The following is a 230686-nucleotide window of genomic DNA, read 5'->3' as shown; positions in this document are numbered from 1 at the left end:
ATTCACGAGAAATTGCCGGGAGACAGAAGCGTCAATCAGTTCGCGGACCAGGACCATGTTGTAGACGACTCCGCCGAGCGTAACCGCCACGCGAGCGACCAGCAGGCCAAGTAACCCCCCTACCCACAAGCCGGCAACAATGACAGGCAGCCTCACGATCAGGATCGCAACGTCGCGATGAAATAACCTGCGCGTCTGCCCAAGCGCCAGACCAAGGGGTTGGACGGTCGCGCTGAGCGTATGCAACGCAATTGCACCACCGAGGAGCTGGATCACGATTGTCGCGCCTGCCCAGGCCTCACCCAGCGCGAGCGGAACGAATTGATCGGCGATCAACGCGAAGCCGAACCCGGCCGGAAAGGCGATCACACACAGCATTGATTGCGCCGACAGATAAGCTCGTTGAAGGGCCGCTTTGTCGTCCCTCAGCCTCACGAACGCGGGAAACAGCGTCCCGGCGAGCGGATTTGTTGCTTCTCTTGTCGGCGTGGCGGCCAGGTCGCTGCCCAGCACATATCCGCCCAGGGTGGATTTCCCAAGAAAATATCCGATGATGATCTGGTCGAAACGCCAGTTCAGCGTGCTGACGGCCTGTCCGAGCGATAGCCACACAGAGAACGAGAATAGGGAGCGGCTACCCTTTATCCGGAATTTCGGCCGAAACGGCTGGATCAGATAAGAGGCAACGACATCGATGAAGTTGGCGACGACGGCCCCGGCGATCAGTGCCCAGTAGCTCCTGAAGCAAATGGCGATCCCGGAGGAGACGAGGATGGTTGCGAGCGCCCGGCTGCTGCTCGTCACAAATTCCTGCCAGAAGACGAGTTGACGCTGCATCATCGCTAGCATCGGGTTTCGAAGGCCGGATATTACAATCGAACAGCTCAGGACCAACAAGATTGGAATCAAGCGGCCATCGCCGTAGGACAACGCCACCGGATAAGCAAGCAACGACAGCAAGAGTGCGAGCAAGCAGGCACGAGCCAGGCCCAACGTCCACGCGGCGTGGAATTGATCTTCACTTGGATCCTTGTGGTGAATGAGGGCCGATGCCAGGGACAGTTCAGTCATAGATGTCAGAACAGCAATGATGGCCGTCGCGACAGCAACCAGGCCGAAATCTTCCGGCGTGAGCATTCTCGCCAATATGAGCGTGTTCAGGAAGCCGAGACTGGCAACCACCAGCCGGCTCACGCCGATCCAGGCAGCTCCGATGGCGATTGAATTTTTCGACAAAGGGAGCGGCGTACGCGCACCAAGAGCGACCATTTTCAATGCTCGTTCATTGGCATATGGTTTCCAGTGCGCGCTCGAAGATGTCAGGCGCAACCTCGAAATCGAATGGACTGGGTCCAAACGCGCCCTGCGGGCGCGTTCCCTTGCTGTCTCCCACGATATAGGAATAGTCCGCGCCGGCGGACGTTGCGATCGTGTAGTAGTAGGGATGCACGTGGTCTGAGGGAATCAGCTCCAGGACCTGCGTTCCAGGCGAGCAGAATACGAGATTGGTCAGCCCTGCACCATGTGGGCCAACGACAATCGAGCATTCCGCGAAAAACGCCGCTTCATCCTCGACGTGGTCAAATTCGTAGATCTGGAAGCCGAACTTTTTCAGTGCAGGCATCAGCTCTTCTTCGTTAGCAACCTTCCTTTGTCCTTTGCGCGGAACGTATACGCGCCTGTCGTGACGAAGCGGCGACTTGGCTAGCTGCAAGCGGAAGAACTCCGTAAGCCATGGCGCATAATTCCGTCGCAAGCCTGGAAACGAAGTGCCAATCACGAGATCGGCCTGGATATCCTCCTCGCCTGCCCACACGCACTTGCGCATTGGAATTCCAAGCCGGCGAACGAGTTTGGCTGCCGTTTCGGACGCAGGCTTGGGCAAATAGACATAATCGACATCATCGAGCGACAGGCCACTTTTCTGAAATAGCGCCAAGCGTCCCAGGCAATCGAGCAGGAAGTGCCCATAGTTTCCTCCGGCGAAATCACTCGCCAGCGAGAGACAGGTGCCACTTAGCGGCAGCGGCGTCCCGTAGGCAACTGATCGCGGATGGCGCGAGAACGACGATCCGTACCAGGTGCTCTCGTAGAGCAGCGATCCATCCTCCGTCACGAGCCAGCCGTCGGGACCGAGGATTCGGGCCTTGTCCAGGCGGAGAATGCCCAGCTCGGGCATTCTGTTGTCAACGCTTTCACCGAAACCTGCGTCGCGGCTGCCGAATCGAACCGGCGCCTTCCGCGCCAGTACCTCTTCATCGACGGCAGTCAGCCAGGTACGCGGATGTTCACTTCGCCACGTGCGATGATCACAAAGCCGGCTCGGGCTGCCGCGCAATGCACCACGAAGAATTTGCCTGACGGCGCGAACCGTTGAGTTCATGGACGACTACCCATGCAAGAGACACTGACCGTGACAGGCAAGCCCGCATGAGGCCTCACCTGCCACAGCCAAAGCAAAATTCAGACCGACCCTCGGACAGCGTGCCGATCGCAATCAGCGGTGCTCGGCTTGATCCAGATCCACGGAGTTGTGCTCACGCTGGATGCACCCCTCCGATCAGCGGCGCACATGCAGCGACAATAGACGGCAAGATCTGGCCTTTTTTGGTTGGATCACCGTGGTGTCGCAAGCAACTGGGACTTCTTTGGGGCCGACCTCGCCCGCGACTTCAGCCGTCAGTTTGCTGCCCAGCAGATAGTTCCCTTCACGCGGTACGGCCGGCAGCGCAAATTCGATCACACTGACGCCATCTTCCGCGTCCTTGCGAGAGACCTGTTGTAGCGGCTTCTTTGCCGATGCGACCATCGCGCCGGTTGTTGCATCGAAGACGTACGCATGAATCGTTCGATTTGTAGGATAGTCGTCCGGAATCTTGACCGGAATTTCGATCTTGAGCGGGTCGGTTGTGCTCAGTGACAACACCCCCGCATTCGGCTTCTTATCCGCCACCACATTCGTAACGTTGAGAAATGTCGGCTTGGGCATGTCGTTGAGCGCTGCCTTATATCCAAAATCATTCGGATCCGGTGTCACGTCGCTCGGACCGCATTTTCGGCTTCCGCGCTCAGAGGACGTGAACTGGCAGACGCGAACGTAGTCGATCTTGAACGTTTGCGGGAAAGCCGCATCATCGATCCCGTGCCGACCGGCCCACGCTGCTCCGCCGACAGCGAAATTGAGATCGATGTGCGCCGGCGGCCCCAGTTGGCCGTCCTTCCTGAGCCACTGGTACATGCGCGTGTAGACGAGACGACCGTCCCAGAAGAACGAAATGCGGTCAGGAGCCCAAACGAAGCCGGCAATATGCCAGTCCTTGTTCAGATCCTCCTTGCTGACCATGTCCTGAAACCTGAGCACGAACGAGCTGTCCACATACGTGTAGGACTGCGGCGTCCACTTATCTTTACTCATGGCATTCGAGTGCAGCATGTTCGGCTTGTCTTCCACGCCATTGATGACGTACTCGAAAATGTCGATCTCCGGCGGATGCCAGAACTTTCCATCGATGTCGTAGTCGGCTTCGAGCCAGAATGCCGGCCACGATCCCCGCGCATTCGGAAGAAAGACCCGCGCTTCATAGTAGCCGTAGTAGAATGTCTGATGGCTCCGGATCATCGCGGAATCGAACGTGTCCGCCCCTTCATTCTTTTTTGCAATCAGATTCAGCGCACCCTCGGACATCACGTGGTTGTCGCGGTAACGCTGCTTTTCATCGTTGAAGCGATCCATCGTTTCGTTGTTGTAGATGTATCGGGTGGCCCATTTGGTCCGATCAAGCTTGTCGCCGTTGAACTCATCCGAAAAAACTAGCTCCCAGCCAGCGCACCAGGCCGGCGTCGCGGATCCGAGTGCAACGACTATCGAGGCGACACAAAGGATTTGCGTGCGCACGGCTGCGATCATCAACGAGATCCTTTCGGTTCGGCTCTTAGCCCGGCTGGGAAACGCTGTGCTGGCCCAATGCGCAAAGACGATGGCAGCGGTGACGCTGCCACGTCGCAAACCGGCACAATCGAGCGCACGGCTCTGCGGCTTTTTCCCAAATAGACAGTTAACTTGCGATCGTTTTGGGGCGGTGACTTGTCGAACAATCAAGAACATTTGACTGTTCCCCGATCAGGTTCCCTCCTTGAGTGCCGTCGAGTGCTTGATTGATCGGCCGGACTGCCGGTTTCGCTTCCGAGCCCCTGTCGAGCCGTTTTCGAATCTGTCCCGTCACCTTCACTTCAAGGAAGCGATGGCTGACCGTCGCAACGATAAGCGACGGCGGAAGCGAGACCAGGAGGAAACAAAGTTGCGATCCGCTCCCCAATGCATCGACCATGCCCGTTCGATACATGATCAGCTTGACCCCAGCCATGACGATCGGCGGCCAGAGATAAAAACTGAAGCTGATCGTTCCCAGCCATTGCATCACCTGCCAACGCAGCATTCTTCCGAACAGACCGTTTCCTCCGGACACGCCAAGCAGGAAAATAGTCCCGAAGACGCCACCAAGAACAAGAAATGGAAAAGCAGAGATCCAGTCATGGAATGACAAATGTGCCGGCGTCACAAAGCCAACGTAGTCTGTTGCGCTGGCAAGCTCGAGGCCTCTCCAGACAGTCAGGAATAGCACAAAGAAGATCGCCGGGTACTTCGCCAAGGATTGCAACAAGGTCGACGATAGGTACTTCTCCGCAATGAGCACGCCACCAATCATCAGGAGCGCGCGGGGATAGTACACGAGCAAGATCAGCGAACTGACGGCTAATGCCAGGGCCAGCGGCCGACTGACGCCGCTGATCAGGAAGACGGCGGCACATACTCCATAGAACAGGAATTCGTATCCGAGCGACCACGCGGCGGGATTGATCTGGATGATGTCAATGAATGGAGGCGGCGCCAACAGATTTGCACCAACCAGCAGCAGACTTGGACCCCTTCCTGAAAGCCAGCCAAAACTCGCGATCGCGATCACGGTCGCCCAGAGCACAGGAAGAATCCTCGCATAGCGATCAAGAATAAAGGTCACGACCGAGGATGCCCGATACAGGCTTGGCAGAATCACGATTCCACTGATGCCGAAGAAGAACTCGACACCGAATTTCCCGGTCTGCAGCGCTTCTCCCAACGGCCCCTTGGCAAACAGATCGAACGTGGGCAGTCCGGAATGAACGACGTGATAGACGAATACCATGAGGCAAAACAAACCTCTGGCACCATGAACGTAAGGGTTAAATCTTGCGCTCGCGTTGTGTTCCATGTGGGAAGTCGCTACAGGCTCGAGTATAGAGGGTGAACAGCCTCACGAGAGAGACCAAGGTCGATCGCGATCGTTACCCTGTGCCCAGACGCAACCAAGGCGCCAAGAGACAGTAATCGACGAGTCCCAACATGGTGAGCCTCGACACATTCCCAGCCAGAACCTCGTCTAACAAGCGCGCTGCAGCAGCGTCAAGCGACGAGACCAACAGCGTCATTTTCGCGCATATCGCCTTCATTCTGTGCATTTGCATGCAGCGCTTCGGGCTCCTCATCGGGACCGGACAGATCTTCTTTTCGCTGTTCGGATTCTTCGCGCTCGTGGCGTGGGGATGGTGGGTTGGTCTGGTGAGCATTCGCGGGCCGCAGACTCTCGCATTCGGACTCGTCGTCGTCTGGTTTCTCTTCAGCGCGGTCGCCGCAGCCGAATCTCCCGATCGCGGTGTCGAGACCAGCCCGGCATCACTTGCGATGGTTCTTGTCACGAATTCGATCTTCCTGTTCGGACCCTCGACGAAATTCTCGAACGAGGCGGTCCTTCCCGTCTTCCTGTTCTATGTTCGGCTGTGCGCCGTTCTGGCAATCGTCCAGATCGTTCTTCAATTCGGCGGAATACGCATCTTCTCGTTCAAGGATGCAATCCCGGCGCTCGATCCGGTCCTCGTCGAGTCCGCCTACAATCAAAATGCGGTGGAATTTTATGGGTCGTTGAATCGGCGCGCGAACGGTTTTTTCCCGATGGAGCCGGGAGCGCTGTCCCAATTGCTCGCTATAGGTGTGGTCGTCGATGTGTTCATTTTGCGGCGACTTGCCTATCTTCCGTTGTACGCCATCTCGTACGTGCTCACTCGGTCCGGATCGGGCCTCCTGGTGCTCGTCGTGTCCCTTGGTGCCTATCCCCTGATTGCTCCGCTCAAATCACTGCGGGTAATCGCCATCGGGGCGGCCGTTGCCTTGACGATTGGCACAACGTACCTCGTTGCACCGGAACCTTTTGATCCCATCGTTAGTAGACTTGATGAATTCAGTTCAACCAAGTCGAGCGGCTATGCTCGCTACGTCGCACAACTACAGACTTGGGACTATCTCTTTCGGACCGATAGAGTGCTCATCGGCTCGGGGCCCGGCGGATTGGAACGGTCGCCTGCCTACTTTGGCGGCAGCGGAAATCCCGTTCTCAAGCTCGTCGCGGATTACGGAATTATCGGGCTACTGATTTTCCTGTTCTATCTCATCCTCTCGATATTCAGGAAAGACAACTCGATGCTCGCATTGACAATGCTGGCCTGCTATCAGCTCGGCGGCGGCAACCTCGCCATGGCTCCATTTCTGATCATGATGGCAATGCTGTGCGTATGGTCGCAGCCGCCAGGCGCCGGCCTGAGGTCGATCCGTCCCAAAGCTGCCGTCTGACCGAAGTGTCCCAGCCCTGCGCCCGATCATCGAATGATGCGGAATCGACCGAGCAAAGCGCGCAACCATTTCGGCCGCTGGGCGGGCACGTAGCGCAAACTCACCAGGGCACGACGGAAGTATTGCGGACTGATCAGGGTGCAGAAGATCCAAGCCAGCAGCGATATGCGCTGCGATCTCGAGAAACCTTGCGGCGACGCAGCCGCTCCAAGCGCATCGACAGCGATGCTCAATGAACTATCCGCCGCGATTGGATGAAGGTCCGGCCGCAGCTTGAACGACGCTATCCGCAAACAAAGAAATATCAAATTGCTCTTGAGCGCATCGGGCGCAACCGGCAGCTTCTCCGCGCGCGCGATCTCGGAAAAGAATTTGTATCGCCTCCGCGTGAGGTCGATTTCTCTCGCAAAGCGGGTATCATCGAGTTGAAGGAAAGCCCCGTGATTGAGGCCGTGCACGCGGTAGTCTGCCAACGGCTTGGTGATCGTTACGATCTCGCCACATGCAGGAGCGGCCGCCAAAAGATAACTGTCCGGAGCCCGATCAACGAAGTCGGATTCAAAGCCGAAGACACGCTCGACAAACCATTTCGGGTAGGCATTTCCCGACCCGGGCGGCGTCGGATAGGCGCCGGTGGTTGCCATCCACTTGCGGACGTCCTCCGAGGACGGACAGGAGAAGTACTGCGGCAGGACGTTTCCGGTCGGCTGCCCCTCGGCATCGATCACGCGCATCTGAAACTGATATTTGCTCGCGGCTTTGGACCAGACGGATACGATCTCCGTCATGACATCAGGATGCAAGGCATCGTCCGAGTCGAGAAATATGATGATATCGCCGGAAGACCTGCGAAAGCCGTTCACACATGACATCATCTGCCCGGCGTTCGCCTGGCTGATGATTGTGACTTCGTCTGCAAATTCGTTGATGACGTCGAGTGAATGGTCCGTCGACCCGTCATCGACGACGATCACTTCGACGTTTGGCCATCGTATGTCCAGCGCACTGCGGATCGCGGATCCCACATAAGCTGCGTAATTGTGGTTCGGAATGACGACCGAGAGGCGCGGCAGGGTCGCCGGTTCGACTTCCGGCAACACAGCGTGTCCTGGTATCTCCTTCAACATTCGCCGCCTAGAATACTCGCGTTGCAAGTACGTCACATGACGGCCGACAGAACATCACAGTCGACGGGCGTCAGACACTTACTCCAGGAAGGTGCAGCCTCTAGCACGTGTTTTCAAGCGCAAGGAAGAGGCAAGATTCCCGCCTGCAATCCCGGGAACTATTTTACCTGTCATTCTGTTGCCGCAACTGCAACTCTATCCTGCCGCGACAATCGCGGCTTCTTTCGAGAGCTGGCCCCAACCATCATGGATGTGCAGAGCAGTGAAGATGCATGATAACCGATCTAGGCGCTCAGACGGTTATGTGGCGATATGTGTAGCTATCGCTTTATCGCTCCTCGCAACGACGGCCGATGCTCAAATTTCCGGCTTCGGTCGCACATCTCCTCCGATGTATGGCGGCTCCGGCATTTCCACTCGGCCTTCGAGTTCGATTCGACCGATGGAAGGTACCTTCGCTCCAAATCACACGACAGTGGACGGAAAGCTTTGCATATCAGTCAATCCGGTGACACACCCTCAAGCCAACAATCCCAAGATCATCGAGCAGATTGTGCTGGTTCAAAACATCTGCGGTCAATCGATCCGGGTTCGGGTTTGCTACGCGGGAAGTTCCGATTGCATCGTCGTTCCGCTCGCAGGTTACCAGAAGCTGCAAAGATTATTGGGGATCGCGGCGGGATCAACGAACTTCCAATTTGAGTATCGCGAGCTCTATTGAGTCGTTGTTCAGACGAGGAGTCCGTCCTCCCATCTATTCGCGCTGCCGCTTGAGTCAGCGCCACCGCATTGGGGATCGCCCAGTGGAACCGATGATTCCGAGCATGTCACACGCGCTGTCGGTAACGATCTTGTTATCGCTACATGAGAAACGCATGACTGACCAATTGCTGCCCCAAATTGCCCGCTTCACTGATGTCGAGCAACATAAGCGCTCGCGGTCGCGAGCGGGCGCACTGCACATCAAGCAATCTTGTTCTTTCTGGGCACAACCCTTGCAACGGCAGGGCGCGCCGCTTTCCAATGCGTGCGCTCGATTGTCAGGGAGCCTTGACCGAAATTTGTCGCCGTTGACTCAGCACCTTCACTCAAGTTGACCATCGCGCACATGTCCAATCCCACCCAGGCTATTGTATTCGGAGGCGCAGGCTTCATCGGTACACATCTGATGACGCGGATGCTCGCTTCCGGCCGCTACGACCGAATCGTCTCAGTGGATATCGGGAAGCCTAGGGCGCATGTCGAAGGCGTCGAGTATGTCCATCATGATGTCCGTGAGCCAATCGACCCGAAGCTCGCAGGCGGGCTGCCTGCCGACATCTTCAACCTGGCTGCAGTCCATGTCACCCCAGGTCATCCGGACGGCGACTATTATTATACAAACGTGCTGGGTGCGGTGCACGTCTGCCGATTTGCGAGAGACACTGGCAGCCGGAATGTCATCTTTACCAGCTCGATATCGGTCTACGGTCCGACCGAGACCCCACTTACCGAAGATGCGACGCCGGTCCCAGTCAGTGCCTATGGACGCTCCAAACTCTCGGCCGAAGCGATCCATCGTCTATGGCAATCGGAGGACCCGGACAGGCGGCTGACCATCGTGCGCCCCGCCGTCATCTATGGGCGCTACGAGCGAGGCAATTTCACGCGATTGTCGAGGCTTCTCGAAAGGCGGGCCTTCATCTATCCCGGCCGAACCGACACCATCAAGTCGTGCGGCTACGTGAAGGACCTGGTCTCGTCGATGTTCTTCATGGCGTCTCGCAACGACGGTCTGTCGATCTACAATTTCTGCTATGAGGACCGTTATACCATCAGCGAGATTTGCTCCGCCTTCTCTCGAACTGCCGCATACCCCAAGCCGACGATAAGGATTCCGGTGTGGCTAATGAATCTCGCCGTGCTTCCATTCGAGGTGCTGCAGGCTGTCGGCATCAAGACCGGCATCAATCGTGACCGGATCAAAAAGTTGTGGTTTTCTACGAACATTCTGCCGAAGCATCTGATCGCAAGCGGGTTCAAATTCGAGTACGATCTGGCAAGCTCGCTTGTGGATTGGAATCGGGAATCCTCCATCAAGGATTTTGATTGAGGTTTTGTTGGCTGGATCCTTCAAGTGTCCGGAGATCGGAGATTCACCGGTGGAATTTCAAAGCCGATTCTCGCCACCATAGCGGATATTCCGAAACCAGACCCGTTCGGATTCCGGCGTCGCGTGCTCGGTCGTAACCGCGAGACCCGATTCGCCTTGCCTGTGGCAGTTGCAAGATCTCATGCTTGTCCGTCACACTCAGGTCGATATTGCATCGCAGAATTCGAGCCCGGTCGGACGCTGTCCACCGGGTCGGCACGTAGCATTCGTGGAATCCTGCCCAATTCGTGGGCGAACCATGATCTTCTCAGGCGGCGTGAATTGTCTCGATCTTGAAAGTCGCTTTTTTTGGCAAAGTTGACGGAGATGGGCATTATGACGATTTTGCGGCAAGCGGTACCTACGGTGGCCCTGCAGCGTTGCCGAAACTTCTCTGACCAATAACGTGTCGCACGAACCGACTAGGTGCTTTGACAAGAGAGCCTCGGTGGCACTGGCCAATTCTCGAGCGCCGCGCGTCGATCACCGCATCCGTCGTGTCGAATTCGACCAACAGGGATCTTCTACGCGGCACTTTTTGCACGAATTCAGCGCGGCAAGGCCAGCCTGATGCCGCATTCACAGAGATTTAAGTAAGGCGGGCCGGATGCTTCAAACAAAGATCACATCTCGCGAGATCGAAAACACGGCGCCGGAAGCCCCATCGCTGGAGCAGACCATCTCCTCTGCGCTTGCGCTGATGAGCCGCCAGTATCCAGTGATGATTTTCACGCTGCTCCTGTGCATCTGTCTTGCCGGCGTCTACGTGTTCACGGCACCGAAGCGATATACCGGAACGGCGATCCTGATGATCGACAGCCGCAAGATGCAGGGCCTGCAGACGCAAGCGCCCGCGAGCGGCGCAGACAACCCGATCGACTCGGCGATGGTCGACAGTCAGGTCGAACTTCTCAAGTCCGAAGCGATCGCCTCCAAAGTCATCAAGGATCTGAAACTTGCGGAGTCGGCAGACTTCATGAGCGACGGCGGCGGATTGCTCAGCAGCATCAGTAGCGCGATTACCGGAATATTCTCCGAGTCGACCCCGCCCACGGAGGAGCAAATACTGCGCGCAGCACTCGCTCGCTTTGCGAGCGGCCTCAGCATCAAGCGCGTCGGCGTGAGCTATGTTATCGAGATCTCCTTTCAGGCATTGTCGCAGGAGTTGGCAGCGCGGATCGCCAACGCAGTCGCCGACGGCTATATCGTGGATTCGTTGGAGTCGAAATATCAGGCCTCGAGACGGGCGGCGGTCTGGCTGCAGGACCGATTGAAGGAATTGCGGTCGCAGGCGTCTTCCGCCGAACGCACCGTTGCGGATTTCAAGGCCAAGAACAACATCGTCGACGCCGGCGGGCGACTGCTCACCGAGCAGCAACTCGCTGAAATCAATACTTCGCTGACGACTGCGCGTAGCCAGCGTGCGGAGGCACAAGCTAAGCTCGAACGCATCACCGCGATATTGAATGCAGACGGCGACGATTCGAAGGTCATTCTGAATGATTTGGCAACGGTGAGCGAGACGATGGCCAACCCGGTCATCACCAAATTGCGCCAGACCTATCTCGAGTACGCGGCCAAGCAGGCCGATTGGTCGAACCGGTATGGATCGACACATCTGGCGGTTGTCAATTTACGCAATCAGATGCGTGAAATCCGACGCTCGATCGTTGACGAACTGCGACGCACGGCCGAGGTCTACAAGAGTGACCTTGAAATTGCCAAGGCGCGCGAAGAGTCCAGCCAGAAGAGCTTGAACGATACGATCGCGGTCTCGAATAATACCAGCCAGGCTCAGATCATCCTGAGAGATCTGGAAAGCAACGCTCAGAGCGCTCGCGCATTGTCTGACAACTTCCTGCAACTGTACATGGTCTCGGTTCAGCAGCAGTCGTTTCCCATTACCGAAGCTAGGGTGATCAGCCAGGCCGCGTCGACTCTTCCCAACAAGACGTCGCCAAGAACGACACTCATCCTGCTTGCGGCGATCGTGGGTGGGTCGATTCTCGCAGCTCTCGTGGCAATCCTGCTTGATATGATGGATCGCGTCTTCCGTACCGTTTCGCAGGTCGAGAAGTTCGTGGATACCCGATGTCTCGCTTCGATTCCGGTCATAGAGCAGGCCATCAAAGCGAATTCCGCTCAATCGGGCAAAGCGGCCTGGCGATTCGGCAAACGCGACAAGCCCAAACCGCAGCAGGCATCACCGAGTCACGGGGGATCCGGCACGACCTTGCCACTCCACGGGCCCGCGCCCGCGTTCAGCCACCAACAGTCGCATCGCGACCGTCTGCTTTCAGCTGAGGAGAGCGTCGGGCGGCACGTGATCAATGCCCCGTTTTCACGCTTCGCGGAGGGATTTCGGTCGATCAAGCTCGCCAGCGATTTCGCAAATTTCGGTGCAGGGTCCAACAAGGTCCTGGGGATTACCTCCGCTCTCCCGAACGAGGGAAAGTCAACCATCAGCGAAGCGCTGGCGCAGACCTTGGCGCAAAGCGGCTGCCGTACGCTGCTGATCGATGGCGACATCCGCAACCCAAGCCTCACCGCAAGGCTTACTCCGGCTGCGCAGGACGGCTTGATCCATGTCGTCATCGGCCAAGCCGATTGGAGGGACGTGGTCTGGATAGACCCGCAGACGAATCTACATTTTCTTCCTTGTGCCATCACATCGCGCTTCTCGAATTCGAGCGACCTGCTAGCCTCGCAACAGATGGACGACCTGTTCCAGCAACTACGGCAGCACTTTGATCGCATCGTTCTCGATCTTAGCCCGCTGGCGCCGGTCGTCGACGTTCGGGCGACCGGGGGGTTGGCCGATTCCTATATCCTTGTCATCGAATGGGCGAAGTCGAAAATCGATATCGTCGAGCGCGTGCTAGGCGAAACGCCGGTTGTGCGCGAGCGGATGCTCGGTGCGGTTCTTAACAAGGTGAACGTGTCGGTGATGAGCCGATACGATACGTACGGCGCAGCCTACTATCGCAATCGATACTACAAGAGGTATGGTTACGTCGATTGACGTCAGATGCTTGATCCGGAGCGGCGGGCAGCGCTTGCCCGATTTTTGACGGGGCCTTGGATACAACATGAATGATTTGGCGCTAGCGCATGTTAGGTCGGCGCTTCTGATGGTGCGCTCAGTCCTGCTCGGTGCTGGTCTCTTGATGACGACGGCTCCCGGTCGAGCCGAGGCGGTGCGTCCGGGCATTCTGAACTGCGGGTCTGGGATCAGCGCCGAGCAGCGTCGACGTTGTGACGAAGAGGCGTTCAAGCAGATCGAGTCCGGCAGCCAATCGACACAGCTTGAGGGCGGATGGCGACTGGTGAAGAGCAAAAATCCAGATGGCGGCGCCGATGCCATTTCAGTGATGCATGTCGTCGATAGTGCCAAGTCGGATACGCGCCTTGCTGGCCTGAGCCTGCAATGCGGGAAAGGTGGCATCGAAATTGTACTCATTGTACTCGAGCCACTGTCCCGCTCGGCGCGACCGAACGTAGCCATCAAAGCGGGAGAGAAGCGCGCAGAGTTCCAGGCCTCTGTGATCCAGGGCGGCGTCGCGCTCCTGCTACCCGCCGACGCCTCGAAGCTTGCTGCTAGCGACTGGCAAACCGCAAACGAGCTTGAGGTTGAAATTGGGACCACACCGACCGCGATCCGCGGTGCGGTGCCGATGGCTGGACTGGCGACGGCTCTCCGTTACTTGTCGCAGTACTGCCATGCTCGATAATTTAGTCGGTCACGGAACTGTCATGCAGAGCGAATTCCGCAAACCGAATGCATGTGACCAGTTGGCAGGCCGCGTTGTGATGATGCGTCATGGTGGCTTCTATCCGGCCATCCATCACCGAGACGACGGTGGCGTCGCAAGCTCGGCTATGCGACGCGTATCAATGTCCCACTTGTGCAATGCTGCATTCCATTCCCGCTTCCACGTCTCACGGTTCTCCGAGTGCTCATCGCTTCCTGGCTTTTAATCACATTGCTGGCCGCGACTCCGATCCTGGCGCTCACAAGCGGCTCCTTCGCACAGCATGTGATTTCACTTGCTACTGCGTTGATGATGGCAATGGCAACAAGAGGTCCGGAGACGCAAATCGCGTCTGCCGCGCAGTTGCTGAAGCAATTTCTCCTCATATTCTTGCTTCCGGTCGTCTGGATGACGTTGCAAATCTTTCCGATGTCTTCGCTTGCGAACCCGATCTGGTCGGCGACTTCGATCGCATTGAATCAGCCATCGCTGCCGGGCCGCATCAGCGTTGATACGAGCGCAACGTTGCACAGCCTGTTCCTCTATCTGGTCGACGTGTCGCTCCTAGTGTCGACGGTCATCATCACCAGGGATCGCCGTATGGCCGAAACGATCCTGTTCGTATTGAGCGCAGTGACGACCCTCATGTCAGTCGAGTTCCTACTCGGCCGGCTCGATTTATTCGCCGGAATCATTCCCCAGTCCGGCGTAGCTACGAATCTGTTTCCGGCAGCAGCCGCTCTTGCGATATTGACAAATGGCGCGCTCGTCGCCCGGGCACTCGAACGCCACCTGCACCAGCAGAACATCCACAATCTGGCCTCGCCCCTACTGTGGGTCGGCGTTTCCTGCGGTCTGTTAGGAATTGCCGTTGCATTCGCCGCACTTGCCGCCCTCGAACAACGCGCATTGGCGGCGGTTACTGGCTGCGGATTGATGGTCCTCGTGTTCATAGCCGCTGTCCGGCGCTTGGGATTTCGGTCTTGGCCTTCGGCGCTATTGTTCTTGGTCCTTGCAGCGATCGCCAGCGCGATGGCTGCGTCGCACTCTCGATCCGGAGGCTTGGGCCTCCTTGGATTCGTCAGCCTCCCCCCGGAAGCAGTTGCGCCGGCAAAGCACCTGCTCTCTGATGCACCGACGTGGGGGCATGGTCTCGGAACCTTTAGGCTGATTTCGAGAGTCTATCAGGAGTTCGGCGCTGCGCTGGCAGCCCCTCCCTCCACCGCAGTCTTGATGGCTGTAGAGGCGGGACGATTGGCGAGCGCCATCCTAGCAGCCTTCGCCGTCCAGTTTTTCCTCGTTAGCTTTCGCGGCGCCGTTCGGCGAGGACGTGATTCCTTTTTCGCGGCCGCCGCGGCCGCCGCCGTTGTCGTTGTACTCTGCGAGAGCTTTCTTGACTCAAGCCTCTCAAACCCCGCGATTCAAGCAATCGTGGCGGTGATGGTCGGAGTTGGACTTGCACAATCAGTGGGACGGACCAGTGGCGCCAACACACTCGGCAGCATCCGCGCGCCGTAACATTGGCTTTATGTTGAACTAATGCATCGACAATGAGTTCATCGAGCAGATTTCGCGTTCTTCTGGTGGCGTTGGCCTTGGCGGTCGGATCCTATGCGATTGTGTCGGCCATAGCGGAGGTGACGGCGCTGGGCCGGACAACATTTTCCGCAGATGCGGCCGAGATTGGGGCGCGGTGGACTGAAGACGCGCCCACATTGTTGGGAACGCGCTCGCAGTTTGGATCAGAGCTGGAAGGTAATCATGGATTGATCGCCGCGCTGCAGACAATTGAGTCTGGCCAGCAAAAGCCCACGATCCTGCGATCAATAGCGCATACCGACGCTCTCGGCCGCCTCAGGCGGACGCTCTCGACCTCTCCTTACAATCCTGAACTATGGCTGGCGCTGGCGCTGCTTCAGGTCCAGCGCGACCCGCACGATCCGGTCGTGGTCGAGGCCCTGAAGATGGCATATTTCGTCGCACCAAACGACGCGCGATTGATGCCGGCACGGATCGACATTGCGACCCGCTTCGACGCGCTCGCCCTTCCCGATGTCAAGGACCTCGTACGCAATGACGTTCGGCTCATCCTGATACGCCGACCTGGGTCGAGATCGGCACTCGTGTCCGCTTATCGGAGGGCATCAAAACTGGGCAAGGCCTTCCTGGAAGATGCAGTTGAATCGATTGACCCGTCCTTTCTGGCGACACTGCGCGGTTGACCTCGTGGCGTTTAGTGGGCGCGCTTCGCTGCCGTCGCCCGAGCCTAGTTGAGCCAGGCCCTCTCAACCTGACCAGATCGATATGTGGTGATGCCGGAGTTTACCGCTTCGTCACAGGATTCGGGTCTTCAATCGTTCAGGCAACCGTCGTGCTTGGCGCGCCACGCGCGTTTTCCTTTACAATCTATTCTCGTGCGCTAGACATGGCGATTGCCACCGCAGCCCGAGACGGCTTCTTGTCACACCTGATCCAGACGGGTTCACGGCTGCGCGGAAGCTGAGCGCGGTGCGTAGGGCTCCGAGCAGCTCGAACATCGTTCCGGCTCATCCGCTGCGCCCCGAAGGCCGAAGGACCCTACGCAAAGCGCTTCCTGCGGCTTAGCGCTCGCGCGATCCATGGTTCCAGCGCCGACCGTAATCGTACGGAGTCCACAAACGACGATCATTGTCGTAGCCGATTTTGCACGGATTGATGAAGGCGCGCGTGAGATGATCGAAATAGAGTATCTCTGGAACTCGTCGGCTGGAAGGAGTCAGCCGACGCCTCAACCGCGTTGTGCACCCTTTCCTTCTGAGGTTCCGAGGGTTAATTTAACCCCATACTTGATCTTGCATTTCGGTGGGACTGGATGACGGTACTTGCCATATTAAGCATCTGGCTGTTGCTCAACGTTTTATTCGTGCTCATCGTGGTTCCTTCCCGCGCGCGATCGCGGCTGAACAGGTCAGGAACAATCCTTGTACCGGTCCCGATCGAAAAGCATCAAGACCAGCTCGATCACAACGAACAATTCTCCCTTTGCCACGCTCTCGGATCACTCGCAACGGGAGTCTTTTTCGTCTTGATGGCGCGGCTGGTCGCAATACGTGAGGCCATTGTGCGGCTGTGGAACAGGACGCGTAGGCATAAGACCTGAAGCTTGGTGATTGGCGCGACGCCTGATTCAAAGGCTCCAAAGGGAGCTCTCGCCTCAATCCGCATCTAGCTCAGCGCCTATGAGTCCGCGCCGCCAAGGCCGCCTGCGCTGACCTAGTACGCCTCCTGGGAAATGACGGTAGCCGCCGTGCGCGCCATGATTTTCAGGTCGAGCCAAATGCTCCAATTCCTTACATACCAAACGTCATATTCTACCCGCTTTTCCATCAGGTCGATGGTCGGCGTTTCACCCCGGAAACCGTTAACTTGAGCCCAGCCCGTGAGGCCCGGCTTCATGTGGTGGCGGTATACGTAGTTGCTGATGATCTCGTCATAATAATTGTCATGGGCAAGCGCATGTGGGCGTGGTCCGACCAACGACATGTCGCCGCGCAGCACGTTCCAGAGCTGGGGCAACTCGTCAATGCTGGTCATGCGGAGGAAGCGCCCAATCCTCGTGACGCGTGCGTCCCTCTTGGTTGCCTGAGTAATCGAGTGACCATTCTCGCACACATACATGCTGCGAAATTTCCAGATGTCGAACGGCTTGCCGTTGAAGCCGCGGCGCGACTGTCGAAAGATCACGCTCCCAGGCGAATCCAGCTTGATCAGAATGGAGACGGTGATCAGCACTGGCGCTAGGGCCACTAGCGAAAACAACGCCAGACCGACGTCGAGGCAGCGCTTCTGGAGACGTTCAAACACGCTGAGCGGTGGTCGCTGAATCTCGATTGCCACCGTGCCGCTGACCGGCAAAAACGGGCGCGATACCAGATCAGCGATCGAATTATCCGGCAAGAGACGGATCGGCTGAGGGACAGCGCGCAAGTGCAGTTCGAGTTGCTGCAACAACGGCAGCTCGTTCCAATCAACCGCCAACAGGTACTCCTCGACATCTGCTGCACGGGATTGGCGAATAACATCCCGGATTTGCCTCTCCCAGCCGGTCCCATGGTTGTTAGCGGGAAGCACGAAATGGCGAACCACGTCGAATCCGTTCTTGCGCAGGTCCTTGAAACGGCTCGAGGTGAAATCAAGCGGCTTCAGGCTGAGCAGGGCAACCTTGCGATCGACCAATCGGCCCTTGGCAAAGCTCGTGCCGAGCGCCCACTGCCACGCAAAGCGCAGGCTGAGCAACCCAACGCCGCCAACTCCGGTGAAGATGAGGAACGTGCCGCGGGACAGATTGTCCGACGATTTCAATAGAAACGCCGCGACCGCAAGGATTGTCAGTGACACCAGCCAAATGATCATCGCTTTGCGCAATTGCCAGACCAGACTAAGCAAACGGTGCGTTGCATAGACACCCTGAAAGTAGGCGATTGCAACGAACACTGCGCTGACGATCAGTCCGGCGCCGATGGGCGCTCCGTCTCCAGAGGACGGCGTGGCGACGCTATAAAGTTCAGACGCCATCGCGTAGCAGAGCAAGATCAGCAAGAGGTCGGCCGCGATCACGAGGAGCTGAAAAGGCTTCTGAAGAGCCGTGCCCCGTGCGGAGGATATCGCATAGGTGCTATCAGAGCTATAAGTGGCAACAGCCATTCGATCCTCTACGTGTGGAGAGTGCCTGGCGGTCATTGTGATGCTGAAGATTTACCGCTTCCCAAACGGAGGGTGTTAAGTGATCGCAGCGACATTGTGGCGCTGAATGCAAAACTTTTGCACGCATGATGTGTCGCGTCGAAATGCGCATCGACAATTCGACACGCTGACGCTCTCGTCATAGTGCTGACATATCAGCGACGGCGCTGCCGTATTTTGGATTCAAGTTCCATATCCTCCGCGATGCTTTAACGGTCACGCGAGCGCGTCTTCGCTCATCTTTCAGGCGCCTATCCTGTCGCGAGAGCGCGAGGAGTCAGTTGCGGGAACATGGATGAATTTCTATCTGCGGATGCATCACGAAATTTGGGAGCCATGCATCTTTGCCGCGGTATCCAGCTCAGCGTTGCAATTTCCCCGGACCAGTGGAACCCATCGTAAGCAGAGGTAGGCAAGAAATTCCGCCCTTCTTTTGGCGTGATCAAGCCGGAGAACGAGGACCGCTACTCCATCCACCGCACGTTGTTCGCATCAGATGGGGAGTTCTCAGGTGCCGGCGACTTGGGGAAGTTTCTCGACCACCTGATCGATTGTGCGCCATGATATCTTTCGCCCGACCACGTCGGCCAATCCATAAGCCGCACCTGCCGGAGGGAGTTCGCATCTATGCGATCTCGGATATTCATGGCTGTGCGCATCTGCTCCAGCCGATGTTGCGGGTGATCGACGCCGACGTGGCTCGCAGTCGCCCGCGCTATGCGATCGAGGTTTTCATGGGCGATTACATCGATCGCGGCCCGGATACGCGCGCCACCCTCGACATCCTGGTCGAGCGTAGTCGCCGGGGCAATGCGGTCTTCCTCAAGGGTAATCACGAGGCATTTCTGGTGAGCGTGTTCGAAGATCCTTCGCTGTTCGAGGATTGGATTGCCGTCGGGGGGACCCAGACATTGATGTCTTACGGGCTCGCCCCGCCGGATCTGAAGCGCGACGAGCCGACATCGATCTTGCGCGATTTGATTCGCGCAATGCCGACTGAGCATCTGGAATTCCTGGACAATTTGCGGCTGAGCTTTACGTGCGGGGATTTCTTCTTCGTGCATGCGGGCGTTCGACCGGGCGTGGCGTTATCCGAACAGCAGGAGAACGATCTTTTGTGGATTCGCGAAGAGTTCCTGGAGAGCAAAAAGAATTTCGGCAAATACATCGTGCACGGTCACACGCCCGTGCGGAACGCCGACGTGCGAAATAACCGCGCCAACATCGATACCGGCGCCTATGCGACCGGCAATCTCACCCTGATGAGCATCCAGGGAAGCCGCATGCTCGCGGTGTGACATGGTCCCAACCGCTTGCCATCTGCCTGTCAAAGCCCTTCCGCGGCGAGCGTCGAATGGGCTTCGGCGCTCAGAGGTGAAGCGCCTGGCCTAGTTGAGCAGGCAGGGCTTCTGCGGCTGGGCACGCGTCTCGGCCATCCAATCGTTCCAGGCTCGCTCATGCTTGACGTAGAGCTCCAGCCAACGCGCGCCGTGCTCGTTCTGCTGCAGACTAGGCTCCTGATCAGGCAAACCGGCGCGCAATCGCGCATCCGGATTGTCCAACGTTTCGAACTCTAATGTCTCCGAAATCGTCAGGCCGACGAGAACACGCTGTCCCGCACCATCCACAATGTATCGCCGCGGAGCGTCCTTCTTGGGTTCACTCATCTCGTCATGCCCCCATTCGTTTCGGTGAGAACCCCGAGTGCCTGCCGGCGAGCCGGACGGTGCTTAAAAGGCTCGTCGGGCATGGCCGAATGTTGAGGTGGGAGCCGAGGTCTCAGCGGAGCTTGCAGCCCTTCGCTGGACGCGCCAAGCCCGCAGCGCATATCCGAAGATGAGGCCAGCGCCAAAAATGGAAGCGGAGACAAATGCAGAAGCCATGGAGAGTCGTCCCGGATAGTCCGGGGACACATCAAGACCGAGCAGTGTGTCGACATCATGATTTTCGATGACTCCCGGCGCCGAAAGATTGCTCACGCCTTGACTTCTTGTGTGCATGCAAGGCGATGCCGTGTCCGATCATCCACCCCCACCTCTCGTTTCGGCCGGCAACGATTACACTCTATACAGAGATGCTCTTGCGAGCCCGCGGGCCCGAGGCTTTGATCGTCGAGCAGGAGCGCTTCGCGCAGACCCCGCTTCCCGCAACGGGAATTTCGGGCCGATCGGTCGGGCGATGCCCTTGCAACCGTCCGGGAGCCGTCGCATTATTTCGCATCGCATTTCGAAGGGATTCAATCCAATGAACTTCCGCGTGCTTATTCCATCCATTGCCCTGTCTGCTCTTGGCCTCACCTTGACGGCATCCGTGGCGCCAGCCGCCGAGCTCGCGCTTGGTCCGGCGCATCATCAGGCGGCTTTCGTCCAAGGCGGACTTGTGCTGTGGGATAATGTCTACCCGCCCGCGATCTATGGTCCCCAGCTTCGCCCGGTCGAGGAAGTCGCGGCCATGAAGGCGCAGGCACGGCCCGTGTCCCAGCGCTGGTGGGGATACTGGTACGTCCGGTAAATTCGAGAGCGATTGGCTGAGGCGAGCCAGGCTGGATTAACGACTTGCCGCCACACCCGTAACCGGATGGCGGCGGTCTTTGTTTTGAGGCGCGCCATATTCGTTCTACCGCCGCGCGGCAATATGGCCACGGAGCCGATGCCTTCTCCAAGGCCTAGGTGATGAGGAGCTGCCATTGTGCAGCGTGCGAGTTGCGTTTTCCAGGCTAGAGCTAGCTGCGACACCACCGTACTGATCCGGGGCGAATTCGCGCGACGCTCGCACCGCCATTGGTACGATAGCGTCGCCTCCTCGAGATCTACGATCTTGATCTGGATCTGGTCGGCAGGGACACCAATTCGATCGAGAAGAAGCTCCAGCTCCCCACGATCATCAATTGACGGCATGGCGAGCTACTTCCGCCTCGCCCTGCCAAACAAAAATTCGCCCGTCGCAGCATGAGATTTCGCATCGCTGATGCGCTGCTTGAACTCGCTAAGTTCGGGCGAATTTGGCAGATCCTGGTCCCACCGCGACGTCTTTGCTGTCGCTACACTGTGACCTGTTTGGACAGCCCTGACGCGGATCTCGGCAGTGCCCCGATCAGCAAGGCGCGCTCTGGCTCTCGCAATGCAGGTGTAAAGCGATCTTTCGGTGAATGGAGCTCCCCTCCGGCCCTGTGCGCCTCCGGCATTGAGTGCGTCGGCCAGCTGCTTGTAGGTGTAGCTTTGCTGGAGATTCGTTTCGAACAACTCAAGGAAGGGGCCGCGCTCCAGTCGTTTGGCACAGAACGACATGCCCAACTCATCGTGCCCAAGGATCTTGATCAGCTTGCCGCTTTTGCCACGGAACACATCGAGGTCGCGGCCGTGCGGGTCTCGCGTGAACGCGTCCTGCACCAGCAAGGCCAGCGAGCCCATGCGACGGCGCATATCGGTGTGGCCGGTCGCAATCCACATACGAAGCTCCACTATCAACGGTGCAAGACTCTTAAGCGCTCTCAAACAGAAGTCAGTTATAAGCCCATCTGACTGCGCAATGCGTCACGCTGTTCGCGAAGCTCTCGGAGTCGTTCAGCGTTGTCGGATTGTATCTCCTGCCACTCGATGCGATCCTCGGCAGTCCACAGGTAAGACTCGCGATTGAACCGATCTTTCTCTGCCCTATCAAACTCCATGTACAGCTTGATGTCTCGCTCAAGTTGGTCAAGTTGCTCCTGGAGGGTTCTTGGCATCAGCCGTTCCTCGGCTCCGCATCAATCCCGCTTTTGATCTTTGAGGCTATCGGTGCGGCGATCAATAGGCCTTCCCTCCTCACGGATGATACCCTCAATCTTAATTAAAGTTGCTTCGGACTTTAGATGTCCCGGCGTCGGGCGCGATTCTCTGCTTCACATAGTTCAGATGATCCAAACCAGCGTTATGTGGAAGAGCTGAACTCCCCGAGGGAGCAGCAGAACGCGCCATGACCCCTGCAAGATCAGCGCCCTTCTTTGGCTTTGATTTGTGACTTTTTGGGGAGAGTGGTGGCCGCCTCCACTTATCAATCTCACAGGCGAGAAAATTGGGGGCCAAACACGAGCAACAACATTGCTCAGAAAGAAAGAACTGGCATTCCTCTGCAATTGGAGCGCTACTGAGTCGGCCAGCCGCGACGGCAGCGCTGATATCTCACCTCGCGGGCGCGGGGGGGGCTTAAGGCAGTGCGGCAGATGACGCTGCACGAAGCGCCAAGCGTCAGCGTAAGCAGGAGATACGGTTGCGTAGCATTGAGACCGAACCTGTGGGAGTGTCACAGACCTCCATCATCAAGTTCAAATCCTCATGGCCGGCGCCATTTCGGGTGTGTTTTGCTGAGCCGATGCTGGAGACGGATAGAGCGGCGCGACGGTCGAAATCGCGAACAGAATTATGACTGTGATTTGATCGAAGATACCCCTTCTTGACCCGTACAGATTTATCTGCCATTTTAAATCAGACGCATTGATTAAATTATTTAAAAACGCCTCTTCAAGAGATATTTTCAATATCGTACTCGTTTCCCCGGATGGACGATGATGGACGAGAAGATTGTCCGTTTGCGCACATATCAGAAGAACATAGATCGATATGTGCGCCTACTCGAAACGACGCTGACCGAAGTTGAACGGCAGTACATTGAGAGGCGCTTGGCCGAGGAACGATCGGCTATGGCACTGCTGTCTGCCTCGTCGCCTCGGATGGCTATCGAGCCTAACGTTGCCAATCAGGCATGCGACCTCCGGCCCAGCTTCCACGCCTCAGAATAGAGCATCGACATCTCCTCGCTTACCGTCGCTAGGTCCCAGAGTGTCTGGAGCGATCTGTTTTCCGATATCGTAGGCCGTTAACACTTGCCGAAAATTCCTGCGCAACCTGACCTGGGCTCTTACTGACGGCTTGGATGATCACCTCCAAATTAGCGGCCTGATGGTCAGTGATCGACCGTTGCTGGTAACCATCCCGATTGCCTCTCCAGCGCACCGCCGCTTTCATTCTTTCAATTCTGCATTCATATCCCGAGGACTGCCAGCGCCCACGATGATGCAGGATTCGAAATTTACGCTCCTCCGTTCAACGCCGGCGAGAGCTCGCCCGGATCAATTCAGCGGTGAATTTCGGCATAGCGCCAAAGGATCCGCCCGCAACTCGAGATGACGTGGAAAGGCAGATATTCCCTTACGAAGGCAATTGCGGCGACTATGCCGTCACCAAGCGCGATCGACTGCTGCGATCCGGCTGGCCGCGCTCGGCTCTCCTTCTCGCTGAGGTCATCATCCGAACTAACGGAGCGCATCATCTCGTGCTGCTCGTGCTTAAGAGAAGAGTGGTCCTTGTACTCGATAATCTGAGCCCGGTCGTGACGCCACTAGTCGAGGCGCTGGATGGGTACGTCATCGTGCGCGCGGAGTCTGGCACAGATCCACAACGGTGGACACGGGACGTCGCCGCCTTCTGGCTAGGCTACTGGCCGACTACCGGGCCAAGACTGAAAGCTGTCATCAATCCGATCCAGCTTTTCTCTGCAGGGGACTTTTGGCACACCGCTGCAGCCAAGCTGCCGTTAATCTAAGCTTGATTTTCGTTCTGTTTCACCCTCCCTAGCCAAGTCAATTCCGTGTAAGCACAGATTTCCATTTCTGGGACTGATATGACCAAGAAACGAGCACTTATTACCGGCGTCACCGGCCAGGACGGCGCTTATTTAGCCGAACTTCTTCTACAGAAGGGATACGAGGTCCACGGCATCAAGCGCCGGACCTCCCTCTTCAATACCGATCGCATTGATCATCTGTATCTCGATCCGCACGAGCCCGATCCCCCCTTCCGGCTCCACTATGGCGATCTAACGGATTCATCGAGCCTAATCCGGATCGTTGGCCAAGTGCAGCCACACGAGATCTACAATCTCGCGGCGCAGAGCCACGTTGCCGTTTCGTTCGAGGAACCCGAGTATACGGCGAACTCCGATGGCCTCGGTACCCTTCGCATTCTCGAGGCGATGCGGATCGTCGGATTAGAAAAGACGACCCGGTTCTACCAGGCATCGACCTCTGAACTCTACGGCCTCGTTCAGGAAATCCCTCAAAAGGAGACCACTCCTTTTTACCCGCGTTCGCCGTACGCTGTCGCCAAGCTCTACGCGTATTGGATCACGGTCAATTACCGCGAAGCTTACGGGATGTATGCTTGCAACGGCATCCTGTTTAACCACGAATCTCCCGTCCGCGGCGAAACCTTCGTAACCCGAAAGATCACGCGAGCTTTGGCGCGGATCCGTTTGGGCCTGCAGGAACGTTTGTATCTAGGTAATCTCGACGCGCTGCGCGACTGGGGACATGCGCGCGATTATGTTGAGATGCAGTGGTTGATGTTGCAGCAGGAGAAGGCAGAGGATTTCGTCATCGCTACCGGAAAACAACACTCGGTGAGGGACTTCGTCAACATCGCGGCCAGCGAGATTGGAATGCGAATTCGCTGGGAAGGCGCGGGGGTCGATGAAAAGGGATACGATGCCAAAACTGGAAAGTGCGTTGTATCGGTCGATCCCAGGTACTTCCGACCGACCGAAGTCGAGACGCTTCTCGGTGATCCTGCCAAGGCGAGACAGAAGCTCGGATGGGAGCCGAAAACGTCGTTCGAGAGCTTAGTTCGGGAGATGATGAAGGAGGATCTCGAATCCGCAAAGCGCGACGAGCTGATCAAGCAGCACGGCTTCCGCTACTTCGCGCGACACGAATAGCCTGTTGGTAGGTCGTCATCGCGATTGATGAGAAGCAAGTAAGCGCTCTCGCGGCGCTTGCTGTTGGCTGCTCTTGCCAAGCGACGTCATCGCGGTGTCATCTCTCTTTAGGCCAAGCGAACCGCATCTTCGGCCGGAAATGAGGCGTTAGAGAGCGGACCGACGTCTCGCTGCTCTTGCCAAGACCCCAAGGTTTCCGAGGAGATGTCTTGCCGCTATCGCCGCACTCTTGCCTTCGGTGACTTCCTGGAGCTTATACTGAAAGTAGTCGGGCAAGACACGATCCAGATCGAAGGGGCTGGTTAGCGACGAATAACCCTCGGGACAATGATCGCCGCGACAAAAAACGAGAAGGTTCTGTCGATACCAGGGCCGAATTCGGCTGTCGTCATATATCTGCGGTCGGACGCAATCGAAGGCGCTGTAACCATGGCCGCTAAAACGTTCTGCCCAGTAGGATGGCCACTGCTCGTTCAGGTGGTTTCTACCGCCTTGCCCTTTGACTGCAGCAGAGAACACTACGATTGGTGCAGCGGCCACGAGCGCGGAAACGAACTCATTCGCGCTACTCTCGGGCAAATGCTCGGCCACCTCTAACGAACACGCCAAATCGAATTTGCGGCCGATATCGGTGATGGATCGAAGGTCCATGGATCTGAACCTTTCCGACGGAATCTTGAGCTGATCACGAGGCACATAGTCGCCGTCAATTCCGAGATAATCGCTCACACCGTTCGTAGCGAATTCGTGCAGCCAGGTGCCGACTCCGCAGCCGACGTCAACGACCGAATTTACTTTGAAAAGTCGAAGCACCAGTGGGACGATCACCGACGCAGATTCGAAAGACCCGCCGGACTGCTCCTTGAAGAACTGCGCACCGTAATGCTCAGCGACAGACTTCTCCATATCGACACCTCCGGACACCCAACCCTCCGGACAAGCAAGCCTGCGCCATGCCGGCGCATAACGTCAAGCCCGTCACTCATTGGAGTTTGCAGCAAAATGTGACCTATGCGACCGAGTTCCGCACTGCCACATTTGTGGTACGCGACCTCGGCTCGCGGATCGCACTCCCAACTTCGAGCGCTGCAATAACGCGGGCTCTATCGCGGCAATACGTTCGGGTCTCTTCTTCAATTGATCTTTCACCGACTTTGAAGCACCTGGGCAACATCGCGTATTTCGAAGAATGCGTCGCCGCTTTGCCGCCATTGTTTCGAACGGAACACTGGCGTGCTTAGCATGGAGCGGGTTGACCTCCCTTTAAGTGGAAGTCAAATTGCCGGGTGGGCTGTTCAGGCGACAAGCACAGGCGAACTCATTATGCTCACAGCGCCGCTACGCTTTGCCGGCCGATTGCGCCGCTACATTTCCCGCCGCCTTTACGGCGATCCGGACTCTTATCTTGAACTATGTTCCGGCGTGATTCATGTCGGAGCAAATGCTGGCCAAGAACGAGACCTCTATGCCCGACACAAACTCAAGGTGGCGTGGATAGAACCTGTCCCGGAGCAATTTGAAATGCTTCGACAAAACATCCGTTCGCTGCCTGACCAGCGGGCAATCAACGCGCTGATCGCCGATACTGATGGCAAGCCCTATACTTTCCATGTCTCGAACAATGATGGCCTGTCATCGTCCATTCTGGATTTGCATGACCACAAGGACATTTGGCCGGATGTGCGCTACGTCCGCGACATAACGGTTCGTTCTTTGACGTTGAAAACGGCTCTTGAAATGTGGCAGGTCGATCCCGGGCAATACGATGCCTTTGTGTTGGACACCCAGGGTTCGGAGTTGCTGGTTCTGCGGGGTGCGCAAGAAATCTTGCGGCAATTCAGATTCATCAAGGCCGAAGCGGCGGACTTCGAGTCATATCGGAATTGTGCGACCGTTGATCAAATATGCTCGTATCTGAAAGCTTTTGGCTTTCAGGTGAGACGCGAGGACCGGTTTGCGAAACGTGCATCTGGTGGCGCCTATTTCGACATCTTGTTCGAACGCGTCTAAGGCTGAGGTCAGCGAATGACGCCAACCTGCCGGCTTTGGTCTGAAGCGGATCTGATCCGCTGATTCCCTCTCGACTCCTGGCGGGCCGCGCCCGTTCTCCCCCCGCGTATCCGACGACAGGCGCCCTTGCCTCGCCGCCGCCCTACGAACAACCGAAAACGGCCAAACTCCCCGAACGAAATACGCGGTGCTAATGTTCCCGCGATTTGATTCAACGTATGCGGCGATAGATATGCAACCCGTATCGCGAGCGGCGGCCCATTTCAGAGCTGATGTCGAGGGGCTTAGGGCGATCGCAGTTCTATCGGTCGTCGCCTTTCACTACGGAGTTCCAGGCTTAACCGGCGGATTTGTTGGCGTAGACGTTTTCTTCGTCATATCCGGTTTCCTGATCACGCAACTTCTGCTTCGAGAGATAGCCGCAACCGGGCAGCTCGATTTTCTTGGCTTCTACGGTCGGAGAGCTAAGAGGCTTTTGCCCGCTGCCCTCATCGTCACGCTGGCGACCTTGATCGTCGGATACTTCGTGCTGGCGCCCTTTGAACAGAAGGAGATGGCAAAGTCGGGCGCAGCTTCTGCGCTGTATGCCGCCAATGTTTGGCTCCTCCACCAGTCCATGAACTATTTCGCCCCCGAAAGTTCGCTCAATCCCTTCCTTCATACCTGGTCACTTTCAGTCGAGGAACAATTTTACTTAGTCTGGCCCGCGTTTCTCCTCATTGTCGGTCGCTTCAGCCAAAAGATCCTCCTGCTAGCCTTACTGATTGTAGTGTTCGGATCGTTCGCTAGCTGCATCCACCTGACCTACGGCAAGCAAGCTTGGGCGTTCTATCTCGCGCCCCCTCGAGCGTGGGAGTTTGGAGCAGGAGCTCTGATTGCAACAAGACCCTTCGAGCCTTGGGCAAAGCAGCCGGGCTCAAGTTCAATCATTGGATGGTTGTCATTTGCGATTCTCATCCTGTCATTCTTTGCTATCGACGGCTTCATGCCGTTCCCGGGAGTAGTTGCCGTTGTTCCAGTGGCAGCTACGGCACTGCTGCTGCTCACGGGGGACAATCCTGCTGGACCGTCCGCTTTGCTCAGGACGCAGCCGTTTCAGTTTTTCGGTGCCCGGTCCTACGCCATTTACCTCTGGCATTGGCCGATTGCAGTTCTCGGTACGGTGCTTGTCGGCAGCACGGCACTCGCTAACTGCCTCTTCTTTGTCATGACAGTCGTTCTCTCCTCGCTCAGCCTCGCCTGGCTCGAATACCCGATCAGAGCTAGTCACTGGCTGGCACAACGATCTGTCCGCTCAATTGTCATGGGCGGCGCCCTTACGCTAACCGCCACAGTTGCCGGCATCCTCTCGTTCACGATTGCACATTACGTTACGGATGCTGCGCAAGCGACCATTGTTGCCTCAACCTCCAAGTATTCACTTTCGAGTGAGAGTGGTTGTCTAGCCGGGTTCACGACACCGAGGCCAATTCGTTGCGTGTTCGGCCCATCGAGCTACACGAAGACAATTGTTCTGTTGGGAGATTCTCATGCCGATCAATGGACGACCGCGCTTGCGACTATTGCGGAACAGAGAGGATGGCGGCTTATCACTTACCTAAGAGCTTCCTGTCCTGTCGCCGATATCCCGGTTTCCAAAGTCTACAGTTTGCGGCTCCGTCGGCTTTCGCCCCAATGCGCAAGCTGGCGCGAGCAGGCAATCGCGATGATAAAAACTCAAGATAGCCCGGATGCGATACTGTTGGCGCAGTTTTCGAGCGGAAACGTCAAGGGACCATTCACCAATCTGGGACCTCACGCAGTGAGCATTGAGACCTGGGAGCGTGGATTATTTGGAGCGCTCAAGGAACTCGAACCCGTCAACGCCAAGCTCATTGTGATCCGCGACAATCCCACTCCTTACCACCCGGTCGGTAATTGTCTCGCTCGGGCGGAATGGCGCGGCCTACCATTTAGCACCTGCAGCCGCAGTCTTTCGCTCGCTACAAGCAACGAAGTGTTCGAAGCAGAGCAACGTGCCGTCTCGTCCATCAACAACGCGCGCATGATCGACCTAACATCGTCGATTTGCACGGGCTTGGTATGTCCGGCCATTCGCGACGGCGTCGTCGTCTATAGAGACGCCAACCATCTCACAGTCGATTTCACACTCGTGCTTATGGATCGTCTCGCCGCAGAACTAATCGCCGCGCTCTGAGGAAGATCGTGTCGGTCAAGCGTCGCAGTGAGCGAGATTCGGACGTGAGCGCTCATCGTGGCACTTACTTCCGGCTAGTCTCGGTCAACAAAACTATCGCAGCGCAACTGGTTGAGGCCAGGCACCTCAGGGCACACGAACCGCATCCTCCACCGGCAATGCAACATTGTCGTTAGCGCCTGCCGAGCCCCTTTCCTCTTTCCCAGCTGAGTTGGACTCGCCCGCCATGACTTCCGCCCACCGCCGAACGATGGTCCACCGATCCCATCGCTCGAGGGCGCGCTTTCGTCCTTCATCCCCGTAATGCTGACGAAGCGCGGGCACCTCACTGAGCTGGCATATCGCAATTTCCAGAGCGGACGAATCTCCAGGCGGGATTACGATGCCTGCGCCGGTCACTTCCGCCGCCAGCCCCGTGCCCTCTTCGGCCATCGCAATGACCGGCCGAGCGGACGCGAAGATCGCGCCAAGTTTCGAGGGCAGCACCAGATCGGCCGCCGCGGCCTTCTGCGGAATGAGATGAAAATCGGCCGTCGCCATCAGCTCATTGAAGCTCTCGTTGGGCTGAAGCCCAAAGAAATGGATGTTGGAATGTCCCGCGGCCATCTGCTCAAGACTCATCTTGTGAGGCCCCTCACCTGCTAGGATGAAATGAATATGCGGATGGCTTTGCTCCAACCCGATAGCGGCCTCGATCACCAGGTCAAGGCCCTGCTTGTTCGACATCGTTCCGGAGTAGAGCGCAACAATATCGCCATCGCCAAGGTTTAACTGCCGGCGGTATTTTGTCATTCGTGATCCGGGGCAGACCGCGCTGGTATCAATCCAGTTTCTGACCTCAAGCGCTTTGTTGGGCGCCAGCCCCTTGATTGCCAGGCGCAGCAGCATCGCCTCAGAAATAGTTGAGACGCGATCGAAGGATTTGAGGATTGCAGCTTCCGTTCTCAACATCCACTTGCGTAGTGAATGGTTGCGCAGGAGACCAAGATCGAAGGCCGCGTCGACCTCGAAGTCCTGGACGTGGAGCCATGATTTGGCACCGACGCGATGAGCGACGAACGAGACGAAGGCAGCCGACAGCAGCGATGGCGCGACAGCGATTATAACGCCTGGTCGCCAGGATAGCGCCTCGAAGAGGACCGGCGCCGCGCTCGTGAGCGCGAACGAAGCGTGATGAACCAGCCGTTTAGCGCCCGAGGGATGTCCGGGCACGTAAATCGGCGCACGTGTTACTCGAACGCCGTTGATATCTCTCGATCTGAAGTACGACGATTTGTACGCGGGAGGGATCTTCCAGGCCGGATAATAGGGAGGCGCCGTTATGACTCGAACTTCATGACCGTCGGCTGCCAAACTTTCGCAGAGCTCGGCGTTGTATTTCGCTACGCCGATCAGATCGGGGGCATAGTTGATGCCGACCAAGAGAACACGCATAAAGTCTGCCCCAATTCAAACTTCAGAATAAAAAAAATCGCTTGCAATCTAAGTCATCTACTCAGCGCGTTGCGCCGACTTCCAGATGACGTCCGTAGCCCTCTAGATAATCTGCGTAGGCCGTCGCGAGGCCGGCCCGCAGCGCAACTTTCGGTCGCCAACCAAGCCCTCGAATTCTCGAACTATCTAGCAGCTTGCGTGGCGTTCCGTCAGGCTTGGAGGTATCGAACGCGAGCTTGCCTCCGTAGCCCACGACTTCTGCTACGGCCACCGCGAAGTCTGCGATCGATAACTCATCACCACTACCGACGTTTATCGGCGGGTCGCTCGAATAATTCTTCAGAAGGAAAACGCAGGCATCCGCGAAATCATCTACGTTGAGAAATTCGCGGAGCGGCGTGCCGGTGCCCCATACGGAGACGCTGGGCGCATTGGCGATCTTGGCTTCGTGGAAGCGCCGGATCAGCGCTGCAGGGACGTGACTATGGTCCGGATGATAATTGTCGCCGCGGCCGTAGAGATTGGTCGGCATCACCGAGATGAAATCATCGCCATATTGCCGACGATACGCCTGGCACATCTTGAGGCCGGCAATCTTGGCGATCGCATACCACTCGTTGGTCGGCTCAAGCGGCCCCGTCAGCAATTCGCTTTCGGCGATCGGTTGCTGGGCGTGCTTGGGATAGATACAGGATGAGCCGAGGAACAACAGGCGCTGCACGCCAACCGCGTGACTTGCGCGGATGACGTTCAATTCCACCGCAAGATTGTCGCAGAGAAAGTCGACTGGGAAATTGTTGTTGGCTGCGATACCGCCGACCTTTGCAGCGGCGTGAACCACGACGTCGGGGCGATTGGCCTCGAGCCATTTCAGCGTGGGCTCTTCCTTTGCGAGGTCCAGCTCACGCCGGTCGGCCGTGAGTACGGTGCAATTCTCTGACGCAAGCCTGCGGACGACAGCTGATCCCACCATGCCGCGGTGACCCGCGACAAAGACACGTTTGCCCGTGAGATCGTAGGTTGAAACCCCTGTCATCGTATCCTCTAAGCGCCGGTACCTGATCACCACTACTCCCGTGAGATCTGGCTACCGCCGCATGACGCAACCACGCTGCCGACGCAGCCCCGCCAATCTGGTAACACAATCTTCACCATGCGAAAGCCTATCCCGGCCCGACAAAGATATTCATGGTGAACCTGCGCTGCGCGCACAAAAGAGCAGCACTCTACGAAGCAAAAATGAGCAAGGCAGCCGTTATGCGGCTGCCTCTAAACGTCTTGAAAGAAACGGCGGCCGCCGCTCCGTCAGCCCAAGCTCAATATGCCCGACGCAGGACAGGGCCGACAGGCGCGCAAACGCGGTCCATGTACCAGCCGTAGGGCGTCTCGACCCGCACCAAGGGGCAACGACGCGCGGGCACATACCGATATGGATACGGCTGCGCCCAGAACGTAACAGGCGTCACCTGGCTCTCGCCCGTGAGCAGGGCTGCCGGTGCGGGCATCTGCATCGCGGCGCTTGCTCCGCTCGCTGCGCCGAGGGAAACAATCGCGGCCAAAAGACCTGCTCGCATCAACGTCTTGAACATCCCAAAAAGCTCCTCGCCCCTACGGATTTGATCCCCCGCCCCGCGCCCGTCAGACCCCCGCCAACCGACTTCACGGGTCGTAACCACTCCGCGACTAGTCCAATAGTGAGCCGAACTTACCAAGGCCATCGGCAGAAATGCAACCGATGCCACGGCGGCCAAAGGCCTTTTGGGTCGATATGGCGCACAGGTGTGACTTCTTGGTCCTATTTCTCGTCGCTCCAGGCGCCCGGGGCAGCGAGGTCGGGTGAACGGCGGTACACATCCCGCAGGAACTGGTAGTTGACGGTCTGCGCCAGCGGCACGTCCTCCTCGCCCAACTTGGCGAAGAGGAGGATATCCCGAAGCGTCCTCCAGCGGCTTTCGTCGTAGTCGCCGATACGGCCCCCAGTCGGCAACACCAACGGCCGCTGCTGCTGCAGCTCGAATCTTAGCCGCTCGGAATTCAGCCTGATCGGTCCGGCGCCGGCGAGAACGGGCACGCTCCGTGCATAGTCCGCATAGGCAAATTGCCATCCTCGAATGAGGCCCTGAAGGACGTCGGCGATCAAGGATGGCTGGGCATGGATGAGATCATTGCTCGCGAAATAGACCAGGCCTGGGACGTGAATGCCGTAGTCCTGCGGCTTGATGACGTTCAGCTTCGCGAACGTCGAGCTGGAGGGATCCGGCTGCTGGTCGATGGCGGCGATGATCGCATCCACCTCGCCAGCCCGGAGCGTATCGAAGCTATCGCGGTCTGGCACCTTGGTGATCTGGCTTCGGGGAAGCCCGAGCTGCGCCATCATGGCATCGAAAACGACGTCTCCCTCGCTCGCCCTGCGGTATCCGACCCGCTTTCCGACCAGATCAGCCGGCCGCCGCAGTCCCGAGCTTTCGAGGGTGAAAATGGCGACAGAGGTGTCGAGAAAGCTCGCAGCGAAGGCGGTTACGGGGACACCACGCCAGCTCGCCAGCAGGAAGCTCTGGCCGCTCGTCACGCCGATGGCATGTTGGCGTGCAACGGTTTGGACGAACTCAAGATCTTCGGGCTGAGCCGACACCGCAATGCGGGAGGAGAAATATCCCAGCCTCGATGCAGCGAGTTCGCCGGCAAACCGCGCACCGTATTGCCCGTCAAGGAGGAGCTTGACGGCGACGGCCGTGGAGGCGCTCGGAGCTCGGATGGCGGCCGTGTCGGGGCGAAGAAGGAGAAGCACGATTCCTGCCAAAGCGACGGCCGCAAGGCCAATGGCAAGGTACCGCTTCCCTCTCGGCCGAGGTCGCCGCCGGGACTGGGTTCGAGGCAACGAGAACTTCCTAACGGGTCGTGAAATTCAACATATCACGCGAGGCGAGATGGGCTACAATGCAGCTTGTGGGGTAAGGTTAATTTTTCCTTCGCCTTGTTCTAACAGCGGTTTTGACCGATAGCACGGCGCGTTCGGGCAATAAATTTTGCGTCAATGGATTTGGCAGGATGACAATTCTTTCCACTCAGCCGGTGGCCGTCGCTGATTCGACGGCGGGAATTGGCGTGGTCGAGCCAGTCGCCGAGACAGCTACAGGGTATGCGCCGAGCTGGCTGCGACCTGTGGTTGTGGAGCGGCTGATGGCGGTGGTGGATGCGGCGCTGATCGTGGTCAGCGGGATCGGCTGCGCGGTCGGCTATCACGTCGTGACCGCGGGCACGCTCGGCAAGGCGGATGTCTATGCGGCGGCCAGCGTGCTGGTTGCGATCAATTTCATCCTGCTGACCATCGTGCAGCAGGGCTATCGCCTCAAGACCGTCACCAACCTGCCGCGCACGTTCCGCATGACGCTGACGACGTGGACCTTCCTGTTCGGCGCGTTGCTGGCGATCGCCTTCACGATGAAGGTCAGCGACGAATTCTCCCGCGGCACCACGATCTCGTTCTATCTGATCGGCCTCGCCGTCCTGCTCGCATGGAAGACGGCCGCGGCGCGCTGGACCGCGCGGGCCCTGCGCACCGGCGCCTTCGCCAACGGCCGCGCGATCATGATCGCCGAGTTCGGCCTTGCCGCCTCCTCCAACGCGGTCGACGACCTCGGGCAGCACGGCTACCGCCTGATGCGGGTGATGGAGGTCCGGCCCAAGGACCTCGATTCGCCGCTGCTGCTGTCTTCGCTGGCGCCGCGCTTCGAGGAGCTGATCGCCTACGCGCGCGAGAGCCGGATCGAGCACGTCTTCCTCTTGATCAACTGGAGCCGGCAGCATGCGATCGACAGCATTCTGGACGTGCTGAAGATCCTCCCCGTTCCGGTGCATCTGGTGCCGGACGCCAACACGGCGCGCTTCCTGCGCTATCCGCTTGAAGGCACCGGCAACACCTTCACCGCCGAGCTGCGCCGCGCCCCGCTCACCTTACGCGAACGCGCGCTCAAGCGCGCGCTGGACCTTATCGGCGCGAGCCTTGCGCTGCTGGTGTTCGCGCCGGTGATGCTGGTGACCGCGATCCTGATCAAGCTGAGCTCGAAGGGCCCGGTGTTCTTCCGCCAGACCCGCAACGGCTTCAATGGGCGCGCGTTCAGGATCTTCAAGTTCCGCACCATGCGCGTGCTCGAGGACGGCCCGACGATCGTGCAGGCGCAGAAGAACGACCCGCGCGTCACGCCGATCGGCAAATGGCTGCGCAAGACCTCGATCGACGAGCTGCCGCAGCTCCTCAACGTGCTCAAGGGCGACATGTCGCTGGTCGGCCCCCGCCCGCACGCGGCGGCCCATAACACCGAATATGAGCAGATCATTGGCAACTACGCCTTCCGCCACCACGTCAAGCCCGGCATCACCGGCTGGGCCCAGGTGAACGGTTATCGTGGAGAAACCCGCACGCTCGAGCTGATGCAGAAGCGCGTGGATTGTGATCTGTGGTACATCAATAATTGGAGCTTGTGGTTGGATGTGAGGATCGTTGTCGGTACCGCACTCAGCGCCTTCGCAAACACCAGGGCTTATTGAACGACAATCGTGAAAAGACGCAGTCTGACTATTTTGGGACCATTCCCACCACCATTCATGGGAGTGTCGAAGAACAATGAGCTATTGCGGGATGCGCTTCGCGAGAAGGGCGTTCCTGTTATCACGATCGACACAAGCGTTGGTCAACTCTCACACAATCGCAACATAAGATACCACCTCGCGCGCTTACGAGCCAATCTAGGAGCGGCCCTTAAGCTAATTCGGTCAGCAAAACGTATCTACATAGTGCCCGATGGCGGGCTAGGCATTATCTACAGCTTGGCTCACATTGCACTTGCTAGCCTGCTATCGGAGGAAATCTTTATCCATCATCGTACTTTCAAGTACATCGATCGAAATTCCGCCTGCTTGGCTCTCGCCCTCTGGCTGTCCCGTTCGAAAGCTACCCACATCTTCCTATCGAACGAAATGGCACTCAAATTTCAGAGGACGTACGGTCCCGTGAACTTCGTCGTCTCAGGAAATGCCTGCTTTGTTGCTCGTAACGAGCAACGCGCATCGTACTCCCGATGTCCTCAAATCGCGCTTGGCCATTTGAGCAACTTGTGCGCTGAGAAGGGATTTTTTCTCACAGCGGATCTCTTTGAGACGCTTGCCAAAGAATTCCCAAGCATGACGTTTAAGATCGCAGGACCGATAGTCGCGCCAGAGGTGGACGTGAGACTGCGCGAACTACTTAATCAATTTCCCGACCAAGTTGCTTATGTAGGCGCCGTCTATGGCAGAGCCAAACAAGAGTTTTTCCAAACTATCGACGCTTTCGTTTTTCCAACCCTCTACCCTCTAGAGGCACAGCCCAATGTGATCTATGAGGCAATGGCCAGTGGAAATCTTATTCTGGCAACCGATCGGGGCTGTATCGCGGAGATGGTTCCGGCTGGCGCGGGCTTGGTAATCGCAGATCCAAGTAAGTTCACGAACGAGACTGCTGCTTTCGTGAGAGCAAATGTCCAAGGAAGGAACCTGACTGCTCAAAAGGCAGAGATCATCAAGCACTTCGAACAGGAACGACTTAAAGCCAGCAGCCAATTTAGTACGCTGTTAGAGCTGTTTGCGTGAATTCACGCGCTGCGTATCGGGAGCAAACAGTGACGAGTCCGATTGTATTCGTTTGGGAAAATTTCGGGCCAACTCATGCGGATCGCTGTGAAGCGCTTGCACTCCACTATCAGGGACGGCGCGAGATCATCGGCATCGAACTGGCAAGCAAGAGCGCTACTTATGCTTGGAATAGCGAGTCTCGGGAATCGTTCCAAAAAATAACACTGTTCCAAGGAACGAGGATTACTGACGTAAGCCTTTTGTATCGCACACTCGCGACGCTTAGAGCCTGTTTGAGCAGCAGAGCTAAGGTCTTCTTTTTTTGCCAGTACCAGCACCCAGCTACTTTCTTTGTCGCAACCATCCTGAGGATGCTTCGCAAGAGAGTCATCGTGATGAACGACTCAAAATTCGACGATTATGAGAGGGTTCTTTGGCGCGAGCTTGCAAAACGTCTCATGTATCTACCCTACTGGGGCGGTCTCGCCGCTGGAAGACGTTCGATTGACTACATGCGCTTTATGGGAGTCCCGCCAGATCGGATCGCGGGCAACTACGACAGTGTTTCGATAGCTCGCATCAGACAACTCGCAGGAGTAGAGCCTGCTCCGACCGGAGTACCTTTCGCTGATCGACATCTAACGATTGTCGCGCGCCTAGCGTCAAAGAAGAATATTGCGATGGCTATAGATGCGTACTCGCTTTATTGCCGCCAAGTTGAGTCTCCACGACCGCTACACATCTGCGGATCTGGCCCGCTCGAGCCAGAACTCCGGGAAAGAGCGCGCCTAGCCGGCATAGAGTCTCTTGTTACTTGGCATGGATTTGTGCAGATTGATGCAGTCAGCCAAATCTTGGGACATTCACTTGCTCTTCTGCTGCCAAGCATTGAGGAACAATTTGGACTCTGCGTGGTGGAAGCGTTAGCGATGGGACTTCCCGTTATTGTGTCCGACCAATGTGGAGCACGGGATCATCTCGTGCGGTCCGGCGTGAACGGCTTTGTTGTTGAGCCCGACAATCCTCGCGGCTTGGCCTTTTTTCTCAACCTGATCGGTGAAGACGAGAAGCTCTGGAGGTTCATGTCAGCAAACGCTCTAGAGTACGCCAAGTACGGAGACGTCTCTCGTTTCGTCGAATCAGCAACGAAGCTTATCGGCAGAGCAACTGAGTCTCAGCGGGTTTCCTCTCGCTAACTTCCATCATGAGTCACTTGTCCAACCATAGCCGGAACTTCCTTTTTATTCGATCCATCCTATTCAGCGTTACGACGAAAGCAGTCGGTTTTTTTGTTGTATTCGCTTGCCTTCCTCTAGCTGCTCTGTCCCTCACAGTGACTGAATACGCCGCGTTCAACTTCTCCATGGCCGCCACGGGAGCAGTGGCAATCATCTTTTCTCCTATTGCGACCACATTTGTGGTCCGTTTTGCACATCTTACTTCGACCGATGACGTTTACATGAAACGTCTTGCCGGAGGTGCGTTTGCTATCTTTGCGACCCTTGCAGCTATTCTAGAGCTCCCAGCAATTGCGGTTGCATACTGGCTCTCCCCAGCAGGTTTTAAAATTCCGATTGCCTGCGCCGCTGCGGCCGTTGTTGCAACTACCGCACTATCGTGGGTGGACGCCTTCCGACTTGGAAACAGACAAGATCATATATCCAGCGCGTTCGGACTTGCTAACAACATTACTATCATCCTTGGATTCGTATTGCTGTTTCACTATCAGCGACTGAACTTTGAGCACGTACTTGGGATTTATTACCTTTCGCCACTGTGCTGGGCTTCAATCTCTTTGCTTCAGCTCCTGCACTCGAGCGGAATTCGAATTCACTTCGCGGTCGGCGCCGAAGAATGGAAGCGCGCACTGCTGCAGGCGCGGCCGAACATCATCAATAGCATATCCGATTATCTGAAATTATACGGAGCTTCGTTTATAGCCTTTTACGCCTCGAGTGCTCAGGGCTACGCAGCGTTCTCGACGGCTCAATTATTCATCGCACGGCTCACTAATCCGCTTTCGCTTCTCGCACGCCCACTCATTCCAGCATATGTCGACGCCTCGGCACGAGCCGACAAGGAGTGGATAATGTGGCTGAAACGTTTGATGGGCCTGCTATGCCTTTCCGGTCCGCTTAGCGCCTGCATTGCATCAATCGCAATTACTCTGCTGCGTCCCAGTGAACTTCGGTTCGGCGTGCTGGTTCTTAGCGGAGGTGAACTAGGCTGGTATCTCGTGAGTGGAGTCTTGCTATTTTCATCCACCGTTACCCTGATGTTGCTGGCCAGTATCTACTTGGCTCGACGAGAGATGGGTCTATTCAGTGGCACCTGTCTTCTCGTCAATGTACTTGCGATCGGCATTGGAGGGACGCTTGCCTACAGCTCCGGACCGGTGGCGATGCTTGCCGCTCTCGCACTGGGAGGTACATTGAGCTCACTATATCTATCCTGGCGCTTCGTCTCGCCCACTGCACAGAACGGGATTTGAGGATGACCGAATTCGATACCTTACTTAAACCAATTTTAGACAACCTGCAGTTCTCTCCTGAGCAACCTGTTGTGGTAGTCGATCAGCTGCCCATAGGATACGGAGGGCAGCTCTCAAGACGTCTTCTCGGCTTAAAGATTGCACTTGCGATCAATCGCAAAGCAGTTTTTTTGGCCGATGGCGACAAGCCATACGTTCAGAGCATCGAGCGCCAGTTTGCGTCCAATTTTGGTGAAGAAGCTTTGCATGGTGCACCGCTGTTGAAATTGGATGGCGGCCATGATGCGCCAAAGATTGTTCAGTTGGACTATTTCGAAGCTCAGAAGAAGTTGCGTGCTGAAAACCTCTTGCTAGAAAAGTGGGTAGAAAAGAGGTTGGCGGAAAAGCACAGCCTGTCGGCCAATGACCTTGCCAAACTCGACGGATGGCTGCTTTCGTGGATCCGCTTCTTGCCGGAGTTTGAGGAGCAGCTTCGGCAGGACACTGATCGGCTAGGAGTCTGCACTACGACACTAGGTGTTCATCTCAGACGCGGGGACAAGCACGTGGAGAGCCCTTACGTTCCGGCATCTCTGATAAACAAAGCAATACATCAGATACACCGGAATTGGCCGTTTGAGAGCATCTTTCTAGCAAGCGACGATCCTGAAGCTGATTCGGTAATCGAGGCACCCACTGGCGTCCGCATAGTCTTCGACAAGACGGAAAAGCGCTACAACAATGCGAATCATAAGATGCTTATGGCCAATCCAAAGATTGCAGCTCAAGAAACATATGTCGCATTCAAGAATCTTCGGCTTCTCGCCCAATGCGGCGGAATCGTTGGGCAGGACAATGCTCACTTTGCAACGATCGCTGCCAGCCATATCCTCTACAAAGGTGGGAATTCGGATAGGGTTGTTCTTCTTAACGGGAACGCCGCAAAAGCAGATTCGGCACTAATCCAAACCTACTACGTTCTCAAACTCAACCTTCGAAAAGCGGCGAAACAGATTCTCCCCGCTGGCGTAATTCGTTTTATCAACCGCGCGACTTACTAGGAGAGAGGCTGTGTATCGCGCCATCTTCACATTGTTATTGCTGGTCAAGACCTATGGATCAAATGCGCAGGCGGAACCAGTCACAAGTCAGTTGCCGCATGAGGTCGAGCTACAAGGCTACACCCGCGTTGTTTTTGAAGACCATTTCAGCTTCTTAAGCCTTGATACAGCAGGAGTTCCTTCTCCGAACTGGTATAACGCGCTTTGGTACCAAAAGCTCAATCCCGCCAATCACATCCGTGTTGAGGACGGCCACCTAGTCTTGTTAGCTCCTCCTGGCGTCATCCGAACCTCGATCACGACAGTTCCGCGACGCGGGCTTGGCGGCAGAACTTTTCGGTATGGGTTCTTTGAAGCACGAATGAGATTTGCAAAGGATGATCTCGACTGGTCAGCATTCTGGTTGTTCAGCCGCGATCACTCACTCGGAACAGATAATGACCATTGGTGTGAAATCGACATATTCGAGAATTTTGGTGCCGATCTATTTGTAGGATCGGTTCACGATTGGACGAGAACGACACATTCGCGAAATACAAATGCTCGCTATAGACTGCTCCATCGTTTAGATTTTTCTGATTGGCACAGTTATGGACTGCTCTGGACCCCTGGAAAATTAACGTGGTTCTTAGATGGCGTCCCCGTAATCAAGACGGAGTCGCCGCCAATATGCGAACAACAGGACTTGTTCATGATCCTAGGCTCGAACAAACATACAGACGGACCGGAACACAAATTGGAAGTGGATTGGGTTCGGGTCTTGTCTCGTTAGGCCCAGATTGGAGTTGCGGGCGTGCAGATCACTTATATTGCTGACAATGAATCTCGGACGCGTCTTGATGCCCGACTGTGCTTCGCAACAGGAGCAATCGACGGACTGACATTCCTATCGTATCTCTTCGGAATCGAGCAATCGATCTATTATAGCGGGACTATCCTCCTAAAGATCGCATTGCTTTTCATTCGTCGCAAGAATTTCACGAATGCTGCGCACGCGAGCCTTCCATTTATATACGTCCTGACATTCGCGGAGATAGCCTCCGCGATAGTAAACGAGGTCGAGCTCATCTCAACCGTCAGGATCCTCGTTTTCTGCATAAACCTGTTTGTTACTCTCAACTTTGTCGGCACAAATTACTGGCGTGGACTCGTGCTCGTTAGCTTGATTGACGCCGCTACGTACTTCATTTTTGTTCGATCCGGAAATATAGGCATTGTATTCGGCAGATATCTCTTTTTCTCTCAATCCCATCCGAACCTCGGCGCAGAAATCTTCTTTGGCGGCGCCTTTGCAGCGTTGCTGACAAAAACGCCTAGAATTTCACTTCTGACCGCACCTATATTCTTCGTCCCCACGTTCCTGATGCAAGGCCGAGCTGCCGAGATCGGAATAGCGCTTGCTGCAGGGATATTGGGTTGGCAGGTACTTGGCCGATGGGGTCACCACACGCGAGTGCTGCTTATCGCGCTTTCCTCGTGCGCAATGCTGGTTGTTCTCGCTAACCTCGATCTTTCGGATATCATCAACAAGGTCCTTTTGCTCGATGATGTCCACAGGGGAGAGGGCAGCGGCGCGTCTGGCCGTGGACGCTACTGGGCGACGGCAGTGACTCTGTGGGTAGAAAACCCTCTTTTTGGTGCGGGCTCGGATTATGTAGCGCGACTAGGGCTGCTCCAGCCGCACAACTTCTTTCTTTACCCGTTAGCGTACTACGGTTTTTTGGGAGCAGTTGTGTTGATCGTGTTCATGCAGCCGCTCGTGACTGTTCTCTTGTCGGGCGCCCCAGCCATCTACCTGCTTCCGCTGCTACCCATGCTCGCCTTTAACGACCGCTTTGTAAATTTGAACGTCTACCCAGCGGTGCTGTTTCTGCATGTATTTCATCAATACGCCAAGCTTCGCTCTTCAGACAACGCAGGCACGTCTCGGGCAGTCGCCACTCCATCTGCTTCTGTAAAAGTTCGACGAAGTAGCTAGCCGGAAAGCCAATTCAGTCGGCTCAAGCAATCGGCTTTTCAGCAACAAGCCGCACTTGCGTACCCGATCTTCGCATCCAGCCATACAGTTTGCACAAGGTATGGAAGGCTCGGACGCCTAGCTTATCCCAAATAACGTTCCATTTGGGAGGCCAGCGGTGGACTATCTCCCTGGCCTGAATCACGCGAAATCCACATGCCTTAGCTAAATTGCCTATTGTAGCAGGGTTCCAACTGAACAGGTGGAAGTCTGGGTCGACCTCGCTAAACCTCTTGGACACGCTGTCGTAAGGTGTAACTATGACGATCTTGCCTCCTGGTTTTAAGACCCGGAAGAACTCTCTAATTATTCTTGTCGGTTCCTCGACGTGCTCCATCGCATGATTTGAGACTATTACGTCGGCCCAGTTGCTCTCTACCGCTGAGATATCAGAATAAATCTTCTCAATACCAAGTGCCCTCGCTGACGCGACGGCGGTCGGATTGATCTCTATTCCTATCTTGTCTGCTGCGGTCAGCGCATTTAGCAAGAAGCCGCCACCGCAACCGAAATCTATCACGTTTGACCCGGGGCTCACGAACTCGGCAAATTTGAAAAGATTCGCTTCGCCGCGAACCCGCCCGTGTGGTCGCCGCGTGAAGTAGGCTTCGTCGTAGAACTCAGCTGCTGATTTCATCTGCATATAGTCTGCCGATTGTTATTTCTGAGAAAGAGAATATCGGAACGTTCCTACCTTCATCATCGTGCCCAGTATCGTATCTATCCTCTGGTATCCTTGAATGCTGAAGTCCTTGCAACGATCACCGTCATAATAACAGATCTTTACTTTGATCACTCTTGCGCAATTGTTCTTTACACTCACTACGTGATCCAGCATGTCTTTGTTAACGAGGTGCGCTCTGGCAATCGCATCTACATCTAAGCACGGGCGATTGAGCGCATCTCGAATTACAGGCGAACTTGAGGATTCCGCAGGTCCTTGATGAACTGATCTCAATTGGCCTAAGACTACTTGAGCGGTTACAGCGGTACTCAAGAAGGTGCAGGGCGCCGTGATCGCGAAGTGCACTAAACACACATTTAGGGTGGACCGGCAGCTTAACGGAACCATGGTCTATCATCCGCCGGAATACCCGGGATCGACACTTTGATGGCGTCGCGGGCAAGTACCATTGATAGTCTCTTCCGGGCGACTACGTCGACGTGTTCGAGACTAGCAAGCAGTTGATCTCTGTATGGCCAGCCTGCGCTGCTCAGATTGATAGCGGCCGCTTCGATCAGACCGCTTTCGACCATAGCGGCAAACTCCGCCAATACGCGCGGCTGCATCTCCCCACTCAACATAGGGAAGACCGCTAAACTCATCCTGTTCCGGCGCGCCGCCATCCAGCCTTCAATTGGGCCAGTGATGTAGGATTGCTCAAGATATGACAAAGTTCTTGCTTCCAAACCATTACGCGCTCGCTCCACAGAATGGAGCATCAGCCAAAGAAACGAATCTCCCGGAATGAGCGCTATCGAGTTCCTAACTTTCTCTAGAGCTTGTTCGATCTCACGATCAGCTTCTGCCGAGGTCTTCCTCTGAACGGCTTGTTCAGCGATCGTGAGTGTTATCAGAGCATCCGCTCGAAGGATGTCCGGCTGGACAATTGATGAACTTACCCCTTCAATTCGTGTCCTAATCGTAGCCAGGGTGCCAGCCTTAAATCGTTGATCTGAAATAATCTTTTCAGTGGTATCTCTCGCCGGGACGGCAACTTGAATGGAGGGCAAAGCGGTGGCAGACCAGAGAGCGCCCCCAACGCCGCCGAGGAGAAGCAATCCACGAAGCAACACGCGCGGCAACGCTATTCGACATACCCGTAGCGGGCATAGTATTTCTGGTAGTAATAGCGCCCGTGGTAGGATTCGTAGCGTGCCAGCGCCTTTGTGTCAGCCTTATTCAGGACAACGCCGAGCAGCTTGTTCTGGATTTCCGGCGCATTACGCAGATTGTGCCGTACGACATCCGTTTTGGTCTTGCCCCACTCTACCACGAACACGTAGGAGTCGACCAACGGCGAGGTGACCCGCACGTCCACCACCGGCGCCATCGGCGGCATGTCTAGCACTACGTAATCGTATTTTGAGCGCAGCAGGCTGACTAAGGCGTGCATTGCCTTGGACGCCAGGATCTCGTTGGTGTGCAAGAGCTTCGAGGTGGTGCCGGCCGGCAGCACCGCAAGCCCAGTCTGTGAGTCGAGTGTAACGGCATCTTCAAGCTGCACTTTCTGGGCGACGACGTCGACGAGCCCTATGTTCGCGTCCGGCCGAAGAGCGCGCGACAGTGAGGGGTTGCGCAAATCGGCATCAACCAGGATCACCTTGGCTCCCGAGTGCGCCATGAGCTGCGCAAGATTGGTCGAGAGCGTGCTCTTGCCCTCATTCGGCAACGTCGAGGTCACCGCCAGTACGCGGTTCTCGCGCACGATGGAGTTGAGATCGACCGCCACCTTCAGCGAGCGCACAGCCTCGGCAAAGCGGGAGAGCGGGTTATCCACCACATACCGCAACAGGTTGGCATGAGGATCGCTCTTCGGTTTCGCGAGCCTACCTCCCAAGCCGGCGGGCGCCGTACCGCCGAGGGCCGGCACGATGGCGATGCAGTTAGCGCCTAACTGCTCCTCCACCTGCGAAGTAGTCCGGAAGACCTTGTCAGTCAGCTCGCGCGCCATGGCGGCGCCGAAGCTTAGCATCAGCCCGCCAAGCAAACTTGCCGCCAGGATGATGAGCGACTTTGGGTAGCTCTTCTTCAGCGGCGTAGTTGCCGCGCTGATCACCCGCGCCTCGGTGATCGGGAACGACTGCTGCTGCACGCTTTCCATGTAACGCTGCAGGAAATTGTCATACATCGCCTGATATGACTGCGCGCTGCTTTCCAGCTCGCGGAGCTGCACCTGCGCCTGGTTGGTGAGCTGGGATTCCGAAACGACGTTGGCGAGGCTCGACTTGATGCTCTCCTCGCGGGTCACTGCGATGTCGTAATCGCTCTTGTAGGATTCCTGGATGCGCTTCAGCTCGTCGATGATGTTCTTCTTGATCTCGGCCATCTGCCGGCGCAGGTTGACCGCAGCGAGGTGATCTGAGCCATATTTCATCGCCCAGATCGATTCCTTGGAGGCCATGTCGACATATTGGCCGCGCAGCTTGACGATGGTGTCGTTCTTCAATGCGTCGGCAACGTTGGCGTCCGGAATGTCCTGCTTGAGGATGTCGTTGATGCGGTCAAGCCGTGCCTTTGCCTCAGCAGTGGCCGCATGCGCCATGATGAGCTGACTGTTCACCTCGGCGAGCTGCTGCTCGTTCATCAGCCGCCCGCCGGTATCGACGATGTTGTTGGCAGTCTTGAAATCGACCACGGCCTTCTGCGCGGCTGAAGCCTGGGTTCGCAGCTCCTTGATGCGATCCTGCAGCCAGACGCTTGCGCGACGAGTCGCCTGGTACTTCGCCTCGAGTTGGTCGACGATATAAGCGTCGGCGATCGCGTTAGCGATCTGCGCAGCCTTTGCCGGCTCTCGCGACGTGAAGCCGATCTCCATAACATAGGTGAGACCGAGGCGCTTGATCGTGCGGCTCCTCTCGAATTGACCCAATGCACTGCGCGTCAGTTCGAACTCGGATGACGCATGGCCATCGGAAAACAGGCTAGCGACCGCACCCACGACCGCGCCAAGCAGACCACCGCCGCTGCCAGTGAATTCGGGATCATCGATCAGATGCAGATCGCGAATCACGGCGAGGCTGATGTTCTCGGATTTCAGGATCTCAACCTGGGTCTCCACCGTCGCGGAATCGACGGCGATATCACCAAGCACCGATTGCTGCTGGAACAGTTGTACCTTGCGGGTGTCGATCACCATTGAGGCGGTCGAGGTGAATTGCGGCGCGGCGGTGAAAAGATAGAGCAGCGCCAGGATCACGCAGGCCGACACGATCGCGACCATGGTCGGAAACTGGCGGCGGACGATCTCGACATAGGAGGTGAGCGTCTGGGCCGGCGAGCTTTCAACTTCGGCGTAATCACGGTTGATCTCGGACGACGGCCTATTCACCTGCAGCATTGTGCAATTCCTGAAATCGTCCAGCAACTGGTTCTGGAGGATGGCATTGGGATGAGAAAGTCACGCGAGCAAAAGCACTCGAAAAGAACCGGCAGTTGAGGGCGAATATAACACGCAGCGAAATGCGGCTGAACTCAATTGATGCAGCGCAACGGTGTGCGCACATTATAATAATTGTGTGGAAGCTTAACGCCGTAAACGCAAAACGGCGCTGCAAAGCGCCGTTCCGTCGTGGAACGATCCAGGCGGACCGCTCCTTGAAGCTCGTCTGCGCTCAGCGGCGCGGGCTGACGTTATTGGAGGCGTTGGTGATCCCGGCGGTACCTGCGGCGGAGTTCGGTGAGACGGTGTTCGCATAGTGGAATCCGCCGAAGCTCGGCGCACCGTTGTTAGCACCACCGGTGTTGCCGGGATTGCCAATCGGCCCGCCCGCGCCGGAGCTACCACCACCACCGCCGCCGCCGGTCGCGGCGATCGCGACGTCGCCGGTCGCGGCCTGGTAGGCGGCGATCACGTCGGGGTTGCCGATGCCGGCAATCGCGGTCTGGATCTCAGTGGCGAAAGCCGCATCGCTCTGCGCCGCCATGCGGGCGACCTGGGCGAGGCCGCCGACGATCGCGCGCATCTGGTCCTTGGTCGTCGCGGGATCCTTCAGAAGCGCGATCAGGCCGGGGAGCGTGGTCGGATCGGAGGCGCCGAGGTCGCGCACGCGCGAGATCAGCTGCGGGCCGCCGGTCGGATATTGCTGCAAGAGGCTGTTGGGCGACGCCTTGAACTCGGTAATGACCTGGGCCGGCAGCTGGCGCTGCGGCGGATAAACGGCGGCGCTTGCGGCTGAGGTGATCGTCGCGGCGAGGGCCGCGGCGGCAGCCATGCGAAGCGCAATCTTGATAACGCTCATAAATAGACCTCCAAAAAATCAGTTGCCCCAATCTGCTTCCTCGGCCCCGGGCAAATGGCTGTGCAGCGCGGAACCTATCCGAAGAGAAAACGGCTGTCCACTTATTCTAAAGACTTCGTAAACAGCGCAACTGCTTCAAATCTAGACACTTTTATGAAGCTGGCGCACTCGCCGCGCGGTTGTGTCAACGGTTGTCTGGCGGCCCTCGCCTCGCCCGCCGGTAGCGAGGGCATCCGCGGCCGAGCGGCCCTGCCGGGTCGGGAAGGATTGCGCAAGACCAGCTCCGAAAAGCGCAAAGAATGGAATGCTGTAGCCGGGCACCTGGAGCGTGAAGTCGAGGCACGAATGCAGCAGCGACAGCGTGGCGGTGGCCGCCGCCGCCAGCGGGATGATGGCATCGCGCCGTCGCCCGAACACGCCCTTGGCGAGAACGAGCAGCATGATCGCCCAGCCGACCGCGACCAAGAGCGCCATCGGAATGCCCACCTCGGAGGCAAGCTCGAGCGGCGTCGAATGCGCGGCATCCCAGATGCCGCGAATCGAAATGTTGGGACTGCGATAGGGCGGGAAGGCCCACTGGAAGGTACCCATGCCGGTGCCGAACAGGGGATTGTCGGCGATGATTCGAAGCGTCGATTTCCAGGCCTCGATGCGGCCCTCGTCGACCAGACCCTGGCTGTCGAATCGGCTCGAGACGCGGCCGCCGAGCAGTTGCAAGAGGCCGAGCGCGACGGCGAGGCCCGAGCCGAGCGAGATCCAGATGCCGGTGCGCGGCGGCAGGTCTTTCCGCAGGAACAGCGTGAACGAGACGATCATCGCGAACAGCGACAGGCCGACGCCGGCGCGCGATCCCGTCATGAACATCGCCATCAGACAGATCAGCAGGCAGCCAAGCTGCGGCAAGATTTGTCGTGGAGGGATTGTGCGTAGATCGAGCGACAGACGTCGCCATTCGATATGCCGCTCCGGCAAGCGGCGGCGGACACCTTCCAGGATCAGCAGCATCCAGATCACCGCGCAGGAGCCGAAATAGGCCGCCGCCGTGTTGCGGTTGATGAAGGTGCCGGTGACGCTGCCGAGATAGGCCGTCTTGTCCCGCCACAGGATCAGGGTGGGCTCGATCAGAAACGAGAGCACGCCGTACAGCGCGTAAGCCGCGCCCGAGATCGCGATCACCCACAGCAATCTTCGCGCGCGCTCGCGGTCGGCGCCGACGGTGATGCCGAGCACGATGGCGAGGATGTTGGCGAGCGGGGCGCCGAGCGCGAAGAACGCCTCGCTCTTCACGATGGACGCGGACGGGGCGATCGGCACGCCCAGAAGATCCGCGGCCTGCTTCCAGATCGGCTGGAAAGGCGCGAGGAAGGGATGATCGGACAGCTGCTCATGCAGCACGAAGGCGTAAGCCGCGACGATCACGGTGATGCCGGCGAGCAGCCACAGATGCGGCGCCCGCAGCTCACGCGTCGGCGCGAAGATCACCGCGATGCCGAGACACAGGCACCAGAATGCGATCGACAGATCGTTGGTCGAGCCGAAGGGAAACGGCGCGCTAGCAGCCACGAAGAACAGGATGAACGTGGCGGGCACGCTCCACGACCAGCGGATATGGGGAAGCCGAAGGCGCATCGTCGTTTGGGTGGGCTTTTCTTTGGCTTGTCGCGTTGGCGTTCAGAGGACGCAATCGATCGGATAGATCTTCAGATCCACGTTCAGGCGGCTGTTCCGGGTCTGCGCCCGGAAGGCGTAGAATATCCCAAGGCTATCACTCCCCGGCTCGAGTTTTATTCCAGGAGTTAATTCATCCGGTGGGACCAATAGACCGATGTGCCGGTTGATGCCGGAGATCTCGATCCGCCCCTCCCCCTCGCCGAACCGACCCTCAAGCCGGGTGACGGTGACCTTGGGCAGGCCCCGCCGCTGATGGCAGACCTCCTCCTCCCATAGCTTCGTCTGCTGGACCAACGGCCTGTCCGCTCCGTTAGGGACGATGATGCTCGCAAAGGACGGGCGCAACATTCCGAAGAACCGGCTCTCTTTGGAGTTCGCCGACAGCCGGACTGTGAACGAGAGCTCGCCCTTTTCCCCGCGAAGGCGCGACAAGATCGGCGCATCAGGTTCGGCGGAGACCACAACGTCGATGCGATGGCGAACGCCCAGCTCCCCTGCAGCAGCAAGGGCCTTACCGAGCGGAGCAGGTCCGACGGCAGCAGGAACGAGAGCCAGAAGACGCCAGAATGCTCGAAAGCGCATGAAGCCCCTTGCGACGCTAAGGGTGACCGATCACCGCCGCGCCGTGCGCAGTAGCGCCTTGATCCAAATCCCGAACTCGTAGCAGCAGCAGAACCGCTTCGATTGCTAAACGAAAATGGCACCGGGACAAGGCCCCGGTGCCATCGCTTTGGTCGATCAAGTCGGCGTCTTACGGCGCCAGCTTGACGTTGTTGCGGAAGATCAGCGCATTGTTCGAGAGATTCACGGCATCATTGCCGGTCGCCATGATCACGCGCAGGTAGTTCAGGAACTTGGCAACTTCGACGTTGCGCGAGTTCGAGACATAAATGATGTCCTGGTTCTTCATCATGACCTTGGTGGCAAGGAAGAAGCCACCCGGATCGCGGAAATTGACCGCGAAGATGACCGGGATCGTCTCTGACGTGTACTTGCTCACGTCGATGCCGAGCTGGGCGGCGACCTCACGCGGCTCGCGGCGATAAAGATATACCGCAGCCGGATCAGCCTGAGCGTCGAGAAGGCCACCCGCCTTGCCGACGGCTTCGCCCAGGTTGATGCGCCAGGCATCGAAGTTGAACTCCCCGCTCTGGCCGCTGGCACCGAACGCCAGGAACTTCTGCTGCTCGCGATAGACATAGATGCTGTCGTCGGGCCGAACATAGATATTGTTCTCAGGCGCCATCACGAGATTCTCGAACGGCACGGTCGCCCGGCGTCCGCCGCGCTCCAGCATCACCCAGGTCTCGAAGCCCTGGCCTCTGATGCCGCCGGCGCGGGTGATCGCGTCAAGCACGCGATCCTTCGCACCCGCCGCGCTCGCCGGAAAACGGACGGGCGTGTTGACTTCGCCCAGCACGCTGATGAGCTGGGTACGCTGCGACGACATCGCAACGACAACCTGCGGCTCGATCGCGCGATTGGAGATCTTCTCGACGATAGCCCGCTGGATTTGCACCGCCGTAAGGCCGGCCGCCTTGACCTGGCCGGCATAAGGCACGGTAATGAACCCGTCATTGTCGACGGATTGATCAGGAATCGTTACGAAGTTACCCGGACGGACACCGGCTTCCGCCGGGATGAACAGACCGCCTGCGGCGGCTTCGAAGATGGTAACGCTGACGATGTCGCCGATCCCGAACACGATGCTGGCCGGCGGCCGCTTGTCCGTGAACGCACCGGCGAGTCCCTTGGGCTCGTGGGTGTGCAGGATCTTTACGGTAGCCGGATTGAGCGGCACCAGTTCGTAGGCCGGCGCATTTTCAGTCTGAATCTTGTTGTTGACGTCATCCGTCAGCGGACCGGAGCCGGGATTGGTTGAACACGCCCCGAGCGCTAGAGCGGCCACCAGAAACGCCGGCTTCAATAAATAAGATTTGGCAAAGCAATACATCAATCGCGCCCCTGGAGACCCCAATTAGCTTCGATTGGTACGGCGGAGCGGACGGTGCGACAAGGGTTCCCGAGTGGTTAACGGTGCGATCGGTCGGCTAGTGTTGCGTGCGGGACACTCTTTGGGGCTTGGTTTAACCCTTTGTGACTATTTGTTGTATTTCGCGTGCCCTGTCGGCGAGCAAACCGCCGAACTCGAGGGCTCAATGTGTCGAGCGCAAGGCCGCTTGACCTCGCGGCCGTCTGCTAAGGCTGGGCCATTAAGAGTAGGAATCCCCGTGTCTGGCCTCCTTCTGATTCCGCTGTCGGCGGGTTCCCTCCTTAGCGCCGCCGATCGCCCATGGGGCACTGCCGCCCCATGTCCTGGTAGCGTGGGGCTCTCCTGCCACGGCGCACCGGTTGTTGCGGTGGCCGCCCCTGCCCCTGCTTCCGTCTGGAAATTCACCCGGACACAAGGAGCGAAGGACGGCGAGAGCTTCGCCGCGATCATGAAGACCGCGGACACGATCCAGTCGGATCCGGACTTCGCCGGCTTGATCGTCTGATGTGCGCCGAAAGGCAAGATCGACGTGCTGGTGGCCTTGATCCGGCCCTTCCCGCCCCGGCAGCCAATAGGCCAAATTTAGCCATACAGCTTAAGGGTCTTTTTAGGGGGAAAACCTAGGGTCCGGAGCACGGAGAGTGTTTCGGATGACCGCGTTTTTGATTTTCAGCTTTCTCGTAGGTGCCGTGCTGGGCCAGCGCTTTCGCGTCCTGGTAGTCCTGCCGTTGACTTTCGTCCTGATGCTCGCCGCCATTCCGGTTGGCTTGATGCTCGATCTCACCGTGGTTGAGAGCCTGAAAGACGTGGTGTTCGCCGTCATCGCCCTCCAGGGCGGCTACCTTTTTGGGTCAGGAGCGCGCTTTGGCCTTGCTGCCGCGCGGGCCGGCCGCGTGTTCGCCCGCCCCGTCAACACTGCCCGCTGATTAAGCCGACTCACACTACGCTGGACCTTCGCAGCGCGCGAAAGGCCGAAGCTCATGCTGTTCTCCCGGCAGACCTCCGTTTGAAAACGCACCGCCGGCTTGTATGGTGATCTGACCGTTTCAGGATTCCCTTCGAGCGCGCCGTTTGTCCTTCGCTTATTTTGCCCTCATCGTTTCAATCGTCTCAGCTTCCGCTCTCGAAATTGCCGGCGCCAGGATCGGTGCGCAACTCGGGATGATGGCCGCAGCGCTGAGCTTGCTGGCGGCCGCCTTAAGCACGCGAAAGGCCGACTACGAGCACTATGTTCGCGCGACCGCCTGGGGCCGGTGGATCCTGCTTGCCATTCCGCTGTGCATCGCCGCCCAACTCGTCCCTCTTCCGCTGAGCTGGGCGCATCCGATCTGGGCCAGCGCTCACGACGTCCTCGGCGGCCTGTCGCTCGGGCCGATCACGGCCGATACCGGCTTGACGGTGAACGCGCTGCTGCTGGCACTCGCGGCGGTCTCGTTGCTCGGCGTCACCATCCCGGTGGTCCGCAACCGCGGCCGTGCCGAACTGGTTCTCTTCGTGCTGAGCGGAGTGACTGCGGTGTCCGCCTTGACCTTGGACTTGCATCGGCTGTCGCCGAGCGTTGCGGCAGCCGCGCCCGCTGGCTTCACGACAACTTTGGCCGGCCTCGGTCTCATGCTCAATTTGGCCGTCATGCAGCTTGCTGCTGAACGGGCCGAAACGCGGCACTCGGTCCTTCGCTCGGTCGCGATCGGCCTTTGCGGCCTTGTCGGGGCCCTGGTCAGCGCAGCCGCGATCTTTGGGTTTTCCGGAACGAACAGCGCGATCGCAGCGGCCTTTGGGGTTGTACTGATGCTGCTGATCCTCATCATCCGCAGGCTCGATCTCTCGCCATTGGCCGCCGGCGCATTGTCGGTAGCAGCTCTGATCGGCGCGACCATCGTATTGAGCTTCCTCTTCGAAAAGAGCTCTGGACCTATCCTCATGCGGCTCGTCCCAGCCGCAGGCGGCGAGACGAAGGCCGCCCTCGAGAGGATGTTGGCCGACACACGCTGGTTCGGCGCGGGCGCAGGGACATTTTCGGCCGTCGCCAGAATCTATCAGAGCGAGGCTGGCACGACCTTGACCGCACCCTCGGCGGCCATCGCCGTCTTTGCGGTTACGGGATGGATCGGTTTGACCGCCATCATGGCAGTAAGCCTGATCGCTCTGGTGCGCCTGTTCTTCGGCGCGCTCCAGCGCGGGCGCGACTCGTTCTTCCCAGCGGCGAGCGCGGCCTGCGTTCTCTTTGCACTCGTCCAGAGCTTCGCCGGTCCGGGACTGCTGCGCCCGGCAGCAATCCTGTGTCTTTCGGTGATCGTGGGACTGGGGCTGTCGCAGAGCGTCAGCCAATCCTCATCACGATAGAGCGCCGGTCATCAGACAGCGCGATCCCCGAGTGACGCCCAGTAGTTCGGGTTCTTGGGCGATTGAATGCGGACCCAACGATAAGGCTTCTTCGACCACGGCAGGATGTGGCCGGAGAGATTGTCCAGCACGAGATCGCCGGAGAAGGTGCGCACCACGACCACGAGATGATGCTCGCCCCAGGTGGTCACGACCTCGCTGAGCAGCACCGAGCGCGCCGGAAAGCCTTTGGCGATCAAATCGTGGCGCTTTGTCACCGCGTAATCGTTGCAGTCGCCGCTCGCCGGATGCAGTAGCCATTTCTCGGCCCGCAGCCCTTCCAGATTGGCCTCGGGACGGATGGCGGTATTGACCCGCTGGTTGACCTCTTGCATCTGCGCCAGCCGCTCCGGCGTGAGCTTCAGACGGCCGCCGCGGAATACGATCTGCTGCGGCCGCGGCCTGCACTCGTCCTTGTACTTCAGGCAAAAGATGGTGAACGCCATCGGCGCCAGCGTCGGCTGGTCGAATTTGATGTATTGGATGGCACCTCGCAGCCCCAACGGCGCGCCCACGAAGGCGGCTTCCGCGCTCTGCTGCACCCCGCCAGCAACGACGACGGCGGCCACGGCCGCCAGGAACTTTACAACGTTGCGCATATGGCGCTCCCCCTTCTTGTAGGAAAGGACGCTACGCGAGACCTCTTGAAATACGGCTCAAAGGCCAAGCGATTCTTTAATCAAAATGCGGGCGCGTTGGTTGCAAACAATTAAGAATATCGATGTGTGACTGGCTCTGCTAAGAGCGGTCACGACGTTCCGCTCGTGGCGCTGGATGCGATTCGACCGACCTGATGGACCTTTCCTCACGCTTTCGAAAGAAGACCAAGCCTCGGCTTCCCGATGGTGTTCGCGTCTATGCGATCGGCGATGTGCACGGCCGCGCCGATTTGCTTCAATCGCTGTTAACCGTCATCGATGCCGACCTTGCCCGCTCGGCCCCCCAACGCGCCATTCAGGTCTTTCTCGGCGACTATGTCGACCGTGGCCCGGACTCACGCGGCGTTCTTGATCTGTTGATCGCGCGCTCGAAATCTCACGAGACGGTTTGTCTGAAGGGCAATCACGAAGTCTTCCTGCTCGAGGTGCTCAAGGATCCCGCCCGCTTGCAGGAGTGGCGCCACTATGGCGGCCTCTTGACGCTGGTTTCCTACGGCATCACGCCGACCATGAATCCGTCCGCGGAACAGCAGGTCGAACTGATCGAGCGACTGAAACGCGCGCTCCCGCTGGAGCACTTGTCCTTCCTCCAGCAATTGCCCTCGTCCTTCACCTGCGGCGACTTCTTTTTCGTCCATGCCGGCGTCAAGCCGGGCGTCGCGCTCGATCGTCAGAAGGACGAGGACCTGCTCTGGATCCGCGAGGAATTCCTGAACTGCGAAGACCGCTTCGGCAAATATATCGTCCACGGTCATACGCCGGTCGGCGCGCCCGATATCCGTCCTAACCGCATCAACATCGACACCGGCGCCTACGCGACCGGAAACTTGACGCTGCTAACGATCCAAGGCGATAGTCTGCTCGCAATTTAGGCTCTGGCTGGACCTCGGTCCCGTCGTTCGCTCGCCCTCACCGGCTCGTCAATTCCATCATGAACCGCATCATCCTGCTTCGCGTCGTCGGCATCTGCACCGCAACCGCGCTGGCGCTTCACGCCGGCATGGCGTTCTACGGCGATCTGATACGGCCGAACTTTCGCGCCAGCGATTTGTTCTCGGGCGAGATCCCGCCCGACAAGGCCAAGCTGGCGGCCGCCGGCGGCCTGGCATCTTTTTCATGGGATGGCGACCTGCTGGCGAATTACGCGGCAGCGATGGCCGCTGACGTTCTTCACCGTCCGTCAACCGAAGCGGGCGGACGGGCCAGCGATAACAAGGCAGCTCAAGGCGCGGTCGTAGCCGCCTTGAAAGTCTCACCGATCAGGCCTGCGCTATGGCTCACGCTCGGCACGCTGCAGGCACAGGCCGGCGAGGCGGTAACGCCTGCAGTGAAAATGTCCTACTTGACCGGGTCGGTGCCGATCGACGTTGCCTTCTCTCGCGTCCAGATTGTCACCTCGAGCGCGGCCGCGACCGATGAAGAGATCAAGCTGCTGGCGCAATCCGACATCCGGTCGGCTCTGGCCAATCGCTCTCGTTACGAGCCACTGCTGATCGCGGCCTATGTGCAGGCAACGCCGCAAGGCAAGTCGCTGCTGCTGGAGACCACGAAAGTGACCGATCCCAAATTTAACGAGATTATGCGGCGATACTGAACCTGTATGGGCTTCGTTGCCATCGCTCCTTGGGCTGCAGCGAGTTCTCAGCGCACCGATTTCGGGTTGACCGGCACAAAATCCTGATCGCGGCGCGGTTGGTCGGATCGACCCTGGTAGACGAACATGCCCTTCTTGGTCGCGATGATGTCGCCGCGTTGCAGGCTCTCGTCGCGCAAGAGACGTTCGGTCGCGACAAGGTCCGGATCTTCGGGAATCGGCTTGTAGAGCTCAGGATGCTCCCGTCGCTCGCGCGAGACCTCCTTTGCCCGGCGCCGCGCGTCCTCGATCCGCTGATGCCATTCATCGCGCGTGACTTCCGGCTCGCTCGGCGGAAGATAGTCGTTGAGTGAGAGCTCCGGTTCGCTCTGGGCGACACACAACGAGGGGCTGGCGAAACCAAGACCGAGCGCACCGGCAACAATTATGACCGCCCGAGACGGCGCCCCAAACCATTTTCCCTCGTGATCACGCCGACCTGTTCGCAACTTGATGACTCCGGGCCGAACGATAAGGACGACCATCGGCCATTTCGCTATCTTCAGCTCTTCAGTCTATACCTTTGCAAGTAGCAAGAAAGCCAGTTCGCGGGCCGACTTTCCACTTTAGTTCGCAGGGATTTCAGCACGTGGTTCGGGACGCCCGGCGGCAGGCCAGATCGAATACCCGCAACTCATCCATACTAGTATGAAGCGGACAGGTCGGAGAGATATCGCTTCGAGCGAGAGTCTCTTCTGTGGACTGCCTCAGACCGCATCGAGTGGCAAGAAACTCGAACTGGCAACACTCAACGCCTGCGCGAACTGCTTGAAGAGGTGACATTCTGCTCAAACAGCTCCGCAGCCGCGCATAGATCGAAGGATCCTATCATTTGATCGGAGGGCGCTCACCGGAACGTGCAAGAGCTGAGAACGAGACCGGAACTGGCCAATGCGTCCCTATGCCCGTCAATGCCGGTATCGCTGATTGGGCTTTAATGCCACCTTTGTCTGCATTCGGCTTCTCGCTTCCCAACGGCCCCTTACTGCCGACGAGGACAACCTCTTACCCGGTCCGAGCGCCTGTGAGGCTTCTTCTTTGCCTTTAGGAAAGAGCTAAGGCTCAATCTCTCCAACTGGACAACACAGGGCGAGCTTTCCGCTCCCCAGCCGGGCCGCCAACACAATTACCGCCTGCTCGAGTCGCTGCCCCGAGTTCTGTTCCCGTAATAGGGCCGGGCAGAGCCGCTCGTCACGGGGGGCTCGATTCGGCTCGGAATATTTCGCGTCGCCGTGGAGGGCGACGGCTGCGGTGGGTTGACGATGATCACATTGCGATTGGGCGTCGAGGGATCGTTGACGCCCTGGGCCCAGGCGGCGGCCGGCACGACAAGCGCGAATATGATCAAGACTAAGCGTTTCATGTGCGACATCTCCCGAGCAGGAACGTCAGGGAGGCGAACACCGTTCCTTCACGGTTGCTTGCGTTGCCTTCACCGAGGCACGGCAATCAGCTTGCCATCCCTCCAGACGCCTTGGGCCGCCCTTCCGGCAGGAAGGCTCCCCGTCACATTTCGGACCGCGGTAGGCCGGGACGCGGCCTGGCTGGTTTGCGCCTTTTTGGTCGGCGTTGTGATGATGCTGGAACTGGTGGTGTTGGCCTGATCCTTCACGCCTTGCGCCAAAGCGGGCTGAACCAAAAACGCCAAAAACGTGATTGCTGTCAAAGTGCCGCGCATCATCAAACACCGGAAAGAGGAGCTGGGCGAAATGTCACAGGTTTCTGCCCAAAAGCAAGCTATTCGAGAAGGTCGCGACGGACCTTTGCAGGTCGGATCCATCGGAGCGAGCCACCGCAGCCGAAGGATCCGCGGTGAAAAGGCCTAGCGAAACAGCTGTATCCGGGCTAGTTGATCGGCCTTGATGACCGAGCCCGGTGACACTGCAGCCAACGCGCACGAGATCAAGGCTGGACTTGTCCGCCTGTTATCAGGGCGGATCCGCGAAATCTCCGACGACCCTCGGCAGATGCGGGATGTCGTTTACGAATTGGCCCGCATCAAGCTGCTGGAACAATTCACCCAGGCCGATGCGCGGGAAGCACGAGCGCTCCAACAGGTCCTCGAACGCGCCATCCGGGAGGTCGAACGGTCCTTTGATCAAAGCGAGCCGTCCTCACCGGCAAAAACTGCCGCTGCGCCCGCGCCCAAGTCTCCGCCGGCCAATGCCCCTGTTCCCCCGCCCATTCCGGCGCCGCCTGCTTTGGCTTCACTGGCCGCTCCGAAGGCCGCGGAAACGCCACGCGGACCTGCGGCACTGCCAAGATCGCTGGAGCAACTCAAACGAAGCGGCGCCTTTAAATCTCTCGTTCGATTGACCGCCATCCTCGTGCTCATTGCCGGCGCCGGTGCCGCCTATTGGCTGCGTCTGAGGACACAAGTGACCGAATTGTCGCAGGTGGCGCTGCCGTCCGTGCGCTCACCGAAAAGCTCGGAGCCTCAGCCGACCGCCATCCCGACTCCCGCGGTGGGCGAGACCGGTGAACGCCGGCCGGAAAGCCCAAAGGAGCTGGCGCAAGCTGCGCAACCCTCGATGCCTTTGCCGACGACCTTCGGCGTCTACGCCTTGAGCGAGGGCCAGCTCCATGAGCTCAAGCCGGTGCCCGGAAAGATTCCGGACCGGCGCGTCGCGATCTCGGCAGCCATCAACACGCCGAGCGCGACCACATTGACGGACGGCGATGTCAAATTCATCGTGTTCAGGCCCGACGGGGGTGTCGATCCAAGCGGGACCGAAGTTCGGGTGGTCGCGAAAGTCTCCCGGGCGATGGGCGTCGATGCCACCGGGAAAGCCGCGATGGTCAGCGCCGGCGATTCCTGGGTCATTCGGAGCATGTCCTACCCCTACAAGGTAGGCCCGGTCGAAGACCAGCCGAGAATGCTGTTGCTCCAACCAGAGCAAGACGGCTTTACGCTCGTCCCCGGCCGCTACGTCGTGGTGGTCAAGGGCATGGGCTACGACTTCACGGTGGCCGGAACGGTCACTGATCCCAATCAATGCGTCGAACGTATCAATGCAACGAACGGCGCGTTCTACTCGCCCTGTCCGCCGCCCCGACGCCAGCCGTAGCCACCTGTTCTTATTTGGCCGGCTTGTTGTCCTTTGGCGCGTCCGGCGGCATGTCGTCGACCTTGCCGTTGTTGGCGACGCATTTTTGGAAATATTCGCGCTTCTCCTTGGCCGTTCCCTTGGTGCTCCCCGCCGCGGGGTTGCCGATTTGTCTAGGCGGAAAGGCCTTGGCCAGCGCCGCATCGCATGCGCGCGCCACCTCGGCAGTGATGGCCGAAGCCGTCGCCGGCGCGGCCAGTGTCAAAGCACCTGCCAGTCCAATCAACGTCCGCAAATTCTTGACCGGCACCTCTTCGCTCCTTCAATTCGTGGATGCTTGCCGGGACCATAGCAAAAAGGATCGCAGCACCAAACGGCAAACCGGTGCCGAATTGTCACGCGGCCGTACCTACTCGGCGCAAGGCTATGCATTTGAGAGTGTTTCCCGCTGCCATCCTTCGAGACGCCCGCTTTGGGCGGGCTCCTCAGGATGAGGATGGAGCGCGCGGAAGCAGTTTCAAACGGGCCCCGACGCCGATTATCTGGTTCACCTCGGCCTACGGGAGAGGTGCCCTCCTCGGCTCGCACCGATCCAACCAAAGCTCATCTCGCTTTAGCTGTTGAGCTGCGGCGGTTTGAAATCCGGAAAGCGCGTGAGCATTGCGGCCTTGACGAACTTCAAGTGAGCAATGCTGCTTGCCAATTCCTTGAGCCGTCGCTGGCCATTCGAGATGTCGGCCGCGAAGAGATCCTGATGATAATTGTCGAGCGGCTCTCGCTCGAGATATTCATCGGTGCCATTTCCGAAGGTGACGGACGCACGCGCGAGGGCATCATCAACACGCCGGTTGAGGCCGGCCTGCTCCCGCTCCGCCTCCTGCAATGCTGTTTCAATCGCCGCCAGGACGGCACCGATCCGCACGCGGTCGGTCTCCGCATCACGCTCGACAGAGCGCGCCTTAAAACCCTTGTTCTCGCGGCGAGAGCCGAGAAGATTGTGTGCGCGCGCTCTCAGGAACAGCTGAAACATTTGGGCCATCCCACATTCGAGATCAGGCGGCTACCATCGGTCAGGCATAGTTAACAAACCCTAAATTTTGCGCCCGCTCCGCCTGGCTTTGTTCGATCCATGCCCGCCAGGCTCCTTCGTGCCTGGAATAGAGCTCAAGCCAGCGAACTTCGGCCGCAGCGGCGGCTGCTTCGCTCACGCAAATCTCAGACGCGAATTGCACCGTATTGTTCGGCGAAAGATCCAGCGCTTCGAACTCCGCAGTTTGCTGCAGCGAAAGGCCGATCAGGACACGACGCCCTTGTGCGTCGACGAAATACCTAGGGGCGCATTGCGCCTTTGATCAATCATCTCGAATGGCCCTCATTCATGATCCAAGGCTCTGGAATATCTTTCAGCCGACGATCAAAGCTACGAACAAACGCGACCAAAATGAGACGCAAATCGCGCCCAGCAACACAATCAAATACGCCATCTACGCCTGCCCTGCGAGCCGCGAAAAAATCGAGATGGCTACTCTCGCCACAAACTGATCCGTCTTAAGTTGCCTTTCCGAAGCGCTCAAGGACCGCGCCACGTTAACCTAACTGCACATGGTTATTCGACATTGCCACAACATCAACTCCAACCGAAACGTCGCGCCGATGTTTTTGCCATCACGATGGACGCTCGCTTTGCCTGACTCTCATCGAGGCCGGGGTGTAGGGCGCATAGAGACGATATCGCGCTGATCGCTTGCGCGAGCGCCACGCCCGCACACCATAGCCGCAGCAAAAGCCAGCTGCAAAAATCGAAATCAAAACCAGAACTGCAAGCATTTGGAATGTTCCCAGTTTTCGGAACGCTCCTCCCGGTCCATTTCAACGTGATGTCGTGACGACTTCAAGATCATCGGCGCTGAAACTTTTGTCAGACGAACATGAAGTTTGTGCAACGTGGTGCTTGGAGTTTGGTCGTCGGCGAGAAAACCTAGGGCCGGGAGGATGACGAAATCTCTCATTGTTCAAGAGCGGATCCCGCCGGCGATGCTAACCCTGTTCACCTCGGCAAGCAGCCTGAGCCCACGCGCACCGGTGGTCGAGCGTGTCTGTACTCTGCGTGATGACGTCGCTTCCGACACATTTTTCGCACGCGGCTGCTGGCGATTGCAGACACTGACGAAACCTCCGGGGTTATACGGAGCGTCATGCACCAACTTCATCCCGGTAAGGTTGAGCAGTTAGCTTAATCCGCGTTGTTTGTTGCGAAATCTCGCATTTCGCTTATCCATCTTCGCACCGGGCTCCCCCAAGCCCGGCCCCACCCAAGCAAAGCCGTCGAGCGAACGTGGGTCGCTTGGCGGCTTTGTCCTTGTGTCGACGAGAGGATCATTTCGGTTATGGCGCGCAAGCCCTGGTCGTTCAAGGAAGACCGCCGGCTCATGGAGCTGGCCAAGTCGTCGGCTTCGCTGGAAGAGGCCGCGAAAGTTCTCGGGCGCTCGCCTGATGCGATCAAGCGCATGGCGTTGCGACTCGGTCTTTCGTTGAAGTCGAAAGGGGGCAAGAAGTCTTAGCCGCGGAAGCGCGGCAGCGCTCGCCTTTGCGCCTCGCAGCCGACCTCCCCGCGGTGCGGCGCGCGCGAACGACGTCGCGGGCGAGCCGAACAGGTGATCCCATCCTCGACAGCGCCGCAACACGCCTTCGACGCGGCCATAGCTTCATCCCGGCGGGCGGAACCAAACCAACGCTCGGCTGTTGATGCCAGACTTCACAGCGAGGCCTGGCAGTGCTCAACTTAGCCATTTCCGCGATGTTGATTTGGCTGGCGATCAATATCGCCTTCGTGGTGCTTCGGCTCCGGACCCCCCGCCATCCGGCCACGTCCCCCACCCACAGGCCCAGCTCACCTTGTCCCGACGTGATTCCTCTACGCCATCGCCTCGGGCGGTGATCGGCGATAGAAGATCTCGCCCGAGGGGTCCGTTCGGCTCGTTCAACCTAAAGCGCGATGAGATCAGGACCAATCGTCATCGCGGTTAGGTTATCGTTTGAGCATGATCTTTTCGGAAAACCGCTTCGCACTTTTCCGGATCACGCCTTAGTTGTTGGTCTTCTTCTGGGAGCCCATCCCGGAGCTGGTCCCGTAATTGGGCGTCCCGGTTCCTTTGAACGCGCCACCCATGCTGTTCGAACCGGAATTCGTTCCAGTGCCGCTGCGGGTCGCCGAAGCGGGGTGCGTGCCCGATGGCCTGTCTTTGGTTCCCTGTGCCGAAGCCGCAGAGCTCCCGACAATTAGCGCCAGGAGGAGGATGCTTAACGTCCTGATCATACTGCTCAACTTTCCATGCTCGTTTCTAGTGCTTGCGCCGCGAGACCATCGGCCAACCATCACCCGGGTAGGCCCCGCGCCGGTCCGCCCGTTAAACTCTATCTTAGCCCGCGCTGGCTAGGATCAATTCTCCAAGCCTCGCCTCATTTCGCCTGACCCGGATGAAACGACTGCGACCGAACCTTCCGTTTGCGGCGCTCGTGCTTGCGAGCACGATGGCGTTCGCCTTGTCCGGCCATTTCGCCGCGGACGCCGTCATTCGCCACCAGCAGGCGCATCAGCTGAACGAGTTGACCGAGGTCGTTCTGCGGCGCTCCGAATTGGCCGTCGATTTTGCCGCGGCCAGCCTAGACGAACTCCCAAAACGCAATCTCGCCAGCTGCGAGCCCGCGGCGTTGCAAGCCATCCGCCTCCACGTCTACCAGCGCTCGGCGATCAAGGACGTCCGCCTCGTCAAACCGGATGGCTCGGTGATCTGCTCGGCCTATTCCGAGACGCTCGAGTTCGACAAGGGATGGGCGGGTCGCCATGACATGCTGCCCTCGCGCGACAAGGCGCTGTCGCTGTTCCGCGTGGAGCAGTTCGGCGGCGATGCCCTGGGCGTGCTTAGGGACATCAATGACAGCTCCGCCCTTGTCGCCATTGTCGGCATCAATGCCAGCCTGTTCGACATCATGCCCGCCGAGCTGCGCGCGCACAGCGAGGTGATCCTCACCTTGAGCAATGGCGAGAAGCTCGGCGAATTCCTGCTCGATGCCGGCAGGCCGCTGGTGAAACCAACCAGCTTCGAGCGGCATTCCACGCGCTTGCCGCTTGATGCCACGATCCGGGTCGAGCACGCGGTCCTCTCGAGCTGGAACAGCGAGGCTTATTGGCCGGCGCTCGCAGTCGCTCTTGGCCTTGGCACACTCTTCGGCATCCTGCTGGCACGCAGCCGCCGGATGGAAGGGCCGGTCGCCGATCTCGATCGCGGATTGGCGGCTGGCGAATTCAAGCCATACTACCAACCCATCTTCGACCTCAGGGCGGGCCGGATCACAGGCTGCGAGGTTTTGGCGCGCTGGGTGCGCCGAGACGGCTCGGTCGTCCCGCCGATGAAATTCATTCCGCTCGCCGAATCCAGTGGACGCATCCAGGCGATGACCTGGCAGATCCTGAGATCGGCGCTGTCCGACCTGCAGCCAATGCTGAGGGCGGACAAGACCTTCAAGCTGTCCCTGAATGTCGTGCCCAAGCACCTGCTGAGTGCCGGCTTCGTCGAAACGCTGCGTCGCACCGTCCTGACGGCCAGGGTCTCCGCGCGCCAAATCGTGGTCGAAGTCACCGAGCGCGACGAGCTCGACGATCTTGCGCGCGCCGCGGCGGTTGTCGCCGAGCTGCGAGACCATGGCTTCCGCGTCGCCATCGACGACGTCGGCGTCGGCCATAGCGGACTGTCCCGATTGAAAGGCCTCGGCGCCGACACGATCAAGATCGACAAGTTCTTCGTGGACACGATCACCGTGGACGCGTCGACGACGATGATCGTGGAGATGCTGGTGGCGCTCGCGAGGGACCTCCATATGACCGTGGTCGCGGAAGGCATTGAGACGGAGGAGCAGCTCCGCGCGCTGGTCGCATCCGGCGTGGAAGAGGGCCAGGGTTATCTCGTGGCGCCTCCGCTTCCGTTCGCCAAGTTTAGTGCGCTCGTCGAGTGCCGGCGCGCGGCGAAATCAGGCGCGGCGGTGTCAGATGATACGGCTTTGGTGGCCTAACGGCGGCCCGAGCTTTTAACGATATTTTCTGCTTTCCAGCCGGACCGGCAACCGACGGGCTATGCTGGCGCCATGCGCAGAAACCACCTCATTGCAGCCGCGAGCATCTGCCTTGCCCTCATCGTCTACGCCACGCTGGCGAAGCTGGCAGGAAGACCCGCGCTCCTGGGCCATCACGAGGCGTACTGGGTCGTCGTGATCGAGCGCTTCAGTGCCTATGGGCTGCTCGGCTTCCTTCTTTCCTTCTTGCTGCCAGGACGGCTCGGTTTGGCTTGGTCGCTCGTGATCGCGGTCGCGATGGGGCTGGAGCTGATGCAAGCGTTGATACCCGATCGGGATCCGGGCTTTCTCGACGTGCTCCAGAAGGCGGCAGGCGGCACCGTCGGCGTCATGCTCGCCCAAATGATCCTGGCGTTCTTGCCCAGACCACCGTCCTGAAGCAACCGGTATCGCTTCAGCAAGATGACCGGTCGGACGCACAACCGGTCCTTACTTCATCATCTGGCCGCGCAATTCACCGCCCGGGTTCGCGGCCGTATGGATGTTTGCGTACCATTTTCCGGCCAATAGATCTGCCGCCTGCGCGTCGGTGAGCGTGGCACTGCCTTGGATTGGGCTTTGCACTGTCTTGAACGGCAAGACGATGCCGGCGTTCTTGCCGGCTTCGCCGGGGCCATGGAAATGCGCGCCCATTGCCGGTCCCGTAAGCCCGGCATAGGTGACGGTGTAAGTCAGAACTTTCGTTTCACTGTCGTAGCTGGCTTCTGCCTTGCCCGATCCGGTCGAGCTGTTCGGGGGCACTTCATTGCTTCCCTTGAGCTCGGCTTGCAGCTTCACGACTTCCGCGTTTGCCGTCCCGCTCGTCGCAATGACGCTTCCAATGAGCGCAAGCGTTCCCAACAGTGCCACCGACGGCCGACACCCGGCTTTGCTCATGCATCCCTCCTGCGGACTTCGCGACCCATCGGCAGTGAACACCGACGACAGCCGGAAATTCCGCCACAGAGCTTATGCTGATTCGGGACGAACGCGGGAATTAGCCTTCGGCGTAGGCCGGAACACGCCGAGGCTCAGGCCGCTCCACGCCTGTTGTGGAGCTGGGTGGGAGCCAGGAGTTCGGCCATCTGCCGATGGGTGTTGTGCAGCGCCTCAATGGCGCAATCCAGATCGAAATCCGCCTCACGAACGGCTGCAAAGAACTTGGCCGTCAGCGCCAGATCGAGTTTGACGCGCGTCGTCCCGTCGCGACTCTTGCGGCGATCGAGCGACAAATGGATGGCACGCTCCCTGGCCTCCATTGCGCCGCAGCCGCAAAGCGCACCGAGTTCGTCGTATGTCATCCAGATTTGAGGCATCTTCTTCCACCACACTTGATCGGCCGCGAGGCTAGTTCTCGCGTCTAAAGGCAGGGTTGCTGCAGCGCGGCCGCGGTGTGATTTCGAAACAATAGTGTCAATGCAATGCTAATGATCGCGGCGGGCACCCGTCGAGCTGAGCGGATGATGGTCGATTTGCTTTCACCTGGGCGGGCCCGCCGTGAACGGATGCCGCGGCCGGGAACGGCTGTCGGGCCCCTTGGGCAGCTTGTCGGCATTGAGCTTCACGACCGCGCTCCTGACATCGGCAGCCGGGGCATCTTCCTGACTGTAGATCAGCGTCGCCTCGAATTTCACGTCAGGCGCTTGCTTCGCCGTTCCGGAGCAGGTCGCCATAGCGCCGCTGAAGACGCCGGAGAGATAGACCTCGACCTCGTCACGCCCGAACACGGTCGGCGGGCCGTCGGCATGCCGGCGCGTGGTCAGAACGGCCGTGAAACGCCGGTCGTCATCGAATTGATAGGAGCCGCCATAGGTGAAGAAGCTGTCACTGCCCGAAATCCGGCCCTGGGCCAGATGCACGATACCGGTGCCTTGCGCTTGTGCGGTTCTGAACCACGCCGCGTATTTGCCCTCTTTCAGCATGGGAACATCCGTCGTGATTTTCACCCGTATTTGCAACGAACCTGTGGGGCGCGACAATGGCTGGCGCGGCGAGCATTCCGCCACGGTTAACACGCTGCAAAGTCGATCGATCAAATTTCTGCCGGCCGCGATGCAAAGCCGGCAGCGACGTCAAAACAGTTCTACGCCATCGTGCCCATGGCTTGATACTCGGTCGCCGATTTGAACCTGTTCCTGATAAAGTGCACCAATATCAAAGAGTGATTCTGGTCACACTTGCCTGGGCGCCCCGCTGCTAAGCATCGGACCGGGACGGGGACCGGTAGAGCATCGTCGAATTGGATGAGAATTCCCATGAAAAGCCTGATCGGCGCCCTTGTCGGCGCGTTCTGTATTGCGGCCCCCGCCCTGGCGGAGACACCCGCCGCGATTGTCGAGGATGTGCAAGGCAAGGTCGACGGCGTCGAGTTCATGGACTATGTGGCGCCGGGCAAGATCATCAAGCTCGGGCCCAAGACCAGCGTTACCCTCAGCTATCTGAAATCCTGCTTGCGCGAAACAATCAGCGAAGGCGTCGTCCTGGTCGGCACTGAACAGAGCACCGTACAGCTCGGCGACGTTCAGCGCGCCAAGGTGCCCTGCGATACCAAGGCGGCGCAGCTCTCCGAACGCGAGGCCAACCAGAGTGCCGCGACCACCTTCCGGACCGTGCGGTCCGATGCCAAGGGGGCTCCGTCCAAGCTGCCGACGATCTATGGCGTCGCGCCGCTGGTCCAGGCCAAGAGCGGCAGCACGCTCGTGATCGAGCGCACCGACGGCAAGGAACCCACGATCAGCGTGCCGCTCAAGAACGACGTCATGATCCGCGGCAAATTCTATGACTTTGCCAGGGCCGGAAAGTCACTGACCCCGGGCGGCAGCTATCTCGCCATTCTCGGCGCCAAGCGTTACGCCTTCCAAGTCGACGCCGGCGCGACGGCATCGCCTACCCCGGTTATCGGCCGCCTGCTGCGGCTCGAATAGACGGACCTAGCGAGGCCGCGATGCGGCGGATCGGCAGGCGGGACATCGTTGCGGCGATCCTGATTGCGCTCCTCGCGGGCGCGATCGTCATGTCTCCGCCGCTTCAGATGCTGCAAGGCCTGTCGCTCGACATCCTCACCGCGCTGCGCGGCAAGCTGATGGGTGAGCGCCGCGATCCTGCAATGTCGCCGGTCGTTGTAGTCGCGATCGATGCGGAAACCTACGACACGCCGCCCTTCAAGGGATCGCCGACGCAAACCTGGACGCGTGAGATTGGACGGGTGCTCGGCAGCATCACCGAGGGCGGCGCAAAGGTCATTGGCTTCGACGTCATCTTTCCGAGCTCGATCGAGCAGTCCGAGATTCCCTTCGGCGACGCGCCGCTCGGCACCCGCATGAGGGGTTTCGATCGGGATTATCTGATCGCCCTGCGGCAAATCTCCGACAGCGGCAAACTGGTGCTCGGCGAAATCCTGAACAACGAACACCCGGAAGTGCCCTATCGCGCACAGCAAGTGGCCGTGCGCAATACCATCCGCGCGCTCAACGTACACACTGATCCCGACGACGTGATCCGGCGCATGCCATTGAGCTTTGCCATCGAGGGCAAGCCTGTCCCCGCGATGGCGATCGAGCTGGCTGCGCGTGCGCTTGGCGCAAAGCCTGAGATTGCGCCGTCCGGCGCGACCGAGTTGTCCGGCTATGCGATCCCGAGCGCGATGCCGAATACAATCACACTCAACTTTCGCGGGCTGGGACGCGACGTCCCGACCTTCTCCTTCGCCGACCTGCGCGCCTGCGTCGAGAAGGGCGATCGCGATTTCTTTCGCCGCGCCTTCGACGGCAAGGTCGTGCTGCTCGGCACGGTCCTGAATTTCGAGGACCGTAAGCTCACCTCGCTGCGCCTGTCTGGCGGATATGACGGCACGCCGGCGGCGCGATGCGCCCTGCCCGCGCCGGAGCGTGGCGCGCAACGCCCCCGCAGCGATGTCGCCGGCGTCTTCGTGCACGCCACCGTCGTTCGCAACTTGATCGAACGCGACGCCGTGACCGAGCTCGGCTTTCCCGCGCGGAGCATTCTCACGATCCTGTTCGCGCTCGTCATCGCTTGCGCCGCCTGTGTGCTTGCACCGAGCGGCGCCCTGATCGCCTGGCTCGCCCTCACCGCCGCTTACTCCGCCGTGGCCGTCGGTGCGTTCGTTCACGCCCTGGCACTGCCGCTGACCGAGCCTGCGCTCGCAAGCCTTGCCGCGCTCGCGATGATGATCGGCTACCGCTTCGTGCTGGCCGATCGCGACGAGCGCTTCCTGCGCAAGAGCTTTGCGTTCTATCTCGCGCCTGAAGTGATCGACACCATGGTTACATCCGGCAAGATGCCGGCGCTCGGCGGCGAGATGCGCAACGTCACCATGTTCTTCTCCGACCTCAGCGGCTTCTCCTCGATCGCGGAGACGATGACACCTGGCGAGCTTGTGACCCTGATGAACGAATATCTGTCCGCCATGACCGACATCATCGAGGCCCATCGCGGGTACGTCGACAAATATATCGGCGATTCCATCGTCGCCATGTTCGGCGCCCCGGCCGACGACGTTGCACATGCGCGCAATGCGGTGCGTGCCGCGCTGAAATGCCACCAGAAGCTCGCAGAGCTCAACGCCAACAATGCCGCCTTTGCGGGCCACGGCCTGTCGCATCGTATCGGCCTCAACAGCGGCGAAGCCGTGGTCGGCAACATCGGCTCGCGCCGCCGCTTCAACTACACCGTGATGAGCGACACGGTGAACGTTGCCTCGCGGCTCGAGGGCGCCAACAAATATTACGGCACCGCGATCATGGCCTCCGAAACCACGATGGCGCAGACCGGTGACACCTTCGCCTGGCGCGAGCTCGATGCGATCAGGGTGTTGGGACGCGGCGAGGCGGTCAGGGTGTTCGAGCCGCTGGCGGAGAGAGGCGCGGCGAGCGCCGAGCAGGCGAAGGTGGCCGCAGCGTATGCGGAAGGCTTGGCCTGCTGGCGGGCCAGGGATTTTGTGAAGGCGGCCGAAGCGTTCGAGAGCGCGGCGAAGATCGATCCCTCGTCGGCGCTATTCGCCAAACGCGCCAGAATGCTGATCGCGAATCCGCCCGCGTCTGATTGGACACCGGTCAACATGCTCGAGGGGAAGTAGCAGTTGATCGCTCCCCTCCAGGGCAGGGTAAACGCGTGCCACCCTAAACCGGCAGCTCCGGCAGGCGCGCATCGGGAGGAAGTCTGACGACCTCGGCCTTTGTTGGCCGGCACGCCACTTACCTTCGTATATGGTGTCCTATCCTTTGGATAGAGGCCGTTTACCTCAGTACAATTGAGCACGGAATGCGCGCGCTCTAGCGTGACTGCATTCGGCGCCCTGGCGCTGGTGGCATGAAACCTCCCTGACCTTGGCGCAAGACGGCCACCCCTGTCCGGTCGTCTGCGCCGCTTTTTTCAGCAAGCCATCGCCAGCTTTTTTTCGAAACTGGAGATTTGTGCACAATGTCTTCCCTTGAGAAGATCGCACTCTTTATCGATGGCTCCAATCTCTATGCCACCTCCAAAGCGCTCGGCTTCGACATCGATTTCAGGCGGTTGCTCAGCGAGTTTCGAAGCCGAGGTGCACTGTTGCGCGCCTTCTACTACACGACCGTCATCGAGGATCAGGAGTTTTCCTCAATCCGCCCGTTGATCGATTGGCTCGATTATAACGGATACACCGTCATCACCAAGCTCGCCAAGGAGTTCGTCGACGCCACCACCGGCCGCCGCAAGGTGAAGGGCTGCATGGATGTCGATCTCGCCGTGAGTGCGATGGAGCTCGCCGAACACGTCGATCAGATCGTGTTGTTCTCGGGCGATGGGGACTTTCGTTCGCTCGTGCAAGCCCTGCAACGCGGCGGTGTCCGCGTGACGGTGGTCTCCACGCTCTCCACTCAGCCGCCCATGATCGCCGACGACCTGCGCCGACAGGCGGACGTATTCCTCGATTTGGCAGACCTGAAACCAAAAGTGGGGCGCGATCCCGCCGACCGGCCCCGCGAGCTTCGGCAGCCACCGCAATTCCTCGCACGCGGATCGATCGATCGGGGCGACCGGGTGGAATGATCCTGGGACGGCCGCCGGCACCGTCGAGCACCCTGCTTTCCAGCGTCGTGCGTTCGCCCTTGGTGCTCGGCGTCACCAGGACCTCCGAAAAGTTCTCCTGAAGATGTCGAAGCCGGCCATCGCGCGCGCGCGAAGGTTGGCCGAGCTGCCGATGTTCATGGCGAGCCAGCGCGAGACTGTCGCGGCGAGGGCTGCCGCTTGAGCCGGCCCCCCTTACGAAAACCTGATTCCCGCCAAACCCACTGGTTGCGCGAGGGGAGCCACGCTAAAATCGCCCCATGACAGTGACCGACATTGCGAGCCGAACATACAATCACAGCTGGCGGCTGGATCCCATCATCCGCAGCCTGCTCGATACCGATTTCTACAAGCTGTTGATGTTACAGATGATTCGGGAGGATTACCCGAATCAGCAAGTGACCTTCTCGGTCATCAACCGCTCGCGCCATGTGCGTCTCGCCGAGATCATCGACGTGGGCGAGCTGCGCGCCCAGCTCGACCATGCCCGCACAATCCGCTTCACCAAGAAGGAGCTGATCTGGCTTGCCGGTAACACCTTCTACGGCAAGACCCACATGTTCTCGGCGGACTTCATCCGCTGGCTGGCCGAATTCCGCCTGCCCGAATACGAGCTGCGCAAGGTCGAGGGCCAGTACGAGCTGCATTTCCACGGGCCCTGGACCCACACAACGATGTGGGAGATTCCGGCACTCGCCATCCTCAACGAGCTGCGCTCGCGCGCAGCGATGAAGGGCCGCGGCCGCTTCGAGCTCGACGTGCTCTACGCCCGCGCCAAGGCCAAGCTGTGGACCAAGGTGGAGCGGCTGCGCAAGCTGGAGAACCTCCGCCTGTCCGACTTCGGCACCCGCCGCCGTCACGGCTTTCTCTGGCAGCGCTGGTGTGTAGAGGCGGTGAAGGAAGGCCTCGGCTCGTCCTTCATCGGCACCTCCAACGTGCTACTCGCGATGGACAACGATCTCGAAGCCATCGGCACCAACGCGCATGAGCTGCCGATGGTCGCGGCCGCGCTCGCCAGGGACGACGAGGAATTGCGCTGGGCGCCCTATCGCATCCTCGACCAGTGGCGCCAGACCTATGGCGGCAACCTTCTGATCGCGCTGCCCGACGCCTTCGGCACGAAAGCTTTCCTGCGCGATGCGCCGGAATGGGTCGCCGACTGGACCGGCTTCCGCCCCGACAGCGCGCCGCCGATCCAGGCCGGCGAGGAGATCATCGCCTGGTGGAAGAAGATGGGCCGCAATCCCAAGGACAAGCTGCTCGTCTTCTCCGACGCGATGGATGTCGGCTCGATCGAGGAGACCTATCACCACTTCGCTGGCCGTGTGCGGCTCTCGTTCGGCTGGGGCACTAACCTCACCAACGACTTCGTCGGCTGCACGCCGGACGGCTCGTTCAATCTCGATCCGATCTCGCTGGTCTGCAAGGTTTCGTCCGTCGACGGACATCCGGCCGTCAAGCTCTCCGACAATCCGGAGAAAGCGACCGGCCTGCCCTCGGAGATCGAGCGTTACCTGCGCGTGTTCGGCGATGCCGGACGCGTGCGCAAGCCGGTGCTGGTCTAGCAGCGGGCCAGGTTTCTTTCGATCCGGTAAACCGCGCACGATGAATACGAGGCTTTGGTTCGCCGATGCCGCGCCAGTTCCGATTGACCAGTATTTGACGAGATCTGCGCGCATCCACTTCACAGCACCTTCACCCTGGGTGCAGTCGCTCGCGTTTTCAGGTCGAGTTAAGCAACATTCTGCTCTAGTTCGCGTTGCAGGCCAACGCTCCGCTGGGATCGTTGATCGATTTGGGGAACGCAGGGTGTTTCGTAGAACAGCGACGTCGAGGAAGGGACACAATCTCCTTCACGTCATCAAGCTCGTCTCGCCTTTCGTTATGGTCGTCGTGCTCCAGGCGGCAATCGCAGGATTCAGCCTCGAGGTGATGTCCTCGGTCCGCGCCTATGTCGCCGGCGAAGCGTTGTGGTCGCGCTCGCAGAAGAACGCTGTTTACTTCCTCAATCGCTATCTGCATTCGGGCGAGGCCAGCCAGTTCGCGCAATATCGGGCCGCGCTCGCCGTTCCCATTGGCGACCAATTCGCGCGCTGGGCGCTCGAACGCGACCCGGTCGACGTCGAGGTCGCCCGCATCGGCTTCCTGCAAGGCGGCAATCATCCCGATGACGTTCCGGGACTGATCTGGCTGTATCGCTACTTCAACCGTGTCAGTTTCCTCCAGGAAGCGATCCGGGAGTGGGCTGCCACCGATCCCATGCTGCTGGAGCTCAGCGTGTTCGGCGAGGTCATCCGGTCCGAGTTGGAGAACGGCCCCATTCACAACGACGGTCGCCTGCAATTCCTGTCGTCGCGGCTCTCGGAGCTCAATACCCAATTCACGCTGCATGCCAAGCGGTTCTCCACTGTCCTCGGTGAAGGCTCTCGTGCCATCAAGGTGACGCTGACGTGCATCAACATCGTCACCGCCGCGACGCTGATCCTGCTCCTGATCTGGCATACGCGGCGGCTGGTGCTGCAACGACAGGCGTTCGAGGAGGCCTTGCACGCCGAGAAAGAGCGCCTGGCCTGGCAGGCGTCGCACGACTGGCTGACCGGCCTGTCCAACCGCCGCGCCTTCGAGGCGAGCCTGCAGAGCGAGTTGGACAATGCCGCCGCGGGTCCGCTGGGACTGATTCTGCTCGACCTCGACCAGTTCAAGAGTGTCAACGATACCTGCGGCCACCTCGCCGGCGACCGCCTGCTCTGCCAGGTCTCGCGCCTCCTGCAACAGGACCGGCATGCGCGTGATCTGGTGGCCCGGCTCGGCGGTGACGAATTCGGCCTGATCCTGCCGCGGTGCCCGCCCCCGAATGCCGTCGATATCGCCGAACGGCTGCGCCGATTGTTCGAGCTGTTCAATTTCGCCTGGCACGACCGTTGCTTTGCGGTGACCGCCAGCATCGGCGTCGCCTGCATCACCGACCGCAACACTACGCTCGAGGATGCGATGCGGCGCGCGGATGCCGCCTGCTACCGTGCCAAAGAGAAGGGACGCAACCGGGTTCAGGTCGACGGCGTAAGGCCGGATGTCCTCGCCGCGGCAGCCCGGCCGCGCGAAGCGGCGCGCGCTTGACGCTGCCCGCGCCGTCACCGCCGCGGCAAGATTCCTAGGCCGGCGAGATGGGCGTCGAGGAACTGCTCGATCTGCTGACGCAGCATCTGCGGCGGCACGGCCACCATCCGCTCCTCGAGGCCGAGCGAGATGATTCCATGCACGGCCGAAAACAACGTACGCGACAAGAGCGCGATCTCCACGTCATTCGCGTCCGGCAATAGCCGCACCAAGGGTGGATGCATCAGTGCGAAGGCGTCCATGACCATCTGAAGGATGTCGTCCGGATAAGGGCGATCGTCCTCCATCCGATGCTCGAACAACGAGCGCAGCAAATTGGCGTGCTCAGCAAAGAAGTCGAGATAGGTCGCGGCGAGGCCATAGAGCTGACGAACGGGATCCTCGGCAGGAACTCCGCGGAGCCGCGTCGTGAGCGCCTGAACCGTCTCCCGATTGACGGTCAGGATCACCCCATCGAAGTCGCCGAACTCGTTATAGACGCTGCCGACCGAGCAACCGGCGGTCTCCGCGACATCGCGAACCTTCAATGATCTCAGCCCCTTAGCTGAAATGATGCTGCGGGCAATCTCCACGATCTGGAGCCGGCGCCGACTTTTTTTCTGCTCGCGCAGCGATTCTTCTTGAACATTGTTCATTTTCAAGCTACTCATTTTGAACATTGTTCAAATAACCCGGAGACCTGCAAAATGCAAACCCTCGCTGTTGATATCGCCGCCACCTTCGTCAATGACGCCGCAGCTCTCGTGACCGGCTTTGGCCGCGCCCTGCTGCGGTTCGCCATGACCCCGATCGATCGCGTCGCAAATGCCTGCGACATCGCCGGCGTGCTTACTGAGCGGCGCGCGACCTTCCGGATGTGGCACGCCAACCGTGCCCGTGCGCGTCTCGAGGGCCGCCGGTTCAGCCTGCTCGGCCGCCTCTCGCCCTTTCGCCACCTCTCCCATCTCACCTGAGACAGGCACAGCCGGCACGTTCCGATCGGCTCGAATGCAAGATCCGGTTGCAACGAAGGACTCACCATCTCCGGACATTGACGGTCGATCTGGCGGACTTCGGCGATGCGGTTCAGCTTTTCCTCAGAACCGGCGCGATACTCGGCAAGCGCGGCCATCTCGCCCGAACTGCGGTCGCGCTCAGATATTTGCGAACCTAACGAGACCACTTGGAGACCAACAGGATCGGAAGGATCGAGGCGACAAGGCAGGCCGGCAACCGTCGTCACCCTGCAATCGTTCATCCCATACCCTTCCGGTCATGACGCTTCACCGACAACGTAAATCTCAGGCGGCCTTTCTAAAACAGGACTAGTCATGATCAGGGAATTGATGTCGTCACGCCGCTTCGCGCCGCTGTTCTGGGCGCAATTCTTCTCGGCGCTCAATGACAACGTGCTCAAGAACGCGCTCGTCATCATCCTGCTTTACAGTGCCGCGACCGGCCACGGCGATGCCCTGGTGACGATCGCAGGCGCCGTCTTCATCTTCCCCTATTTCATCCTGTCCGGGCTCGGTGGCCAGCTCGCCGACAAATACGTCAAATCCGTCGTCGCAAGGCGGCTCAAATTCGCCGAGATCTTCGCCGCGTGCTTTGCGGCCGCCGGCTTCTTCCTGCACTCAGTGCCACTGCTGTTCGCAGCGCTCGCGCTGTTCGGCATCATCGCCGCCATGTTCGGCCCGGTGAAGTATGCCATGTTGCCGGACCAGCTCGAGCTCGGCGAGCTCGCGACCGGCAACGCACTGGTCGAAGGCGCAACCTTCATGGCGATCCTGCTCGGCACCGTCGCCGGCGGCCAGTTCGTGGCCGGCTCCGCGCATATGGGCTGGGTCGCATCGGCCGTGGTCGTGCTGGCCCTGTTGTCCTGGGCCTTCGCCTCCCGCATTCCGGCGACCACGCCGTCTGCGCCCGATCTGCCCGTCACCGCCAATCCGTGGACCTCGACGCTCAGCCTGCTTAGGAGCCTGCACGCAGACCATCGGCTGTGGGACGGCACCGTGATCGTCTCCTGGTTCTGGCTCGTCGGCGCCATCGTGCTGTCGCTGCTGCCGGCGCTGGTCAAGGACGTCGTGGGCGGCACCGAGGGCGTGGTGACGCTGTGTCTTGCGATCTTCGCGATCGGCATCGCCGTCGGCTCGCTGTTCGCCGCCAGCCTCAGCCACGTTCGCCCGAACCTCGCTCTCGTGCCGATCGGCGCCATCATCATGGGATGTTCTGGCCTCGATCTCGCCTGGGCCATCGGCGTGACCACCAGGGGTCAGGACATCACCGCGGCCGGTTTCGCAACCTCGTTCGCGGGCTTGCGCATGATGATCGACTTCGTCGCCTTTGCATTCGGCGGTGGCTTGTTTGTCGTTCCCTCATTTGCGGCTGTTCAGGCCTGGTCGGCGCCGTCCGAGCGCGCCCGCATCATCGCCGCCGGCAACGTGCTGCAGGCGGCCTTCATGGTGGTCGGCTCGCTGTTCGTCGCGCTGCTGCAGGCGGCCGGCTTCCATGTCGGCTGGATCTTCTTCGGCCTCGGAGTCGCGAGCTTCGGCGCGGTGTGGTTCGTGCTGACCAAGTGGGGCAAGGAAGGCGTGCGCGACTTCGGCGGACTGCTGTTCCGCGCGCTGTTCCGCACCGAAATTCGCGGGCTCGAAAACCTGCCGCCATCAGGCACGCGCATGCTGATCGCGCCCAACCATGTCAGCCTGATCGACGGTCCGCTGCTGCACGCCGTGCTGCCGATCGACGCCAGTTTCGCGGTGGATACCGGCATCTCGAAGGCCTGGTGGGCCAAGCCGTTCCTGCGCGTGGTCAAGCACTACACCATGGATCCGACCAAGCCACTGGCTGCACGCGACCTGATCAAGCTCGTCGCCGCCGGTGAGCCGGTCGTGATCTTCCCGGAAGGACGCATCACCGTCTCGGGCTCGCTGATGAAGGTCTATGACGGCACCGCGATGATCGCCGACAAGGCCGACGCGGTGGTCGTGCCCGTCCGCATCGAGGGCGCGCAACGCTCGCATCTTAGCTATCTCAATAGCAGCCAGATCAAGCGCTCCTGGTTTCCGCGGGTGACGGTCACCATCCTGCCGCCGGTCAAGCTTCCAGTCGACCCGTCGCTGAAGGGCAAGGCGCGCCGCAACGCCGCCGGCAGCGCGCTCCAGGACGTGATGATCGATGCTCTCGTGAAGAACGCTATGCTCGATCAGACGCTGTTCGAGGCGCTCGGACACGCCTATCGCGACCGCGACACCGGCAAGGTCATCGTCGAAGACGCGCTCGGCACCAAGCTGACCTATCGCAAGCTGATTCTTGGCGCGCAGGTCTTGAGCCGCAAGCTCGAGGCAGGCACCGCCGCCGGCGAGAATGTCGGCGTGCTGCTGCCGAACTCGGCGGGCGTCGCCGTTGTCTTCATGGCGCTGCAAAGCATCGGCCGGGTGCCTGCCATGCTCAACTTCTCCGCCGGCCCCGTCAATGTGCTCGCCGCCATGAAGGCGGCGCAGGTCAAGACCGTGCTGACCTCGAAAGCCTTCATCGATAAGGGCAAGCTCGACAAGCTGATGGCGGCGATCTCCGCAGAGGCGCGAATCGTCTATCTCGAGGATGTCCGCGCCTCGATTGGCGTGACCGACAAGATCAAGGGCCTGCTCGCAAGCACCGCGCCGCGCGTCAGTCGCCAGGCCAACGATCCGGCCGTGGTGCTGTTCACGTCGGGCTCGGAAGGAACGCCCAAGGGCGTGGTGCTGTCCCATCGCAACATCCTCGCCAACGCGGCGCAGGCGCTGGCGCGGGTCGACGCCAACGCCAACGACAAGGTGTTCAACGTGCTGCCGGTGTTCCACTCGTTCGGGTTAACTGGTGGAATGATGATGCCGTTGCTGGCGGGCATTCCGATCTACATGTACCCCTCGCCGCTGCATTACCGGATCGTGCCCGAGCTGATCTACCAGACCGGCGCCACCATCCTGTTCGGCACCGACACGTTCCTCACCGGCTATGCACGCTCGGCGCACGCCTACGACTTCCGCACCCTGCGCCTCGTGATCGCCGGCGCCGAAGCGGTCAAGGACCGGACGCGTCAGGTGTTCATGGAACGCTACGGCATCCGCATCCTCGAAGGCTATGGCGTCACCGAGACTGCGCCGGTGCTGGCGATGAACACGCCGATGGCCAACCGTCCGGGCACCGTCGGCCGCCTGTCGCCGCTGATGGAAAGCCGGCTCGATCCGGTCCCCGGCATCGAGGACGGCGGTCGCCTCTCGGTGCGCGGACCGAACGTGATGCTCGGATATTTGCGGGCTGAAAATCCCGGCGTGCTCGAGCCGCTGGCAGACGGCTGGCACGACACCGGCGACATCGTGTCGATCGACGCGGCCGGCTTCATCACCATCAAAGGCCGCGCCAAGCGCTTTGCCAAGATCGCGGGCGAAATGGTCTCGCTCTCGGCGGTCGAGAGCATCGCGACGACGCTGTGGCCACAGGCCGCATCGGTCGCCGTCTCGATCCCGGACCAGCGCAAAGGCGAGCGCATCGTGCTGCTGACGACGGAGAAGAACGCCGAGCGCAGCGCGATGCAGGCCCAGGCCAAGGCGATCGGAGCGTCCGAGCTGACCGTTCCCGCGGCGATCATGGTGGTCGACAAGGTGCCGCTGCTCGGCACCGGCAAGACCGACTATGTCACGGCAACAACAATGGCCCGCGAGCAAGCGTCGGCACCGGAGCGCGAGGTGGCGTGACGACCGATCGGGACAAGCCTCTCAAACGCTGGCTTCGCTACGCCGCTCCTGCGCGTAACGCACCAGCGCCGCGAAGCGATAGATGCCGTGCACGAACTTGCCATAGGGCATGGTGATGAACAGCGCGAACACCGCGCCGAGATGCAGCGCCAGCAGCGGCCCCATCGCAGAGGTCTCGCGCAGGAGCAGAAGAGCCATTCCTGTGATGCCGGTCAGGAACAGCATGGCGATGAAGCCCACGTCCATGCCGTAGCGGCTCTCGTCGAGCAACGCTGGATCGCGGCGCATCTTGGCGGCGAAGAGCCCGATCGGTCCAATGATCAGGCCGATGCCGCCGAGCGTGCCGAGCACGACAGGCAGGTCCCACCACGGATAAGGCGCCTCCCAGCCGAGCCCATAATGATACAGCGTGGCGACCGACGTCGCGGCAAAGCACAGCAGGAAGCCGTAGAAGGTCAGGTGGTGATAGAGCTTGCGCCGGTCGGTCGGCCTGTCGTCTTCGTTGTAGCAGCCGATGCCGCCGCCATGGAGGTAGCGCAGCTCGCCGGCATCGCGGATTGCTTGAAAAATCGAACCGCCGTCGGCGCGGCCGGCAATCGGCGGACCGATGTCACGCCAGAAGGCGCGCACGCTCAACACGAGAGCGAGGATCGCATAAAGGAAGGCAGCGCTGAACAGCGCGGCCATGGCGTTGTGCGGCATCAGCCTGTAGAAGGCGCCAGGACCGCTGTGCACGCCGAACAGCACGCTGCGGTCGTTCCAGATGGCGAAGCCGAGGATGAAGGCGGCCATGCTGAGCGCGGCGATGATGCTGATGACCAGACCGTTGCGGGCAAATGTGCCTGATAGCGCCTGCGGCCAGGCATAGGCTGCGTAGGACTCGGCGCGCGCAATTGCCAGCGTCTTCGGAACGTTGACGTTGAATTCGTGCGGCGGCGAAAATTGGCAGTCGACATAGCAGGCGCCGCAGCCATGGCAGAGATTGGCGAGATAGTTGAGATCGCCGTCGGAGAAGGCGCGCCGCATCTCCATGGCCGGAAACACCGCGCACAGACCCTCGCAATAGCGGCAGGAATTGCAGACCGTCATCAGACGGTCGGCTTCGTCCAAAATCCTAGTTCCGTGCATGTTTCGCCGCTTCCCGTCCTGCGATCCGCCCGAACACGCTGCCGATGGTCATGCCCATGCCCGCGGCATAACCCTTGCCGAGCACGTTGCCGGCCATGATCTCGCCGGCCGCGAACATGTTAGCCGACGGCCTGCCGTCAGCCATCAGCATGCGCGCCTCCTTGTTCACGCGCGTGCCGAGATAGGTGAAGGTGATGCCGGGCCGCACCGGATAGGCCAGATAAGGCGGCGTCTCGATCCTCCGCGCCCAATGGGTTTTCTGCGGCGTGATGCCTTCGGTGCGGCAATCATCGAGGATGGTGTGATCGAAGGTGCCGGGCTGCACGGCGGCGTTGAATTCGGTGATCGTCTTCTCCAGCGCGGCCGGATCGAGATCTAACTTGCCGGCGAGCTCGGTCACCGTCTGCCCGGCGATCGGCGGAAACAGCGTCGGCATGAAGCTGGTGACCACGGTCGAGTCGAAGATGATGTAGGCGATCTGGTCGGGCTGCGCCGCGACCAGCCGGCCCCAGATCGCGTAGCGCTTCGGCCAGATGTCCTCGCCTTCATCGTAAAAGCGTTGCGCATGCTTGTTGACGACGATGCCGAACACGACGGAGTCATGGCGGGTGATGATGCCGCCGTCGAATTTCGGCGCACGGGCGTCGATCGCGACCGCATGGCACTGTGTGGGATCGCCGACCTCCTGCACACCCTTATCGAGCAGCATCTTCAGGATCGAGCCGCGGTTATAGGGCGTGCCCCGGATCAGGAAATTGTCGGCGGCCTCGCCCCAATATTGCTTCAGCCATTCGATGTTGGCCTCGAACCCGCCGGCCGCCGCCACCAGCGAGGGCGCGCAGATCTCGGTCTCGCCGTTGATCGGCCGCTTGAGGCGGGCGGCGAGGAACATGCCATCCTCGATCACCAGGTCGATGACTTCGGCGTCGTACTCGACCTCGACGCCGAGCTGCTCGGCGGTGAGATAGAGCGCATTCAGCATCGCTCGCCCGCCGCCGAGGAAGAACGAGTTGGTGCGGCCGAGGCTCAGCGTGCCGCCGAGGGAGGGCTGCCAGCGCACGCCCTGCTCGACGATCCAGTTCAGAATGTCCTTGGACTCCCGGATCATGTGACGGGCCAGCACCTCGTCGGTCTGCCCGCCGGTGACGCGCAGCAGGTCCTCCCAGAACTCCTCCTCAGTGTAGGGGCCGGTCAGGATTTCGGTCGCGGCATCATGGGCGCAGCGCATGTTGCGGGTGTGACGGGTGTTGCCGCCGCGATAGAATTTCGGCGCCCCCTCGAGCACCAGCACCGACGCCCCATTGCGGCGCGCGGCGATAGCTGCGCACAGAGCGGCATTGCCGCCGCCGATCACCAGCACATCGTATTTGCTGCCCATACCGTCTGCCCGATGGCACGCGAGACTAGAGACAATCCGCCGTCAGCGGCCATGTCCAAGCATGACCATTGTTGCGTAGTTTTGTATAGATATACATAGGCGGCGCAAGCGGCATCTCTGCCTGGGCAGGATGCGTCGCGCCGCGAGGACGACATGGCCAGACGCCCGGCAAAAACAGGCGGAACGATCGCGCGCGGCGGTGGCGTCGCCCTGGGCGAAGCGGTGTTCCGCTCGCTCTGCGAAGCACTGCAGGCCGGCAGCTACCGTGCCGGCGACCGGCTGCGCGAGGAGGAGGTTGCGCAGCGGCTCAAGGTCAGCCGCACCCCGGTTCGCGAAGCCCTGGGACGCCTCGCGGCACGCGGCTTCGTCGAGCCGGCCGGCGGCCGCGGGCTGATCGTGCGCAACCTCGACATCTCCGAGGTGCTCGAGCTCTACGCCATGCGCGAGATCATGGAAGGCGCCGCTGCGCGCCTGGCCGCCGAGCACGCCTCGCCCCCGGAGATCGAGGCGCTCAGGGATATCGAGCAGGCTTTTGTCGAGACCTCCGCGAGCCACACTGCCGAGCTGGCGCGGCTCAACCGGGCCTTCCACGAGGCGATCTGCCGCGCCGCGCGCAACCGCTACCTCGACAGCGCTTCGCGCGAGTTGCAGGATTGGATCGCCCTGCTCGGACTGACCACCTTCACCGTGACAGGCCGCCCCAAGACAAGCCACGGCGAGCACCAAGCCATCATCGGCGCTATCGCTGCCCGCGACGGCGACAAGGCCGAGCAGCTCGCGCGCGCCCATATCCGCGAGGCCCTACGCTGCCGGCTCAAGCTGCTGCAGAAGCAATAGGCGCGAGGCGCCTCAGGCAATCACGTCCGCGACGATCGCCTTCAGAACGTCGCGCACATCAGCCGGCCTGAGCCGCACCTGCAAGCCGCGCTGGCCGCCGTTGAGATAAACCTGGTCATGCGCGAGCGCGCTCTGCTCGAGCACAGTGCGCACCGCCTTCCGCTGCCCGAACGGACTGATACCACCAACCTTGAAGCCGGTAAGGCGCTCGGCCTCTGGCGGCTTCATCATCTGCGCCGACTTGTCGCCGACGGCCGCGGCGAGCTTCTTCATCGAAACTTCCTGATCGGAGGGAACGATGACGCAGACCGGCTTGCCGTCCACCAGCGCCATCAGCGTCTTCAACACGCGCGCCGGGTCTTCACCGAGCGCGGAGGCGGCCTGGAGCCCGATGCTCGCGGCGTCGGGATCGTAGTCGTAAGTGTGGAGGGTGAAGGCAACTCCGGCGGCCGTGAGTGCGCGGGTGGCTGGGGTGACTTTGGACATGAGTCACAAGTACCACCGTCATCGCGAGGAGCGAAGCGACTAAGCAATCCAGAATTCTACCGCGGAGATAGCCTGGATTGCTTCGCTTCGCTCGCAATGACGGACGCGCCACACCTACGGTGTCGTCCTACTCCGCAGCGTCGCGCATTTCCACGCGTTCGGCCCTGGCCGCGCAGAACTTGAATTCCGGGATCTTGCCGAACGGATCGAGCGCCGGGTTGGTCAACAGGTTCGCCGCCGCCTCTGCGTAGCAGAACGGCATGAACACCATGTTCTCCGGCACGTCGCGGTCGGAGCGCACTTTGACCTCGACGGCGCCGCGGCGGGTCTCCAGGCGAATGAAGTCGCCCGGCGCGAGCCTCTTCTTGCGCATGTCCTTCGGCGACATGAACGCGACCGCCTCGGGCTCGATCTGGTCGAGCACCTGCGCGCGACGCGTCATCGAGCCGGTGTGCCAGTGCTCGAGCACGCGGCCGGTCGACAGTACCATCGGATATTCGGCGTCGGGCAGCTCGTCCGGCGGAATGACCTTGGCGGGCACGATCTTGCCGCGGCCGCTCGCGGTCGGGAAGCCCGTGGTGAAGATGATCTCGTTGCCGGGTTTGTCGGGAGCGTCGGCCGGATAGGTGACTGCGCCTTCGCGCACCAGCCGTTCCCAGGTGATGTTCTTCAGCGACGGCATCAACTCCGCCATTTCGGTGTAGACGTCGCCGGGGCCGGAATAATTCCACGGCAGCCCCATGCGCTTGCCGATCTCCTGGATGATCCAGAGATCCTGCCGCGCATCGCCGGGCGGCTTGATCACCTGGCGCGCGAGCTGCACGCGGCGGTCGGTGTTGGTGAAGGAGCCGTCCTTCTCGGCGAAGGCCGAGGCCGGCAGGATCACGTCGGCGTGGAACGCGGTCTCGGTAACGAAGAGATCCTGCACCACGAGATGATCGAGCATGGCAAGCGCGTGGCGTGCGTGCTGGAGGTCGGGATCGGACATCGCGGGGTTCTCGCCCTCGATGTACATGCCCTTGATCTCGCCGGCATGGATGGCGTTCATGATCTCGACCACGGTCAGGCCGCGGACGGGGTCGAGATCCTGTTGCCACAGCTTCTCGAAAGCGCCGCGCATGTCGTCGCGTCCGACCGGCTGGTAGTCCGGCAGGAACATCGGGATCAGGCCGGCATCGGAGGCGCCCTGCACGTTGTTCTGGCCGCGCAGCGGATGCAGGCCGGTCCCGGGACGGCCGACCTGGCCGGTGATCAGCGCCAGCGCAATCAGGCAGCGCGCATTGTCGGTGCCATGGACGTGCTGGCTGATGCCCATGCCCCAGAAGATGATCGACGATTTTGCGCGCGCATAGGTCCGCGCGACCTCGCGCAAGGTCTGCGCCGGGACGCCGCAGATCGGCTCCATCTTCTCCGGCGTGAACTCCTTGATCTTCTCCTTGAGCTCTTCAAAGCCTTCGGTATAGCCGGCGATGTATTGGTCGTCGGTCAAGCCTTCGGTGATGATCGTGTTGATCATCGCATTCAGCATGGCGACGTCGGAGCCCGGCTTGAACTGCAAATGCTTGGTCGCATGACGCGACAGCGACTGCCGGCGCGGATCCATCACGAACAGTTTTGCACCGTTCTGCTTGACCGCGTTCTTGATGAAGGTCGCCGCGACCGGATGGTTCACGGTGGGATTTGCGCCGATCACGACGATGACCTCGGCATCCATGGCGGCGGAGAACGGCGCCGACACCGCGCCCGAGCTCAGGCCTTCGAACAGCGCTGCCACGGACGAGGCATGACACAGACGGGTGCAGTGATCGACGTTGTTCGAACCGAAGCCGGTACGCACCAGCTTCTGGAACAGATAGGCCTCTTCGTTCGAACCCTTGGCCGAGCCGAAGCCCGCCAGCGCCTTCACGCCCTTCTCATCGCGGATCTTGACCAGACCCTTGGCCGCGATGTCGAGCGCTTCTTCCCAGCTCGCTTCGCGGAAATGGGTGAAGGGATTGGCCGGGTCGACCTGGTCGTTGGCATCCTTCTTCGCATTCGGCAGCCGCACCAGCGGCTTGGTCAGGCGGTGCGGATGGTGGATGTAGTCGAAGCCGAAGCGGCCCTTGACGCAGAGACGATTGTGATTGGCGGGGCCGTCGCGGCCCTCCGCGTAGATCACCTTCTCGTCCTTGACCTCGTAGGTCACCTGGCAGCCGACGCCGCAGAACGGGCAGAGCGAATCCACCTTCCTGTCGGCATAGGTGACGCGCGTTTGCTTGTCGTCGAGCATCACGGCCGGCATCAACGCGCCGGTCGGGCAGGCCTGCACGCATTCTCCGCAGGCGACGCAGGTCGACTCCCCCATGGGATCGTCGAAGTCGAACACGATCTTGGCGCCGGCATTGCGGTACGCCATGCCGATGACGTCGTTGACCTGGACTTCGCGGCAGGCACGCACGCACAGGCCGCACTGGATGCAGGCGTCGAGATTGACGCGCATCGCCGGATGGCTCGCGTCGGTCGCCCAGCGCTCGGCAGCGGGGAAGCGGCTCTCGGTGACACCCGTCGTCTCGGCCCAATGCCAGAACTTGGAATCCGGATCGTGCGAGGTCTCACGCGCCGGCTGGTCGGCGACGAGCAGCTCCATCACCATTTTTTGCGCAGCGACGGCGCGCGCGCTTTCGGTCTTCACCTTCATGCCGACCGACGGCGTGCGCTTGCAGGACGCCGCGAGCACGCGCTCGCCCTCGATCTCGACCATGCAGGCACGGCAATTGCCGTCCGGACGGTAGTCCGGCGCGGGCGAATAACAGAGGTGCGGGATCTCGCGGCCCTGGCGCTGGGCCACCTGCCAGATCGTCTCGCCGGGTTTGGCCTCGACCTGCTTGCCGTCGAGCTCGAACGTAATCTTGGTCATTCGGCCGCTTCCTTGAACTCGTCAGGGAAATATTTGATTACCGAGGACAGCGGATTCGATGCCGCCTGTCCAAGCCCGCAGATCGAGGCGTCGCGCATCGCCTGGCTCAATTCTTCCAGCAGGGCGCGGTTCCAGACCGGCTTCTGCATCAGCAGCGCCGCTTTCTGGGTTCCGACGCGGCACGGCGTGCACTGACCGCAGCTCTCGTCCTCGAAGAACTTCATCAGGTTCAGCGCCGCTGCGCGCACGCTGTCCTTGTGCGACAGGATCACGATCGCGGCGGAGCCGATGAAGCAGCCGTACTTCTCCAGCGTGCCGAAATCGAGCGGGATGTCGTCCATCGACGCCGGCAGGATGCCGCCGGACGCGCCGCCCGGGAGGTACGCGTAGAATTGATGGCCGTCGGCCATGCCGCCGCAATATTGATCGATCAGCTCGCGCACCGTGATTCCCGCGGGCGCGAGCTTCATGCCGGGATTCTTGACGCGGCCCGAGACCGAGAAGCTGCGCAGGCCATGGCGCTCATGGCGGCCATTGCCCTTCCACCAGTCGGCGCCCTTCTCGACGATGTCGCGCACCCACCACAGCGTCTCGATGTTGTTGATTAGCGTCGGCAGGCCGAACAGGCCGACCTGGAAGGGGTAAGGTGGCTTGTGCCTGGGCAGGCCGCGCTTGCCCTCGATGCTCTCCAGCAGCGAGGATTCCTCGCCGCAGATATAGGCACCGGCGCCGCGGCGCATATGCAGCGTCGGACCGCCCGGCGGGAGCTTGGCGATCTCGCACTCCAGGATCTCGCGTGAGGCCGGATATTCGTCGCGCAGATAGATGTAGACGTCGGAGGCTTGCACCACATGCGCGCCGATCAGCATGCCCTCGATGAAACGATGCGGATCGGTTTCGAGATAGTAGCGGTCCTTGAACGTGCCGGGCTCGCCCTCGTCGCCGTTGATCGCCATCAAGCGCGGGCCGGGTTCGCCCAGCACCGCGCGCCATTTGCGCCCGGTCGGGAAGCCTGCGCCGCCGAGACCGCGGAGCGAAGCGTCGTCGAGCGCCTTCAGCAGATCGTCCTTCGGCAATTCGCCGGAGCGGAGGCGATTGAGCAGCTTGTATCCGCCGCCGGCAATATAGGCGTCGTAATCGACATATTTCGGCAGATGCGCGTGAGTGTCGCCGGCCTTCGCGGCGGCCATGACATTGGCGACGGTCGCGTGGTCGACGAAGTTGTGGCCGACCTCAGCGGCAGGCGCGGTATCGCAACGGCCGACGCAGGGCGCGCGTACCACGCGAATGCCGGGACCCGATGCGCTCTGCAAATCTTGCAGCAGCTTCTCGCCGCCGAGCATCGCGCAGGTCAGCGAATCGCAGACGCGGATCGTTAGTGGGGCGATGTCAGGCTCACCTTCCTTCACTACGTCGAAATGCGCGTAAAAGGTCGCGGTCTCGAACACCTCGGCAAAGGCGAGCTTCATCTCGTCGGCGAGCGCGGCGAGGTGCGCGGCCGAAATCTGGTGGTACTTGTCTTGGATCAGGTGCAGATATTCGATCAGCAGGTCGCGCCGCCGCGGCCTGTCGCCGAGCAGCTGCTCGATCTCGTGCGCGGCGGTGGGGTCGACCTGTCGTCCCTTGGGGGTCGCGTTGGCTCGCTTCCGGCCACCGCCCGGATGTTCGAACGAGCGGACCTGTTGCACGTCGTGGCTCATCGCTGCGTCTCGTAGCCCTTCTTTGGAATATATCCAATCCTAGTCTCTGGCATACCAGATGCCAAGAGAATTCTTGCGCTCAAATAAGCATTTAAGGGCATGCGGCCAATAAGGCCGCATGCCCCTGTACGCCACGAGGAGGTTTGCGCGATCAGAGGATCTTAACCGCGCTCTCGAGCGTCTTGTAGACACCCCACGCCAGCGGAACGCAGACGAAGAGCCAGAACAGTGCTGCCTTGACATCGAGGCCGCCGGTGCCGATTCCGAACGAGCCAGTCTGCACGGTGCCGGCGCCCGCATTCGCCGCCTGCAACTTGGCGACGTCGGCCTCGCTCATGTACCATTTCGGATCGACCGGCTTGACCAGGTAGTTGCAGATGATGCCGGCGATCAGCATCGCACAAAGAATGTACATAGTGGTGTTGTAGAGCTGGTCGCGCGGAACGCCCGCCGCGAGTTGGAACTCGCGAATGTAGTTCACCACGACCGGGCCGATGATGCCTGCGGTCGACCATGCCGTCAGGAGCCGGCCGTGAATGGCGCCGACGAACTGGGTGCCGAACATGTCGGCGAGATAGGCCGGCACGGTCGCGAATCCGCCGCCATACATCGACAGGATGATGCCGAAGCCGAGCACGAAGAGCAGCTTCGAGCCCATGGCCGCAAAGGTCGGCGCCAGCGCGTAGAGAACGATGCCGAGAATAAAGAACGTGTAGTAGGTGTTCTTGCGGCCGATCGTGTCCGACAGCGTTGCCCAGAAGAAGCGGCCGCCGATGTTGAACAGCGATAGCAGGCCGGCGAAGCCCGCCGCAATTCCAGCGATAACCGTCTTCTGCTCGACCGAGAGCTGACCGAAGGTAAGCTCCGGATGTCCGATCAGCTTGCCGGCAAAGATTTCCTGGAGCATCGGAGAAGCCATTCCGATCACGCCGATGCCAGCCGACACGTTCAGACACAGCACCCACCAGATCAGCCAGAACTGCGGCGTCTTGTGCGCGTTGTTGAGATGGACGTGATGCTCGGAGATCATCGTCTTCTTCTCGCTCGGCGGCGTCCACCCTTCAGGCTTCCAGCCAGCCGGCGTCACGCGATAAGCGAAAGCGCCGATGGTCATGAAGACGAAATAGACGACGGCCATGACGACGAAGGCCTGCCATACACCGACATCGATCGAGGTCTTGAAATAGTTGATCAGGAGGTTGGCAAATGGCGCGCCGATCATGGCGCCGCCACCGAAGCCCATGATTGCCATGCCGGTCGCCATGCCGCGGCGGTCGGGAAACCATTTGATCAGCGTCGACACCGGCGAGATGTAACCGAGACCAAGACCTATGCCGCCGATCACGCCGGAGCCCAGCCACATGATCCAGAGCTGATGGGTATAGATGCCGATCGCGCCAAGCAGCAGGCCACCGCACCAGCATAGCGCAGCAACGAAGCCTGCCTTGCGCGGACCGACCCGCTCAAGCCAGCCGCCCCAAACAGCGGCGGCAACGCCGAGCACGACGAAGAACAGGGTGAACATCCATCCCAGGCTCGCGACCTTCCAGTCGCAGGTGGTGGTGAAGAGCTCTTGCCATAGCGACATATCCGGACAGGCTTTCGGCGCCGTGATGCCGATGGCTCGGGAAAGCGGCAGCCAGAATACTGAGAAGCCATAGGCCATGCCGATGCAGAGATGGATGCACAGCGCCGCCGGCGGCACCAGCCAGCGATTGAATCCGGCGGTCGCGATGGTCCGCTCGCGATCAAGAATCCCCGCGCCACGGCCCGAAATGGTCCCGGCGCTCTCAACACTAGCCATGCATTCCTCCCCTGAGGCCGCCCTTCTGAGCAGCCTGCCCTAAGATCCTGATCCCCAGTCCAGCGACGCAGCCAAATGTCCCTGCTGCTCCGCTCAATGATTCGACGCGCGTCAGGATCGTCACGCGCATCCGAAATGCTAACCCCTCGGGCGGGATGCTATGCCCTATACGACATACAGGCATTGTGAGCGCGGCCCGTCGATCAGCGTATCGCAGACAAGACTCAACCTCCGCGCCTGAACGGAGAAAGCCAATTGCAGAAGCCATGAACGATGTCGATAGACAAATGGTCGGTATCAGCGCGGTAACGTTCTCAAGAACGCGACGCACCATTAGCGCTCTCTATCGAACGATTTGATTTTTCTATCAAGAACACGATGCGCGCGTCGTTGCGCTCGGTGATCTCCACCGTGTCGCCGGTCTCGCGGATCAGGTTCGGAATGTCAATCACCGACAAGGGATCGGTGCAGTGAACCTCGAGCTGATCGCCGGGCTGCAACGGCTTCAGGGCTTTTCGGGTCTTCAGGGCGGGCAACGGACATTTTAACCCGGTGAGGTCGAGCGTCGTTCTGGTCATGGGCGCACCATGGCGGGGCCGATCGATGGCGTCAACGCAAGGACCGCTAGAGCAGATCGGCATAGAACAAGAAGCCTACGTCCTGTCCAGGTTCGACCTGCGTGATGTCTTCGCCAAGCTCAACGAGGCCACTGGTCTCCACCAGTGAGGACAATAGCCCGGCTCCCTCGCGCGGGAACTTGATGACCTCCAGCGTGCCATCCCTTCCGCGCCGCAAGGAGGCGCGAACATATTCGCGCCTGCCTTCTTTCTTCCTGTAGGTGAACGCAGCACGCACAGGGATCGGCAAGTGCGGCTCCGGCAGGGAACCGGCCAGCGCCAGCACCGTCGGCCGCACCACATGCACGAAGGTGACAAAGCTCGCAACGGGATTGCCGGGCAATCCGATCAGCGGCGTGCCGTCGATGATGCCCATCGCCACCGGTCGGCCGGGCTTGATCGCCATCCGCCACAGCACCAGCGAGCCGACGCTCTCGACCGCCGCCTTGACGTGATCCTCCTCGCCGGTCGAAACGCCGCCAGTGGTGAGGATCAGGTCATGATCGCCTGCGACCTGCTTCAGGCCATGAGCAAGCGAGGTACGCTCGTCCCGCAAGATGCCGAGATCGCTGACCTCGCAGCCGAGCCGGCGCAGCATCGCCATCAGCATGAAGCGGTTGGAATCGAACAGTTGCGAGGCCGCGCGCGGCTCGCCGGGCGAGGCCAGCTCGTCACCGGTCGAGAAAACTGCGACGCGGATGCGCCTGACGACGTCGAGGCTGGTCAGGCCCAACGCTGCCGCAAGGGCGACATGCTGCGGCCGCAAGCGCTGCCCGGCGCGCAGCGCGACGTACCCTTCGGGAATGTCTTCGCCCGCAGGGCGGACATTGGCACCCGGCTTCAACCCGGGCGGCAGCACCACCTTGCCGGACTTATCGACGCGGACATCTTCCTGCATGAAGACGGTTTCGGCGCCCAGTGGCATCGGCGCGCCCGTGAAGATACGCGCGGTGTGGCCGGGCTTGATCGGCGCCTGTGCAAGACCGCCGGCCTGGATACGGCCGTCGAGCGGCAATGCTTGCTCGGCGCTTTGCGGAAGATCGGCGTTGCGCACAGCGTAACCATCGACGGCGGAATTGGTGAAGGGCGGCAGCGGCAAAGGCGCTGCGATGTCGCGCGCCAGTACGCGTCCGTCCGCGTCGACGAGCGCGACCGTTTCGAGATCGGCGATCGCATTGACGCGCGTGGTGATCAGGCCAACGGCCTCATCCACCGACATCATCGGGCCGCCGAAAGCAAAGCAATCGTCCGATAGTTGCGCCATGGTGCCTCGTCAGCGCATCGCGGCGCTTTTCGCCACCGCTTCGTCGACCGGCATCGCCGCGCGCAGCAACAAAGCCGCGGCGGCCGGAATATCGTCGAGATGGACAGTCGGCAGGCGGGTGTCAACCGCGACGTCGGCCACAATCCCGGCAATGCCGGGATCGTCTGGGAACAGCAGTGGCTTGCCATTGGCGCCGCGATGCACCTCGATCTTGCGATGTGGCTCCCGCTTGAAGCCCTCGACCACGACGAGATCGACCGCGGATAGCTTGCTCAACAGCTCCGGCAGTCGCGGCTCCGCGGCGCCGCGCAGCTCGTGCATCAGAGCCCAACGATTCGCCGAAGCAACCAGCACCTCGGCCGCGCCGGCCTCGCGATGGCGCCAGGAATCCTTGCCGGGCACGTCGACATCGAACTGGTGATGCGCATGCTTGATCACGGAAACGCGCAGGCCCTCCGCGTTGAAATGCGGGATCAGCCGCGTCAACAGCGTGGTCTTGCCCGCCCCGCTCCAGCCTGCAAGCCCGATGACTTTCATAACCGCCCGATCTCCGCCAACGGCTCACGAGCCGATGGAACCTCCGGCCTTTCCGCCATGCTTATATCGGCTTGATCCGAATGTCATGCTAACCTCGTGGCCATGATGAAGATCGACAAGACCCCGGTGCCCCTGATCGTCCCTGATACGGACGACCCGCGCCTGACCCAGAGCGTGACCGGGACTGACCAGACCGGCGCCAAGGTCGAGATCAAGGTGCCGATGGAGCGGCCACTGACGCTCTACCTGAATTCGCAGGAGATCGTCACCATGATGACGATCGGCGACTATCCGGAATATCTGGCACTCGGCTACCTGCTGAACCAGAACATGCTGAAATACAATGACGAGGTCACTGAGGTCGAGTACGACGACGACCTGCAGGTGGTCGTGGTGCGCACCTCACACCACACCAATTTCGAGGCCAAGCTGAAGAAGCGCACGCAGACCTCGGGCTGCGCGCAGGGCACAGCCTTCGGCGACCTGCTGGAAGCGGTCGAGAGCGTCGCACTGCCGAAGGCAGAGCTGCGCACCTCCTGGCTGTACCAGATGACCCAGACCATCAACACCATGCCCTCGCTCTATCTAGAGGCCGGCGCGATCCATGGCTGCGTGCTGTGCAAGGAGGGCACCCCGCTCTGCTACACCGAGGACGTCGGCCGCCACAATGCGGTCGACAAGATCGCGGGTTGGATGTACCGCCACGGCGTCGATGCCTCCGACAAGATCCTCTACACCACGGGACGCCTCACTTCGGAGATGGTGATCAAGACCGTGCGGATGGGGATTCCGATCCTGGTGTCGCGCTCCGGCTTCACCGCCTGGGGCGTCGATCTCGCAAGACAGGTCGGGCTGACGCTGGTCGGGCGCACGCGCGGAAAACGCTTCATCGCACTCGCGGGCGAGGACCGCATCGTCTACGACCAGAATCTCGCTTACGTCGAGGAGGAATCGGCCAAGCACAAGCGCAAGGGTGAAGGTGGTGACGACTAGGATTCTGCCGGCGAGTGTTCCGCCGACTGTTGGCGTGCTGCTCGCCGGCGGTCTCGCCCGGCGCATGGGCGGGGGTGACAAGCCAATGCGCAGCATCGGCGGCCGCACCATCCTGGAGCGTGTGATCGCGCGCCTTGCACCCCAATGCAGCGGGATGATCCTCAATGCCAACGGCGATCCCGCGCGCTTCGCCGCGTTCGGCTTGCAGGTGGTCGCCGATGGCGTGCCCGGCTTTCCCGGCCCCCTGACCGGCATCCTCGCGGCGCTCGACTGGACCGCGGCGAACCGGCCGAACATCGAGTGGGTGCTCAGCGCCGCGGGCGACTGCCCGTTCCTGCCGCGCGATCTGGTCACCCGCCTGCATGAGGCGCGGGCGCGCGAGAACGCGCAGCTCGCGGTCGCGGCATCAGGCGATCAGTCGCATCCTGTGATCGGTCTGTGGCGCGTGGACCTGCGTGAGGAGCTACGCCACGCGCTCGTGATCGAGGACCTCCGCAAGATCGACCGCTGGACCGCGCGCTATCTGCTGGCGACGGTGAGATGGCCGACCGAGCCGCTCGACCCGTTCTTCAATGCCAATACTGTCGAGGACATCGCCGAGGCCGAGCGGCTGGCGGCGCTGGATGAGACGTCCTAGCGCGCTTACGACGTGGCCGCATGCGGGGCCGTTCACGCAGGCCGAAATCCCGCGCGCTCCAGCGCCGCCCGCGCCTCATGCGAGCCGAGCGCATCGAGAAAGGCCTGCACTGCGGGCCGGTCTTTGCGCGCCGTCACCAGCGCGAAATCATAATGCTCCTCCGCGAGCGGAATGAAATCGAGGCCGCCCGCATGGGCGACCGGCGCAATGGTCATGCCCCAGTCGGCGCGGTGCTGGGCGACGGCGGCGGCCACTGCATTGTGCGAGCGGGGCTGGTTCCAATAGCCCTCCGGGCGGGCGCCCCCGAGCAGCCGATCGATCAGGATGCGCGTGCCGGCGCCCTGATTGCGGTTGACCATGATGCAGGTGGGATCAGAGATCGCAGCCGCGACCGCCTCCTTCGCACTGAGGTCTTCGAAACGCTTGTCGCCTTTGCGGAAGACGATGCCCTGCATCCGCCGCCAGCCCGGAACGAGCTCAAGCCCCTCGACGAGATAGGGCGAGTTGTAGGTCTCGCTTCTGTCGTCGAACAGATGGATCGGCGCGAGATCGCATTCCCCGCGCCGCGCCGCCGCGAGCCCGCCGAGGCTGCCGACGGCGATCGAGCGAACGGCAAGGCCGGCATGCGCGAGCTGTACCGTCACGAGATCGAGGCCGGTGCAATGGCTGCCGACGATGACGAGATCCGGCACGCGCACATGCGGCGTGAACAGGGTTACCTCGGCTTCAGTCCCGGCCGGCATCTGGTCGGCGAGCGCGTCGATGCGCAAAAAGCCGTCGGCCTGCGCGAATGACGTGATCGCACCAGATCCCTTGCCGGAGGGATAGGCGATCAGGCCGCCGCGGCCCTCGACCAGCGAGACCATGACGAATTCGGTGCGGCCGAGCTCCGAGGCGATGCGGACCGGCACGGTCGCGCTGACCTTGGCATCGGAGCGCGGCGGCAGCCCCGCCATCCTGCGCAGCACCGGCACGATCATGTCGTGGAAGGTGAACATCGCCGAGGTCGGAAAGCCCGGCAGGATCACCACTGGCTTGCCGTCGCACACCGCAAGGCACAGCGGCTTGCCGGGCTTGAGCGCCACGCCATGCGCGATGATTCCGGGCTGGCCGAGCCGGCCGATGATGCGATGGGACAGGTCGCCCGCGCCTTTCGACGTGCCGCCCGACAGCACCAGCATGTCGGCATCCGCCAGCGCGCGGCGCATGGCCGCTTCGAGCTTGGCTTCATCGTCGGGAATGGCGCCGAGGAAGACCGCCTCGCCGCCATTCTCGTCGATCGCAGCAGTGACGATCGCACCGTTGGTGTCGTAGATCTCGGCGGGCGCGAGCAGCTCTCCGGGCTGCACCAATTCGTCGCCGGTGGAGATGACGGCCACAAGAGGCTTGCGCGCGACATTCACCTCGGCGATGCCGCAAGCGGCCAGCATGCCGATCTCGCGCGAACCGATGATCGTCCCCGCACGCAGCAGCGCTTCGCCGCGCGCGATGTCGGATCCGGCATAGGAGACGAATTGCCCGGGCGACGTGGCGCGACGGACCTCGATCGCGTCCGATCCTGCCGGCTGGGTGTGCTCGACCATGACGACAGCGTCGGCGCCGCGCGGCAGCGGACCGCCGGTGGCGATCGCCGTTGCGGACCCAGCCGCCACTTGCAGCGTCGGGGCGGTGCCGCAGTGGATGGCTTCATCATTGAGCGCGAGACGAACGGGTGCAACTTCCCCTGCCGCAACGACATCGGCGGAGCGGACGGCAAAGCCGTCGACATTGGAGCGGTCGAACGGCGGAACGTCGATCGGTGCCGTGACGTCTTCGGCGAGCGCCGCACCGAGTGCATCGGCGAGCTTGCACGCTGCACTCGGAATCGACCGCGGGAACAGCGCCGCCTCGAAACTTGCCAGCGCTTCTTCGCGCGACAGGATCTTGAGGAACTGCTCCTGTTCGAGCGCGCTGCGCTCTTGCGATCGCGGAATCATCGGCATGCCGGAACCCATATCATTCCCGCATCAGATAGGCACCGACCGGCGTGCCCGCCGCAAATCCCTCGTGGCTGGCGGGGACGAGCAGCCATGCATCGGCGCGGACGATCGCCTGGAGCGGCCATTCGCCCACGGCAAGCAGCATCCACGCATGATGTTCCTCGACCAGCAGGGCCATTTCTGCGATGCCGACACCGGATGCAATCTTGCGTGCGAGCGGCAAGGTGAGCTGTCGGCGTGGCCGGCGCGCCGACAACTGATCGATGAGCGGCAGCGCGAGCGCGAGCCAGGCCGCGAGCGCATGATCGGGCGAGCCCGGCAAGGCGACAATCGGAACCTTTTCGAGCCGGCCGACCGCAGCGGTGCGTCCAGGCTGGAGCGCAAGGCCATGGGCAAGCACCTCGCCACGCTGGGCCAGCGCCGCGACAGCTGCATCCCCATGGCCGACGCCACTGCCGCCGACCGTCAGCAGCAGATCGCAGGAGGAAGCGTCGAGCGCCTCGGCAATCGATGCTTCATCACGCGCGCCGGCCTCACACGTCTTCACCTCCAGCCCCGACACGCGCGCGATGCCGGCGATCATCTGCGCCGTTGCCGTTGCGCCCGGCACGTTGACGATGCGCAGCCGCGGCCGCCGCACGCCGAGCTTCTCCAGATGCGCGACGCGCGCGATCAGCAGATCGGCCGCGCCGATCGGATAGCCCTCGGCGCCGGCGGGCGTGCGCGCGGCGACGTCGCTTCCCGCTCGCCTGACGCCCTGCCCCGGCACGGCCTCGGCCAGCACCTGCGCGAGCGGACCTGACAGCTCGACCGCCCCGGCGTCGAGCACGCAGTCGCATCCCTCCGGCATCGCCTCACCGGCATCGACCCATGCAGGAGCCATCGCCAGTGGCAGCGGCGAATACGCGGACGCACCGACGAGATCATTGGCGGAGAGCGCCCAACCGTCTGCGGCGGCAATGTCGCGCGGGGGATAGGCGGCAAGCAGCGGAGCGCCCACCGCGACGCAGCCGCTCGCTTCCGCCAGCGGCAACTCCATCGGCGCGACAGGATCGACGCCTCGCAGCAACGCGGCGAGCGCAGTGTCGAGCGGCGTGAGCGAGGACGGCAGGCGCTGAATCATGCGCCATGATGGACCATGCATCGCCCGGTTTGGCAACCGCCAGCGCTACGGACATTACCCGCCCGACCTGTCCGAATTGGGGAAGAACAGCTGCTGCCCGTCGATCTTGTAGCCGGCGATCGCGGTCTGCCCCTCCGGCGAGGTCAGCCAGTCGATGAAGGTCTGCGCGAGATCCTTCTTCACGTTCGGAAACTTGTTGGGGTTCACCAGCATCACGCCGTACTGATTGAGCAATCGCCTGTCGCCTTCGACGACGATATCGAGATCGCCGCGATCCCTGAACGAGATCCAGCTGCCGCGGTCCGACAGCACATAGGCGTTCGCGGCGCGCGCGGCCTCGAGCGCCGCCTTCATGCCCGGTCCGGCCTCGCGATACCAGGCGCCCTTGGCGCTGGCGATGTCGATGCCGGCGACGATCCAGAGCGCGAGCTCCGCGGCATGGGTGCCCGAGCGGTCACCGCGCGTCACGAACGGCGTCCCCTTGGCCTCGATCGCCTTCAGCGCGGTCGCGATGTCTTTGCCTTTGACGCCCGCGGGATCGCTCTTCGGCCCGATCAGCACATAATCGCTGTACATCACGTCGAGGCGCTTCACGCCAAAACCGTCGGCGACGAATTTCTCCTCCTGCGGTCGCGCATGCATCAGCACGACGTCGACCTCGCCCCTTCGCGCCCCGTCGAGCACTTCATCGGCGCGCCGCACGATCACCGTCACGTCGATGCCGGTCTTCGCACGGAAGATCGGCAGCAGATAATCGAGCAGGCCGGACTCCTGCGTCGCCGTGGTCGATGCGAGGACGATGCCGCGCTCCTCAGCGGATGACGCCGCAACGCCCGCGGCAAGGCCGCAGAGAAGCGTGAATGCAACGGACAGGCGGCGGACGGCCATGATCGTGTTCCCATTGGCTTTGACGGGATCATGATGATGACCGATTGCGCCGCACTCGTGACGCATCGGGGCTGCTTGCGCTCCGCGCCGGCCAGGCCGAGTGCGGCATCGCCCGCGCGCGGCGGCGGCGCACTCGACCTCGCAATGCGGCAGCGCAGCTATTTGCATGCCGGCCCTGCTCCGGCCACTCGGCGAGAGGCGGCGGCGCCAGTGTGCCGAGGAGCCGACCGGCTACGACCCCCGCCGGCCGGTCGGATCCGCTTCGCCGCCTGACATTGACGCCCGCCCCCAAATAGTTGCAAAAGAAACCAATTCAGCCGGGCATACCCGGGCAACACCGGCCAACGAGCCGGATCAAGGGAGGAGAACCATGAATCCAATCAGGTTTGGACTGCCGGTCGCGGCCGCCTTCGTCGCGACGTTCTCGGCGGCGGCGCTGCTGCCGGATGCCGCAATGGCGCAGGTGTCCGACGACCTCGTCAAGATCGGCGTGCTCACCGACATGAACGGGCCGGCCTCGGCACCGACCGGCCAGGGCTCGGTGACGGCGGCGCAGATGGCGATCGACGATTTCGGCGGCACGGTGCTTGGCAAGCCGATCAGCGTCGTGATCGGCGACCACCAGCTCAAGGCCGACATCGGCGGCACGATCGCGCGGCGCTGGTACGACGTCGACCAGGTCGATCTGATCGTCGACGTGCCGGTCTCCGCGGTCGGGCTCGCGGTGCAGAACGTCGCCAACGAGAAGAAGCGGCTGTTCATCACCCACTCAACCGGCACCGCGGATTTCCACGGCAAGTTCTGCTCTCCTTATGCGATCCAATGGGTGTTCGACACCCGCGCCCTCGCGGTCGGCACCGCGGATGCGGTGGTCAAGCGCGGCGGCGACAGCTGGTTCTTCATTACCGACGACTACGCCTTCGGCCATTCGCTGGAGCGCGACGCTTCCGCCGTCGTCACCGCCAATGGCGGCAAGGTGCTGGGCTCGGTCCGGCCCCCGCTGGCGACGCCCGACCTCTCCTCCTTCGTGCTGCAGGCGCAGGCCTCCAAGGCCAAGATCATCGGCATTGCCGCCGGTCCCCCCAACAACATGAACGAGATCAAGACCGGCTCGGAGTTCGGCGTGTTCAAGGGCGGCCAGCAGATGGCGGCGCTGCTGGCGCTGATCACCGACATCCACGGCCTCGGCCTGCAGGCTGCGCAGGGCCTGCTCCTGACGACGTCGTTCTATTGGGACATGGACGACAAGACCCGCGAATGGTCGAAGCGGTATTTCGCCAAGATGAACAAGATGCCGTCGATGTGGCAGGCCGGGGTCTATTCCAGCGTGATGCACTATCTCAACGCCATCAAGGAAACCGGCACAGACGATCCGCTCAAGGTCGCCGCCAAAATGCGCGAGAAGCCGATCGAAGATTTCTTCGCCCGCAACGGCCGCTTGCGCGAGGACAATCTGATGGTGCACGACCTCTGGCTGGTGCAGGTAAAGACGCCGGAGGAGAGCAAATATCCGTGGGACTATTACAAGATCCTCACGACCATTTCCGGCGACAAGGCGTTCGGGCCGCCGGACCCGGCGTGCCCGCTCCTGAAGAAGTGAGATTGGCGAGTGGCGAATAGGGAGTAGCGAATGGACCAACTCCATTCGCTACTCACCACTCGCCATTCGCTATTTCACCACGCCGATCTCGCGAAAATACGTCATCACGCCCGGATGGATCAGCTCCGGCTTCGGCGCTGCCGCGACCGTGTTCGCGGCCGTCGTCTCGCAGGCCTGCGCGAGCCTCTTGCAGAACGTCGCCTCGACGCCGTGCAGCGTCTTGGCGAGGCGATAGGCGACATCGTCAGGCAGATCCTCGCGCGTCAGCACAAAACTCCACGAGCCGAGCGAGGCGATCGGCTCCGTTTGCTTCGGATAGCTATTGGCCGGCACGATGAGCGGCTTGAGGAACGCATGCTTGGCGCGGATGCGCGCGATCTCGTCCAGCTCAGGCGCAATGAAGCGCGCGCCTGATGCGCTCGATGCCACCGCGGCAAAGCCGGGCCAGCCGATGCCGGCGCCCCACAGCGCGGCGACGCGGCCGTCTTCGACCATCGCGGGGCCATCGCCGGCGCGGTCGAGATAGATCGCCTTGAAATCCTCGTCCTGCTTCAGGCCGAGTCCGTCAAGCACATAGCGCGCCAGGATCGGGAGGCCCGAGCCTTTGGCGCCGAAGGCCACGGGCTGTCCGACGAGATCGTGAATCGTCTTGTAGGGACTGTCCGCCCGCACCACGAACATGCCAGGGTTGGAATAGATCGCGGTGAGAATCTTCAGCGCTACCTTCGCACGGCCAATGCCGGCGAAGGCCTCATAGGCCGGCTCGCCTGCGACCAGCGCAAGATCAAGCTCGCCCTTCTCCAAAAGCGGAATGTTCTCGCTGCTGCCCTTGGTGTTGCGCGGGACGACGGAAATTTGCGGGTCGGCTGCGTTCATCACCTCTGCGAAGGCGTTGCCATAGAGTGGAAAGCCGCCGCCGGGCGTCGCGGTGCCCAAGCTGATCGTCGTGGTCGAAATGGCCGTGCCTCCGGTCTGGGCAGCAGCGGGGCCAAGGAGCAGCGCCGCACTGATGAGGATGAACGTTGCGAATCTCATGGTCGCTCCCGCGGACCTGCGTCAACACCGACTTGCGACGATGTAGGCAGCAGCCGGATTTTGTGAAAGCATGTCGCCCAAAGACAATAAAGCAATGGGAGGCGTCATGTTGCGAATTTTGCGTAATGGTGTTTTCGGGCTCGTGGTTCTTGCTACGCTTTTCGGCGCCACGCCGCGCGCCTGCGCTGCGTATCCCGACCGTCCCGTGCACTGGCTGATCGGCTTTTCCGCCGGCGGCCCGGTCGACATCGTGGCGCGGATCATGGCGCAGTGGCTGTCGGACCGCCTCGGCCAGCAATTCATCGTCGAGAACCGGACCGGCTCCGGCGGCAACATCGCGGCCGCCGCCGCGATCAATTCGCCGCCGGACGGCTACACGCTGCTGTTCGTCGCCCCCAACAATGCGATCTCGACCTCGCTCTACAAGAAGCTGCCGTTCGACTTCCTGCGCGACACCGTGCCGGTCGCCAGCATCATGCAGCTCACCAACATGCTGGTCGTCTCCAACGCGTTTCCGGCGAAGACGGTTCAGGAGTTCATCGACTATTGCAAGGCCAATCCCGGCAAGGTCTCCTTTGCCTCCTCCGGCAACGGCACCTCGGTGCACATGTCGGCCGAGCTGTTCAAGGTGATGACCAAATGCGACATGGTGCACGTGCCCTATCGCGGCTCGGCGATCGCCTTCCCCGACATCATCTCCAACAAGGTGCAGCTGATCTTCGACAACCTGCCCTCCGCGCTGGAGCAGGCCAAAGGCGGCAATGTCCGCGCGTTAGGGGTGACCTCGCCGCAGCGCTGGCCGAGCGTTCCCGACGTGCCCGCGATCGCCGAGACCGTGCCGGGCTTCGAAGCGGTCGGCTTCTACGGCATCTCCGCGCCGAAGGGCACCCCGACCGAGGTGATCGAGATCCTCAACAAAGCAGTGGGCGAAGCGCTGAACGACCCGAAGCTGGTGGCACGGCTGGCGGAGACCGGCGGCATCCCCAAGCCGATGACGCCGGCCGAGTTCGGCAAGCTGGTCGCGGACGAGACCGAGAAGTGGCGGAAGGTGGTCGAGTTCGCCGGCGTGTCGGTGGATTAGGGCCCCACGGCGGGCGCTGTTCCTCGCCGGCAAGACGTTCGGGGGACCGGCGGGCCCCCTCACAACAAAAGTGCGAAAACAACCCCATGCACAGTAGAAGACGTGAGCAATTTCAGCGGGTTACGGAAGCGGAAAGCCAGCCGCCGGCACATGACCGCAGAGCCGTTTGACTCGTCGGGCAAAACAATGGCAAAATGCGATTATTCCGAATCCAGCAATCCACCGAAAGGCCGCGCTTGCCACGCGGCGCCGGCGTTCCGTTGGGCAGCCAGCATTGCACCCCCGCCCCAGGCCCTGTAAACGAACCGCGCACCGTTGCCGGCCGCTTGCAAAAATGGCCGCCTCGCGGCGGGGCCTGTAGCTCAATGGTTAGAGCCGGCCGCTCATAACGGTCTGGTTGCAGGTTCGAGTCCTGCCGGGCCCACCATTGTTTTCAACTACTTGCCTCCTGGGATCCCGGCGCTTGCGATCGGGGGCCAACGAAACGACCAACGATTGCGGCTTCCGGTTACTGAGAGCTGTTGCTGCTTCTCCCAAGTAAGCAGGATGGTGATGACCATAGACACGGCGCAAAGTCTCAGGACTCATGCCCAAAAAGCCGGAAGCTTGCCATTCGCTGACACCGAGCTGCATGAGCCAGGTCGCCGCCGTGTGGCGCAGAGTGTGCGGACTGACCCCGTCCAACTTCGCAAGCTTCGAGGCAGATCGGAAAGCCGTCTTGACCGACTTCACGGGCGCGCCGTTCCACTCGACGAAATGGTGCTGCGCGATACCTTTTGCGTGCCACCGTCGCAGGTGGGCCAGCAGCCTCGTTGGAATTGGCACTGGGGGCTGCCGCTTATTCGTTGCTCGCACTCCCCTCGCTAGACGATAGAAAATCCCGTTCTCCAGATCGACAAAGGAGTTCCCCTCCTCCTTGAATGGAGAAGCGGATGCAATGGCGCCTGCGCGGGTTCCGGTATACAGGCCAATAAGAATGAAGCGAGCAAGGTGCCGCAACGGGCGCTTGTCAGTCAAAATTTTCCGGCCCGTGCCTTTTCCCCGGTGTTGGGTCTGGATTTCGCGATAACGCCAACAAACGTGGAGCAGCCTTGCAGCTTCGCTTCGCGTCAGCCATCGATCCCTCGGCTGGCCTTTTGGGGGCAGCACCACGTGAACTACCCCGCGATGGAATCCTTCTTTTGCGTGATGATTGATAGCCGCCCGAAGGTCTTCAAGATCGCGCCGAGCTCCGCCAGCACTCCCGCGCTGACGGACATATTGCCTACAACTGGAGCCAGTTACTTCGGAGAGCTTCATAGCTCCCCAAAATTCGTTCAGCCGACCTAGCCGCTCATAAAACTTCGGCTTATTGGCCTGACTTCCACCGCGATCCTCCTCATAAATTGCGATGACGTCAGCAATCGAGATCTGCGTTATGTCCCGTTCGATCCGATTGGGCTGATATTGCTCCTGGATATATTCCGCAAGGGCGGCCTGCGCTGCTCTAACCTCCGTTTCAACGCATCCTGTGCCAATTTGCCGGCCTCCATCGAGGATGATCCAAACAGCGGATCGCTTGGCCCCCGCTCGGCTCTTACGGGCTGGGCGGAGCCAGAGCCGAGGGGGTTGCTTACGACGCGGCATACTTCTCTCATTTTCTCAATCGCTCGAAGAGTCGTATAACATTTCCCGGCGGTCAACTCGATCGCCAGATGGCCTCGCCGAGCTTCACGACGAAGGCCGCTCGCTGTCATCGATCCATCAGGATAGGCCAATGCTGCCGCGACGCTCAATCTAAGCGGACTATCGAGCGAGACCGCCGATCCATGTGGAATAGAGGGACGCGGCACGCTCAGCTCCGTTGAAGTTCGAAATTGAAACTGTGGCTGCCTAGTTTCTCGATCCTAATAACATCGCCCGCCTTCGGCTTCACCTTTTCGTAGAATTCTTTTATGGCTGCACGCTCACGAAGCATCTTTTTTACCCCATCGATATCAGTGGAGACCGATGCGCGATAAGAAAACGTGACGGTGATTTCTCGAGCTGCAGCCTCTTTGTTCGGCCCTCCAATCGCTTCCTGGGGAAAGAGGTCCAAGGCATCGGCCAAGGGAAAGTAGTAGTTTCGCAAACTGCTCTGGGTCAGGCGCACCTCGCGCACGAAGATATCCTTTGCAGCATCATATCGTTTGCGCACGAGGTCGCTCTCGGCTGGGGAGAGGCAAATTTGGCTTTGCGCACCGCGCTTATGCTCATAGCTGACCGGCAGCTCGAGCTTTCTCACAGAAGAAAGGATCCAAGCCACCGGCCAGTTTGCGACGGCGGCGCGCTGGTCGGTCCCCGGCACTCGGTGAAACTGCTCGAACTTCCTGTAGTCAGCCAGATTACATGCTCTAGTGTCGATCAATTGCGCAGCGCCGACGACTTCACCTGATCCTTTGCGAACGAGGGCTACGAGACCGCGGTGTTTCGTAGCTCGTGCTCGCATTTCCCACGTCTTCTCGCCTGCAAGGATCAAGTCGATCCATGGTCGGTCGATAATCAGGCCTTTTAGTTCACCAAGAACGCTCATCAGAGTTCCTTTCAGATTAGCATTTACCTCTCACTTATAGCGGTCTAGTGTTGCGTTAGCTTAAGCGCCTTTACAATTTCGGAGGACGCCCCTTTGGTCGAGGCGGTGGGATATGTGCGCAAGTTCGGCAAGAATGGCATCGACAGGCCGGGCCAAATACGGAAGATCAAGGCTTTCGCCGCCGCAAAAGGCCTGGAGGTGAGGCAAATCTTTCAAGAAACCGACGGCTCACTTGGTGTGGAGTTAGAGGCCCGTTCTGCAGGAGAAAAACTGCTCAAGTCGGTGACGCCAGGCGACGCAATCCTCGTAACGAGCCTGGACCGTCTATTCGTGGATGTGTCGGACGCGCTGAAAACGATCCGGGAGCTCATTGATCTGGAAATTGAGATCCTTCCAATCGACATGGGGATCAACGTGGCCACGCCACCTTCCCTGCTCATCTTGCAAGCCGCCCGAACAGCCGAATTAGAGCGCCATTCGTTGCGCATCAGACGCGGGAAAAGCGCACGACGAACCACCGGTTCATTCGGAGGAGGAAAAGCGCCCTTTGGCTATGACAATGCAGACGGGCGCCTGGTCGAAAATCCCAAGCAACAATCAATGATTAGAAAGGCCATCGAACTTCATAGACGAAAAAAGATGAGCTATCGGGCCATTGCCAATTGGTTGAACCAAAGGCCTGGAATCTACGTCTCGCACGTCACCGTGGGTCGATGGATCCGGGCTGCTAATCCAGCATGATTGCCTCCCTCGGCCGCTGAGGTTGTATTCGGAGCCAGGATTCGGGTAGAGATCGAAGCAGCACGCAGGGGGAGACGATGCTTGATCGAGCAACGCAAAAATTGACGCAGCAGGAGCTTGAACGGCACCTCTGGCAGGCAGCAGATATCCTGCGCGGCCACGTCGATGCGGGGAAGTTCAAGGACTACATCTTCGCCCTTCTGTTCTATCGACGCCTTTGCGACGTCTGGGACGAGGAGTTCGAGGCGCTACTGGACCAGACCAGCAACCGCGAAGAGGCGGCTGATCCAGAAGAGCACCGCTTCCATGTTCCGCCCCAGCACCACTGGAGCGCGGTTAGGAAGCACGCCACCCAGATTGGCCAGCATCTCAACAACGCCTTCGCCGCGATCGAAGACGCTAACCTACGTCTGCGTGGCGTGTTCGGCGATGTAGACTTCGCCAATCAAGAACGCTTTCCCGACGCGCGGCTGGAGCGACTGCTTGCCCACTTTGAGAAGCATCGGCTGCGGAACAGCGACGTGTCGCCCGATATGCTTGGCGACGCCTACATGTATCTGATCGAACAGTTCGCGGAGGGCGCAGGCAAGAAGGGCGGTGAGTTCTATACGCCCCGGCAGGTGGCGAGGCTGATTGTTGAGTGCCTCGCCCCTCAGCCAGGCATGTCTATCTACGATCCGACATGCGGATCTGGCGGCATGCTGCTGGAGGCCGTCCAGCACTTGAAGAACAATCGGCAAGACCCGCGCAGCCTCTCCCTCTATGGGCAGGAAAAGGAACTGGACACTTGGGCGATCGCTCAGATCAACCTGTTCCTTCACGGTATCGATGACGCCTTCATCGCCAAGGGGGACACCATGCTCGACCCAAAGCGATACGACCCGCGTGCGCAGGAGTTCATGCCCGGCGTTGGCGCCTATGACCGGGTGATGGCCAACCCGCCTTTCTCGGCGAAGGAATGGGGTCACGAGGTCTGGATCAACGGCGATCCGTTCGGCCGCGATGTCTACGGCGTGCCGCCCAAAGGTTACGGCGACCTCGCCTTCGTCCAGCACATGATCGCCTCAATGAAAGACGGCGGCATGCTGGGCGTGGTCGTGCCGCACGGCGTGCTGTTCCGGGGCGGCGCTGAAGGCCGTATCCGCCAGGCCATGCTGGAGGCCGACATCATCGAAGCGGTGATAGGGCTGGCGCCCAACCTGTTCTACGGCGCGAGCATCCCGGCGGCCATCCTGGTTATCCGCAAGAACAAGCCCGCCGAGCGGAAAGCCAAGGTGCTGGTGGTCAACGGCGACGCCACCTTCACGCCGGGCAAGGCCCAGAACCATCTGACCGACGCCAATGTGCGGACGTTGGCCGACGCGTTCCACGGCTTCGCCGACATCGAGAAGCTGGCTCGCTTCGTGCCTATCGGCGAGATCGCGGCCAATGGCTTTAACCTGAACATCAGCCGCTACGTCCAAACCGGCGCGGACGCCGAAGCTATGGATGTCGCCGCTGAAGTGGCCAAGCTCCAAGACCTGATTGCCAAGCGCAACGAGGCCGAGGCGGTAATGTTCGGGCACCTCAAGAGACTTGGCTATGTCGGGTGAGGCGCAGGGGGGGTGGCGCGCCATGCCCTTTTCCGAGGCCGTCGCGATCAATCCAAAGCGGCAGCTCCCAAGAGAACGACAGGTGCCTTTTCTAGACATGGCGAGTTTGCCGCTCAACGGCGCAGACGTGTCGGTCCTAACCACCCGCGAGATGAGTAGCGGCGGGTCCAGATTTCAGTCTGGCGACACGCTCTTCGCCCGGATCACCCCTTCTGCCGAGAATGGAAAGCTCGGCTTCGTTCAGTCGATCAATGGCGGTCAGGTGGCGCAAGGTTCTACCGAGTTCATCGTCATGGCGGGACGCGATGGACTGACACTGTCGGAGTATGTTCGCTATCTCGCCGGTTGGTCTGAAGTCCGTGACCAAGCCATTGGATTGATGGAAGGCACGTCGGGACGTCAGCGAGTGCCGCAGTCCGCTTTCGATGAGATCGAGGTTCCCATCCCCCCGCTCGAAGAGCAGCGACGGATCGCGGAGGTGTTGCGGTCTGTGGATGAGGCAATCGAAAGGGCTCATCTTGCTACGGCGGGCGCGAAGGCCGCGCGCTTGGCGTTGCTTGCTGACCTCTTCCACCGAGCCGACTGGGAGCCCGAAAGAGCGTTGCCCACTGGTTGGCAAACTCCGCTTTTGGACCAAGTGGCGAAGCGCGGCAGCGGCCACACTCCGAACAAGCAGTTCCCAACCTACTGGGACGGAGAAGTGAAGTGGATTTCGCTCCAAGACACCAAACGGCTGGATCGCGTCTACATCGCCGACACCACCGCGACCATCACACCAGACGGACTGGCCAACTCGTCCGCCGTGCTCCATCCCGCGAGCACGGTAGTCGTGTCACGCGATGCGACAGTTGGAAAGAGTGCGATCATGATGTCGGATATGGCGGTGAGCCAACACTTCATTTCTTACACATGCGGGCCGGAGCTTTCGCCGCTTTATCTCTACTACTGGCTTCAAAGAATGAAGCCGGTGTTCGAGCGAATTGGAGCAGGCAGCACGATCAAGACCATTGGGTTACCGTTCTTCAAGACCCTCAAGATCGCGATGCCGGGCCGCGCCGAGCAAGACCAAACTGCGGAACTTCTTTGGCAAGCTGACAGACAGGTTTTTGAGGCTGAAGAAGCCGTCGTAAAGCTTCGCTCGGTGAAGGCAGTCGTGTCTTCCGATCTTCTCTCTGGCCGCGTGCGGGTGCCCGCATGAGCGAATACCGGCTCGCCGAGAAGCCAGCGCTCGATGCCCTGATAGCGATGGGCTATGTCGTGCTTCCTCCCGAGACGGCGATGGCGATGCGGCAAGAGGCGAACCGCGCCCTGCTGAAGCCGGTGCTGATGGATGCCCTTCAGGTTCTGAACGAGAGGTTGGGCGCAGAGGACGCCGAGGCGATCTACGGTGACCTGTCCACCCTGTCAGACAACGAGGAATGGCAGCGGCGCCTGCGCGGCGCCTACTCCCGGCGGTTGAAGGGCGAGGCCAAGGACAAGCCGATCGCCCTGATCGACTTCAAACGGCCCAATCGGAACCGCTACCACGTCGTGCGCCAGTTTAAAGTCGAGGCGCAGCGATCACGGATCGCCGACCTCGTGGTGTTCGTGAACGGCATACCGCTAGTCGTGATCGAGACCAAGTCTCCTCTGAAGGCGGCGGATCGATCCGGTCAGGCGTTCGAGCAGATCAAGCAGTATGAGCGCGACATCCCACGCCTGTTCTATCCCAACGCTTTCAGCATCGTCACGGACGGCGTGGCGACGCTGTATGGCGCGACCGGCGCTCCGGCGAAGTTCTATGCCCCGTGGCCTGATCCGTGGCCACGGCCCCGCGACATGTTCGTCGACGACCTAACCAAAGACCTGTGGTGTCTGCTGGAGCCGTCGCGGCTAATCGATCTATTGGCCCACTTCATCGTCTTCGAGACCGACCCCGAGAACGGGCGACGGATCAAAAAGGTCTGCCGCTATCAGCAATTTCGGGCCGTTAACAAGGCGGTGATTCGCGTGGCCGAGGGCGCCAAGAAGAAGGGTCTGATCTGGCACACTCAGGGCTCAGGGAAGAGCCTGACGATGGTGTTCCTCGCCCTGAAGCTGAAGACCCATCTGACGCTGGACGCGCTGACGCTGCAGAACCCCAACGTCCTCGTCCTGACCGACCGCATAGATCTGGACGACCAGATTTCCAAGACCTTCGTCGCATGCGGCTTGCCCAACCCTAAGCAAGCGGGCTCGGTTAGTGAACTACGCGAGGCAGTGGCGAGCGCTGGCTCGGGTCAAATTTTGCTCTCGACCATCTTTAAGTTCCAAGGCTCAAAGGAACCGATCCCAAACTCCGACAACTGGATCGTGCTCGTAGACGAATGTCATCGCACCCAGGAAAAGGACCTCGGTGCATTCCTTTCGGCGACGCTACCGGACGCCCGCTTCTTCGGTTTCACCGGCACGCCGATCAAGAACACCGACAAGGATACCTATGCGCGATTCAGCGTCCAGGGTGAGGGCTACCTTGATAAGTATGGGATTGACGACGCTGTGCGCGACGGCGCGACGGTGCCGATCCTCTACGAAGGGCGAAAAACGGACTGGTCCATCAATGAAGCCGAGATCGATATTCTGTTCGACCGATGGTTCGTGGACCTGGCGGACGACAAACGGGAGACCCTGAAGAAGAAGGGAATCTCGCTGGCGACGCTGGCCAAACACCCAGAGCGGGTGCGGCTGGTCGCTTTGGACATCTGGGAGCATTTCAAGCAGGTCTGCCAGCCGGATGGCTTCAAGGCCCAGATAGTGGTTGTAGATCGCGAAGCGGTGGTTCTGTATCGCGCCGCGCTGGCGCGGGTGATTGCTGCGGAACTGGTCAAGAGCGGTCTGGGGGAAGCGACAGCCAAGGCGAAGGCCGACGGCATGATCGCTTGCGTCTATTCAAAATCGCAGGAAGACAACAAGCCCTCCGAAGATCCGGACGTAGCCACTGTGCGAGCCGAGCTTGAAGCCCACTTCCTCGACGATGCCGCCGAGAAGGATGCCAAGAAGAGATTTAAGGCGTTCGGCATGGACCCGAGCTTCCTGATCGTATGCGACAAGTTGCTGACGGGCTTCGACGCGCCTATCGAGGCTGTGATGTATTTGGACAAGCCGCTCAAAGAGCATGGCCTGCTGCAGGCTATCGCTCGGACCAACCGCACATGTTCGGCTACACAGCCCAACGGTGCCGAGATCACCAAGCCTCACGGCCGGATCGTGGACTACATCGGAGTCACGGGTCACCTCGACGAAGCACTCGCCTCCTACCGCGCCGAGGACGTCCAGAACGCTTTGCGCGACATCGCCATTCTCCGGGCAGGTTTGCGCGAGGCGCACGCGCGTTACTCCCGTCAGAAGCGGCTGCTCGGCCTTGACCGCATGCAGGAGAAGGCGGCGGCATACGCGGTTGGCAAATTGGTCGCGGACGGCCGCGAGGATGACTGGTTTGAACTTCAGCGGCTCACCCGCAATTTTGTGCGCCTCTACGGCGATCTGTCGCCGGATCCTGGAATCTTGGATTTCACCGCAGAGGTAAAGTGGGCTGCGGCGTTCCTGCGGTTAGCGACACAGGTCATCTCCAAAGACGAGAGTCTCGACCATCGTAGCTACACGGGCAAGATCAGGGACATGCTGGAAGAGCACGTCCACGTCACCGGTCTATCCACAACCATTCAATTGCGCTCGATTACTGATCCGAACTTCACCGATGATTTCAAGACTGAAGCGAAGACCGAGGAGGAACTCCAGGAAGCATTCGTTCGCAAGGCCGCGGAGCTGCGTCGCGTCACGCGCGAACTGGTGGACAAGAACCCCGGCCAATATGGCCGGTTCTCGGAGCGGGTTCTGGAGATCATCCGCCGATTCGAGAAGGGGCAGATTGCGGCGGCTGAGGGATTGCGCGAGTTTCAAGACCTTGCTGGCGGTATCAACGCCGAGCAGGGCGCCCACGCCGAACTTGGTATCGATGAGAGGGCTTTCTCTATTCTTCGGATCCTGGAGGTCTCGGCGCCCAAGGCGAACCATGCCGCTCTGCAGGCAGCGGCGATCGCAACTGGCGCTGTCTATTCAGATGCCCAGCAAAGTCAGCCGTCGTGGTTCTTTATGGAGAGCTACAAAAGGGAACTCCGGCGGCAGGTTCGCCGTATCCTAGGCGAACACGGCGTTCCGGAGACCAAGGCGATCCGCGACGAGATCGAGACCTACGCCGTTCACGCTTATGCGGGGCCACACTGATGCCAAGCGTCCGCATCGGCCAGACCGCCATCACCTACGAGATTCGTCGGACTGCTGCGAGCTCCGAGCGTAGGATCACTGTCACGCCTGGTAGCGTTGAGGTTGTGGCCCTCACCACCGACGACGACTCGGCCATCGAAGGCTTCTTGGGTCGTAAGCGGCAATGGCTGTTCGATACCGTGCGCGAGATGGAGGAAACCGTAGCCAGTCGGCCGGTAGTCCCTCGGTTGATGACCGGGTCGAAGATACCGTTCCGAGGCCGTATGGTGCGCTTGACTGTTCGCCGCCACGACGGCGCCCATGTGGAGATCAGCTACCGGAACGGCCTGCTGGTCGATCTACCTTCATGGGTTGGATCTGATCAAGTTGAGACCATCGTAGCACATGAGCTCAAGCTGTGGCTCAAAGGACGAGTGCGACGCAATGTTGCCGAGATCTCAACGTCATATGCCGAGCGGTTTGGCCTCAAACCGCGTAGGATTCGCGTGGGTGAGATGAAGACTGGCTGGGGCGCCTGCGGGCCCGCAGGCGGCATACTTATAAACTGGACCCTTGTTTTCGCGCCCAAGAGTGTTCTGGAATACGTGGTCGTTCATGAGCTGGCGCACCTTAAGGAACGGTCTCACGATGAGAAGTTCTGGGCTCTGCTGAAACAATTGATGCCGTCCTACAGCGGACCGAAGGCATGGCTTGACGTTCACCAAGGCAGCCTCGACGCGGACTTTCTTCGCCGGTAACTCTGGCCTGATGGGTCCTACGGTTGGAGCTTACGGTGCCGATCAAACAGTCGTCGCTACGAAAACATGAACTTCAAGATGGACGCAGCTTTTAGGCGAGACTTCAAGAGCACCGCTGCCCGCCGGGGTATGGCGATGAAGGAGCTATTGGAAGCGTCATTCCGAGTAGGGTCGATAAGGAAAGTGATGCTTCCGAGGAGCGCTTCCTGCCTGAGGATTGGGACAAAAGCCACGTGTCCGCGGAGGGCCGGGTTATTCGCCCAAGTCTCAAGACTGACTTGTGGTCTGAAGCGCGCTCCGCGCGGCGGCCCTTCGGGCCGGCGTGAGGAATAGTCCCATATGTGAGAAGTTCCGAGAACTTAAAGCAAAGCGCTGCCATTGCAGCTTTTCAGATGCTCGGGCAGAATTGCGATGTCCTGGGCTGTTGGTCGGCGCCGCTTCGCGGCTGCTGACATGGCGGTTCCCTGGCCTCAACCCCTGACGAATTCGTCGGGAGTGATGAAGTGCTCATATGATACCGGATAAGGAATCATCTTGCAAACATAGTCGATTACGCCGCGCTGAACTGAGATCTCCTGCACGTTAACGGATCCACCGGGGACTAGCTTAAGCCAAATGCCCTCTGCCTCTCGATCGAACGCGTTTTGCTGCTCGTTGATGGGACGTCCATCTGCTGGAAAGAAGCGGACAAGACCGTGCCAGTGTGGATTCGAATCCCCCTTCTCCAGGAACCAGAATGCCCATATGCGGTCGGAATGACGGAGCGCCCACTTCGTCCCAAGAAGCCGCCGGTTCACGCGGCTATCAAACTCGCGCAAAAGTCTCTCAGCCGGGAGTAGGGCATAGCTCCCCTAGAAGCCGTCAATGAGCCGGAACTGTTCGTCGCCAAAGTGACGAATCGCGAAAACTGCCATTGATCGATCCAGGCTGGGATCTCGGATCGAAGCTTGGGAACGGTTCTCGAAGGATGCACGGGACTCTCTTGGAGGTCGAATTTGGGAGTCGTCGCGATACCAAAGCTCTCAGATGATCTCCAGATTGCACCTTGAAAAAAATAGTCCCGGGCAATGAATGCTCGGGGATCTTCGGAGGTCCTTTTTTCTAGGACTTCGCCTCTGCAATGCGCGAACCCGTCCTAACGGGTGAAATTTGCGCGCTATATGGAGACCCCGCGCACCAAACGGCTGCCGTCTGGGAGGACGGATGAGGGGGCCGTCGGGCGAGGTTCCAACGCCTTGGTATCGATGACGACGATCTCGTCTTTTTCCTCTTGCTGGTCGTCTTCCAAGGCCTCGAGCTGGCCGTCGTCATCATCTTCTTCCTGGTGGCCCTCCTGCATGGCCTTAATCTCCTCGGCAGTGAGATCTTGGATGACCAGCACAGGGAGCTCGTCCGATTGAAAGGAATTCTTGTCCAGACCAAGAGCCTTCCATTTGAGCGCGTGGATGCGCTCGAGGCCAGCGGCCGCCAAGGATAGCGCCTTTAGCGCAGATGCGGCCTTTAGAGCCTGCGAGGGATCCTTTTGAGCAGCCGAAAGCTGGGCCATGATTAGTTCTTCGACAATGACCGCATTTTTGTAGGCTACCTCACGAGTGGCTTTCGCTCGCGCGGTCGTCTCATCGGTGTTTGAGAGTGTTTCGGAGAAGATCTTGTCTTTGACGGCCGCGGCCATCTCTTCGGCCTTGCCGCCTTTGATAGTGCCATGTTTTGAGAAATGCGACTGAAGAGCTCGACGGCTTACTCCGAAGCGCTCTTCAAGGTCTTGAAGGGTCGCGTCGCCGGTTTCCCATAGCGCCTCGATTTCCGCCCATTTGCTAGAATCGAGTCGCGTGTATTTTCGCTTGGTAGAGGCTGGATCTGACATGTGATTTCCTAACAGTCTAGGCCGTTGGCCCGGCATCAAGATGCCGGTCTAATATGCGTTTGATCTGGACCGGCTGCCATTCGCCCCCGCGGGGGGTGCGAAGCCCCCGAGCATTTAGAGCAGCCGCCAGTCCGCTCAACGTGCTGACCCCAGCCGCTCTGATTTGCAGGATTATCGGGAGGGTATTGCTGGCGAACTGATCGGCACGAGCACTCCTTGAAGCCCTCGATTTGGCCTGTGCCACGGAGAGGTTCGTCCGATTGCCGAGCCGGACGCCGCGATCTTTGGCCGCAGATAAAGCGGCGCGCGTCCTCTGCGAGATCATTTCTCGTTCGTGCTCTGCAACCGCGCTCAGAATGTGAATGGTCAACTTGTTGGCGTGGGGCATGTCGGCAGCGACGAAATCAATCCCCGCCTCCATCAGGTTCGCAATGAAAGCCACATTCCGAGAGAGGCGATCGAGCTTGGCTATGACCAGCGTAGCTTTCTGTTTTTTGGCCGATCTTATCGCGTCACCCAACTTAGGGCGTTCGGCCCGCTTCCCACTCTCCACTTCTGTGAATTCATCAACCAACTTCCACGATCCGCCGTTCAGATAATCGGCTACGGACCTCCGTTGGGCCTCCAGACCCAAACCGGAGCGGCCCTGCTTTTCAGTGCTCACCCGGTAGTAGGCGACGAACCGTCCTTCAGCCATGCGCCAAACCTCCAAATGTAAAGAACCTAGTCGAGGGTTGTATTGACCGCTAACGGCAACTGAGCTCTGTTCAGGAACTGGGTAGAGGGGAGCCATCGGGTGCCGGAAGAGAGTCTTTTGGATGTGGCAGCGCGCTGGTGCGCCGCACGAGGGGAAGCTTGGTCGGTCAGAGGAGAGGCGGGCGACGGCGGAACCTCTGAGGTCTTTGCCGTTCAGTCTCCAGATGGTGACCGCGCCCTAAAGCTCTACAATCGGAAGTTTTCGTCGGGCGCTTTGGGCACAATAGAAAAGAAGAGGATCGATGCTCAGCTCGAGCTGGGCGTCAATGACTGTCCTTATCTGGTCGATGTGTTCGAGGGCGGAGAGTTTGAGAGTCACCTTTACTTGCTGATGAACCGCGCCCCTGGTCGCGAACTCGCCAAGCGCCTTGCAGACATCCCCAGAGACAAGATCAGGTCAATAGTAGATCAGATCGCTCAGGCTCTTATCTTTCTCCGCTCACGCGCGCTTTGCCATCGCGACGTCAAATCGGCGAACGTGTTTATTTCAGACGATTTCAATCACGCTACCCTGCTCGACCTTTCAGTAACGCGCAACGTGAACGATCCCGTTGGTCTGGGGACAGACCAAGATAATCAGTTACCGGTTGTTGCAACGGCCCGGTATTCCCCGCCTGAATACCTATTCCGCTTGCTCCAACCGACTCCGGAAGCTTGGCATGCTTTAGACATTTATCAGCTCGGAGGCCTACTCCATGACCTCATCATGCGAGAACAACTGTTCGAAGCAGAGTTCCAGAAGTCTCGGGACAACCGATATCGCTTCGCATGGATCGTCGCTACCGCTGCACCGACCGTAAACGCAACCGATGTCGATCGCGATCTGATTTTCTTGGCCCGGCGAGCACTGGATAAGGATTGGGAAAAACGATCTCTGCTCAAATTAGAAGACTTCCTAGCAGACAAAGAGAGGCAGCAGGCATTAGCACTGAATGTTCTCGGATTCGCCGGTTCACATCGAGTTGCTCCGAACACACCAAGCTTGAACGAACTAAGACGGCGGGTCGGCAAAGTGGCGGAAGCTCTCGAGCTAAGGATGCACGAGTTTCTGAAACGTCAGGGTCTGACGGCCACCCACCACAACGACGCTGGGAATAGCGATTGCTCTAGGATACTACGCTTCGCGTGGGATGCTGAAAAAGACACCCCGCTCACCGGAAAAATACAACTTACAACTGATCTCCTTTTGAAGATCACACCTCAAGGTCAGTCATTCGAATGTAAGGCATCTTTGCAGAGCAACATCAATGGACTCGACGCATCGAGCGAAATTCAATTTCCAGACGTGCCGGATGATGCGGGTTCGAGCGATCAGCTAGGCGAGCAAATAGAGGCTTCGCTCGGCTCTCTTGCCACATCACTTTTGAAAGTTTCGTAGGTTTGAAGGGGGGACGGAATGTCATTATGGTGGGCTCGCCGAGAAAATCTCGATAGGGATCAAGTTGCTCTCATTGAGAATTTGTCTCTCCAAGAGAATCATCTCGTTTTGGGCCCCCCAGGATCCGGAAAAACGAACGTGCTCTTGCGCCGAGCGCAGTATGTCCGGTCTCAAGGTCTTCCGAACGTCCTGGTCCTCAGCTTCACCCGCTCCCTGACAGAGTTCATAAAGACCGGGTGTTTCGACGCGCAGGGCAGAGAAATCTTTCCACAAAGCTGTGTCAGCACTCTAGAATCGTGGATCCGCGGTCTTTACACCCAGCACGGCGCATCGCTACCGCCCACGCAGCAATCCCTTAGCGATTGGAAACGGACCCTCGCATCGGGCGCGCTGGGGTTTTCTGCTGCGGGAAAGCTCCCAAAATATGATACGCTGTTCGTGGACGAAGCCCAAGACTTGGTGGATGAAGAGGTCGAGTTGTTGTCGCAATGGGGAAACACTCTTTTTTACGTCGGTGACGCGAGGCAACAAATCTATGACCATTCGAATGGTTTGACCGCGATCAGAGCACTTCAGCAACCAAAGGAAGCGACATTGTCGTTCCACTATAGGTTAGCTCCCGAGATCTGCCGGATGGCTGACCGCATACTCGTTGCCCAAGGCGGAGCCGGGTTGGAAGCAACAAGTCAGTATAGTGGACCACGGCCCGGTCGGATTGGTGTCCATGGCCCGCTCGCTCGAGACGCGACTGTCTCGGCCGTAAAGAACAGCTTGAAAGATCAGCTTCGCGCCTATGCGGACATGATCGCGCAAGGAGATCTGCTTGGGATAATTGTGGCGCGAAGGGAAGATCGGGACTTTGTGTTCTTGCAACTCGAAAATGACCCCGAGCTGTCAGGAAAATCACAAATTGTAAGAGCCCGCGACGGCAACGATGATGATCATGATCCTGCTTTCAATCGGGACCGACCCATTTGCATTATAACGGTTCAAGGCTGCAAGGGCTTGGAATTTCGTTCTGTCCACTGGCCATTTTGTGAGGAGCTTCAGTTTTATCACCACCCTGAACACTACTACACCGTGGTAACTCGAGCGAAGACGTCCCTGGACATCTACTACGTAAATCAGTTGCCGCAGACGCTAGCTCGCGCTTATGCGCCCCCCGATGAGAAACTGTGGTGAACCGATGCTGCCTATTGTGAACTACAGCCGCGTCACAGATGACGAGTTGAACCTGCTCGTGGAAGGAGCTGCGCCTCAGCATTCGCTGCCATGGTCCATGCGTGACACGCCGATACGCCTAGGAAGCAACGAATTTGGCGTCGTATGGGCTGCCACCCGGTCAGAAATATCGATTGCCCAACCTCTAGTCATAATCGTTCGGAAAGAAGACCAGCGACGGCTATTTGGGCGCTTTTCACAGTTGAGAAGTGACCTATCGCCACTTTCAGCATGGTGTCACATCACGACGCCGGATCGGATCGACTCTGTTGATGATCTTGTGCGCTACGCTGATCTAGGCGACTACGCGGCTGCATGGGCTGGCTTAGTCGTTGCGGAGGCAATGCTTCTCGGAGATCGGCCGGTTTCGCGAATAAAGATCGCCGGCTGCATGGCCACTCAGACCTTTAGTATCGCGCGCACGGCCGCTCTATGGTTGCCGACCTCCATCTCCGACACAATGGAGAGATACGATGCAGCCTACAACTTATTTCGTTCAGAAACGAGGAAGTCTTCCAGGATCCGGAGCGCGCTCGAACCGATCTGGAGCACACTCACGGCGCTGTCCGGCGCCGTTTCACGGCAACATGATGGTCGCCTTCTGCCGTTGATAGAAGCCATTCATTTGCTTCATCTTGCGCGGCTTCACAAGGATAGCCAAGAAGCAGATGCCTTCCTGAGACCCTTGGCCCACCTATTACCCAGTGAAGTGAAAACCGACTTAGAACGTCTTTCTATTCTATCACCAGAGGACCGGGTTCGAACGTTCGACAAAGTTTTGTTGTATCTCGAAAAGGCGCCCGAAAGGGAACGCCAGCTTTTTGCGGCTTTAGCCGGATATCTGGCCACAGTAGCTGCTGGAGGGGCACCCAGTCTTGCCCTACTTTCTGCAAGTGCGCAGCGGTGGCCCGAGATTACTGCTTGGGCATACGCTTTGGGCGGCGTGGGCGAACCTGTGTTATGGACGTCGAGTTTCGATGGATTGGGGCGGCTCGTCGCCAGGGAGCTACTTCGTCCGTTGCGCCTTGATGAACCCCCCACCTCCGATTTTGCGTTAGACGAAGCCATTATTCTGTCGGATCCGCAGTTAGCGGATCCACTGGTTCACTTGCGGATCAAGCAATCACGAATTGCCACCGTCGCTTTGCACCCCGGTGTCAACCTTTCCGTGCCAATGAGTGATCAGGCGAGCCACGAAGCTTGGGACCCGCCGAAACAAAGCAGCTCCGTTAATCGCGGCGCGCCTTCTACAACCGCTCTGAACCCTCTAGCTTTATTTGCCGAAGCGATTTGGCCTTACCTGGAGGAAAAGCTCGCGGAACGGGGTGCAGAGGCAGGAAGCAGCAGAGGGAGGGTAACTAGACGCGGCTCAAATCAAGGAAGATTGCCGTTGAAGACCCCACCGAAATACTAGCTGATCACGCGCGCCCTATGTCCGACTTCCTTGAAATCATGTCCCGCTTCTGGTGCACCTGACCGGCGGACCAATGACTGACCAATGAAACGTCGCAACCAAAGGCGAACGATCGCGGTCTATCTTCACGTTATTCATCAATATTTTCAGAATAATCCGGGTCAGTCTCCCCGCTCATAACGGTCTGGTTGCAGGTTCGAGTCCTGCCGGGCCCACCAGTAAATCGATGATCATCACGACTTGGCAGGCTTTCGTTTTCCCTTGCTGCAACAGAAACGCCGCGCGCTGCCCCTCATTGCTCGCTTCAATGGTTATCAAACTCCCGCTTAACGTTCGATCTAGCGAGCCTCCCCGCAAAGTCGCGTCTTGACCAGCATCAGCCTCTGGCAAGCGAAAGAAAGGTGGGGCAGCGGCACGGCCCAGCGAGTGGTTCGGCTCGCGCTCAAGACGGAGACGAGGCCCAAGGCCATCAGCAGCATGCCAAGCCAGGTCCATCCCTGCCCGCCATCACCCGCCTCGGCGGTTGAAAAGGCGAGCGGCGTCGCCGAAGGCATCGAGGCGGCAACCACGTCACTGGCGGCCGGCGCGGCCGCCAAACGTGCATCCACGTCGACTTGGCGCGACGCGATTTCGTCCGGCGTGAGCCGGTCGGCGCGTTTGGAGAGGGGGGCCGGCGACACGTGGGTCGCAATCCCGGTAGCAAGGATGGGACCGGCATCAACCACCTGCACGGGCGCGGACGGGCTCGGCCGAGACGTATCCACCGCTGCGGAGCGCTGCAACTCCGCGCGCGCATCTACCATCGCCTTCCGCTTGCGCGCTGCGGTCTTGTTCTCTTCGGCCATGGCGACACGATAACTGGCGGCGCGATACCGAACCGGGATCTTCACCGGCTCTGTCCCTTCGGCGACCTGGAACCAGCATCTGCGCCGGCCTTCCAGCGCTGGCCGTCGGCGGTCGACCTGCCGGGCCGCGACAAGCACTTCACTTCCGCGACTTCCGCGGAAGTGGGCGCAGAGGCTGTCGCGGGACCGGCATTGAAGAATCCGGAAAATGGGTTCGAAGACGCTGATGACGTCGGGAGACCTGCAACAAGTACAAAAGCGGCGAAACAAAATCGCAAATGACCGGACATGGAAACCCCGGTGTTGCGCCCCTGCCCGAACACGAGCTTTGGCCGTGACCTAGGTCGCGATGCGACTTAAATCGGGCATTGCGGTGGATTCGTTTTGGCCACAGACCCTACGACGACCTCTCCACCAGCCCGATCGTCCATTTTCGCCATCCCCTCAAGGTCGCACTTTCAAGCATCGGCCCGCGCAAGCTTGCAAAGGCTGTAGCCCACCCGAACGGATGTAGCCGTTGTTACGGGGTGCCCGACGAAGCGCCATATCCGAACTGACGACTGGGCATTCGACCTTCCCGGGATGACATTGTGTCCGGAGCGCAGAACCCGTCCGATCGCGCGGAGCGATCGCGATGAGGGAGGCTATGATGGATTTTTCGCGGATGTCGGATGGAATCCGGCTGCATCACGCCTCGCATCACCACGATGGCTACGATGGCGAGCGCGGACCGGGCCCTGGGCCGAGTGCTTCGTTCGTAGCTGACGTGGTCGGCGGTGGCGCTCTGGTCCATGGTCCAGGCCCTTTTGCGGGTCAATTTGCTGGTCCTGGAGCCCACCACGCGAGCGCCAACATCCGGCATCACGAGTCCGACCAGGTTCAATCCAAACATCCCACGTCGGGGGTCGACACGGGCGGCCACGCCGGCAACCACGCTGCGGCGGGCCTGGACGTTTCGTCCACGAAGCCTGCAGCCGACGCATCACATCCAGGGACGGGCATTGCTTCGGTCGAGAATGGGGCGAACACGGCGGGGAACGGCGGCGATGGCTACTTTTATGGAGGGATCATTCACGCGTCCCTGCTGATTTATGAACCGATCAACATCTCGGTGAGTATGGGGTACGGCTCGGTCGCCCTGGCCAACCAGCCCAACAATTTGAATGTCGATCAATCCGCTCTTCAGGTGGCCGGCGTCGGCGGCCATGGCGGCAATGACAACATTGTATCGGGAGGGAGCGTCAGTACGTCCTTGAGCGCCGGCGTGATCGCGAGCGGCGACAACAGCGCCGGAAACGGCGGCAGCGGCTATTTCTCGGGTGCGATCGTGGACGCTCCCGTGGTGATCTATCACCCGATCAACATTGCCGTGGCGGGTTCGGGCGGCACGGCGCTTGCAAGTCAATCGAACACGGTCGACATCGATCAATCGGCCACTCAGGTCGCGGGCGTCGGCGGAAGCGGCGGAAATGCAAACGTGGCCGCCGGCGGCAGCGCCATCACGCTCGACCCCAGTTGGGGATCAAGCAACGGAGGGGGCGTCTTCGACGTTCAAACGGGCGGAAGCCAGGCTGGCAATGGCGGCGATGGCGCGTTCTACGGCGGGCTCGTCCATACTTCCTTCGTACTGTACGACCCGATCAACATCGCAGTCGCGGGCTATGGTTCCAACGTTTACGCGGTTCAGACAAATGACGCCTACGTGGATCAATCCATCATTCAGATCGCCGGCATTGGCGGGTACGGGGGCAACGGCAACGCCGCGGCGGGCGGCCATGCAAGCCTTCTCTCCCACGGCTTGTGGGGCGGGTCCGACACGATCGCGACCGGTTCGAACGGCGCAGGCAATGGCGGCAAGGGCTATTTTGCCGGCAGCCTGATCGATGTCAGCGTCGCGATCTATGCGCCCATCAACATCGCAATCGCGGGTCCCCATTCGACGGCGATAGCCGATCAGGTCAACAACGTGCACGTCGACCAGAGTGCGATCCAGATCGCCGGACTTGGCGGGGACGGCGGCCACGGCAATCTCGCGCTGGGTGGCGATCTTTCCGCCCACCTTCTGTCGGATCTTCACCTGCTGGGATAGCGAAACACCGCGCCGCTCGCACAAGCCCGATCGCGAGCCGCTTCGACACTCTGCGCATGCAAGCTCGCCCTGCGGGCTCTCCCGGATGTTTCGAGTTCCGATGTTGCGCGACGAATGTCGTACTTTCGTACGTAGGTCGACCAAACCGGATGGTGTCCGATTTGACATCTATCGCCATCGCGCCTGGGCGGATCAGACTTTGCCGCGCGCGTCCGCCCGATCGGGACGGATGATGCGCGAAAGCCAGCAGAAAGAGGGAGGCTCAAATGTTGCCCAAAGCGATCAGCATCTCGGACTCGATCGAATTCAAATCGATCAGCACCGGTGGTCAAAGTGTCGGAAATGGAGGCGACGGCACCTTCAAGGGAGCCATCATCAGCAAGCCGACGCTCAACTTCGATCCAACCAACAAGGCGGAAGGTGCCGACGTGCACGTGAGCACCGGCGATCACGTCAAGCAGACGGCAGATTGGGATGCCAGCGGCGCCAACGCGAAGGCCTCGTGGTTTTCGAAGGTCCATGGCGCAGACGCCGAGTCGAACGGAAGCCAGAAATCCTACAGCGGTCACGATACCTCCAAGGTATACGCCAATACGGATGCGACCCAGATCAACAAGGTCTGGGTGGATCAGCACCAGGAGGTCGTGGCCGGCATCGGCGGCAATGGCGGAGACGGCAACGCCGCGGTGGGCGGAGAGGTGAGCTTCCATCTCGATACGTTCTGACCATCGGCTCGTCCGACTGGCAGGACCGGTGGCCCCCGCCACCGGTCCTGACGCTCGAGCCAATACCCCGCCGATACCGTTGGCAGATGACGTTAGCCATCGGTCAAGTGCGCCGGACCTCGATTTCAGGCGGTGACGATCATGCTGATGCCGCCCCTTCAGTGGCCTATCCTGCCGCAGATCCGGACGCCACTGCACGCGGCCCTCCGGTCCTGCGCGGGACCGCTTGGTCTCGTATTCGCCTATAGCTGCAGCTACAACCTGCTTCTGTTTGCGCCCTCCATCTATCTTCTTCAGATCTACGATCGGGTGTTGTCGAGCCGGAGCGGCGACACGTTGCTTCTGCTCACGCTCATTGTCGCGATCACAGTGGTCGTGGGCGGCGTGTTCGATGCGTTGCGGCGCGCCGTCCTGGGACGCCTTGGCGCCTGGCTCGACGATCGCCTTCGTCCTTGCGTGCTTTCGGCCGGCCTCGAATCGGCGTTTCGCAGGGACTCGACGCAAGCGTCGGGCGCATATCGGGATCTCACCGTGCTGCGCCAGTTCGTCGAGTCCGGCGCATGCACGCTGCTGTTCGACGCGCTCTGGGCGCCCTTGTTCCTCCTTGTCCTCTTTCTGATCCATCCCCTGCTTGGCATGGTGGGCGCCTGCTGCGTCGCCTTCCTGTTCGCGCTCACGGTTGCCGGAGAGCTGGTCACGGAAGACGTTCTGCAAAGATCCGGCGCCGCACTGTCCAGAAGCTGCGGCCGCCTGCAGACGGCCGCGGGCAACATCCACATGATCCGCGCCATGGGAATGTTCGACAGCGCAGCGCGCATGATTCACCGTGACGCGCAGCACGCGCGCAGGGAGCACGATGTTGCACTCCGGCGAGGCGAGATCGTCATGCTGGCCACCAAGCCGGTTCGCGCGCTGTCGCAGGTCTTGATCATGGGGGCTGCCGCGTGGCTCGTCCTCGATCACGGGAAGAGCCCGGCAATCATATTTGCTTCCACGCTGATGTTCAGCCGGACGCTCGCGCCGGTCGAAAGTGCGCTCGCTGGCTGGAAATCACTCGTAACGGCCCTGAGCGCCTGTCAGCGGCTCGGCGCACTTCTCGCCGCATTCCCCGTCGCGCTGCAGCAGAGCGCGGAGGTTTCTCCGCCGCAGGCGCGAAGCGGCCTCGTCGTCGACAATGTTAGCGTGCGGCCTGCGGGGACCGACCATTTTCTGCTGAGCGGCGTCTCGTTCAGCCTCATGCCCGGACAATGCCTTGGCATTATCGGTCCGTCCGGGTCAGGCAAATCCTTGCTCGGCCAGGTGATCGCCGGGCTATCGATGCCAACGGATGGCCGTGTCCTCCTCGACAATACCGTCATCCCGCTGCTTCGCGAGGGCCGAAACGGCGACCGCCTCGGATATCTCCCCCAAGATATCAACCTGCTCGGCGACACGATCAACGACATCATCGCACGCCTTGAAGATGCCGACCGGCGGGAGGTCGTCGAAGCGGCCAAGCTCGTCGGAGTTCATGGGGCGATCATGCGCCTGCCGCAGGGTTACGACACGATGGTTCACAGCGAAACAAACTTCTCACGCGGATATCGGCAGCGCCTCGGACTTGCCCGCGCCTTTTTCGGCAGTCCACGCCTCATCGTTCTCGACGAACCCAACGCCAGCCTCGACTACGGGGGCGAGCGAATGCTCCTGGATGCCATCGAGCGCATGAAGCTCGCAGGCGTCATCCTTGTCGTCGTCACTCACAGGATGGGTCTCCTCGCAGCCACGGACAAAATTGCCATCATGGAAGACGGTGCGATCGCCGCATTCGGCGACAGCGAGGACATCTTTGAACGGCACCTGAGCCGCCCCCAAGTCACTTCGCAGATTGCGCCATGATCTGGAATTCTCTCATCATCCGGAAGTTTCCCGCGGTCTCGAGACTTCCCATGATCTGGGAGCAGCTCATGCGAGCTCCGGCGCGCCCCGCGCCCGCCCGGCGATTTGGCGTCGTGGTGACCGCAATCGACGATTTCGAGCCGCTGGAATTTCCATGGTGCTCGACGCCCACGCCGATCTCTCCGCGCGGAAGGCTTCGCGGTCTCACAGTCGCGGGCAATCTGCTGGTGCTCTGCTTCATGCTGGGACTTGGTACATGGGCGAGCCTCGCGCCGCTCGAGAGCGCCGCGATCGCATCTGGAGTCGTGGAATCGGAATCGAGCCGCAAGACGATTCAGCATCTGGAAGGCGGTATCGTCAGGAGGATCCTTGTTTCGGATGGCGATATCGTGCGAAGCGGCCAAATGCTGATCGCGCTGGACAACACCCGGGCCGCCTCGGAGATGCAAAGCCTTCAAGGCCAATTGTGGGATGCAGTTGCTCGTGCCGCACGGCTTCAAGCCGAGCAGCAGAGATTTGAGAGGATCGCAATTCCGGACGCGCTGGAACAGGACAGCAAGCAGAACGGGGTGGCCGCCGCTGCGGTATCGGCGCAGCAGTTCATTTTTCAGGCGCGCCTGCAGGTTCACGAGTCGCAGCTTACGGTCATTCGCGAACGAAGGCGTCAAGTCGAGAAGGAGATCGAAGGTCTCAAGGCTCAGGAGAGCGCCACCGGGCAGCGGGTCGACATCGTCCGGGAGGAACTGGATATGGTCGCGACCCTCGTCAACAAGGGACTCGAACGGCGACCGCGGCTTCTGAACCTGCAGCGGGAGCTGGCCGACGTTGAGGGCCGCCGCGGCGAGATCGCCGCGCAGATTTCTCGCGCCGCGCAGGTCATCAGCGAACAGCAGGCCACATTGTTCAAGCTCGAGAGCGAGAGGCAGAACGAGATCGCACAGTCGCTTCGTGAAGCGCAGAACCAGATATTCCAGCTCCGCGAGCGATTGCTTGCGGCCAAGGATCAGCTATCGCGAACGGAGATCAAGGCGCCCGAGGACGGCGTGATAACCGATCTGCGGATTCATACGGCAGGCGGCGTCATCGGAGCTGGTGCTCCGCTCATGGACCTGGTACCCCGGCAAGATCGCCTCATCGTGACCGCGCGCCTGAGGCCCGAGGACATCGACGTGGTTCATCCCGGCCTCAATGCCGAGGTTCACCTCGTACCGTACAATCAGCGTCGCGTGCCTCGCCTGAAGGGAACCGTCGTGCACGTATCCGCGGACCGGCTCCTCGACAAGCGTACCGACCAGCCATACTACGCGACCAAAATCCGGATCGACGACGCGCAGATCGCGGCAAACGACATCCAGATCGTCCCCGGTATGCCGGTTCAAGTGTTCATCACGACAGGGCGCGGTACTGTGGCTCTCTACGCGCTCAGGCCCCTGCTCGACAGCTTCCGTGGTGCATTCAGAGAGGACTAATTTTCCAGCATTGGAGCTGCGCCTGGATCGTGATCGCGACTCTGCGCGGGCAACCGGCCGCGCCAGCGGAGGACAGCTTCCGTGCGATTGTGCGCAGCACATTTCCTCATGATATGCTGGATGTGCATTTTGACTGTGCTTTCCGCGAGGTTCAGTTTGGCGGCGATCAGCTTGTTGGGCAGGCCGAGCTCCAATTCCGCCAGAACCTGTTGCTCACGAGGCGTGAGATCGGTCACGCTCCTGTCGATAGCCACTCCGACTCCCTCGTTCATCAGATATGCGGGCGCAAGCCCGCGCGTATCCGACGGCTCCAGATCCGCTATCCTGTTCGTCCCGGCCACGGGCAACGGCCGGTAGACGCCACCAACAAGGACAAGCCGCAGGCCAGCCATGGCGATCTCGATCGATAGCGAGGTGGAAAGAAAGCCGCGCACGCCCCGCTGCATCGCAGCCTGCACGGTCGGCTCGTCATCATGGTTTGACAGGACTGCAACGGCGGCGTTGGGACAACACTCCGCAACGAAGGCGAGATCGTCCTCAACCGAAGGATCGCCGATGGGCCTATCCGCGATACTCAGCACCACCAGACGAACATCGCGGGCTGACGTAGAGTCCAGGCTTTGGACCGTTGCCATGTCAAGGATCTCAAGGTGGTCCAGCTCCCGCCTGAGGACGTTCAGCATGCATGTGCGAGGCAATAGGAGCGGCTCGATGATTACCAGAACCGGCAAGTGAAGCGATTCATTGAGCCGTTTTGAGGTGTTCGTTATGTCGTGCATGATTTCCTCAAGATGAAAAGAACTTCCGCGATATTCCCATTCCGTATTGCGTCTTCCCCTGCTGCTGCTGCATTCATTCTGAATGCATCATCACGAGGCGCAGTGCCGCCGTTAGTGCCGTATCCACTGCGGGATCACTTTGCGGCTAGGTGGAAATTCTTTCCGCTCAAATCACTTGGGTGCGTACCGCACGGTCGCGCAGTCGACGCCTCCCCTAATTGCAGATATTTCGATACGCCGTTGACGCCGCCGACCCTGACTTGCCGTCGACGACATATGCTTCATCCTCCTTCACGAGGTAAAGAAACGGCCTCTCCGCGGTCTCGCCGCCTGACGCGCTTCTTCCTTTCACACGCCCGCAAATCGTATCCACAGGGCGTCCGAGCGTGTTCTTTCGCATCGTGCGCTTCATATCGGTGAATTCGGCCGATTCTGGATCCTCCATCTTCGCCGAGATCGTGACCTTCGCCTTGTCCAGGACAGGATCTGAAGTTTCCGCGGAGTGTTCGGATGCCGAGACGCCGATCCTCGTCCGAGGCGACGCCACCTTGGCAAGGTCGGCCGCTCCACGCTTCTTCGGGGAAGATCTCTTGCCGGACCTTGCCGGAGTAGCAGAATTCGATTTGACGGCAGCAGGATCTGGCGCCAAAGCCATCTGCATTGGCAGCGCGGGTCGGGCGACTGCGCCCCCGTTGAAACAGGGGCGTGACGCGCAATCAAGGAAATACCCTCGGGAAGGCGCGAACCAGCCAAAGCCGATCAGGATTCCCGCCAGCACTCCAACAAAAAGCAGTCCCATCCGATTCCCCTCCACGGGAGGTCGGTTCGCACTCGTAACTAAGGACTAATTGCGCGCTGGTGATCTATCTGTTGCGCAAAAGCGTTAAACGCTCATTAAGCGCGCGCGGTTGTCCGGCACGTGCCTGGATGAGCGGATCAGATCCGTGACGAACTACCGCAAAGAGCCAATCGTGAAAGCAATCATGGCCGATTTGGCCCGCTCCTGGACCCTTCTGCCGATCGCCGGCTTGTGTGGCCCTCAGGCCAGTTTCGAAGCACCGCACCAGTTTCGCACCAGAAACGGCGTGAACGAAACGGAACGAAGGCCATCGGACTCGAACAAAAACGCAGGAAGGTCAACGCCCCTAGTCGAAATTCTGCCGCTCATAACGATCTGGTTGCAGGTTCGAGTCCTGCCGGGCCCACCAGCCTTCGCTGTCTACGCCAGCTTCGGCTAGGCAAGCCACATCGTGCCGAAGGCAACCACGCCGAAGCCGGCAGGGCGGAGGCGGGCTGTTCGGGCCCGCGAGCTATGGCGAGCCGCGCCCTCTTCGCTCGCCGGCCCGCGAGACCGGTGCCAGCGCGCGTCCGACAAAAATATCGAAAACACGAAAGAGCATGGCAGCCGGCGGCGAGTATGCTTTGCCCGACAAGGCGAAGACAATTGACACTTGGGGCAAACCAGGAGCACGAGTCCATCATCGTGGCAATGTTGGTTAGTGCACCGTAACTCAGGCCCGCACCTTCATTGTGATGAAGGAGGCGTGGACAGCGCGCAGCTAAAGAGTGCTCGCGGAGCGCATCACTCAACCGCCCGACGTCCCTTCCGCCGTCGCCTCGCGCCCGTACCGCGCTTTGCCGCGCAGGATTGCCTTGTCGCCGTCGAAGGTCAGCGTCCAGATCGAGGTTTCGCCGAGTCCGACATACTGGAAATCGAAGATGAAGGTCTGTTCGTTCTGCCACGAGCCCTTGGCGGCGCGAATGCCGAGGAAGCTCGGCGCGCTCTTGCGGTACAGGCCGTCGAGCCCGATCGGCCCGTCGAGCTGGCGCCGCGCCGGATCGCCCGCCGCCATCTGCACGATGTAGCGTGGGTTCTCGTCGGCCAGGAAGAGCACCAGCGATTTGATGCCGAGCGCATTGTCGGAGAATCTGTAAGTCTTCCCCGAGATCGCGGCAGCGATCGCCGGCGCAGCGCCGACCTTGGTCGCCTTCTCGGTCGAGACCTCCGCGATCACCTCGGCCAGTCGGTCGGCTGCCGCCGGGTTGGCCGGCAGCGCAGAATCGGCTTTGACCGCGCCGGAGATATCGTCGGCCAGTCTGCCCAAAGGACAAAAATCCCGCGCCGTCATCACGGCGACGATGTCTTTTTCGGGCAGCACCATGATTACCTGGCAGTGATATCCGACCGCCATATAGACGTGCTTGCCGGGAATCGCCCAGAACTGGTTGGCGTAGCGCAGCGCGGGATCGGACCGCGCGTTCATGTTAATGGTGGCATGGCCGACGGCCTCGAGAAAGTCCGCTGGCAGCAGCCGCTTGCCATCCCATTCGCCGTTACGCAGATAGAGATAGCCGAGCTTCGCCATGTCGCGAGGCCGCATCGCGAGGCCAAAGCCGCCAATCGGAAGCCGTTGCGGATCCCGGCGCCAGAATGGCGGCGCGATGCCGAGCGGGCCGAACAGCCGCTCGTTGGCATAATCGGCGGTGTTCTTTCCGGTGAGCTTGCTGATGATTGCGGACAGCAGATGCGAGCCGCCGCTGTTGTAATAGAAGCTCTCGCCCGGCGCATGCGCCATCGGACGATCGAGGATGAAGTTTACCCAATCGGGACTCGCGCCCATGTCCCGCATCGATTGTTCGCGGCCGCCTTCAAACCCTTCGTCCCACTCGAGGCCGGACGTCATGTTGAGCAGATGCTGAACCGTGACCGCCTTCTTGCGCTCGTCGGCATCGGCGACTTTCCGATCGGCAAAGAAATCCAGCATCGGGTGGTCGAGGCGATCTAGCAGGCCATCCTTGTAAGCCATCGCCGTCAGCGTCGCGACCACCGCCTTGGTGGCGGAATTAATCGTGTGCGGCATGTCGGCAGTGAACGGCGCGTAGTACGCATCGAGCACGACGCGGCCGTGGCGGGTCACCAGCAGGCTGTCGAAGCTGCGCGTGGTACCGAACGCAACAACCCTGGCGAGTGCGGCCGAATCCATGCCCTGCTCTTCCGGCGTCGAGGTTTGCCATTGTGTTGTCGGCCACACCGCCTCATTACTCTGTCCGCTCGTGGCGCCGGAATGGACGCAGATGAGCAGGACAAGCATGCCGAGCATCGCCCTGTTTCGTGATGAACGCCCGATGAAACGATCAGCCACTTGCATGCTCTACCCCTGCCTGGGTTGTTGCGCACCGGCATATCTACCACAGGCAGCAGCCACTTCATGACACAATTTAGAGAGATGCGGCGAAGCGCGCGGAGGCGCAGCACGCAAGTTGCGCGTTCGATACCAGGCCGCGTCGTTCTCAAGCCAATTCCAGCCGGAGGGACGGCCCGACCATGCCCGCGGCGCGCTGAAGCATGGCCAGCGTGATATACCGTTCGTCGGGTCGAGCAGGACGCCCGATCTGGCTGCGCCTGCTCGATCTGCCACGCAAGGACTTCGTTGACGGCGATGGCCTCGAACTCGTCGCACTTGCCTTCTTCGCCGAGGAAATCGTCGAGCTGCATGCGGTAAAGCACGACGGGCATATTTGGCGTTCATGACGGCCCCTGAACAGGCAGCTCTCCTCACTTCGGGTAAGAAGAAAGCGAAGCGGACTCTGTCGGCTGCAGGACGCAACGTTTTGCGCCTCGCTCTCCGCCGACCGAGCCTCCCAGAACCGAGCGCTCCGTTTCAGGGCGTCAGCGATTTTGTCGCCCAAAGCGTCATTTCGTCTTGCCATCACGAAAGTCTCGATCCTATTCTGGCGCATTCGGCCGCGAAGCTGGCCGAGCCCTGCGGCCGCGCAGACGGCCCGTAAACAATGAAGACATGAGGAGGACACGCTATGGCATTGAAGCAGCTTGCGTTGGGTCTCGCTCTCACCCTTGGCATCGGGGCAACTACCGCGCCTGTCGTTGCGCAGGATGGTCCCAAACTCTATGTCTTCACCTCGGGGTCACTCGGTGGGTTCCCCAAAGCGGCGCTGCAGATGGGCGGCCAAGGCAACATCGATTGGGCCCCGGTGAGCTTCTACGTGCTGAAGCATCCTAAGGGCAACGTTATCATCGACACCGGCAACAACGACAAGACGATCACCGATCCCGAGGGCTGGTGGGGTCCGCTGGCCAAGGGCTTCGGCCTCAAGATGACCAAGGATGACGCAATCCCCGCCCAGCTCGCCAAGATTGACCTGAAGACCGATGACATCAAGTACGTGGTGGTCGGCCACCTCCATCTCGATCACGGCGGCAATGTCGGCCAGTTTCCCAATGCCACCCTCGTGGCACAGGAAGACGAACTAAAGGCCGCCTGGTGGCCCGACGTCGGCTTCTCCGTTTATTATATCCCCGGCGATTTTGCCGATACCAAGAAGATGAACATCATTCGCCTCAGCGGCGACCTCGACCTGTTCGACGATGGTTCGGTGCGTGTGATGCGCGCGCCCGGCCATACGCCTGGAAGCCAGTTCGTTGTGGTCAAGCTTCCGAAGACCGGCACAGTCATCCTGACCAGCGATGTTGTCTATCTCAAGGAAAATCTAGACAAGAACCTGATTCCGCCGATCCCGGGCACGCAGTCTCCGAACGATGCGTACCGCAGCTATCAGCGCGTTCGCCAGATCCGCGACGCCAACAACGCGCAAATCTTCTACGGTCACGATCCCGAGATCTTTAAAGCCACCAAGAAGGCGCCCGAGTTCTACGACTGAGATTTGAAGCGGGTGGGGACATCTCCAAGGACGCGACCGGCAGGGTGCATCGTCGGGAACGTTGCATGACCATCTCGCCTAGCAGCGTGTCGCTTCCGGGCGTGTCGGCCGGTACGCCTGCCATTTCGGCCATTGAAGTTAGCAAGCGCTACGGACCGGTCGCAGCTCTCGATCGACTAACGCTCGACGTCCGCGCCGGAGAGGTATTCGGGCTGTTGGGGCCCAATGGCTCCGGCAAGACCACCTTCATACGGCTGCTTGCCGGCTATCTTCTGCCGTCCGCCGGCCAACTTACCGTGGGGGGCCTTGACGTCGTAAGGGAGTCCCTCGCGGTGAGGCGGCGCATCGGCTACGTGCCGGAAGCGGCGCCGCTCTATCCCCATATGCGCGTCGGCGAATTTCTTGCCTTCATGGCACGGCTGCGCGGCCTGCCGGAGGCCGAGATTGGTGTTGCCATCGACCGCGTGGTCGAGCGGCTCGCGCTGTCTGAGGTGATGCACAAGCTCACACACGCCCTGTCCCGCGGCTACCGCCAGCGCACGGCACTGGCGCAGGCGCTGATCCATGAGCCGGATATCCTTGTCCTTGACGAACCGACCAACGGCCTCGATCCCAGGCAGATCATCGAGATGCGGGAACTGATCCGCTCATTGGCCGGCCGTCACACTGTGCTGATGAGCTCGCATATCCTCAGCGAAGTGGAAAAAACCGCTGACCGTGTCGCGGTGCTGCTGAGCGGTCGCCTGCTTGGCGTGCGCGCGGTCGCCGATACGCCCGATCTTGAACAATGGTTTCTGTCGCTCACATGAGAACGCTGCGCGTCCTGTTTGCCAAGGAGCTCAACGCGGTGCTGACGTCTCCGATCGGCTATACCGTTGCCGCGGTGTTTCTCCTCGTGTTGGGTTATACGTTCAGCCTTACTTTGTTTGCGACCAAGGTCGCCAACCTGCAATACATCTTCCACCAGATGTACGTGCTCTCCATCCTCTTGGTCCCAGTGCTGACCATGCGCTCCTTCGCCGAGGAGCGGCGCTCCGAAACCCTCGAACTCTTGCTGACCGCGCCGGTGCGGGAAGTGTGGATCGTGCTCGCCAAGTATGCAGCGACGCTGACGCTGGTGCTCAGCATGTTTGCCGCCTCGCTCATCTATGCCGCGATCCTGGATCGTTATGGTGAGCCGGACTGGGGCCCGATCTATGCGGGATATCTGGCGCTGGCGCTGCATGCTTCGCTGCTGGTTGCGGTCGGCCTTCTGATGTCCAGCCTGACGGAGAACCAGGTGGTTGCGGCCGCGCTGTCGATCGGGACGTTCTTGATGCTCTGGTTCGCCGATTCCGTGTCCTACCTGCTCGTCCCGCCGTTTGACAGCGTTGCCATCAACCTGTCGCTGATCGGCCATTTCAAGCCGATGGTCTCGGGCTCCGTGTTCTTGTCCGACATCGGCTACTATATCAGCGCGAGCATGCTTGCGCTTTTCCTCACCGCTTGGGGGCTCGCGCAGCGATGAGCGCTGATCTCCTCAACATCGGCTGGTTCGTCGGCGTGATTGCTGCGCTGGCGCTGCTGTCTGCGGCGGGGCTGAAGCTGCCGGTGCAGATCGGCTCGGCCAACCGCGCCATCAGCACTGCCTTGGTCGTCGTCGTGGCATTGACCGTCGTTATTTTCGCCAATGTCGCGCTGTTCCGCCATGACGCCTATCTGGACCTGACGCGAGAGAAGGCTTTCACACCTTCGACTGAAGCGCGCGACATGGTGAGCGCGCTCAAGGAGCCGGTGGACGTCGCGTATTTCTATCAGAAGCAAAATCCGGGTGCCCGCGCGCTCGCCACCATGCTCGCCCAACTCGAACGGCAGAATGCCAATTTCCGCGTGCAGCTGATTGATGCCGACCAGAATCCGGCACTGGCCAGCAGCTTTGGCGTGCGCACCTATAACTCCGCGGTCCTGCGCGCCGGCGGCCGACGTGTCGAGGTGGTGACCACCGACGACCGCGAGGTCGCGATCGGCCTGCTACGATTGATGCGCCGGCGCGAGCTCGTCGTCTGCTTCGCCGTGGGGCATGGCGAGTACGACATCGACAATTTTGAATTCCACACCCATTTCGAGGGCGCGCAGAGCCATAGTCACGACGCTTCGGGACTTGCAGTTGTGCAGATGGAGCAGCACGGCATCGGCCGTCTCCGGCGTGCGCTGGAAAAACTTGGGCTCTCCGCGCGTAAAGTCTCCTTTGCCACCGGCCAGCCAATCCCGGACGATTGCGCCGTCGTCGTCGAAGCCAATCCGCGCACGCGCTACAGCCCCGGCGAGAGTGAGATGCTGCGCCGCTATCTGGAGCGTGGGGGCTCGGCGATGCTGCTGGTCGAGCCTGATTATGTACTGGATGAAAGCATCGCCACGTTGCTGGCGCGGGCAGGCATCAGGATAGGCAATGGCGTGATCGTCGATCCCAAAGACCACTACTTCACCGACGAGCAGATGATCGCCGTGTCGCATTACGCTGCCCATCCGGTCACGCGTGGTCTTTCGCTGTCTTTCTATCCCGGCGCCCGGCCGCTCGAGCAGGTGTCGGCGCCAGATGTGAGGGTGGTGCCGCTCGCGGTCAGCAGTGCGGAAAGCTATGTCATCAGCGATCGCCTTGCCAATCGACCGGCCCCGGAGGCAGATCCGCCGGCGGCGCGGATCATTGCGCTTGCGTCGGAGGGGCGTCTCAGCGAGGCAGCGAAGCCGTTTCGCCTGATCGTCGTGGGGGATGCCGACGTCGCATCCAATTCCTTCTTCCCTTATCTCGGGAATTCCGACGTGGTGCTTGCCAGCATCGGTTGGCTGAGCCGCGAGGAGAAGGCGCCGACCATGAAGCCGCCAGTGGAGGTCCTGCCAACGGTGACGCTGACGGGCGAGCAGACCCGCGGCATCTTCATCGTCACGGTGCTGTTGATGCCGGGGTTGATCGCTTTCGCTGGCGGCATCATGTGGTGGCGGCGGCGATGAGCCGTTTCGCCTGGCCTGCCGCGGCGCTCGCCGCCATTGCCTTCCTCGCGGCTCTTGCCCTCACCGGGGGCCGCGGCGGACCGGGCCTTGCGCCTTTCACGCCGAGCGGCCTCCTCGTTATGTCGACTGCAGAAGTGCGAGAGGTCGATGTCGCGGCCCCTGCCGGACAATGGCGCTTTGCACGGGAGGGCGAGGGCTGGCGCGTTGCGCAAGGAAATGCGCCGCCGGGATTCAACGCGCGGCTCGAGGCGGCGTTGACGCTTCTGCGCAACTCCGGGCCGGAGCGGATGCTGAGCGAGGACGAGGTTGCCAGCGTCGACGCCGCGCAATTTGGGCTCGATCCGCCAAAACTGCGCGTGGTGGTCAGGGGAGCGGAAGGCAAAACCTTCGCGATCTCCTTTGGCGCAACCAGCCTGCTCGGACTTTCGCATTATGCCAGGATCGATGGCCGGCGTGAGGTCGCGCTGCTCCCCGGCTTCGTGGCGGAAGCCTGGGAACAGGTGGGAGGCGCGCAGTGACCGGGAGACTCCCAAAGTGGATCGGACTAGCTCTCGTCCTGCTCTGGCCGGGCGTCGTGCTTGCGCACGCCATCACGACAGCGCTGCTGCGTGTTGAACTCGTCGATAATCGCCTGCGCTACGCGCTGTCGATCGTGCTGCCGGAAATACCGATCGGATCCGCCGAGGGCCTGAAGGCGGCCGCCAATGGCGATCGCGTCGCCGCGGAGCGGATTGCTGGCTACGCGCGCGAAACCCTTTTCATCGAACTTGCGGGCGCGCGTTGCCGGATGGGTGTCGTGCGCATCGGCGGCGCCGGCGCGACCGACGCCCGCGGCACCATCGAGATCGACTTCACCTGTAACGCTTCGCAAGGCCGTCTCGACATCACCGAGGACTGGAGCGCGCTTCTCGGCGAGCATTATCAGACCCTCGGCAATGTCATGACATCGAGCGGTGAGCGGCAGGTCGCTTTCCAGGAGGGCTCCCGGAAGGTGTCGCTTGATCTCGATCGCCCGCTCGCTACCGGCTGGTTCGACTTCATCAAGCTCGGCGTTGAGCATATCGTCACCGGCTATGATCATCTCCTGTTTCTTGTCGCGCTGCTTGCGACCGCAAAGGGCCTAGGGTCCGTGGTGCGCATCGTGACGGCATTCACCGTTGCCCACAGCGTCACGCTGTCGCTCGCGACCTTCGGCATCGTTACCGTCCCGGACCGCATTGTCGAGCCGCTGATCGCCGCGACCATCGTCTGGGTGGCCTTGGAGAATCTTCTTTTCATCGAGCCAGCCCGACGGCGATGGATCTGGGTCTTCGGTTTCGGCCTTCTCCACGGCTTCGGCTTTGCGTCGGCTCTGGGGGAACTGGATCTTAAGGGACGGGCCATTGTACGCGCACTGCTGGGATTCAATCTCGGCATTGAGATTGGGCAGTTGCTCTTCGTCGCAATGATCATGCCCTTGCTGACGCTAATGAGACACGGGCGCGGAGCTTCCCTTACGCCCCGGATCGCGTCGCTGGCAGTCGTTGCGGTCGGTACTTACTGGTTAGCCGAGCGCATTTTTTATTGGTGAAGCAGAGCGACATTTGCCAGCGAGGATTATTGCACGAGCGAAGCCCTTATCCGTCTTGCAACAGAATACGATTGCGAGAGGTGCTGAACCTTAACGGACATCTTCCTGCGCCGCACCATCAGCACGCGCCCCTTTCGGGTGACGACCAGCTTCGACGATTTCGCCATCACGACCGGCCCGGCTTCTATGCCTGCCTCCGTTGCCCCAGGATTTTGGCGAGATGCCGCTCAATTACGGGCAAATGATCGCCTTGATAATCCCATCGCGCCGCGCGACCTGCTGCTCGAAGGCGGCGGGCGTCTGGTCGAGCGAGAAGCGATGCGTAGCCAGCGGCGCCAGCTTGACCTGCCCGCCTTGCGCGAGCGCGATGGCCCGCGGATAGACCTCCGGCATGCGGCGCGAAAACTTGATCGACAGGCCCTTCCGACGCGACTCGGCGCCGCTCAGGATGTACTGATTATTGTCGGGGATGCCGACGAGAACGACCCGGCCACCGATACGTGCGGAGCGCGCGGCATGCTCGAAGCCGTGCGATGAGTCGGTTGCCTCGATCACCAGATCGACGCCGCGGCCTTCCGTGGCGTCCGCGACCTCGGCGTAGCTGCCGCAAGCCACGTCCGCCCCGAGGTCGCAGGCCAGCGCGGTACGCTGCTCGACGGGGTCAATCGCGATGATCTTCCCGCTGCCTGCGAGCCGCGCCAGCTGCACGAGCAGTAATCCCACCGGCCCGCAGCCGAGCACCGCCAAGGTTTCCAGAAGCCGCGGACGCGCCAGATCCATGGCATGGATCGCGACACCGAGCGTCTCCAGGATCGCCGCGCCGGCCGGATCGATGCTGTCAGGCACCAAATGCACGGCGGATTTTGGCACGCAGACGAATTCGGCCATGGCGCCGTTGTGGGGCGCGTAGCCCAGGAACTTCACATTGGGGCAGAGATTGGTGTGGCCGCGGTGGCACCACTCGCAATGGCCGCAGGGAATGGAGGGATCGACCGCCACCAGCGCGTCGGCCGAGAACCCCGCCTTGCGCGCCGAGTCCGGCGTGAGCACGCCTGAGAATTCGTGCCCCAGAACGAACGGCGTTACGCTGGTCGGACCGGTTGTTCCGCCCTCGAGATAGGAATGCAGGTCGCTGCCGCAAACCCCGACTGCCTTGACGCGGACGATGAGCTCGTCCTCCGCGAGCGGCCTCGGCTCGGGGATATCGAGGACGCGGATATCACGAATGTCCTGGAGCACCGCAGCGCGCATGTCGACGCCATCCTTCTGAGCAATTGTCTCGCCCATGTTACATATGTAACAGCGGGGAGACAAATGCTTTTGCGCGCCTTTCGGCGCACGTCCGCTGCGCGTGGACAGGGGTGCGCACGGCGCGGAATTAATAGCGGCGAGGGAACTTACGGCTATTTCTGCTTGTCGATCAGTTTCAGCGCGGCAACGGCGGTGTTCTCGTCGGTCACTAGCACCTTGCCGATCCGGCCCCGCAGCACCGACGCGATGATCGGCGCCTTGTTGGGCCCCCCGGCGATCAACATCGACGTAGGCACACGCGCCAGCTTCTCGAGCGGCATCGCAATGGCGCGGCTGTTGATGCCGTGATCGATAGGCCTGCCGGTCTTGTCGAGAAATTGCGCCAGGACGTCGCCGACGGCGCCTGCCGCGCGCAGATGCTCAGCGCGGACGTCCGGCGGCAGCCCATGCCGCATCAACAGCGAGCGCGGCGTCATGTCTCCCATGCTCAGGAGCGCAAGATCGATCCGTTCAACGCTGTTCAGCACCTCCTGATAGACCTCTTGAGCCAGGAAGGTGTCGCGCGAGCGCCGGCTGCTGACGAAGATCGGAGCGGCCAGATAGCTGCACTGGGCGTGCAGCCGGTGCGCGAGCTCGCCCGCAATCTCGAACGTGTTGAGCTCAAGTCCGCGTGACAGGCCGCCCATCATGGAGACGATGGAGAGTTCGGGATAGTCCGCCGGCGTGACGTAACGGATCGTCTCGCGCAACGTTGCGCCCCATCCGATACCGATGATGCGCGGCCGCTTCTGTTCGAGGAATTTCGAGAGATACGCTCCCGCCGCCATCCCGATCAGGCTGCCGACCTGCTCGGGATTCTCCGGGCTCGGGATGACGACGGCGTCCTCGAGGCCGCATTCCCGGCGCAAGCGATGCTCTAGCTCCGTGCAGCTCGCGAAGGCGGAGTTGAGGCGGATGTTGACGATACCGGTCTGCCGGGCATCCGACAGCATGCGGTTGACGCGGGCGCGGGTCAGCCCCAGCCGCTCGCCGATCTCGGCCTGGGTCAGGTTCTCCATATAGTAAAGCCAAGCGACCCGCAGGATGGTTTGATCAGTCACGGCGCAGCCCCCGCAGCGGCCCCAAGGCACAGTCAGACGTCGGCGGCATTTGAGGCGATCTTTCGGTGGTCGTCAAATCTGCGGCATGTGGATTCCGTCATGCGGGCTTCGCGCCCGGTACGCCATCCTCGACCACAAAGCTCGTCATCCGGCGCACGGCGCTTGCGGCGTTCTTGACGTCGTCGAGTGCCTCGAATCCCACAGTGCAATGCCGGGCGTCGAGCTCGACGGTCGCATAGCCGCGCTTGTCGCCGCGCGCATAGACCAGATGCGGATTCTCCGCCAATGCCTTGCGCACACTGGCTTCGCTCGGTCCGTCAGAGGTGATCGACGTGCCGACGAACTCGGTCGCGATGGTCGGGCCATCCGGGCGGGCGAAATCGTGCTTCAGATCGGCGGCAAAGAAGGCATGACGGTCGCCGCCGATTACGACCGGATTGCGCCGGCGATGCGTCACGAGCGAATCAAGGAGACGGCGGCGTGCATTGGGATAACCGTCCCAGCCGTCCATCCAGAAATGCGCGCCATCGTCCCCTTCCCTCTTGTCCGGCGCCATCAAGGTCTGCTGCGCGACGATAGTCCAGCGGCCGCGGCAGTCGCGCAGGCCCGCATCGAGCCATTGCTCCTGTTCGCGCCCCAGCATCGTCCGCGCTTCGTCCGTCCGGCCTGCACAGTCCGTCACCCAGGTCGGCCGCCCGCTTCCGACACACGCCGATGCCGAACGATATTGCCGATCGTCGAGCAACAGCACGTCGAGCATGTCGCCGAAGCGATAGTGCTCGTAGATCGTGGCGTCCGCGCCGCGTGGACGCGCCGAGGGCGGCAGCGGCATGTGCTCGTAATAGGCCTGATAGGCGGCCGCGCGGATCTTCAGAAACTGAACAGCATCGCGCACCGTGTAGGAGCGATCGTTGGCATAATCGTCCATCACCTCGTGATCGTCCCAGACCGAGAGCCAGGGAAAGGCGGCGTGCGCCGCTTGCAGGTCGGGATCGCTCTTGTAGAGCGCGTAGCGGTTGCGAAATTCCTCGAGCGTGGTCGGAATTCCGACGCCGTGCTGGCGGACGTGGCGCGATCCCCAGGATTTCTCATAGATGTAATCGCCGAGATGCACGACGAGGTCGAGATCGCGTGCGGCCATGTCGCGGTAGGCGGCAAAATAGCCTTGCTCGTATTGCTGGCAGGATGCGAAGGCAAAACGGAACGACCGCTCCGACCCCGCGGGCGCGGTTCGGGTGCGGCCGACCGGGCTGAGCGCCGGCCCGACGCGGAAGCGGTACCAGTAAACCCAGTCCGGCCGCAGCCCCGTCGCCTCGACGTGCACGGAATGCGCCAGCTCTGCGGTCGTCCGCACGATGCCGCGCGAGGCGATGCGCGAGAAGGCCTCCTCGTCGGCAACCTGCCATTCAACGTCCACAGGCGTGGGCCCCATGCCGCCGCCCTCGAGCGGCTGCGGCGCAAGACGGGTCCACAGGGTGACGCGATCCTCCCGCGGGCATCCGGAGGCAACACCGAGCGTGAAAGGATCCGCGTCAAACGAAACCGGCGCTCCCCGCACGAACCCGGCGGGCGCAGCCAACGCGGCGCTCGCCAGCGACCCCACGAGAAAGCGACGGCGGGGAATCATGCGCGGGCCGGCGCCGTTTCGAGCTTGCGACGGATGCTAACGGCGAGATCCGGCCGGTCGGTCGTGATCTGCCGCACCGGTTGGCCCAGCCAGTAGCTGATATCCTCGGGCGTGTTGGTCACCCACGCACCGATTCGCGCCGGACCGAGGATGCCGAGCGCCAGCGGCATCGCTGGCATCAGCAGTGTCTTCTCGATGGCCACGATGCAGTCGCGAATTCTGGCGAACCGCTCGAGCGCCGGCTTGATCCCGCCCATCATCTCGGCCGAGCGGCGATCGAGCGAAGCCAGCACCTGCGCGTCCGGTGCCTGCTTGCGGACGGTTTCGATCACCTCGGGGACGAAGCAGGTCAAGATCGCCCGCCGCTGCAGCCCGCGTCGCCTGATCTCCTCGATCAGCTTCGCCTCGAGTCCCTGGTAGACGTTGCCCAGGGCATCAGTCTTGATCTCAATTTGCAGCTCGAGCGCCGTATCGCTGAAGACGTCGAGCACCTCGCCGAGGGTCGGAATGCACTCGCCGCCAGCATCGCGGAGCTGGATCGAGGTCAGGTGCTTCAGGCTGCGCTCGCCGACTGGGCCAGTGCCATGCGCGGTACGGTCGAGTAAGGGGTCGTGGATCACGACGATGCCACCGTCTGAGCTCTGGTGGACGTCGAACTCTACCGCGTCGGCGCCAAGGCCATAGAGGTTACGGAATCCGAGAATGCTGTTCTCGGGCCAAAGGTCACGTGCCCCGCGATGACCGGCAATGATAACCATGATCAGTTCCTACTTGCTGCTGTCGACAAGACCCTTGATGAACCAGCGCTGCAGCAGCAGGACGACCAACACCGGCGGCAACATCGTGAGGAGCGCACCACTCATCGCGATGTTCCAGGCCGGCTCGCTGTCGGAGCGAGGGATCAGGCCCTTCAACGCAATGACCGCCGTTGCCATGTCCTTGTCGGTCGTGAACAGCAACGGCCAGAGATACTGATTCCAACCGAACAGGAACAGGATGATGGCGAGCGCGACCATGTTCGGCACGGAGAGCGGCAGCAGGATGCTCCAGAAGAAGTGTAGCGGCGAGGCGCCGTCCAGCCTGGCAGCCTCGCATAGCTCCTCCGGGATCGTCAGGAAGAATTGGCGAAAGAGGAATGTGGCAGTGGCTGAGGCGATCAGCGGGAGGACCAGTCCGGGATAGGTGTTGACCATATTCCATTCGAGCGCGATCGCGACCTCGTGCCCGCTGATCCAGGCCCAGAGATCCGCGACATGCAGCGCATCCAGAAGCCATTGCAGCGGCAGCGCCGCATTTGCCACGGCTTCGAAGGTCGGCACGATGCGAACCTCGATCGGCAGCATCAGGGACGTGAAGATGAGCCAGAATGCGAGCATTCGGTAGCGGAACCGGAAGTAGGTGATCGCGAAGGCCGAGAGCAGTGAGACCGCGATCTTGCCGGCCGTGATGCCGAGCGCCACGATAACCGAATTGGCGAAAGTGCGGCTGAAATTGCCCTTGCTCCAGGCCAGTTGCAGATTGTCGAAAAATTGACCTCCCGGCAGCCACGGCAAGGGCACCTTCTGCACCTCGGCCACGGTGAGCGAGCCGGCCACGAACGCGAAATACAGCGGCACGCAAACCATCAGCGCGCCGGCGATCAGGATCGCGTGGCAGATCACGTTGAGGACCGGCGAGCGTTCGACCATCCGGCTAGACCCCGTAATTGACCTTGCGGTCGAAATAGCGGAATTGCAGCAGCGTGCAGATCAGCGCAAAGCTCATCAAGAGAACCGATTGTGCGGCCGAAGAGCCGAGATCGAGATTGACGAAGCCGTCGACAAAGACCTTGTAGACCAGAATGTTGGTCGCACCGGCCGGGCCGCCTTTGGTCACTGCATCGATGATGGCAAAGGTTTCGAAGAAGCCATAGATGAAGTTCATCACCGTGAGGAAGAAGATGGTGGGCCCGAGCATCGGCAGCGCGATCGCGACGAAGCGGCGGATCGGACCCGCGCCGTCCACGGCGGCAGCCTCCATCAGCGACACCGGCACCGCGAGCAATCCTACGACCAGAAAGATGTAGTCGTAGCAGATGTGCTTCCAGGATGCTGCGAGCGTCACCAGAATCAGCGCATCGGTGGGATTGAGATTGGGGTCCCATGCAATGCCGAAACCGTGCAGCACCTGCGCGAGCGGGCCAACCGCCGGATTGAACAGGAAGGCCCAAAGGATGCCGGCGATCGCCGGCGCGATAGCATAGGGTAGCAGGATGATCGTGCGATAGGCCGAACGGCCGCGTACGATCCTGTCGGTCGCAAACGCCAGCACCAGCGCGCTGGTCAAGGTGAGCACGTTCTGCGCCACCGTGAACCAGAACGTCACCGTGATCGACTGGCGGTAATCGCTGCTCGCAAGCAGCGTCTTGAAGTTGTCGAACCAGACGAACTGGACGTTGGTCCCGAAGGGATCGCTGAGCAGGACGGATTGCATCAGCGCTCGCAGGGACGGAATGAAGAAGAAGAACAGCAGGATCAGCAATTGCGGCAGCAACAGCAGCATCGGCAGGCCGGGACCGTCGCCGAAATTGGCGCGCTTCAGTCCGGCCTCCTCACGCTGCCGCGTTCTGCTCGACCGTCGTGGGGTGCCGGCGAGTGCCGCCGGCACGGCCTTGGACCCGCGGCCCCCGTGCCTTCCCTGCAGCACGGGTGCGCGTGCCTCGCGCCACGGGATCGACAGGCGCAACGTCATGGACGCTCAGTTTCCGGAGTCTTCCCGGCGTTGAGTTTCTCGAATTGCCGCAGGATCTCGTTACCCCGCTTGACGGCGTCATCCATGGCCTGCTGCGGCTGCTTCTGACCGGCGAACACCGCCTCGACCTCCTGGCGCTGGGCCAGCATCGTCTGCACGAAGTTGCCGAAGCGGAAGCCGCGCGAATTCTCGTTCGGTGTGCCGCGCGAGAGCTGCAGCACCGCGATCTCCCGGGTCGGATGATCCTTGTAATAGCCACGTTCGCGCGCGAGCGCATAGGCGCGGTTGGTGGCGGGAACATAGCCAGTTGCGCCGTGCCACCAGACCTGGGTTTCCGGCTGCGCGACGAAATCCAGGAAGGCCGCGACGGCCTCGTATCGCTCCGGTGTGTGGCCCTTCATGACCCAGATGGCCCCGCCCCCGATGGTGCTGTTGAGAGGCGGATTGATGTCGCTCTCGTGCGGTAGGAAGGTGGCGCTCCAGTTGATGGTCGCGTTGCGCTCGATGTTGCCGTGTGATGCGGTCGAATTGACGAAGGTCGAGCACCGGCCCGACGTGAACAATTGTTCGGGACTGAAGCCCTGGCCCGCGATCTGCATCACACCGTCATCGAGCCATTTCTTGAGCCGCGCGACTTGCGAGACTACCTTCGTCTTGTTGTAGACGAACTCGGTACCGAGCCCGTCGAAACCGTTCGCGAGCGTACCGTAGGGCTGATTGTTGATGGCGCTGTAGTTCTCGAGCAGGCTCCAGTAGAAATCGCCGGGCAGCACTGTGCCGCACTCGCTGATCCCCTTGGACTTGATGGCGTAGAGCTGCTTCTCCAACTCCTGCCAGGTCTCGGCTGGCTTGTCGAAGCCGGCCTTCTGGAAGTGATCCTTGTTGTACCAGAAGATCGGCGTCGACGAGTTGAAGGGCATCGCCGACATCCGGCCCTTGTAGCTCCAGAAGCTTGCCACGGGTTTGATGAAGTCCGAGAAGTCGATCTTGTAACCCTTCTGCTCCACCAAATCCTGCACGGGGACAATGGCTCCTGACAGCAGCATCGTCATGTAACCGCGCTCGGCGATCTGCACCATTTCCGGCGGCCGCTTGGCGCGATAGGCGGCGATCACCCCGTTGGTCACCTCGTCATAGTTCCCTTTGGCGACCGCGACGACCGTGTACTTGTCCTGCGAGGTGTTGAACTTCTCGACCAGCTCATTGAGCCGGTCGCCGAGGACGCCACTCATGGCATGCCACCACTGGACCTCGACCCGCGCCTGCGCCGGACCAACCAATGCCAACGCGCCGAACAAGGCCGCAATGAATGCGACTTTCCTACCCATGGGCAGCCCTCCCTAGCCCGCCAAAATGCGGTCCTATACATTTGTATTTCTATCATGACATATGTGTCGATATGATGAAAGGGCTCGAACGCCCTCTCCTGCGTAGGCAGCCACCTCGGATGCAAACCGCGCCTGGGTAGGTCCGGTCCAGCTGGCAATGGGGCTACGAAGCGCTTCGAATTGCCCGGCCGACCTTCTGCAGGGCCTCGAAGGCGGAAAAGCGCCGATCGACCCAGTCCGCCAGAGCAGCCTGAGGTCGAGAAATGTCTCCCAGAACCGACATCGCCTGCATCGCCTCGCCGAGATCGGCATGGTCGCCCGAGGCGACCGATCCAAGCATCGCGGAGCCGAGCAGGACGGCTTCCGGGGATGCCGACGCGGCGACCGTCAGCCCCGTCATATCGGCGAGGACTTGCCGCACGAGGGGACTCTTTGCGGCACCACCGCTGACCACCATCGTATCGACCGCAATGCCCTTCTCTTGCTGAGCGCGAACAATCTGCTTCGCCCCGCAGCCGAGACCGCACAGCCCGGCGAGATAAAGCGCCAGCAGGCTCTCCAGATCCGAGCGCATATCGAGCCCGGCAATCAGCGCACGCGCATCAGGATCTGCGAACGGCGCGCGATTGCCGAGGAATTCGGGGACGACATGAATCTCGCCGACCAACTGCGGAATCATTCCGGCACCGCCGCGAGATTCGGTTTCCGAGGCAAGCCAATCCGCAAGCGTCTGCCGCTTCTGGCGTGCAGCCTGTGCCGCTTGCGAGGAATGCGGATGCATCTGCAACAGATGCTCGATGGCAGCGCCGGCGGCCGACTGCCCGCCTTCATTGAGCCAAAGTCCGGGCACCATGGCGGAGAAATAGGGTCCCCACACGCCGGGCACGAAAGACGGATCCGGCGTGGTCGTCATGGTACAGGCGGACGTTCCGAACACATAGGCCATGCGCGTGAGCACCGTGCCCGCCGTACCGCGCGCGCCCACCGTACCAACACCGCCGGCATGAGCATCGATGAGGCCAGCGGCGACCGCCGTACCCGCGGTGAGGCCGAGATGGGCCGCGGCCTCCGCCGTCAGACCCGCCGCCAGTTTTGTTCCGCCGGGCACGATCTCGGTGCCGATCCTGCGAAACTGCTCGTCCGCCAGCACGCCGAGGCCGACCTTGCGGAAGAATTGATCGTCCCAGCGGGCTTCGTGACCCAGATAGGTCCACTTGCAGGTCACGGTACAGATGGAGCGAGACAGGCTCCCTGTCGCACGCCAGGTGAGAAAGTCCGTCAAGTCCATGAACTGCCACGCACGGGAGAATGTGTCAGGCATGTTTTCCGCGAGCCACAACAGTTTTGGCGTCTCCATCTCCGGTGAGATCGTTCCGCCGACATAGTCGAGAACTTTTTCGCCCGTCTGATTGATCCGGCGCGCCTGATCGGCGGCGCGGTGATCCATCCATACAATGATGTTGCGCTCAGGATCGCCGGACGGGCCGACGGGCAGCGGCGCGCCTCCCTCGCCCAGCACCACCAGGGAGCAGGTCGCGTCGAAGCCGATTCCCGCGATGCTGTCCGGAGCGATGCCGGCCTGTACCACCACGCCACGCACGCTGCGGCACACGGCACGCCAGATATCCTCGCTCGACTGCTCGACGATGTCGCCGGCCTCCCGCCAAAGTGCGATGGGTGCGCTGTCACTCGCAAGGAGCGCACCGAAGCGGTCGAACACGCCGGCCCTTGCGCTGCCGGTGCCGACATCGATGCCGAGAAAATGGCGGTTATCGGATTGCTTGGCCATGGATCGCCGGTCGGAGAATGCTACAGATCGTTGCTCTGCGGCAGAATGACGAGGTCGCGGATGGTGACGTTTCTCGGACGGGTCAGCATAAAAAGCACCGCCTGCGCGACTTCCACCGGCTGCATCAAGCCCCCGGCCGCCATTTCCTCCTCGATCTTCGCCTTGGGCCAGTCCTTGATCAGCGCGGTCACGACTGGACCGGGCGCAACGGCGCCGACGCGCAAGCCGTGTTTGGCGACCTGGCGGCGCAGCGTATGCACGAAAGCCTGCACCGCGTGCTTGGACGCCGTGTAGATCGGCTCCCAAACGACGGGGACGAGACCGGCGATCGAACTGGTGACGATGATGTCGCCGCTCCTGCGCTCGACCATGTGCGGCAGCACCGCATGGACCGACCGGAACAGCGCATTGATGTTCAAATTGAGCATGCGGTCCCAGGCGTCGGGATCGCCGCCAAGCACCTCGCCGCCAACATAGGCGCCTGCGTTGGCATGGAAGATGTCCAGCCGGTCCGCTTTCTCCAACACCTGCGGCATCATGGCCTTCATGCTCTGAGGATCGGTCAGATCGATACGCAACGGGATCGCCTGGTCGCCCAACTCGGCGCAGGCGCTGCTCAGCGCCTCCTCCGCCCGATCGATCAGCACCACCCGCGCGCCAGCCCCGATCAATGTTCTGGCGCATTCGAGACCGATGCCCGATGCGGCGCCGGTGATCGCGGCAACCTTTCCTGCTAGTTCCTGGGCCACGGCTTGTCCTTCTTGTGAGAGTTATTCAAGCCCGGCCATGGGACAGGCGCGAGCGCCGTGCCAGCGAATCGACGACGACTGCTACGGCAAGTACCCCGCCCGTGATCATGTACCGGAGCGACGAGGAGAGATCGAGCAGTGTGAGCCCGCTCGCGATGGACTGGATGACGATGATGCCGAGGAGCGCAGAATAGGCGCTGCCACGGCCGCCAAAAAGGCTCGTGCCGCCGATGACAGCGGCTGCGATTGCATTGAGGTTGACGTCTCCGGTGCCGGCCTGTTGGCTGGACGACGCCAGGCGCGCCGCGGCAAGAATGCCGCCAGCGGCTGCCAGCGTGGAGCACAGCATGAAGGCAGTCAAATAGACCCGGCGAACGTTGATGCCGGCCCGGCGGGCTGCCTCGCGATTGCCGCCGACCGCAGACATCGAGCGACCCCATTTGGTCCGCGTCAACGCGTAGTTCATGACCACGCACAAGCCGACGAACAGACCGAACATCCACGGCACGCCGCGCCCGAGATTGAGATAGTAGACGATGAATTCGAGCACGACAGTAACCAGCAGCGCCTTCAGCACCATGCGGCCAGGCGAACTCGCCGACAGTCCTGCCTGCCGACGGCGGACTGCCGTGCGATAACCGGTCACGAACATGACGAGACTCGCGACCGCCGCCAGCGCGTAGGACACGATCGGCGGCATGACAAGCATCTGCCCGAAATCGACCAGCGGCGATCCGTAAGGAAGATTGATCGAGCCCGAAGAACCGAGCAGATACAGCTGGAGCCCGAGCCAGGCCAGCAGGCCTGCCAGCGTCGACACGAAACTCGGCATCCCGAGGCGATTGAACAGAAATGCGTAGAGCGCGCCGATGCCAGCGCCCATTACCAACGCCGTGACGATCGCCACGGCGACCGGCCAATCCTGACCGACCCAAAGCACGCCAATAAGCGCCGAAGCGAACCCGCTCACCGAGCCAACCGAAAGGTCAATTTCGCCGACCATCAGGATGCAGACGATGCCCAGCGAGATGACGCCCACCGTCGAGCAATCGAACAGCAAATTGACCAGATTGTTCGGCTCCAGAAAAACGGGGTTGAGGCTCTCGAAGACCGTGCAGATGACGATGAGTCCGACGACCACCGGCAGCGAACCCAGGTCGCCCGATCGCACGCGGTCCACGAAAGCGCTGACGATGCTCCCGAGCGTATCCGCGTGCTTGAGTCGCTCGTCGCTCCGGTCGAGCGGGCGCGCCGTCGAGACCTGTTGCGTGTCGCTGGTCATCGCTGCTGCTCCGCCGGCTGATGGGCGCGACGCCGGCCGGCGCGCCGCGAGACGGAGTTCTCATCCGCACCGGTAATCGCAGTGACGAGATCCTGATTGGAAGCGTCCGGTCCGAATTCACCGTTGTTGCGGCCGAGACGCAATACCAGGATCCGGTCGGCCACGGCGCGTACGTCCTCCATGTTATGGCTGATCATGATGACACCGAGGCCGCGGGCGCGGACGCGCTCGACAAGGTCGAGCACCTCGGCGGTCTGGGCGACGCCAAGTGCTGCGGTCGGCTCATCAAGCAGGATGAGCTTCGGCTCCGTCAGCAGCGAGCGTGCGATCGCCACAGTTTGGCGCTGTCCGCCGGAGAGCGAAGCAACGGGCTCGCGCACGCTCGGGATCCGCGCCGACAGCTCGTTGAGCAAGGTCCAGGCGCGAAGCTCCATGGAGACCTCATCGAGCCGCATTGGATTGAGCTCACGGCCGAGGAAGATGTTGGCGACCACGTCGAGATTCTCGCAGAGCGCCAAGTCCTGGAAAACGGTGGCTATGCCGAGGCGGAGCGCCGCGGCGGGATCGGCCAGGACGACATGTTCGCCGTCGAAGGCGATCGTTCCGGCGGTGGGCTGATGCACGCCGGCGAGGATCTTCACCAGCGTGGACTTTCCAGCGCCGTTATCGCCCACGAGCGCGACGACCTCGCCGGCATGCACGTCGAGATCGACATCAGTGAGAGCGGAAACGGCACCGAAATGCTTGGAAATTCCGCGAAGACTCAGAACCGGCCTGCGCGGTCCGCCCTGCGGGTGGTCGACATTCGAGATCGTGGTCATTTCCAAGTCTCTTCTCTCGTCGTTCGTCCCGGCCGCCGGAAGCGGCCGGGACAAACGCAGCTACGGTGTTATGCCGAGCTTCTTGCAGCCGGCGGCATATCGGCCCGTGCAGAGCTGATCGGCCGTCTGGATTTTCTTATCGATGATCTCCGCCTTCAGGTTTTCTTGAGTGACGACCGCCGGCACGAACAGCTTCGATGGCGCATTGAACAGCGTGGTTTCCGCCTTGGGCGTCTCGCCGGACAGGAATTTCACCGCCGATTGGGCAGCCGCAGCGGCCACAATCTCGCTGGGTTTGGAAATCGTGTTGTACTGATCGCCGGCGATGATGAGCTGAAGCGCGGCGATGGTCGCGTCGTTGCCCGTCACCGGCGGCACCGGATCGACACCGGCGGCCTTGAAAGCGGCAATTGCGCCACCACCCGTGCCGTCATTGGCGGCCACCACGCCGAGGATCTTCTTGCCAAAGCGGGTGATCTGGCCGCTCGCCCATTGCTGCGCCTTGGGCGGCGCCCAGTCCGGCGTGTCGTATTCGGCGAGAATGGGATAGCCGCTCTTATCAAGACCCTCATGGATGCCCTTCTTGATGAGTCCCGCGGCGGCATCGGTCGGCGACCCGTTGATTTCGAGCACGCCTTCACCCTCCTTCGCCGTGACGTTGGCGGCTTTCAGATGCTTGACCAGCGATTCGGAGATGGCCTTGCCGATGGCTTCATTGTCGAAGGACACGTAAAAATCGACCTTGGCATCGGGGACCGGCCGGTCATAGGCGATGACCTTGATGCCCTGCGATTGTGCCATCTTGACCAGGGAGGCTGCGGCCGTCGAATCGACGGGGTCGAGCACGATCACCTTGGCGCCCTGCGAGATTGCCGAGTTGAACTGCTGCTGCTGCCGCGCGGCATCTGCACTGGCGTTCTGGTAGATCACCTTGCAACTGGCGCAGAGTTTCTTCATCTCGGCCGCGAAGCCCGGATAGTCGTGCTGTTCGTAGCGGGTGGAGGCCTGGTCGGGCATCAGGAAGGCCACCGTCGCGTCCTTCACCTCCGCGGCCTGCGAGAACGTGGCTGTCGTGCCCAGCAGCGACACGGCCAATGCGATCGTGCAATATTTCGGCGACAACTTTTTCATTCGTACTTTCCTTTCCGGAACTGAATGTTAGACTGCTCTCGTTGATCCATCGAAGACACGCCTTCGCTGCTCCATGACCGGCGGCGATGGGTGCCGATGCACTGAAGCCACCAAAAATTTGGACAACCGTCTCCAATCGCAGACCGCCATCGGCGTGTCCGCGTCGCTCTTGCCGTAGTGAACCTCCTCCCCTTTTTCTCCTTTACCGGCTATGCAGCACGTGCCGCGTTGATGTTCTGCGCCAACAATCGCCTGAAGCGCGAAGGCGGCATTCCTTTCTCGGCCAAGAACTGTCGGTTGAAATTGGAGAGATTGTTGAAGCCGACTTCGAAGCAGATGTCGGTGATGGACGCGTGCTCGTCGCTCATCAGTATCTGACAGGCAAGATTGATGCGAAGACGCTTGACGTATTGCACCAGTGACATGCCGGTGTGCCGGCGGAAGGAGCGCGAAAACGCGCTCTGCGACTGGCCAGCGATAGCCGCGAGCTCAGATTCACCGAAAGGCTGCGTCAGGTTCTGCCGGATGAAGGCGAGTGCCTTGTTCATGCCCGCGGACATGTATCCAGACGGGTCGGGCAGATATTTCGGGCTGGAAAGCGGACGCGCATTTCGGGCGCGGCTGAGCGTGCCCAAGATCATCAGGAACAGCTCGATCCGGCGCACGCCGTTCGCCGCCACGATCTCCTCCATGAGCGGGGCGATCTTGTCGCTGATGCTGCGGCTGAAGAGCGCGCCACGGCGGGCGAATTCCAGCAGCGTGGCGAGGCCCGACAGCTCGGGCATGACCTTCATCATGTCACCGATGAATTGTTCGCTGAACTGAAGGATGCGTCCGCGAAGAGGAATGGTGCTCCCCGCCGGCAGATCGCTTACCCAATTGTGCGGCAGGTTGGGGCCGGTGAGCACGAGATTGCCCGGCTCGAACTCGCCGATAAAGTCGCCAACGAAATAGCGACCGCTGGTGGTCACAACCTGATGGAGCTCGTATTCGGGATGGAAATGCCAGCGGACCGTGTGGAATGGATAGCCGTGCGACCACGCCTTGAACGACTCGCCGCGCCGTATCTGGACGACTTCCAGGTCCGGTTCCATATCCGCTCCCTTCAGGCCGGTGCGGTTTACAGTTTTCCGCCCCTGTTCCTTATCGCTGAATCTTGTTCAGCGCTTCCTCTCGCGCGGAGAGTAGCGACCCGTACCTAGGCACGCCACCACCATTTCAATGCTGAACTGATACTTTTTTGACGTGCGGCACGCAGTTCCGTAGCCCCGCGGCGTGGGCGGATCGACTGCAGCCGCTGCTACGTAGTGCTTGGACAACGCGCTCAAGATGACTGAGGTTGAACACAGCAGGAACAGGCTGCTGCTGAAATCATGCGACGCGCTGGATCCGCAGAGAAGTGACTGGACCAGTGCGACCGTTTCAAGCTTCCTGAGCATAGATTTTTCTTGATCTCTCGGTGCACACGCGGTGCACACGCCGCCTCCTAACCACTGAAACACTTGAGCTCTCGCTCGATCATCGGCAAGTTTGAGCTAGGTCCAGCCAGCGCAAAGAGCACCAGATCCAATTTGGGGTTACAATAACCCTTTCGTGCGGCGAGTCCGAATACCCACGCAGCCTGGCGCAATAAGAAGGTGCGCGCGCTTGCAGCTCGCCCACGCTCTGCCCCAGTGCTGTCGCCTAGTGCGCTAGTAGTTGGTTGCCGACCTCTCATTCGGGATCCCATTGATTGGGCATTCGGCGGTGCCCGCGGTCCCACGGGTCATCGCCTCGACCATGTCACGCGTGCCTTCGGGATCGGCGGTCCATTTCGAATAGAAGTCGTAAGGACAGGCCGCGAGACCCTTTGCGCTTTCGCCGGAGTTGATCATGCCGGTATAGCCGCGATGTACGAGCTTGTAGAGGTGGTTCTGCGATTGGTTGTTGCGGCGGGCATCACGAATCAGATGCTTCGACAGCGCCGCGTATTGGATGCCATATTCCTCCTCGCCGGTTTCGCCGAGCGTGCGGCCATCGAAGCCGATGATCGCAGAGTGGCCGAAATAGGAATAAACGCCGTCAAAGCCCGCGGCATTGGCGACCGCAACATAGACATTGTTGGCCCAGGCCATCGCCTTGGAGATCAGCACCTGCTGTTCCTTGGCCGGGTACATGTAGCCCTGGCAGCGCACGATCAGTTCGGCGCCCTTCATGGCGCAGTCACGCCAGATTTCCGGATAGTTGCCATCGTCGCAGATGATCAGGCTGACCTTGAGACCTTTCGGGCCGTCGGAGACATAGGTGCAATTGCCGGGATACCAGCCTTCGATCGGCACCCACGGCATGATCTTGCGGTATTTCTGCATAATCTCACCCCTATCATTCATCAAAATCAAGGAGTTGTAGGGCGCCTTGCGAGGATGCTGCTCGTGACGCTCGCCGGTGAGCGAGAACACGCCCCACACTTTCGCCTTGCGACAGGCTTCGGCAAAGATCGCGGTTTCCTCGCCCGGCACGATCGACGCGGTCTCGTACATCTCCTTGGAGTCATACATGATGCCGTGGGTGGAGTATTCCGGGAAGATCACCAGATCCATGCCCGGCAGGCCCACCTTCATGCCCACCACCATGTCGGCAATCTTGCGCGCGTTGTCGAGCACCTCCGCCTTGGTGTGCAGGCGCGGCATCTTGTAATTGACGACTGCGACGCCGACCGTGTCGTTGCTGCTGGAGATGTCACCGTGAAGCATTGGTATTGCCTTCTGCTCTGGTTGAAAATGAGACGCCGCTGAAGCGGCGGCGTTGATGTCAGTGGCTGATCATCCAGGGACGCGCGGTAGGAAAACCCTTCGCGCCACTCTTGCTCCTGGTCATCAGGCGCACCGGTTTCGTCTTGCCCGTCGAGCAACAGCCGCAGCCGGGCCCGTGCGAGGCCTTGTATTGCGCCACCGTCTGCGGCGCATACGTGCTGCGTTCGTTGACCGCATGGGCCTTTCGCTTCTCCGCCGGCATGCAGAAGAAGTTCGGCGCGGTGAGGATCACGCGCTGCGCCATGTCTTCACATTGCGGACAGGGCTGCGGATGGTCGCATTCCGCCATCGGTCGGAGATCCTTGAAGGGTCCGCAGCCGTCACAGAGATATTCGTACATCGGCATCTTTGACCTCGACGCATTTGGTGATCGTATGTGCGGAGACGGCCCCTCACCCTGAGCCTCTCGCCGTAAGAACGGGGAGAGGGAGAGAGGCTACTTGTCCGGCGATATCGGCATCTGAATATCGCCCTTGATGTGCTTGATCGGTCCCGCCGACGACGGCATGACGTCGAAGTCGAAGATTTCCGTCGGCAGCCACAGCGTGGCGCAGGCATTGGGGACGTCGACCACGCCGGAGATGTGGCCCTGGCACGGCGCAGTGCCGAGGATCGAATAGGCCTGAGCACCGGAATAGCCGAACTTCTTCAGGTACTCGATGGCGTTGAGGCAGGCCTGGCGATAGGCGATATGGACGTCGAGATAGTGCTGCTTGCCGGCCTCATCGACCGAGATACCTTCGAAGATCAGATAGTCCTTGTAGTTCGGCGTGATCGGCGATGGCTTGAAGATCGGGTTCTTGATGCCGTATTTCGCCATGCCGTCCTTGATCACCTCGACCTTCAGGTGCAGCCAGCCAGCCATCTCAATCGCGCCGCAGAAGGTGATCTCGCCGTCACCCTGGCTGAAGTGCAGATCGCCCATCGAGAGACCGGCGCCGGGCACATAGACCGGGAAATAGATCTTCGAGCCGCGGGAGAGATCCTTGATGTCGCAATTGCCGCCATGCTCACGCGGCGGCACCGTGCGCGCACCCTCTGCGCCGATCTTGTCTTTGACCTCGCCCTTGGCGCGACCGCCATGGGCGGTCGGCGCAAACGGCGGATTGGCCAAACCAGGCACGCGGGTCGGATTGGTCGAGATCAGCTCGGCCTCGCGCTTGTTCCAGGTGTCCAGCATCTTCGGATCGGGCAGACAGCCGATCAGGCCGGGATGGATCAGGCCCGCGAAATTGACGCCGGGCACGTGACGCGACGAGGTGTAGAGACCCTTGATGTCCCAGATCGACTTCTGTGCTATCGGAAAATGATCCGTGAGGAAGCCGCCGCCGTTTTGCTTGGAGAAGAAGCCGTTGAAGCCCCACAGGCTTTCCTTGAGCGGACCGACATCGAGTAGGTCGACGACGAGGAGGTCGCCGGGCTCGGCGCCCTTGACGCCGATCGGCCCCGACAGAAAGTGCACGATCGACAAATCGATGTCACGCACATCATCAGCGGAATCGTTGTTCTTGATGAAGCCGCCGGTCCAGTCATAGGTCTCGATGATGAAATCGTCGCCAGGATTGACCCAGGCCACGATCGGGATGTCGGGGTGCCAGCGGTTGTGCACCATGTCGTTTTCGTAAGCCGACTTGGTGAGATCGACCTTGATCAGTGTCTCTGGCATCGGGATGCTCCCCTTTTACACGGTTGGTTAGACGGACAGATATTTCGACACTTGCGCGGCATCGACGGAGTCGCGCGGATCGTCCCTGACGATCTCGCCGTTCTCGATCACCAGCACGCGGTCGGCGATATCGAGCGCGAAGCTCAGAACCTGCTCGGACACGACGATCGACAAGCCTCGCTCATCGCGGATCCGCTTCAGCGTGCGCGCCATGTCCTTGATGATGGATGGCTGGATGCCCTCGGTCGGCTCGTCCAGCAGCAACACCTTCGGCTTGGTCGCGAGCGCACGCGCGATCGCGAGCTGCTGTTGCTGGCCGCCGGAGAGATTGCCCCCGCGGCGGCCCTTCATCTCCAGGAGCACAGGGAATAATTCGTAGATGTCGCCCGGCACCTCGGTTCCGCCGGAGACGGCGAGTCCGGTCTCGATGTTCTCCTTCACCGTCATTGCCGAGAAAATCATGCGACCTTGAGGCACATAGGCGAGGCCCTTGGCGACCCGCTCGTAGCTCGGCAGGCTGCCGAGCTCGGCGCCGTCCATCGTCACCGAGCCACTTCTGGCCGGCAGGATGCCCATCAGCGACTTCATCAGCGTGGTCTTGCCCATGCCGTTGCGACCCATGATCGCCACGATCTCGTTGGGCGCGACCTTGACGTTGAGCCCATGCAACACCTCGCTCTGGCCGTAGGCGACGTGAAGATCGGAAATTGCCAGCATCAACGCGCTCCTTAGTGGCCGAGGTACACTTCGATGACTTTGGGATCGTTCTTTACCCGCTCCATGGTGCCCTCGGAGAGGATCTGGCCCTGGTGCAGCACGGTGACCTTGTGCGCGATGTCCTCGACGAACTTCATGTCGTGCTCGATCACCAGCACCGAGCGGTTCTTGATGATGCGGTTGAGCAGCTCGGCGGTCTTGGCACGCTCGGAGACGCTCATGCCGGCCACGGGCTCGTCGAGCATCAAAAGATCCGGCTCCTGGATCAGCAGCATGCCGATCTCGAGCCACTGCTTCTGGCCATGGCTGAGCTCGGAGGCATAAGTGTTGAGCTTCTCGTTGAGGAAGATCATCTCCGCCACTTGCTCGACCCGCTCCTTCACCGGCTGGTCGCGCTGGAAGGTCAGCGAGCCGAACACAGTGCGGCCGCGCGGAAACGAGATCTCGAGGTTCTCGAAGACGGTGAGATCCTCGAACACCGACGGCGTCTGGAATTTGCGCCCGACGCCTGCCTTGACGATCTCGTTCTCCTTCAGCTTGGTCAGCTCTGTGCCACGAAACTGGATCGAGCCTTCGGTGGCCTTGGTCTTGCCGCAGATCAGATCGAGCACCGTGGTCTTGCCGGCGCCGTTGGGACCAATGATGACACGGATCTCGTTTTCCTCGACGTAGAAGGAGAGGTCTTTGACTGCCTTGAACCCGTCGAACGAGACGGTCAGTCCTGAGACTGCGAGCAGAAAATCCTTGGGCTGACGTCCAACGAGCATGATGGTCTCCTCACTCTGCCGGCGCGCCGTCGGCGACCGAATTGTCGTTCCAGCCCGCCTTCGACTTACGCGAGGCAAACAGCCGATCGATGCGCGGCTGCACGTAATCAGCCCAGAGTCCGGACAGGCCGTTCGGGAAAGCGAGCACGACCGCGATGAACAGCGCGCCGAGACCGAACAGCCAGAGTTGCGGGAAGGATTCCGACAGGCTGGTCTTGGCGAAATTCACCAGAATTGCGCCCCACACCGCACCGAAGATCGACATCCGCCCGCCGACCGCGGTGTAGATCACCATCTCGATCGACGGCACGATGCCGACAAAGGACGGCGACATGAAACCGACATTGAGCGCGAACATGGCACCGCCGATCGCGGCGAAGATCGCGGCCATGCAGAAGGCGAAGATCTTGAAATTGGCAACGCTGTAGCCGGAGAAGCGGACGCGGTCTTCTTGCTCACGCATCGCCACCAGAATGCGGCCGAGCTTGGTCAGGCGGATGAACTGCGCGATGCCGATGCAGACGAACAGCAACACCACCTCGACGAAGTAGAGGATGACCTTGGAATGGTCCGGCCGGATGTCCCATCCCTTGAGGGTTCGCAGGTCGGTCATGCCGTTGATGCCGCCGGTGTAGCCCTGCTGCCCGACGATCAGGATGGTCAGGATGGCCGCGACGGCCTGGGTGATGATCGCGAAATAGGTCCCGCCGACGCGGCGCTTGAACATCGCCGTGCCGATGATCAGGGCAAAGAGACCGGGGACCAGAATGATGGCGAGCATGGTGAGCGTAAGACTGTGAAATGGCTGCCAGAACAACGGCAACGAGGTGATCTGATTCCAGTCCATGAAATCCGGAATGCCGGGCGTCGACTGGATTTTCGTGTTCTCGACGCTGGACGCCTCGAGCTTGAGGAACATTGCCATGCAGTAGCCGCCGAGGCCGAAAAAAACACCCTGGCCCAGGCTCAGGATGCCGCCATAACCCCAGCACAGCACCAGGCCGATCGCGACAAAGGCGTAGGTCAGATATTTCGCGACCAGGTTGAGGCGAAAGACGTCCAAAGTCAGCGGCAGGATCACGAACAGAACGGCCGCCAGCGCGATGAAGCCGATGAGCTCGGATCGATTGAAGAAGCGTGAGCTGATGATCATGACTTGCCTGCTTCCGTTATTTGCGGACTTTGAGGGCGAACAGACCCTGCGGCCGCAGCATCAGGATGCCGACGACGGCGAGCAGCGTAAGCACCTTGGCCATCGAACCCGACATGAAAAATTCGAGCGTCGATTGCGTCTGCGAGATGGAGAACGCGGAGGCGATGGTGCCGAGCAGGCTGGCGGCGCCGCCGAACACGACCACCAAGAACGTATCGACGATGTAGAGCTGCCCGGAGGTCGGCCCGGTCGAGCCGATCATGGTGAAAGCGCTGCCGGCAATTCCGGCAATGCCGCAGCCGAGCCCAAAGGTGTAGCGGTCGACCTTCTCGGTGTTGATTCCGACCGCGCCGGCCATGATGCGGTTCTGCACGACGGCGCGGACCTGGCGGCCCCAGCGCGATTTGTACATGACATAGGCGGCGCCAAGCGTGATCAGCACGGTGAGGCACATCACGAAGACGCCGTTGATCGGCACTTCGATGCTGTCGGTGACGTGCAACGAGCCCAGCATCCATTGCGGCAACTCGACGCCGACCTCACGCGCGCCGAACACGGAGCGATAGGCCTGCTGCAGCATCAGGCTGAGGCCCCAAGTGGCGAGCAGCGTGTCGAGCGGCCGCTTGTACAGATGCCGTATCAGCACCAATTCCACCAGCATGCCCAGCGCGCCGGATGCGACAAAGGCCAGGATCATCGCGAGGAAGAAGTAGCCGCTGAATAGGCTTGGCAAATAGGCCTGGAAGAGATTCGAGGTCATCCAGGTGACGTAGGCCCCGAGGATCATGAACTCGCCATGGGCCATGTTGATGACGCCCATCTGGCCGAAGATGATCGCAAGCCCGAGCGCCATCAGGACGTAGACCGAGAACAGGATCAGTCCTGCAAAACCCTGCATGACGAAGATGGAGCCTAGCTCACCAAGCGAGTAGTCGCCGAACATCGATGTCCTCCGTCGGGGAAAGGGTCCCGCGTCGCGAGCAGGTTCGCGACGCGGGGGTCTTGAGCGTGGACTTGCAATCCACGCCAGGGAGCGGCTTGGTTGGGAAAATCGCGACTGGCGCTGCGGTTTACTGGTAACCCTTGGGGAACGGATCCGGCTCGACGAGATCGGCGGTTTCGTAGATCAGCTCGAACTGACCATCGAGCTTGGCGCGTCCCACCCGGGTCTTCGACCAGAGATGATGGTTCTCGTGGATGCGTACGTAGCCTTCGGGGGCACCCTTGAACTCGACGCCCGGCGAAGCCGCGGCGATCTTGTCGACGTCGAAGGAGCCCGCCTTCTCCACCGTCAACTTCCACAGCCACGGGCCGAGATAGGCAGCCTGGGTGACGTCTCCGATCACGGTCTTCTCGCCCCATACCTTCTGAAACGCGGGCACGAAAGCCTTGTTGTTCGGATTGTCGAGCGACTGGAAGTACTTCATGCAAGCATAGGCGCCCGCAATGTTCTCGCCGCCGATGCCGTCTATTTCGTCTTCGGTCACCGAGATCGTCAGCAACGCCTGCTTGGAGAGGTCGATACCGGCCGCCTTGAGCTGCTTGTAGAAGGCGACATTGGAGCCGCCGACGACGTCGGTGAAGATCACATCGGGCTTGGTCAGTTTGATCTTGTTGATGACCGAGTTGAACTGGGTGTTGCCGAGCGGATAATATTCCTCGCCAACGACCTTGCCCTTCAGCACGTTCTCGACGTGCTTGCGCGCGATCTTGTTCGAGGTGCGCGGCCAGATGTAGTCGGAGCCGATGAAGAAGAACGACTTCGCGCCCTTCTCCTTCGCGATCCAGTTCAGGCCGGCCAAAATCTGCTGGGTCGCCTCCTGGCCGGTGTAGATGACGTTCTTGGATTGCTCGAGGCCTTCGTAGAAGGTCGGGTAGTAGAGCATGCCGTTATACTGCTCCATGACCGGCAGCACGGCCTTGCGCGAGGCGGAGGTCCAGCAGCCCATGATGGCCGCGACCTTGTCGTTGACCAGCAGCTTCTTGGCCTTTTCGGCGAAGGTCGGCCAGTCGCTGGCGCCGTCTTCCTGGATGAACTTGATCTTGCGCCCGAGCACGCCGCCCATGGCGTTGATCTGCTCGATGGCGAGCTTTTCGGCTTCGATCGAGCCGGTCTCGGAGATCGCCATCGTGCCGGTCGCCGAGTGCAGGATGCCGACCGTTACCTCGGTATCGGTGACCGCGAGCCCCGTGGTGTTGACCGCCGAAGTGGAGGGAGCCTGCGCAAACGACGCCCGTGGCAGCATCGCGATGGCCGGCACGGCCGCCATTCCCATTAATAGTTTGCGCCGGAGCGGCGACAACAGGCCCTTGTTTGCTTCGTCTGACATGAGCACCCCACTTTTGTTCGAGAACGCGCGATTTGTCCGGTGAGGATGGCTCGAATTTGTGCATCGCAAGCATACGCAAGATCGCGTATACTGCACCGCAAAATACCGACGTAGGCTTTTGGTACGGGATTTGCGAGGGGATCCGGCGGGTTCAGAAGTGGGGTTCGAGTGGCAGGGCGGCAGCGAATAGACCGCGTCAGGCGCCAGTACAACCAATGGGTCGCCAACCAGACGCTGGAAGACTACGCGCTGCGCTTCACCGCCAAGAGTGCGCGCCGCTGGTCCGCCGCCCGCGTCGCCAACACCGCGATCGGCGCAATCTCCTTTCTGGTGCTCGAAGCAATCGGCGGCACCATCACCCTCAATTACGGTGTCACCAACGCCGCCGCGGCGATCCTCGTCGTCTCCACCATCATCTTCTCCTGCGGCGTGCCGATTGCCTATTATGCAGCCAAATGCGGCATCGACATTGACCTTCTGACCCGCGGTGCCGGCTTCGGCTATATCGGCTCGACCGTTACCTCACTGATCTACGCCTCCTTCACCTTCATCTTCTTCGCCGTCGAGGCGGTGATCCTGGCAACCGCGCTGGAGATGTGCTTGGGGATTCCGCGCCCGATCGGCTACCTCATCAGCGCGATAGCGATTATCCCGCTCGTGACCTACGGCATCACGCTGATCAGCCGCTTCCAGCTCTGGACCCAGCCGCTCTGGGTCATCCTGCACATCCTGCCCTTTGCCGCGATCGCATGGGCCAACCCCCATTCGTTCACGGAGTGGCGCAAGTTCTCGGGCGAGCACGGCGACCTCAACGGACATTTCGATCTGTTGCTGTTCGGCGTGGCATCGTCGGTGGTGTTCTCGCTGGTGGCGCAGATCGGCGAACAGGTCGACTTCCTGCGCTTTCTGCCGCGCGATCGACGGACCTCCAGGAGGTCGTGGTGGATTGCACTGATGAGCGCAGGGCCGGGCTGGATCGTGCTCGGCGCACTGAAACTTCTCGCCGGCTCGTTCCTCGCCTTCTTTACGCTGAGCCACGGTGTGCCGCCCGAAGAGGCCGCTGAGCCCGCGCATATGTATCTCGTCGCATTTCGATACGTGTTATCAGAGCCGGACCTTGCGCTGGCGCTGACCGGAATCTTCGTGATCCTGTCGCAGCTCAAGATTAACGTCACCAACGCCTATGCCGGTTCGATCGCCTGGTCGAACTTCTTCTCGCGTCTGACGCACAGCCATCCCGGGCGCGTCGTGTGGCTGGTGTTCAACGTGATGGTCGCGCTGCTGCTAATGGAAATCGGTGTCTACAAGGCACTGGAGCAGACACTCGCGCTCTACTCCAACGTCGCGATTGCCTGGGTAGGCGCGTTGGTATCCGACCTCGTGGTCAACAAGCCACTCGGCCTGCGTCCACCGCAAATGGAGTTCAAGCGCGCGCATCTCTACGACATCAATCCGGTCGGCGTCGGCGCGATGACGCTGGCGATCATCGTCTCGATCGCGGCATTCTACGGCCTGTTCGGTTCGACCATGAAGGCGCTGGCGGCCTTCGTCGCGCTGACGGTTGCATTCGTGACCGCGCCCGTTATCGCCTGGCTCACCGGCGGAAAATTCTACATCGCACGCAACCCGGAGAAGAGTTGGGCCAATGTCGAGGCGATCCAGTGCTGCATCTGCGAGCACAGCTTCGAGCCGGAGGACACGACCTCCTGTCCCGCTTATGCCGGCCCGATCTGCTCGCTGTGCTGCTCCCTGGATGCTCGCTGCCATGATCTCTGCAAGCCGCACGGGCGCGCGCAGGTGCAGTTCTCCGAGGCGCTGAGCAAGATCCTTCCGCAGCCGATCTATCAGCGGATCAACTCGCAGTTCGGCCACTATATCGGTGTGTTCGTGGTCTCCGCTGGTCTCGTCGCACTGGTGTTGGGGCTGATCTATCTCCAGACCTCGGCAAGCGTGCAGGGCGAGAACATGCTCGTGTCCAACGTGCTCTGGAAGGTGTTCTTCTCGCTCAGCATCATCATCGGTGTGGTGGCCTGGCTGTTCGTGCTGGCGCAGCAAAGTCGTCGCGCGGCCGAGGCCGAGACGCGGCGGCAGACGACGCTGCTGATCCAGGAGATCGACGCGCACAAGCGCACCGACGCTGAGCTCCAGCGCGCCAAGGAGGTCGCGGAATCCGCCAACCTCGCCAAGAGCCGCTATGTCGTCGGCCTCAGCCACGAACTGCGCTCGCCGCTGAACGCGATCAGCGGCTATGCGCAGCTCCTGGAGCAGGATGCGACGCTGAACACCAAGCCGCGCGACCAGGTCCGCGTCGTCCGCCGCAGCGCCGACCACCTCTCCGGCCTGATTGACGGCATTCTGGATATCTCCAAGATCGAAGCGGGACGGCTGTATCTCTCGCGCGACGAGGTGCGGCTCAGCGAGTTTCTGGACCAGCTCGTCGGCATGTTCCGCCTGCAGGCGGCCGCCAAGGGCATCGACTTCGTGTTCAGGCGGCCAGCGCATGTGCCGATCGTGGTCTATGCCGACGAGAAGCGGCTGCGGCAGGTGCTGATCAATCTGCTGTCCAACGCGATCAAGTTCACGCAGGCCGGCAGTGTGCAGTTCGTGGTTCACTACCGCAGCCCTGTCGCCGAATTCGAGGTGATCGACACCGGTCCCGGCATCCAGGCCGGCGATCTCGAAAGGATCTTCGCGCCTTTCGAACGCGGCGCACTCGGTGTCTCACAGCCGCAAACCGGGACGGGGCTCGGCCTGACCATCAGCCGGCTGCTCGCCGGCGTCATGGGCGGCGACATCAAGGTCACGAGCACGGTGGGCACCGGCAGTACGTTCAAGGTCAAGATGCTGCTGTCGGAAGTCACCAATCCGCAGCGCACCGCGCCAGTGGAGGCGCCGGTCTCCGGCTATCACGGCGCGCGCAAGACTATCCTTATCACCGACGACGAGCCCGTCCATCGCGATCTCCTGCGCGAAGTGCTGACGCCGCTCGGCTTCATCCTGCTCAGCGCGCCCGACGGCCCAGCCTGCCTGGCGCTGGCGCAGCATTGCCGGCCCGATCTGTTTCTCCTCGATATCTCGATGGCCGGCATGGACGGATGGACGGTGGCGGAGACGTTGCGCAAGACCGGCCATCACCAGGCTCGCATCCTGATGGTGTCGGCGAGCGCGCTGGAAGCCCACGGCGCGCCGCTGGCGCAACCGTTCCACGATGGCTATCTGATGAAGCCGATCGACATTCCCAAGCTATTGGAGACCATTCGCCAGCTGCTCAAGATCGATTGGGAATACGAGGTCGATCAGGTCACCGTTCCGAACTGGCGGCCGGACACCGGCTCGCGCCCGTCGGTCAGGCATGTCGAGGAACTGATCGGTCTTGGGCAATTGGGCTACATCCGCGCCATCCAGGTCAAGCTTGATGAAATCGGCAACGATCATCCCGAGCACGCCGATTTCGTCACGCAGATGCGCTCGCTGATCGACCGCTTCGATCTCGATCAATACATGGCGACGTTAAAGACCCTGCACGGCTATGATCATTGAATCCAAAAAGCGCGATGTCGCCCTCGTCGTCGACGATTCCCCGGAGACGCTGCGGCTGCTCACCGACGCGCTCGACGGTGCCGACATGACCGTCATGGTCGCGCTCGACGGTGCTTCGGCAATCCGGATCGTCGACCAGATCACGCCGGACATCGTGCTGCTCGACGCCGTCATGCCAGGAATGGACGGTTTCGAGACCTGCAAACGCCTGAAGCGCGACGCCGGCCTTGCCAACGTGCCGATCATCTTCATGACGGGCCTTGCGGAAACCGAACACATCGTCCGCGGCCTGGAGGCTGGCGGCGTCGATTACGTGACAAAGCCGATCGCGGTCAAGGAGATGCTTGCGCGAATTCGCGTCCACCTTGCCAATGCGCGCCTGACCCAGAGCGCCCGCACCGCCCTCGACGTCTCCGGCCGCTATCTGCTGGCGGTGAACAATATCGGCAAATTGATGTGGGCGACGCCGCAAGCTCAAAAGCTGCTGTCGGACACGCTTGCGACTGGCGACGACAACGATGTCGTGCTGCCCGATCCTCTGCCGCAATGGCTGGAGCAGTCGCAAAAAAACAACGCCGGTTTGAAGGCCGCGGCCGTGGCGACACTTCCCGGCAACGAGCACCTGCGACTGCAATTTATGGGCAAACTCGGGCCGAACGAATTCCTGCTGCGGCTGGAGAAGCATTCCCGCGCTGACGCGCCGGCCGCATTTTCCAGTGAGTTCGGGCTGACGATGCGCGAGGGCGAGGTGCTATCGTGGCTGTCCAAGGGTAAGACTAACCGCGATATCGCGCAGATTCTGGGTCTCAGCCCGCGCACCGTCGACAAGCACCTCGAGCAAATCTATTCCAAGCTGGGTGTCGAGAACCGAACCGCAGCGGCTGCGATCGCCGTGAATGCGACACATCGGAGGTCCTAGGAAAAGGCGCCGGTGCAGCAATTTTGCGAGCAATAGCTGCAGGAATTGCTGCGCAACGCTTGGGAGCAATTGCGCGGGTTGCCCGCGTCCCGCTCAATTTTTGGGCGTGCATCCGCCGGACAGCTCGGGCTGAAGCGTGAGATTCGTGACGCCAATAGTAGCGCCCCGGCTATTGGCTTGCGCCCGCCACAGGCGTTTGTCTTCGAGCGTGGTCGAACGCAAGAGCTGTATGGGTCAGCGTGGGCATGCACGTAGGCGGCAACACTTCTGGGCGACCTCACTCCTCCGGGTCATACCCAGTTAATGGGGTATTTTCGCCTCGGTTAAGCAGCCCAAGCCGTCGTTCCAGCTCTGCCTTTTTCGCTAAGAGCTTCAACGCGAGAATGTCATTGACCACTGTATGGAGTTGCCACAGCTCCTCCACAGACATGCGCCGCAACCGCTCCCGTTCCATGAATGCCCCGACTCACGTAGCGCCACAGCTTGGAGCCAGCGAACGGAGACGGCAACGAGACGTCGGTTGAGATTGAAAGTTATCTACATTTACGGCGTTGGTTTGCTTTCTGAGGGGCCCGCTCTACGGATCCAGCTGAAGCTGCTCCAGTCCATCCTCGATGACTCGGAGGTCCTCAAGTAGAGCATCTCGAGAGTCAGCAGAGTCAACGCCTGATGTGGCTTGCAGCTGTTCGAGCAATTGGTGCCGAAGGTCTCTCATATTCTCCAAGGCCTGCCGGTTCTTCAGACGCACATAAGCCGAAACGATCGATTCAATGCTTGTTGCCAATGGGTAGGTCCAAATACAAATTTCTAAAAGAGGTTGCATCGTAACTCATTTGAGATGCACCGCAAGCCACAAAGGTGAGCCTGCCGGACGGCCAGTCAAGATCACGCTTGGCGAGCTGCGCTTCACCCGGAGTGCGCGACTTGGTCGCGGGCGAGTTACGGGAACGGCTGGATCCGCTAATCCGGCGAACATAACCGTCGATATCCGGATCAAGTAGCCGAAGGCCACGTGGGTCGCCCGACCGTGGACGCCGAGGTAGAGTATGGCGCGCTGAGGCCTGCCGCGCGAAGCGGTCTTCGAAGGCCTTAGGCACGATCTCGCGCTGCAGAATGTGAAGGCGCCACGGCTGGTGCCCTCCTCGGCCGGACGCACCGGCAGACGAACGATCCCTGCAGGGCAATCCCGAGAAAGATCAAATCGACCCGAAGCGGCCTCCGATCGACCTGGTCGATGGGCAGAAACTAAACACGTATTGGGTTGCATCAACGCGCTCGGAGGCGCCTGCGTCCTGTCAGAGTCTGTCGAGGTCGTGGATTACCGGCCGGAGGGAACGACTGCGATCGAGATTGAGCGTTGCCAGCGTGATGGGAAGCTTGAAGCGTCGCTTGCCGGCGCTTCCCGGATTCAAATAGAGCACGCCATCGGCGGTTTCGATCCGAACCTTATGGGAATGACCAGAAACTACAACGTCGATTCCAAGCTCGGCCGGCTTTACCTTCAGCTCCTTGAGGTCGTGCAGGACATAGAAGCGTCGGCCGCCGAGCTGCAGTGTTTCGGTTTCAGAAAAGCATTTGGCCCAGTCGCCCCGATCGACATTTCCTCTGATCGCAGTGACGGGCGCGATCTGGCGAAGGCGCTCCACAACATCCGGAGTGCCGATATCGCCGGCATGGATGATGTGAGACACGCCTGCCAAGCAGCGCTCCACCTCGGGCCTTAAAAGCCCATGTGTGTCCGAGATCACCCCAATCTTCATGCGAGGTCGGGCTTCAATGAGGAACATCCAGTCGCCCCCCTCCGACCTCTTCACCGTTTTGATCGGTGACGAGGATCGAGCAGTGACGGCCCGCCAGCTTGGGACGCTATTTCAGTACCATGGCAAGTCCAGAGTTTGCTCGCTGAACGCGTGCTCGCAGCCTTCGTTCCCGTGCTGAAGACGCATGCACGTCTACTGCCTCGCGACTGGGGAGAAGGAAAATCCGGCCTCGGCCGCCTAGAAGCCGTTGTGCACAGGCGGTCGGACCAGGTGGAAAAGCCGGATGCGCGCAATTTGGAATCCTTGTTAGCAGCCGGAACGGGCACGGTCGGCAAGGATGCGTTCCTGTCAAGGCGGCCCGCCGTCAGGATGCTGCGCGGCTGGGCGATCTCCGTGCTGCAGGAGGCCGGCGCCATCCGAGAGTGCGAGGAGCATGGCTGGATGCAGGACCGCGCCGACCCGCACGCTCACGAGCCTTCGACATCGCCCGCCAAGATACGCGGCGTCTCTCCGATCAGGTCCGCGATGTTCTGGATTCGATTGGCGACACCTGTCCGAAGTGCCCCTCCGAGGCGGGCTAGGCACGGCGAATTCGTCGGCGGGTTTGGTTTGATCGGCTCTCTGGAGGAACCGCGCCATTCGGTCCTAATTGGATTTATCAAGATCACCATTGGTCCGACAGACGGTGCTGCGATGGCGGATTTCACACAATTTCGCGACCGCATGATCAGGGTGCAGCTTGCGGGTCGTGGAATCCGCGACCTGCGGGTTCTGGACGCGATGATGCAGGTCCCGCGAGAGCGGTTCGTGGAACCCGGACTTGAGGAATTCGCCTATGAGGATGGCGCGCTGCCGATCGCGCACGCCCAGACTATCTCGCAGCCCTACATTGTCGCGCTAATGACTGAGGCGGCCGAACTGAAGTCCACCGACAGGGTGCTCGAAGTTGGAACCGGCTCAGGGTATGCCGCGGCCGTGGCCTCACGCCTCGCCAGAACTGTTCACACCATCGAGCGGCATGCCGATCTGGCCAGAGTCGCCGCCGACCGTCTTTCGGCCCTGGGATATACCAACTGCTGCGTTCATACGGCCGACGGCACACGAGGTCTGCCCGAGGAGGCGCCATTCGACGCTATCCTGGTCGCTGCCGGCGGACCGACGGTACCGGAGCCGCTCAAGCGGCAATTGGCGATCGGCGGGCGCCTCGTCATCCCCATCGGCGACTTCGAACATGAACAATCATTGCTGCGGCTCACTCGCCGGAGCGACGTCGAATTCGAGGAAGAAACTTTCGGAGCAGTCCGTTTCGTGCCTCTGATTGGGGAACACGGATGGGCCGAGGACGGCACGCGCTCTGCCAGCAATCACGTCCCCGGACATACCCAATTCCGCTCGCTCCCGGAGATGATCCGTGCCGCCGTCGAACCCTTGCCGGCTTTCGACGATCCCGCTTTCGGCGCGTCGTTCGACCGCTTTGCGTCCTCTCGAATCGTGTTGCTGGGCGAAGCCAGCCACGGCACGTCTGAATTCTACCAGGCGCGAGCCGCGATCACGCGCCGCCTGATCGAGAAGCACGGCTTTACGGCCGTTGCAGTCGAAGCAGATTGGCCTGACGCCGCCGCGATCGACCGATACGTTCGTCTGCGGGCGTCCCGCAGCTCGAGCGAAAGTCCGTTCGAGCGCTTCCCGACCTGGATGTGGCGCAACACCGATGTGGCCGCTTTCGTCGAATGGATGCGCGAACACAACGAAAGCAAGCCTGCAGGCGACCGGGCCGCATTCTTCGGTCTCGACATCTACAACATGCGCAGCTCCATCGCGGCCGTCCTCGCCTATCTCGACAGGGTAGATCCTGCAGCAGCAGCGGTTGCTCGCGAGCGTTATGGATGCCTGACCCCTTGGCAGCGCGAACCATCGACCTATGGTCGTGCCGTCCTGACCGAAGGCTATCAAAAATGCGAGGCGGAGGTGGTCCGACAGTGCCAGGACATCCTCGGAAAGCAACTCGACTACGCTGCGACCGACCCCGACAGCTTCCTGGATGCCGCGCAGAACGCGCGTCTTGTCGCCTCCGCCGAGCGCTACTACCGGATCATGTATTACGGAGGCGCGGAATCATGGAACCTGCGCGATACGCACATGTTTGAAACCCTGGAGCATATCCTCGACGCACAGGGTCCTCAATCAAAGGCCGTGGTCTGGGCGCACAACTCTCATATCGGCGATGCCCGCTTCACTGAGATGGGCGCGGTCCGCGAGGAGCTCAACATCGGTCAGCTTAGCCGAATGAAGTTTGCGACCGCAGCGTGCCTGATCGGACTTGGCACCCACACCGGTACCGTGGCTGCCGCATCGCACTGGGACGGCGAGATGGAAGTGATGCAGGTGCGAGCCTCTCGAGGTGATAGCTACGAGCGCCAGTTTCACGAGGCCGGTGGGGCGCGCGGACTGCTCGAGTTCCGCCGCGATGAGAGCCTTCGCCGTCGCTTGCTCGACCCGCGCCTCGAACGGTTTATCGGGGTTATCTATCGTCCGGACACCGAACTGCAAAGCCATTACGCGGAAGCCTCCCTGCCTCAGCAGTTTGATGCGTTCTTGTGGTTCGATGAGACTCATGCCGTCCGGTCGCTGGGACCTGAACATCGGCGTGCCGGCGTCCCCGACACCTATCCGTTCGGCCTGTGAAGCGACGTCGCGCGGAGCAACCCATCGAAGCTCCAGATCTTGTGCTGTTACCGTTGGCGAGTTCGCCACGGGCGCAGAGCGATCGACACGACGATCGGTGCATTCGTGGCGTTTTCCGCAACCTACATGCTCGGAGCGGCGGCTCTGAGCCGACCAGGCGCAACTGCTGCCGGACGACGATCCTCCAAAGACGTGTAGCGGCGGAGACGCGTTTGGATCGATTCAGCTCCACCTGAGTTCATTGGAAAGATTGCAACCCGGGCGCGACGCGGTAGAGCGCTGTCCTGCCAGAGATCATCGATGACAGGCTTTGGTTGTTCGGTTAGGTTTTGTTGGCGGCGCGTCTCGGCCGCGATGCTCGCGCTGATTGTTCTGTTTGCCCTGCCCTGCCACTCAGAAAGTGCTCGCGTCCGCGTCAACATCGCGGGCCTGGGGACCGAAGGGTGCGATGTCATGCACACCGGACGCGTCAGTAAGGACGACGTGATGAAATGGGTTGAAGGGTTCTGGAGCGGTCTAAATTACGTGGCCGCGGCAAGCGGCCAGAAGCAGTCGATTGTTGATACTGGCTTGATGGCGGCTGAACTCGAGAAGGCTTGCCGCCGCCGTCCGTCGCAGATTTTGGCAACCGCCGCCTGGAATGCATTCCTTGCGCTGAATGAAAAGTAAGGCTGGCCGCAGCTAATGGGTCAGTTGGATGGCGGGAGGCCAGAAGTACGCCGGCCCCCCTCCACCAGTTCGACCGGGCCTCACGCTGTCGCCTGCGGATGGCCACCATGCGCGTACCAGATCCGAACAGCAGCTATCAGCGCCACCAGCGTGCCGGCGATCGGCTTCATCGATTCCGGCACCTCCCGGACCAGATCGATCTTCAGCATGCCGTTCTCGAAGCTCGCATTCTTCACCTGGACGTAGTCGGCCAGGTTGAACACGCGGCGGAACGGCCGCATGGAGATGCCCTGGAACAGGAAGTTGTGATCACCTTTGTCGGCCTTGCGGCCCTCCACCGTAAGCTTGGATTGCTCTGCAGTGATCGTGCAACATGGATAAAAGCGACGCCGGGATGTTCCGGCGGTATCTGCCGAACCGTAGAACGCGTCCGGCACCACATCGGTGGCAAGCAACCAATTAGAAGTACTGTTTTCGAGTTCAAGAGAGGCGACCGCTTTGTCTGCGGAATTTTCGAAGTAATGGCGTGTGCTGCTGGCGGCAGCAATGACTGGAGGCGGGCACAGCGGCGGAACCCGGCTGCGACCCGTGTGCCTGTGACGAATGGCGTGTCGGTGGCATCGGGCGTTCGGTCGCGACGCCTCATTGGTTACCCAGACAACCCAACGATTCTTTCCTCCTGGAACGAGGACGACACGTGCTTAGCGGCAACGCGAGCGTTCTCCACGGCAGGGTCTGACTTCGGAGTGCCGATCGGGCGCTCGGTCTGTTCTCAGCCGAAGGTTCCAGACCGGACCGTCCGGCGCGCAAACCCGAACCAGGCGAATGGGAAGGCAACGACACAAAGACCTGCCATTGGAAGAAAGGCTGCTCCGGCGTATCTCGCATATATGGCGCCCGACACGAGCGTTAGCAGCGCGGTCACCAGTCCGGAGCCGAACGCATACAGAGCCTGAGCTGTCGCGGCGATGCTTATGGGGATTACCGCCCGCACGAGGCGCATACAAGCGAGATGAAGCAGCGCAAAAGTTAGTCCGTGCAACGGCTGTATCAGTGAGAGCAGCAAAACTGATGTCGTCAGGCCCGCAACGGACCAACGCACGACGCCCGCAGCTGCCGCCACGATAGCGGCGCCACGCGCGCCAAGCCGGTCAAGCATTACCGGACCAATGAACAAAAAAACGAATACCTCTGCCAGGACCGCTTCGGACCATAGGAAGCTGATTGTCGACGCGGGCAAGCCAGAATCGCTCCACCGTATGACCGCGAAGGCGTCGTGCATTGCGTGGCTGCCGTAGACCAAGGCTGAAACCGCGATCACCGATCGAAACCCCGCAATCTTGAGAACCGCGAACACTTTGTCCGCAGCAGAGCGGATCCCGCCCATCGATGCGGCTTGAGTGGCCGGAGGGGGAACCCATACCGTCGCGCCGGCGGCCGCGATCAGGAGGATCGCATTCACCCAGAGGACTGGCGCAAGATCCGTAGAAGTTATGAGCTGGCCAACTGCCAATGTGCCCAGCACAAACGACGCCGAGCCAGCGCCTCGTATCCAGCCGTATTCAAAAGCCCTCCCCGCTCTCTGCTGCGGCGCGGCGTTAACCGACAACGCATCAGCAATTGCGGTAGTAGGAGCAAGAGCCGCCGCCTGAACCAGCGCGGCAAGGAGCAACAGCACGAAAGTATCCGCCCGGAGCAAGGCAGCGGAGGCTGCGCCGGCCACGATCGCACAGCCTGCGAGCACAAGGCGCAACGATCCGAGAAGGTCGGCCAAGGCTGCAACGACTGGACCGGAGACGAGGCGCACCAGCATCGCGGCAGCCAGCAGTTCGCCAATCTGCTGGGCACTCACGGTCTTTGTTTCGAAGAACTTTGGCCAGAACGGTGATGCCGCGCCGAATGCTGCGTATAGCGCAACATACAACACGACATAAGCAAGCGGCCTAGCTTCGCGCACGCCTTTACGCCTGAATTCTAAAGGCTCGACTGGTATCGCTGGCGCAGGTTGGGTCACATCGAACCAATCGCGCACCCACTTGCCACCAGCAGTTCGGGGTCGAACGGATCATCGCTGTCCAAAAACGCTGGATCGGCCTCCTCGATCCAAAGGCGCGAACAGCATCTCGCTCCCGACCAGCCCCCCGGGGTCACGGATGGCGCTACCGTTGTCCGAAACGGCAACACGCAGGAACTCACGGTCGCAGTCGGTCAGCCTCAAGGCGAGCGACGGAGCGGAACGAGCGATTTGCAGCAATCGGATAAGACAGGCAAACGACTCGGATTGAATCTGGCGCCGATCCCAGAAGCGGCACGGCAGCGGCTGGGGGCTGGCTTGATGGTCGAAGAGGTGGAGCCTGGTAGCCCGGCTGCCGAGAGCGGGATCCAGCCGGGGGACGTGGTCACCACGGTCAACAACCGCGAGGTCCATCAACCCTCCGATATGGCCGAGGCGTGGACGAACGCGCGGCGGGAGAACAGGCCGGTGCTCCTGCACGTCAAGCGCGACGGCCAGTCTCTTTTTGTCGCGGTCTCCTGAACCAGGACTAGCATTCTCTGACGCCGAAAGCGGGACCGCGAGCCGGCGCGGACGCCTGTCCGGAGACAGGTCGCGCGTCACGGCCTGATGTTGGAAAGAACATTTGTGCTCGTACCCGCCGGACTGCTCCAGCGGCACGAAAGCGACTACCGCGACCTAAACACCATGACAACGATTAGCTATTCTCCCCGTTTGTCGAATTGCAATCGACGAACTGCTATCCAACCACGCGGACGCCATCGGGCGCAGGATCGCTAGGGAATTCCAAATCGAAACCTCTGGCGGTCGAAGTGAAGAGAGCCTCAAATCGGTTCTGCTCCGAGCAGCGCTTGCAGGACTGCTCGTTGCCTCTATTGCTGCTCGATCAGGTTGGCTCGGTCCGAGCTGGTCCGGACTGTCATAGCCTTTCCGATGGCACTTAGTATCCTTGCCTTCACGATTCATCGACGGCATGGTCTCTCGGTTCTTAGCATCACCATCTGCACTGTCCTCCAAGGCGCGTGCAGCCTCGCCGCACTCTCCGCAACACTGTCGCTCACCGTCCAAAAGCTTTCGCCAGAGTTTGCCCTCCTCGCGACATTTGGATCTTCGCTCTTGGTCGCTCTCTGCCTCCTCGACGATCGCTCGCTGCGGGAGCGTCGGCGGCAAGCAATGCTATCGGTCTCGCCCGCAACGCCGTCGCCGCTGGCTCCATTGGAGCGATCGCCATTTCGCTTCACCGATGCAGCCGCCGCGGCAGCAGGTCCGCTTCATCTCCGCTCTGCAGATAGCGATTGTAATACTTGCGGAAGGTCTGCGAGCAGGTCCCGTGGTGCCGATAGAAGTCGCCCACCCCGCTTGAACAACGGCGACCACTACCGCTCCAGATCCGGATCCGGCGCGGGCTCTCCTTCTTGAGTGTAGACCTGCGGCTCTATCGCACGAACCGGGGCAACAACGTTGAAAGTCTGTTGCGTCGAACGGCCGACAACGTTGTCCCTTCCGTACCGCTGTAAGCGCCGCCGTATGGTGTAGTCCCCGGTCGCCAGGAACTACAACGGTGCGGACACGATCGCCTCAAAGACGAGTTCGAGTTGGCGATCGTTCGATCACGGAGAATTGCGCCGCTCATCGCAAACGCCATCGCCGACGCAAACGGACTCAGCATCTCATCGGTCATGGTGATGCTTCTATTCCGTGCGCTTCCCGTCCGCCACAGCACCTATCGTGCAAGTGGTTTGGCCCCGAGACTCCAACGAGAGATAGGCCCTGGTCGCACACAGCGACTTTGTCCGGGTCCAAATCCAGGCCTTTCGGAGAGCCTGTCTTCGTCGTACGATGCGTCCCCCGAAAGCTCGGGCGAACAAAAGACGGCGCGAACTTCTCCGGGCGCAACGGCGGCTGTTCGTCTCCCATTAGTAGTGAGGCGATCCGCACGGATTGACCGCAAGTCGGCCGGATGCTCCTCCATCGCACGCGCCGTCTCTTGGGTCGCCAGCAGAGTGCGGTGATCATTTCGATCTGAGCGCATCTGCCGTATCGAGCGGGCGATCTTTGATTTTCGGCCAAGAGATCAACAGTCAGTCATGTGAACGATCCAATTGCCTAGTCCGGACGCCGACCATGTCCGATCAACGATCAGTAGCTTTCGACATGGATGCATACCGCGGCCTCAGCTATGTCGGCGGTCTGGTCGTGATCGGAGCGATCTATCTCGTCTCGGCGAAGGGCGGCCTTGCCCTCGCCTCTATCCATCCCAGCGCAACGCCAATTTGGCCGCCGACAGGTGTCGCGCTGGCGGCGGTGCTGTTGTGGGGATATCGAATTTGGCCCGCAATTTTTGCGGCGGCGATGATCGCCAATGCGACGACGGCCGGCTCCGTTGCCACCGCATTTGCGATTGCAACAGGCAACTCGCTCGAGGCGGTTGCCGGCGCGTATCTCATCAAGCGGTGGTCAGGCGGGTGTGAGACGTTTTCAACGCCTGATTCTGTTGCAAAGTTTACCCTGATCTGCGTCGTGATCGCGACACCGATCAGCGCCAGCATTGGACTGAGCAGCCTGGCACTCTTCGGGTACATCGCGCCGAAGAATTTCGCGGACGCGTGGATCACCTGGTGGCTGGGAGACGTGACCGGCGCACTGGTCATTACCCCCGTTATCGTTTTGTGGGCATCAAACCAACATCATGCCTTCAACCGGCACGATTTTTTGGAAACGGCCGGGGTCCTCGCGACAGCGGCGGCTGTTGGCCTCATTGCTTTCAGCCCCCTGATCGAGCAGACGCCCGGCCGAGATCCACTCGGTTTTCTAGCGATCCTGCCCATGTTATGGGCGGCCCTGCGTCGCGGTCCACGCGATACCGCAACGGTTGCCCTCGTGCTTGCGGGTATTACGATTTGGGCAACGCATACGGGCGGCGGCCCCTTCGCGACGCCAGATCGCAATGCGTCATTCCTGCTGGTGTTGATGTTCTTGATCAGTATTACCGTTCCAAGCTTGCTGCTGAGCGCGGATGTCGAAGTCCGCAAGAAAGCGGAAGGAAACCTGCGCCGCGCGCATGTCGAACTCGAGCAGAAGGTCGCAGAGCGCACGCAGGAACTGGAGCTCGCCAACGCAGCGAAATCGCGCTTTCTGGCCATGGCAAGCCATGATTTGCGGCAGCCTTTACATGCGTTGGGCTTGTTCGTCGCCCAGCTGCGCACGCCGCTCAAGCCGGAGGAAAGGACAAGAACGATCGAACGGGTCGACGCAACCCGCAAGGAAATGGATGAAATGTTCAGTTCGCTCCTGGACATTTCCAGGCTCGATGCCGGGATGCTTACCCCCAAAATCACCGAGTTCCCGATCGGGCGCCTGTTGCAAAAAATCGAGACGGCGTTTGACCAGGCGACGCAAAAGAAAGGTCTGCGGCTACGCGTCAGGCCAAGTGACGCCTGGGTGCGAAGCGACGCGATGCTGCTCGAACGCATTATGCTGAATCTTGTATCAAATGCGGTGCGCTATACGTTGCAGGGCGGGATCCTGGTCGGATGTCGTCGGCGCGGTGAGATGTTGCGTATCGAAGTATGCGACACCGGTCCCGGCATTCCCGAGGATCAACAGCAGAATATCTTCGGCGAGTTCTTTCAAGTTCCTAGCTCAGAACAGAACCGGTCCGGCGGACTCGGCCTCGGCCTCGCGATTGTCGACAAGCTTCGCCTGCTTCTCAACCATCAAATCGAGCTGGCTTCGACGGTGGGCCGAGGTTCGCGATTTGCGATCCTGGTTCCGAGAGTCGATCAATGCGTCAGGTCCGCGGCGCCCGCCGACTTACCCTACCCCGGCGCCTTGGCGGCCGACGGCAAGGCAATTCTTGTGATTGCCGATACTCCGATCGTGCAGGAGGGAACGGGCGGATTGCTTAGCAAATGGGGATATTCGGTTCTTGCCGCCGGATCCGACGAAGCTGCACTGGTCCGGCTTGCCGAGCGCGAACAACGCCCCGATCTCATAATCTCGGACTATCATCTCGCAAGCGGGAAGACCGGAATCCGGGCTATTGAACAAATCAATGCAGCGTTTGGCTCGTCAATTCCCGCCATTCTCATCAGCGGCGATACCGCAGCTGAACCTCTGCGGGACGCTAGGGACAGAGGATACATTTTGTTGCACAAGCCCGTCGACCCTATGCGGCTCCGCGCTGTCATGCATGAGCTCCTTAGGAATCATGATGGTGAAAGAGGCACCGGGGCAGTTTCATGATTCGGATTTCGGCGGCCATTCCCAGCCCATTTTTCCGACTTTTATGACGGCCTCGGTGCGCGTCGCCACGCCGAGTGCCTTGAGAACGAACGTGATGTGATTCTTCACCGTCGGCACCGCCATATTGAGCGTCCTGGCAATGACCTTGTTGCTTTTTCCTTTCATCAGGAGCGCCAGTACGTCGATCTGACGGTCGGTCAACCCGAGCCCCTTGAGCGAGTCGCGAGCCAAGGGTTTATCTGCGAACCGCGGACCCGCTGTTTCCTCCAGAATCTTCGAGGGGATGTAGACTCCGCCGGAGAACACCAACTCAATTGCGTTGAGCATCACTTCACGTTCCGTGGTCTTCGGGATGAAACCCAGCGCGCCAAGTTTGAAAGCGCGCCTGACCGTATCCTGATCATCGGAGGACGAGAGAATGACGATGGCAATCGTCGCATAGCGCTGGCGCAGTTCGCAGAGAACAGAGAAGCCGTCGCGGTCAGGCAAATTGATGTCGAGCAAAATGAGGCTGATATCGGGATGCTCTTCGACGATGTGCATGGCCTCTCGACTGCTCGATGCTTCCAATATCACGGCTTCTCGCTTCAATTCCTTCAGGACAGCGTGCAACGCCTCGCGAATCAATGTGTGATCGTCAACAATAAGTACCTTCATAAAAATGCTCTCCGTCTTCTGACGCCCGGAGATCAATGAAAAATCATACACCCAGCTACGAAACCGTCCATCTGCTATCTCTGGTCCAGCGGTTCGCCGTCAGCACTCAAAGTAGGCGCCGTAGGGCTGCTGTGTGCTATGGTTGCAATCGGCACACATCCTAACGAAGGAGAGCGGACTCCGCGAAGCGCGAAGTTCGCTGGTGCCTTCGTCCACGCGAGCGATGAATTGCTCATCACGATTCCGACCGGCGTCAAATGATGCCGCGGCCCGGTACCTTGGTCATAGGACCTAGGCACCTCTCTGTACCGACCTCCGACCGGTTTACACACTGCGCCACTTGAACGATGATGTCGACAGTCAGCTTCTCCACCAGCTTTTTACTCAGCGCGGCCATTGTCTCAATTGCTGTCGTGGCCCGGTCGGTGTGAAGCAACGCGGGACTGCTGCGCTTTCACGAACCCGCCGCAGGCCGCTTTTTTGTCAGATTCGATTCCTGTCGATCGTTCCTCTTGAAGCGTGCGCGCACGCTGGACGAGGCAAGCCGATGCATGACCGAACCGCCACCCCGAAGCCATCGGCGGCCGCGCTGCCGGAACTGAAAGCCAACGGCCGCGACCTGCGCATTGACGCCTGCCGCGGCATCGCACTCTGGTGCATCTTTCTTGATCATGTCCCCCACAACATTGGAAGCTGGCTGACCCTGCGGAACTACGGCTTTAGCGATGCCGCGGAAGTGTTCATGTTCGTCTCGGGCGTCACCTGCGCACTGGCCTACGGCAAGGTATGGAGCTGCGAGGGATGGACCAGCGTGATCCGCCGCACGCTGCGGCGAAGCTGGGACATTTATATCGCATTTCTGCTGCTCACGCTCGCCTGCGCCATCCTAGTCCACATCGCTGGCGTGGAACGCCTTGCTGACGAGAGCAATACGCGCATTCTGCTGGACCAGCCGGGCGCGACGCTCGCGCACGCGGCGATTCTGCAATACCGCCCGGTCAATACCGACGTGTTGCCGATCTTCGTGCTTCTCCACCTCTTGTTCGCGCCGTTGTTGTGGTTGCTGCTCCGACTGCCGAACGTGACGCTTGGCGCCTCGCTGGCGCTTTATGCGCTGGTGCATATGTTCGGCTGGTCCTTGCCGGCGTGGCCGAACGGCCACTGGGCTTTCAATCCACTGGCCTGGCAGCTGCTGGTGGTGCTTGGCGCCTGGGTGATAATCGAAAGCGAAAGAGTGCGCCCCTGGCTAACGTCACGCATGGCGCTTGCGCCTGCCATTCTCTATCTGGTCTTCAGCCTCGTCATCGCATTGAGCTGGAGAATCAAGCCGCTGGAAGCGTTGATACCGCAGGGGCTGACGAAGTTGGCTTATCCGGTCGACAAATCGAATCTCGATCCGCTGCGTCTATTGCATTTCTTGGCGCTTGCGGTTGTAGCGGTATGGCTCGTGCCACCCAATCGACAAGCATTGAGGACTGCGGTGATGCGCGGCGCCATCCTTTGTGGCAAGAACTCGTTGCCAATCTTCTGCCTCGGCGTTCTGCTTACGCTCGTCAGTCTCCTGGCTTTGCTCGACATATCGGAGGGGCTTGCGATGCAGATCACGCTCAGCGTCGGCGGCGTCCTAACGATGATCGTGGCGGCGACGCTGCTGAACTTGATCAAGATCAAACCCAGGTCGCTGCCGATCATTGCACTGCCAATGAGTGTGCGCGCCCCTCAGGATGCCTGGGGCACCGTTGGCTGGCGCACCCTGGAGGCGTTTCGCCGAGGACTGCGCGGGTTCGGATGGGCCGGCGGGCGGAATCGCCTCAGCGATTGCCAGGTCGCGAAGCGGCAATCCGACCACGGGCCGCGTCTCGCAGGCGAATTGGTACGGCTCAATGCGGATGCCATCGCGGCGGTGGCGAGACCTGCAGCCATGGCAGCCAAGAATGCAACCGCGACGATTCCAGTCTGAGCGATCATTCCTCATGTCCGACGGTCGTTAGCCGGGCGCCCGCTCGCGGCGCTCGGCCTTTGCGCGCTCCCACGTCCGGCCGCTCATAACGGTCTGGTTGCCGGGGCGGGTCCCGCCGCGCCTATCACCCAAATTATGAGCTTGTCGGTGCTCGCCGAGCCACTCCACCAAAAGCGCACGCTTGGTCGCCCGTTTCGCATTTCGGTGCCCACCAAGTCAGTGCTCTTCCGTATCCGTCTGACCTGATTTCTATCGCTCGAGCGGCAATTACAGTGACAGTGCCGAACTGCCTCCCCGCCGAGACGTCCCTTCACCCCTCCACCCGCCACAGCCTCCACCTTTCCGGTACACCCTTCAGCCGGTGCACGCCGTGATCCTTCAAGCTGATCGCAGATTGCGTCTTCATCAGCTCCTTCACCGCGCTCGACACCAAAACCTCCCCGGCGCGCGCCTTGGCGGCGACGCGGGTGCCGATGTGGAAGGCGAGGCCGACCATCTCGCCGCCGCTGATGGTGTATTCGCCGGCGTGCAAGCCGACCCTGATCTCGAGGCCCAGCGTGCGCACGGCTTTCTGAATCGCGGTCGCGCAATTGACGCCGGCGGCGGGCTTCTTGAACGTCGCCAGCACGCCGTCGCCGGTGGTCACGACTTCCTTGCCGCGCGAGCTCTTCAACTCCTTGCGGACGGCCGCGTAATAATGGCCCATCACCTTGGTCCAACGCGCATCGCCGAGCTTCGCAGCCTTCGCGGTGGAGCCGACGATATCGACGATCAGAATTGTGGCGAGCGCCTGCTTGAGCTCGGCGCCAGCGTTGGCGGACCGACGCCGCAGCGCGATCGGTCCGGTCAGCGGCTCATAGCGATGGCTGCGGCGCCGGGCGATCGCTGCTTTGGCATAGTCCTGCGCGCGCTGCGCCGTGCCGCAACGGATCGTCTTCTCCTGCGGCGATCGCGACCAGGAGACCTTGCGCCCATCGCCGGCGCCATTGACCTCCACGGCGCCCCATTTCAGGAAGACCGCCGAGCCGACCCGCCGAATGCACCAGGCCTTCGAGGTGTATCCGGATACGTTCGACTGAAGGACTCCGATGCGAAGGAATTTGGGCATGGATGTGCGGCCGATCGAGGACCGTTGAGCGCTTTCGGGACGGAGCCTATTCGTACAATCCTGCATCGGCAATAGGGCTTTGCCATCGTTCGGCGCGGTGGAATCCATGGGGCCGACGCCCACCGTCAGGAGCAGGCGAAGCACAAATCCATGTGCTATCCTCATGCGAGGGCAGCAAGGGAGAGAGAAAAGATGTCAACAAGCGTCAAGCAAATGCTAGAAGCCGCGAACGCGGCAGTCCCCAAGATCACCTCGGACCAAGCGGCCGAGATGATCAAGAACGGCGACACGCTTGTGGTGGACGTTCGCGATGCCCCGGAAGTTGCCGCCAGCGGCAAGATCGCGGGCGCCGTGAATGTCTCGCGCGGGATGCTGGAGTTTCGCGCCGATCCGGAGTCGCCGTATCACGACAAGGCGTTCGACAAGAGCAAGACCGTCATTCTCTACTGCGCGTCTGGCGGCAGATCGGCCCTGGCCGGGAAGCTGTTGAAGGATATGGGGTACGAGAAGGTCTACAACGTCGGCGGCTTCAAGGACTGGTCGGGGGCTGTCGAAAAATAGCAATCACCGGCCGGCACGCCGCGTGAGCGATCGGCCGTAGAGACAATCAATGTCCGAATAGACTGACGCTGCCGCCCTGGCGGGGCTCGCCGTCACAGGTTCGGCGGGCTCCGACATCGACGTCGTCCCGGCGGCAGGCGCTCAGGATGAGGCCTCGGTTGCGGCCAAATCTTTGGACCCACATGGCGATGAGCCGGCTCAGCGGGTCGTGGCGAACCATGCTGGCCGAGCACGTTCCGTGCCCTCGCAGCTGTCATATGCGATCGCGCTGTTCCCGGTGGGAGAGATATTCCGAGGTCTCGGCTCGCACGGTCTCAACCAATTGGCACTTCCTACGGCGAGGCGCGTTGCAGTCCTTTCGAGGAGGCGCAGATGACCAAGGCGAAGGCTTTCGACGTGCAAAGCGCAAAGACGGGGACGCAGCCAACGCTCAATCCCGGTGACGAAGCCCCGCGGGGAACAACCGGGACCGGCGAAGATGTTTGTCCGGATTGTCACGGCAAGGGGCGCATTGACGGCGCTCCCTGCGCCACCTGCGGCGGGAGCGGGACCGTCATCCGGGCAGTTGGCGGCGCCTGATTTTGCTCTGTCAATGGGGCCCTTGTCTTCATAGCAACGATCAGCCTTCACGCGTGTTTTCCGGACTCTGGACACAACGAGGCGCGCCATGAGCAAGGAAGCCGGACTGACCCCTGACGACTTCCCGATCGAAGCCGACAAGGACAAATTGAAGACACACAAGGGCGACCCCGTCGCCTCGGCCGAGTCGGAGCAGATTGCGGATCAAATCGCCGACCGCCTGAACGAGCACGCTCACCAGGAAGAGCAGGATCGCTGGTCGGCCTAGCGGCATTGCTTCGCAGCCAACCGGGAATAGGAACGCCCCGCGTTCCCGCGCATTGGCCTGCCGCCGGGGTTCCACAAATTCCGGCAAATGGCGGCCTCGGCTCGACCCCCGCCCCCGGACCGCCGGGCCGGGGCTGCCTGGCTTCGAAGGAGCGGACATGAAAGCACTCGTCATCGCAGGGCTCATTGCGGCGCTCGCGTCTCAATCCATCGCGCTTGCGCAAGGCGGCGCGGGTGCGTCCAGGACGGGGTCGAGCATCGATTCTACCGGTACAGGCGGCACGACCGGGGCCGGCGCCTCGGGCCTTAATACGTCATCGGATAACAACAGCGGCGGCGCGAGCGCGCCGGCCAAGTCATCAACGACCCGGCCAGGGGACAACGACCCCAGGCAAACCCAGGGCGGTCAGCAGGCCATGCCGAACTCCGGCTCTACCGGAGCGAACCGCAAATAGCCGCCGCTGGGTCCAATTCAGCCGGCGCGGTTCGCCGCTCACCCCTAATACGCAAACAGTTCGATCGGGTCGCTGAAGCCGCGCACCTCGTGTTGGCCGACATGCTCCAGCGTGAACTCCTTCTCCACCAGTTCGGCGAAGGCGCGCGACAGCAGCACCGTTCGTCCGAGTTGCTTCGTGAGCGCCTCCAAGCGCGAGGCCATGTTGACGGCGGGGCCGATCACGGTGAAATCGAGTCGGCTGGTTGAACCGATATTGCCGTACATCACGTCGCCGACATGGACGCCGATGCCGTAATTGAGCGGCGCGCGGCTGGTCGCACTGTTCCGCTCGTTCAACGCGGCCATGGCCTTGCGGGCTTCGGCCACGGCATGGAGCAGGTTGGCGCAAGCGTCGGGCTGGCTGAGCGGGAAGATGGCGAGCAGCCCGTCGCCGATGAATTTTAGGATCTCGCCGCCATACCGTGCGATGGGTTCGGACATCGCGTCGAAATAGTCGTTGAGGAGATCGATGACGTCATCGCGCGGCCAATTGTCCGAGATTTTTGTGAAATCTCTGAGATCGCAGATCATGATCGCGGCGCGCACCGTCGTGCCGGTACCGCGCCTGGTGGCGCCGGCCAGGATCAGTTCGCCGGCATGGTGGCCGACATAGGTCTCGAGCAGCGTGCGCGCCAGGCGGTTCTTGACGCGGATCTCGCTGACCAGCGCCAGCACCGGCAGCAGCTTCTTCAGGCCGGCGATATGCGCATCGTCGAACCCGCCGGGACGGTCGGTGGCGAAGGTGACGAGGTGGCGCTTGCCGAGCGTGTGGTAGAGCGGCCAGGCCACATAATCGGTCAGGCCTCGCGCCCGCATCTCGTCGTAGAGCGCGTGCTTGCGGCCGAGCGAACGATCCTGCTCCAGCCGCTCGCGCACCTCGGCGGCGCCTTCAAGGATCTCGTTGGCGCTGCCGATGTATTCGGAGCGCTCGCGAACGTCGTAGTCGACAAGTGCAATCTCCGCCTCGCGCATCCCGTCGGACCACATCATCCGAGCTCCCAGCCATTGCGGGTGATGGATCAGGATGTGAAGCGTCGACCGCTTGAGCGGGATGCCGGCCTGCTGGAGGCGGACGCACATCTGCGCGAAGATGTTATCGACGAAGCGCTCGTCGCGCGTGCCGTTGGTCAACCAGTCGACGACATTGTCGGTTTGCGTGGCGGGGGCGTGAATGTCTGGCGCGTCCATATTCTGCCCCTTTGAGCGGCGGTCTGCATCGGGCAGATATCTTGCTCCGGCGCGACGGCGTCAACCTGGCCAGTTGCCCGGTTTGTGCGCAGCCGCCGTTTGGGGAGGCGCCATCTAGCCGACGATCCGGATCGACCCCAACACCGCCAAACCCGATGCGAGCGCGAGGCTCGATGGCTCGGTGAGTTCGACCTTCAGCGTGCCGCCATCGGAAATCGCGAAACGCTCCCCGCCAAGACGGATGCGGCAATCGCCCCGAACCGCGTAAACCAGATGCGTGCCGGCAAACAACGGTCGATCGCCGGCCTGCCTGAGCGCTTCGAGCTCGATCTCGACCGCACCACGCCGCGCCATCAGGTTCACGACCTCGACCGGACCGGCCTCGAGCTCGGTCACGATCTCGAGCTCCCCGGCGAACCGCACAGTCGTGAAAGGTTCTCGTTCATCGAATTCCTGCGCAGGCGACTTCAGCACCAGCCCGCGCCCGCCGACAACCATCTGGAGGCGGTCGATGCCGGGCATGTAGGAGAACGGACCGGGCGTAACGATAGGCGTACTGGCAAAGCGCCAGAGCAGACTGTCCCAATCCTTCACTGGTGCGTCAGCGCGATGGGCATCCGCGATGTCGGTGAAAACGCCGCCGCCGTTTTTCCACGGCGAGCGGGTGTAGTGTTCGGGCTTGAGCAGCATGGCTTTCATATCCGCATCATGCCCGTGCTGGGCGGATTTTGCCAACCGCATTGGATTTGAACAGCCGATTGCCCGCTAATTCTGACCCAAGCGCGCCTTCGTGCGCCAGATCCAAGCGGTCTCACGGATTCGTGAGCAGCTGCGCAGTAACGCGGGCTGCGCGCGGAGCGAAGGAGATTATGCGCTTTCGCCTGCCAGGCGATGCCATTTCGAACAGGAGAAACTCCGATGTCTGCCAAGCACGTCGTCACGTCGATCGTTCTCGCCGGCGCGGTGTCAACCGCCCTCGCCACCCTCGCCGCCGCCGGTCCGCTGACCAAGGCGGAGGCCGATGCGGCCGTCGCCGCCAGAAAGGAAAAATGCTTCGGCGTCGCGCTCAAGGGCCAGAACGATTGCGCGGCGGGGCCGGGCACGAGCTGCCAGGGCACATCCACCGTCGATTTCCAGGGCAACGCCTGGAAGTTCGTGCAGGGCGGCACCTGCACCAGCATCGAGCTGCCGAACGGCAAGAAAGGTTCGCTCAAGCCGGTCTAACGCACCGCGTCGCGCCCACGACAACGGTGAAGAGCGGAGGAATCCATGACGACGGCAATCGTGCCCGAGGCGTCTGCGGTGCCACTCCGCTACTCCGCTCCCATCGGCGGTGTTGCCGGGACGAGCTTCAAGCCCGAGCACCTCCAGGCCATCCTGAGCACGGGCCGGCAATGCGGCTTCTTCGAGGTGCATGCCGAAAACTATATGGGCGCGGGCGGCCCGCCGCATCGCGCGCTGGAGGCGATCCGCCGCGACCATCCGCTGTCGCTGCACGGCGTCTGCATGTCGATCGGCGGACCCCAGCCGCTCGATAAGGCGCATCTGGCCCGCTTCCGAGATTTGGTAGCTCGCTACCAACCAGCGCTGGTGTCCGAACACCTTGCCTGGTCAACGCATGAGACCAGCTTCTTCAACGATCTTCTGCCGCTGCCCTACACCGAAGCGACGCTGGCTTGCGTCTGCGACCACATCGACCAGGTGCAGGACGCGATCTGCCGTCCGTTGCTATTGGAAAATCCGTCCACCTATGTCGCCTTTCGCGAATCGTCGATGAGCGAGACCGATTTCATCCGCGCCATTGCCGAACGCACCGGCTGCGGGCTGCTGCTCGACATCAACAACGTCTTCGTATCCGCGGCCAATCACGGATTCTCCGCGCTTGAGTACCTCGCGGAATTTCCGCTGGCGCACGTCGGGGAGATCCACCTCGCCGGCCACGCAGAGCAGGCCGATGACGAAGGCGACCTGCTGCTGATCGACAGCCATGACGGCCCGGTCGCGGATGCCGTATGGAAGCTATTCGAGATCGTCATCCGGCGCCGCGGTGGCGTGCCGACGCTGATCGAATGGGATAGCAAGATTCCGGACTGGCCGGTGTTGCAGGCGGAAGCCGCCGCCGCACAGGCAATCCTCGATCGCTGCAATAAGACTGCAACTGCGGGAGACCGTCATGCCGCCTGAGCAGGGCCTGTCCTTTGCCGCCGCCTTTACGCCGGGACTGCTGGACCCCACGCGGGCGGCGCCCGCGATCGTGGCGGGTCCGAACGGCAAGGCCGCCGGCAAGCGCTACGCTGTCTACCGCAACAATGTCACGGTGAGCCTGATCGATGCCCTCGCCGCGATCTATCCGGCGGTGCAGCGCATCACCGGTCCTGATTTCTTCCGTGCCATGGCGCGCTTCCACATCTGCAGCAGCCCCCCGACTTCCCCGCTGCTGTTCGAATATGGCCGCGAGTTTGCCGACTTCATCACACGATATGAGTATGCGCAGACAATGCCCTGGCTTGCGGATGTTGCACGCATCGAGCGGGCGTGGCTCGATGCCTACCATGCGCAGGACGCCGCGCCGTTGTCGGCCGCTGCGCTGGCGGCCTTCGCCTCGGAACGGTTGGCCGATCTAGTCTTCATCGCGCATCCGGCGCTGCGCATCGTGCGCTCGTCCTTCTCGGCAGTGACGATCTTTGCCGCCAACCGCGATGACGCACCGATCGGGCGCATTGACGCGTCGACGCTGGAAGACGCGTTGATCACCCGGCCCGAATTCGACGTTATGGTGCGTCGCCTTCCGCCCGGCGGCGCAGTGTTTGCCGAACGCCTTGCTTCGGGCGAGCCACTCGGCGGGGCCGCCGCGTCGGCGCTGGATGCATGCCCCGATTTCGATCTCGCTTCCAACATCACCGGCCTGATCGAGGCTGGCGCATTCACTTCGCTTGCTCTCGGAGACGCATGATGATCACCGATCAACGCATGACTGCGGGAAGCGCCCTGCCATCACTTGGGCTGCTGCTCGACAACGCCAACTCTCTGGTACGGACGATTGCCGCGCCCTCGCTCGTTCAGCTCGTGCTGCGCGCGGCGCTCGCCGTTCCCTTCTGGCGCTCGGGCATTCTCAAGTGGGACGGCTTCCTCAGACTCAACGACACCGCGGTGACGCTGTTCAGCGACGAGTTCATGCTGCACCTGCCCGGCGGGCCCTATCACTTTCCTGCGCCGGCGGTAATGGCCTTCCTGTCGGGATGTGGCGAGATCATGTTTCCAATCCTGCTGGTGCTGGGTCTCGGCACACGGTTCGCTGCGCTCGGATTATTGCTCATGACCGTCATCGTCGAGCTCACCGTGCCCGACGGCTGGCCGATTCACCTCACTTGGACGGCCATGGCACTCGCCCTCATGGCTTACGGACCCGGGTACATCTCGCTCGATCATCTAATCTGTCGCGCGCGATCGCACGCGCGATAGGACGCTGCGCGCCTTACATCCCGCTCAACCCGCTATCGACGGCGGGCGTCTGCGCGGTGCGACGGCGCGAAATCGTAGAACGAATGGCCGGCTTGGCCGACATCGCCTGGAGCGCGCCCGATGCGGAAACCGGCCTGGTTCACATCTTTGCTTGCGCGCTGAGCTAGCGGTCCATGGTAGCTTGATCTCGCGTCTGAACCTTCAGCGAGGCAAGCATGTCCGACACCGACAAGATTTTCGCCGGCTCCGTCCCAAAACTCTACGACGAATATCTCGTCCCGATGATCTTCGCCGCCTATGCCGACGACATCGCAAGACGGGTCGCTGCGCTCTCGCCTTTCGTACTGCTCGAGATCGCGGCCGGCACCGGCGCGGTGACGCGCGCCGTGGCGGCGGCGCTGCCGCGCAGCGTCCGCTATGTTGCGACCGATCTCAGCGAGCCGATGCTCGCGGTTGCAGCGCAGCGTCAGGCGGACGATGCCCGCATTGTCTGGCGCCAGGCGGATGCGTTGGCTCTTGCGTTCGGCGACGCGGAATTCGACGTGGTCTGCTGCCAGTTCGGCGCCATGTTCTTTCCGGATCGCGTCAAGGGCTATTCCGAAGCAAAGCGCGTTTTGAAGCCGAGCGGCACGTTCCTCTTCAACGTCTGGGACCGCATCGAGGACAACGTGTTCGCCCACGATGCAACGATCGCCTTGGCCAAGCTGTTTCCCGATGATCCGCCGCGTTTCATGGCCCGGACACCGCACGGCTATTTCGACCATGCGATCATCAGGGCCGATCTCGAACGGGCAGGTTTTGGCAGCGTCTCGATCGAAACGCGATCCGCAATCAGCCGCGCGCCAACAGCGGAAGACGTGGCGATCGCCTACTGCCAGGGCACGCCGCTGCGCGGCGAGATCGAGGCAAGAAGCGGCGGCGACCTTCAGGCGGCGACTGACGCGGTCACTGAGGCGATCCGGATGCGCCATGGCTCCGGACCGGTCGAAGCCAAGATTCAGGCTTTGGTGATCACGGCGCGGCCGTAAGCCTGCGCCGCAGGCGATCTCGGCGTCCCTACCAAAAGCCTCGCTGCACCGGCTGCGTCGATTGGTAATACTGATACTGGCCTCTCCGGCGCGGATTGACCGGTTGCACGTACGGATCGCGCTGGAAGAAGAAGCCGAAGCCGTTGCCGCCATTGTCCCAGCCGTCATCGCTCGCGATCATGGCAGGCGCGGTCGGCTTGCGCGTGATGAAGCCGCCCTGCGGCTGATTGCTCAGCACCGCAACGAACTCGGTGCGGTAATTGGTCTCGCTGCTCAACGGCTCGTCCGAGATGATGATCGAGGAGCGCGGCAACGCGGTCGGCGCGATACGGTCGAGCACGTCCTGCGGGATGGTGATCCGGTCGAGCGCGGCCCTCGCCTCGTCGCCGTTTTCGATCGTGACCACGCTCCAGCGCAGGCCCGTATCGGTCCTCGCCATCGCCGTGAAAATATGCGTGCCGAGCGGCTGGTCTGGGTTGCGGATCGTGACGGGGACCTCGATGCTGGTGTCGAACACCTCGCCGCCGCCATCGGGCGCCGGCTTGTGGGTGTTTCGCCGCACGTACAGCTTCTGCGTCGCACGGCTGATGTAGACCGAGACCGGCTCGAGCGCGAGCTTTGCATCGGTCGCCGCCTTCACGGCGTCGGCTTTCCTGGCCGCGGCGACCCTGGCGGCCTCCTTGGTGGCGGCGACCGCCTCGCGCTTCGGCTGCGCCGCGGCCTTTGCGGCATCGAGCTGCGTCGCTGCATCCGCAGCCTTGGCGGCGGCCTTCTGCTTCAGCTCCTCGGCCTTGGTCCGGGCCTGATCGGTCTTCGCGTTCGCGAGCATCTTGTCGGCGAAAGCGAGCTCGGCGTCGGCGCGAGCCTTCTGCTGTTCCAGCTTGCGCAGCGCCGCCGGCAGCGAAGCGGCTTCTTTTGCGGCTGCCGATGCCGCCTTCTTGGCCTCGTCGGCGGCCCTGGTGGCCTCCTCCGCCTCGGCGGAGAGCTTGTCGGCACGGCTCGGCGCCGCCGCAATGGCCTCCCGCTTCGGCATGAAAAGCGAAGGGTGGGAGAACGCGGTCGGGACCGTATCGTCCGGCGAGATGATCACGCGCATCCCGATATACGTCTTGTCGAACAGATTCTCGGCAAAGCCGAACGGCATCCGCACGCAGCCATGTGAGGCGGCATACCCGGGCAGCGGACCGCCGTGCAGCGCGATGCCGTTCCAGGTGATGCGCTGCATATGCGGCATCCAGGCATCATCATACATGGTCGAGCGGTGGTCCTTGTCCTTCTCGATGATGGCAAAGACGCCCGCCGGCGTCTCGCGTCCCGTGGTGCCTGTCGACACCGGCGCGCGCAGGATCCAGCCGTCGGAATCGTAGAAGGTGACCTGCTGGCTCTTGATCGACACGATCGCCATGATCGGCTCGCCGGCTACGCGCGGCGCCACCGCCTCGACCGGCTGACGGGCCTGCTTGGCAGCCGTCGCCGGCGCCACCGCCGCGAACATGGCCAGCGTCGCAAGCGCAATGATCCCGGTAGGCCCCTGACGCAGCACCGCTCTGGTGGATTGCGCCGTCGTCGATCGGTTTTTCATGCCATCCTCGGTCGAACTGCCAGTCCGCTGGTGTCGGTCAAATGTCAAATTGCTATCTCTGGATTAAGAAATCGCATCCGCCTTACGTTCCGTCTGTGGCGAGATTCGGCACGTTCCCGCGACAAATCTCTCCTATACGACGGTTCACATCGGCGGAAGGCGGCCCCCGGCCGAAGCTGGCCCGAAGCCGGCCTCGATCGCTGCGGCAGAATGTCCGGCTAACCTGGTTCAGCTGCACGGGACAATGCCGGGAGCGGGTCAGGCTCGCCATGATCGCTAAACGCCCAGCGCCTTCCGGTTGAACGTTCGCAGGAGGCGCAGCGACAACGTTCGCACGTTCGCGACGTTCAGCAGCCACGCCGCGGCGGCGTAAGCGAAGCCACCGGCGAGGCTCACGACGATGAGCGACCCGAGACCGGTGCCGCCCGCTTGCGATCGCGCGATCAGGATCGCGGCCGCCATCACCGCAGCGGAAGCGGCAACAGCGGCGAGGCGATTGAGGTCGAACGGGACCGGGTGGGCCCGATGCATCAAGAGGACAGCCACGAGGAAGCCGATCGCTTCGGTCGCGAAAGTCGCCAGCGCCGCACCGTAGAGGCCATAGCCGGCGACCAGCGCGAACATCAGGATCACGCTGACAACCAGCGTGAGGAAGGACTGTGCCGCCAGCATGAAGGGGCGTTCGGCGAGTTGGAAGCTGATCTGGACATAGAACTGATTGGCGATCCCGAACAAGCGGGCGAGCACCAGAGTCGGCAGCAGCGCGGACACGCCTGCGCGGAAGTCGACGCCGACCAGCGTGCCGGCGACCTGGTCCGCCGCCAGCGCAAGCCAGACCGCCACGGGCGCAACGACGACGAGCAGCAGCTCGAGGCTTTCGGTTAGCCGCTCCCGCGTCGTGTCATTGTTTTTCTCCGACAACGACCGGAACACCAGCGGCACCGTCGCCGCGGCAACGCTGGAGGCGATCATGACCATGAACTGGCGCGGCAGGTCCGCAGCAACGCCAAAAATGCCGGCGGCATCGTTGCCGAGCAGATAAGCGACGATGAGACGGTCGCAGGCCGAGTAGACCGCAACGGAAAGCCCGGCCAGCGTCAACGGAAGACCGTAGCGCGCCAGCTGCATGAACTGGCTGCGCTGGAAACGTCCGATCTTGGTGCGGTCACCGACCAAATTCAGGATGATGCCGGCGAGCGAGCCGAGGCCGAATGCCGCGAGCAGCCCCAATCCACCCCAGCCGAGCCAGATCCCGGCGAGCCCAAAGCCCACGCTCGACACGCTGCGCACGATCGAGATCGCCGCGAAGCGGTAGGGCCGCAGCTTGGCGCGCTCGAACTCCTGGCCGACATCGACCGCATTGGCCATGATCGCGACGAACATGCTGGCGATCAGCAGCTCGATGCTGACGTCGCTTCGGAACAGGAAGACCAGCGGGGTCGTCGCGCAGAGAACCGCGGCCGTCAGCGCAAAGGCGACCATCGCCGTGCCGCGAAAATCCACTTCCGCCGAGATCGCCTGATAGCGGGATACCGACAGCTTGATCCAGGCGAAAAAGATCGCGCCCAGGATTCCCGCAAGACTGATGCCAACCACATAGACGCCGTACTCCGCCGGCGTCAGCAACCGTGTGTAGGCCGTAACCGCGAAGAACCCCACCGCCGCAGGCAAGATGTAGGCGACGAGATAAATGGAGAAATGGCGATTCAGCATGCGGACTCGGGACCGGTAACGGCCGTGAGGATTAACGAAGCGTTAAAACACTTGGACTTTGGTGGAGCGATCGGACGGCGCGCTGGCGCCGGCAAGATAGCCGCATAAGTCTGCAAATCGGACCGCGAATGGAGCAATCGCGCGCTTATCGCGCGTTAGCGTTAAATTTGCCCTGTCCTTGAACGGGCCGGCGGGATCACGGAAAAGAAACAATGATATCGCAACGTCGCCCCGACTCCTCCGATGTGCTGATGTGACTGACATGGACGTTGCGGAACAAGCACGGGCGAAGCCGGCCTCTCGGCCGCATCGCGGCACCGACGCGCCGCTTGTGCCGGCAACCTCCGGCAACGCTGGCGGCGACAGGATGGTCCTCAACCTCTTCTTCGAAGAACGGGACGACCGCTGGTTTCCCGGTGACCGCCATCTCCGGCCGCTGCTGCGGCGCTTGCTGGTTGGCAAGTCCTATATCAGCGGCCAGCGGCGCGTGCTCCTCAATCTGTGTGCGGGCCTCGATCGGCTCGGCATCCGCTACCGAGTCAACGACTATCGCTACATCCAGAAGCACCCCGAGGAACTGGCCTGCATCATCGGCCGGCCGTTCGTGCTCGACTGGTTCAAGTGGAAAAACCCGCTGCTGCTCGGCGTCGCCATGTACGACCACCCGCTCGATGCGCCGGCGAGTCTGAAGGATCTCAACGTGAAGCGCGTGCTGGTGCCATGTGCCTGGTACGCCGACATGTTCCGTCCGCACTGGCCCCATGTCGGCGCCTGGCCCGTCGGCATCGAGACCGATTTGTGGACACCAGCGCCAACCGAGCAGAAGAGCGTCGACGTGCTGCTCTACGACAAGATCCGCTGGGATTACGGGCGCTACGAGGCGGAGCTGATCGAGCCGATCCGCAGGCATCTCGAAGCAAGCGGCCGCACTGTCGAAGTGATCCGCTACGGCCATTACAGGGAGGACGACTACAAGGCGGCGCTGGCGCGCTGCCGCAGCATGGTCTTCCTGTGCGAGCACGAGAGCCAGGGCATCGCCTGCCAGCAGGCGCTGTCGAGCGGCGTGCCGGTCTTTGCCTGGGATCGCGGCGGGCCGTGGCAGGATCCGAAATATTTTCCGCACAAGGTGAGGTACGAGGGCGGCGTGTCCTCGGTCCCCTATTTCGACGCGCGCTGCGGCATGACCTTCACGGATGCGGATGGCTTCGGATCCGGCTGGGCCCGCTTCTGGTCACACGTCGGCGCGGGGGACTTCGCACCGCGGGACTATGTGTTGGACAATCTGACGCTCGAGAAGGGCGCGCTTCACTATTACGAGATCGCCAAAGCGGCGATGCAGCCTCACGCGTGACTAGGCTCGACCGACGCGAATTCTTGCTCGGCAGCGCCGCAACGCTCGCGGCGGGGGCATCCGCGTCTGCAGTGCCGGCGTCGAAGCGTGCCCAGCGCCGTCCGGGCTTTGGCGCTGCGGCCACGCTCTGGGACCTGCAAGCCGATCCTCGGCTTGGGGACGCCATCAGCACCTATTGCACTCAGGTGGTGCCGGTGCTCGAGCTGAAATGGCCGATGCTGCGGCCGGATGCGCACACATTTGCTTTCGAGCGTGCCGACGCGATCTTGGATTTTGCGCAGGCGAACGATTTGACGATGCGCGGCCACGCGCTTGCCTGGTATCACGACATTCCCGACTGGACCAAGCAGATCAAGGACGGCAAGGGCGTCGAGCGCGCCTTCGTCGATCACATCGGCACCGTCGTATCCTACTACAAGAACAAGCTGACGTCGTGGGACGTCGTCAACGAGCCGATCCCGGACAATCCGAAGAAGATCACCGACCGGCGCGACACGTTCTGGACGCAGCATCTTGGTCACGGCTGGATTCCGCTGGCCTTCCGCACCGCCGCCGCGGCCGATCCCTTCGTCAAGCTCGCGATCAACGAATATGACATCGAATCGGCCAAGGACTCCTTCATCGCCAAGCGCACGGCCTACCGCAACCTGATCATGGACCTGCTCGACCAGGGCGTTCCGCTTCACGCCGTCGGACTGCAATCGCATCTGCATGCCGAGCTCGAAATCGACACACACGGGCTCGCCGAGTTCGTCACCGAGCTGCGTTCCTGGGGGCTCGAGGTGCTCGTCACCGAACTCGATGTCGACGATCAGAAGCTCGCGGGGAGCCCGGCGGAGCGCGACGCCATCGTCGCCAAGCGCGTCGACGATCTGCTGACGGCCATCTCAAGCAGCGGACCGGTGCGCTCGATCCTGACCTGGGGCATCTCGGATCGCTACAGTTGGATCAACGGCACCTTCGCGCGCAAGGACAAGCAGCCGAACCGTCCTCTGCCGCTCGACGGCGAGTTCAAGCCGAAGCCGTTCATGGACGTCATCAGCAAGTTCACGAAGGATGCTTGAGCGCGCTATCGTTTGAGCATGATCTCCGCGCAAACGCGTTCCGCGTTTGTCGCGAGGAAAAACCGCTGCACATTTTGCGCGAACGCCGCCCTTCGGGGTCGGATCATGTTCTAGCGCGTTTTCGGCACCTCGAATGCTGCAGCCTCGCCCATAAGGTCAGGCGACAGGCTCGGCGCGCGCTGGTCGCGCGAATTCAACCGGAATACCTCGCGGATGTCGACGATCGAAGTCGACGAATAGGATTGGATGCAGAGCGCGACCTGTTCTGGCGAGGCCGCGCGCATCATCGCTTCGATGGCCGGACGGTCGAGACGCGTGTCGTCCCAGTGCGACACCGCAATACTGTTTTCCGTGACCCGATGCGCAGCCAGATGCGCGGGTGAGCTCGCGACGAAATGACCATAGAGCAGGTATTCGGAAAACTTCTTCTTGCGGCATAGCGCCAGGACCCAGTTCAGTCCTGTCGCCGCCTTGATGGCGCCGGTCATCGCCCGCGCAGTGTCCTTGTCCCAGACCAGCGCGTTGCCGACATAATCGTCTGCCGGAAACGAGCGCTCCTCGATACCCAGAAGCTGATCGACGGTGCGGAGCCACAGGCCATGCAACGGGTGGTCGGCGCCGATCGCCTTTGGAGTAACGAAGAGCGGCGTCTTCTCGCCGCCGGCGTACTGGCCAACGTCGAATTCGCGGAAGAAGAGATTGTCCGAATCCAGGATGCAGACGCGCTGCTCCGGCGCGTTGAGAACGCCGGCGATCTTGAGGATCTGCTGGATGTGCCAGCCGTGCACCGGTGACGAGAGCAGCGAGAGCCAGACGCGCCGGCTGCTGATGAACTGGAGAGCCGGCGGGAGCGCGAAGAGCCATTTCGGCAGGTAACGCGAGGCCGGAACGATCACGCGCTTGTCGGAGGCAAACCGCTCGAACAGCGGCACGTCCTCATCGTTAACGAGAACATAATGCCGCGTGTATCCCGAGAGCCAGGTGTCGATGCTCTCGCTGAGCAGCGAAAAGCGCTCGATATCCTTGGCGTAGCTGGCGGTCAGCAGGGCAACGGAATGCATGGGCGCGCTCAAATGGGCCATCGGGCCGCAGTCATAGCCGCGCTGGGAGACGCTGCAAACTCACAAACGGAATCAAGGTAAAATGAAACGAAGCATTCGCCATCCGCCTGGAACCCCGTTCAATGCCCCGAAAACGCAGCGGTGCCAGTGCAGAAGCGCGCACCCTCTGCGGCAAGATCGCTCATGTCAGGGGACGACCTGTTCACGAACGGGCGCCTCCGCACCGAGGTCGTTGATCAGTTGCATCGCCTGCTTCAGGTCCGGCGTGTAGAAGCCCTCGCTGAACCTGCCGACGATGGGCACAAGCAGGAGACTTGCGTGCTCGCGCCTGCCGGCCTCGTGCCACAGCCGTGCCAGGCTGACGGCGGTGCGAAGCTCCCAGGACAATGCGCCCTGCTTGCGCGCGGTCTCCAGCGACAGGCCGAACATATCCTCGGCCTCCCGCACCGATGCCGGGGCACCGTCCGACAGCGTGATCTCGCCTTGCAGGCGATAGACTTCGGCGAGGTAGGAGTGATCGCCGGTCCGTCTTGCGGTCGCGAGCGCGCCGTCCAGTGCCCGCAAGGCAGCGTCGCGCATCCCGAGCTTGGCATAGGACTCCGCGAGCAGGCAGCGAAACCAGCAGCCGGCGAGCCAGGAATCCATCGCCTCATACTCGTCGAGGCCGACGCGCATCTGGCTGAGGCCTTCGTCGGCTTCGCCGAGCTGAGCCAGTGCCCAGCCGCGCAGGATCGCCGCCTGCTGCTTCCAGTGCAGGAAATTGTGCTCGGTGGCGATGATCATCGCGCGATTGGCGTGATCACGCGTGCCCTCGACGTCGCGCAAATGCTGGCGGAGATAGGCGCCGAACACGAGTGCGAAGGCGAGCGTGAAGGGATGTCGGATCTTCTCGGCGTTCGCGATCGCCTGCTCGCTGTGCTGGCGCGCCGCGTCCGGACGGCCGAGGAACCACAGAAGATACCCGAGATAGGACAGCGAGACCACGCCGGGATCGATGCCGTGGCGCTCCATCAGACCGGAATGCAGGTCGGGACTGTAGAGGTTGATGCAGCGATGCAGATGATGCTGCGCGGCGGCAAAGCGGCCGCGATAGAGCATGGTCATCGCGATCGCGCGGTGCGCCTCGATCAGATAACCGGTCTGCTGCGCCGGCTCCGCCCGCTGGTTCAGCCGCTCGCGCTTGGCGAATCTCAACAGCTCGACGCTGAGATCGTGCGCGCGCGTGAGATCGGCGCGGATGAAATGGCACACCCAGAGCCCGCGCGTGGCGGCGAAGGCCTTTTCGTCGTCGTCGAGTTGCTGGCCAAGTTCGAGCGCGCGGATGTAGTTCTGCTCGACCTCCTGCACGGCATAGCCTTTGGCGGCGATCAGGGCGGTGCCGAGTGCGATCCGGAGCTCGAGCTCGATCTGGTCGGCGCCCTGCACGCGCGCATTGGCCTGCACGACGCTCAAGCCGCGGCGCAGATGACCGATCGCTTCCAGATTGGCGCCGCTCTTGGCCGCCTGCTTGCCGGCCTTGAGCCAAAAGCTGGCGGCACCCTCGCTCTGGCCGGATTCGGTCAGGTGATAAGCGAGCAGCTCCGGTTCGCGCTCGGTCTTCTCCGGATACATCTCGGCGAGCACCTGGGCGATCCGGGAGTGCAGCTTGCGGCGCTCGCTGTGCAAGAGGCTCGCATGCGCGGCGTTCTGGATCATCACGTGCTTGAAGGAGTAGAGCGCGTCCGGCGGATGGCCGCGGCGCATGATCAGGCCCGCCTGCTCCAGGTGATTGAGCGCGGCTTCGATCTGCTCGGCTGGCGTGTTGGCGACTGCGTGCAGCGTCTCGTAGGAAAACTCGCGCCCGATCGTGGCGCCGATCTGGGCGACCCGCTTGAACGGTCCCATGCGGTCCAGTCGCGCCATCAGCGAGTCCGTCAGGGTCGCCGGGATCGCGAGCTGCCGCCACGGACCCGACAGCACGTAGCGCCCGTGCCGCTCGGTCAGGAGGTTGGATTCTAGGACCGTCTTGGTCAGCTCTTCCAGGAACAGCGGCACGCCGTCGGTCTTGACGATGATCTCCTCGACGACCTCCTTGGGCAGCTCCCTGCCGGCGACGCGCTCGACCAGCGTCGTGCGCAGCGGCCGGCTCCGGCGGTTCAGCACCAGGGTCGTGATGTGCGAATGCGCGTTCCAGCTCGGCTGGAATTCGGATCGCGCGGTGATGATGACCAGGATCGGCCGGTTCTGCACCCGCTCGACCAGCAGGTCGATCACCTCGCGTGAGGTCGGGTCGATCCAATGCAAATCCTCGAACGCGATCACCAACGGCATCTCGCGCGCAAGGCCCAGGAAGTGATTGACCAGCGCCGTGACGGTCGCATCCTTCTGCTGCTGCGGCGAAAGGTCGAGCCGCGGATAGCGGTCGCCGGTCGGTATCGACAGCAGCGCGGCAAACAGCGGCGCGACCTGCTCGATGTCGCCATGCGCGGTGGCGATCGCGGTCTCCAGGCTCGCCAGCGACAGCGCGGACGCATCCTCCCGATCGAGGCCGAGGGAGAATTTGAGCTGCTCGACGAACGGATGGAACGCCGTGGAGGTGTAGTAAGGCGAGCACTGGAGCGAGACCTGGCCATGGCGATCGGCGGATATCCGCGCGAAGATTTCCTGGATGATGCGCGACTTGCCGATGCCGGGCTCGCCGAACTTGACGACGACCTGGCCGTCGCCGTCTTTGGCCTGCTGCCAGCGTCCCATCAGCAGCGCGATCTCCTCCTCGCGGTTGACGAGCGGCGTCAGCCGCGTGCCCATGGCGGCGGCGAAGCGGGTCTCCATCCGCGAGGCGCGCACCACGTGCCAGGCCTGCGCTTTCTCGGAGATGCCCTTCAAGTCATGGACGCCGAGACTGCGGTAGTCGAACTTCCCCTTCAGCAGCGCTTGGGTCGATGCGGAGATCACGACTCCGTTGGGCGGCGCCAGGCCTTGCAGCCGCGCGGCGAGATTGACGGTTTCTCCGACCGCGGAATCGCGCTCTTCGGTGCCCTGTCCGACGAGATCGCCGACCACGACGAGGCCGGTCGCAATCCCGATGCGGACGGCGGGCGAGTGGCTGAGCGCACCGCGCGGCTCGATCGCGTGCGCGCTCGACAGCACCCGCACGATCTCGAGCCCGGCGCGAACTGCGCGCTCGGCATCGTCCTCATGAGCGGTCGGATAGCCAAAATAGATCAGGATACCGTCGCCGACGAAACGAGCGGCAAAGCCCTCGTAATGCTTGACCACGCGGACGCAAGTTTCGCGGAAGCTCGCAATCATGTCGCGCACGTCTTCCGGATCGAACTGAACCGATAGCGAGGTGGAATCCACCATGTCGCAGAACATGGTGGTGAGCTGGCGTCGTTCCGCGCCGACCTCCGGCCGCGTTAGCGGCGGCGCCACTGCCGCCGAAGGCTCTGCCGTTTCGGCCTGGAACAGCGCCGACATGGCTCGCTGAAGCCGCTTGCGATCACCGAGCGGCAATCCGAGCTCGACCAGATCGGATTCGGTCAGGTCCGGCATGACGTCGAGATCGAGACGGTGCTGCGCAAAGAGATCGGTGTAGTGGCCGAGACCGATGCCCTCGAGCCAGCGCTTCAGCCCGCTCTCCGTTCCCGTGCCCGGCTCGTTCTCCAGCATGGTGATTTCTGCCCGACCATCATTCCGTCGAAGAACCCCCCTCAACCATAGATTTGGGGCCCGACTTCACCTCAGACTGGACGCGTTCCCTAACTCTTTCGAAGAATAGCTCAATCAGATCAGAAGGGAATGGCGTTGTCGGATGTTATCCCGATCTGACCGCGGACGAACTGCAGCGATATTGAAGCTGGCGGCGCCGTCTCGTCGGCAGCTATGAGGAGGTCGGCGCAAGATCGAAGGATTGTACGGCGAAGGGATTGACCACGATCATGCTCGACATGGTCGCGGACGAAGCCGAGATGCAGCACGTCGGCTAGGCGTTCGCGGCGAGCGGGATGTTTGAAGCTCACCGCGCCTCTTCGAATCCTGCCAGCACTGAGGTGAGGTTCGCGCCCAAAATATCCGAGAGATAGCCACCCTCCTGCACGAACACGGTGGGCAGGCCCATCTTCGCGATGGCCTGGCCGATGCGGCGGAAGCCTGGTGTGGTGACGGCCAATCCCTTCAGCGGGTCGTGTTCGGAGGCATCGAGACCGAGGGCAACGACGAGCGCGCCCGGCGCAAACGACTCGATCGCCTTGCGCGCAACGTCCAGCGCCTGCATGTAGCCATCATCGCCGGTGCCGATGGCGAGGGGAATGTTGAGGTTGGTGCCGAGACCCGGACCCTCGCCGTGCTCATGGGCATAGCCCCACACGAACGGATAATATGCAACCGGATCGGCATGGATCGAGATCGTGTAGACGTCAGGCCGCCCGTAGAAGATGCCTTGCGTGCCGTTGCCATGATGGACGTCGACGTCGAGGATGACGACACGCTCGTGCTTCTGCCGTAGATGCGCCGCCGCGATCGCACTGTTGTTGAGAAAGCAGAAACCGCCCGCCATGTCGCGATAGGCGTGATGGCCCGGTGGACGGCAGAGCGCATAGGTCGCATCCTCGCCGTCCATCACCATCTGCGCCGCGGTGACCGCGACGTCGGTCGCGGCACAGGCGGCCGCCCACGTGCCCGGCCCGATTGGCGCCGCCGTGTCGGCGGTGTGCCAGCCGAGCTTGCCGACGATATGGGTGGGATAAGTCGCCGCGTGGCGCACCGGATGGATATTGCCGATCATCTCCGGGCCGGAATCGCCGAGCGCCGTCCAGGCCTCCCAGGCTTCGCTCAGGAAGGACAGATATTCCGGACTGTGGATGCGCGCGCGGGGTCCCTGCCCGAATTTCGTCGGCTCGACCAGCTGATGCTTGCCGTCCCTCAATCCCTTGAGCAGGCGATCGGCGCGCTCGGGCTGCTCGGTGGTGCGCTTGACGACCCCGCGAACCAGGAAGAATTGCGGATCATGGCTGCGGTGCAGCTCAGTATGGACGGCTTTCATTCGAAAACTCCGTGGGTCGCATGGTCTTAATGTGCCGCAGAGTCTTGATCCCCGCGGCGGCCAGATGCAAGCCTCCAGGCCGCGACGACGTCGTGCTCTTGTAATCCGCAATGAACATGGTGCCGTTCCGATCGAAGCGGATGGCATTCCCGACGCTGCCTTCGCGAAGGACCCATGTCGCCCCCCGGCTTTCGTCGGAGGTTGTTCCAAGCCGCCCAAGCGCGGTCCAGTTGATCATCACCCGCCTGTGATTAAACCTGTAACGACCTCGCCGGCGACCAATCTCCGTAAATTCCCTTACCGGGTTCGACCCGAATGTTTCGCGAATGCCTCGGGTGGTATCAATTTGCCATCCCAATCGCTCCCTACAGGAGGCGTAGATGGTCCAGGTCTACTTTCACTGCTCCAATACCGAGGGCACCCTGATCGATCGCTACGGCGCCGCCGTCTCCAATCTCACCGAGGCCCGCGACCGCGCCGCCCAGATCATGCGATCGATGATCCTGACGCCGAGCAACGAGGACTGGCGCGACTGGGTGATCCATGTCAGCGATGACGACGGCGAGGAGATTTTCGATCTTCCCTTCACCGCCATGCTCGGCAAGCCGCATTGAGGTGATGCCAATGTTGCTCCCTTCACTGAGCCTCCTTCGCCAGCCCCTGAACTTCGTGGCCACCAAGTGGCAGACCTTGATCCGGGTCGCCGGTGACCCGTACCGCCCCGAGCTTCACTACATGCGCGGGCCCGGCCCGAAATGGCGCGCCAAGTATCGGGCCAGCCGGTTGAACCGCTCGCTCTGAGCGGCAGCTCCGCGTCGTCCTATTCGCTGCGTGTTCGTCATGGCCGGGCTCGTCCCGGCCATCGCCGTTCTTGGGCCGCTTGCGGGAGACCTGGATGTTCGGGTCAAGCCCGGGCATGAGGGCTTGGCAGGCGGTTGCCACCCCGCACCATCCCGCGTCTGCCTCACACCAGCCATGTCGCTCCTCGCTTTGGATGTTCTCGTTGTCGGCAGTGTGCCATTGTCCGCGCGCCTAGCCAGCCAAGACAACCGAAGACAAAGACGACATCATGCCTCACCAGTTCAGCCGCGCCCAGCACATCCGCAAACCCGCAGTCAGAGCCAAGGGCGGCATCGTCGCCGCGCAATCGCGGCGGGCGGCCGAGATCGGCGCAGACGTGCTAGCGGCAGGCGGTGACTGTGTTGACGCCGTCGTCGCTACGACCTTCGCGCTGAACGTGCTGGAGCCCTGGATGAGCGGCATGGGCGGCGGCGGCGCGATGGTGCTCTACCGCGCCAAGGACAATCGCTACGAAGTGATCGACTACGGCATGTGCGCACCGCAGAGCCTGCGCGTCGCCGACTATCCGATTACGGGCGAAGGCGCCGCCTCCGACCTGTTCCCCTGGCCGCGGGTTAAGGACGATCGCAACATTCACGGGCCTGGCTCGACGCGGTGCCCGGCGTCGTCGCCGGCATGGAGGAAGCGCATCGCCGCCACGCCAGGATGCCGTGGAAGGATCTGGTCGCGCCCGCCGCGACGATCGCCGGCGAAGGCCTCCTGGTCGACTGGTGGACGACGCTCATGATCGCGAGCTCCGCCGCTGAGCTCCGGCGCTATCCCGCCAGCGCGGACATCTTCCTGAGGGACGGCCTGCCGCCGAATGCGCCCTGGGGCATCAAGGCCGAGACGCGGCTGCCGCAGGACAAGCTGAAGGCAACGCTGGCCCATCTCGCAGCCGCTGGCCCGCGCGATTTTTACGAGGGCGACCTCGCGAGAAGCATTGCATCCGACATCAAGGCCGACGGCGGCTCGCTGTCGACGGAGGATCTCGCCGCGTTCCGCAGCCACCTGCGCGAGCCGCTGGCGATTCCCTATCGCGCCGGCAAGGTGTTTGCGACGCCGGAGCTCACGGCCGGACCGACGATGGCGCATGCGCTACGCCTGTTGCAGCAGAACCTGAAGCCGGGCGGCACACCGGACGCGGCCGCCTACGCCGAATATGCGCTGGCGCTGCAATCGGCCTATCGCCAGCGGCTGGGCGACATGGGCGATGCCGATGGCAAGCGCTCGCTCGGCGCGGAATACCTGGCGCCGGCCTGCACCACCCACTTCTCCGTGGTCGATCGCCACGGCAACATGGCCGCGGTGACGCAGACGCTGCTTTCCACCTTCGGCTCGAAATACGTCACGCCGCACACCGGCATCCCCATGAACAACGGCATCATGTGGTTCGATCCGACACCTGGCACCACCAACTCGCTCGCACCTGGCAAGCGTTGTCTCACCAACTACACGCCCGTCATCGCCGAGACCCCGGATGGCAAGCGCCTCGCGGTCGGCGCCTCGGGCGGCCGCCGCATCCTGCCGGCGGTGATGCAACTCGTCTCCTTTGCGATGGATTTTGGCATGGACCTCGATGCCGCCATCCACCAGCCGCGCATCGACGCCAGCGAAGGCGCGGTCGTCATCGGCGATGCGCGCCTGCCGGCGGACGCGCGCAAGACGCTGGCGGCGCGATTCGACTATCAGGAAACGCAGATGCAGGCGCTACCGATGAAGTTCGCCTGCCCGAGCGTGGTGATGCGCGAGGGCGAGACCAATTCAGGCGCGGTCGAGATTTTCCAACCGTGGGCCGAAGCGGTGGTGGAAGGCTGAGCGCACGGATGCACTGTGCCAACGCGGATCGAACTGGTGCGCGATTGCGCGTCTGCGCGAGCGTCACGACTCCTCCACATTGGCAGGGAACTTACCTGCCCACCGTTCGTTCATTGAACGGACAAATGCGCTCGCCCCAGTGGAGGACATGATGAAGAAACTTGCGCTCGCCGCGTCGCTGATCGTTGCAGCCGGCCTCACATTTGCCGGCCCTGCCCTGCCCAAGGGCGGTCATGGTCATGGTCATGGTCATGGTCATGGACACGGGCACGGTCATGGCCATGGCCACGCGATGGGCCATTATCACCATGGCACGCCGCCGGGATGGTACCACGGGCGCAAGGTCGGCTGGCGCGGCATGGGCTGCCCGCCCGGCCTGTGGAAACAGGGCCGCTGCTGAACATCGGATCGAGCAAGGCGCTGCGTCGGCGGCGCCTTCTCTACATCTCTAACGATCTAGATGCCTAACCGATCTCGCACGCGGCCCGCGATGACGGCGCTCGTCACGCCGAGCGGCCAGAGCGCGTGCATCGGGATCGGCTTAATGCCCGTGATGGGCATGTCGATCTCCACCTTTGGCCCGCCGATCAGCCTGCGCGCGAGCTGCGCGCCCATCGCGGTGGAGAGCGCAACGCCGCGGCCGTTGCAGCCGAGCGAGATCAGGATGTTCTCCGCGGGCTCATGCACATGCGGATAATGATCGCCGGTGATCGCGAGCCGGCTGTTCCAGCCATGCGTCCAGGCGACGCCCTTGAGCTGCGGCCATAGCCGCTCGGCGTAGCGCATGAGGTAGGCGACGTCGTTCGGCGAACTTATCCAACGCATCGGGCCGCGGCCGCCCATCAACAGGCGGTTCTGCTGATCGATGCGGTAATAGACTGTGATATGGCCGCTCTCGTAGAGCACGGGACGTGTCGGCATGATCGAGCGCGCGACAGCGTCAGGGAGCGGCGTGGTGGCGGCGATCGAGGAAAACACCGGCACGATGGTGCGGCGAAGTGCCGGCCAGAGATCGTCGGTGAAGCCGTTGGTGGCGAGCAGGACTTTTTCGGCATGCACGATCGCGCGCGGCGTCGCGATGCGCCAGCGCGTGCCGTCGCGGCGCAGCGACAGCGCCGGCGTCTCACCAAAAACCCTCGCGCCGGCCGAGATCGCCGCGCGCGCGAGGCCGCGAGCATAGCTGAGAGGATGCAGATCGCCGCCACGCGTGTCCAGCATCGCCCCGATATAGCGATCGGTGCCGGTCATCTCGCGCAACTGCTCGCGGTTCAGGAATGACACCGGCATGCCGCGGCGGATGCATTGCTGCGCGGTGTTCTCGATCGCGGCGGCGCTGGCCTCGTAATAGGCGGCGCGCAGCGTGCCGTTCTGCCGCGCCTCGCAGGGAATCTGGTAACGGCGGATCAATTCGTGGGTGAAATTCGTGGTGCCGTAGGAGAAGTCGATCATACGGCGGCCGAGATCTGCGCCGAAATCGGCCTCGATCTGATCGGGGTCGTGCTTCAATCCGGGATTGGTGTGGCCGCCATTGTTGCCGGATGCGCCCCAGCCGGGCTCCTGCGCCTCCAGCACCAATGCCTCGACACCCTGCTCGGCCAGATGCAACGCCGTGGACAGGCCGGTATAGCCGCCGCCGACGATCGCGACGGAGACGGTCTTGTCGACATCGAGCGGCGGCATGGCGACCGGCGCGATCGCGGTGTCGGCATAGACAGAGGGCGGCAGAGGCAGGCGCACGTTCATGGCGAAGACCGATCAGAGCGGATGCAGCACGCGGCGCAAAAAATCCTGCGTGCGCGGATGCCGGGGTTGATTGAGCAATGCCTTGGCCGGCCCCTGCTCGACGATGACGCCGCCGTCGATGAACAGCACGCGATCGGCGACGTCGCCGGCAAAGCCCATCTCGTGGGTGACGACGACCATGGTCATGCCGTCGTCGGCGAGCTTGCGCATCACGCCGAGGACGTCGCCGACCAGTTCAGGGTCGAGAGCCGAGGTCGGCTCGTCGAACAGGATCGCCTTGGGCTGCATCGCCAGCGCCCGCGCGATCGCGACGCGCTGCTGCTGGCCGCCTGAGAGTTGCGGCGGATGCGCATCGGCCTTCTCGGCGAGCCCGACCTGGGCGAGCAGCGCGCGGCCGCGCTCCAGCGCCTGCGCACGCGCCTCCTTCTTCACATACAGCGGCCCCTCGATCACGTTCTCCAGCACCGTGCGGTGTGGAAACAGGTTAAAGCGCTGAAACACCATCGAGACCTGGGTACGGATGTTCACGATTGACGGCGCGTCGCGGTCGACCTTCAATCCCTCGACACTGATCTCGCCGCGGTCGTAGCTTTCGAGGCCGTTGATACAGCGCAGGATGGTCGACTTGCCGGAGCCTGATGGCCCGATGATGCAGACCACCTCGCCCTTCTGAACGGAGGCCGTGATGCCCTTGAGCACCTCGACTTTGCCAAAGCTCTTGTGGACGTCGTTCAGTTCGATCATCGCTTGCCGGCCCGCTTCTCGAAGTGACGGACCAGCAGGATCAAGGGAATGCTCATGGTGAGATACATCAGCGCAACAAGGGTGAACACGCTGGTGTTCTTGAACGTCGACGAGGCGATCAGCTTGCCTTGCAGGGCAAGCTCGGCGACGGTGATGGTGGAGGCCTGCGAGGAATCCTTCAGCATCATGATCATGACGTTGCCATAAGGAGGTAGCACGATGCGGACCGCCTGCGGCAGCACAACGCGGCGCATCGTCAGCCACCAGCCCATGCCGATCGACTGCGCCGCTTCGATCTGTCCTTTGTCAATCGCCTCGATACCGGCGCGGAAATTCTCGGCCTGATAGGCCGAGTAGGCAATGCCGAGCCCCAGGATTGCGGCCTGCAAGGCCGACAACGTGACGCCGAGATCCGGCATCACGAAGTAGAGATAGAACAACAGCACGATGATCGGGATGCCGCGGATCACATTGATCAGGCTGGCGCTGAGCATCGACAGCACCTTGATGCCCGAGACCCGCATCATCGCCCAGACGAGGCCGAGCACCGTCGAGAGCAGCAGCGAGCCGACCGTGACGATGATCGTCAGTGCGACGCCGTTCAACAGGATCGGGAAGAACTCGACGGTGTCGCGCCAGAAGCCTTTCATCGGCCAGCCTTCATCGATCAACCTTGCGCCTTCAGACCCCATTTATCCAGGATCTTGGCAATGGTGCCGTTGGCCTTGAGCTTCGCGAGCGATGCGTTGATCTTGCCGAGCAGCGCGGTCTCGCCCTTGCGCACGCCAATGCCGACCGAGCCGACCGTGACGGCCTTGTAGCCGTCGACCAGGCGCACTTCGGGGAAGCCGCCCTGTTTCAGATTGTAGGCGAGGATCGGATAGTCGGCATAGCCGGCCTTGAGGCGGCCCGTGTTCACGTCGCGCAGGATGTCGGGAATGGTGTCGTAGGCTTTGACCTCGGCGAACAGGCCGGACTTCTTCAGCGCGTCAACGAAGGCGGTGCCGACCTGGGCGCCCACGGTCTCGCCCTTCAGATCTTCCTGAGACGCATAGGCCTTGGTGTCGCTCTTCGGCACGACGAGGCCCTCGCCGTAAGTGTAGATCGGGTCGGAGAAGTCGACGACCTCCTTGCGCGGGGGCGTGATGAACATCGCAGCGGCGATGATGTCGATCTTGCTCGAGGTCAGCGACGGAATCAGCGCCGAGAACTGCATCGGCTCGATCTGTACGTTGAAACCGGCATCCTTGCCGATCTCGGTGACCAGATCGACCATGATGCCCTGAATGGTATTGGTCTTGGTGTCGAGGAAGGTGAAGGGAATGCCTGTCGGCGTCGAACCGACTTTCAGCACCTGCTGGCCCGAGGCCGGAGCCACGGCTGCAATCGCCAATGCCGCGACCGCGGCCAGACCAAAACGCTTCATCACATCCCCCTTTGGGCCTGGCCGATGGCGGCGCTCGCGCATGTTGTGATCAGACGTTGCGGGCCACGCCGTTTCGGCCTATTTTCACCGATATGAAAATTTGGTCACACTTTCGCGGCGCGCGCAAGCGGTTTTCATGCACATGAAGGAAGCGGTCTGACGTGAGCGGTGGCAAAAGAATGCGCAAGCCGGCCGCCGCCAAGTCGGCCAAGAAGGTGAAGGCCAAGACTAGCCTCAAGGCCATCACCAAGCCCGCCGAGCCGGCGATGGACGTCGCGGTTGGCCGCCGCATCAGGGATCTCCGGCGCGTCAGGGAGTTTTCGCTGGAGACGGTGGCGGCGCGCACCTCACTTTCGATCGGCTTCCTCAGCCAGATCGAGCGCGGCATGTCGTCACCCTCGCTGCGCGTGCTGGCGACGCTCGCAGACGTGTTCGGCGTCGGCATCGCCGCATTGTTCGGCGCGAGCCCCAGCGCCGACGGCGCATCGGACCAGGTGGTGACGCGGGGGCTTCAGCGGCCCGAGCTGAAGCTCTGGCGCAGCGGCGTCTCAAAGCAGTTGCTGAGTCCGGCGAGTGCCGACAACAAGCTCAATTTGTTCCTGGTGCATCTGGAGCCCGGCGGTTCGACGGGCGACGAACTCTACACCCATGATGGCGAGGAGGCCGGGCTGGTGCTCGAAGGTGAGATGATGCTGACGGTAGACAGCGAGACGTGGTCGCTGAAGACCGGCGACAGCTTTCGCTTCGCGAGCCGGCGGCCGCACCGGTTTTCCAATCCTGCGCAGGATGCCAAGGCGGTGGTGCTGTGGGTGAATTGCGTGACGGGGGCAGGGTAGCCCCGTGTTTCGCTTCTCTCGCCGCACTCGGCGTTGAGAGAAATGCGCCGCGCCGCCTCCACATCGTCATTGCGAGGAGCCCTTGCGACGAAGCAATCCAGAGTGTCGCCGCGGAAAGATACTGGATTTGCTTCGCTGCGCTCGCAATGACGAGCGGATGGAGCTTTAGCCAAACCGATGCGCGTACCGGTCCACCGTCAGCGCGCTGACGTCGATGTCTGGATTCCTGCCCGACAGCATGTCGGCGAGCACGCGCCCCGAGCCGCAGGCCATGGTCCAGCCGAGCGTGCCGTGGCCGGTGTTGAGATGGAGGTTGGCGTATTGCGTCGGACCAATCACGGGCGGGCCGTCCGGCGTCATCGGGCGCAGGCCGCTCCAGAAGATCGCCTTGGCAAGATCGCCGCCGCGTGGAAACAGGTCGGTGAGCGAATGATCGAGCGTAGCGCGGCGTGCATCGTAGAGCTTGCTCGAATAGCCGGAGATTTCCGCGGTGCCGCCGACGCGGATGCGATTGCCGAGGCGGGTGATCGCGACCTTGTAGCTCTCGTCCATCACGGTGGATTCCGGCGCGCCGGAGGCGTCCTTGATCGGCACCGTGATCGAATAGCCCTTCACCGGATAGACCGGGAGCGAAATGCCGAGCCGGGCCACGAGCCGCGACGACCAGCTTCCGAGCGCGAGGACGTAAGCGTCTGCCTGCAACAGGCCGGCACTGGTCGCGACACCGCTGACCTGCGCCCCGTCGGTGACGATGCGATCGATGCTCGTGTTGAACATGAAGCGCACGCCGAGCGCCTCGGCATGCTTGGCCAGCGCCTGCGTGAACATGTGGCAGTCGCCGGTCTCGTCCTGGGGCAAGCGAAGCCCGCCGACGAACTTCTCCTTCACGCCGCCGAGCGCCGGCTCGACCGCGATGCAGCCCTCGCGGCTCAGCAGCTCGAACGGCACGCCGTACTGCTTGAGCACGGTGATGTCCTCAGCCGTGCCATCGAGCTGCGCCTGATAGCGGAACAGTTGCAGCGTTCCCCGCGAGCGTTCGTCATACTGAATACCGATGTCGCGGCGCAGATCGCGCAAGGCATCGCGGCTGTATTCCGCGATCGGAATCATCCGGCTCTTGTTGACCGCATAGCGCGCGCTGGTGCAGTTGCGCAGCAGCTTGAGCAGCCAGACCCACATGACAGGATCGAGCTTCGGCCGGATCACCAGCGGGCCGTGCTTCATCAACAGCCACTTGACCGCCTTCACCGGCACGCCTGGGCCGGCCCAGGGCGAAGAATAGCCGGGCGACACCTCGCCGGCATTGGCGAAAGAGGTCTCCAGCGCCGGCTCCGGCTGGCGGTCGACGACCGTCACCTCATGACCGGCACGCGCAAGATAGTAGGCAGAGGTGACACCGATGACACCGCTGCCGAGGATCAAGACTTTCACGCTTCGTCAAACTCCCGCGGCATCACGCGCGCCGCTGCAAGAAGAAACTCCGTGAACCGCAGGAGCAATTATTAGGCCACCTTCTTGATGGCATCGCCGAGGATCGAGACCATCTGGTCGATGTGGCTCTTCTCGACGATGAGCGGCGGCGACATCGCGAAGCTGTCGCCGCTCATGCGCAGGTAAAGCCCCGTGTTGAAGCAGTCGACCATCACGTCGTAGCCGCGCGCGCCGACGACGCCGTCGCGCGGCGCGAGCTCGACCGCGCCCATCAGGCCGCAATTGCGGATGTCGACGACGTTCGGCAGGCCTCTGAGCGAATGCAGCGCATCGCGCCAATATTCGGCGATCGACGCGCCGCGCGTGAGCAGGCCTTCGTCCTTGTAGATGTCGAGCGTCGCGATGCCGGCGGCGCAGGCGGTCGGATGCGCGGAATAGGTGTAGCCGTGGAACAGCTCCATCTGGTTCTCGGGGCCGACCATCAGGCCGTCATGTACCTTGCGGCTCGCGAACACCGCGCCGCAGGGAATGGTGCCGTTGGTGATGCCTTTGGCCGTCGTCATCAGGTCCGGCGTGACGCCGAAGAAGTTGGCGGCAAATGGCGTGCCGAGCCGGCCGAAGCCAGTGATGACCTCGTCGAAGATCAGGAGAATGCCGTGCTTGTCGCAGATTGCGCGCAGGCGCTGGAGATAGCCCTTCGGCGGCGGCAGCACCGCGGTCGAACCCGGCACCGGCTCGACGATGACGGCGGCGATCGTCTCGGCACCGTGCAGGCCGACAAGACGCTCGAGATCGTCAGCAAGCTCGGCGCCGTGCTCAGGCTGATCCTTGGCGAAGGCATTGCGAGTGAGATCGTGGGTGTGACGGATATGGTCGACGCCCGGCAGCAGGGTGGCGAAGGCGCGGCGATTGGCGACCATGCCGCCGACCGAGGTGCCGCCGAAGCCGACGCCGTGATAGCCGCGCTCGCGGCCGATCAGGCGGGTGCGGCTCGCCTGACCGTTGGCGCGATGATAGGCCAGCGCGATCTTCAGCGCGGTGTCGACCGACTCGGAGCCGGAGTTGGTGAAGAAGACCCGATCGAGGCCCTTCGGCGCGATCTCGGCGAGACGCTCGGCGAAGTCGAACGCCAGCGGATGGCCCATCTGGAACGACGGCGCAAAGTCCAGCGTCATGAGCTGGCGCTCGACCGCAGCCGCAATCTGCTTGCGGCCATGGCCAGCATTGACGCACCACAGGCCGGCGGAGCCATCGATCACCTTGCGGCCATCGACGGTGGTGTAGTGCATGCCCTCGGCCGAGGAGAACAGGCGGGGCGCCTTCTTGAACTGACGGTTGGCCGTGAACGGCATCCAGAACGAGTCGGTCTTGATAGTGTTCGGAATCTGATGAAGGGTCACGGCCGCGCTCCTTTGCTGACTTGCCAGCAGAGCCACGGCTTACAAAGCGCAACAAGTCCTTTTCTGATCAGCTGCAAGCCATTGATTTAACTGGAGCTGCCGGTCCATATTTGCGCGATCCGCAACACTTGCAACACGGATCAAGGCAAGGACCAAGGCATGAGCGTCGACATCGGTGGACGGCTGCGATTCATCCGGGCGCGCAACAAGCTGTCGCAGCGTGAGCTGGCAAAACGCGCCGGCGTCACCAATTCGACGATTTCGCTGATCGAATCCAACCAGATGAACCCGTCGGTCGGCGCGCTCAAGCGCATCCTTGACGGCATCCCGATGGGACTCGCCGAGTTCTTCGCGCTGGAGCCGGAGTCGAGGCGCAAGATCTTCTACCGCGCGGAGGAACTGACCGAGGTCGGCAAGAAGCCGATCTCCTACCGGCAAGTCGGCGACAATCTGTTCGGCCGCAGCCTCCAGATCCTGAAGGAGCGCTACGAGCCCGGCAGCGACACCGGGCGCGTCCACCTCGTCCATGACGGCGAGGAAGGCGGCATCGTGATCTCCGGAAAGCTCGAAGTCACCGTGGAGGACGAGCGGCGCATCCTCAACCCGGGCGATGCCTATTATTTCGAGAGCCGCCGCCCGCATCGCTTCCGCTGCGTCGGCGGCAAGCCGTGCGAAGTGATCTCGGCCTGCACGCCGCCGACGTTCTGATACGGGCGGTTCGCCCCCTCTCCCGCAGGCAAGCGGGCTACCGTATTCACGCATCTCTGTCGGAGCCATTCGCCGATTAAGCCCAAAAAGTGAGTCATCCGAGTCACTTGTCTCGATTCTGCAGCGCGTGAGCGTCCAAAACCTGGCTTTTGCTAAGTCATTGAGGATGATTCCATTTTCGAGATGTGTGAATCTGGTAGGGCAAGCGGGAGAGGTCAAGAAGAAGCCTCAACGCTGCGTCAGCAACTCCTCGATCCGGATCGGGAAGCGGCGGACGCGCACGCCGGTCGCATGCCAGACCGCGTTGGCGACCGCGCCGGCACTGCCGGTGATGCCGATCTCGCCGACACCCTTGATGCCCAGCGCATTGACGTGGGGGTCATGCTCCTCGACCGTGATCACGTCGAGCGGCGGCACGTCGGCGTTCACGGGAATGTGGTACTCGCCGAGATTGGCGTTCATGATGCGACCGGAGCGGCGGTCGGTGATGGCCTCCTCGTGCAGCGCGAAGGACAGACCCCAGATCATGCCGCCGAACAGCTGGCTCTGCACCATCCGCGGATTGACGATGCGTCCCGCCGCGAAGGCGCCAACCATGCGAGTGACCCGGACCTGACCGAGCTCGGGATCGACCTTCACCTCAGCGAACACTGCGCCGTGGGCGTGCATGGCGTATTCCTCCATCGCTGCAGGGTTCGGCGCGCCGGTGCCGCGCGCCTCGACCTCGGAGATGCCAGCGCGGGCCAGGATCTCGGCATAGCTCTCGCCGCGGCTTTCGTCGTCGCGTCGAAACAGCTTTCCGTCGCGCGCAACTACGCCGGCATTGCCGGCGCCGAACAGTGGCGAGCGCTCGTCATTCGTGGCGAGATCGGCGAGCTTTGCAATCACGGCCGCCCCGGCGCTGTGGATCGCCGCACCCGCGGTCGCCGTGTGCGCCGAGCCACCAGCGATGCCCCCGTCGGGCAGGTCCGAGGTACCGGCCTTGAATTCCACGCGGTCGATGTCGAGCCCGAGTTCGTCGGCCGCGATCTGGGCCAGCGCGGTCCAGGCGCCCTGCCCCATGTCATGCGCGCCGATCTCCATGGCGCCGGAGCCGTCACGACGGATCACCGCGCGCGCTTCGGCCTGGAACATCAGCGCCGGAAAGGTCGCGGTGCCCATGCCCCAGCCGACCAGCAGGCCGGCACCGTCGCGCATCTGCCGCGGCTGCAGCGGACGCTTCGCCCAGCCAAACCGCGCCGCGCCCTGCTCGTAGCAGGCGCGCAGCGCCTTGGACGAGAACGGTTTTCCGGTGATCGGCTCGACCTCGGCATAGTTCTTCAGGCGGAAGGCGAGCGGATCCATGCCGCAGGCCCATACCATCTCGTCGATCGCACTTTCGAGCGCGATCGATCCCGTCGCCTCGCCAGGCGCGCGCATGAACAACGGCGTGCCGGTGTTGACGCGGACGGCGTCATGTGAGGTGCGGATTGCAGGCGCTGCATAGAGCGTGTGTGAGGCATCGGCCGCGGGCTCGTAAAAATCATCGAACGTGCTCGATACGGTTCTGGCGTGATGATCGAGCGCGGTCAGGCGCCCCTCGCCGTTCGCGCCGATGCGCAGCCGCTGACGCGTCGGCGCGCGGTGGCCCACCGGGCCATACATCTGCTCACGGCGCAGCACGAGCTTGACCGGCCTGCCGACCAGCTTGGCAGCCATCAAGCCGAGGATCTGCGGACCGGTCAAGAATCCCTTCGACCCGAAGCCGCCACCGAGAAAGGGGCTGCGGATGTGAATCTTCTCGGGCGCGAGGCCGAACAGCTCGGCGACGCGCGCGCGGGCCATCACCATGGCCTGGCTCGGCGTGTCAATGGAGAGTGTATCGCCGTCCCAATGCGCCACGATCGCGTGCGGCTCCATCGCGTTGTGATATTGCGGCCTCGTCTCGTAAACCGCGTCGATCTGCTTCTCGGCAGAGGCAAGGCCCGCCTCGACATCGCCCTGGTGATGCTCCGCGGGATTGCCGACGCCGACCACCGGCGGCACGAAGCTTTCGCCGGCGTCGAGGCCGACAAGCGGGGGCAGCGTCTCGTATCGCGGTGCCAGCAGCGCCGCGCCTTCCGTCGCGGCCTCCAGCGTCTGCGCGATCACGACGGCGATCGGCTGGTTCGCGTAGCGGACCTCATTGCTCTGCAACACCTCCATCCGGAACACGAACGGGTTGGTCTTGATGTCCGGGTCGATCGCGAGCGCTGGCTTGTGGTCGGGGGTCATGACGTCCACGACGCCGGGATGGCGCTTGGCGGCGGCGACGTCGAGCGAGGTCACGTGACCCCGCGCGATACTGGCCACGGCCATCACCGCAAACAGCATGCCGGGCGGATGATTGTCGGCGGCATAGGTCGCTCGCCCCGTGACCTTGAGGACGCCGTCACGGCGCGTCAGCGGTTGGCCGATATTCGATCCGTGGCGCAGATGGGCGGGCGCACTCGTGAGATTGAGCTCAGGCATGGACGGCTCCGGAAGTCGAGGCAAAGGGAGAGGCCGGCAGTGCCGGCAGGCGCGCGGGCGTGCCCGCCGCGGCCAGGGTCAACGCGCGCACGAGAATTCGGCGCGCGAGCTCGATCTTGTAAGCATTGTCACCGGACGGCTTCGAATCAGTGAGCGCGCGCCAGGCGGCGTCCCGGAAGGCGTCGACCGTGGGCGCGACATTCCTGAGAACGTCCTCCGCGGCGCGGGCACGCCAGGGCTTTGCCGCGACGCTGCCAAGTGCAAGCCGTGCCTCGGCGATCTTGCCGTTCTCGATCCGCAATGCGGCGGCGGCCGATACCACGGCAAAGGCATAAGACGTACGCTCACGAACCTTGAGATAGCGCGCATGCGCGGCAAAGCTGCGCGCCGCAGGCGGCAGGCGCACCGCAATGATGAGGTCGCCGGGTTCGAGCGCCGTATCGCGCTCCGGGGTGTTGCCGGGCAGGCGGTGCAGTTCGTCGAGCGCGATCTCGCGCCGGCCGGTCCTACCCTCGATCTCGACAACGGCGTCGAGTGCGACCAGCGGGACGCAGAAATCGGACGGATGCGTGGCGATGCAGCTCTCGGTCCAGCCGAGCACGGCATGACTGCGGTTCTCGCCGCCGCGGGCGTCGCAGCCGCTGCCGGCCTCGCGCTTGTTGCAACGGCTCGCCGTGTCATAGAAATACGCGCAGCGCGTCCGTTGCAAGAGATTGCCGCCGACCGTGGCTGCGTTGCGCAGTTGCGCGGATGCACCGGAGAGGAGCGCTTCGGCGACCGCGGGATACGATCTCGCGAATTCGGAATCATGCGCGAGATCGGCGTTGCTGACGAGCGCGCCGACGCGCAACGACCCGTCGGCGAGACGTTCGATCCGATCGAGTCCATCAAGATGCGTGACGTCGACGAGACGATCCGGACGGCTGACGCCGCCCTTCATCAGATCGAGCAGATTGGTGCCGGCGGCGAGATAGACGGCGCCCGGCTGGGCCGCGGCGGCAATGGCCTCGGCAACCGTGCCGGGCCTGACATAATCGAACGGTTTCATGCGGAGCGCCTCTGATTGGATTCGTCCATGCGTCCTTGCGCGTCAAGCACGGCATCGACGATGCCGGCATAGGCGCCGCAGCGGCACAGATTGCCGCTCATGCATTCGCGGATGCGCTCGGGTTCGTTGCCGTGCTGCGCCTCACTCATCATGCCGATGGCGCTCATGATCTGGCCGGGTGTGCAGAAGCCGCACTGGAAGCCGTCGTGGGCGATGAAGGCGGCCTGCACGGGATGAAGCTGGTCGCCGCGCGCAACGCCTTCAATGGTGAGAATGTCGGCGCCATCATGACTGATGGCGAGCGCGAGGCAGGAATTGATGCGCTTGCCGTCGGCGAGAATGGTGCAGGCGCCGCACTGGCCGCGGTCGCATCCCTTCTTGGTTCCGGTCAGATGGAGGCGCTCACGCAGAAGATCGAGCAGCGTGACGCGGGGGTCGTCGAGGACGAAGTCGCGCCGCGCACCGTTCACGGTGAGGCTGATGGAGTGGTTCATACAAGGCTCCGATCAGATATGGTCATGAGTCATCGCGCAGCGTGCCACCGCCTTGGCCGCGGCCGATACGCAGCGGCCAGGCGGGAGCCGGGGCCAACACTCGAGGGAAGATACGGAGGCACCCTCCGCTTAACAAGGGCCGCCGCGAAAATATTGGAATTCGTCAAAGCCCGTGCGCAAACAAGGCGATGCATCCTAGCCAGGGTTCAATCTAACCAATTCGTGATCTACACTGCCGGCATGGACGACCAGACCGACCAGACCCGAAAGCCCCGCGCCGATGCCGTGCGCAATCGCGAGCGCGTGCTCGAAGCCGCGAAAGCCGTGTTCAGCGCGGGCGGCCCGGAGGCAAGCCTCGAAGCTGTGGCAAAGCGTGCCGGCGTCGGCATCGGCACGCTCTACCGGCATTTCCCGACACGCGAGGATTTGTTCGAGGCGGTCTACCGCCGCGAGGTCGAGCAGCTCAGCGAGCTCGCCGAGCATCTGCGAAGCGCCAACGATCCGGTCGACGCGCTGCGACGGTGGCTGCGCTCCGCCGTCGAATTCGTTGCCACAAAGAAAGGCATGTCGGCCGCGCTAGCGCTGACCTATCAGAGCTCGTCGGAGCTCGCCGCCTTCTCGATGGAGCGGCTGACCAAGGCGATCGGCTCATTGCTCGACCGCGCGGTCGCAGCCGGTCAGATGCGCGGCGATGTCAGCCCGGAGGACCTGCTCAGGGCCCTGATCGGCATGTGCTACATGCACGACCAGCCCGGCTGGCAGTCCTCGGTGCTGCGCATGCTCGACGTGTTCGTGGACGGGCTGCGGGTGCAGCCCGGCACCAAAGCCAGGACGCGCGCCGCCGCCAAACCTGCGAAGCGGGGCGCGAAGCGCAAGCGATAGCCGACGGCGGCTACAAGATCACCGGAGGCTCGCTGCTGAAAGCCGGACAGGAGGCCTAAGTCGCAAAGCCCGGGCCGGCCTTGACCGCATTCATCCGCGCGCGAATCAGCAGCGCTACGACGATGCCGATGTTCAGCGCGTTCCACGCCACGCCGTTCGCAAACGCCGCGGCATACGAGCCGCTGGCATCGAAGATGACCCCCGACACCCAGCCGCCGAAGGACATGCCGAACACGGACGCAAAGATCACGATGCCGACGCGCGTCGCGGCTTCGCTCGCCGGCATCGCCTCGCGCACGATGATGGCATAGCTCGGCACGATGCCACCCTGGAACAGGCCGAACATCGCGGAGATGAGATAGAGCGAGGTGAGGCTGTCGAAAAACAAATAGAATACCAGCGCAAAGCCTTGCGCCAGCGATCCCACCAGCAGCGTGCGGATACCGCCGATCTTGTCGGCGAGATAGCCCGAGCCGATCCGGCTGACGATGCCGCAGCCCATCATCAGCGACAACATCTCGGCGCCGCGCGCGACGCCATAGCCAAGATCGCCGCAATAAGCGACGATATGCACCTGCGGCATCGCCATGGCGACGCAGCAGGAGATGCTGGCAATCGAGAGCAGCACCGTCAGTGTGTTGGTCGACAGCTTCAGATCGATCTGGGGCGGCGGTGCATTGGCGTGATCGCGGATATGATCGTCGCTCATCTGCGCGCGGAGGACGAGGACCAGAAGTGCCATCGTGCTCGCGCAGACGATACCGATGCCGATATGGGTGTAGCGCCAGCCGGCAGTCTGTGTGCCCCAGCTCACGATCGGCGGCCACATCGTGCCGGCGACATAATTGCCACTGGCGACGATGGTCACGGCCAGCCCACGATAGCGCTCGAACCAATGCGAGGCTTCCGCCATCAGCGGCGCGAAGGTCGCGGAGGTGCCAAGGCCGATCAGGAAATACGCCGCCACGAACTGCCAGAGCTGAGTTGATAAGCCCGCGAGCACATTGGCGACGCCGAGGAAGGCGATGCTGATTGCCATCGCGGGCACGATGCCGAACCGGTCGGTGATCTTGCCGGCGATCACGCCGCCCAGCCCGAAACCGAACATCATCAGCGTGAAGGCCAGCGACACCGCGCCGCGTGTGGCACCGAATTCCGCCTGCACCACGGGAATCACGACCACGACCGCCCACATGCCGACGGCGCCGATCGAGCCGATCACAAGCGCAGTCGCGAGCCGCATCCAGGCCTGACGGGAATCAGGCGTGAAGGAGGCCGGTCTCTGTCCTGGGTGATTTGGCGCAAGCACGGTCGGGACCATGTTCGCTGGATGCTTTATGGTCAAGCATCGTGGCGCGATATTGGGCATGCGCGGTGCACTGCGGTAAGAAGGAGCTTGGCGAAGGCGCGTTTTGCCATTAATTTGCAATCAGCGTGTGCAACACTGCCGCGCGGGGAACTTAACGACGCAAGATGTTGCTGCGATTGACACGATCGATGCGGATCAAGCTGGGGCGCTTCGTTGCCTTGGCCTATCTGTTCTGCGTGGTCGCGCCGGCAGCAGGCCTCGCCTGGAGCAATGGCCCGGCGCCCTGCCTCGATGAGGCCGTGCTGGCTGAGCTCGTGCCGGCGCATCACCAGATGGCGGCCAGCCACGCGCATGACGGCACCTCGGATCACCACGCCGGATCACATACGCATCACCGGACCGCCGACCAGGACGCGCCAGCCTCGCATGATCATGGCGGCAAGGGAACAGTCGGACCCTGCTGCGCGATGATGTGCGTGAGCGCGCTGCCGGCCGATCTGCCCAGCGTGGCCAAGCCGCTTCTGCCTGTCTCCGCCTGTGCGCCCGAGATCGTGGCGATCCTGCACAGCGCAGCGCCGCCCCTGCACTACCGTCCTCCCATCGCCTGATCTGACGCGACGGCATCAGGTCGCGCGCATCCCCGCGCGAGCGTGTGGTCTTACGACAGATCAGGGATAAATCATGCTTACGCTTTCCGGGGCGAAGTCCGCCGCAGCACTCGCTGCGCGTGGACGACACTTCCGATTCGATTGGCCGCTGCTGGCCTTGGCGCCGGTCTTGGCCGCATTGGCGTTGTCCGGCTGCATGCCGGCAACGATACCCGTCGCCAGTGCGGACCCTGCCGATCCCGGGGCCAAGGTCGCGCCTCTCGGCTATCGGTCGACGATCGCGCCCTACACGAGCCTGCGGCCTGCGGCGCCGGCCCCATGGCGCGGCCGCAACGACGCGGTCACACCGCAGCCAAAACAAGAGCAGTAGGAGCGCGCCATGATACATCATCTCGCGCGCCCCCTGCTTGTTCTCGCCGCGCTCGGTCTTTGCGCATCCGGTCTTGCCGGCTGTGCTGCGTTCTCGCCCGACAGCGGCATGACGACAGTCTCGGAGCTGACGAATCAGAGCATCAACAAGGACGTCGCCTTCGTGCGAACGACCGAGGGCGCCGGCGCGGTTGACGGGCGCGTGCGCCAATTGCTGTCGCGGACATTGACCGCAGATGCTGCCGTGCAGATTGCGCTGCTCAACAACAAGGGATTGCAAGCGGCCTATAACGAGCTGGCGCTCGCCGAGACCGATCTGGTCGAGCAGAGCCTGCCGCCCCATCCCGTGTTTTCGATCTCGCGGATCTCAGGCAAAGGCGCCAGCGAGATCGAGCGCCAGGTGGTCGGCGACATCCTTGCGCTCGCCACCCTGCCGTTCCGCTCCGACATCGCGCGCGACCGCTTTCGCCAGGCCCAGTTGCGCGCCGCACTGGCAACGCTGCGGCTCGCCGCTGACGTCCGCCGCGCTTATTGGCGCGCCGTTGCCGGCAGCGAGATGGTGGTGCTGCTGACCGACGCGAAAGCGACGGCGGAATCGACCGCACAGCTCGCGGTCAAGCTCGGTGAGACCGGCTCACTCAACAAGCTCGACCAAGCACGCGAGCAGGTGTTTTACGCCGAGACCACCGCCGACCTCGCCACCGCGCGGCAAACGACAGCAAGCGCCCGCGAAAGGCTCGCGCGCCTGATGGGGCTGTGGGACGGCGGCCTCGACTTCCGCCTGCCCAACCAATTGCCGCCGCTGCCGCGACGCCCGCACGCATTGCCCACGATCGAAGCCGACGCGGTCGCACATCGCATCGACTTGCAGATCGCGCGGCTGGAGCTGACAGCGCTGGCGAAGTCGCTGAACCTCACCGAGGCGACGCGCTTCGTCACCCTGCTCGATCTCGCCGGCATTTCCCGCCGCACCCGGGATCCGGAAGGCCCCCCGTTTCGCGAGCGCGGCTTCGACGTGCAGTTCCAGATTCCGCTCTTCGACGGCGGCGAGGTGCGCGTGCGGCAGGCGGCGGAGATCTACAATTTCGCCTTCAACCGCCTCACCGAGCGCGCCGTCAATGTGCGTTCGGAAGCACGCGACGCTTATCGCACCTATCGTTCCAGCTACGACATCGCCAGCCACTACCAGCGCGAGATCGTTCCTTTGCGAAAAATCATCACCGAGGAGATGCAGCTGCGCTTCTCCAGTATGCAGGTCGACATATTTGCGCTGCTCACCGAGGCACGACAGCGCCTCGCGTCGTTGCGCGCCGCCATCGACGCCAAGCAACGGTTCTTCCTCGCGCAGTCGGACTTGCAGACCGCCGTCAATGGCGGCGGCTCCCCTGCACCCGGCAGCGACAATCCAACCACCATCGCCGCGGCAGCGCCTCCCGATGGCGGCCACTGAGATGGAGGCCAGCATGTTTTCCCGCCGAGGATTTTTGGGCACTGCCGCGCTCGTCAGCGCCTCCGCGATTCAGGGCCGCGTCCAGGCCGCTTCGATTCCGGAGGCTGCGCATATGGACAAGGTGGTGATGCAGCCGCCGCTGCATCCGATCAGCGGCCCGGACTATCGTCCCGTGGTCACGCTGAACGGCTGGTCGCTGCCGTTCCGCATGAACGGCGACTGGAAGGAATTTCATCTCGTCGCCGAGCCCGTGGTGCGCGAATTCGCCGAAGGCATGAAGGTGAATTTGTGGGGCTATAACGGCCAGTCGCCGGGCCCGACCATCGAGGCCGTCGAGGGCGACAAGCTCCGCATCTTCGTCACCAACAAGCTGCCCGAATACACCACCGTGCATTGGCACGGCATGATCATTCCCAGCGGCATGGATGGTGTCGGCGGGCTGAACCAGCCGCATATTCAGCCGGGAAAAACCTTCGTCTACGAGTTCGAGATGAAGAAGAGCGGAACCTTCATGTATCACCCGCATTCCGACGAAATGGTGCAGATGGCGATGGGCATGATGGGCATGGTCGTCGTGCATCCGCGCGATTCGAGCTTCCGGCCCGTGGACCGCGACTTCGTCTTCGTGATGAGCACCTATCGCGTCGATCCCGGCACCTATCTGCCGCAGGTCAACGAGATGACCGACTTCAACATGTGGACCTGGAACGCACGGGTGTTTCCCGGCATTGATCCGCTGCCGGTCAGGCTCGGCGACAAGGTGCGCGTGCGCATCGGCAATCTCAGCATGACCAACCATCCGATCCATCTGCACGGCCACAGCTTTGCCGTGACCTGCACCGACGGCGGCTGGATTCCGGAGAGCGCGCAATATCCGGAGACGACGACGGACGTCCCGGTCGGCGCGGTGCGTGTGTTCGACGTGCTCGCGGACAATCCCGGCGATTGGGCGTTCCATTGCCACAAGTCGCACCACACCATGAATGCGATGGGCCACGACGTGCGCAACCTGATCGGCGTATCGCGCAAGGATCTCGCCAAGGCCGTCGGCAAGCTCGCGCCCGACAGCATGGCGATGGGCTCGATCGGCATGGCGATGGGCAACATGGAGATGCCCGCGCCCGACAACACGCTGCCGATGATGACCGGTACCGGCCAATTCGGGCCGATCGAGATGGGCGGAATGTTCACGGTGATGAAGATTCGCGAGGAGCTCGCACGCGACGACTATCGCGATCCCGGCCCCTACCAATTCCCGAAAGGTACCGTCGCCTATGAGGTCACGCCGCCGGCCGCAGAGCCGGCACGACAAAAAATCAGGCAGTCCGCCAATGAAGCACAAGATGTGAGCGTTCGATGAACCACCAACTGGAGACGACGATGAAGAAAACGATCAGGCTCGCCCTGGCGCTGACCGCGCTCTCGGCCGCGCCGGCTCTTGCCCACGACAAGCACGGGCACGGGACCTTTTCGGCTGGCGAGCCCGGCAATCCCAACAAGCCCGCGCGCAGCATCGAGATTCTGATGAACGAGATGGACTACACACCCGCCAGGATCGAAGTCAAACGCGGCGAGCAGATTCGCTTCGTCCTGCGCAATGTCGGCAAGGAAGACCACGAATTCCTGCTCGCGACACCTAAGGAGAATCTCGCCCATGCGGTGGAGATGAAGAAGCATCCGCACATGGAGCACGACGATCCGAACGGGGTGCGTCTCGCCCCGAACAAGACGGCCGAGATCCTCTGGAAGTTCAGCAAGGCCGGCACGTTCGAATTTTCCTGTCTGATTCCCGACCACCGCGACTACGGCATGGTCGGCCACGTCACCGTGAAGTAGCGAAAAGGGAGACTGCCATGAACCGCATCATCCGTATCACTGCAGCGCTGGCGCTGACGTTAGGCGGTGCCACTGGAGCCCTGGCCGGCGCTGCCTCGATCAGCGGCGAGGTCAAGAAGATCGACGAGGGCGCCGGCAAGATCACCCTCAAGCACGGCCCCGCGAAAAGCCTCGGCATGGAGGAACCCATGACCATGGTCTACCGCGTCAAGGATCCCGCGATGCTGAAGCAGGTGAAGGTCGGCGACAGGGTGACCTTCGAGGCCGAGGAGGCCGCCTCGGGCTACTCGGTGACCAAGATGGAGAAGGCGAAGTAGTCTCCGGTGTCATTCCGGGGCGCCCGCAGCGCGAACCCGGAATCCATTCATCGACCGACTCCGCCGCACGATGGATTCCGGGTTCGCGCTTCGCGCGCCCCGGAATGACGGGCTCAATCACCCAAGCGCCCCTCTTCCTCCCCCTCCGTTAACCCTTTGCTAACCATACACCGGGCAAAAATTGCCGGGTGAAGTCGAGTGTCGTCAGCCGCGTAGAACGGGAGCCCCCGTGGACGCCAGTGCGGTGCCTCACTTTCGGAACGGCGGCCCCTCGGCCGCTGCGCAGACGTTTGGGGCGCGCGGACGGCAGTCGCGCGGGGAGGCAGCTACCATGGTTGATGTCACCGCTGGACAAGGCGTAGGCGGGGCAAGGCCCGGGATCCCCTCCGTCTCCGAGATCGTCAACGTCCTCAAGCGCGGCGACATCGCGCTGGCGCTCGGCATCCTCACCATCCTGGTGGTGCTGATCCTTCCCCTGCCCGCGATCGTGCTGGACCTGTTCCTGGCGATCTCGATCACGCTCTCGATCCTGATCCTGATGACGTCGCTGTTCATCCAGGCGCCGCTGGAATTCTCCGCCTTCCCGACCATCCTGCTGATCTCGACCATGCTGCGCCTGTCGCTCAACATGGCCTCGACCCGGCTGATCCTGTCGCACGGGCACGAGGGCACGGCTGCTGCCGGTCACGTCATCGAGGCCTTCGGCAGCTTCGTGATGGGCGGCAATTTCGTCATCGGCATCATCGTCTTCGCCATCCTGATCATCGTCAACTTCGTCGTCATCACCAAGGGTTCGGGCCGCATCGCCGAAGTCGCCGCGCGCTTCCACCTCGACGCCATGCCCGGCAAGCAGATGGCAATCGACGCCGATCTCTCCGCCGGCCTGATCGACGAGAAGGTCGCCAAGGAGCGACGCAAGGAACTGGAGGATGAGAGCGGCTTCTTCGGTGCCATGGACGGTGCCTCCAAGTTCGTGCGCGGCGATGCCATCGCCGGCCTGCTGATCGTCTTCATCAACGTGGTCGGCGGCATGATCATCGGCGTGGCGCAGCAGGGCATGTCCTTCGCCGACGCCGGCCGCAGCTACACGCTCCTGACCGTTGGTGACGGCCTCGTCACCCAGGTGCCGGCGCTGATCGTCTCGACCGCGGCCGGCCTGCTCGTCTCCAAGGCCGGCGTCTCCGGCGCCGCCGACAAGGCGTTGATGAAGCAGTTCTCCGGCTACCCGCAGGCGCTGGCCATGTCCTCGGCGGTGATGCTGGTGCTGGCGGCGCTGCCGGGCATTCCGACCCTTCCCTTCCTCGCGCTCGGCGCCGGCGCCGGCGCGCTCGCCTGGCAGGCGCGCACCAACAAGAGAATCAGCATCAAGGCCGAGGAAGCCGCCAAGGCCGCGCCTGCTCCGGGCACGCCGGGTGCGCCGGGCGCGGCTGCGGCCGAAGAGCCGATCTCGGCTGCGCTCAAGATCGACGACCTCAAGATCGAGCTCGGCTATGCCCTGCTGCCGCTGGTTAACGGCCCCGATGGCACCGACCGCCTCACCGAGCAGATCAAGGCGCTGCGCCGCTCGCTCGCGGTCGAAATGGGTTTCGTGATGCCGGCGGTGCGCATCCTCGACAACGTCCAGCTCGAGGCCAACACTTACATCATCAAGATCAAGGAGGTCGACGCCGGCAGCGGCAAGATCTGGCCGAACCAGTTCATGGTCATGGACCCCGGCGGCAGCCAGGTGCAGGTGCCCGGCATCCACACCACCGAGCCGACCTTCGGCCTGCCCGCGACCTGGGTCGACGCCAGCTTCAAGGAAGAGGCCTCGCTGAAGGGCTACACCGTGGTCGACGCCGCAACCGTGCTCTCGACCCACCTCACCGAGCTGCTCAAGGCCAACATGTCGGACCTGCTCTCTTATGGCGAGGTGCAGAAGCTGCTCAAGGAGCTGCCGAAGGAGCAGAGCGAGCTGGTCAAGGACATCGTGCCGGGACAGGTCACGGTCTCCGGCATCCAGCGCGTGCTGCAACTCCTGCTGGCCGAACGCATCTCGATCCGCGACCTCTCGACCATCCTCGAAGGCATCGCCGACTCGCTCGCCTTCTCACGCAATCCCGCGACCATGGTCGAGCATGTCCGCGCCCGGCTGGCGCGGCAGATCTGCGCGCAGAACACCTCCTACAACGGCTATTTGCCGCTGATCGCGCTGTCGGCACGCTGGGAACAGGCATTTGCCGAGTCGATCATCGGCCAGGGCGAAGAGCGCAGTCTTGCGATGCAGCCCTCGAAACTGTCGGAGTTCATGACCGCCGTGCGCGAGGCGTTCGAGCGCGCCGCCCGCGAAGGCGAGGCGCCGGTGCTGGTCACCTCTGCCGCAATTCGTCCCTTCGTCCGCTCCCTGGTGGAACGGTTCCGGGCACAGACCACCGTGCTGTCGCAGGCCGAAATCCACCCTAGAGCGAGGTTGAAAACAGTCGGAAGCATCTGATTTGGCTCAAGAAGCCGCGTGTTTTTTGGCCACATGCAAATGGTTTTTGAGTTTTTGGCGGCTTGCGGGCCAAAAGCCGAAAAGGCGCCTCACAGGCAATTACATTGTTGAAATAATTATATAATCGAACGACCAAAGATCGCTTTTGATCGCGACCTTTCACGTCCTGTCACGCTGTTGTGATGGCCTCTTGGGAACGAATCCTCCCAATACTAGGTTGTTGGGCACCGGAAGCATGAACCTGCCTGAATGGGCTGGCGACTACTTCGGGTAGATGGCGGCAGGAGGCTTCCATGAACCACTCGATCTACAGCGCAGACCGCGCGACCCATCTGAAGATTGTGGTCGTGGCCCTCGTCGCAGGGATCGTGGTGGCGGGCCTCGGCATCACGGCACGGACGGGTTCGGATGAAGGCCTGACCCAGAGCGCCCGCGTCATCAAGGCCGGCCAGCCGGTCGTGATTACCAGTTCGAACGCGTCCCTCGTTCGCTAAGGAGACCTGACGAGTTTTGTGAATTCACGCGGCTCTTTACCAGCCCCCCAAAGTCGCCACGTGGATATGTAGACGACCCCAACCCCAAGTCGACTACAGAAAGCGCCCGCCCCCCACGGGCGCTTTCTCATGTCTGGTGTATGTTGCGGAAAATGAATTCGGCGCGGATGTAGCCAGCGATACCGCGACAGTGCGCTTGGGGCTACCGCGCCCGGTACGTCGGCGGCGGCGTCTGCACCGTCGGCGCCGCGGCAGCGAAGAGCTCGTCCCTGCTGCCTGTGAGCGGCGGATAGATGCGCCTGCGGTTGATCGTCTCCTTGGTCACTTTCGCGGCCGCGCCGGTGGCGCGCACCTCACGATTCCAGCCTTCCGTGTAGAGCGCGCCCCAGGTGCCGAGATCGAGCACGGTCACGTACCAGTCGATCCGCAGCGGCAGCATCGGCAGACCGGCGAGATCAGCCACCACGTTGTGACCGGCGAAGCGGCCCATGGGCCGCGCGAACTGACAGGACATCACGGTCGGATGCAGCCCGTCGATCACGCTCGAGGCAACGTCGCCGGCCGCGAACACACCGCCGACATCCGCAACCCGCATGAAAGGATCAACCAGGATGCGCCCGAGGCGATCGCGCGCGTCCGGAAAGCTCGCCGCCAAGGGGCTTGCACGGAGCCCGGCACACCAAATCACCGTCTGCGCCGAAATGAACTCGCCCGAACTCAGGCGCATGCCGGCAGCCTCGACCGAGACGACGCGCATACCAAGCCGCATCTCGACATCGAGCGAGGCCAAGGCCGTCTCGATCACGGGACGCGCCTGCGCGCCGATGGTGGCGCCGACCGCTGGATTGGGATCGACGAGGACGATGCGGCGGCTGCCGCTGATGCCCGCACGCGTTAGCTTCGCGGGCATCTCGGCCGCGACCTCGATGCCGGTGAAGCCGGCGCCAACCACTACCACCGTCGAACGCCCCGGCGCCGGCACGCTGCGTCCAAGCGAGACGAGATGATCCTCGAGGCGGAGCGCCGCGGCATAGGTATCGACGTCGAAAGCGTGCTCGGCAAGGCCTGGAATGTCGGGACGCATCACCTCGCTGCCGAGCGCCAGCACGAGGCGGTCATAGTTCAACCTCTCCTCACCGCCGCTCGTGACCAGCGAGATTTCACGTCGGTTCGGATCGATGGCTTCAACTTCGCCGATGCTGTGGCTGACGCCGATCGGATCGAGCAGTTGCGGCAGCGGTAGCGCGACCTCGCCGAGGTCGGCCTCGTAATTGCGGACGCGGATGTTGTGATAGGGATTGCGGTCGACGAGGCGGATCTCGATGTCGCTGTTCGCGCCGATCTCGTCGCGCTTGCGCGCAGCGCCGATGGCCGCCCACAGACCTGCAAACCCGGCGCCGAGCACGACGATACGCGCCATGTCCGCCTACTGCGCTTTCCCAACGGTCGATACGAGCGACCGACATGCGGATCGAGCGATCCGCCGCAGCCAGATATAGCTCATTCCGCCGCCTGGACCAACTGCGGCAGCATTGACGCGCCGGACAAGATTGCACAGCCCGGATCACGCCTTGCGCAGTTCCGACGGCGTCGCGCCGAAGCGCTTGCGGAAGGCGCGATTGAAATAGGACAGATCGGAAAAGCCCGAGGAATGTGCGATGTCGCTGATCTTGCGCGTCCTGGCGCGGGGATCGCCGAGCAGCTTGCGCGCCTGGAGCAGGCGCTGCTCCAGCACGAATTCGGTGAAGGTCGTGCCGGCCTGCTCGAACAGGCGCTGCGCCTGGCGCGGGCTGAGGCCCGAGCGCGTCGCGATCTCGGACAGGCAGAGATCGTTGCGGCCCAGCGCCGCCATCACGTCGGCGCGCATGAGATCGAGACGGGCCGCCGCATGCCCGCGTCCGCGCGCAAGGCTGGCATGCTCGGCGTCGGTCCCGAGCAGAAGGCCGACGAGGTCGATCATGTGCTGCGCGGTCAGACGCTGCCCGACCGCATCGAGATGCGGCGCCTGATTGGCGGCGAGCGCATGGTAGCGGAAGATGGTCTCGGCGACCGCGCCGTCGGAGAGCACCTGCGACAGCTTCTCCTCTGCGCGCGGATTGATGTCGAGCAGCGCGCGGCGCGGCATGCGGATGGTGGTGAAGCGCTCCTCGTCGGTGTGGCCGACGGTGCCGGTGATGCTCATGTCGACGAGCACCATCTGCGCCGGCGCGAGTTCGACGGTGTGACCGTTCTGCCCGACGCGGACGCGGCCCGCGTGTCCGACAATCAGGACGAGATCGTCGCTGCCGTCGGCGAGGTGGCTCTGCCTACGTGAATATTGTGCGGAAGCGCCTTCGGGAATGGCGAGCGCGATGTTGTCGACGACGCTGACCTGGAGCCGGCAGTCGATGCTGTCGCCCCGGCTCGGCCCAATATCGAGGCCGCAGCACCCGAAGACCCGCTCGCGCCAGTGCTCGAACTCCGGACCGTGCGGCAGCCCCGCATATTGGTGAATGAAGATGCCGGGAGCCTTCACTGCATCCATCTGATTTTCTCGCCCTCTCCGGCATCGCGCTCGGCGGCGCCGCTGCAAATTCCGGGCATTTGACGCCGCCAAGTGCAGCTAGGTTCAAATCGGACGCGGGATTCGGCGGGACTTGTCGGATTACGACGACGGGATGGACCGTGGCGACAGGTTCTGCTGGTAGCTCGAAGCAGAGCGGAATGCCGAACGATGGTCCGGATTGCGCTCCATCCGGGCCACGACGCTTTTGGCCAGGACGATATGAAATGTTGGGCTACTTCGCCGGCTGCGCCGGCGGCACGGTCTCGATCAGCTTGCCGGAAAACACCGGTGCCGAGGTCGGCTGGCCGTTGGGCGAACCGCCGGCCTGCTCGACCGTGACGGCGTAAGTCGCGCCGTTGACGACGTCGGAATCGTAGGACGCGAGCAGCGGACGCGCGGTGAAATCGCTAGCGCCGATCACGCCGAGCGAACGCGGCCGGGGCAGCTTGTCGGAGATCAGCCAGAGCTCGAAGCTCTTGCCGGGCTCCGGGGTCGCGCCGACCTTGCGGACCGTGAAATTCCGCGTCGCGCCGTCGACGGTGAGAATGAAGGCGGGGCCGCCGCCCTGGCCCTGCAGCAGCGCGACATATTGCGCGGAGGCGGCGAGCGGCGCGGCCGGCGTCTTCACTTCCACGGTCTGGATGCGCGGCGCGGGACGCAAGGTAGCCGGCAACGCATCAGGGAGGAATATCTGGAGCGACAGCGTCACGAGCAGCGCGGCCGCAAGCGCGCCGACGGCGGATGCGATGTTGCGCCAGCGCTTCACGCGCCCCTCGAGACGGATCACATTGCCGTCCTCGACGACCGGCGCCTGCGGCGCGCGGCCGACGTTGAGATCCGGAGCATGGACCTGCGGCATGAACTGCGGCGCGATCTCCGGAATAGCGTCGGGCTCGGCACGCGATGTCTGCGGCTGCTCCGCTTCGGGATGCTGCGGCTCCGGGGACTGCACGCCGGCCGTCGACGATTCCGACGAGGCAATGTCCAGCGAAGGCAATTCCGGTATGGGTGGCGGTGCAGCCTCGACATGCGGCTCCTGCGCAAGGGTCGTGCGCGCGATCTCGGACCTGATGTTCTCCCACACGATCGGACGCGGCTCGACCAAGCCGACCATCTGGTTGAGCGCGCCGAGCCGGAACGCCCAGGCCTGCACGACATCGGCGAACGCCTTGTCCACCGCCATCATGGTCTCGACCTGCGCGCGCTCGTCGGCGTCGAGCGTACCGAGCGCATATTCCGCGGCGAGCGCGATATGGTCCTCACTATAGGCCATCACGTCCCTTCACCTCTCCCGGAGGGAGAGGTCGATTTGCACAGGACGATGCGAAGCATCCTCGCATGCAAATCGGGTGAGGGGTTCAGGTGCCGTGAAAGAGCGTAAGCCCTCACCCGGATTGCATCTTGCGATGCAATCCGACCTCTCCCTCCGGGAGAGGTGAAGCAAGAAGGCTGCGCCAGCATACACACTCTCATCATCCACTAAAGTCCGAGGCACTCCCGGATATCCAGCATGCTGCGCCGCAGCCACGTCTTCACCGTGTTGACGGGCGCAACGAATTTCTCCGCCAATTGCTCGCGGCTCCAGCCGTTGTAATAGGCCAGAAGCACGAGCCGCTGGCGGTCCGGCTCGAGCCGGCCGATACATTCCAGGAGCCGTTTCAACTCCTCGGTCATCTCCCTCCGCGCCAGCGGATCAGGACTGTCGGCCGCCACCTCCATCGCCTGAGGCTCTTCCTCGATGGAGACTTCCGACTTCTTGCGAACAACGTCGATCGCACGGTTGCGGGCGATCGACGCCATCCACGTGATCGGCGAGGACATGGCCGCATTGAACTGGCCGGCGCTGTTCCAGATCTTGACGTAGGTCTCCTGAATGACCTCCTCTGCGAGATCCTGCCGGCGCAAGATACGGAGCACGACGCCATAAAGTTTCGCGCGCGTGGCGACGTAGAGCCGCTCGAACGCGGCCTGATCGCCCTTTGCCACCGCCTCAATCAGCCCGACCAGCTCTGCTGGCGTCAGCATTCAGCCCCCCACCGCCCGTCGCTTTCCGCGCAAGCCCAGGCACGTCGCTACCATAGCGCGCGACAAACCTGACCACCAAGAGGCGCGGCGCCTCCACTGTGGACAGCAAATATGAAAACCCGGACCTTGCGGTCCGGGTTTGGCAGATTTCTCGGCGGTCGGGCTGCTGGCGCCGTTAGGCGACGGCGCCGATGCGGGCGCGCATCAGGCCGATGCTGTCGAGATCGGCCTGCTCGCGGGCGTTCTCTTCGGCGCGCTCGCGGGCCTGGTCACGCTCGTCGAGGAGCTCGACCTTCTTCAACTCCTCGAAGGCTTCGGCCAATGCGGCCTTGGCTTCGTCGAGCTGGCCCTTGAGCTCGTCGGCCGAGCGGGTCAGGTTCTCGCGACGCTGGATCGCGGCCTTGGCATAGGTCGGGTAGGCGAAGTGCGAGGGATCGTTGATCCCGGCGCGCTCCTGCTCGGTCTGGATCTCGCGCTCGAGATCAACCGACATCCGCTGGAAGTCGGCGATCATGGTCTCGATCTGGGTGACCCGGCGGCGCTTCTCGTCGACCTGAAATTTCTTCAGGCGAATGAGGGTATCACGTGACTTCATCGACTCGTACTCCCCAGAAGTCCCCTCGCTGCACGTGGGACGGCACCGGTCTCCCCACAGGCCCGATTGCGGCCAAGACCGGCTCTGCTACTCTGTGGGATCGGATGATGACCTGACAAAGTTAGCGTTCCGTTTCCAAATCACCCAGGATTTGCGCCAACTGGCGATAGCCGCCCGCGAGTGATGCATTTTCGTCCTTGCGCTGGCGCAGGAAGGCCTCGAGCGGCTCGTGCAGGCGGATCGCTTCGTCGACCTCAGGGCTGGAGCCGGCCCGGTAGGCGCCGAGCCGGATCAATTCCTCCATGTCGGCATAGGTCGCCATCACCTGCCGTGCCCGCTGGATGGTCGGCCAGAATTGCGGATCGGCCGATTTCGGCATGGTGCGGGAGACGGATTTGAGGATGTTGATGGCGGGGTAGCGACCGCGCTCAGCGATCGAGCGCTGCATCACGATATGGCCATCGAGGATGCCGCGGACGGCGTCCGCAATCGGTTCATTATGATCGTCGCCGTCGACCAGCACCGTGAAGATCGCGGTGATGGCGCCCTCCCCCAGGCCGGGTCCGGCGCGCTCCAGGAGTTTGGGCAATTCGGTGAACACGGTCGGCGTGTAGCCCTTGGCAGTCGGCGGCTCGCCAGCGGATAGACCAATCTCGCGCTGGGCCATGGCAAAGCGCGTCACCGAGTCCATCAGGCAGAGCACGTCCTTGTCCTCGTCGCGAAAATACTCAGCGACCGCGAGCGTCAGATATGCCGCCTGGCGGCGCATAAGCGCGGGCTCGTCCGAGGTCGCCACCACCACCACGGAGCGCGCAAGGCCCTCCTCGCCGAGATCATCCTGCAAGAATTCCTGCACCTCGCGGCCGCGTTCGCCGATCAGGCCGATGACGCTGACATCGGCATCGACGTTGCGCGCCAGCATCGACAGCAGCACCGACTTGCCGACGCCGGAGCCCGCGAAGATACCCATGCGTTGGCCCCGGCAGCAGGTGAGAAAGGTGTTCATCGCGCGCACGCCGAGATCGAGCGGGGCACCGACGCGCTTGCGTGAATGCGCGGGCGGCGGCGTATTGCGGAACGGCATCGGCGAGGAACCTTGCGGCAGGGGCCCCTTGCCGTCGATCGGCTCGCCCAGCGCATTGACGACACGGCCGAGCCAGGCCGCCGACGGCCGCACTTGATTGGCGGCATTGGCGATGACCGCCTTGCACCCGCGGCGCACGCCATCGAGGCCGGCGAACGGCATCACCACGGCATTGTTGCCGGAGAAGCCGATCACCTCGCAGGGGATCGAACGGTTGGCACCGGTCTCGATCACCAGCCGCGCACCCACCGACATTGCGTGAATGGGACCGGCCACCTCGACCATGAGGCCGCGCACGCCGACTACACGGCCATAGATGTTGACGCCGTCGATGTCGCCGATCTGTTCGGCCAAAGCCTTCATAGGTGGGCCTTCATTAAGTGCGCGCCTTCGTCATCCGGGGGCCTCAAGGTGAAAACCTTAAGTTTCGCCATATTTCTGAACGGCGCTTAACTTCGTGTTTACCCGCATCATTAATCATTGCGTCACTGTCTTTGAGACTGAGCGTGACTTCCCTTCAGAAGAAGGCTGAGTCGCGGGAGTCGGTTAGGCCCGCCTCTTAAAGTGGAGCTTGAACAGAACCGGGTGACGAAAGCTGCTTCGCACGCAAGACCTTAGGGCGATTCGACAAAAATTGCACCGGGGGGACTTGCGTTCCAGAATCAGAGTTTGTTAACCATCTGTTGTCAGGATCCGAATCAGTTGTTCAAAGGCGTTTTGTTGAGTGCCGCGAATGCGGCCGACCTGACGCCCAGGAGCGGCGACTATGGGGAACTGGCATGCGCGTTTTGCTGATTGAAGATGACAGCGCCGTCGCGCAGTCGATCGAGCTGATGTTGAAGTCGGAGAGCTTCAACGTTTACACGACCGATTTGGGGGAAGAAGGCGTCGATCTCGGTAAACTATACGATTACGACATTATTCTCCTCGACCTCAATCTGCCCGACATGTCCGGCTACGACGTGCTCAAGCAGCTCCGGGTCTCCAAGATCAAGACACCGATTCTGATCCTCTCCGGCCTCGCCGGCATCGAGGACAAGGTCAAGGGTCTCGGCGTCGGCGCCGACGACTACATGACCAAGCCCTTCCACAAGGACGAGCTGGTGGCCCGCATCCACGCGATCGTGCGCCGCTCCAAGGGCCATGCCCAGTCGGTCATCCAGACCGGCGACCTCGTCGTCAACCTCGACACCAAGACGGTGGAAGTCGGCGGCCAGCGCGTGCATCTGACCGGCAAGGAATATCAGATGCTGGAGCTCCTCAGCTTGCGCAAGGGCACGACCCTCACCAAGGAAATGTTCCTCAACCACCTCTATGGCGGCATGGACGAGCCGGAGCTGAAGATCATCGACGTCTTCATCTGCAAGCTCCGCAAGAAGCTCGCCAACGCCTCCGAGGGACGCAACTTCATCGAGACGGTGTGGGGCCGCGGCTACGTGCTGCGCGAGCCGCACGAGGCCGACGAGCGCATCCCGGCCTGATCCTGGGTTTACGTCGCGCGCCCTCGGGCTCGCTCCTTCCAGCCTGGACCCCGCCGCAAATGGCGGGGTTTTGTTTTTGGGGTCGCCAACGCCGCCTCATCGTCCTCCCGCCATTGAACCGCTATCCTTTCCCCGCCGACGAATGGTCGCTGCACGATGGGGGAACGATCATCCTGCTCGGCTTCGTGGCACCGCTGGTCAGCGCCATCGCCCATTCGGCCAATGTGCTGGATTGCGTGATCTGGGCGACGATCGCACTGGTCGTGCAGGTCATCGTGTTCTTCCTCGTGAAGGTCCCGGTGCCGAACCTGTCGGCGCGGATCTCTGCCGGCGAGTTTGCCCCGGCGATCTGGCTTGGCTCACGAGCCGTGTGGCTCTCGATCCGAGAAGACGAGAGCCCGATCACGGGCAACCGCTCGCGGTTTCTACCACATGCGATTTTGTGAGGCGTGTCGTTCCGGGCTCGGCGCTATCGCGCCGCCCCGGAATGACAGATGAGATCACCGCGCCGCAGCCACCTTCAACGACGGCGGCATCAATCCGCCCATGGGGCGGCCGGAGCGCAAGGGGTTGAGCTGGTAGAGACCGCCGCGATCGGCGATGGGGCGGAACGCATCGGAGATGCCGATGACGGATTCGGCGGCGCCAAGCAGCAGCGTGCCATCGGCCGCCATGCCCTTCGCCATCCGCTCGAAGATCACCGCCTTGGTGTCCTGGTCGAAATAGATCAGCACGTTACGGCAGAAGATCACGTCGAACGTGCCGAGATGGGAGAAGTCCTGCAACAGATTGAGCTGGCGGAACTGCACCATCGATCGAATGTCAGGATTGAGCTGCCAGACGTCCCCGACTTGCGTGAAGTGTTTCACGAGGAGCTGAATCGGCAGGCCGCGCTGCACCTCGAACTGGCTGTAGATGCCGGCCTTGGATTTCTCCAGCACCTCCTGCGACAGATCGGTGGCGACGATCTCGATACGCCAGCCGGCGAGCGCAGCACCCATGTCCTTCAGGCACATCGCGATCGAATAGGGCTCCTGCCCCGTCGACGATGCCGCCGACCAGATCCGGAGTGACCTGCGCGCCGCGCGCCTCTCGACCAGACCTGGAATGATCGTCTCGCGCAAATGGTCGAACGGAATCTTGTCGCGGAAGAAGAAGGTCTCGTTGGTGGTCATGGCTTCGACCACGTCGGTCGCGAGCCGGCCGTCACCATTTCTGATCTTCAATACGAGATCGGCAATGCCCGAGAGGCTCGACTTGCGGGCCAGCGGCAGCAGCCGGCTCTCGACCAGATATTGCTTGTCGGCCGACAGGTCGAGACCGGAGCGCTCCTTCAGGAACTTGCGCAAATATTCGTAGTCTACCGGCGTCACGAGCGGTCCCCCGCAAACAGACGATTGACCTTGGCGCCGATCTGGTTCAGCGGCAGGATCGCCGCGCAGATGCCGGCATTGGCGGCCGCGCCCGGCATGCCCCAGACGACGCTGGAAGCCTCGTCCTGCGCGATGACACTGCCGCCGGCAGCGACGATGTCCTTGCCGCCGCGCATGCCGTCGGCGCCCATGCCCGTCAGGATCACGGACAGGATGCCGCCGTGCCAGATGTCGATGGCGGAGGTGAAGAGCGGATCAACCGCAGGCTTGCAGAAATTGACGGCGGGGCCGTCGTCGAGCGCGATCACAGCGTCGGTGCCGCTGCGCACGACGCGCATGTGCTTGCCGCCGGGCGCCAGGTAAATCCGTCCCCGCTTCACCGGCTCGCCGTCGATCGCCTCGGCCGCCGGCTTGCGGCTCGAACGCGCCAGATGCTCGGCAAGAATGGTGGTGAAGGTCGGCGGCATGTGCTGGGTGATCAGCACCGGGACGCGATCGATCACCGGGCCGAGCTCGGTGACGAGCGCCATCAGCGCCTGCGGACCGCCGGTTGAGGAGCCGATCAGCAGCACCTTTGGCGCCTGGGTCGAGAACGGGCGCGTGGCCGGCGCTCCCGCCGACGGCGCGGCCGAAGCCGGCGCGGCGGGCCGCGCGACGGCCGGTGCACGTACAACCGGCGCGGGGCTCGCGGGCGCCAGCGGCGGGCTCGCAACCGTGGACCTCCTGCGCAGGCGCGCGCCAAGGTGGCGGATCTTCTGGACCAAATCGTGGTGGAAGATGTCCGCGGCCGACGCCTCGCGCGTCGATTCCGGCTTCGGAATGTAGTCGGCCGCGCCGAGCGACAACGCCTTGAAGCTGATCTCCGCGTTACGGCGGGTCAGCGTCGAGGCCATGATGATGACCAGATCGCGCTTCTTCGCCAGCAGTTGCGGCAGCGCCGAGAGGCCGTCGAGCTCGGGCATTTCGATGTCGAGCACGGCGACATCGGGGTTGATGCGTTCGATCTGGTTGACCGCCTCGAGCCCGGTGCGCAGCGAGGCCGCAACCTCCATGTCGTGCTCGGCACCGACCCAGCGCGAGATCAGACCGCGAATGACGACGGAATCGTCGACGATCATGACCCGCAACGGCCCGGCCTCGCGCGACGAGCCCGTGGTCGAATTACCTGCGAACGCAACACTCATTACTCACCAACTCAGACTGAAACGGTTCAGTTGAAAACAAGCGCCGAAGGATCCGTTCAGCCTCCGGACGGTCGCTCAGATAAGGCCGACTTCCTGGAATTTCGCCGTCACGATGTCCTTGTCGAAGGGCTTCATGATGTACTCGTTGGCGCCGGCGTGCAGCGCGCGCGCGATGTGCGCGACGTCGTTCTCGGTGGTGCAGAACACCACCTTGGGCTGGTCGCCGCCGGGCATGCGCCTGAGATGGCCGAGGAACTCGTAGCCGTCCATGACGGGCATGTTCCAGTCGAGCAGCACCGCATCGGGCAAGCCGCGCTTGCAGGCTTCCAGCGCCTTCTCACCGTCTTCGGCTTCGAGGATCTGGAAGTCGAGGCCCTCCAGGATCCGGCGCGCAACCTTGCGGATGACGCTGGAATCATCAACGACGAGACAAGTTCGCATGTGAACCTCTGCTTCCTTCCCCTTTGCCGGGGCGCTTTCAGTTGCAGGCCCGATGACGGCGATGCCGCCGTATCAGGCTGCCATCATCTCGGGCGCGAGCTCGAGGACGCGATCGACGTCGAGGACGACCATGAGCTGGCCGTCGAGGCGGTGGACGCCGCCGGCGAGCTTGGCCATGCGGGAGTCGAGGTTGACGGGGTTGTCTTCCTTGCCGTCCTCGGGCAGGCGCAGCACCTCGCCGATCTGGTCGATGAGCAGGCCGTAGGATTCGCCGCGCAGGTC

General features: G+C 61.6%; 195 protein-coding genes, 1 tRNA gene and 5 pseudogenes (1 of these 201 cut by a window edge). 97 read left to right on the top strand and 104 right to left on the bottom strand.

Annotation, left to right across the window (positions count from 1 at the left end; translation table 11 throughout):
- The 4 genes from IVA98_RS20710 to IVA98_RS20695 all read right to left on the bottom strand — a co-directional run.
- On the bottom strand, positions 1 to 1269 hold the 5' portion of the coding sequence (locus IVA98_RS20710) for a lipopolysaccharide biosynthesis protein (RefSeq protein ID WP_247355435.1). 279 nt of this gene lie to the left of the window's left edge; only the first 1269 of its 1548 coding nucleotides appear in the window; its start codon is at positions 1267 to 1269; the stop codon falls past the left edge of the window.
- Between the two features lie 13 nt (positions 1270 to 1282).
- Positions 1283 to 2383 carry a glycosyltransferase family 61 protein gene (locus IVA98_RS20705; protein ID WP_247355434.1) on the bottom strand — a complete coding sequence of 367 codons (1101 nt, stop codon included), beginning with the start codon at positions 2381 to 2383 and terminating at the stop codon, positions 1283 to 1285.
- Positions 2384 to 2560: 177 nt separating this feature from the next.
- Positions 2561 to 4105, bottom strand: a complete 1545-nt coding sequence (locus IVA98_RS20700; RefSeq protein ID WP_247305538.1) for a glycoside hydrolase family 16 protein — start codon at positions 4103 to 4105, stop codon at positions 2561 to 2563.
- Positions 4056 to 5249, bottom strand: coding sequence for an acyltransferase family protein (locus tag IVA98_RS20695; protein WP_247305534.1), 1194 nt, complete (start codon positions 5247 to 5249; stop codon positions 4056 to 4058). Before IVA98_RS20695 ends, IVA98_RS20700 begins: the two co-directional genes overlap by 50 nt.
- A 131-nt stretch (positions 5250 to 5380) precedes the next feature.
- Here IVA98_RS20695 and IVA98_RS20690 point away from each other — a divergent pair, with 131 nt between their 5' ends.
- The gene (locus IVA98_RS20690) at positions 5381 to 6661 is read left to right on the top strand and encodes a hypothetical protein (RefSeq protein WP_247279501.1); all 1281 of its coding nucleotides are present in this window, start codon (positions 5381 to 5383) and stop codon (positions 6659 to 6661) included.
- A gap of 26 nt (positions 6662 to 6687) precedes the next feature.
- Here the strand turns inward: IVA98_RS20690 and IVA98_RS20685 are convergent, their stop codons facing one another.
- Complete coding sequence (locus IVA98_RS20685) at positions 6688 to 7758, bottom strand: glycosyltransferase family 2 protein (RefSeq protein ID WP_247305531.1); 1071 nt, start codon at positions 7756 to 7758, stop codon at positions 6688 to 6690.
- 472 nt (positions 7759 to 8230) lie between these two features.
- Between IVA98_RS20685 and IVA98_RS20680 the strand changes: the two genes are divergently transcribed.
- The 6 genes from IVA98_RS20680 to IVA98_RS20655 all read left to right on the top strand — a co-directional run bounded on the left by IVA98_RS20680 (position 8231) and on the right by IVA98_RS20655 (position 15893).
- On the top strand, positions 8231 to 8509 hold the full coding sequence (locus tag IVA98_RS20680; protein WP_247279499.1) for a hypothetical protein: 279 nt from the start codon (positions 8231 to 8233) through the stop codon (positions 8507 to 8509).
- Positions 8510 to 8896: 387 nt separating this feature from the next.
- Positions 8897 to 9880, top strand: coding sequence for an NAD-dependent epimerase/dehydratase family protein (locus IVA98_RS20675; protein ID WP_247355433.1), 984 nt, complete (start codon positions 8897 to 8899; stop codon positions 9878 to 9880).
- 646 nt (positions 9881 to 10526) lie between these two features.
- Entirely contained in the window at positions 10527 to 12941 is a 2415-nt protein-coding gene (locus tag IVA98_RS20670; protein ID WP_247355432.1) for a polysaccharide biosynthesis tyrosine autokinase, read from the top strand.
- Positions 12942 to 13008: 67 nt separating this feature from the next.
- Entirely contained in the window at positions 13009 to 13650 is a 642-nt protein-coding gene (locus tag IVA98_RS20665) for a hypothetical protein (protein ID WP_247355431.1), read from the top strand.
- A 222-nt stretch (positions 13651 to 13872) separates the two neighbouring features.
- Positions 13873 to 15189 carry a hypothetical protein gene (locus tag IVA98_RS20660; protein WP_247355430.1) on the top strand — a complete coding sequence of 439 codons (1317 nt, stop codon included), beginning with the start codon at positions 13873 to 13875 and terminating at the stop codon, positions 15187 to 15189.
- Between the two features lie 77 nt (positions 15190 to 15266).
- On the top strand, positions 15267 to 15893 hold the full coding sequence (locus IVA98_RS20655; RefSeq protein ID WP_247355429.1) for a hypothetical protein: 627 nt from the start codon (positions 15267 to 15269) through the stop codon (positions 15891 to 15893).
- A 1030-nt stretch (positions 15894 to 16923) separates the two neighbouring features.
- On the opposite strand, the gene IVA98_RS20650 is transcribed toward IVA98_RS20655, so the two are convergent.
- Entirely contained in the window at positions 16924 to 18354 is a 1431-nt protein-coding gene (locus IVA98_RS20650) for an undecaprenyl-phosphate glucose phosphotransferase (protein ID WP_247305515.1), read from the bottom strand.
- Positions 18355 to 18953: 599 nt separating this feature from the next.
- Here IVA98_RS20650 and IVA98_RS20645 point away from each other — a divergent pair.
- Positions 18954 to 19691, top strand: coding sequence for a metallophosphoesterase family protein (locus tag IVA98_RS20645; protein ID WP_247279672.1), 738 nt, complete (start codon positions 18954 to 18956; stop codon positions 19689 to 19691).
- Positions 19692 to 19781: 90 nt separating this feature from the next.
- Here IVA98_RS20645 and IVA98_RS20640 read toward each other — a convergent pair whose 3' ends face one another.
- A complete protein-coding gene (locus tag IVA98_RS20640; protein WP_247355428.1) occupies positions 19782 to 20060 on the bottom strand; it encodes a hypothetical protein in 279 nt (92 codons plus the stop codon).
- Positions 20061 to 20649: 589 nt separating this feature from the next.
- Between IVA98_RS20640 and IVA98_RS20635 the strand changes: the two genes are divergently transcribed.
- The gene (locus tag IVA98_RS20635; RefSeq protein WP_247355427.1) at positions 20650 to 20904 is read left to right on the top strand and encodes a hypothetical protein; all 255 of its coding nucleotides are present in this window, start codon (positions 20650 to 20652) and stop codon (positions 20902 to 20904) included.
- 392 nt (positions 20905 to 21296) lie between these two features.
- Here IVA98_RS20635 and tnpB read toward each other — a convergent pair whose 3' ends face one another.
- Both tnpB and IVA98_RS20625 read right to left on the bottom strand, forming a co-directional pair.
- Positions 21297 to 21842 (bottom strand): IS66 family insertion sequence element accessory protein TnpB, encoded by a 546-nt coding sequence (gene tnpB, locus IVA98_RS20630; RefSeq protein WP_247355426.1) that lies wholly within the window; start codon positions 21840 to 21842, stop codon positions 21297 to 21299.
- Between the two features lie 56 nt (positions 21843 to 21898).
- Complete coding sequence (locus IVA98_RS20625; protein WP_247355425.1) at positions 21899 to 22117, bottom strand: hypothetical protein; 219 nt, start codon at positions 22115 to 22117, stop codon at positions 21899 to 21901.
- A 1394-nt stretch (positions 22118 to 23511) separates the two neighbouring features.
- On the opposite strand from IVA98_RS20625, the gene IVA98_RS20620 reads away from it, so the two are divergent.
- Together IVA98_RS20620 and gmd are read left to right on the top strand one after the other, a co-directional pair.
- Positions 23512 to 23973, top strand: coding sequence for a transglutaminase-like cysteine peptidase (locus IVA98_RS20620; RefSeq protein ID WP_247355424.1), 462 nt, complete (start codon positions 23512 to 23514; stop codon positions 23971 to 23973).
- Positions 23974 to 24051: 78 nt separating this feature from the next.
- Positions 24052 to 25143, top strand: coding sequence for a GDP-mannose 4,6-dehydratase (gene gmd / locus IVA98_RS20615; protein ID WP_247355423.1), 1092 nt, complete (start codon positions 24052 to 24054; stop codon positions 25141 to 25143).
- A gap of 147 nt (positions 25144 to 25290) precedes the next feature.
- Here the strand turns inward: gmd and IVA98_RS20610 are convergent, their stop codons facing one another.
- Positions 25291 to 26049 (bottom strand): class I SAM-dependent methyltransferase, encoded by a 759-nt coding sequence (locus IVA98_RS20610; RefSeq protein ID WP_247355422.1) that lies wholly within the window; start codon positions 26047 to 26049, stop codon positions 25291 to 25293.
- Between the two features lie 336 nt (positions 26050 to 26385).
- On the opposite strand from IVA98_RS20610, the gene IVA98_RS20605 reads away from it, so the two are divergent.
- Both IVA98_RS20605 and IVA98_RS20600 read left to right on the top strand, forming a co-directional pair.
- Positions 26386 to 27153: an FkbM family methyltransferase gene (locus tag IVA98_RS20605; RefSeq protein ID WP_247355421.1), complete on the top strand. Its 768-nt coding sequence runs from the start codon at positions 26386 to 26388 to the stop codon at positions 27151 to 27153.
- Positions 27154 to 27346: 193 nt separating this feature from the next.
- Entirely contained in the window at positions 27347 to 29350 is a 2004-nt protein-coding gene (locus tag IVA98_RS20600; protein ID WP_247355420.1) for an acyltransferase family protein, read from the top strand.
- Positions 29351 to 29476: 126 nt separating this feature from the next.
- Here IVA98_RS20600 and IVA98_RS20595 read toward each other — a convergent pair whose 3' ends face one another.
- From IVA98_RS20595 to IVA98_RS20580, 4 genes are all read right to left on the bottom strand, one after another.
- On the bottom strand, positions 29477 to 30784 hold the full coding sequence (locus IVA98_RS20595; protein ID WP_247355419.1) for a WcaI family glycosyltransferase: 1308 nt from the start codon (positions 30782 to 30784) through the stop codon (positions 29477 to 29479).
- A gap of 61 nt (positions 30785 to 30845) precedes the next feature.
- Positions 30846 to 31820, bottom strand: coding sequence for a GDP-L-fucose synthase family protein (locus tag IVA98_RS20590; protein WP_247355418.1), 975 nt, complete (start codon positions 31818 to 31820; stop codon positions 30846 to 30848).
- A 280-nt stretch (positions 31821 to 32100) separates the two neighbouring features.
- Positions 32101 to 32373 carry a hypothetical protein gene (locus IVA98_RS20585; protein ID WP_247355417.1) on the bottom strand — a complete coding sequence of 91 codons (273 nt, stop codon included), beginning with the start codon at positions 32371 to 32373 and terminating at the stop codon, positions 32101 to 32103.
- A 206-nt stretch (positions 32374 to 32579) separates the two neighbouring features.
- The gene (locus tag IVA98_RS20580; RefSeq protein ID WP_247355416.1) at positions 32580 to 33572 is read right to left on the bottom strand and encodes an ABC transporter substrate-binding protein; all 993 of its coding nucleotides are present in this window, start codon (positions 33570 to 33572) and stop codon (positions 32580 to 32582) included.
- Between the two features lie 260 nt (positions 33573 to 33832).
- Between IVA98_RS20580 and IVA98_RS20575 the strand changes: the two genes are divergently transcribed.
- The 7 genes from IVA98_RS20575 (at position 33833) to IVA98_RS20545 (ending at position 41903) form a co-directional block, all read left to right on the top strand.
- On the top strand, positions 33833 to 35332 hold the full coding sequence (locus IVA98_RS20575; RefSeq protein ID WP_247355415.1) for an undecaprenyl-phosphate glucose phosphotransferase: 1500 nt from the start codon (positions 33833 to 33835) through the stop codon (positions 35330 to 35332).
- 462 nt (positions 35333 to 35794) lie between these two features.
- Positions 35795 to 36412 (top strand): glycosyltransferase family 4 protein, encoded by a 618-nt coding sequence (locus IVA98_RS20570; protein WP_247355414.1) that lies wholly within the window; start codon positions 35795 to 35797, stop codon positions 36410 to 36412.
- Positions 36413 to 36441: 29 nt separating this feature from the next.
- The gene (locus IVA98_RS37290; RefSeq protein ID WP_247355413.1) at positions 36442 to 37590 is read left to right on the top strand and encodes a glycosyltransferase; all 1149 of its coding nucleotides are present in this window, start codon (positions 36442 to 36444) and stop codon (positions 37588 to 37590) included.
- A 17-nt stretch (positions 37591 to 37607) separates the two neighbouring features.
- Positions 37608 to 38885, top strand: coding sequence for a hypothetical protein (locus IVA98_RS20560; RefSeq protein WP_247355412.1), 1278 nt, complete (start codon positions 37608 to 37610; stop codon positions 38883 to 38885).
- A gap of 2 nt (positions 38886 to 38887) precedes the next feature.
- The gene (locus IVA98_RS20555) at positions 38888 to 39925 is read left to right on the top strand and encodes an O-fucosyltransferase family protein (protein ID WP_247355411.1); all 1038 of its coding nucleotides are present in this window, start codon (positions 38888 to 38890) and stop codon (positions 39923 to 39925) included.
- Positions 39926 to 39935: 10 nt separating this feature from the next.
- Positions 39936 to 40697: a glycoside hydrolase family 16 protein gene (locus tag IVA98_RS36755; RefSeq protein ID WP_247355410.1), complete on the top strand. Its 762-nt coding sequence runs from the start codon at positions 39936 to 39938 to the stop codon at positions 40695 to 40697.
- 21 nt (positions 40698 to 40718) lie between these two features.
- A complete protein-coding gene (locus IVA98_RS20545) occupies positions 40719 to 41903 on the top strand; it encodes an O-antigen ligase family protein (protein ID WP_247355409.1) in 1185 nt (394 codons plus the stop codon).
- 22 nt (positions 41904 to 41925) lie between these two features.
- Here the strand turns inward: IVA98_RS20545 and IVA98_RS20540 are convergent, their stop codons facing one another.
- From IVA98_RS20540 to IVA98_RS20510, 7 genes are all read right to left on the bottom strand, one after another.
- The gene (locus IVA98_RS20540) at positions 41926 to 42585 is read right to left on the bottom strand and encodes a class I SAM-dependent methyltransferase (protein ID WP_247355408.1); all 660 of its coding nucleotides are present in this window, start codon (positions 42583 to 42585) and stop codon (positions 41926 to 41928) included.
- 416 nt (positions 42586 to 43001) lie between these two features.
- Positions 43002 to 43748, bottom strand: a complete 747-nt coding sequence (locus IVA98_RS20535) for a hypothetical protein (protein WP_247355407.1) — start codon at positions 43746 to 43748, stop codon at positions 43002 to 43004.
- A 2-nt stretch (positions 43749 to 43750) separates the two neighbouring features.
- Positions 43751 to 46003: a succinoglycan biosynthesis protein ExoP gene (locus IVA98_RS20530; RefSeq protein ID WP_247355406.1), complete on the bottom strand. Its 2253-nt coding sequence runs from the start codon at positions 46001 to 46003 to the stop codon at positions 43751 to 43753.
- 274 nt (positions 46004 to 46277) lie between these two features.
- On the bottom strand, positions 46278 to 46904 hold the full coding sequence (locus IVA98_RS20525) for a hypothetical protein (protein WP_247305313.1): 627 nt from the start codon (positions 46902 to 46904) through the stop codon (positions 46278 to 46280).
- 141 nt (positions 46905 to 47045) lie between these two features.
- A complete protein-coding gene (locus IVA98_RS20520) occupies positions 47046 to 48494 on the bottom strand; it encodes an O-antigen ligase family protein (RefSeq protein ID WP_247355405.1) in 1449 nt (482 codons plus the stop codon).
- 81 nt (positions 48495 to 48575) lie between these two features.
- The gene (locus tag IVA98_RS20515) at positions 48576 to 49157 is read right to left on the bottom strand and encodes a hypothetical protein (protein WP_247305307.1); all 582 of its coding nucleotides are present in this window, start codon (positions 49155 to 49157) and stop codon (positions 48576 to 48578) included.
- A 169-nt stretch (positions 49158 to 49326) separates the two neighbouring features.
- On the bottom strand, positions 49327 to 50529 hold the full coding sequence (locus tag IVA98_RS20510) for a polysaccharide biosynthesis/export family protein (RefSeq protein WP_247305304.1): 1203 nt from the start codon (positions 50527 to 50529) through the stop codon (positions 49327 to 49329).
- Positions 50530 to 50935: 406 nt separating this feature from the next.
- On the opposite strand from IVA98_RS20510, the gene IVA98_RS20505 reads away from it, so the two are divergent.
- The 3 genes from IVA98_RS20505 (at position 50936) to IVA98_RS20495 (ending at position 52911) form a co-directional block, all read left to right on the top strand.
- Positions 50936 to 51073: a hypothetical protein gene (locus IVA98_RS20505; RefSeq protein WP_247355404.1), complete on the top strand. Its 138-nt coding sequence runs from the start codon at positions 50936 to 50938 to the stop codon at positions 51071 to 51073.
- Positions 51074 to 51218: 145 nt separating this feature from the next.
- Complete coding sequence (locus IVA98_RS20500) at positions 51219 to 51494, top strand: hypothetical protein (protein ID WP_247355403.1); 276 nt, start codon at positions 51219 to 51221, stop codon at positions 51492 to 51494.
- A 235-nt stretch (positions 51495 to 51729) separates the two neighbouring features.
- Positions 51730 to 52911, top strand: a complete 1182-nt coding sequence (locus IVA98_RS20495; RefSeq protein ID WP_247355402.1) for an O-antigen ligase family protein — start codon at positions 51730 to 51732, stop codon at positions 52909 to 52911.
- 11 nt (positions 52912 to 52922) lie between these two features.
- On the opposite strand, the gene IVA98_RS20490 is transcribed toward IVA98_RS20495, so the two are convergent.
- A complete protein-coding gene (locus IVA98_RS20490) occupies positions 52923 to 53549 on the bottom strand; it encodes a transglutaminase-like cysteine peptidase (protein WP_247355401.1) in 627 nt (208 codons plus the stop codon).
- A 194-nt stretch (positions 53550 to 53743) separates the two neighbouring features.
- Between IVA98_RS20490 and IVA98_RS20485 the strand changes: the two genes are divergently transcribed.
- Positions 53744 to 54481, top strand: a complete 738-nt coding sequence (locus IVA98_RS20485) for a metallophosphoesterase family protein (RefSeq protein WP_247355400.1) — start codon at positions 53744 to 53746, stop codon at positions 54479 to 54481.
- Positions 54482 to 54540: 59 nt separating this feature from the next.
- Positions 54541 to 55203 (top strand): hypothetical protein, encoded by a 663-nt coding sequence (locus IVA98_RS20480; protein ID WP_247355399.1) that lies wholly within the window; start codon positions 54541 to 54543, stop codon positions 55201 to 55203.
- A gap of 47 nt (positions 55204 to 55250) precedes the next feature.
- Here IVA98_RS20480 and IVA98_RS20475 read toward each other — a convergent pair whose 3' ends face one another.
- Entirely contained in the window at positions 55251 to 55586 is a 336-nt protein-coding gene (locus IVA98_RS20475) for a hypothetical protein (protein WP_247355398.1), read from the bottom strand.
- Between the two features lie 1518 nt (positions 55587 to 57104).
- Between IVA98_RS20475 and IVA98_RS20470 the strand changes: the two genes are divergently transcribed.
- Positions 57105 to 58310, top strand: coding sequence for a hypothetical protein (locus IVA98_RS20470; RefSeq protein WP_247355397.1), 1206 nt, complete (start codon positions 57105 to 57107; stop codon positions 58308 to 58310).
- A gap of 10 nt (positions 58311 to 58320) precedes the next feature.
- On the opposite strand, the gene IVA98_RS20465 is transcribed toward IVA98_RS20470, so the two are convergent.
- From IVA98_RS20465 to IVA98_RS20455, 3 genes are all read right to left on the bottom strand, one after another.
- Positions 58321 to 58599 carry a hypothetical protein gene (locus IVA98_RS20465; protein WP_247305282.1) on the bottom strand — a complete coding sequence of 93 codons (279 nt, stop codon included), beginning with the start codon at positions 58597 to 58599 and terminating at the stop codon, positions 58321 to 58323.
- A 303-nt stretch (positions 58600 to 58902) separates the two neighbouring features.
- On the bottom strand, positions 58903 to 59319 hold the full coding sequence (locus tag IVA98_RS20460; RefSeq protein WP_247355396.1) for a hypothetical protein: 417 nt from the start codon (positions 59317 to 59319) through the stop codon (positions 58903 to 58905).
- A gap of 40 nt (positions 59320 to 59359) precedes the next feature.
- The gene (locus IVA98_RS20455) at positions 59360 to 59497 is read right to left on the bottom strand and encodes a hypothetical protein (RefSeq protein WP_247355395.1); all 138 of its coding nucleotides are present in this window, start codon (positions 59495 to 59497) and stop codon (positions 59360 to 59362) included.
- A 1179-nt stretch (positions 59498 to 60676) separates the two neighbouring features.
- Here IVA98_RS20455 and IVA98_RS20450 point away from each other — a divergent pair.
- From IVA98_RS20450 to IVA98_RS20440, 3 genes are all read left to right on the top strand, one after another.
- Entirely contained in the window at positions 60677 to 60850 is a 174-nt protein-coding gene (locus tag IVA98_RS20450; protein WP_247305272.1) for a hypothetical protein, read from the top strand.
- A 916-nt stretch (positions 60851 to 61766) separates the two neighbouring features.
- Positions 61767 to 63359, top strand: coding sequence for an EAL domain-containing protein (locus IVA98_RS20445; RefSeq protein WP_247355394.1), 1593 nt, complete (start codon positions 61767 to 61769; stop codon positions 63357 to 63359).
- 72 nt (positions 63360 to 63431) lie between these two features.
- Positions 63432 to 63797: a VanZ family protein gene (locus IVA98_RS20440; RefSeq protein WP_247355393.1), complete on the top strand. Its 366-nt coding sequence runs from the start codon at positions 63432 to 63434 to the stop codon at positions 63795 to 63797.
- Positions 63798 to 63848: 51 nt separating this feature from the next.
- On the opposite strand, the gene IVA98_RS20435 is transcribed toward IVA98_RS20440, so the two are convergent.
- The 3 genes from IVA98_RS20435 to IVA98_RS20425 all read right to left on the bottom strand — a co-directional run bounded on the left by IVA98_RS20435 (position 63849) and on the right by IVA98_RS20425 (position 65320).
- Positions 63849 to 64295: a CHRD domain-containing protein gene (locus IVA98_RS20435; protein WP_247355392.1), complete on the bottom strand. Its 447-nt coding sequence runs from the start codon at positions 64293 to 64295 to the stop codon at positions 63849 to 63851.
- Between the two features lie 134 nt (positions 64296 to 64429).
- Positions 64430 to 64714: a hypothetical protein gene (locus IVA98_RS20430; protein WP_249817593.1), complete on the bottom strand. Its 285-nt coding sequence runs from the start codon at positions 64712 to 64714 to the stop codon at positions 64430 to 64432.
- Between the two features lie 162 nt (positions 64715 to 64876).
- A complete protein-coding gene (locus IVA98_RS20425) occupies positions 64877 to 65320 on the bottom strand; it encodes a hypothetical protein (RefSeq protein WP_247355391.1) in 444 nt (147 codons plus the stop codon).
- 333 nt (positions 65321 to 65653) lie between these two features.
- Between IVA98_RS20425 and IVA98_RS20420 the strand changes: the two genes are divergently transcribed.
- From IVA98_RS20420 to IVA98_RS20400, 5 genes are all read left to right on the top strand, one after another.
- On the top strand, positions 65654 to 66322 hold the full coding sequence (locus IVA98_RS20420) for a hypothetical protein (protein WP_247305260.1): 669 nt from the start codon (positions 65654 to 65656) through the stop codon (positions 66320 to 66322).
- A gap of 20 nt (positions 66323 to 66342) precedes the next feature.
- Positions 66343 to 68493, top strand: coding sequence for an adenylate/guanylate cyclase domain-containing protein (locus IVA98_RS20415; protein ID WP_247355390.1), 2151 nt, complete (start codon positions 66343 to 66345; stop codon positions 68491 to 68493).
- 344 nt (positions 68494 to 68837) lie between these two features.
- Entirely contained in the window at positions 68838 to 69443 is a 606-nt protein-coding gene (locus tag IVA98_RS20410; RefSeq protein WP_247305257.1) for a LabA-like NYN domain-containing protein, read from the top strand.
- A gap of 278 nt (positions 69444 to 69721) precedes the next feature.
- Positions 69722 to 71026: a nicotinate phosphoribosyltransferase gene (pncB, locus tag IVA98_RS20405; RefSeq protein WP_247305255.1), complete on the top strand. Its 1305-nt coding sequence runs from the start codon at positions 69722 to 69724 to the stop codon at positions 71024 to 71026.
- Positions 71027 to 71270: 244 nt separating this feature from the next.
- A complete protein-coding gene (locus IVA98_RS20400; protein WP_247355389.1) occupies positions 71271 to 72578 on the top strand; it encodes a GGDEF domain-containing protein in 1308 nt (435 codons plus the stop codon).
- Positions 72579 to 72592: 14 nt separating this feature from the next.
- Here the strand turns inward: IVA98_RS20400 and IVA98_RS20395 are convergent, their stop codons facing one another.
- Entirely contained in the window at positions 72593 to 73213 is a 621-nt protein-coding gene (locus IVA98_RS20395; protein ID WP_247305250.1) for a TetR/AcrR family transcriptional regulator, read from the bottom strand.
- 51 nt (positions 73214 to 73264) lie between these two features.
- Between IVA98_RS20395 and IVA98_RS20390 the strand changes: the two genes are divergently transcribed.
- Together IVA98_RS20390 and IVA98_RS20385 are read left to right on the top strand one after the other, a co-directional pair.
- A complete protein-coding gene (locus IVA98_RS20390; RefSeq protein WP_247355388.1) occupies positions 73265 to 73531 on the top strand; it encodes a hypothetical protein in 267 nt (88 codons plus the stop codon).
- 357 nt (positions 73532 to 73888) lie between these two features.
- The gene (locus IVA98_RS20385; protein WP_247355387.1) at positions 73889 to 77293 is read left to right on the top strand and encodes an acyl-[ACP]--phospholipid O-acyltransferase; all 3405 of its coding nucleotides are present in this window, start codon (positions 73889 to 73891) and stop codon (positions 77291 to 77293) included.
- Between the two features lie 21 nt (positions 77294 to 77314).
- Here the strand turns inward: IVA98_RS20385 and tcuB are convergent, their stop codons facing one another.
- Together tcuB and tcuA are read right to left on the bottom strand one after the other, a co-directional pair.
- A complete protein-coding gene (gene tcuB, locus IVA98_RS20380; RefSeq protein WP_247305244.1) occupies positions 77315 to 78421 on the bottom strand; it encodes a tricarballylate utilization 4Fe-4S protein TcuB in 1107 nt (368 codons plus the stop codon).
- Complete coding sequence (gene tcuA / locus IVA98_RS20375; protein WP_247305242.1) at positions 78408 to 79799, bottom strand: FAD-dependent tricarballylate dehydrogenase TcuA; 1392 nt, start codon at positions 79797 to 79799, stop codon at positions 78408 to 78410. The genes tcuB and tcuA overlap by 14 nt, the downstream gene beginning before the upstream one ends.
- Before the next feature lie 153 nt (positions 79800 to 79952).
- Between tcuA and IVA98_RS20370 the strand changes: the two genes are divergently transcribed.
- The gene (locus IVA98_RS20370) at positions 79953 to 80636 is read left to right on the top strand and encodes a GntR family transcriptional regulator (RefSeq protein ID WP_247305240.1); all 684 of its coding nucleotides are present in this window, start codon (positions 79953 to 79955) and stop codon (positions 80634 to 80636) included.
- A gap of 12 nt (positions 80637 to 80648) precedes the next feature.
- Here the strand turns inward: IVA98_RS20370 and ybaK are convergent, their stop codons facing one another.
- The 7 genes from ybaK to mobB form a co-directional block, all read right to left on the bottom strand.
- Positions 80649 to 81122: a Cys-tRNA(Pro) deacylase gene (gene ybaK / locus IVA98_RS20365; protein ID WP_247305239.1), complete on the bottom strand. Its 474-nt coding sequence runs from the start codon at positions 81120 to 81122 to the stop codon at positions 80649 to 80651.
- A 127-nt stretch (positions 81123 to 81249) separates the two neighbouring features.
- The gene (fdhF, locus tag IVA98_RS20360) at positions 81250 to 84018 is read right to left on the bottom strand and encodes a formate dehydrogenase subunit alpha (protein ID WP_247355386.1); all 2769 of its coding nucleotides are present in this window, start codon (positions 84016 to 84018) and stop codon (positions 81250 to 81252) included.
- Positions 84015 to 85718, bottom strand: a complete 1704-nt coding sequence (locus IVA98_RS20355) for an NADH-ubiquinone oxidoreductase-F iron-sulfur binding region domain-containing protein (protein WP_247305234.1) — start codon at positions 85716 to 85718, stop codon at positions 84015 to 84017. Before IVA98_RS20355 ends, fdhF begins: the two co-directional genes overlap by 4 nt.
- Before the next feature lie 151 nt (positions 85719 to 85869).
- Positions 85870 to 87522, bottom strand: a complete 1653-nt coding sequence (locus tag IVA98_RS20350) for an OFA family MFS transporter (protein ID WP_247305227.1) — start codon at positions 87520 to 87522, stop codon at positions 85870 to 85872.
- 314 nt (positions 87523 to 87836) lie between these two features.
- Entirely contained in the window at positions 87837 to 88100 is a 264-nt protein-coding gene (locus IVA98_RS20345) for a sulfurtransferase TusA family protein (protein ID WP_247280786.1), read from the bottom strand.
- 46 nt (positions 88101 to 88146) lie between these two features.
- Positions 88147 to 89403, bottom strand: coding sequence for a molybdopterin molybdotransferase MoeA (locus IVA98_RS20340; RefSeq protein ID WP_247333986.1), 1257 nt, complete (start codon positions 89401 to 89403; stop codon positions 88147 to 88149).
- A gap of 9 nt (positions 89404 to 89412) precedes the next feature.
- Positions 89413 to 89940, bottom strand: coding sequence for a molybdopterin-guanine dinucleotide biosynthesis protein B (gene mobB, locus IVA98_RS20335; protein ID WP_247305222.1), 528 nt, complete (start codon positions 89938 to 89940; stop codon positions 89413 to 89415).
- A 102-nt stretch (positions 89941 to 90042) separates the two neighbouring features.
- Between mobB and fdhD the strand changes: the two genes are divergently transcribed.
- The gene (gene fdhD, locus IVA98_RS20330; RefSeq protein WP_247305641.1) at positions 90043 to 90933 is read left to right on the top strand and encodes a formate dehydrogenase accessory sulfurtransferase FdhD; all 891 of its coding nucleotides are present in this window, start codon (positions 90043 to 90045) and stop codon (positions 90931 to 90933) included.
- Positions 90914 to 91570: a molybdenum cofactor guanylyltransferase MobA gene (gene mobA / locus IVA98_RS20325; protein ID WP_524536394.1), complete on the top strand. Its 657-nt coding sequence runs from the start codon at positions 90914 to 90916 to the stop codon at positions 91568 to 91570. The genes fdhD and mobA overlap by 20 nt, the downstream gene beginning before the upstream one ends.
- A 32-nt stretch (positions 91571 to 91602) precedes the next feature.
- On the opposite strand, the gene IVA98_RS20320 is transcribed toward mobA, so the two are convergent.
- From IVA98_RS20320 to IVA98_RS20310, 3 genes are read right to left on the bottom strand one after another with little or no spacing between them, the layout of a single operon-like run.
- Positions 91603 to 93552, bottom strand: a complete 1950-nt coding sequence (locus IVA98_RS20320) for a molybdopterin biosynthesis protein (protein WP_247355385.1) — start codon at positions 93550 to 93552, stop codon at positions 91603 to 91605.
- Between the two features lie 13 nt (positions 93553 to 93565).
- Positions 93566 to 94672 (bottom strand): molybdopterin-binding protein, encoded by a 1107-nt coding sequence (locus IVA98_RS20315; RefSeq protein ID WP_247305210.1) that lies wholly within the window; start codon positions 94670 to 94672, stop codon positions 93566 to 93568.
- 54 nt (positions 94673 to 94726) lie between these two features.
- Positions 94727 to 95560, bottom strand: coding sequence for an ABC transporter substrate-binding protein (locus IVA98_RS20310; RefSeq protein WP_247305207.1), 834 nt, complete (start codon positions 95558 to 95560; stop codon positions 94727 to 94729).
- Positions 95561 to 95930: 370 nt separating this feature from the next.
- Here IVA98_RS20310 and IVA98_RS20305 point away from each other — a divergent pair, with 370 nt between their 5' ends.
- Positions 95931 to 97160: an ABC transporter substrate-binding protein gene (locus IVA98_RS20305; RefSeq protein ID WP_247305203.1), complete on the top strand. Its 1230-nt coding sequence runs from the start codon at positions 95931 to 95933 to the stop codon at positions 97158 to 97160.
- 69 nt (positions 97161 to 97229) lie between these two features.
- On the opposite strand, the gene IVA98_RS20300 is transcribed toward IVA98_RS20305, so the two are convergent.
- Positions 97230 to 98195 carry a TAXI family TRAP transporter solute-binding subunit gene (locus IVA98_RS20300; RefSeq protein ID WP_247305200.1) on the bottom strand — a complete coding sequence of 322 codons (966 nt, stop codon included), beginning with the start codon at positions 98193 to 98195 and terminating at the stop codon, positions 97230 to 97232.
- Positions 98196 to 98301: 106 nt separating this feature from the next.
- Between IVA98_RS20300 and IVA98_RS20295 the strand changes: the two genes are divergently transcribed.
- Both IVA98_RS20295 and IVA98_RS20290 read left to right on the top strand, forming a co-directional pair.
- Entirely contained in the window at positions 98302 to 99276 is a 975-nt protein-coding gene (locus IVA98_RS20295; protein WP_247305198.1) for a Bug family tripartite tricarboxylate transporter substrate binding protein, read from the top strand.
- Positions 99277 to 99627: 351 nt separating this feature from the next.
- Positions 99628 to 99703: transfer RNA gene (locus tag IVA98_RS20290), tRNA-Ile, on the top strand.
- A 134-nt stretch (positions 99704 to 99837) separates the two neighbouring features.
- Here IVA98_RS20290 and IVA98_RS20285 read toward each other — a convergent pair.
- A pseudogene (locus tag IVA98_RS20285) lies at positions 99838 to 100575 on the bottom strand (site-specific integrase); the annotation flags it as partial.
- Between the two features lie 535 nt (positions 100576 to 101110).
- Positions 101111 to 101827: an ASCH domain-containing protein gene (locus IVA98_RS20280; RefSeq protein WP_247355384.1), complete on the bottom strand. Its 717-nt coding sequence runs from the start codon at positions 101825 to 101827 to the stop codon at positions 101111 to 101113.
- A gap of 93 nt (positions 101828 to 101920) precedes the next feature.
- On the opposite strand from IVA98_RS20280, the gene IVA98_RS20275 reads away from it, so the two are divergent.
- The 5 genes from IVA98_RS20275 to IVA98_RS20255 all read left to right on the top strand — a co-directional run bounded on the left by IVA98_RS20275 (position 101921) and on the right by IVA98_RS20255 (position 109139).
- The gene (locus IVA98_RS20275) at positions 101921 to 102568 is read left to right on the top strand and encodes a recombinase family protein (protein ID WP_247355383.1); all 648 of its coding nucleotides are present in this window, start codon (positions 101921 to 101923) and stop codon (positions 102566 to 102568) included.
- Between the two features lie 77 nt (positions 102569 to 102645).
- Entirely contained in the window at positions 102646 to 104160 is a 1515-nt protein-coding gene (locus tag IVA98_RS20270; protein WP_247355382.1) for a type I restriction-modification system subunit M, read from the top strand.
- A 22-nt stretch (positions 104161 to 104182) separates the two neighbouring features.
- Positions 104183 to 105358 (top strand): restriction endonuclease subunit S, encoded by a 1176-nt coding sequence (locus IVA98_RS20265; RefSeq protein ID WP_247355381.1) that lies wholly within the window; start codon positions 104183 to 104185, stop codon positions 105356 to 105358.
- Entirely contained in the window at positions 105355 to 108402 is a 3048-nt protein-coding gene (locus tag IVA98_RS20260) for a type I restriction endonuclease subunit R (protein ID WP_247355380.1), read from the top strand. The genes IVA98_RS20265 and IVA98_RS20260 overlap by 4 nt, the downstream gene beginning before the upstream one ends.
- A complete protein-coding gene (locus IVA98_RS20255; RefSeq protein ID WP_247355379.1) occupies positions 108402 to 109139 on the top strand; it encodes a M48 family metallopeptidase in 738 nt (245 codons plus the stop codon). The genes IVA98_RS20260 and IVA98_RS20255 overlap by 1 nt, the downstream gene beginning before the upstream one ends.
- 1156 nt (positions 109140 to 110295) lie before the next feature.
- On the opposite strand, the gene IVA98_RS20250 is transcribed toward IVA98_RS20255, so the two are convergent.
- Together IVA98_RS20250 and IVA98_RS20245 are read right to left on the bottom strand one after the other, a co-directional pair.
- Positions 110296 to 111003: a hypothetical protein gene (locus tag IVA98_RS20250; RefSeq protein ID WP_247355378.1), complete on the bottom strand. Its 708-nt coding sequence runs from the start codon at positions 111001 to 111003 to the stop codon at positions 110296 to 110298.
- A gap of 16 nt (positions 111004 to 111019) precedes the next feature.
- A complete protein-coding gene (locus IVA98_RS20245) occupies positions 111020 to 111700 on the bottom strand; it encodes a recombinase family protein (protein ID WP_247355377.1) in 681 nt (226 codons plus the stop codon).
- A 99-nt stretch (positions 111701 to 111799) separates the two neighbouring features.
- Here IVA98_RS20245 and IVA98_RS20240 point away from each other — a divergent pair, with 99 nt between their 5' ends.
- Genes IVA98_RS20240 through IVA98_RS20230 form a run of 3 tightly spaced genes read left to right on the top strand, consistent with a single transcriptional unit; the run spans position 111800 to position 115772 of the window.
- Complete coding sequence (locus tag IVA98_RS20240; RefSeq protein ID WP_247355376.1) at positions 111800 to 113137, top strand: protein kinase domain-containing protein; 1338 nt, start codon at positions 111800 to 111802, stop codon at positions 113135 to 113137.
- An 18-nt stretch (positions 113138 to 113155) separates the two neighbouring features.
- Positions 113156 to 114319, top strand: coding sequence for an AAA family ATPase (locus IVA98_RS20235; protein WP_256468176.1), 1164 nt, complete (start codon positions 113156 to 113158; stop codon positions 114317 to 114319).
- Between the two features lie 4 nt (positions 114320 to 114323).
- Positions 114324 to 115772, top strand: coding sequence for a hypothetical protein (locus IVA98_RS20230; RefSeq protein WP_247355374.1), 1449 nt, complete (start codon positions 114324 to 114326; stop codon positions 115770 to 115772).
- A gap of 338 nt (positions 115773 to 116110) precedes the next feature.
- Here the strand turns inward: IVA98_RS20230 and IVA98_RS20225 are convergent, their stop codons facing one another.
- Positions 116111 to 116662 (bottom strand): hypothetical protein, encoded by a 552-nt coding sequence (locus IVA98_RS20225; protein ID WP_247305195.1) that lies wholly within the window; start codon positions 116660 to 116662, stop codon positions 116111 to 116113.
- Between the two features lie 601 nt (positions 116663 to 117263).
- On the opposite strand from IVA98_RS20225, the gene IVA98_RS20220 reads away from it, so the two are divergent.
- The 4 genes from IVA98_RS20220 to IVA98_RS20205 all read left to right on the top strand — a co-directional run bounded on the left by IVA98_RS20220 (position 117264) and on the right by IVA98_RS20205 (position 122778).
- Positions 117264 to 118706 (top strand): hypothetical protein, encoded by a 1443-nt coding sequence (locus IVA98_RS20220; RefSeq protein ID WP_247305192.1) that lies wholly within the window; start codon positions 117264 to 117266, stop codon positions 118704 to 118706.
- Between the two features lie 266 nt (positions 118707 to 118972).
- Positions 118973 to 119431, top strand: a complete 459-nt coding sequence (locus tag IVA98_RS20215) for a hypothetical protein (protein WP_247355373.1) — start codon at positions 118973 to 118975, stop codon at positions 119429 to 119431.
- Positions 119432 to 119572: 141 nt separating this feature from the next.
- Positions 119573 to 121309, top strand: a complete 1737-nt coding sequence (locus tag IVA98_RS20210; RefSeq protein ID WP_247305186.1) for a type I secretion system permease/ATPase — start codon at positions 119573 to 119575, stop codon at positions 121307 to 121309.
- A complete protein-coding gene (locus IVA98_RS20205) occupies positions 121306 to 122778 on the top strand; it encodes an HlyD family type I secretion periplasmic adaptor subunit (RefSeq protein WP_524536393.1) in 1473 nt (490 codons plus the stop codon). Before IVA98_RS20210 ends, IVA98_RS20205 begins: the two co-directional genes overlap by 4 nt.
- Here the strand turns inward: IVA98_RS20205 and IVA98_RS20200 are convergent.
- The 3 genes from IVA98_RS20200 to IVA98_RS20190 form a co-directional block, all read right to left on the bottom strand.
- Positions 122775 to 123557 carry a response regulator transcription factor gene (locus IVA98_RS20200; protein WP_247305180.1) on the bottom strand — a complete coding sequence of 261 codons (783 nt, stop codon included), beginning with the start codon at positions 123555 to 123557 and terminating at the stop codon, positions 122775 to 122777. The two genes, IVA98_RS20205 and IVA98_RS20200, sit on opposite strands and share 4 nt — an antisense overlap.
- A gap of 214 nt (positions 123558 to 123771) precedes the next feature.
- Positions 123772 to 124356 (bottom strand): hypothetical protein, encoded by a 585-nt coding sequence (locus IVA98_RS20195; RefSeq protein WP_247305178.1) that lies wholly within the window; start codon positions 124354 to 124356, stop codon positions 123772 to 123774.
- 787 nt (positions 124357 to 125143) lie between these two features.
- Positions 125144 to 126649, bottom strand: a complete 1506-nt coding sequence (locus IVA98_RS20190; RefSeq protein WP_247355372.1) for a serine hydrolase domain-containing protein — start codon at positions 126647 to 126649, stop codon at positions 125144 to 125146.
- 254 nt (positions 126650 to 126903) lie between these two features.
- Here IVA98_RS20190 and IVA98_RS20185 point away from each other — a divergent pair, with 254 nt between their 5' ends.
- The 7 genes from IVA98_RS20185 to IVA98_RS37285 all read left to right on the top strand — a co-directional run bounded on the left by IVA98_RS20185 (position 126904) and on the right by IVA98_RS37285 (position 132795).
- Positions 126904 to 127089 carry a hypothetical protein gene (locus tag IVA98_RS20185; RefSeq protein ID WP_247305174.1) on the top strand — a complete coding sequence of 62 codons (186 nt, stop codon included), beginning with the start codon at positions 126904 to 126906 and terminating at the stop codon, positions 127087 to 127089.
- 284 nt (positions 127090 to 127373) lie between these two features.
- Complete coding sequence (locus tag IVA98_RS20180; protein WP_247305172.1) at positions 127374 to 128237, top strand: N-acyl homoserine lactonase family protein; 864 nt, start codon at positions 127374 to 127376, stop codon at positions 128235 to 128237.
- A 65-nt stretch (positions 128238 to 128302) separates the two neighbouring features.
- Positions 128303 to 129046 carry an ABC transporter ATP-binding protein gene (locus IVA98_RS20175; protein ID WP_247332430.1) on the top strand — a complete coding sequence of 248 codons (744 nt, stop codon included), beginning with the start codon at positions 128303 to 128305 and terminating at the stop codon, positions 129044 to 129046.
- Positions 129043 to 129744 (top strand): ABC transporter permease, encoded by a 702-nt coding sequence (locus IVA98_RS20170; protein ID WP_247305169.1) that lies wholly within the window; start codon positions 129043 to 129045, stop codon positions 129742 to 129744. The genes IVA98_RS20175 and IVA98_RS20170 overlap by 4 nt, the downstream gene beginning before the upstream one ends.
- The gene (locus IVA98_RS20165; RefSeq protein ID WP_247305167.1) at positions 129741 to 131225 is read left to right on the top strand and encodes a GldG family protein; all 1485 of its coding nucleotides are present in this window, start codon (positions 129741 to 129743) and stop codon (positions 131223 to 131225) included. The genes IVA98_RS20170 and IVA98_RS20165 overlap by 4 nt, the downstream gene beginning before the upstream one ends.
- Positions 131222 to 131743, top strand: a complete 522-nt coding sequence (locus tag IVA98_RS20160) for a DUF4340 domain-containing protein (RefSeq protein ID WP_247305165.1) — start codon at positions 131222 to 131224, stop codon at positions 131741 to 131743. Before IVA98_RS20165 ends, IVA98_RS20160 begins: the two co-directional genes overlap by 4 nt.
- A gap of 56 nt (positions 131744 to 131799) precedes the next feature.
- Positions 131800 to 132795: a HupE/UreJ family protein gene (locus IVA98_RS37285; RefSeq protein ID WP_247305163.1), complete on the top strand. Its 996-nt coding sequence runs from the start codon at positions 131800 to 131802 to the stop codon at positions 132793 to 132795.
- 231 nt (positions 132796 to 133026) lie between these two features.
- Here the strand turns inward: IVA98_RS37285 and IVA98_RS20150 are convergent, their stop codons facing one another.
- The 21 genes from IVA98_RS20150 to urtA all read right to left on the bottom strand — a co-directional run bounded on the left by IVA98_RS20150 (position 133027) and on the right by urtA (position 156028).
- Positions 133027 to 134082 carry a zinc-dependent alcohol dehydrogenase gene (locus IVA98_RS20150; protein ID WP_247305161.1) on the bottom strand — a complete coding sequence of 352 codons (1056 nt, stop codon included), beginning with the start codon at positions 134080 to 134082 and terminating at the stop codon, positions 133027 to 133029.
- Positions 134083 to 134198: 116 nt separating this feature from the next.
- A complete protein-coding gene (locus IVA98_RS20145; protein WP_247305158.1) occupies positions 134199 to 135146 on the bottom strand; it encodes a sugar-binding transcriptional regulator in 948 nt (315 codons plus the stop codon).
- A 97-nt stretch (positions 135147 to 135243) separates the two neighbouring features.
- Positions 135244 to 136773, bottom strand: a complete 1530-nt coding sequence (locus IVA98_RS20140; protein ID WP_247305156.1) for an alkaline phosphatase D family protein — start codon at positions 136771 to 136773, stop codon at positions 135244 to 135246.
- The gene (locus IVA98_RS20135; RefSeq protein ID WP_247305153.1) at positions 136770 to 137531 is read right to left on the bottom strand and encodes a glycerophosphodiester phosphodiesterase family protein; all 762 of its coding nucleotides are present in this window, start codon (positions 137529 to 137531) and stop codon (positions 136770 to 136772) included. The genes IVA98_RS20140 and IVA98_RS20135 overlap by 4 nt, the downstream gene beginning before the upstream one ends.
- Before the next feature lie 9 nt (positions 137532 to 137540).
- On the bottom strand, positions 137541 to 138461 hold the full coding sequence (locus IVA98_RS20130) for an ABC transporter permease subunit (RefSeq protein WP_247305150.1): 921 nt from the start codon (positions 138459 to 138461) through the stop codon (positions 137541 to 137543).
- A 4-nt stretch (positions 138462 to 138465) separates the two neighbouring features.
- A complete protein-coding gene (locus tag IVA98_RS20125) occupies positions 138466 to 139314 on the bottom strand; it encodes an ABC transporter permease subunit (RefSeq protein ID WP_247305639.1) in 849 nt (282 codons plus the stop codon).
- A gap of 185 nt (positions 139315 to 139499) precedes the next feature.
- Complete coding sequence (locus tag IVA98_RS20120; protein ID WP_247305147.1) at positions 139500 to 140831, bottom strand: extracellular solute-binding protein; 1332 nt, start codon at positions 140829 to 140831, stop codon at positions 139500 to 139502.
- A gap of 163 nt (positions 140832 to 140994) precedes the next feature.
- Positions 140995 to 142620, bottom strand: coding sequence for an FGGY-family carbohydrate kinase (locus IVA98_RS20115; RefSeq protein WP_247355371.1), 1626 nt, complete (start codon positions 142618 to 142620; stop codon positions 140995 to 140997).
- Positions 142621 to 142640: 20 nt separating this feature from the next.
- Entirely contained in the window at positions 142641 to 143369 is a 729-nt protein-coding gene (locus IVA98_RS20110) for an SDR family oxidoreductase (RefSeq protein ID WP_247305141.1), read from the bottom strand.
- Positions 143370 to 143394: 25 nt separating this feature from the next.
- On the bottom strand, positions 143395 to 144651 hold the full coding sequence (locus IVA98_RS20105; RefSeq protein WP_247305138.1) for a sugar ABC transporter permease: 1257 nt from the start codon (positions 144649 to 144651) through the stop codon (positions 143395 to 143397).
- Complete coding sequence (locus IVA98_RS20100; protein WP_247332424.1) at positions 144648 to 145472, bottom strand: ATP-binding cassette domain-containing protein; 825 nt, start codon at positions 145470 to 145472, stop codon at positions 144648 to 144650. The genes IVA98_RS20105 and IVA98_RS20100 overlap by 4 nt, the downstream gene beginning before the upstream one ends.
- Before the next feature lie 60 nt (positions 145473 to 145532).
- A complete protein-coding gene (locus IVA98_RS20095) occupies positions 145533 to 146603 on the bottom strand; it encodes an ABC transporter substrate-binding protein (protein ID WP_247305131.1) in 1071 nt (356 codons plus the stop codon).
- Between the two features lie 209 nt (positions 146604 to 146812).
- Positions 146813 to 147697: a helix-turn-helix domain-containing protein gene (locus IVA98_RS20090; RefSeq protein WP_247305128.1), complete on the bottom strand. Its 885-nt coding sequence runs from the start codon at positions 147695 to 147697 to the stop codon at positions 146813 to 146815.
- Between the two features lie 597 nt (positions 147698 to 148294).
- Complete coding sequence (locus IVA98_RS20085) at positions 148295 to 149335, bottom strand: aliphatic amidase (RefSeq protein ID WP_247332422.1); 1041 nt, start codon at positions 149333 to 149335, stop codon at positions 148295 to 148297.
- Positions 149336 to 149393: 58 nt separating this feature from the next.
- Entirely contained in the window at positions 149394 to 149741 is a 348-nt protein-coding gene (locus IVA98_RS20080; protein WP_247305121.1) for an FmdB family zinc ribbon protein, read from the bottom strand.
- A 90-nt stretch (positions 149742 to 149831) separates the two neighbouring features.
- Entirely contained in the window at positions 149832 to 151061 is a 1230-nt protein-coding gene (fmdA, locus tag IVA98_RS20075) for a formamidase (RefSeq protein WP_247305117.1), read from the bottom strand.
- Positions 151062 to 151088: 27 nt separating this feature from the next.
- Entirely contained in the window at positions 151089 to 151778 is a 690-nt protein-coding gene (gene urtE, locus IVA98_RS20070; RefSeq protein WP_247305114.1) for an urea ABC transporter ATP-binding subunit UrtE, read from the bottom strand.
- A gap of 11 nt (positions 151779 to 151789) precedes the next feature.
- A complete protein-coding gene (gene urtD, locus IVA98_RS20065) occupies positions 151790 to 152545 on the bottom strand; it encodes an urea ABC transporter ATP-binding protein UrtD (protein WP_247305112.1) in 756 nt (251 codons plus the stop codon).
- A gap of 10 nt (positions 152546 to 152555) precedes the next feature.
- A complete protein-coding gene (urtC, locus tag IVA98_RS20060; protein WP_247305109.1) occupies positions 152556 to 153698 on the bottom strand; it encodes an urea ABC transporter permease subunit UrtC in 1143 nt (380 codons plus the stop codon).
- A gap of 16 nt (positions 153699 to 153714) precedes the next feature.
- A complete protein-coding gene (urtB, locus tag IVA98_RS20055; protein ID WP_247305107.1) occupies positions 153715 to 154641 on the bottom strand; it encodes an urea ABC transporter permease subunit UrtB in 927 nt (308 codons plus the stop codon).
- A 127-nt stretch (positions 154642 to 154768) separates the two neighbouring features.
- Complete coding sequence (gene urtA / locus IVA98_RS20050; RefSeq protein ID WP_247305102.1) at positions 154769 to 156028, bottom strand: urea ABC transporter substrate-binding protein; 1260 nt, start codon at positions 156026 to 156028, stop codon at positions 154769 to 154771.
- A 168-nt stretch (positions 156029 to 156196) separates the two neighbouring features.
- Between urtA and IVA98_RS20045 the strand changes: the two genes are divergently transcribed.
- Both IVA98_RS20045 and IVA98_RS20040 read left to right on the top strand, forming a co-directional pair.
- Positions 156197 to 159568: a hybrid sensor histidine kinase/response regulator gene (locus IVA98_RS20045; RefSeq protein WP_247355370.1), complete on the top strand. Its 3372-nt coding sequence runs from the start codon at positions 156197 to 156199 to the stop codon at positions 159566 to 159568.
- Positions 159558 to 160487, top strand: coding sequence for a response regulator (locus IVA98_RS20040; protein ID WP_247305097.1), 930 nt, complete (start codon positions 159558 to 159560; stop codon positions 160485 to 160487). Before IVA98_RS20045 ends, IVA98_RS20040 begins: the two co-directional genes overlap by 11 nt.
- A 1295-nt stretch (positions 160488 to 161782) precedes the next feature.
- Here the strand turns inward: IVA98_RS20040 and IVA98_RS20035 are convergent.
- A complete protein-coding gene (locus IVA98_RS20035) occupies positions 161783 to 162274 on the bottom strand; it encodes a metallophosphoesterase family protein (protein WP_247355369.1) in 492 nt (163 codons plus the stop codon).
- A 342-nt stretch (positions 162275 to 162616) separates the two neighbouring features.
- On the opposite strand from IVA98_RS20035, the pseudogene IVA98_RS20030 reads away from it, so the two are divergent.
- The 3 genes and pseudogenes from IVA98_RS20030 to IVA98_RS20020 all read left to right on the top strand — a co-directional run bounded on the left by IVA98_RS20030 (position 162617) and on the right by IVA98_RS20020 (position 165601).
- A pseudogene (locus IVA98_RS20030) lies at positions 162617 to 162828 on the top strand (hypothetical protein).
- Between the two features lie 112 nt (positions 162829 to 162940).
- Positions 162941 to 164932 carry a protein-L-isoaspartate(D-aspartate) O-methyltransferase gene (locus tag IVA98_RS20025; protein WP_247305637.1) on the top strand — a complete coding sequence of 664 codons (1992 nt, stop codon included), beginning with the start codon at positions 162941 to 162943 and terminating at the stop codon, positions 164930 to 164932.
- 300 nt (positions 164933 to 165232) lie between these two features.
- Positions 165233 to 165601, top strand: coding sequence for a hypothetical protein (locus IVA98_RS20020; RefSeq protein WP_247305093.1), 369 nt, complete (start codon positions 165233 to 165235; stop codon positions 165599 to 165601).
- Positions 165602 to 165681: 80 nt separating this feature from the next.
- On the opposite strand, the gene IVA98_RS20015 is transcribed toward IVA98_RS20020, so the two are convergent.
- A complete protein-coding gene (locus tag IVA98_RS20015; protein WP_247305088.1) occupies positions 165682 to 166038 on the bottom strand; it encodes an Hsp20 family protein in 357 nt (118 codons plus the stop codon).
- 335 nt (positions 166039 to 166373) lie between these two features.
- A complete protein-coding gene (locus IVA98_RS20010) occupies positions 166374 to 167633 on the bottom strand; it encodes an MFS transporter (protein ID WP_247332419.1) in 1260 nt (419 codons plus the stop codon).
- A 213-nt stretch (positions 167634 to 167846) separates the two neighbouring features.
- Between IVA98_RS20010 and IVA98_RS20005 the strand changes: the two genes are divergently transcribed.
- Positions 167847 to 168137 (top strand): PDZ domain-containing protein, encoded by a 291-nt coding sequence (locus IVA98_RS20005; protein WP_247305084.1) that lies wholly within the window; start codon positions 167847 to 167849, stop codon positions 168135 to 168137.
- Between the two features lie 1602 nt (positions 168138 to 169739).
- The gene (locus IVA98_RS20000; RefSeq protein WP_247305081.1) at positions 169740 to 171860 is read left to right on the top strand and encodes an MASE1 domain-containing protein; all 2121 of its coding nucleotides are present in this window, start codon (positions 169740 to 169742) and stop codon (positions 171858 to 171860) included.
- Here IVA98_RS20000 and IVA98_RS19995 read toward each other — a convergent pair.
- The gene (locus tag IVA98_RS19995; protein ID WP_247280805.1) at positions 171855 to 172517 is read right to left on the bottom strand and encodes a response regulator; all 663 of its coding nucleotides are present in this window, start codon (positions 172515 to 172517) and stop codon (positions 171855 to 171857) included. The two genes, IVA98_RS20000 and IVA98_RS19995, sit on opposite strands and share 6 nt — an antisense overlap.
- Positions 172518 to 173064: 547 nt before the next feature.
- On the opposite strand from IVA98_RS19995, the gene IVA98_RS19990 reads away from it, so the two are divergent.
- The gene (locus IVA98_RS19990; RefSeq protein WP_247355368.1) at positions 173065 to 174477 is read left to right on the top strand and encodes an OpgC domain-containing protein; all 1413 of its coding nucleotides are present in this window, start codon (positions 173065 to 173067) and stop codon (positions 174475 to 174477) included.
- Positions 174478 to 174787: 310 nt separating this feature from the next.
- Here IVA98_RS19990 and IVA98_RS19985 read toward each other — a convergent pair whose 3' ends face one another.
- Positions 174788 to 175585, bottom strand: coding sequence for an adenylate/guanylate cyclase domain-containing protein (locus IVA98_RS19985; protein ID WP_247305074.1), 798 nt, complete (start codon positions 175583 to 175585; stop codon positions 174788 to 174790).
- Positions 175586 to 175777: 192 nt separating this feature from the next.
- Here IVA98_RS19985 and IVA98_RS19980 point away from each other — a divergent pair, with 192 nt between their 5' ends.
- The 3 genes from IVA98_RS19980 to IVA98_RS19965 all read left to right on the top strand — a co-directional run bounded on the left by IVA98_RS19980 (position 175778) and on the right by IVA98_RS19965 (position 177447).
- On the top strand, positions 175778 to 176146 hold the full coding sequence (locus IVA98_RS19980; protein WP_247280808.1) for a rhodanese-like domain-containing protein: 369 nt from the start codon (positions 175778 to 175780) through the stop codon (positions 176144 to 176146).
- Between the two features lie 667 nt (positions 176147 to 176813).
- Positions 176814 to 176993, top strand: coding sequence for a hypothetical protein (locus tag IVA98_RS19970; RefSeq protein ID WP_247280810.1), 180 nt, complete (start codon positions 176814 to 176816; stop codon positions 176991 to 176993).
- Positions 176994 to 177150: 157 nt separating this feature from the next.
- Complete coding sequence (locus IVA98_RS19965; protein WP_247305066.1) at positions 177151 to 177447, top strand: hypothetical protein; 297 nt, start codon at positions 177151 to 177153, stop codon at positions 177445 to 177447.
- 44 nt (positions 177448 to 177491) lie between these two features.
- Here IVA98_RS19965 and IVA98_RS19960 read toward each other — a convergent pair whose 3' ends face one another.
- Both IVA98_RS19960 and IVA98_RS19955 read right to left on the bottom strand, forming a co-directional pair.
- A complete protein-coding gene (locus IVA98_RS19960) occupies positions 177492 to 178676 on the bottom strand; it encodes an adenylate/guanylate cyclase domain-containing protein (RefSeq protein ID WP_247355367.1) in 1185 nt (394 codons plus the stop codon).
- Between the two features lie 114 nt (positions 178677 to 178790).
- Complete coding sequence (locus tag IVA98_RS19955) at positions 178791 to 179375, bottom strand: HutD/Ves family protein (RefSeq protein ID WP_247305060.1); 585 nt, start codon at positions 179373 to 179375, stop codon at positions 178791 to 178793.
- A gap of 219 nt (positions 179376 to 179594) precedes the next feature.
- Between IVA98_RS19955 and bufA1 the strand changes: the two genes are divergently transcribed.
- From bufA1 to IVA98_RS19930, 5 genes are all read left to right on the top strand, one after another.
- Positions 179595 to 179900: a BufA1 family periplasmic bufferin-type metallophore gene (gene bufA1 / locus IVA98_RS19950; RefSeq protein WP_247305056.1), complete on the top strand. Its 306-nt coding sequence runs from the start codon at positions 179595 to 179597 to the stop codon at positions 179898 to 179900.
- A 45-nt stretch (positions 179901 to 179945) separates the two neighbouring features.
- Complete coding sequence (bufB, locus tag IVA98_RS19945) at positions 179946 to 180860, top strand: MNIO family bufferin maturase (protein WP_247305053.1); 915 nt, start codon at positions 179946 to 179948, stop codon at positions 180858 to 180860.
- Positions 180850 to 181629, top strand: coding sequence for an HvfC/BufC N-terminal domain-containing protein (locus IVA98_RS19940; protein WP_247305050.1), 780 nt, complete (start codon positions 180850 to 180852; stop codon positions 181627 to 181629). The genes bufB and IVA98_RS19940 overlap by 11 nt, the downstream gene beginning before the upstream one ends.
- Positions 181629 to 182138 (top strand): DoxX family protein, encoded by a 510-nt coding sequence (locus IVA98_RS19935; RefSeq protein WP_247305047.1) that lies wholly within the window; start codon positions 181629 to 181631, stop codon positions 182136 to 182138. The genes IVA98_RS19940 and IVA98_RS19935 overlap by 1 nt, the downstream gene beginning before the upstream one ends.
- A 215-nt stretch (positions 182139 to 182353) precedes the next feature.
- Positions 182354 to 183166: a class I SAM-dependent methyltransferase gene (locus IVA98_RS19930; protein ID WP_247305044.1), complete on the top strand. Its 813-nt coding sequence runs from the start codon at positions 182354 to 182356 to the stop codon at positions 183164 to 183166.
- A 28-nt stretch (positions 183167 to 183194) separates the two neighbouring features.
- On the opposite strand, the gene IVA98_RS19925 is transcribed toward IVA98_RS19930, so the two are convergent.
- A complete protein-coding gene (locus tag IVA98_RS19925) occupies positions 183195 to 184748 on the bottom strand; it encodes a L,D-transpeptidase (RefSeq protein WP_247332822.1) in 1554 nt (517 codons plus the stop codon).
- Between the two features lie 276 nt (positions 184749 to 185024).
- Positions 185025 to 186461 carry an oligosaccharide flippase family protein gene (locus IVA98_RS19920; protein WP_247305038.1) on the bottom strand — a complete coding sequence of 479 codons (1437 nt, stop codon included), beginning with the start codon at positions 186459 to 186461 and terminating at the stop codon, positions 185025 to 185027.
- A gap of 262 nt (positions 186462 to 186723) precedes the next feature.
- Here IVA98_RS19920 and IVA98_RS19915 point away from each other — a divergent pair, with 262 nt between their 5' ends.
- Together IVA98_RS19915 and IVA98_RS19910 are read left to right on the top strand one after the other, a co-directional pair.
- Positions 186724 to 187812: a glycosyltransferase family 1 protein gene (locus IVA98_RS19915; RefSeq protein ID WP_247305035.1), complete on the top strand. Its 1089-nt coding sequence runs from the start codon at positions 186724 to 186726 to the stop codon at positions 187810 to 187812.
- Positions 187809 to 188876 carry an endo-1,4-beta-xylanase gene (locus tag IVA98_RS19910; protein WP_247305032.1) on the top strand — a complete coding sequence of 356 codons (1068 nt, stop codon included), beginning with the start codon at positions 187809 to 187811 and terminating at the stop codon, positions 188874 to 188876. Before IVA98_RS19915 ends, IVA98_RS19910 begins: the two co-directional genes overlap by 4 nt.
- A gap of 110 nt (positions 188877 to 188986) precedes the next feature.
- On the opposite strand, the gene IVA98_RS19905 is transcribed toward IVA98_RS19910, so the two are convergent.
- The gene (locus IVA98_RS19905; protein ID WP_247305029.1) at positions 188987 to 189937 is read right to left on the bottom strand and encodes a DUF6492 family protein; all 951 of its coding nucleotides are present in this window, start codon (positions 189935 to 189937) and stop codon (positions 188987 to 188989) included.
- Between the two features lie 186 nt (positions 189938 to 190123).
- A complete protein-coding gene (locus tag IVA98_RS19900; protein WP_247355366.1) occupies positions 190124 to 193588 on the bottom strand; it encodes an ATP-binding protein in 3465 nt (1154 codons plus the stop codon).
- A gap of 200 nt (positions 193589 to 193788) precedes the next feature.
- Between IVA98_RS19900 and IVA98_RS19895 the strand changes: the two are divergent.
- A pseudogene (locus IVA98_RS19895) lies at positions 193789 to 193905 on the top strand (LLM class flavin-dependent oxidoreductase); the annotation flags it as partial.
- Between the two features lie 29 nt (positions 193906 to 193934).
- Here IVA98_RS19895 and IVA98_RS19890 read toward each other — a convergent pair.
- A complete protein-coding gene (locus tag IVA98_RS19890) occupies positions 193935 to 194960 on the bottom strand; it encodes a histone deacetylase family protein (RefSeq protein ID WP_247332820.1) in 1026 nt (341 codons plus the stop codon).
- A 380-nt stretch (positions 194961 to 195340) separates the two neighbouring features.
- On the opposite strand from IVA98_RS19890, the gene IVA98_RS19885 reads away from it, so the two are divergent.
- The 4 genes and pseudogenes from IVA98_RS19885 to IVA98_RS19870 all read left to right on the top strand — a co-directional run bounded on the left by IVA98_RS19885 (position 195341) and on the right by IVA98_RS19870 (position 198018).
- Complete coding sequence (locus tag IVA98_RS19885; RefSeq protein WP_091884042.1) at positions 195341 to 195574, top strand: DUF6894 family protein; 234 nt, start codon at positions 195341 to 195343, stop codon at positions 195572 to 195574.
- Positions 195575 to 195584: 10 nt separating this feature from the next.
- The gene (locus IVA98_RS19880; protein ID WP_247305023.1) at positions 195585 to 195761 is read left to right on the top strand and encodes a hypothetical protein; all 177 of its coding nucleotides are present in this window, start codon (positions 195585 to 195587) and stop codon (positions 195759 to 195761) included.
- 268 nt (positions 195762 to 196029) lie between these two features.
- Positions 196030 to 197618, top strand: a pseudogene (locus tag IVA98_RS19875) (gamma-glutamyltransferase).
- Between the two features lie 151 nt (positions 197619 to 197769).
- Positions 197770 to 198018: a hypothetical protein gene (locus tag IVA98_RS19870; protein ID WP_247355365.1), complete on the top strand. Its 249-nt coding sequence runs from the start codon at positions 197770 to 197772 to the stop codon at positions 198016 to 198018.
- A gap of 56 nt (positions 198019 to 198074) precedes the next feature.
- Here IVA98_RS19870 and IVA98_RS19865 read toward each other — a convergent pair whose 3' ends face one another.
- From IVA98_RS19865 to IVA98_RS19850, 4 genes are read right to left on the bottom strand one after another with little or no spacing between them, the layout of a single operon-like run.
- Complete coding sequence (locus IVA98_RS19865; RefSeq protein ID WP_247305018.1) at positions 198075 to 199361, bottom strand: NAD(P)/FAD-dependent oxidoreductase; 1287 nt, start codon at positions 199359 to 199361, stop codon at positions 198075 to 198077.
- A 12-nt stretch (positions 199362 to 199373) separates the two neighbouring features.
- Positions 199374 to 200105 (bottom strand): amino acid ABC transporter ATP-binding protein, encoded by a 732-nt coding sequence (locus IVA98_RS19860; protein WP_247305016.1) that lies wholly within the window; start codon positions 200103 to 200105, stop codon positions 199374 to 199376.
- Positions 200102 to 200755 carry an amino acid ABC transporter permease gene (locus IVA98_RS19855; protein ID WP_247305632.1) on the bottom strand — a complete coding sequence of 218 codons (654 nt, stop codon included), beginning with the start codon at positions 200753 to 200755 and terminating at the stop codon, positions 200102 to 200104. The genes IVA98_RS19860 and IVA98_RS19855 overlap by 4 nt, the downstream gene beginning before the upstream one ends.
- A gap of 17 nt (positions 200756 to 200772) precedes the next feature.
- Positions 200773 to 201531: an ABC transporter substrate-binding protein gene (locus IVA98_RS19850; RefSeq protein ID WP_247305013.1), complete on the bottom strand. Its 759-nt coding sequence runs from the start codon at positions 201529 to 201531 to the stop codon at positions 200773 to 200775.
- Positions 201532 to 201710: 179 nt separating this feature from the next.
- On the opposite strand from IVA98_RS19850, the gene IVA98_RS19845 reads away from it, so the two are divergent.
- Entirely contained in the window at positions 201711 to 202367 is a 657-nt protein-coding gene (locus IVA98_RS19845) for a helix-turn-helix domain-containing protein (protein ID WP_247305011.1), read from the top strand.
- Positions 202368 to 202532: 165 nt separating this feature from the next.
- Here IVA98_RS19845 and IVA98_RS19840 read toward each other — a convergent pair whose 3' ends face one another.
- Both IVA98_RS19840 and aptA read right to left on the bottom strand, forming a co-directional pair.
- Positions 202533 to 203798: a D-amino acid dehydrogenase gene (locus IVA98_RS19840; protein WP_247305010.1), complete on the bottom strand. Its 1266-nt coding sequence runs from the start codon at positions 203796 to 203798 to the stop codon at positions 202533 to 202535.
- Between the two features lie 71 nt (positions 203799 to 203869).
- Positions 203870 to 205198: an omega-aminotransferase AptA gene (gene aptA / locus IVA98_RS19835; RefSeq protein WP_247355364.1), complete on the bottom strand. Its 1329-nt coding sequence runs from the start codon at positions 205196 to 205198 to the stop codon at positions 203870 to 203872.
- Between the two features lie 159 nt (positions 205199 to 205357).
- Here aptA and relB point away from each other — a divergent pair, with 159 nt between their 5' ends.
- Positions 205358 to 205906 (top strand): type II toxin-antitoxin system RelB family anti-toxin, encoded by a 549-nt coding sequence (gene relB, locus IVA98_RS19830; RefSeq protein ID WP_247280835.1) that lies wholly within the window; start codon positions 205358 to 205360, stop codon positions 205904 to 205906.
- A gap of 228 nt (positions 205907 to 206134) precedes the next feature.
- On the opposite strand, the gene IVA98_RS19825 is transcribed toward relB, so the two are convergent.
- From IVA98_RS19825 to IVA98_RS19815, 3 genes are read right to left on the bottom strand one after another with little or no spacing between them, the layout of a single operon-like run.
- The gene (locus IVA98_RS19825; protein WP_247305006.1) at positions 206135 to 208396 is read right to left on the bottom strand and encodes a xanthine dehydrogenase family protein molybdopterin-binding subunit; all 2262 of its coding nucleotides are present in this window, start codon (positions 208394 to 208396) and stop codon (positions 206135 to 206137) included.
- Positions 208389 to 209444 carry an FAD binding domain-containing protein gene (locus IVA98_RS19820; protein WP_247305004.1) on the bottom strand — a complete coding sequence of 352 codons (1056 nt, stop codon included), beginning with the start codon at positions 209442 to 209444 and terminating at the stop codon, positions 208389 to 208391. The genes IVA98_RS19825 and IVA98_RS19820 overlap by 8 nt, the downstream gene beginning before the upstream one ends.
- On the bottom strand, positions 209441 to 209938 hold the full coding sequence (locus IVA98_RS19815) for a (2Fe-2S)-binding protein (RefSeq protein WP_247305002.1): 498 nt from the start codon (positions 209936 to 209938) through the stop codon (positions 209441 to 209443). Before IVA98_RS19815 ends, IVA98_RS19820 begins: the two co-directional genes overlap by 4 nt.
- A gap of 240 nt (positions 209939 to 210178) precedes the next feature.
- Between IVA98_RS19815 and IVA98_RS19810 the strand changes: the two genes are divergently transcribed.
- A complete protein-coding gene (locus IVA98_RS19810; protein ID WP_247305630.1) occupies positions 210179 to 210820 on the top strand; it encodes a TetR/AcrR family transcriptional regulator in 642 nt (213 codons plus the stop codon).
- 55 nt (positions 210821 to 210875) lie between these two features.
- Here IVA98_RS19810 and IVA98_RS19805 read toward each other — a convergent pair whose 3' ends face one another.
- Positions 210876 to 212141, bottom strand: coding sequence for an MFS transporter (locus tag IVA98_RS19805; protein WP_247305001.1), 1266 nt, complete (start codon positions 212139 to 212141; stop codon positions 210876 to 210878).
- Positions 212142 to 212317: 176 nt separating this feature from the next.
- Between IVA98_RS19805 and IVA98_RS19800 the strand changes: the two genes are divergently transcribed.
- The 8 genes from IVA98_RS19800 (at position 212318) to IVA98_RS19765 (ending at position 219676) form a co-directional block, all read left to right on the top strand.
- A complete protein-coding gene (locus IVA98_RS19800) occupies positions 212318 to 212737 on the top strand; it encodes a hypothetical protein (protein WP_247304999.1) in 420 nt (139 codons plus the stop codon).
- A gap of 73 nt (positions 212738 to 212810) precedes the next feature.
- On the top strand, positions 212811 to 213107 hold the full coding sequence (locus IVA98_RS19795; protein ID WP_247355363.1) for a hypothetical protein: 297 nt from the start codon (positions 212811 to 212813) through the stop codon (positions 213105 to 213107).
- Between the two features lie 9 nt (positions 213108 to 213116).
- Positions 213117 to 214556 (top strand): TolC family protein, encoded by a 1440-nt coding sequence (locus IVA98_RS19790; protein ID WP_247332816.1) that lies wholly within the window; start codon positions 213117 to 213119, stop codon positions 214554 to 214556.
- 13 nt (positions 214557 to 214569) lie between these two features.
- Complete coding sequence (locus IVA98_RS19785) at positions 214570 to 215916, top strand: copper oxidase (protein ID WP_247332815.1); 1347 nt, start codon at positions 214570 to 214572, stop codon at positions 215914 to 215916.
- A 20-nt stretch (positions 215917 to 215936) separates the two neighbouring features.
- Positions 215937 to 216392, top strand: coding sequence for a cupredoxin domain-containing protein (locus IVA98_RS19780; RefSeq protein ID WP_247304989.1), 456 nt, complete (start codon positions 215937 to 215939; stop codon positions 216390 to 216392).
- Between the two features lie 17 nt (positions 216393 to 216409).
- Complete coding sequence (locus IVA98_RS19775) at positions 216410 to 216709, top strand: copper-binding protein (protein ID WP_247304986.1); 300 nt, start codon at positions 216410 to 216412, stop codon at positions 216707 to 216709.
- Between the two features lie 331 nt (positions 216710 to 217040).
- Positions 217041 to 219182 carry a flagellar biosynthesis protein FlhA gene (gene flhA, locus IVA98_RS19770; protein ID WP_247304984.1) on the top strand — a complete coding sequence of 714 codons (2142 nt, stop codon included), beginning with the start codon at positions 217041 to 217043 and terminating at the stop codon, positions 219180 to 219182.
- Positions 219183 to 219475: 293 nt separating this feature from the next.
- Entirely contained in the window at positions 219476 to 219676 is a 201-nt protein-coding gene (locus IVA98_RS19765) for a hypothetical protein (protein WP_247280847.1), read from the top strand.
- A 202-nt stretch (positions 219677 to 219878) separates the two neighbouring features.
- Here IVA98_RS19765 and IVA98_RS19760 read toward each other — a convergent pair whose 3' ends face one another.
- The 6 genes from IVA98_RS19760 to fliI form a co-directional block, all read right to left on the bottom strand.
- Positions 219879 to 221096, bottom strand: a complete 1218-nt coding sequence (locus IVA98_RS19760; RefSeq protein ID WP_247304981.1) for an NAD(P)/FAD-dependent oxidoreductase — start codon at positions 221094 to 221096, stop codon at positions 219879 to 219881.
- A gap of 144 nt (positions 221097 to 221240) precedes the next feature.
- Complete coding sequence (locus tag IVA98_RS19755; protein ID WP_247304978.1) at positions 221241 to 222200, bottom strand: helix-turn-helix transcriptional regulator; 960 nt, start codon at positions 222198 to 222200, stop codon at positions 221241 to 221243.
- Between the two features lie 253 nt (positions 222201 to 222453).
- Positions 222454 to 223494: an anti-sigma factor gene (locus IVA98_RS19750; protein WP_247305627.1), complete on the bottom strand. Its 1041-nt coding sequence runs from the start codon at positions 223492 to 223494 to the stop codon at positions 222454 to 222456.
- Positions 223495 to 223700: 206 nt separating this feature from the next.
- Entirely contained in the window at positions 223701 to 224246 is a 546-nt protein-coding gene (locus IVA98_RS19745) for a sigma-70 family RNA polymerase sigma factor (protein ID WP_247304976.1), read from the bottom strand.
- 175 nt (positions 224247 to 224421) lie between these two features.
- On the bottom strand, positions 224422 to 224841 hold the full coding sequence (gene fliJ, locus IVA98_RS19740) for a flagellar export protein FliJ (protein WP_011084990.1): 420 nt from the start codon (positions 224839 to 224841) through the stop codon (positions 224422 to 224424).
- Positions 224842 to 224962: 121 nt separating this feature from the next.
- Positions 224963 to 226288: a flagellar protein export ATPase FliI gene (fliI, locus tag IVA98_RS19735; RefSeq protein ID WP_247304974.1), complete on the bottom strand. Its 1326-nt coding sequence runs from the start codon at positions 226286 to 226288 to the stop codon at positions 224963 to 224965.
- Between the two features lie 416 nt (positions 226289 to 226704).
- On the opposite strand from fliI, the gene ctrA reads away from it, so the two are divergent.
- A complete protein-coding gene (ctrA, locus tag IVA98_RS19730) occupies positions 226705 to 227406 on the top strand; it encodes a response regulator transcription factor CtrA (protein ID WP_016848562.1) in 702 nt (233 codons plus the stop codon).
- 173 nt (positions 227407 to 227579) lie between these two features.
- Positions 227580 to 227765, top strand: a pseudogene (locus IVA98_RS37280) (DUF350 domain-containing protein); the annotation flags it as partial.
- A gap of 141 nt (positions 227766 to 227906) precedes the next feature.
- On the opposite strand, the gene IVA98_RS19720 reads toward IVA98_RS37280, so the two are convergent.
- From IVA98_RS19720 to IVA98_RS19705, 4 genes are all read right to left on the bottom strand, one after another.
- A complete protein-coding gene (locus IVA98_RS19720) occupies positions 227907 to 228779 on the bottom strand; it encodes a CheR family methyltransferase (protein ID WP_247304968.1) in 873 nt (290 codons plus the stop codon).
- Complete coding sequence (cheB, locus tag IVA98_RS19715; protein WP_247304966.1) at positions 228776 to 229963, bottom strand: protein-glutamate methylesterase/protein-glutamine glutaminase; 1188 nt, start codon at positions 229961 to 229963, stop codon at positions 228776 to 228778. The genes IVA98_RS19720 and cheB overlap by 4 nt, the downstream gene beginning before the upstream one ends.
- Positions 229964 to 230038: 75 nt before the next feature.
- Positions 230039 to 230404: a response regulator gene (locus IVA98_RS19710; protein ID WP_007600538.1), complete on the bottom strand. Its 366-nt coding sequence runs from the start codon at positions 230402 to 230404 to the stop codon at positions 230039 to 230041.
- A 72-nt stretch (positions 230405 to 230476) separates the two neighbouring features.
- The coding region (locus IVA98_RS19705) for a chemotaxis protein CheW (RefSeq protein WP_247304965.1) at positions 230477 to 230686 on the bottom strand (210 nt) is incomplete at its 5' end.

Origin of the sequence: Bradyrhizobium sp. 160 (assembly GCF_023073735.1) — a bacterium.
Taxonomy (GTDB): Bacteria; Pseudomonadota; Alphaproteobacteria; order Rhizobiales; family Xanthobacteraceae; genus Bradyrhizobium.
The sequence above is the reverse complement of the archived record's forward strand: the minus strand, read 5'-3'. Positions and strand labels throughout refer to the sequence as shown.

Coding starts and splice junctions, on each gene's coding strand:
- IVA98_RS20705 (WP_247355434.1), bottom strand. CDS start 2,383: ATGAACTCAACGGTTCGCGCCGTCAGGCAAATTCTTCGTGGTGCATTG.
- IVA98_RS20700 (WP_247305538.1), bottom strand. CDS start 4,105: ATGTTCTTGATTGTTCGACAAGTCACCGCCCCAAAACGATCGCAAGTT.
- IVA98_RS20695 (WP_247305534.1), bottom strand. CDS start 5,249: ATGGAACACAACGCGAGCGCAAGATTTAACCCTTACGTTCATGGTGCC.
- IVA98_RS20690 (WP_247279501.1), top strand. CDS start 5,381: ATGGTGAGCCTCGACACATTCCCAGCCAGAACCTCGTCTAACAAGCGC.
- IVA98_RS20680 (WP_247279499.1), top strand. CDS start 8,231: ATGGAAGGTACCTTCGCTCCAAATCACACGACAGTGGACGGAAAGCTT.
- IVA98_RS20675 (WP_247355433.1), top strand. CDS start 8,897: ATGTCCAATCCCACCCAGGCTATTGTATTCGGAGGCGCAGGCTTCATC.
- IVA98_RS20670 (WP_247355432.1), top strand. CDS start 10,527: ATGCTTCAAACAAAGATCACATCTCGCGAGATCGAAAACACGGCGCCG.
- IVA98_RS20665 (WP_247355431.1), top strand. CDS start 13,009: ATGAATGATTTGGCGCTAGCGCATGTTAGGTCGGCGCTTCTGATGGTG.
- IVA98_RS20650 (WP_247305515.1), bottom strand. CDS start 18,354: ATGGCTGTTGCCACTTATAGCTCTGATAGCACCTATGCGATATCCTCC.
- IVA98_RS20645 (WP_247279672.1), top strand. CDS start 18,954: ATGATATCTTTCGCCCGACCACGTCGGCCAATCCATAAGCCGCACCTG.
- IVA98_RS20640 (WP_247355428.1), bottom strand. CDS start 20,060: ATGAGTGAACCCAAGAAGGACGCTCCGCGGCGATACATTGTGGATGGT.
- tnpB (WP_247355426.1), bottom strand. CDS start 21,842: ATGTGGATTGCGACCGGCCACACCGATATGCGCCGTCGCATGGGCTCG.
- IVA98_RS20625 (WP_247355425.1), bottom strand. CDS start 22,117: ATGCCAAGAACCCTCCAGGAGCAACTTGACCAACTTGAGCGAGACATC.
- gmd (WP_247355423.1), top strand. CDS start 24,052: ATGACCAAGAAACGAGCACTTATTACCGGCGTCACCGGCCAGGACGGC.
- IVA98_RS20610 (WP_247355422.1), bottom strand. CDS start 26,049: ATGGAGAAGTCTGTCGCTGAGCATTACGGTGCGCAGTTCTTCAAGGAG.
- IVA98_RS20605 (WP_247355421.1), top strand. CDS start 26,386: ATGGAGCGGGTTGACCTCCCTTTAAGTGGAAGTCAAATTGCCGGGTGG.
- IVA98_RS20600 (WP_247355420.1), top strand. CDS start 27,347: ATGTTCCCGCGATTTGATTCAACGTATGCGGCGATAGATATGCAACCC.
- IVA98_RS20595 (WP_247355419.1), bottom strand. CDS start 30,784: ATGCGTGTTCTCTTGGTCGGCATCAACTATGCCCCCGATCTGATCGGC.
- IVA98_RS20590 (WP_247355418.1), bottom strand. CDS start 31,820: ATGACAGGGGTTTCAACCTACGATCTCACGGGCAAACGTGTCTTTGTC.
- IVA98_RS20585 (WP_247355417.1), bottom strand. CDS start 32,373: ATGTTCAAGACGTTGATGCGAGCAGGTCTTTTGGCCGCGATTGTTTCC.
- IVA98_RS20575 (WP_247355415.1), top strand. CDS start 33,833: ATGACAATTCTTTCCACTCAGCCGGTGGCCGTCGCTGATTCGACGGCG.
- IVA98_RS20555 (WP_247355411.1), top strand. CDS start 38,888: ATGACCGAATTCGATACCTTACTTAAACCAATTTTAGACAACCTGCAG.
- IVA98_RS20540 (WP_247355408.1), bottom strand. CDS start 42,585: ATGCAGATGAAATCAGCAGCTGAGTTCTACGACGAAGCCTACTTCACG.
- IVA98_RS20530 (WP_247355406.1), bottom strand. CDS start 46,003: ATGCTGCAGGTGAATAGGCCGTCGTCCGAGATCAACCGTGATTACGCC.
- IVA98_RS20525 (WP_247305313.1), bottom strand. CDS start 46,904: ATGAGCGTTATCAAGATTGCGCTTCGCATGGCTGCCGCCGCGGCCCTC.
- IVA98_RS20515 (WP_247305307.1), bottom strand. CDS start 49,157: ATGCGCTTTCGAGCATTCTGGCGTCTTCTGGCTCTCGTTCCTGCTGCC.
- IVA98_RS20510 (WP_247305304.1), bottom strand. CDS start 50,529: ATGTATTGCTTTGCCAAATCTTATTTATTGAAGCCGGCGTTTCTGGTG.
- IVA98_RS20500 (WP_247355403.1), top strand. CDS start 51,219: ATGACCGCGTTTTTGATTTTCAGCTTTCTCGTAGGTGCCGTGCTGGGC.
- IVA98_RS20495 (WP_247355402.1), top strand. CDS start 51,730: ATGATGGCCGCAGCGCTGAGCTTGCTGGCGGCCGCCTTAAGCACGCGA.
- IVA98_RS20490 (WP_247355401.1), bottom strand. CDS start 53,549: ATGCGCAACGTTGTAAAGTTCCTGGCGGCCGTGGCCGCCGTCGTCGTT.
- IVA98_RS20485 (WP_247355400.1), top strand. CDS start 53,744: ATGGACCTTTCCTCACGCTTTCGAAAGAAGACCAAGCCTCGGCTTCCC.
- IVA98_RS20480 (WP_247355399.1), top strand. CDS start 54,541: ATGAACCGCATCATCCTGCTTCGCGTCGTCGGCATCTGCACCGCAACC.
- IVA98_RS20470 (WP_247355397.1), top strand. CDS start 57,105: ATGACCGAGCCCGGTGACACTGCAGCCAACGCGCACGAGATCAAGGCT.
- IVA98_RS20460 (WP_247355396.1), bottom strand. CDS start 59,319: ATGTTTCAGCTGTTCCTGAGAGCGCGCGCACACAATCTTCTCGGCTCT.
- IVA98_RS20450 (WP_247305272.1), top strand. CDS start 60,677: ATGGCGCGCAAGCCCTGGTCGTTCAAGGAAGACCGCCGGCTCATGGAG.
- IVA98_RS20445 (WP_247355394.1), top strand. CDS start 61,767: ATGAAACGACTGCGACCGAACCTTCCGTTTGCGGCGCTCGTGCTTGCG.
- IVA98_RS20440 (WP_247355393.1), top strand. CDS start 63,432: ATGCGCAGAAACCACCTCATTGCAGCCGCGAGCATCTGCCTTGCCCTC.
- IVA98_RS20435 (WP_247355392.1), bottom strand. CDS start 64,295: ATGAGCAAAGCCGGGTGTCGGCCGTCGGTGGCACTGTTGGGAACGCTT.
- IVA98_RS20430 (WP_249817593.1), bottom strand. CDS start 64,714: ATGCCTCAAATCTGGATGACATACGACGAACTCGGTGCGCTTTGCGGC.
- IVA98_RS20425 (WP_247355391.1), bottom strand. CDS start 65,320: ATGCTGAAAGAGGGCAAATACGCGGCGTGGTTCAGAACCGCACAAGCG.
- IVA98_RS20420 (WP_247305260.1), top strand. CDS start 65,654: ATGAAAAGCCTGATCGGCGCCCTTGTCGGCGCGTTCTGTATTGCGGCC.
- IVA98_RS20415 (WP_247355390.1), top strand. CDS start 66,343: ATGCGGCGGATCGGCAGGCGGGACATCGTTGCGGCGATCCTGATTGCG.
- IVA98_RS20410 (WP_247305257.1), top strand. CDS start 68,838: ATGTCTTCCCTTGAGAAGATCGCACTCTTTATCGATGGCTCCAATCTC.
- pncB (WP_247305255.1), top strand. CDS start 69,722: ATGACAGTGACCGACATTGCGAGCCGAACATACAATCACAGCTGGCGG.
- IVA98_RS20395 (WP_247305250.1), bottom strand. CDS start 73,213: ATGAACAATGTTCAAGAAGAATCGCTGCGCGAGCAGAAAAAAAGTCGG.
- IVA98_RS20390 (WP_247355388.1), top strand. CDS start 73,265: ATGCAAACCCTCGCTGTTGATATCGCCGCCACCTTCGTCAATGACGCC.
- IVA98_RS20385 (WP_247355387.1), top strand. CDS start 73,889: ATGATCAGGGAATTGATGTCGTCACGCCGCTTCGCGCCGCTGTTCTGG.
- tcuB (WP_247305244.1), bottom strand. CDS start 78,421: ATGCACGGAACTAGGATTTTGGACGAAGCCGACCGTCTGATGACGGTC.
- tcuA (WP_247305242.1), bottom strand. CDS start 79,799: ATGGGCAGCAAATACGATGTGCTGGTGATCGGCGGCGGCAATGCCGCT.
- IVA98_RS20370 (WP_247305240.1), top strand. CDS start 79,953: ATGGCCAGACGCCCGGCAAAAACAGGCGGAACGATCGCGCGCGGCGGT.
- ybaK (WP_247305239.1), bottom strand. CDS start 81,122: ATGTCCAAAGTCACCCCAGCCACCCGCGCACTCACGGCCGCCGGAGTT.
- fdhF (WP_247355386.1), bottom strand. CDS start 84,018: ATGACCAAGATTACGTTCGAGCTCGACGGCAAGCAGGTCGAGGCCAAA.
- IVA98_RS20355 (WP_247305234.1), bottom strand. CDS start 85,718: ATGAGCCACGACGTGCAACAGGTCCGCTCGTTCGAACATCCGGGCGGT.
- IVA98_RS20350 (WP_247305227.1), bottom strand. CDS start 87,522: ATGGCTAGTGTTGAGAGCGCCGGGACCATTTCGGGCCGTGGCGCGGGG.
- IVA98_RS20345 (WP_247280786.1), bottom strand. CDS start 88,100: ATGACCAGAACGACGCTCGACCTCACCGGGTTAAAATGTCCGTTGCCC.
- IVA98_RS20340 (WP_247333986.1), bottom strand. CDS start 89,403: ATGGCGCAACTATCGGACGATTGCTTTGCTTTCGGCGGCCCGATGATG.
- mobB (WP_247305222.1), bottom strand. CDS start 89,940: ATGAAAGTCATCGGGCTTGCAGGCTGGAGCGGGGCGGGCAAGACCACG.
- fdhD (WP_247305641.1), top strand. CDS start 90,043: ATGATGAAGATCGACAAGACCCCGGTGCCCCTGATCGTCCCTGATACG.
- IVA98_RS20320 (WP_247355385.1), bottom strand. CDS start 93,552: ATGCCGATGATTCCGCGATCGCAAGAGCGCAGCGCGCTCGAACAGGAG.
- IVA98_RS20315 (WP_247305210.1), bottom strand. CDS start 94,672: ATGATTCAGCGCCTGCCGTCCTCGCTCACGCCGCTCGACACTGCGCTC.
- IVA98_RS20310 (WP_247305207.1), bottom strand. CDS start 95,560: ATGGCCGTCCGCCGCCTGTCCGTTGCATTCACGCTTCTCTGCGGCCTT.
- IVA98_RS20305 (WP_247305203.1), top strand. CDS start 95,931: ATGAATCCAATCAGGTTTGGACTGCCGGTCGCGGCCGCCTTCGTCGCG.
- IVA98_RS20300 (WP_247305200.1), bottom strand. CDS start 98,195: ATGAGATTCGCAACGTTCATCCTCATCAGTGCGGCGCTGCTCCTTGGC.
- IVA98_RS20295 (WP_247305198.1), top strand. CDS start 98,302: ATGTTGCGAATTTTGCGTAATGGTGTTTTCGGGCTCGTGGTTCTTGCT.
- IVA98_RS20280 (WP_247355384.1), bottom strand. CDS start 101,827: ATGAGCGTTCTTGGTGAACTAAAAGGCCTGATTATCGACCGACCATGG.
- IVA98_RS20270 (WP_247355382.1), top strand. CDS start 102,646: ATGCTTGATCGAGCAACGCAAAAATTGACGCAGCAGGAGCTTGAACGG.
- IVA98_RS20265 (WP_247355381.1), top strand. CDS start 104,183: ATGCCCTTTTCCGAGGCCGTCGCGATCAATCCAAAGCGGCAGCTCCCA.
- IVA98_RS20260 (WP_247355380.1), top strand. CDS start 105,355: ATGAGCGAATACCGGCTCGCCGAGAAGCCAGCGCTCGATGCCCTGATA.
- IVA98_RS20255 (WP_247355379.1), top strand. CDS start 108,402: ATGCCAAGCGTCCGCATCGGCCAGACCGCCATCACCTACGAGATTCGT.
- IVA98_RS20250 (WP_247355378.1), bottom strand. CDS start 111,003: ATGTCAGATCCAGCCTCTACCAAGCGAAAATACACGCGACTCGATTCT.
- IVA98_RS20245 (WP_247355377.1), bottom strand. CDS start 111,700: ATGGCTGAAGGACGGTTCGTCGCCTACTACCGGGTGAGCACTGAAAAG.
- IVA98_RS20235 (WP_256468176.1), top strand. CDS start 113,156: ATGTCATTATGGTGGGCTCGCCGAGAAAATCTCGATAGGGATCAAGTT.
- IVA98_RS20230 (WP_247355374.1), top strand. CDS start 114,324: ATGCTGCCTATTGTGAACTACAGCCGCGTCACAGATGACGAGTTGAAC.
- IVA98_RS20220 (WP_247305192.1), top strand. CDS start 117,264: ATGATGGATTTTTCGCGGATGTCGGATGGAATCCGGCTGCATCACGCC.
- IVA98_RS20215 (WP_247355373.1), top strand. CDS start 118,973: ATGTTGCCCAAAGCGATCAGCATCTCGGACTCGATCGAATTCAAATCG.
- IVA98_RS20210 (WP_247305186.1), top strand. CDS start 119,573: ATGCTGATGCCGCCCCTTCAGTGGCCTATCCTGCCGCAGATCCGGACG.
- IVA98_RS20205 (WP_524536393.1), top strand. CDS start 121,306: ATGATCTGGAATTCTCTCATCATCCGGAAGTTTCCCGCGGTCTCGAGA.
- IVA98_RS20200 (WP_247305180.1), bottom strand. CDS start 123,557: ATGCACGACATAACGAACACCTCAAAACGGCTCAATGAATCGCTTCAC.
- IVA98_RS20195 (WP_247305178.1), bottom strand. CDS start 124,356: ATGGGACTGCTTTTTGTTGGAGTGCTGGCGGGAATCCTGATCGGCTTT.
- IVA98_RS20190 (WP_247355372.1), bottom strand. CDS start 126,649: ATGCTTGTCCTGCTCATCTGCGTCCATTCCGGCGCCACGAGCGGACAG.
- IVA98_RS20185 (WP_247305174.1), top strand. CDS start 126,904: ATGGCCAGCGTGATATACCGTTCGTCGGGTCGAGCAGGACGCCCGATC.
- IVA98_RS20180 (WP_247305172.1), top strand. CDS start 127,374: ATGGCATTGAAGCAGCTTGCGTTGGGTCTCGCTCTCACCCTTGGCATC.
- IVA98_RS20175 (WP_247332430.1), top strand. CDS start 128,303: ATGACCATCTCGCCTAGCAGCGTGTCGCTTCCGGGCGTGTCGGCCGGT.
- IVA98_RS20170 (WP_247305169.1), top strand. CDS start 129,043: ATGAGAACGCTGCGCGTCCTGTTTGCCAAGGAGCTCAACGCGGTGCTG.
- IVA98_RS20165 (WP_247305167.1), top strand. CDS start 129,741: ATGAGCGCTGATCTCCTCAACATCGGCTGGTTCGTCGGCGTGATTGCT.
- IVA98_RS20160 (WP_247305165.1), top strand. CDS start 131,222: ATGAGCCGTTTCGCCTGGCCTGCCGCGGCGCTCGCCGCCATTGCCTTC.
- IVA98_RS20150 (WP_247305161.1), bottom strand. CDS start 134,082: ATGGGCGAGACAATTGCTCAGAAGGATGGCGTCGACATGCGCGCTGCG.
- IVA98_RS20140 (WP_247305156.1), bottom strand. CDS start 136,773: ATGATTCCCCGCCGTCGCTTTCTCGTGGGGTCGCTGGCGAGCGCCGCG.
- IVA98_RS20135 (WP_247305153.1), bottom strand. CDS start 137,531: ATGGTTATCATTGCCGGTCATCGCGGGGCACGTGACCTTTGGCCCGAG.
- IVA98_RS20130 (WP_247305150.1), bottom strand. CDS start 138,461: ATGGTCGAACGCTCGCCGGTCCTCAACGTGATCTGCCACGCGATCCTG.
- IVA98_RS20125 (WP_247305639.1), bottom strand. CDS start 139,314: ATGCTGCTGTTGCTGCCGCAATTGCTGATCCTGCTGTTCTTCTTCTTC.
- IVA98_RS20120 (WP_247305147.1), bottom strand. CDS start 140,831: ATGGGTAGGAAAGTCGCATTCATTGCGGCCTTGTTCGGCGCGTTGGCA.
- IVA98_RS20115 (WP_247355371.1), bottom strand. CDS start 142,620: ATGGCCAAGCAATCCGATAACCGCCATTTTCTCGGCATCGATGTCGGC.
- IVA98_RS20105 (WP_247305138.1), bottom strand. CDS start 144,651: ATGACCAGCGACACGCAACAGGTCTCGACGGCGCGCCCGCTCGACCGG.
- IVA98_RS20100 (WP_247332424.1), bottom strand. CDS start 145,472: ATGACCACGATCTCGAATGTCGACCACCCGCAGGGCGGACCGCGCAGG.
- IVA98_RS20095 (WP_247305131.1), bottom strand. CDS start 146,603: ATGAAAAAGTTGTCGCCGAAATATTGCACGATCGCATTGGCCGTGTCG.
- IVA98_RS20090 (WP_247305128.1), bottom strand. CDS start 147,697: ATGGAACCGGACCTGGAAGTCGTCCAGATACGGCGCGGCGAGTCGTTC.
- IVA98_RS20085 (WP_247332422.1), bottom strand. CDS start 149,335: ATGCTTCACGGTGACATCTCCAGCAGCAACGACACGGTCGGCGTCGCA.
- IVA98_RS20080 (WP_247305121.1), bottom strand. CDS start 149,741: ATGCCGATGTACGAATATCTCTGTGACGGCTGCGGACCCTTCAAGGAT.
- fmdA (WP_247305117.1), bottom strand. CDS start 151,061: ATGCCAGAGACACTGATCAAGGTCGATCTCACCAAGTCGGCTTACGAA.
- urtE (WP_247305114.1), bottom strand. CDS start 151,778: ATGCTGGCAATTTCCGATCTTCACGTCGCCTACGGCCAGAGCGAGGTG.
- urtD (WP_247305112.1), bottom strand. CDS start 152,545: ATGCTCGTTGGACGTCAGCCCAAGGATTTTCTGCTCGCAGTCTCAGGA.
- urtC (WP_247305109.1), bottom strand. CDS start 153,698: ATGATCATCAGCTCACGCTTCTTCAATCGATCCGAGCTCATCGGCTTC.
- urtB (WP_247305107.1), bottom strand. CDS start 154,641: ATGTTCGGCGACTACTCGCTTGGTGAGCTAGGCTCCATCTTCGTCATG.
- urtA (WP_247305102.1), bottom strand. CDS start 156,028: ATGTCAGACGAAGCAAACAAGGGCCTGTTGTCGCCGCTCCGGCGCAAA.
- IVA98_RS20040 (WP_247305097.1), top strand. CDS start 159,558: ATGATCATTGAATCCAAAAAGCGCGATGTCGCCCTCGTCGTCGACGAT.
- IVA98_RS20035 (WP_247355369.1), bottom strand. CDS start 162,274: ATGTTCCTCATTGAAGCCCGACCTCGCATGAAGATTGGGGTGATCTCG.
- IVA98_RS20025 (WP_247305637.1), top strand. CDS start 162,941: ATGGCGGATTTCACACAATTTCGCGACCGCATGATCAGGGTGCAGCTT.
- IVA98_RS20020 (WP_247305093.1), top strand. CDS start 165,233: ATGACAGGCTTTGGTTGTTCGGTTAGGTTTTGTTGGCGGCGCGTCTCG.
- IVA98_RS20000 (WP_247305081.1), top strand. CDS start 169,740: ATGTCCGATCAACGATCAGTAGCTTTCGACATGGATGCATACCGCGGC.
- IVA98_RS19995 (WP_247280805.1), bottom strand. CDS start 172,517: ATGAAGGTACTTATTGTTGACGATCACACATTGATTCGCGAGGCGTTG.
- IVA98_RS19990 (WP_247355368.1), top strand. CDS start 173,065: ATGCATGACCGAACCGCCACCCCGAAGCCATCGGCGGCCGCGCTGCCG.
- IVA98_RS19985 (WP_247305074.1), bottom strand. CDS start 175,585: ATGCCCAAATTCCTTCGCATCGGAGTCCTTCAGTCGAACGTATCCGGA.
- IVA98_RS19980 (WP_247280808.1), top strand. CDS start 175,778: ATGTCAACAAGCGTCAAGCAAATGCTAGAAGCCGCGAACGCGGCAGTC.
- IVA98_RS19970 (WP_247280810.1), top strand. CDS start 176,814: ATGAGCAAGGAAGCCGGACTGACCCCTGACGACTTCCCGATCGAAGCC.
- IVA98_RS19965 (WP_247305066.1), top strand. CDS start 177,151: ATGAAAGCACTCGTCATCGCAGGGCTCATTGCGGCGCTCGCGTCTCAA.
- IVA98_RS19960 (WP_247355367.1), bottom strand. CDS start 178,676: ATGGACGCGCCAGACATTCACGCCCCCGCCACGCAAACCGACAATGTC.
- IVA98_RS19955 (WP_247305060.1), bottom strand. CDS start 179,375: ATGAAAGCCATGCTGCTCAAGCCCGAACACTACACCCGCTCGCCGTGG.
- bufA1 (WP_247305056.1), top strand. CDS start 179,595: ATGTCTGCCAAGCACGTCGTCACGTCGATCGTTCTCGCCGGCGCGGTG.
- bufB (WP_247305053.1), top strand. CDS start 179,946: ATGACGACGGCAATCGTGCCCGAGGCGTCTGCGGTGCCACTCCGCTAC.
- IVA98_RS19940 (WP_247305050.1), top strand. CDS start 180,850: ATGCCGCCTGAGCAGGGCCTGTCCTTTGCCGCCGCCTTTACGCCGGGA.
- IVA98_RS19935 (WP_247305047.1), top strand. CDS start 181,629: ATGATCACCGATCAACGCATGACTGCGGGAAGCGCCCTGCCATCACTT.
- IVA98_RS19930 (WP_247305044.1), top strand. CDS start 182,354: ATGTCCGACACCGACAAGATTTTCGCCGGCTCCGTCCCAAAACTCTAC.
- IVA98_RS19925 (WP_247332822.1), bottom strand. CDS start 184,748: ATGAAAAACCGATCGACGACGGCGCAATCCACCAGAGCGGTGCTGCGT.
- IVA98_RS19920 (WP_247305038.1), bottom strand. CDS start 186,461: ATGCTGAATCGCCATTTCTCCATTTATCTCGTCGCCTACATCTTGCCT.
- IVA98_RS19915 (WP_247305035.1), top strand. CDS start 186,724: ATGGACGTTGCGGAACAAGCACGGGCGAAGCCGGCCTCTCGGCCGCAT.
- IVA98_RS19905 (WP_247305029.1), bottom strand. CDS start 189,937: ATGCATTCCGTTGCCCTGCTGACCGCCAGCTACGCCAAGGATATCGAG.
- IVA98_RS19900 (WP_247355366.1), bottom strand. CDS start 193,588: ATGCTGGAGAACGAGCCGGGCACGGGAACGGAGAGCGGGCTGAAGCGC.
- IVA98_RS19890 (WP_247332820.1), bottom strand. CDS start 194,960: ATGAAAGCCGTCCATACTGAGCTGCACCGCAGCCATGATCCGCAATTC.
- IVA98_RS19885 (WP_091884042.1), top strand. CDS start 195,341: ATGGTCCAGGTCTACTTTCACTGCTCCAATACCGAGGGCACCCTGATC.
- IVA98_RS19880 (WP_247305023.1), top strand. CDS start 195,585: ATGTTGCTCCCTTCACTGAGCCTCCTTCGCCAGCCCCTGAACTTCGTG.
- IVA98_RS19870 (WP_247355365.1), top strand. CDS start 197,770: ATGAAGAAACTTGCGCTCGCCGCGTCGCTGATCGTTGCAGCCGGCCTC.
- IVA98_RS19865 (WP_247305018.1), bottom strand. CDS start 199,361: ATGAACGTGCGCCTGCCTCTGCCGCCCTCTGTCTATGCCGACACCGCG.
- IVA98_RS19860 (WP_247305016.1), bottom strand. CDS start 200,105: ATGATCGAACTGAACGACGTCCACAAGAGCTTTGGCAAAGTCGAGGTG.
- IVA98_RS19855 (WP_247305632.1), bottom strand. CDS start 200,755: ATGAAAGGCTTCTGGCGCGACACCGTCGAGTTCTTCCCGATCCTGTTG.
- IVA98_RS19850 (WP_247305013.1), bottom strand. CDS start 201,531: ATGAAGCGTTTTGGTCTGGCCGCGGTCGCGGCATTGGCGATTGCAGCC.
- IVA98_RS19845 (WP_247305011.1), top strand. CDS start 201,711: ATGCGCAAGCCGGCCGCCGCCAAGTCGGCCAAGAAGGTGAAGGCCAAG.
- relB (WP_247280835.1), top strand. CDS start 205,358: ATGAGCGTCGACATCGGTGGACGGCTGCGATTCATCCGGGCGCGCAAC.
- IVA98_RS19825 (WP_247305006.1), bottom strand. CDS start 208,396: ATGCCTGAGCTCAATCTCACGAGTGCGCCCGCCCATCTGCGCCACGGA.
- IVA98_RS19820 (WP_247305004.1), bottom strand. CDS start 209,444: ATGAAACCGTTCGATTATGTCAGGCCCGGCACGGTTGCCGAGGCCATT.
- IVA98_RS19815 (WP_247305002.1), bottom strand. CDS start 209,938: ATGAACCACTCCATCAGCCTCACCGTGAACGGTGCGCGGCGCGACTTC.
- IVA98_RS19810 (WP_247305630.1), top strand. CDS start 210,179: ATGGACGACCAGACCGACCAGACCCGAAAGCCCCGCGCCGATGCCGTG.
- IVA98_RS19805 (WP_247305001.1), bottom strand. CDS start 212,141: ATGGTCCCGACCGTGCTTGCGCCAAATCACCCAGGACAGAGACCGGCC.
- IVA98_RS19800 (WP_247304999.1), top strand. CDS start 212,318: ATGCGGATCAAGCTGGGGCGCTTCGTTGCCTTGGCCTATCTGTTCTGC.
- IVA98_RS19795 (WP_247355363.1), top strand. CDS start 212,811: ATGCTTACGCTTTCCGGGGCGAAGTCCGCCGCAGCACTCGCTGCGCGT.
- IVA98_RS19790 (WP_247332816.1), top strand. CDS start 213,117: ATGATACATCATCTCGCGCGCCCCCTGCTTGTTCTCGCCGCGCTCGGT.
- IVA98_RS19785 (WP_247332815.1), top strand. CDS start 214,570: ATGTTTTCCCGCCGAGGATTTTTGGGCACTGCCGCGCTCGTCAGCGCC.
- IVA98_RS19780 (WP_247304989.1), top strand. CDS start 215,937: ATGAAGAAAACGATCAGGCTCGCCCTGGCGCTGACCGCGCTCTCGGCC.
- IVA98_RS19775 (WP_247304986.1), top strand. CDS start 216,410: ATGAACCGCATCATCCGTATCACTGCAGCGCTGGCGCTGACGTTAGGC.
- flhA (WP_247304984.1), top strand. CDS start 217,041: ATGGTTGATGTCACCGCTGGACAAGGCGTAGGCGGGGCAAGGCCCGGG.
- IVA98_RS19765 (WP_247280847.1), top strand. CDS start 219,476: ATGAACCACTCGATCTACAGCGCAGACCGCGCGACCCATCTGAAGATT.
- IVA98_RS19760 (WP_247304981.1), bottom strand. CDS start 221,096: ATGGCGCGTATCGTCGTGCTCGGCGCCGGGTTTGCAGGTCTGTGGGCG.
- IVA98_RS19755 (WP_247304978.1), bottom strand. CDS start 222,200: ATGGATGCAGTGAAGGCTCCCGGCATCTTCATTCACCAATATGCGGGG.
- IVA98_RS19750 (WP_247305627.1), bottom strand. CDS start 223,494: ATGGCCTATAGTGAGGACCATATCGCGCTCGCCGCGGAATATGCGCTC.
- IVA98_RS19745 (WP_247304976.1), bottom strand. CDS start 224,246: ATGCTGACGCCAGCAGAGCTGGTCGGGCTGATTGAGGCGGTGGCAAAG.
- fliJ (WP_011084990.1), bottom strand. CDS start 224,841: ATGAAGTCACGTGATACCCTCATTCGCCTGAAGAAATTTCAGGTCGAC.
- fliI (WP_247304974.1), bottom strand. CDS start 226,288: ATGAAGGCTTTGGCCGAACAGATCGGCGACATCGACGGCGTCAACATC.
- ctrA (WP_016848562.1), top strand. CDS start 226,705: ATGCGCGTTTTGCTGATTGAAGATGACAGCGCCGTCGCGCAGTCGATC.
- cheB (WP_247304966.1), bottom strand. CDS start 229,963: ATGAGTGTTGCGTTCGCAGGTAATTCGACCACGGGCTCGTCGCGCGAG.
- IVA98_RS19710 (WP_007600538.1), bottom strand. CDS start 230,404: ATGCGAACTTGTCTCGTCGTTGATGATTCCAGCGTCATCCGCAAGGTT.